At 58.4% G+C, this 230,686-nt stretch carries 190 protein-coding genes, 1 tRNA gene and 10 pseudogenes (2 of these 201 cut by a window edge); 94 read left to right on the top strand and 107 right to left on the bottom strand.

The window, feature by feature from the left end; all coding sequences use genetic code 11:
* The 5 genes from AB4O11_RS24550 to AB4O11_RS24530 form a co-directional block, all read right to left on the bottom strand.
* Window positions 1–898: the 5' portion of a DNA topoisomerase IB gene (locus tag AB4O11_RS24550; RefSeq protein WP_257355279.1), read on the bottom strand. The gene continues 140 nt to the left of window position 1, outside the view; only the first 898 of its 1,038 coding nucleotides appear in the window; the start codon lies at window positions 896–898; its stop codon lies off the left edge, out of view.
* A 72-nt stretch (window positions 899–970) separates the two neighbouring features.
* A complete protein-coding gene (modC, locus tag AB4O11_RS24545; protein ID WP_093431049.1) occupies window positions 971–2,050 on the bottom strand; it encodes a molybdenum ABC transporter ATP-binding protein in 1,080 nt (359 codons plus the stop codon).
* 3 nt (window positions 2,051–2,053) lie between these two features.
* On the bottom strand, window positions 2,054–2,734 hold the full coding sequence (gene modB, locus AB4O11_RS24540) for a molybdate ABC transporter permease subunit (protein ID WP_460129002.1): 681 nt from the start codon (window positions 2,732–2,734) through the stop codon (window positions 2,054–2,056).
* A 1-nt stretch (window position 2,735) separates the two neighbouring features.
* Window positions 2,736–3,503, bottom strand: coding sequence for a molybdate ABC transporter substrate-binding protein (gene modA / locus AB4O11_RS24535; protein ID WP_194933046.1), 768 nt, complete (start codon window positions 3,501–3,503; stop codon window positions 2,736–2,738).
* Window positions 3,504–3,673: 170 nt separating this feature from the next.
* Window positions 3,674–4,738, bottom strand: a complete 1,065-nt coding sequence (locus tag AB4O11_RS24530) for an NAD(P)H-dependent flavin oxidoreductase (protein ID WP_460129000.1) — start codon at window positions 4,736–4,738, stop codon at window positions 3,674–3,676.
* Between the two features lie 354 nt (window positions 4,739–5,092).
* Here AB4O11_RS24530 and acuI point away from each other — a divergent pair, with 354 nt between their 5' ends.
* Window positions 5,093–6,076, top strand: a complete 984-nt coding sequence (acuI, locus tag AB4O11_RS24525) for an acrylyl-CoA reductase (NADPH) (protein WP_460128998.1) — start codon at window positions 5,093–5,095, stop codon at window positions 6,074–6,076.
* 34 nt (window positions 6,077–6,110) lie between these two features.
* Here acuI and ada read toward each other — a convergent pair whose 3' ends face one another.
* The 5 genes from ada to AB4O11_RS24500 all read right to left on the bottom strand — a co-directional run bounded on the left by ada (window position 6,111) and on the right by AB4O11_RS24500 (window position 9,245).
* Entirely contained in the window at window positions 6,111–7,178 is a 1,068-nt protein-coding gene (gene ada, locus AB4O11_RS24520; protein WP_460128997.1) for a bifunctional DNA-binding transcriptional regulator/O6-methylguanine-DNA methyltransferase Ada, read from the bottom strand.
* An 87-nt stretch (window positions 7,179–7,265) separates the two neighbouring features.
* The gene (gene alkB / locus AB4O11_RS24515) at window positions 7,266–7,931 is read right to left on the bottom strand and encodes a DNA oxidative demethylase AlkB (protein ID WP_460091071.1); all 666 of its coding nucleotides are present in this window, start codon (window positions 7,929–7,931) and stop codon (window positions 7,266–7,268) included.
* A gap of 5 nt (window positions 7,932–7,936) precedes the next feature.
* Window positions 7,937–8,647, bottom strand: a complete 711-nt coding sequence (locus AB4O11_RS24510; RefSeq protein ID WP_093431067.1) for a 2OG-Fe(II) oxygenase — start codon at window positions 8,645–8,647, stop codon at window positions 7,937–7,939.
* Between the two features lie 93 nt (window positions 8,648–8,740).
* Window positions 8,741–8,908: a hypothetical protein gene (locus AB4O11_RS24505; protein WP_177413103.1), complete on the bottom strand. Its 168-nt coding sequence runs from the start codon at window positions 8,906–8,908 to the stop codon at window positions 8,741–8,743.
* Between the two features lie 34 nt (window positions 8,909–8,942).
* A complete protein-coding gene (locus AB4O11_RS24500; protein ID WP_007912251.1) occupies window positions 8,943–9,245 on the bottom strand; it encodes a DUF1883 domain-containing protein in 303 nt (100 codons plus the stop codon).
* 210 nt (window positions 9,246–9,455) lie between these two features.
* Between AB4O11_RS24500 and AB4O11_RS24495 the strand changes: the two genes are divergently transcribed.
* Entirely contained in the window at window positions 9,456–9,812 is a 357-nt protein-coding gene (locus AB4O11_RS24495) for a hypothetical protein (protein WP_093431070.1), read from the top strand.
* A 71-nt stretch (window positions 9,813–9,883) separates the two neighbouring features.
* Window positions 9,884–10,114: a hypothetical protein gene (locus AB4O11_RS24490; RefSeq protein ID WP_008082673.1), complete on the top strand. Its 231-nt coding sequence runs from the start codon at window positions 9,884–9,886 to the stop codon at window positions 10,112–10,114.
* Window positions 10,115–10,117: 3 nt separating this feature from the next.
* Here AB4O11_RS24490 and AB4O11_RS24485 read toward each other — a convergent pair whose 3' ends face one another.
* Window positions 10,118–10,405, bottom strand: coding sequence for a hypothetical protein (locus tag AB4O11_RS24485; RefSeq protein WP_093431076.1), 288 nt, complete (start codon window positions 10,403–10,405; stop codon window positions 10,118–10,120).
* A 138-nt stretch (window positions 10,406–10,543) separates the two neighbouring features.
* A complete protein-coding gene (locus AB4O11_RS24480; protein ID WP_090283267.1) occupies window positions 10,544–10,729 on the bottom strand; it encodes a hypothetical protein in 186 nt (61 codons plus the stop codon).
* A 258-nt stretch (window positions 10,730–10,987) separates the two neighbouring features.
* On the opposite strand from AB4O11_RS24480, the gene galU reads away from it, so the two are divergent.
* Both galU and gorA read left to right on the top strand, forming a co-directional pair.
* Complete coding sequence (gene galU, locus AB4O11_RS24475) at window positions 10,988–11,827, top strand: UTP--glucose-1-phosphate uridylyltransferase GalU (RefSeq protein ID WP_093431079.1); 840 nt, start codon at window positions 10,988–10,990, stop codon at window positions 11,825–11,827.
* Window positions 11,828–11,955: 128 nt separating this feature from the next.
* Window positions 11,956–13,314: a glutathione-disulfide reductase gene (gene gorA, locus AB4O11_RS24470; RefSeq protein WP_093431081.1), complete on the top strand. Its 1,359-nt coding sequence runs from the start codon at window positions 11,956–11,958 to the stop codon at window positions 13,312–13,314.
* On the opposite strand, the gene AB4O11_RS24465 is transcribed toward gorA, so the two are convergent.
* Window positions 13,311–14,327, bottom strand: coding sequence for a DNA-binding protein (locus AB4O11_RS24465; RefSeq protein ID WP_460091068.1), 1,017 nt, complete (start codon window positions 14,325–14,327; stop codon window positions 13,311–13,313). The two genes, gorA and AB4O11_RS24465, sit on opposite strands and share 4 nt — an antisense overlap.
* Before the next feature lie 177 nt (window positions 14,328–14,504).
* Between AB4O11_RS24465 and AB4O11_RS24460 the strand changes: the two genes are divergently transcribed.
* The 3 genes from AB4O11_RS24460 to ahpF all read left to right on the top strand — a co-directional run bounded on the left by AB4O11_RS24460 (window position 14,505) and on the right by ahpF (window position 17,830).
* Window positions 14,505–15,443: a site-specific integrase gene (locus AB4O11_RS24460; protein WP_093431088.1), complete on the top strand. Its 939-nt coding sequence runs from the start codon at window positions 14,505–14,507 to the stop codon at window positions 15,441–15,443.
* 136 nt (window positions 15,444–15,579) lie between these two features.
* Window positions 15,580–16,143, top strand: coding sequence for an alkyl hydroperoxide reductase subunit C (ahpC, locus tag AB4O11_RS24455; RefSeq protein WP_034154256.1), 564 nt, complete (start codon window positions 15,580–15,582; stop codon window positions 16,141–16,143).
* Window positions 16,144–16,267: 124 nt separating this feature from the next.
* Window positions 16,268–17,830, top strand: coding sequence for an alkyl hydroperoxide reductase subunit F (gene ahpF / locus AB4O11_RS24450; RefSeq protein WP_038368199.1), 1,563 nt, complete (start codon window positions 16,268–16,270; stop codon window positions 17,828–17,830).
* Window positions 17,831–18,083: 253 nt separating this feature from the next.
* On the opposite strand, the gene gloA is transcribed toward ahpF, so the two are convergent.
* Window positions 18,084–18,605 (bottom strand): lactoylglutathione lyase, encoded by a 522-nt coding sequence (gene gloA, locus AB4O11_RS24445; protein ID WP_460091065.1) that lies wholly within the window; start codon window positions 18,603–18,605, stop codon window positions 18,084–18,086.
* Between the two features lie 139 nt (window positions 18,606–18,744).
* Here gloA and AB4O11_RS24440 point away from each other — a divergent pair, with 139 nt between their 5' ends.
* Window positions 18,745–19,263 carry a DUF4946 domain-containing protein gene (locus AB4O11_RS24440; RefSeq protein ID WP_093431098.1) on the top strand — a complete coding sequence of 173 codons (519 nt, stop codon included), beginning with the start codon at window positions 18,745–18,747 and terminating at the stop codon, window positions 19,261–19,263.
* 219 nt (window positions 19,264–19,482) lie between these two features.
* On the opposite strand, the gene AB4O11_RS24435 is transcribed toward AB4O11_RS24440, so the two are convergent.
* The 3 genes from AB4O11_RS24435 to AB4O11_RS24425 form a co-directional block, all read right to left on the bottom strand.
* On the bottom strand, window positions 19,483–19,848 hold the full coding sequence (locus tag AB4O11_RS24435) for a histone-like nucleoid-structuring protein, MvaT/MvaU family (RefSeq protein WP_093431101.1): 366 nt from the start codon (window positions 19,846–19,848) through the stop codon (window positions 19,483–19,485).
* Window positions 19,849–20,083: 235 nt separating this feature from the next.
* Window positions 20,084–21,619 carry an EAL domain-containing protein gene (locus AB4O11_RS24430; RefSeq protein WP_460128992.1) on the bottom strand — a complete coding sequence of 512 codons (1,536 nt, stop codon included), beginning with the start codon at window positions 21,617–21,619 and terminating at the stop codon, window positions 20,084–20,086.
* A gap of 117 nt (window positions 21,620–21,736) precedes the next feature.
* On the bottom strand, window positions 21,737–22,606 hold the full coding sequence (locus tag AB4O11_RS24425; protein ID WP_093431107.1) for a LysR family transcriptional regulator: 870 nt from the start codon (window positions 22,604–22,606) through the stop codon (window positions 21,737–21,739).
* A 78-nt stretch (window positions 22,607–22,684) separates the two neighbouring features.
* Here AB4O11_RS24425 and AB4O11_RS24420 point away from each other — a divergent pair, with 78 nt between their 5' ends.
* Both AB4O11_RS24420 and hppD read left to right on the top strand, forming a co-directional pair.
* Complete coding sequence (locus AB4O11_RS24420) at window positions 22,685–23,632, top strand: DMT family transporter (RefSeq protein ID WP_099759282.1); 948 nt, start codon at window positions 22,685–22,687, stop codon at window positions 23,630–23,632.
* Between the two features lie 245 nt (window positions 23,633–23,877).
* Window positions 23,878–24,954, top strand: a complete 1,077-nt coding sequence (hppD, locus tag AB4O11_RS24415) for a 4-hydroxyphenylpyruvate dioxygenase (RefSeq protein WP_460128990.1) — start codon at window positions 23,878–23,880, stop codon at window positions 24,952–24,954.
* 86 nt (window positions 24,955–25,040) lie between these two features.
* Here hppD and rarD read toward each other — a convergent pair whose 3' ends face one another.
* From rarD to AB4O11_RS24390, 5 genes are all read right to left on the bottom strand, one after another.
* Complete coding sequence (rarD, locus tag AB4O11_RS24410; protein ID WP_093431116.1) at window positions 25,041–25,922, bottom strand: EamA family transporter RarD; 882 nt, start codon at window positions 25,920–25,922, stop codon at window positions 25,041–25,043.
* A 203-nt stretch (window positions 25,923–26,125) separates the two neighbouring features.
* Window positions 26,126–27,508 (bottom strand): acyltransferase family protein, encoded by a 1,383-nt coding sequence (locus AB4O11_RS24405; protein WP_460128988.1) that lies wholly within the window; start codon window positions 27,506–27,508, stop codon window positions 26,126–26,128.
* Entirely contained in the window at window positions 27,508–28,236 is a 729-nt protein-coding gene (locus AB4O11_RS24400; RefSeq protein WP_460128986.1) for an acyltransferase family protein, read from the bottom strand. The genes AB4O11_RS24405 and AB4O11_RS24400 overlap by 1 nt, the downstream gene beginning before the upstream one ends.
* A 112-nt stretch (window positions 28,237–28,348) precedes the next feature.
* Window positions 28,349–29,362, bottom strand: a complete 1,014-nt coding sequence (locus tag AB4O11_RS24395) for an aldo/keto reductase (protein ID WP_099759281.1) — start codon at window positions 29,360–29,362, stop codon at window positions 28,349–28,351.
* A gap of 334 nt (window positions 29,363–29,696) precedes the next feature.
* Entirely contained in the window at window positions 29,697–31,007 is a 1,311-nt protein-coding gene (locus AB4O11_RS24390) for an MFS transporter (protein WP_460128984.1), read from the bottom strand.
* 171 nt (window positions 31,008–31,178) lie between these two features.
* Between AB4O11_RS24390 and AB4O11_RS24385 the strand changes: the two genes are divergently transcribed.
* The 4 genes from AB4O11_RS24385 to AB4O11_RS24370 all read left to right on the top strand — a co-directional run bounded on the left by AB4O11_RS24385 (window position 31,179) and on the right by AB4O11_RS24370 (window position 36,733).
* Entirely contained in the window at window positions 31,179–32,297 is a 1,119-nt protein-coding gene (locus AB4O11_RS24385) for a sugar diacid recognition domain-containing protein (protein WP_320336682.1), read from the top strand.
* A 218-nt stretch (window positions 32,298–32,515) separates the two neighbouring features.
* Window positions 32,516–33,655, top strand: a complete 1,140-nt coding sequence (locus AB4O11_RS24380) for a glycerate kinase (protein WP_093431131.1) — start codon at window positions 32,516–32,518, stop codon at window positions 33,653–33,655.
* A gap of 223 nt (window positions 33,656–33,878) precedes the next feature.
* Window positions 33,879–35,504 carry a methyl-accepting chemotaxis protein gene (locus AB4O11_RS24375; RefSeq protein ID WP_460128981.1) on the top strand — a complete coding sequence of 542 codons (1,626 nt, stop codon included), beginning with the start codon at window positions 33,879–33,881 and terminating at the stop codon, window positions 35,502–35,504.
* A gap of 41 nt (window positions 35,505–35,545) precedes the next feature.
* A complete protein-coding gene (locus AB4O11_RS24370) occupies window positions 35,546–36,733 on the top strand; it encodes a pyridoxal phosphate-dependent aminotransferase (protein ID WP_186621448.1) in 1,188 nt (395 codons plus the stop codon).
* Window positions 36,734–36,850: 117 nt separating this feature from the next.
* On the opposite strand, the gene AB4O11_RS24365 is transcribed toward AB4O11_RS24370, so the two are convergent.
* The 5 genes from AB4O11_RS24365 to AB4O11_RS24345 all read right to left on the bottom strand — a co-directional run bounded on the left by AB4O11_RS24365 (window position 36,851) and on the right by AB4O11_RS24345 (window position 42,103).
* Window positions 36,851–37,828, bottom strand: coding sequence for a 2-hydroxyacid dehydrogenase (locus AB4O11_RS24365; RefSeq protein WP_460128979.1), 978 nt, complete (start codon window positions 37,826–37,828; stop codon window positions 36,851–36,853).
* Between the two features lie 13 nt (window positions 37,829–37,841).
* Window positions 37,842–39,140: an MFS transporter gene (locus AB4O11_RS24360; protein ID WP_460128977.1), complete on the bottom strand. Its 1,299-nt coding sequence runs from the start codon at window positions 39,138–39,140 to the stop codon at window positions 37,842–37,844.
* Window positions 39,141–39,188: 48 nt separating this feature from the next.
* Window positions 39,189–40,217, bottom strand: coding sequence for a sugar kinase (locus AB4O11_RS24355; RefSeq protein WP_460128975.1), 1,029 nt, complete (start codon window positions 40,215–40,217; stop codon window positions 39,189–39,191).
* Window positions 40,210–40,992 carry a sugar phosphate isomerase/epimerase family protein gene (locus AB4O11_RS24350; RefSeq protein WP_460091056.1) on the bottom strand — a complete coding sequence of 261 codons (783 nt, stop codon included), beginning with the start codon at window positions 40,990–40,992 and terminating at the stop codon, window positions 40,210–40,212. The genes AB4O11_RS24355 and AB4O11_RS24350 overlap by 8 nt, the downstream gene beginning before the upstream one ends.
* 82 nt (window positions 40,993–41,074) lie before the next feature.
* The gene (locus AB4O11_RS24345; RefSeq protein ID WP_460128973.1) at window positions 41,075–42,103 is read right to left on the bottom strand and encodes a LacI family DNA-binding transcriptional regulator; all 1,029 of its coding nucleotides are present in this window, start codon (window positions 42,101–42,103) and stop codon (window positions 41,075–41,077) included.
* A 216-nt stretch (window positions 42,104–42,319) separates the two neighbouring features.
* Between AB4O11_RS24345 and AB4O11_RS24340 the strand changes: the two genes are divergently transcribed.
* The 3 genes from AB4O11_RS24340 to AB4O11_RS24330 all read left to right on the top strand — a co-directional run bounded on the left by AB4O11_RS24340 (window position 42,320) and on the right by AB4O11_RS24330 (window position 47,720).
* Window positions 42,320–43,123, top strand: coding sequence for a hypothetical protein (locus tag AB4O11_RS24340; protein WP_460128972.1), 804 nt, complete (start codon window positions 42,320–42,322; stop codon window positions 43,121–43,123).
* Window positions 43,124–43,210: 87 nt separating this feature from the next.
* Window positions 43,211–45,262: a hypothetical protein gene (locus tag AB4O11_RS24335; protein WP_460128970.1), complete on the top strand. Its 2,052-nt coding sequence runs from the start codon at window positions 43,211–43,213 to the stop codon at window positions 45,260–45,262.
* 208 nt (window positions 45,263–45,470) lie between these two features.
* Window positions 45,471–47,720, top strand: a complete 2,250-nt coding sequence (locus AB4O11_RS24330; RefSeq protein ID WP_460128968.1) for an autotransporter outer membrane beta-barrel domain-containing protein — start codon at window positions 45,471–45,473, stop codon at window positions 47,718–47,720.
* 56 nt (window positions 47,721–47,776) lie between these two features.
* Here AB4O11_RS24330 and AB4O11_RS24325 read toward each other — a convergent pair whose 3' ends face one another.
* The 4 genes from AB4O11_RS24325 to AB4O11_RS24310 all read right to left on the bottom strand — a co-directional run bounded on the left by AB4O11_RS24325 (window position 47,777) and on the right by AB4O11_RS24310 (window position 53,625).
* On the bottom strand, window positions 47,777–48,265 hold the full coding sequence (locus tag AB4O11_RS24325) for a hypothetical protein (protein WP_460091051.1): 489 nt from the start codon (window positions 48,263–48,265) through the stop codon (window positions 47,777–47,779).
* Window positions 48,266–48,529: 264 nt separating this feature from the next.
* Complete coding sequence (locus AB4O11_RS24320; protein ID WP_460128966.1) at window positions 48,530–49,171, bottom strand: DUF1345 domain-containing protein; 642 nt, start codon at window positions 49,169–49,171, stop codon at window positions 48,530–48,532.
* A 182-nt stretch (window positions 49,172–49,353) separates the two neighbouring features.
* On the bottom strand, window positions 49,354–52,452 hold the full coding sequence (locus AB4O11_RS24315) for a multidrug efflux RND transporter permease subunit (RefSeq protein WP_460128964.1): 3,099 nt from the start codon (window positions 52,450–52,452) through the stop codon (window positions 49,354–49,356).
* 15 nt (window positions 52,453–52,467) lie between these two features.
* Window positions 52,468–53,625, bottom strand: coding sequence for an efflux RND transporter periplasmic adaptor subunit (locus AB4O11_RS24310; RefSeq protein WP_460128962.1), 1,158 nt, complete (start codon window positions 53,623–53,625; stop codon window positions 52,468–52,470).
* A gap of 276 nt (window positions 53,626–53,901) precedes the next feature.
* Here AB4O11_RS24310 and AB4O11_RS24305 point away from each other — a divergent pair, with 276 nt between their 5' ends.
* Together AB4O11_RS24305 and AB4O11_RS24300 are read left to right on the top strand one after the other, a co-directional pair.
* On the top strand, window positions 53,902–54,603 hold the full coding sequence (locus tag AB4O11_RS24305; protein ID WP_007912171.1) for a response regulator: 702 nt from the start codon (window positions 53,902–53,904) through the stop codon (window positions 54,601–54,603).
* A gap of 4 nt (window positions 54,604–54,607) precedes the next feature.
* Entirely contained in the window at window positions 54,608–55,909 is a 1,302-nt protein-coding gene (locus tag AB4O11_RS24300) for an ATP-binding protein (protein ID WP_460064760.1), read from the top strand.
* A 125-nt stretch (window positions 55,910–56,034) separates the two neighbouring features.
* On the opposite strand, the gene pncA is transcribed toward AB4O11_RS24300, so the two are convergent.
* From pncA to AB4O11_RS24280, 4 genes are all read right to left on the bottom strand, one after another.
* On the bottom strand, window positions 56,035–56,661 hold the full coding sequence (pncA, locus tag AB4O11_RS24295) for a bifunctional nicotinamidase/pyrazinamidase (RefSeq protein WP_186621472.1): 627 nt from the start codon (window positions 56,659–56,661) through the stop codon (window positions 56,035–56,037).
* Between the two features lie 46 nt (window positions 56,662–56,707).
* The gene (locus AB4O11_RS24290) at window positions 56,708–57,469 is read right to left on the bottom strand and encodes an anti-sigma factor (protein WP_016984462.1); all 762 of its coding nucleotides are present in this window, start codon (window positions 57,467–57,469) and stop codon (window positions 56,708–56,710) included.
* The gene (locus tag AB4O11_RS24285; protein WP_460131152.1) at window positions 57,466–57,924 is read right to left on the bottom strand and encodes a sigma-70 family RNA polymerase sigma factor; all 459 of its coding nucleotides are present in this window, start codon (window positions 57,922–57,924) and stop codon (window positions 57,466–57,468) included. Before AB4O11_RS24285 ends, AB4O11_RS24290 begins: the two co-directional genes overlap by 4 nt.
* Window positions 57,925–58,014: 90 nt before the next feature.
* A complete protein-coding gene (locus AB4O11_RS24280) occupies window positions 58,015–58,548 on the bottom strand; it encodes a tetratricopeptide repeat protein (RefSeq protein WP_099759264.1) in 534 nt (177 codons plus the stop codon).
* Window positions 58,549–58,707: 159 nt separating this feature from the next.
* On the opposite strand from AB4O11_RS24280, the gene AB4O11_RS24275 reads away from it, so the two are divergent.
* The gene (locus AB4O11_RS24275) at window positions 58,708–59,481 is read left to right on the top strand and encodes a class I SAM-dependent methyltransferase (RefSeq protein WP_460128958.1); all 774 of its coding nucleotides are present in this window, start codon (window positions 58,708–58,710) and stop codon (window positions 59,479–59,481) included.
* Between the two features lie 120 nt (window positions 59,482–59,601).
* Here the strand turns inward: AB4O11_RS24275 and AB4O11_RS24270 are convergent, their stop codons facing one another.
* Window positions 59,602–59,940, bottom strand: coding sequence for a DUF2834 domain-containing protein (locus tag AB4O11_RS24270; RefSeq protein WP_460128956.1), 339 nt, complete (start codon window positions 59,938–59,940; stop codon window positions 59,602–59,604).
* Window positions 59,941–60,189: 249 nt separating this feature from the next.
* Between AB4O11_RS24270 and ilvA the strand changes: the two are divergent.
* Window positions 60,190–61,185: pseudogene (ilvA, locus tag AB4O11_RS24265) on the top strand (threonine ammonia-lyase, biosynthetic); the annotation flags it as partial.
* 24 nt (window positions 61,186–61,209) lie between these two features.
* On the opposite strand, the gene AB4O11_RS24260 reads toward ilvA, so the two are convergent.
* Entirely contained in the window at window positions 61,210–61,515 is a 306-nt protein-coding gene (locus tag AB4O11_RS24260; RefSeq protein WP_064362707.1) for an NIPSNAP family protein, read from the bottom strand.
* A 21-nt stretch (window positions 61,516–61,536) separates the two neighbouring features.
* The gene (gene eco / locus AB4O11_RS24255; protein ID WP_460128954.1) at window positions 61,537–62,022 is read right to left on the bottom strand and encodes a serine protease inhibitor ecotin; all 486 of its coding nucleotides are present in this window, start codon (window positions 62,020–62,022) and stop codon (window positions 61,537–61,539) included.
* Window positions 62,023–62,390: 368 nt separating this feature from the next.
* On the opposite strand from eco, the gene AB4O11_RS24250 reads away from it, so the two are divergent.
* On the top strand, window positions 62,391–62,660 hold the full coding sequence (locus AB4O11_RS24250; protein ID WP_093431200.1) for a DUF1652 domain-containing protein: 270 nt from the start codon (window positions 62,391–62,393) through the stop codon (window positions 62,658–62,660).
* Here the strand turns inward: AB4O11_RS24250 and AB4O11_RS24245 are convergent.
* Both AB4O11_RS24245 and AB4O11_RS24240 read right to left on the bottom strand, forming a co-directional pair.
* Window positions 62,657–63,055 (bottom strand): hypothetical protein, encoded by a 399-nt coding sequence (locus AB4O11_RS24245; protein WP_026000451.1) that lies wholly within the window; start codon window positions 63,053–63,055, stop codon window positions 62,657–62,659. The genes AB4O11_RS24250 and AB4O11_RS24245 overlap by 4 nt on opposite strands.
* An 89-nt stretch (window positions 63,056–63,144) precedes the next feature.
* Window positions 63,145–63,414 (bottom strand): DUF2790 domain-containing protein, encoded by a 270-nt coding sequence (locus AB4O11_RS24240; protein ID WP_460128952.1) that lies wholly within the window; start codon window positions 63,412–63,414, stop codon window positions 63,145–63,147.
* Between the two features lie 496 nt (window positions 63,415–63,910).
* Between AB4O11_RS24240 and AB4O11_RS24235 the strand changes: the two genes are divergently transcribed.
* Window positions 63,911–64,207: a hypothetical protein gene (locus tag AB4O11_RS24235; RefSeq protein ID WP_460128950.1), complete on the top strand. Its 297-nt coding sequence runs from the start codon at window positions 63,911–63,913 to the stop codon at window positions 64,205–64,207.
* A gap of 70 nt (window positions 64,208–64,277) precedes the next feature.
* Here AB4O11_RS24235 and AB4O11_RS24230 read toward each other — a convergent pair whose 3' ends face one another.
* From AB4O11_RS24230 to AB4O11_RS24200, 7 genes are all read right to left on the bottom strand, one after another.
* A complete protein-coding gene (locus AB4O11_RS24230; protein WP_460128948.1) occupies window positions 64,278–65,078 on the bottom strand; it encodes a PoNe immunity protein domain-containing protein in 801 nt (266 codons plus the stop codon).
* Between the two features lie 251 nt (window positions 65,079–65,329).
* Window positions 65,330–65,863, bottom strand: a complete 534-nt coding sequence (locus AB4O11_RS24225) for a hypothetical protein (protein WP_460128946.1) — start codon at window positions 65,861–65,863, stop codon at window positions 65,330–65,332.
* Window positions 65,860–66,192: a hypothetical protein gene (locus AB4O11_RS24220; protein WP_286079805.1), complete on the bottom strand. Its 333-nt coding sequence runs from the start codon at window positions 66,190–66,192 to the stop codon at window positions 65,860–65,862. Before AB4O11_RS24220 ends, AB4O11_RS24225 begins: the two co-directional genes overlap by 4 nt.
* 481 nt (window positions 66,193–66,673) lie before the next feature.
* Window positions 66,674–67,615, bottom strand: coding sequence for a PoNe immunity protein domain-containing protein (locus tag AB4O11_RS24215; RefSeq protein ID WP_460128944.1), 942 nt, complete (start codon window positions 67,613–67,615; stop codon window positions 66,674–66,676).
* 163 nt (window positions 67,616–67,778) lie between these two features.
* Window positions 67,779–68,720 (bottom strand): PoNe immunity protein domain-containing protein, encoded by a 942-nt coding sequence (locus AB4O11_RS24210; protein ID WP_116255521.1) that lies wholly within the window; start codon window positions 68,718–68,720, stop codon window positions 67,779–67,781.
* 5 nt (window positions 68,721–68,725) lie between these two features.
* The gene (locus tag AB4O11_RS24205) at window positions 68,726–70,291 is read right to left on the bottom strand and encodes a hypothetical protein (RefSeq protein WP_460128942.1); all 1,566 of its coding nucleotides are present in this window, start codon (window positions 70,289–70,291) and stop codon (window positions 68,726–68,728) included.
* A complete protein-coding gene (locus AB4O11_RS24200) occupies window positions 70,288–72,579 on the bottom strand; it encodes a type VI secretion system Vgr family protein (protein ID WP_460128941.1) in 2,292 nt (763 codons plus the stop codon). Before AB4O11_RS24200 ends, AB4O11_RS24205 begins: the two co-directional genes overlap by 4 nt.
* Window positions 72,580–72,953: 374 nt before the next feature.
* On the opposite strand from AB4O11_RS24200, the gene AB4O11_RS24195 reads away from it, so the two are divergent.
* On the top strand, window positions 72,954–74,255 hold the full coding sequence (locus AB4O11_RS24195; protein WP_414926073.1) for an OprD family porin: 1,302 nt from the start codon (window positions 72,954–72,956) through the stop codon (window positions 74,253–74,255).
* A gap of 130 nt (window positions 74,256–74,385) precedes the next feature.
* Here AB4O11_RS24195 and AB4O11_RS24190 read toward each other — a convergent pair whose 3' ends face one another.
* The 14 genes from AB4O11_RS24190 to AB4O11_RS24125 all read right to left on the bottom strand — a co-directional run bounded on the left by AB4O11_RS24190 (window position 74,386) and on the right by AB4O11_RS24125 (window position 91,804).
* Window positions 74,386–75,006: a transglycosylase SLT domain-containing protein gene (locus tag AB4O11_RS24190; RefSeq protein WP_095120893.1), complete on the bottom strand. Its 621-nt coding sequence runs from the start codon at window positions 75,004–75,006 to the stop codon at window positions 74,386–74,388.
* Window positions 75,007–75,051: 45 nt separating this feature from the next.
* On the bottom strand, window positions 75,052–75,990 hold the full coding sequence (locus tag AB4O11_RS24185) for a carbohydrate kinase family protein (protein ID WP_460128938.1): 939 nt from the start codon (window positions 75,988–75,990) through the stop codon (window positions 75,052–75,054).
* Between the two features lie 13 nt (window positions 75,991–76,003).
* Window positions 76,004–77,500: a xylulokinase gene (gene xylB, locus AB4O11_RS24180; RefSeq protein ID WP_460128937.1), complete on the bottom strand. Its 1,497-nt coding sequence runs from the start codon at window positions 77,498–77,500 to the stop codon at window positions 76,004–76,006.
* A 205-nt stretch (window positions 77,501–77,705) separates the two neighbouring features.
* Window positions 77,706–79,178, bottom strand: a complete 1,473-nt coding sequence (locus AB4O11_RS24175; RefSeq protein WP_460128935.1) for a mannitol dehydrogenase family protein — start codon at window positions 79,176–79,178, stop codon at window positions 77,706–77,708.
* A 15-nt stretch (window positions 79,179–79,193) separates the two neighbouring features.
* A complete protein-coding gene (locus AB4O11_RS24170; protein WP_460091033.1) occupies window positions 79,194–80,297 on the bottom strand; it encodes an ABC transporter ATP-binding protein in 1,104 nt (367 codons plus the stop codon).
* 164 nt (window positions 80,298–80,461) lie between these two features.
* Window positions 80,462–81,292: a carbohydrate ABC transporter permease gene (locus AB4O11_RS24165; RefSeq protein ID WP_460128933.1), complete on the bottom strand. Its 831-nt coding sequence runs from the start codon at window positions 81,290–81,292 to the stop codon at window positions 80,462–80,464.
* 8 nt (window positions 81,293–81,300) lie between these two features.
* Window positions 81,301–82,227, bottom strand: a complete 927-nt coding sequence (locus AB4O11_RS24160) for a carbohydrate ABC transporter permease (protein ID WP_460128931.1) — start codon at window positions 82,225–82,227, stop codon at window positions 81,301–81,303.
* Between the two features lie 154 nt (window positions 82,228–82,381).
* Window positions 82,382–83,692, bottom strand: coding sequence for an ABC transporter substrate-binding protein (locus tag AB4O11_RS24155; RefSeq protein WP_460128929.1), 1,311 nt, complete (start codon window positions 83,690–83,692; stop codon window positions 82,382–82,384).
* Window positions 83,693–84,036: 344 nt separating this feature from the next.
* On the bottom strand, window positions 84,037–84,942 hold the full coding sequence (locus AB4O11_RS24150; protein ID WP_095050859.1) for an AraC family transcriptional regulator: 906 nt from the start codon (window positions 84,940–84,942) through the stop codon (window positions 84,037–84,039).
* Between the two features lie 68 nt (window positions 84,943–85,010).
* Entirely contained in the window at window positions 85,011–85,895 is an 885-nt protein-coding gene (locus AB4O11_RS24145; RefSeq protein WP_093431242.1) for a PI-PLC domain-containing protein, read from the bottom strand.
* A 101-nt stretch (window positions 85,896–85,996) separates the two neighbouring features.
* A complete protein-coding gene (locus AB4O11_RS24140; RefSeq protein ID WP_320336706.1) occupies window positions 85,997–87,322 on the bottom strand; it encodes a glycosyltransferase in 1,326 nt (441 codons plus the stop codon).
* A 128-nt stretch (window positions 87,323–87,450) separates the two neighbouring features.
* Window positions 87,451–89,274, bottom strand: a complete 1,824-nt coding sequence (locus tag AB4O11_RS24135) for a hypothetical protein (protein WP_460128927.1) — start codon at window positions 89,272–89,274, stop codon at window positions 87,451–87,453.
* Between the two features lie 61 nt (window positions 89,275–89,335).
* Entirely contained in the window at window positions 89,336–91,276 is a 1,941-nt protein-coding gene (locus AB4O11_RS24130) for a hypothetical protein (protein ID WP_460128925.1), read from the bottom strand.
* A 168-nt stretch (window positions 91,277–91,444) separates the two neighbouring features.
* The gene (locus AB4O11_RS24125) at window positions 91,445–91,804 is read right to left on the bottom strand and encodes a response regulator (protein ID WP_460091027.1); all 360 of its coding nucleotides are present in this window, start codon (window positions 91,802–91,804) and stop codon (window positions 91,445–91,447) included.
* A gap of 263 nt (window positions 91,805–92,067) precedes the next feature.
* On the opposite strand from AB4O11_RS24125, the gene AB4O11_RS24120 reads away from it, so the two are divergent.
* Genes AB4O11_RS24120 through AB4O11_RS24100 form a run of 5 tightly spaced genes read left to right on the top strand, consistent with a single transcriptional unit; the run spans window position 92,068 to window position 98,612 of the window.
* Window positions 92,068–95,559, top strand: coding sequence for a response regulator (locus AB4O11_RS24120; protein ID WP_093431254.1), 3,492 nt, complete (start codon window positions 92,068–92,070; stop codon window positions 95,557–95,559).
* Window positions 95,559–96,392 carry a CheR family methyltransferase gene (locus AB4O11_RS24115; protein WP_093431257.1) on the top strand — a complete coding sequence of 278 codons (834 nt, stop codon included), beginning with the start codon at window positions 95,559–95,561 and terminating at the stop codon, window positions 96,390–96,392. The genes AB4O11_RS24120 and AB4O11_RS24115 overlap by 1 nt, the downstream gene beginning before the upstream one ends.
* The gene (locus tag AB4O11_RS24110; protein ID WP_186621544.1) at window positions 96,389–96,982 is read left to right on the top strand and encodes a chemotaxis protein CheB; all 594 of its coding nucleotides are present in this window, start codon (window positions 96,389–96,391) and stop codon (window positions 96,980–96,982) included. The genes AB4O11_RS24115 and AB4O11_RS24110 overlap by 4 nt, the downstream gene beginning before the upstream one ends.
* Window positions 96,976–98,190 (top strand): hybrid sensor histidine kinase/response regulator, encoded by a 1,215-nt coding sequence (locus AB4O11_RS24105; RefSeq protein WP_460128922.1) that lies wholly within the window; start codon window positions 96,976–96,978, stop codon window positions 98,188–98,190. The genes AB4O11_RS24110 and AB4O11_RS24105 overlap by 7 nt, the downstream gene beginning before the upstream one ends.
* 44 nt (window positions 98,191–98,234) lie before the next feature.
* Window positions 98,235–98,612, top strand: a complete 378-nt coding sequence (locus AB4O11_RS24100) for a response regulator (protein ID WP_003225116.1) — start codon at window positions 98,235–98,237, stop codon at window positions 98,610–98,612.
* Window positions 98,613–98,727: 115 nt separating this feature from the next.
* On the opposite strand, the gene AB4O11_RS24095 is transcribed toward AB4O11_RS24100, so the two are convergent.
* From AB4O11_RS24095 to AB4O11_RS24085, 3 genes are all read right to left on the bottom strand, one after another.
* The gene (locus AB4O11_RS24095; protein ID WP_460091026.1) at window positions 98,728–100,398 is read right to left on the bottom strand and encodes an ATP-binding protein; all 1,671 of its coding nucleotides are present in this window, start codon (window positions 100,396–100,398) and stop codon (window positions 98,728–98,730) included.
* Window positions 100,395–101,897 carry an ATPase domain-containing protein gene (locus AB4O11_RS24090; RefSeq protein ID WP_460128919.1) on the bottom strand — a complete coding sequence of 501 codons (1,503 nt, stop codon included), beginning with the start codon at window positions 101,895–101,897 and terminating at the stop codon, window positions 100,395–100,397. The genes AB4O11_RS24095 and AB4O11_RS24090 overlap by 4 nt, the downstream gene beginning before the upstream one ends.
* A 131-nt stretch (window positions 101,898–102,028) precedes the next feature.
* The gene (locus AB4O11_RS24085) at window positions 102,029–103,084 is read right to left on the bottom strand and encodes a tetratricopeptide repeat protein (protein ID WP_460128917.1); all 1,056 of its coding nucleotides are present in this window, start codon (window positions 103,082–103,084) and stop codon (window positions 102,029–102,031) included.
* Between the two features lie 170 nt (window positions 103,085–103,254).
* Between AB4O11_RS24085 and AB4O11_RS24080 the strand changes: the two genes are divergently transcribed.
* From AB4O11_RS24080 to AB4O11_RS24070, 3 genes are read left to right on the top strand one after another with little or no spacing between them, the layout of a single operon-like run.
* Window positions 103,255–105,390 (top strand): FUSC family protein, encoded by a 2,136-nt coding sequence (locus AB4O11_RS24080; protein ID WP_460128915.1) that lies wholly within the window; start codon window positions 103,255–103,257, stop codon window positions 105,388–105,390.
* Window positions 105,380–105,580 (top strand): DUF1656 domain-containing protein, encoded by a 201-nt coding sequence (locus AB4O11_RS24075; RefSeq protein ID WP_007914938.1) that lies wholly within the window; start codon window positions 105,380–105,382, stop codon window positions 105,578–105,580. Before AB4O11_RS24080 ends, AB4O11_RS24075 begins: the two co-directional genes overlap by 11 nt.
* A gap of 4 nt (window positions 105,581–105,584) precedes the next feature.
* Window positions 105,585–106,550: an HlyD family efflux transporter periplasmic adaptor subunit gene (locus AB4O11_RS24070; protein WP_460128913.1), complete on the top strand. Its 966-nt coding sequence runs from the start codon at window positions 105,585–105,587 to the stop codon at window positions 106,548–106,550.
* A gap of 196 nt (window positions 106,551–106,746) precedes the next feature.
* Here the strand turns inward: AB4O11_RS24070 and AB4O11_RS24065 are convergent.
* From AB4O11_RS24065 to AB4O11_RS24035, 7 genes and pseudogenes are all read right to left on the bottom strand, one after another.
* Window positions 106,747–108,169 (bottom strand): annotated as a pseudogene (locus AB4O11_RS24065) (efflux transporter outer membrane subunit).
* Window positions 108,166–111,346 (bottom strand): annotated as a pseudogene (locus tag AB4O11_RS24060) (efflux RND transporter permease subunit). Before AB4O11_RS24060 ends, AB4O11_RS24065 begins: the two co-directional pseudogenes overlap by 4 nt.
* Window positions 111,347–111,361: 15 nt before the next feature.
* A complete protein-coding gene (gene mexE, locus AB4O11_RS24055; RefSeq protein WP_093431287.1) occupies window positions 111,362–112,615 on the bottom strand; it encodes a multidrug efflux RND transporter periplasmic adaptor subunit MexE in 1,254 nt (417 codons plus the stop codon).
* A gap of 272 nt (window positions 112,616–112,887) precedes the next feature.
* Window positions 112,888–114,627: a dipeptidase gene (locus AB4O11_RS24050; RefSeq protein ID WP_460128912.1), complete on the bottom strand. Its 1,740-nt coding sequence runs from the start codon at window positions 114,625–114,627 to the stop codon at window positions 112,888–112,890.
* A 242-nt stretch (window positions 114,628–114,869) separates the two neighbouring features.
* The gene (locus AB4O11_RS24045; protein ID WP_460128910.1) at window positions 114,870–115,385 is read right to left on the bottom strand and encodes a hypothetical protein; all 516 of its coding nucleotides are present in this window, start codon (window positions 115,383–115,385) and stop codon (window positions 114,870–114,872) included.
* 84 nt (window positions 115,386–115,469) lie between these two features.
* Entirely contained in the window at window positions 115,470–116,573 is a 1,104-nt protein-coding gene (locus tag AB4O11_RS24040) for a hypothetical protein (protein ID WP_460128908.1), read from the bottom strand.
* A 345-nt stretch (window positions 116,574–116,918) separates the two neighbouring features.
* Window positions 116,919–117,521, bottom strand: coding sequence for an XRE family transcriptional regulator (locus AB4O11_RS24035; protein WP_027616434.1), 603 nt, complete (start codon window positions 117,519–117,521; stop codon window positions 116,919–116,921).
* A 160-nt stretch (window positions 117,522–117,681) separates the two neighbouring features.
* Between AB4O11_RS24035 and AB4O11_RS24030 the strand changes: the two genes are divergently transcribed.
* Both AB4O11_RS24030 and AB4O11_RS24025 read left to right on the top strand, forming a co-directional pair.
* Window positions 117,682–118,377, top strand: coding sequence for a B3/B4 domain-containing protein (locus tag AB4O11_RS24030; protein ID WP_027616435.1), 696 nt, complete (start codon window positions 117,682–117,684; stop codon window positions 118,375–118,377).
* Between the two features lie 29 nt (window positions 118,378–118,406).
* The gene (locus tag AB4O11_RS24025) at window positions 118,407–119,300 is read left to right on the top strand and encodes a dihydrodipicolinate synthase family protein (protein ID WP_460128906.1); all 894 of its coding nucleotides are present in this window, start codon (window positions 118,407–118,409) and stop codon (window positions 119,298–119,300) included.
* A gap of 55 nt (window positions 119,301–119,355) precedes the next feature.
* Here the strand turns inward: AB4O11_RS24025 and AB4O11_RS24020 are convergent, their stop codons facing one another.
* Window positions 119,356–119,838: a DinB family protein gene (locus AB4O11_RS24020; protein ID WP_460128904.1), complete on the bottom strand. Its 483-nt coding sequence runs from the start codon at window positions 119,836–119,838 to the stop codon at window positions 119,356–119,358.
* 238 nt (window positions 119,839–120,076) lie between these two features.
* Here AB4O11_RS24020 and thrC point away from each other — a divergent pair, with 238 nt between their 5' ends.
* The 13 genes and pseudogenes from thrC to AB4O11_RS23955 all read left to right on the top strand — a co-directional run bounded on the left by thrC (window position 120,077) and on the right by AB4O11_RS23955 (window position 131,932).
* Complete coding sequence (thrC, locus tag AB4O11_RS24015; protein ID WP_460128901.1) at window positions 120,077–121,480, top strand: threonine synthase; 1,404 nt, start codon at window positions 120,077–120,079, stop codon at window positions 121,478–121,480.
* A gap of 14 nt (window positions 121,481–121,494) precedes the next feature.
* Window positions 121,495–121,932: an Lrp/AsnC family transcriptional regulator gene (locus AB4O11_RS24010; RefSeq protein ID WP_027606629.1), complete on the top strand. Its 438-nt coding sequence runs from the start codon at window positions 121,495–121,497 to the stop codon at window positions 121,930–121,932.
* A 117-nt stretch (window positions 121,933–122,049) separates the two neighbouring features.
* Window positions 122,050–123,099, top strand: a complete 1,050-nt coding sequence (locus AB4O11_RS24005; protein WP_122675015.1) for a homoserine dehydrogenase — start codon at window positions 122,050–122,052, stop codon at window positions 123,097–123,099.
* Window positions 123,100–123,101: 2 nt separating this feature from the next.
* Window positions 123,102–124,520, top strand: coding sequence for an aldehyde dehydrogenase family protein (locus AB4O11_RS24000; RefSeq protein ID WP_122675014.1), 1,419 nt, complete (start codon window positions 123,102–123,104; stop codon window positions 124,518–124,520).
* A gap of 51 nt (window positions 124,521–124,571) precedes the next feature.
* Entirely contained in the window at window positions 124,572–125,774 is a 1,203-nt protein-coding gene (locus AB4O11_RS23995; RefSeq protein WP_139645610.1) for a trans-sulfuration enzyme family protein, read from the top strand.
* A gap of 142 nt (window positions 125,775–125,916) precedes the next feature.
* Window positions 125,917–126,234, top strand: a complete 318-nt coding sequence (locus tag AB4O11_RS23990) for a DMT family transporter (RefSeq protein WP_122675166.1) — start codon at window positions 125,917–125,919, stop codon at window positions 126,232–126,234.
* A 173-nt stretch (window positions 126,235–126,407) separates the two neighbouring features.
* Window positions 126,408–127,190 (top strand): transporter substrate-binding domain-containing protein, encoded by a 783-nt coding sequence (locus AB4O11_RS23985; RefSeq protein ID WP_027616443.1) that lies wholly within the window; start codon window positions 126,408–126,410, stop codon window positions 127,188–127,190.
* A gap of 51 nt (window positions 127,191–127,241) precedes the next feature.
* Window positions 127,242–127,970 carry an ABC transporter permease gene (locus tag AB4O11_RS23980; protein ID WP_027616444.1) on the top strand — a complete coding sequence of 243 codons (729 nt, stop codon included), beginning with the start codon at window positions 127,242–127,244 and terminating at the stop codon, window positions 127,968–127,970.
* Complete coding sequence (locus AB4O11_RS23975) at window positions 127,967–128,677, top strand: ABC transporter permease (RefSeq protein ID WP_027616445.1); 711 nt, start codon at window positions 127,967–127,969, stop codon at window positions 128,675–128,677. Before AB4O11_RS23980 ends, AB4O11_RS23975 begins: the two co-directional genes overlap by 4 nt.
* Window positions 128,678–128,729: 52 nt before the next feature.
* Complete coding sequence (locus tag AB4O11_RS23970) at window positions 128,730–129,491, top strand: ABC transporter ATP-binding protein (RefSeq protein WP_027616446.1); 762 nt, start codon at window positions 128,730–128,732, stop codon at window positions 129,489–129,491.
* A 12-nt stretch (window positions 129,492–129,503) separates the two neighbouring features.
* Window positions 129,504–130,007 carry an Lrp/AsnC family transcriptional regulator gene (locus AB4O11_RS23965; protein WP_051550466.1) on the top strand — a complete coding sequence of 168 codons (504 nt, stop codon included), beginning with the start codon at window positions 129,504–129,506 and terminating at the stop codon, window positions 130,005–130,007.
* 32 nt (window positions 130,008–130,039) lie between these two features.
* Window positions 130,040–131,026: pseudogene (locus tag AB4O11_RS23960) on the top strand (cache domain-containing protein); the annotation flags it as partial.
* 141 nt (window positions 131,027–131,167) lie between these two features.
* Window positions 131,168–131,932 carry a methyl-accepting chemotaxis protein gene (locus tag AB4O11_RS23955; protein ID WP_373682479.1) on the top strand — a complete coding sequence of 255 codons (765 nt, stop codon included), beginning with the start codon at window positions 131,168–131,170 and terminating at the stop codon, window positions 131,930–131,932.
* Between the two features lie 27 nt (window positions 131,933–131,959).
* Here AB4O11_RS23955 and AB4O11_RS23950 read toward each other — a convergent pair whose 3' ends face one another.
* Both AB4O11_RS23950 and AB4O11_RS23945 read right to left on the bottom strand, forming a co-directional pair.
* A complete protein-coding gene (locus AB4O11_RS23950; RefSeq protein WP_027616449.1) occupies window positions 131,960–132,595 on the bottom strand; it encodes a LysE family translocator in 636 nt (211 codons plus the stop codon).
* Between the two features lie 371 nt (window positions 132,596–132,966).
* Window positions 132,967–133,881: a LysR family transcriptional regulator gene (locus AB4O11_RS23945; protein ID WP_311995651.1), complete on the bottom strand. Its 915-nt coding sequence runs from the start codon at window positions 133,879–133,881 to the stop codon at window positions 132,967–132,969.
* A 270-nt stretch (window positions 133,882–134,151) separates the two neighbouring features.
* On the opposite strand from AB4O11_RS23945, the gene AB4O11_RS23940 reads away from it, so the two are divergent.
* The 4 genes from AB4O11_RS23940 to pgm all read left to right on the top strand — a co-directional run bounded on the left by AB4O11_RS23940 (window position 134,152) and on the right by pgm (window position 140,386).
* Window positions 134,152–135,174 (top strand): zinc-dependent alcohol dehydrogenase family protein, encoded by a 1,023-nt coding sequence (locus AB4O11_RS23940; protein WP_016983050.1) that lies wholly within the window; start codon window positions 134,152–134,154, stop codon window positions 135,172–135,174.
* A gap of 546 nt (window positions 135,175–135,720) precedes the next feature.
* Window positions 135,721–137,187: a hypothetical protein gene (locus tag AB4O11_RS23935; protein ID WP_460128899.1), complete on the top strand. Its 1,467-nt coding sequence runs from the start codon at window positions 135,721–135,723 to the stop codon at window positions 137,185–137,187.
* A 49-nt stretch (window positions 137,188–137,236) separates the two neighbouring features.
* Entirely contained in the window at window positions 137,237–138,637 is a 1,401-nt protein-coding gene (locus tag AB4O11_RS23930) for an aminotransferase-like domain-containing protein (RefSeq protein ID WP_460128897.1), read from the top strand.
* Window positions 138,638–138,742: 105 nt separating this feature from the next.
* Complete coding sequence (pgm, locus tag AB4O11_RS23925) at window positions 138,743–140,386, top strand: phosphoglucomutase (alpha-D-glucose-1,6-bisphosphate-dependent) (RefSeq protein ID WP_095126062.1); 1,644 nt, start codon at window positions 138,743–138,745, stop codon at window positions 140,384–140,386.
* Between the two features lie 72 nt (window positions 140,387–140,458).
* Here pgm and AB4O11_RS23920 read toward each other — a convergent pair.
* A pseudogene (locus AB4O11_RS23920) lies at window positions 140,459–141,153 on the bottom strand (pirin family protein).
* A 277-nt stretch (window positions 141,154–141,430) separates the two neighbouring features.
* Between AB4O11_RS23920 and AB4O11_RS23915 the strand changes: the two are divergent.
* Window positions 141,431–143,905 (top strand): UvrD-helicase domain-containing protein, encoded by a 2,475-nt coding sequence (locus tag AB4O11_RS23915; RefSeq protein WP_460128894.1) that lies wholly within the window; start codon window positions 141,431–141,433, stop codon window positions 143,903–143,905.
* A gap of 49 nt (window positions 143,906–143,954) precedes the next feature.
* On the opposite strand, the gene AB4O11_RS23910 is transcribed toward AB4O11_RS23915, so the two are convergent.
* Window positions 143,955–144,227: a DUF1652 domain-containing protein gene (locus tag AB4O11_RS23910; protein ID WP_038367758.1), complete on the bottom strand. Its 273-nt coding sequence runs from the start codon at window positions 144,225–144,227 to the stop codon at window positions 143,955–143,957.
* 263 nt (window positions 144,228–144,490) lie between these two features.
* Here AB4O11_RS23910 and AB4O11_RS23905 point away from each other — a divergent pair, with 263 nt between their 5' ends.
* The 14 genes and pseudogenes from AB4O11_RS23905 (at window position 144,491) to AB4O11_RS23840 (ending at window position 166,740) form a co-directional block, all read left to right on the top strand.
* The gene (locus AB4O11_RS23905; protein WP_093431311.1) at window positions 144,491–145,306 is read left to right on the top strand and encodes a helix-turn-helix domain-containing protein; all 816 of its coding nucleotides are present in this window, start codon (window positions 144,491–144,493) and stop codon (window positions 145,304–145,306) included.
* A 52-nt stretch (window positions 145,307–145,358) separates the two neighbouring features.
* Window positions 145,359–146,765, top strand: coding sequence for an NAD(P)/FAD-dependent oxidoreductase (locus tag AB4O11_RS23900; protein WP_460128892.1), 1,407 nt, complete (start codon window positions 145,359–145,361; stop codon window positions 146,763–146,765).
* Between the two features lie 42 nt (window positions 146,766–146,807).
* Window positions 146,808–147,152: a cupin domain-containing protein gene (locus AB4O11_RS23895; protein WP_257355199.1), complete on the top strand. Its 345-nt coding sequence runs from the start codon at window positions 146,808–146,810 to the stop codon at window positions 147,150–147,152.
* A gap of 58 nt (window positions 147,153–147,210) precedes the next feature.
* Window positions 147,211–148,296: a polyamine ABC transporter substrate-binding protein gene (locus tag AB4O11_RS23890; protein ID WP_257355198.1), complete on the top strand. Its 1,086-nt coding sequence runs from the start codon at window positions 147,211–147,213 to the stop codon at window positions 148,294–148,296.
* 494 nt (window positions 148,297–148,790) lie between these two features.
* The gene (locus AB4O11_RS23885; RefSeq protein WP_186621607.1) at window positions 148,791–150,236 is read left to right on the top strand and encodes a serralysin family metalloprotease; all 1,446 of its coding nucleotides are present in this window, start codon (window positions 148,791–148,793) and stop codon (window positions 150,234–150,236) included.
* 93 nt (window positions 150,237–150,329) lie between these two features.
* Window positions 150,330–150,752, top strand: coding sequence for an AprI/Inh family metalloprotease inhibitor (locus AB4O11_RS23880; RefSeq protein WP_460128889.1), 423 nt, complete (start codon window positions 150,330–150,332; stop codon window positions 150,750–150,752).
* A gap of 209 nt (window positions 150,753–150,961) precedes the next feature.
* Entirely contained in the window at window positions 150,962–152,737 is a 1,776-nt protein-coding gene (locus AB4O11_RS23875) for a type I secretion system permease/ATPase (RefSeq protein WP_258708273.1), read from the top strand.
* On the top strand, window positions 152,734–154,083 hold the full coding sequence (locus AB4O11_RS23870; protein WP_099759227.1) for an HlyD family type I secretion periplasmic adaptor subunit: 1,350 nt from the start codon (window positions 152,734–152,736) through the stop codon (window positions 154,081–154,083). The genes AB4O11_RS23875 and AB4O11_RS23870 overlap by 4 nt, the downstream gene beginning before the upstream one ends.
* A 2-nt stretch (window positions 154,084–154,085) precedes the next feature.
* Window positions 154,086–155,456, top strand: a complete 1,371-nt coding sequence (locus AB4O11_RS23865) for a TolC family outer membrane protein (RefSeq protein WP_460128887.1) — start codon at window positions 154,086–154,088, stop codon at window positions 155,454–155,456.
* Between the two features lie 653 nt (window positions 155,457–156,109).
* The gene (eprS, locus tag AB4O11_RS23860; protein WP_460128886.1) at window positions 156,110–159,061 is read left to right on the top strand and encodes an autotransporter serine peptidase EprS; all 2,952 of its coding nucleotides are present in this window, start codon (window positions 156,110–156,112) and stop codon (window positions 159,059–159,061) included.
* 192 nt (window positions 159,062–159,253) lie between these two features.
* Window positions 159,254–162,331, top strand: a complete 3,078-nt coding sequence (locus AB4O11_RS23855; RefSeq protein WP_460128884.1) for an autotransporter domain-containing protein — start codon at window positions 159,254–159,256, stop codon at window positions 162,329–162,331.
* 55 nt (window positions 162,332–162,386) lie between these two features.
* A complete protein-coding gene (locus AB4O11_RS23850; protein WP_460128882.1) occupies window positions 162,387–164,075 on the top strand; it encodes a polyurethane esterase in 1,689 nt (562 codons plus the stop codon).
* Between the two features lie 197 nt (window positions 164,076–164,272).
* Window positions 164,273–166,125 (top strand): annotated as a pseudogene (locus AB4O11_RS23845) (polyurethane esterase).
* A 240-nt stretch (window positions 166,126–166,365) separates the two neighbouring features.
* The gene (locus tag AB4O11_RS23840; RefSeq protein ID WP_460128880.1) at window positions 166,366–166,740 is read left to right on the top strand and encodes a hypothetical protein; all 375 of its coding nucleotides are present in this window, start codon (window positions 166,366–166,368) and stop codon (window positions 166,738–166,740) included.
* Between the two features lie 132 nt (window positions 166,741–166,872).
* Here the strand turns inward: AB4O11_RS23840 and AB4O11_RS23835 are convergent, their stop codons facing one another.
* A complete protein-coding gene (locus tag AB4O11_RS23835) occupies window positions 166,873–167,097 on the bottom strand; it encodes a YgdI/YgdR family lipoprotein (RefSeq protein WP_093431342.1) in 225 nt (74 codons plus the stop codon).
* Between the two features lie 194 nt (window positions 167,098–167,291).
* On the opposite strand from AB4O11_RS23835, the gene AB4O11_RS23830 reads away from it, so the two are divergent.
* From AB4O11_RS23830 to AB4O11_RS23815, 4 genes are read left to right on the top strand one after another with little or no spacing between them, the layout of a single operon-like run.
* A complete protein-coding gene (locus AB4O11_RS23830; RefSeq protein WP_460128878.1) occupies window positions 167,292–168,944 on the top strand; it encodes a VRR-NUC domain-containing protein in 1,653 nt (550 codons plus the stop codon).
* Complete coding sequence (locus tag AB4O11_RS23825) at window positions 168,941–171,259, top strand: ATP-dependent DNA helicase (RefSeq protein ID WP_460128876.1); 2,319 nt, start codon at window positions 168,941–168,943, stop codon at window positions 171,257–171,259. The genes AB4O11_RS23830 and AB4O11_RS23825 overlap by 4 nt, the downstream gene beginning before the upstream one ends.
* A gap of 5 nt (window positions 171,260–171,264) precedes the next feature.
* Complete coding sequence (locus AB4O11_RS23820; protein WP_460128874.1) at window positions 171,265–173,205, top strand: hybrid sensor histidine kinase/response regulator; 1,941 nt, start codon at window positions 171,265–171,267, stop codon at window positions 173,203–173,205.
* 56 nt (window positions 173,206–173,261) lie between these two features.
* The gene (locus AB4O11_RS23815; protein WP_016983364.1) at window positions 173,262–173,798 is read left to right on the top strand and encodes a hypothetical protein; all 537 of its coding nucleotides are present in this window, start codon (window positions 173,262–173,264) and stop codon (window positions 173,796–173,798) included.
* A gap of 289 nt (window positions 173,799–174,087) precedes the next feature.
* Here the strand turns inward: AB4O11_RS23815 and AB4O11_RS23810 are convergent, their stop codons facing one another.
* The 4 genes from AB4O11_RS23810 to AB4O11_RS23795 all read right to left on the bottom strand — a co-directional run bounded on the left by AB4O11_RS23810 (window position 174,088) and on the right by AB4O11_RS23795 (window position 178,230).
* Entirely contained in the window at window positions 174,088–174,384 is a 297-nt protein-coding gene (locus AB4O11_RS23810) for a hypothetical protein (RefSeq protein ID WP_099759219.1), read from the bottom strand.
* 179 nt (window positions 174,385–174,563) lie between these two features.
* Window positions 174,564–175,913, bottom strand: coding sequence for a cation:proton antiporter (locus tag AB4O11_RS23805; RefSeq protein ID WP_460128873.1), 1,350 nt, complete (start codon window positions 175,911–175,913; stop codon window positions 174,564–174,566).
* Window positions 175,914–176,003: 90 nt separating this feature from the next.
* Window positions 176,004–176,861 (bottom strand): glucose 1-dehydrogenase, encoded by an 858-nt coding sequence (locus AB4O11_RS23800; RefSeq protein WP_460128871.1) that lies wholly within the window; start codon window positions 176,859–176,861, stop codon window positions 176,004–176,006.
* 214 nt (window positions 176,862–177,075) lie between these two features.
* Entirely contained in the window at window positions 177,076–178,230 is a 1,155-nt protein-coding gene (locus AB4O11_RS23795; RefSeq protein ID WP_460128869.1) for a MalY/PatB family protein, read from the bottom strand.
* 357 nt (window positions 178,231–178,587) lie between these two features.
* Here AB4O11_RS23795 and fdnG point away from each other — a divergent pair.
* From fdnG to AB4O11_RS23760, 7 genes and pseudogenes are all read left to right on the top strand, one after another.
* A pseudogene (gene fdnG / locus AB4O11_RS23790) lies at window positions 178,588–181,652 on the top strand (formate dehydrogenase-N subunit alpha).
* Window positions 181,653–182,588, top strand: coding sequence for a formate dehydrogenase subunit beta (gene fdxH / locus AB4O11_RS23785; protein WP_093431371.1), 936 nt, complete (start codon window positions 181,653–181,655; stop codon window positions 182,586–182,588).
* Complete coding sequence (locus AB4O11_RS23780) at window positions 182,585–183,250, top strand: formate dehydrogenase subunit gamma (RefSeq protein ID WP_320336726.1); 666 nt, start codon at window positions 182,585–182,587, stop codon at window positions 183,248–183,250. Before fdxH ends, AB4O11_RS23780 begins: the two co-directional genes overlap by 4 nt.
* Before the next feature lie 3 nt (window positions 183,251–183,253).
* Complete coding sequence (fdhE, locus tag AB4O11_RS23775; protein WP_460128867.1) at window positions 183,254–184,180, top strand: formate dehydrogenase accessory protein FdhE; 927 nt, start codon at window positions 183,254–183,256, stop codon at window positions 184,178–184,180.
* Window positions 184,181–184,225: 45 nt separating this feature from the next.
* Window positions 184,226–185,629 (top strand): L-seryl-tRNA(Sec) selenium transferase, encoded by a 1,404-nt coding sequence (gene selA, locus AB4O11_RS23770; protein ID WP_460131149.1) that lies wholly within the window; start codon window positions 184,226–184,228, stop codon window positions 185,627–185,629.
* A complete protein-coding gene (selB, locus tag AB4O11_RS23765) occupies window positions 185,626–187,542 on the top strand; it encodes a selenocysteine-specific translation elongation factor (protein WP_460131147.1) in 1,917 nt (638 codons plus the stop codon). The genes selA and selB overlap by 4 nt, the downstream gene beginning before the upstream one ends.
* Before the next feature lie 6 nt (window positions 187,543–187,548).
* Window positions 187,549–187,644, top strand: a tRNA-Sec gene (locus AB4O11_RS23760).
* Window positions 187,645–187,801: 157 nt separating this feature from the next.
* On the opposite strand, the gene AB4O11_RS23755 is transcribed toward AB4O11_RS23760, so the two are convergent.
* The 6 genes and pseudogenes from AB4O11_RS23755 to AB4O11_RS23730 all read right to left on the bottom strand — a co-directional run bounded on the left by AB4O11_RS23755 (window position 187,802) and on the right by AB4O11_RS23730 (window position 197,343).
* A complete protein-coding gene (locus tag AB4O11_RS23755; RefSeq protein WP_038361600.1) occupies window positions 187,802–188,161 on the bottom strand; it encodes a DUF6124 family protein in 360 nt (119 codons plus the stop codon).
* Window positions 188,162–188,669: 508 nt separating this feature from the next.
* Window positions 188,670–191,198 carry a hypothetical protein gene (locus AB4O11_RS23750; RefSeq protein WP_460128864.1) on the bottom strand — a complete coding sequence of 843 codons (2,529 nt, stop codon included), beginning with the start codon at window positions 191,196–191,198 and terminating at the stop codon, window positions 188,670–188,672.
* Between the two features lie 274 nt (window positions 191,199–191,472).
* Window positions 191,473–191,832 (bottom strand): DUF6124 family protein, encoded by a 360-nt coding sequence (locus tag AB4O11_RS23745; protein ID WP_460128862.1) that lies wholly within the window; start codon window positions 191,830–191,832, stop codon window positions 191,473–191,475.
* Window positions 191,833–192,359: 527 nt separating this feature from the next.
* Window positions 192,360–193,655, bottom strand: coding sequence for an OprD family porin (locus AB4O11_RS23740; RefSeq protein ID WP_460128860.1), 1,296 nt, complete (start codon window positions 193,653–193,655; stop codon window positions 192,360–192,362).
* Between the two features lie 294 nt (window positions 193,656–193,949).
* Window positions 193,950–195,653 carry an amidase gene (locus AB4O11_RS23735; RefSeq protein WP_460128858.1) on the bottom strand — a complete coding sequence of 568 codons (1,704 nt, stop codon included), beginning with the start codon at window positions 195,651–195,653 and terminating at the stop codon, window positions 193,950–193,952.
* A gap of 306 nt (window positions 195,654–195,959) precedes the next feature.
* Window positions 195,960–197,343 (bottom strand): annotated as a pseudogene (locus AB4O11_RS23730) (aspartate aminotransferase family protein).
* 157 nt (window positions 197,344–197,500) lie between these two features.
* Between AB4O11_RS23730 and AB4O11_RS23725 the strand changes: the two are divergent.
* The 4 genes from AB4O11_RS23725 (at window position 197,501) to AB4O11_RS23710 (ending at window position 200,796) form a co-directional block, all read left to right on the top strand.
* Complete coding sequence (locus tag AB4O11_RS23725; RefSeq protein ID WP_320336731.1) at window positions 197,501–198,106, top strand: TetR/AcrR family transcriptional regulator; 606 nt, start codon at window positions 197,501–197,503, stop codon at window positions 198,104–198,106.
* A gap of 73 nt (window positions 198,107–198,179) precedes the next feature.
* The gene (locus tag AB4O11_RS23720; protein ID WP_460128856.1) at window positions 198,180–199,295 is read left to right on the top strand and encodes an AI-2E family transporter; all 1,116 of its coding nucleotides are present in this window, start codon (window positions 198,180–198,182) and stop codon (window positions 199,293–199,295) included.
* A 108-nt stretch (window positions 199,296–199,403) separates the two neighbouring features.
* The gene (locus tag AB4O11_RS23715; protein WP_460128852.1) at window positions 199,404–200,192 is read left to right on the top strand and encodes a DUF2092 domain-containing protein; all 789 of its coding nucleotides are present in this window, start codon (window positions 199,404–199,406) and stop codon (window positions 200,190–200,192) included.
* Between the two features lies 1 nt (window position 200,193).
* Entirely contained in the window at window positions 200,194–200,796 is a 603-nt protein-coding gene (locus tag AB4O11_RS23710) for a hypothetical protein (RefSeq protein ID WP_460128850.1), read from the top strand.
* On the opposite strand, the gene AB4O11_RS23705 is transcribed toward AB4O11_RS23710, so the two are convergent.
* Window positions 200,797–201,390 (bottom strand): DUF502 domain-containing protein, encoded by a 594-nt coding sequence (locus AB4O11_RS23705; protein WP_099759202.1) that lies wholly within the window; start codon window positions 201,388–201,390, stop codon window positions 200,797–200,799.
* A 90-nt stretch (window positions 201,391–201,480) separates the two neighbouring features.
* On the bottom strand, window positions 201,481–202,143 hold the full coding sequence (locus AB4O11_RS23700; protein ID WP_460128848.1) for an NADPH-dependent F420 reductase: 663 nt from the start codon (window positions 202,141–202,143) through the stop codon (window positions 201,481–201,483).
* Window positions 202,144–202,242: 99 nt separating this feature from the next.
* On the opposite strand from AB4O11_RS23700, the gene AB4O11_RS23695 reads away from it, so the two are divergent.
* Window positions 202,243–203,130, top strand: a complete 888-nt coding sequence (locus AB4O11_RS23695) for a LysR family transcriptional regulator (protein WP_460128846.1) — start codon at window positions 202,243–202,245, stop codon at window positions 203,128–203,130.
* Between the two features lie 31 nt (window positions 203,131–203,161).
* Here AB4O11_RS23695 and proP read toward each other — a convergent pair whose 3' ends face one another.
* The 3 genes from proP to AB4O11_RS23680 all read right to left on the bottom strand — a co-directional run bounded on the left by proP (window position 203,162) and on the right by AB4O11_RS23680 (window position 205,890).
* Window positions 203,162–204,664, bottom strand: coding sequence for a glycine betaine/L-proline transporter ProP (gene proP / locus AB4O11_RS23690; protein WP_093431427.1), 1,503 nt, complete (start codon window positions 204,662–204,664; stop codon window positions 203,162–203,164).
* Between the two features lie 249 nt (window positions 204,665–204,913).
* Window positions 204,914–205,573: a DUF3313 domain-containing protein gene (locus AB4O11_RS23685; RefSeq protein ID WP_093431430.1), complete on the bottom strand. Its 660-nt coding sequence runs from the start codon at window positions 205,571–205,573 to the stop codon at window positions 204,914–204,916.
* The gene (locus AB4O11_RS23680; RefSeq protein ID WP_093431433.1) at window positions 205,573–205,890 is read right to left on the bottom strand and encodes a hypothetical protein; all 318 of its coding nucleotides are present in this window, start codon (window positions 205,888–205,890) and stop codon (window positions 205,573–205,575) included. Before AB4O11_RS23680 ends, AB4O11_RS23685 begins: the two co-directional genes overlap by 1 nt.
* Window positions 205,891–206,052: 162 nt before the next feature.
* On the opposite strand from AB4O11_RS23680, the gene AB4O11_RS23675 reads away from it, so the two are divergent.
* From AB4O11_RS23675 to AB4O11_RS23645, 7 genes and pseudogenes are all read left to right on the top strand, one after another.
* Window positions 206,053–206,760 (top strand): response regulator, encoded by a 708-nt coding sequence (locus AB4O11_RS23675; protein ID WP_460128844.1) that lies wholly within the window; start codon window positions 206,053–206,055, stop codon window positions 206,758–206,760.
* Window positions 206,757–208,085 carry an ATP-binding protein gene (locus AB4O11_RS23670; RefSeq protein WP_460128842.1) on the top strand — a complete coding sequence of 443 codons (1,329 nt, stop codon included), beginning with the start codon at window positions 206,757–206,759 and terminating at the stop codon, window positions 208,083–208,085. The genes AB4O11_RS23675 and AB4O11_RS23670 overlap by 4 nt, the downstream gene beginning before the upstream one ends.
* 56 nt (window positions 208,086–208,141) lie before the next feature.
* Window positions 208,142–209,430: pseudogene (locus AB4O11_RS23665) on the top strand (NAD(P)/FAD-dependent oxidoreductase).
* A 13-nt stretch (window positions 209,431–209,443) separates the two neighbouring features.
* Complete coding sequence (locus tag AB4O11_RS23660) at window positions 209,444–210,001, top strand: helix-turn-helix domain-containing protein (RefSeq protein WP_093431445.1); 558 nt, start codon at window positions 209,444–209,446, stop codon at window positions 209,999–210,001.
* Between the two features lie 21 nt (window positions 210,002–210,022).
* Window positions 210,023–211,369, top strand: coding sequence for a glutamine synthetase family protein (locus tag AB4O11_RS23655; RefSeq protein ID WP_257355161.1), 1,347 nt, complete (start codon window positions 210,023–210,025; stop codon window positions 211,367–211,369).
* 138 nt (window positions 211,370–211,507) lie between these two features.
* The gene (locus tag AB4O11_RS23650) at window positions 211,508–211,996 is read left to right on the top strand and encodes a DUF2867 domain-containing protein (RefSeq protein ID WP_460090962.1); all 489 of its coding nucleotides are present in this window, start codon (window positions 211,508–211,510) and stop codon (window positions 211,994–211,996) included.
* Between the two features lie 91 nt (window positions 211,997–212,087).
* On the top strand, window positions 212,088–212,450 hold the full coding sequence (locus AB4O11_RS23645) for a hypothetical protein (RefSeq protein ID WP_460090961.1): 363 nt from the start codon (window positions 212,088–212,090) through the stop codon (window positions 212,448–212,450).
* Window positions 212,451–212,536: 86 nt separating this feature from the next.
* Here AB4O11_RS23645 and alaE read toward each other — a convergent pair whose 3' ends face one another.
* Both alaE and AB4O11_RS23635 read right to left on the bottom strand, forming a co-directional pair.
* Window positions 212,537–212,998, bottom strand: a complete 462-nt coding sequence (gene alaE / locus AB4O11_RS23640; protein WP_460128840.1) for an L-alanine exporter AlaE — start codon at window positions 212,996–212,998, stop codon at window positions 212,537–212,539.
* Window positions 212,999–213,036: 38 nt separating this feature from the next.
* A complete protein-coding gene (locus AB4O11_RS23635; protein ID WP_460128838.1) occupies window positions 213,037–213,960 on the bottom strand; it encodes a LysR family transcriptional regulator in 924 nt (307 codons plus the stop codon).
* A gap of 178 nt (window positions 213,961–214,138) precedes the next feature.
* Here AB4O11_RS23635 and AB4O11_RS23630 point away from each other — a divergent pair, with 178 nt between their 5' ends.
* Together AB4O11_RS23630 and AB4O11_RS23625 are read left to right on the top strand one after the other, a co-directional pair.
* Complete coding sequence (locus AB4O11_RS23630) at window positions 214,139–214,786, top strand: hydrolase (RefSeq protein ID WP_460128836.1); 648 nt, start codon at window positions 214,139–214,141, stop codon at window positions 214,784–214,786.
* Window positions 214,787–214,955: 169 nt separating this feature from the next.
* Window positions 214,956–215,210, top strand: a complete 255-nt coding sequence (locus AB4O11_RS23625) for a hypothetical protein (protein ID WP_460128834.1) — start codon at window positions 214,956–214,958, stop codon at window positions 215,208–215,210.
* Between the two features lie 62 nt (window positions 215,211–215,272).
* On the opposite strand, the gene AB4O11_RS23620 is transcribed toward AB4O11_RS23625, so the two are convergent.
* From AB4O11_RS23620 to AB4O11_RS23610, 3 genes are all read right to left on the bottom strand, one after another.
* Window positions 215,273–216,571 carry a carbohydrate porin gene (locus tag AB4O11_RS23620; RefSeq protein ID WP_460128832.1) on the bottom strand — a complete coding sequence of 433 codons (1,299 nt, stop codon included), beginning with the start codon at window positions 216,569–216,571 and terminating at the stop codon, window positions 215,273–215,275.
* Between the two features lie 85 nt (window positions 216,572–216,656).
* On the bottom strand, window positions 216,657–219,062 hold the full coding sequence (locus AB4O11_RS23615; RefSeq protein ID WP_460128830.1) for a glucose/quinate/shikimate family membrane-bound PQQ-dependent dehydrogenase: 2,406 nt from the start codon (window positions 219,060–219,062) through the stop codon (window positions 216,657–216,659).
* A gap of 263 nt (window positions 219,063–219,325) precedes the next feature.
* Window positions 219,326–220,213 (bottom strand): LysR family transcriptional regulator, encoded by an 888-nt coding sequence (locus AB4O11_RS23610; RefSeq protein WP_099759183.1) that lies wholly within the window; start codon window positions 220,211–220,213, stop codon window positions 219,326–219,328.
* A 92-nt stretch (window positions 220,214–220,305) separates the two neighbouring features.
* Between AB4O11_RS23610 and AB4O11_RS23605 the strand changes: the two genes are divergently transcribed.
* Complete coding sequence (locus AB4O11_RS23605; protein ID WP_460128828.1) at window positions 220,306–221,274, top strand: NAD-dependent epimerase/dehydratase family protein; 969 nt, start codon at window positions 220,306–220,308, stop codon at window positions 221,272–221,274.
* Between the two features lie 182 nt (window positions 221,275–221,456).
* On the opposite strand, the gene AB4O11_RS23600 is transcribed toward AB4O11_RS23605, so the two are convergent.
* The 8 genes and pseudogenes from AB4O11_RS23600 to AB4O11_RS23565 form a co-directional block, all read right to left on the bottom strand.
* Complete coding sequence (locus AB4O11_RS23600) at window positions 221,457–221,762, bottom strand: DUF6482 family protein (RefSeq protein ID WP_093431477.1); 306 nt, start codon at window positions 221,760–221,762, stop codon at window positions 221,457–221,459.
* Between the two features lie 14 nt (window positions 221,763–221,776).
* Window positions 221,777–222,486, bottom strand: a pseudogene (locus tag AB4O11_RS23595) (SDR family NAD(P)-dependent oxidoreductase).
* A complete protein-coding gene (locus tag AB4O11_RS23590) occupies window positions 222,483–223,025 on the bottom strand; it encodes a DUF3833 domain-containing protein (protein WP_460128825.1) in 543 nt (180 codons plus the stop codon). The pseudogene AB4O11_RS23595 and the gene AB4O11_RS23590 overlap by 4 nt, the downstream one beginning before the upstream one ends.
* Window positions 223,026–223,106: 81 nt before the next feature.
* Window positions 223,107–223,664 carry a GTP cyclohydrolase I FolE gene (folE, locus tag AB4O11_RS23585; RefSeq protein WP_034154114.1) on the bottom strand — a complete coding sequence of 186 codons (558 nt, stop codon included), beginning with the start codon at window positions 223,662–223,664 and terminating at the stop codon, window positions 223,107–223,109.
* A gap of 312 nt (window positions 223,665–223,976) precedes the next feature.
* Complete coding sequence (locus AB4O11_RS23580; protein ID WP_460128823.1) at window positions 223,977–224,879, bottom strand: bestrophin family protein; 903 nt, start codon at window positions 224,877–224,879, stop codon at window positions 223,977–223,979.
* A 115-nt stretch (window positions 224,880–224,994) separates the two neighbouring features.
* The gene (locus AB4O11_RS23575) at window positions 224,995–225,807 is read right to left on the bottom strand and encodes a DUF1206 domain-containing protein (RefSeq protein ID WP_099759180.1); all 813 of its coding nucleotides are present in this window, start codon (window positions 225,805–225,807) and stop codon (window positions 224,995–224,997) included.
* A 118-nt stretch (window positions 225,808–225,925) separates the two neighbouring features.
* Window positions 225,926–226,924, bottom strand: coding sequence for an NADP-dependent oxidoreductase (locus tag AB4O11_RS23570; protein WP_460128821.1), 999 nt, complete (start codon window positions 226,922–226,924; stop codon window positions 225,926–225,928).
* A 107-nt stretch (window positions 226,925–227,031) separates the two neighbouring features.
* A complete protein-coding gene (locus AB4O11_RS23565; RefSeq protein ID WP_034154110.1) occupies window positions 227,032–227,820 on the bottom strand; it encodes an SDR family NAD(P)-dependent oxidoreductase in 789 nt (262 codons plus the stop codon).
* A gap of 223 nt (window positions 227,821–228,043) precedes the next feature.
* Between AB4O11_RS23565 and AB4O11_RS23560 the strand changes: the two genes are divergently transcribed.
* Window positions 228,044–228,631, top strand: coding sequence for a TetR/AcrR family transcriptional regulator (locus AB4O11_RS23560; RefSeq protein ID WP_176471314.1), 588 nt, complete (start codon window positions 228,044–228,046; stop codon window positions 228,629–228,631).
* 9 nt (window positions 228,632–228,640) lie between these two features.
* Here AB4O11_RS23560 and AB4O11_RS23555 read toward each other — a convergent pair whose 3' ends face one another.
* Together AB4O11_RS23555 and AB4O11_RS23550 are read right to left on the bottom strand one after the other, a co-directional pair.
* Window positions 228,641–229,645: an XdhC family protein gene (locus tag AB4O11_RS23555; protein WP_460128818.1), complete on the bottom strand. Its 1,005-nt coding sequence runs from the start codon at window positions 229,643–229,645 to the stop codon at window positions 228,641–228,643.
* 12 nt (window positions 229,646–229,657) lie between these two features.
* Window positions 229,658–230,686: the 3' portion of a c-type cytochrome gene (locus AB4O11_RS23550; protein ID WP_460128816.1), read on the bottom strand. It continues 324 nt past the right edge of the window; only the last 1,029 of its 1,353 coding nucleotides appear in the window; its start codon lies beyond the right edge, outside the window — the gene reads right to left on this strand; its stop codon occupies window positions 229,658–229,660.

Here is a 230,686-nt window from a genome sequence, read left to right as displayed (position 1 = left end):
GGATGTAGCATTTTCGGCACACCGCCGGGGTGTTGCCCAACTGCTTGGCGACGCCCTTGACCATCTCCACCACATGCCGCTTGGCCTCGGTCTCGGATTCCCATTGCAACTCGCGCAACACCGCCAGCGCCAAGGCACTGCCGGCCCAGGTGCGGTAATCCTTGGCGGTGAAATCGGCGCCGGTCAGGGTTTGCAGGTAGGCGTTGACGTCGGAAGAACTGACGGTGTGTCGCTCACCGGTTTCATCCAGATACTGAAACAGGTTCTGCCCGGGAATCTCCAGGCAACGCTTGATGATGCGTGCCAGACGCCGGTCCTTGACGGTGATCTGGTGTTCGATGCCGCTTTTGCCGCGAAACTGGAAGAGGATCGCGCTGCCGTTGACTTCGACATGTCGGCTGCGCAGGGTGGTCAGGCCGTAGGAACGGTTGTCGCGGGCGTATTGCGTATTGCCGACCCGGATCAATGTGGCGTCGAGCAGGGTGATCACCGTCGCCATGACCTTGTCACGACTGAAGCCGGGCGCGGCCAATAGCGCCTCCAGTTGCTTGCGCAGTTTCGGCAACGCGAGACCGAACTCACGCAGGCGCGAATACTTGTCGGCATCGCGCACTTCGCGCCAGCGCGCGTGATAGCGATATTGCTTGCGGCCACGGGCATCACGGCCGGTGGCTTGCAGATGACCGCGCGGATCCGGACAGATCCACACATCGGTATAGGCGGGTGGTACGGCAAGGGCATTGATGCGTTTGATTTCATCCGGATCACTGATGCGCTGGCCGGACGGCTCGAAATAGCTGAACTTGCCACGCAGCTTTTTGCGGGTGATACCGGGCTGGGTGTCGTCGACGTAATGCAGGTCGGATGGCAGGTCGGCAGTCAGCACGGTGTCGGGCATGGCAGTTTCCTTTGATGGCGCGGCGGTCTGTAAAACGATTGACCGCACGCCGTTGCCGTGGTGCCGAATGATTTAAGCGAGGACTGCGACCGCTTTGATCTGCGCCCATAAATGCTGGCCCGGATGCACGCCCAACTGGTCCCGGGAATAACGTGTAATACGCGCGAGCAGCGGAGTGCCGCCAGCATCAAGGCGAATCAACACGTGGGCGGCGTTGTCCGCCGATTGTTCGCTGACCACCGTCACCGGCAGTCGATTGAGGATGCTGCTGAATTCGCTGTTCTGCAGGCTCAGGCTGATATCCCGCGCGTGTACTTTGCAGCGCAGGGCCTGACCCGGTTCCATCGGCGCGTGCGTCACACGGATGCTCATCTCGGTGGCCGGCAATTGCAGGCTCAGCAGTTGATATTGCGCATCGTAGGCGCTGACCTGCCCTTCAATGATCACCCCGGCGTCATCGCCCATCGCCATCGGCAGGTCAAGACGTGCGAGGGTTTCGCCAATCGGGCCGCTGGCCAGCGCTTTGCCTTCGCTGAGCAAGACCAGATGATCGGCCAGTCGCGCCACTTCATCCTGGGCATGACTGACGTACAACAGCGCAATGTCCAGTTCGTCGTGCAGACGTTGCAGGTACGGCAGGATTTCACTTTTGCGCTGGCTATCGAGAGCGGCCAGCGGCTCGTCCATCAGCAGCAGTTTCGGGCTGGTCAGCAGGGCGCGGGCGATGCCGACACGCTGGCGTTCGCCTCCCGACAAATGCTGCGGATGACGCTCGAGCAAATGCTCGATGCCCAAGAGTTCGGTGGCCTGCGCCATGTCGACCCGACGCTGGGACTTGGCGATGCGCTTGAGACCGAACTGCAAATTGGCCAGCACCGACAGATGCGGAAACAGGCTGGCTTCCTGAAATACATAGCCGAGCGCGCGTTTGTGTGGCGGGACGAAAATGCCGTTATCGCTGTCCTGCCAGACTTCATCGTTGATCTGGATGAAGCCATGTTCAGCGCGCTCAAGCCCGGCAATGCAACGCAGACAGGTGGTTTTACCCGAGCCGGAATGCCCATAAAGCGCAGTCACGCCACGGCCCGGCAAGTGCAGGTCGACATCGAGGCTGAAGCCCGTATAGACCCGTTTCAAACGCACATCGATCATCGATCAGCTCCAGCCTGTGCGGGTCTTGCGGCTGGAGTACAGCGCCAGCAACACCAGAAACGAAAACACCAGCATCGCCCCGGCCAGCCAGTGAGCCTGCGCGTATTCCATCGCTTCGACGTGGTCATAAATTTGTACGGAAACCACGCGGGTCTTGTCGGGAATGTTGCCGCCGATCATCAGCACCACGCCGAACTCACCGACGGTATGCGCGAAACCGAGTATCGCTGCGGTGATAAAACCGGGGCGCGCCAACGGCACAATCACGCTGAAAAACGTGTCCCACGGATTGGCGCGCAAGGTCGCGGCCACTTCCAGGGGGCGGGTGCCGATCGCTGAGAACGCGTTCTGCAACGGTTGCACCACGAACGGCATGGAATAGATCACCGAACCGATCACCAGCCCGGTGAAGCTGAACGTCAAAGTGCCCAGGCCCAGCCATTGGGTGAACTGCCCGAGAAAGCCGTGCGGGCCCATCATCAGCAACAGATAGAAACCGATCACGGTCGGAGGCAGTACGAGGGGCAGGGCGACGATCGCCCCGATCGGGCCGCGCAGCCATGAACCGGTGCGCGACAGCCACAGGGCGATCGGCGTGCCGACCACCAGCAGGATCGCGGTGGTCAGGGACGCCAGTTTCAGGGTTAACCAGATCGCCGCGAAATCGGCGCTCGTCAGTGACATTTTAGAGCTGGTAACCGTAGGACTTGATCACCGCAGCGGCTTTCGGGCCTTTGAGGTATTCAACCAAGGCTTTGGCGGCGGCGTTGTCTTTGCCTTTGTTCAGAATGACCGCATCCTGTTTGATCGGGTCGTGCATGCTCGCAGGGACGATCCATGCCGAACCGCTGCTGACTTTGCCGTCCTTGTAGATCTGCGACAGGGCGACAAAGCCCAACTCAGCGTTGCCGGTCGAGACAAACTGATAAGCCTGAGTGATGTTCTGGCCTTCAACGATCTTGGCTTTGGTGGCGTCGGTCAATTTCAGTTTTTCCAGTACTTGCGTGGCGGCCAGGCCGTATGGCGCAGCTTTCGGATTGGCGATGGACAGGTGCTGGTATTCGTTCTTTTTCAGCACTTCGCCTTTCGCATCGACATAACCTTCTTTCGCCGACCACAACGCCAGCGTGCCGATCGCGTAGGTGAAACGCGAACCTTTGACGGTCTCGCCTTCTTTTTCGAGTTTTTCCGGGGTGGTGTCGTCAGCGGAGAGGAACACTTCGAACGGCGCGCCGTTCTTGATCTGAGTGTAGAACTGGCCAGTAGCGCCATAGGCTGCGACCAGTTTGTGCCCGGTGTCTTTTTCGAAATCGGCGGCGATGGCCTGGATCGGCGCGGTGAAGTTGGCTGCCACGGCCACCTGCACTTCATCAGCCTGAACTGCGCCTATGGCGAAGACGGCGAGCAAAGAGGCCAGGCAACCAGGGGCAAGACGTGAGGCACGAATGGTCATGTAACAGCTCCGTTATTGACGAGTGCAGCGGGCAGCTATTGTTTGAAGTGGGCTGCGCCGATGCGAGGGGTGAATTCGCTATATAGCGAAATATATAGCGAAATGCCGCCAAACAGGAAGTGTTGGTTAAAATCAGCGCGAGGATGTTTGAATCTTCACGCTGTGCAGCTTCAGCGGCGAGCGAGTTTTGCCAGTGCGCCTTCGGCCAATTGTCGAGTCAGTTCAGCGCTACCGAGGTCTTTGCCCAAGGTGAATGCCTGACCGGCCCAGAGGTTGGCAAACTCTGCTTCGTTGATCGCTCGCAGCGGCATCAGCGCCCCCCCGGCCAAGGGAAATGCTGGTGCCTGGGGCGAAATCGGGCCCAGTTCACGCATGACGCGGTTGAGAATGCCCCGTGCCGGCCGCCCGGTAAAAATATTGGTGATTGCCGTTTCGCTTTCCTTGGCGGTGCGCAGCGCCTTGTGGTGAGCGGCGCTGACTTTTGCTTCCGGCGTGAACAGATAGGCGGTGCCGACCTGTACTGCTGAGGCCCCCAACATAAATGCCGCCGCCATGCCGCGCGCATCAGCAATTGCCCCGGCGGCAATCACCGGTACGCTCACCGCATCGACCACCTGAGGCACCAGGGCAAACGTGCCGACCTGACTGCTCAGATCATCACTGAGAAACATGCCGCGATGGCCGCCGGCCTCGTAGCCCATCGCGATAATCGCGTCGCAGCCGTTCTGTTCCAGCCAGATCGCTTCATCGACCGTCGTGGCCGAAGAGAGAATTTTCGCCCCGGTTGCCTTGACCCGCTCGAGCAAGGATTTCTCTGGCAGACCGAAATGGAAGCTCACCACTTCAGGTCGAAACTCTTCCAGCACTTCACAGGCTGCGGCATCGAACGGCGCGCGGTTGGACACCGGCGTCGGTGCAGCGAAATCGGCGCCCAGTTCACGGTAATACGGTTCCAGCAAATGCTTCCAGTCACGTGCACGTTGCTCATCGGCTGCCGGTGGCTGATGGCAGAAGAAGTTCACGTTGAAGGGCTTGTCGGTGTGCTGGCGGATGGTTTTCAGCTCTTCGCGCAATTGCTCGATGCTCAGCATCGCCGCCGGCATCGAACCCAGGCCACCGGCGTTGCACACGGCGATGACCATGGACGAATTCGTCGCACCGGCCATCGGGCCCTGGATGATCGGCAATTCAATGCCGAGCAGATCAAGAAGACGGGTGTCTGGCCATTGGCTCATGAGGGCGGTTCTCCAAACGGTGTAGCGGGCAGGGGGCAAAACCGGTTTTTAGCAGCAAAACCGGATTCGGGGCCAGTTGGAAATTCAGAACAACCCGTGCAGTTTTTCAGCGTCGATGACATCCGCCGTTCTTTGGCCTCCAGAAGCGTGATGAAAATTGCTGGTACGCCGGTGGTCGCGGCAATGGCGAACTCTTTAAGAATTTCGGCGAAACCACGACCGTAGAAAAAGCATAGATGCGGGCCATGGAAATGCCCGGCGAATTCGCCGATTGGCGCAAAGTCGAATGTGGCAAGGTGTTGCGATGTGCTATTTCAAGGCACGACATTCTGAAAACAGTCCAGCGAGGCAGTCATGTTTAACGCCATTGTGATCGACAAAAACGACAGCGGTTACCGCGCCAACCTGCAACAGGTCAACGAGGAGCAATTGCCTGAAGGCGATGTCACCGTGGCTGTTGCGTACAGCACGCTGAACTTCAAGGATGGCTTGGCGATTACCGGCAGCAGTCCGGTGGTGCGCAAGTTTCCGATGGTGCCGGGGATCGATCTTGCGGGCACCGTGGAAGCCAGTTCACACCCCGACTATAAGGTGGGTGATCAGGTGCTGCTCAATGGCTGGGGTGTTGGCGAGAATCACTGGGGCGGTCTGGCGCAGAAGGCGCGACTCAATGGCGATTGGCTGATTCCATTGCCCAAGGCCTTTACGGCGGCGCAAGCGATGGCTGTCGGTACGGCCGGTTATACGGCGATGCTGTGCATTCTGGCGCTCGAGCGTAATGGCGTGACGCCAGAGCAGGGTGAGGTGCTGGTCACGGGGGCCAACGGCGGTGTCGGCAGTTTTGCCATCGCCCTGCTGAGCAAACTCGGCTACCGCGTCGTCGCGTCCACCGGACGGGTCTCCGAGCATGAATATCTGCAGCAGTTGGGCGCCGGCGAAATCATTGACCGTGCGATGTTGTCAGCGCCCGGCAAGCCACTGGCCAAAGAGCGTTGGGCGGCGGTGATCGATTCGGTTGGCAGTCACACCCTGGCCAATGCCTGCGCGAGCACCCGCTCCGAAGGCACCGTCGCCGCCTGTGGTCTGGCCCAAGGCATGGACTTCCCGGCGTCAGTGGCGCCGTTTATTTTGCGCGGTGTGACCCTCGCCGGCATCAACAGCGTGACCCAGCCCATGGCCCGCCGGCTGCAAGCGTGGGAGCGTCTGGCGAAGGATCTGGATTTCTCGCTGCTGGCATTGATCAGCCACGAAATCGGCCTGAGTGAAGCCATCGAGGCGGCGCCAAAACTGCTCGCCGGGCAACTTCGCGGACGGGTTGTGGTGGACGTCAATCGCTGACAGGTTTTCAGGCTGCGTAGCATCCATTGACCGTTCACGCCGGCGTCTCGCGCTCAAGCAACTGACGCTTGCGCTCGACCCCCCAACGATAACCGGAAAGGTTGCCATCGCTGCGCACCACGCGGTGGCAAGGGATTGCCACCGCCAGGCGGTTGGCCCCGCACGCCTGAGCCACTGCGCGCATGGACGTCGGCGCGCCGATGCGCTGGGCAATCTCGGCATAGCTGGCGGTGCTGCCGAGCGGAATCTCCCGCAACGCTTGCCAGACACGTTCTTGAAACGCCGTCCCCCGTACGTCCAGTGGCAGATCCAGGCCAATGGCCGGCGCTTCGATAAAACCCACGACTTTGGCAATCAACTGTTCAAACCCGCTGTCTGCGCCAATCAGGTTGGCTTTGCGAAACTGATCCTGCAGGTCGCACACCAGTTGATGCGGGTCGTCACCCAGCAAAATCGCGCACACCCCACGCTCGCTTTGCGCCACCAGAATCGCGCCCAGCGAGCATTGGCCTACGGCAAAATGGATGTCGTTGTTTTGACCGGCAGCGCGGTAGTCGCCAGGTTTCATACCCAACAGTTGATTGGCCGATTCGTAGAAACGGCTGTTGGAGTTGAAGCCTGCGTCATATAGAGCATCCGTCACCGAATTGCCGTCCGCGAGACGTTCACGCACTCTGCGCGAACGATGGGCGGCGGCGTAGGCTCTTGGCGTCAGGCCAGTGGCGGCTTTGAACACGCGATGAAAGTGAAACGGGCTCAAACCGGCCGTCTCTGCGAGCTCGTTCAGGGCGGGCGGATTTTCGGCTATCTCGATTTGTCGGCATGCCGTGGCGACGGTCGCGGCATGCTGCGCGGCGACATCACTTTGATCCTTGCTCGCACGTTTGCTCGGCCGATAACCCGCGGCTTCGGCCTGTTGGGCGGTGTCGAAAAACTCGACATTCTGCGGTTTCGGCAAGCGTGCCAGGCTGCTCGGGCGGCAGTAGATGCCCGTGGTTTTTACCGCATAGACAAACTGCCCGTCCGCCTGCGGATCCCGTGCAAGCACGGCGGCCCAGCGTGGATCATGTTCGGTATCAAGCGGGGTCGAAAGCGTTTTCATGATGAGTAATCCGTTGACCTGTTTGATTCAGGTTAACCTGCCTCGCCAGGCACAACACTCCGGGCCTTGCGGTCAAATTTTTCGGGTTTAGCGAGCCAGCCGAAACGTCAGATTGATCCGCTGTTGACCCAAGCGCGGATGCTGACCGTGCTTGATTGGCAACACGCCGTGGTAGCGCAATCGGTCGACGCCGCCCCAGACCACCATGTCACCGTGCAGCAGCGGAATTCGCCGGGTCTTGTCGCTGCGCGCAAAACCGCCGAACAGAAATATGGCAGGCAATCCGAGTGACAGGGAAACGATCGGCGCGGCGTAGTCCTTTTCATCTTTATCCTGATGCAATGACATTTTTGCGCCGGGGACATAGCGATTGATCAGGCAGGAATCTGCATTGAAGCCAGAGAAACCAGCTCGCTCGGCTGCCGAATGCGCCAGAGCAGCGAAGGATTTCGGCATCTGCGGCCAAGGCAGCCCGTTGAGCGGGTCGACACTCGAATAACGATAGCCGCTGCGATCAGTGATCCAGCCCCACTCACCGCAACTGCTGGTGCCGACCGACATGCTGAAACCGCCCGGTGTAACCATGTGGCGCAAGGGGGCCGCTGCGAGAACGGCGTCCAGTGCCGGCAGCAATTGATCGACAATCGGCAGGGCGAAGCCGCGCAATAGCCAGGATTGCTCGCCAACCTGTTCGGCTCGGGCTTGTTGTTCGGGTTCGTGGTCAGCGAACAGGTCGAGAGTTGTTGAGGACATGGCCATCAGGTTGCGTCGTGAAAGATGATGCCTAGGGTATGCCTTTTTCCACTGTGCAGGCGACTGACGCCGTGGCGCATGGTCACCCGGTAGTCGCCGCGCACGCCTTTGACGGGGCGCTGATTCACGGCAAAGATCAGCGCATCACCTTTCGTCAGATCGAGTACGTGCGGGCGAGATTGCATGCGCGGGCGCTGCTCGGTGAGAACGAACTCTCCGCCGCTGAAATCTTGCCCGGGTTCTGACAGAAGAATCGCCACTTGCAGCGGAAAAACCGATTCGCCGTACAGGTCCTGATGCAGGCAGTTGTAGTCCTGCGGGCCGTACTGCAACAGAAGAGGGGTAGGGCGTCGTTGACCGGCGGCATGGCAACGCTGAAGAAACTCGGCGTGGTTCGGAGGGAAACGCTCGGGCAGGTGCATGCGTTCGTACCAGCGATTGGCCAAGGGGACCAAGCGCGGATATAAGGCGCAGCGAAGGCGTTCTACCGGTGTTGGCAGGGGATATCGAAAGTATTTGTACTCGCCGCGACCGAAACCGTGGCGGGCCATGATGACCTGCGATCGAAACGGTTCGGTCTGTGGGTACAGCGCACTCAGGTGATCGCAGGTGTTGGTCAGCAGCAGCGAACGGATGATCGCGTAGCCGTCCTGATCCAGTTGTTGCGCAAGGCTTGCCCAGTCGAGCGAATCCAGACGCGAGGGTGACATCGACATGCTGACTCCTTGACGCTTGGTCGAAGAAAGTCAGTCTAGGCAAGACCTGGCGGCAGAACACTCCGCCGCTTGCGGTCAAATTCCTGTCGATGCTTACAGCGCTTTGCTGACGGCGATCTCGCTGATCACATCATCTTTGCCGTGGATCGCGTCAAGCGCAGCCTTGGCTTCTTCGGCAGTGCCGTTTTCCAGCTGCGCGAACTCGAAGCGGCGTTCACCGTTGAGTTTGTACTTGATGACGTATTTGGTTGTTTGGGCCACGGTCATGCTTTCCTTTCTGGTTGAGCGGTGTGTCTCAGCTGAGTTTGGTGCTGGAGCGACGGATGATCTTGATCGAGTGGGTCAGCGTCGGCTTGCGGGTTACGCTGATCGCACGGCGGTTGACCGTGTCTATGGTGATGTTCCAGAAACCGGTGCTCGGCGCGGTGATACGGGCCGGGAAGGTGTCGAAGGCGCCGCCGTGATAGGTGTGACGGCCGCCGTTCTTGAAGCTGCGGAAATTGGCGTCGTTCATCAGACGGATGTTGCACATTTGCGAGCATTGGATGACGACGATGTCGTCTTCGTTGAGGTGTTCGCGCTGGTGAATGAATTTCATGGGCGCCTCCAGAAGGGCTTTTTCTACAAAATCAAAACGATAGCTTGTAATTGCGCGCAGTTTATCAGCCCGCACGGGTTATTATCTGGCCGTCGGGCGTTGGTTTGACAATTTTGAACAGATATTCGCAATCGGATGCGGGTTAAATGCAGAAGGCCCCGGAGAAAAACGGCATTTGTGCTGTCGGACGGTCTTTAACGGAGGTTTTGTATGAAGTGGGGTGTGGTGTGTCTGCCGTTGATTCTGGCTGTGGGTGGTTGTGCGAGTGTTTCCGAAATCAATGAAACGCTGCCGACCATGAGCGTGATCTCCGGCAAGAAACCCCATGAATATGCCCAGTGTCTGGCCGATAAACTGGCAGACAGCCGCGGCGCGCTGCAAGTGCAGCCGCACAAGGACGGGGTTCGGGTCATCGTACCGGGGAAACTTTCTACGGGTGCAGCCGCGGTGTTTGATATCGAAGATCGCTCCGGTGGCAGCAGCATCAAGTTGCATGAGCGCATGTCGAATGTGCCGGTTCGCCCGCGTGACGTGCAAAAGGCCGCCAATGCGTGTATTTCCGGCTGATAGACTGACAGTCATCAGCACCGATGCCGTCGCAGTCATGCTGTGACGGCATTTTCATTTCTGGAGTCGCGATGAAGCGAGAGCAAGTACGGGAGCGCCACGTAGAGGGCCTGATCTCTGCCACCCATGTTATCCAGAACCCGGCGAATCCGGGTGAGTGGATCGTGTTTTTCAAGAAGAGCGCCGGGCGCAGCTACTTTCTGGTCGACGATAACGACGAAGTCGAATCCTTCAACCGTCTCGACGATCTGATCGAAGTCGTTCGTGGACTCGGTATCAAGTTCGCCGAAATTCATATGTAAGGTCTATTTGCAGACCACGACAACGCTGCGGTTCTTGTAGTTGCCGACATCAACGCCCAGGGTTTTGTCGCTTTCCTTGGGCTGGGGTGTGCCGTCGGTGCCAACGATTCGGTAGCCAGTGCCCGCGCAGGAGGCATCGGCTTTTTCATAGCAGGTCGCCCAGGAATTCGCTTCGCCGGAGCAATCGATCGACAGCCCCTGTTCACCATTGTTCAGGTACGTAGGTTGGGAGGTGGCGCAACCGGCCAGTGCCAATACCGCGATCAGGGGCAGCCATTTTTTCAGATTCATGTTTGTGGTCTTCAGCGAGGAGGGGGACTAGACGCTCTGACAGCGCCGGTGTGAAAAGGTTATAGCGTTTGGCCACTTGTTTGTAAGTAGGCACAAAAAAGCCCTGCGCAAGGGCAGGGCTTGGGGCGTCGCAGTCGATCAGTCCTGATCTTTGCCACGGCGCTTGGCCGATGCCGGAGTGTCGGTGAACACTGCCGCTACATCGGTCGCCATTTGCTCGCTGTCGAAAGGCCCGGCGATGTGTTCGCCATTGGTCGTGGTCAGCGTCCACTTGCCGTCTTTCTTGTCGATCACATACCCGTTGACGATTTTTACCGCAGCCATCTATCTGTCTCGTTCGCTGGTTCAAAGGCGCCATGATACCGGCAAATGCTCGCATTGGGGGGCGATGAGCGTATGGTGATTCAGTTTCTCGGCTGCTTTGAGCTACGCTGATCTGGCTGCGCCAGGATGTCGATTGAACTATCGGCGAGAATATTTCTCTATGTTGGCATCGGTTAGCCAGTGCGGGGCATTGTAAGGTGCACGCCGCCTGATTAGACTGCGCCGAAACTCGTACACACAGCCCTTTTAAGGACTTATATGATCAAGAAATGCTTGTTCCCAGCAGCCGGTTACGGTACTCGCTTCCTGCCAGCGACTAAAGCCATGCCTAAAGAAATGCTGCCGGTGGTAAACAAGCCACTGATCCAGTACGGCGTTGAAGAAGCTCTGGACGCTGGCCTGACGGAAATCTCCATCGTGACCGGTCGTGGCAAGCGTGCTCTGGAAGACCACTTCGACATCAGCTACGAGCTGGAAAACCAGATCAAAGGCACCGACAAAGAGAAATACCTGGTCGGTATCCGCAAACTGCTCGACTCGTGCTCGTTCTCCTACACCCGTCAAACCGAAATGAAAGGTCTGGGTCACGCGATCCTCACCGGTCGCCCACTGATCGGTGACGAACCGTTCGCCGTGGTGCTGGCGGACGACCTGTGCGTCAACCTCGAAGGCGACGGTGTACTGACCCAGATGGTCAAGCTGTACAAGCAGTTCCGTTGCTCGATCATCGCCATCCAGGAAGTCGATCCGCAGGAAACCAGCAAGTACGGCGTTATCGCCGGCGAGATGATCCGCGACGACATCTACCGCGTTCACAGCATGGTCGAGAAGCCAAAGCCGGAAGATGCGCCGTCGAATCTGGCAATCATCGGTCGTTACATCCTGACTCCGGACATCTTCGACCTGATCGAACAAACCGAGCCAGGCAAGGGCGGCGAAATCCAGATCACCGACGCCCTGATGAAACAAGCCCAGAACGGCTGCGTCATGGCTTACAAGTTCAAAGGCAAGCGTTTCGACTGCGGTGGTGCTGAAGGCTACATCGAAGCAACCAACTTCTGCTTCGAGAACTTCTACAAGACTGGCAAGGCTTATTAAGAGCGCTTGAATTGTCTGTAAGAAAAACCCGCTTCGGCGGGTTTTTTTATTTTGCGCCCCCATATGATTGGCAGCGCTTGCCCAATGGGTGGCTGCAGGTATGCTGATCCCCTGCCGAGGAGATAGAAATGGCCTACGATTTTGACCTTTATGTGATTGGTGCCGGTTCCGGCGGTGTGCGTGCTGCGCGTTTTGCGGCCGGTTTCGGTGCGAAAGTGGCGGTGGCGGAGAGCCGTTATCTGGGCGGGACCTGCGTTAACGTCGGCTGTGTGCCGAAAAAGTTGCTGGTGTACGGCGCGCATTTCGCCGAAGACTTTGAGCAGGCGTCCGGTTTTGGCTGGAGCCTGGGTGAGGCAAATTTCGATTGGGCGACGCTGATTGCCAACAAGGATCGCGAGATCAATCGCCTCAACGGCATTTATCGCAATCTGCTGGTCAACAGCGGCGTGACCTTGCATGAGGCGCACGCGAAGATTGTCGGCCCGCATGAGGTTGAGGTGAATGGTGAGCGCTTTACCGCGAAGAATATTCTGATTGCTACCGGTGGCTGGCCGCAGATTCCGGAGATTCCGGGGCGCGAACACGCCATCGGTTCCAATGAGGCGTTCTTCCTCAAGGAGCTGCCAAAGCGTGTGCTGGTGGTTGGCGGCGGTTACATTGCGGTCGAATTTGCCGGGATCTTCCACGGCCTTGGCGCGAACACCACGCTGCTGTATCGCGGCGATCTGTTCCTGCGCGGCTTCGATGGTTCGGTGCGCAAGCATTTGCAGGAAGAGTTGACCAAGCGTGGCCTGGATCTGCAGTTCAATGCCGACATCGCGCGTATCGACAAGCAGGCCGATGGCAGCTTGAAAGCCACCCTTAAAGATGGTCGTGAGCTGGAAGCGGATTGCGTGTTCTACGCCACGGGTCGGCGTCCGATGCTCGACAATCTGGGGCTGGAAAACACCGATGTGCAGCTCACCGACAAAGGCTTCATCAAGGTTGACGAGCAATATCAGACCAGCGAGCCGTCCATTCTCGCCCTGGGTGATGTCATCGGTCGCGTGCAGCTGACGCCTGTGGCTCTGGCAGAAGGCATGGCCGTAGCGCGGCGTCTGTTCAAGCCTGAGCAATACCGCCCAGTGGATTACAAGATGATCCCGACTGCAGTGTTCAGCCTGCCGAACATCGGTACAGTTGGTTTGACCGAAGAAGATGCACGCGAGGCTGGCCACGACGTGGTGATTTTCGAGAGCCGCTTCCGCCCGATGAAGCTGACCTTGACCGAGTGTCAGGAAAAGACGCTGATGAAGCTGGTAGTCGACGGCAAGACCGACAAAGTCCTCGGCTGCCACATGGTCGGCCCTGACGCTGGTGAGATCGTCCAGGGCCTGGCGATTGCGTTGAAAGCTGGCGCAACCAAGCGCGACTTCGACGACACGATCGGGGTACACCCGACGGCCGCCGAAGAATTCGTCACCATGCGTACGCCGGTCGGCGCTTAAGCGTCTTTCGGCTTGGCTGAGTCTGGCGCTGCCGCAACGGTAGCCGCCAGACGCTGGCTTTCTTCCAGGCTTGCCTGAGCCTTGTTCAATTCCTTTTTCAGTGACTGGTTGAGCAGCGTCTGCTCCTCGACGCTCTGCTTGAGTGTCTGGCTTTCCAGGGTGGCCACGCGCAGGCGTTCCTGGAGAAGGGTGCGTTCGCTGTCGACGCGGGTCGCTTGCTCGAGCAGTTGATCCTGACGCTGATTGCTCTGCTTGAGCTGATCCTGCAGCAGACTCAGTTCGCGCTGCGTGCCACGGTTTTCCGTGAGCAGGCGTTCGTTGTCGCGGTGCAGTTGCGTGATCTCGTCCTGGCGGACCAATGCACTTTGCTGCGCCTGACGCAATTCGGCCTGAATCTGCTGCACCTGCGCTTCGTGGCGGCTCTGTTCCTGCTCGCGCTGCTCTTTGCTGGCGTTGCGGTAGTGCTCCAGCGCGTCACGGGCATGCAGGTGTTTTTCTTCCAGTGAGCGGATCTGCTCGTCCTTGTCCTGCAAGCGCAACTCAAAGTCGGCCAATGCCTGATTCAGCCCGGCATTGCGGGTCTGCTCGGTCTGCAGCATCGAGCGTGTGTTGTTCAACGCTTCGGATTCACGCGCCAGTGCAGCGCCTTGAATGTCGTGCTCGTGTTCGAGCTTTTCCAGTGCCTGACGCGTCTGTTGCAGCTCCGACTCCAGTGCTTCGCGCTGCTCCTCGAACTGCTCGCGGGCTTGCTCGATGGGCTCTTGCGCTTGTTCTTTGAGGCGTTGGGCGAGCCTCGAGACGAGGGCGGTCAACTCGTCATCGATAGGCTCAGCCGAGGCTTCAACGGGCTGGGCGCCGTCATCCAGTTCTTTCAAATAGCGATGGATCGTGGTTTTCGAGCCGGTGTTGCCCATTTCAATGCGTACTGCATCGATGCTCGGGTGTTCGCCACGGGCGAGGATCGCTGTGCGCGCGATCTGCACCAGTGCTTTGGTTATGCCGCCACGGGCCATGTGAACTCCTACGTTTACGTACTGTGGTACATGCCACTAAAGTACGCAGTGTACCATCTCAAAAATAAAGATAAACCTTTGATATTGAAGACGCGGGATATACTGGTATTACCCAGTGTCAGGCGGCAAAATGCGCCTTTGCATTCCTGCATCAGTACGCCAGCGAGAAAACAGCCCATGAGCGATCTGGATCGCTATCTGCAAGCCGCCACCCGTGACAACACGCGCCGTAGCTATCGTGCGGCCATCGAGCATTTCGAAGTTAAGTGGGGCGGGTTCTTGCCGGCGACGGCCGACAGCGTCGCGCGGTATCTGGTAGCGCACGCCGAAGAGTTGTCGATAAACACGCTGAAGCTGCGTCTGTCGGCGCTGGCGCAGTGGCACAACAGCCAAGGGTTTGCCGATCCGACCAAGGCGCCGGTGGTGCGCAAGGTATTCAAAGGGATTCGGGCTTTGCATCCAGCGCAGGAGAAACAGGCTGAGCCGTTGCAGTTGCAGGATTTGCAGCGCGTCATCGACTGGCTGGAGCATGAGGCGCAAACCGCAAAAGAGCAGCAGGATCGTCCGCTACTGCTCAAGGCTTATCGTGATCGCGCCTTGATTCTGCTGGGTTTCTGGCGCGGCTTCCGCAGCGATGAGCTGTGCCGCCTGCAAATCGAACATGTGCAAGCGCATGCCGGCAAAGGCATCACCTTGTATTTGCCGCGCAGCAAAGGCGATCGGGAAAACCTCGGGCAGACCTATCAAGCGCCGGCGCTGCTCAAGCTGTGCCCGGTGCAGGCCTACATCGACTGGATCACCGAAGCGGCGCTGGTACGCGGCCCGGTTTTCCGCAGCATCGACCGCTGGGGCAATCTGAACGAGGAGGGCCTGCACGCCAACAGCATCATTCCTTTGCTGCGCCAGGCGTTGCAGCGTGCCGGGATTGCCGCCGAAAACTACACCAGCCATTCCCTGCGTCGCGGCTTTGCCACTTGGGCACACCAAAGTGGCTGGGATCTGAAATCGTTGATGAGTTACGTCGGCTGGAAGGATATGAAGTCGGCGATGCGCTATGTTGAAGTCAGCCCATTCCAAGGGATGGCTCGGATTACGGATAACCCGGCTTCGTCGTAGATATCGTTTTCTTCTATTAATACAGTCGGCTAATAGCGAAAACAAATCAGCAGCATCAGGTTTGCCAATGAGCCATCCGTCGAGTGAGTGGGTAGGATTCACCCATCGAATTCACAACCCTGACGGAGAGTCATCAATGCCTATCATCAACAGCCAAGTTAAACCGTTCAAAGCTACCGCGTTCAAAAACGGCGACTTCGTTCAAGTCTCGGACGCTGACCTGAAAGGCAAGTGGTCGGTTGTATTCTTCTACCCAGCCGACTTCACCTTCGTTTGCCCAACCGAGCTGGAAGACCTGGCTGACAACTACGCTGCCTTCCAGAAACTGGGCGTAGAGATCTACAGCGTTTCCACCGACACCCACTTTGCCCACGCTGCCTGGCACAACACTTCGCCAGCCATTGGCAAAATCGAATACACCATGATCGGCGACCCGACCCACGCCATCTCCCGCAACTTCGACGTGCTGATCGAAGAAGCTGGTCTGGCTGACCGTGGCACCTTCGTGATCAACCCAGAAGGCCAGATCAAAATCGTTGAACTGAACGATGGCGGCGTTGGCCGTGACGCTTCCGAGCTGCTGCGCAAGATCAAGGCTGCTCAGTACGTTGCTGCTCACCCAGGTGAAGTTTGCCCAGCCAAGTGGAAAGAAGGCGAGGCCACTCTGGCACCGTCCCTGGACCTGGTCGGCAAGATCTAAGTCTGTGACACGCAATGCAGGGCGGTACGCCGCACCTTCTTAAGTACGCTGCACCGCCCAATAAAAATGCCCGGGCGAGTTTCGCTCGGGCTTTTTTTCGCCTCAAATAAAGGAAATCGCCCGTATGTTGGACGCCAATCTTAAAGCCCAGTTGAAATCGTACCTGGAACGGGTCACCCAGCCGATCGAGATCGTTGCCTCCCTCGACGACGGTGCGAAATCCCGTGAAATGCTGGAACTGCTGAAAGACGTTGCCAGTCTTTCTAGCCAAATTACCCTGATCGACAGCGGTGACGATGCACGCAAGCCATCGTTCTCGATCAACCGCCCGGGCGCCGACATCAGTCTGCGTTTCGCCGGTATCCCGATGGGCCACGAGTTCACCTCGCTGGTGCTGGCCCTGCTGCAAGTCGGCGGCCACCCATCGAAAGCCAGTGTTGAAGTGATCGAGCAGATCCGCTCGCTCAAAGGCCAGTTCAGCTTCGAGACCTACTTCTCGCTGTCCTGCCAGAACTGCCCGGACGTGGTCCAGGCGCTGAACCTGATGGCTGTGCTCAACCCGAACATCCGCCACGTCGCCATCGACGGTGCGTTGTTCCAGGACGAAGTCAACGATCGCAAGATCATGGCCGTGCCGAGCATCTACCTCAACGGTGAGAACTTCGGTCAAGGCCGCATGGGCCTGGAAGAGATTCTGGCCAAACTCGACACCGGTGCCATCGAGCGTCAGGCTGAGAAAATCAGCGCCAAAGAGGCCTTTGATGTGTTGGTCGTCGGTGGTGGCCCGGCCGGTGCGTCGGCAGCGATTTACGCTGCACGTAAAGGTATCCGCACTGGCGTCGCCGCTGAGCGTTTCGGCGGCCAGGTGCTCGACACCATGGCCATCGAGAACTTCATTTCCGTACAGGAAACCGAAGGACCGAAACTGGCCACGGCGCTGGAAGAACACGTCAAACAGTACGATGTCGACATCATGAACCTGCAACGCGCCGACAAGTTGATCCCGGGCAAAAACGGCGAGCTGCACGAAGTCCGTTTCGCCAGCGGCGCGACCCTCAAAGCCAAGAGCGTGATTCTCGCGACCGGTGCGCGCTGGCGTGAAATGAACGTGCCGGGCGAGCAGGAATACCGCAACAAAGGCGTGGCGTACTGCCCGCACTGTGACGGTCCGCTGTTCAAAGGCAAGCGCGTGGCAGTGATCGGCGGCGGTAACTCCGGCGTTGAAGCGGCCATCGACCTGGCCGGCATTGTCTCGCACGTGACGCTGCTGGAGTTCGACGTACAGCTGCGCGCCGACGCCGTATTACAGCGCAAACTGCACAGCCTGCCGAACGTCACGGTGATCACCAGTGCGCAAACCACTGAAGTCACCGGCAATGGCGAGAAGGTCAACGGCCTGCGCTACAAGGATCGCAACACCGATGAGTTGCGTACCGTCGAGCTGGAAGGGATCTTCGTGCAGATCGGTTTGCTGCCGAATACTGACTGGCTCAAGGGCACTATCGAGCTGTCGCCACGGGGCGAGATTATTGTCGATAACCGGGGTGAAACGTCGATCCCGGGCATCTTCGCTGCCGGCGACGTGACCACCGTGCCGTACAAGCAGATCGTGATCGCGGTGGGCGAGGGCGCCAAGGCTTCGCTGAGTGCTTTCGATCACCTGATCCGCACTTCGGCTCCGGCGTAAGCGTCCAGCCAGAAATGAAAAAACCCGTGAGCGATCACGGGTTTTTTATTGCGCGTGAAAAGCTGCCCCTCACCCCAGCCCTCTCCCGAAGGAGAGGGAGCCGACCGAGGTGTCTGGCGTTTTCCATCGACCTGAATGACCGAGTCGATTATGGATTCGGTAAAGATCTCTCACGTCGGCGGAATTCTTGCATATCCCCCAATCAGTTCCCTCTCCCTATGGGAGAGGGTTAGGGTGAGGGGCTTTTCAGCTTTTACAGCGGCGCAGGCTGAATGATCTCGACCCAGTAACCATCCGGATCCTTGATGAAAGCCAGGCTCTTCATGCGGCCATCGGTCAGGCGCTTCTGGAAGTCACAGCCCAACTCTTCAAAGCGCGCACAGGCCGAGACGATATCCGGCACCGAAATGCAGATATGACCAAAACCACGCGGGTCGGTATTGCCGTTGTGATAGGCAAAATCCGCATCGTTTTCGGTGCCGTGGTTATGGGTCAGTTCGAGAATGCCCGGGATCGACTTCATCCACTCAGTGCGGGCAGCCGCGTCGGCCGGGATCTGCGCTTTGTCGACCAGTGCGAGGAAGTACAGGCTGAACTCGGCTTCCGGGAAATCGCGTTTCTCCACCAGCGAGAAGCCCAGGACGCGGGTGTAGAAGTCCAGGGATTTAGTGATGTCTTTGACGCGCAACATGGTGTGGTTGAAAACGAAGTTGCGGGTTGCGCTGTCTGGGGTGGCGGTGACGCCGGGGAACGTATTGAGTTCGTGCAGGCTCATGAGCCCTCCAATAACTATGGGCGAGTGAATGGACGCAATGATACGCATGCCTGTCGGCATCGCCAAATGAAAGGGCAGGCTTGCCCTGCGTGCGGGCGAGCCTCAGACTTTACGGTTCAATCTGCGAGTGCGTCCGGCAATGATCCGACTGTTTAAATCCGTGTTTGTTTTTTTTGTGTTGTCGCTTGTGGCGGTCTGCGCGTCAGCGGACGAACCAAGCATTACCTGGCCAGCCGGTTGGCAAGTCGAGGCGCTGCCCGAGGCGGCTGCACAGGTTTCCCGTCAGCGCGCGGTCAAGAATGACGCCGATGGCAATCAGGTGATGGTTATGGAATTGACCATGACTCATGTCGAAGCAGGGCATCAGGTCAATTTGCAGGGCGTGCTGCTGGAGATGCGCAAGTCGATACAGAAGGACTTCTTCCAGGGCGGTTACCAAAGTGTCTGCAACAAAGTGCATCCGGCGACGCTGGGTACTTTGTCGGCGCTGGAAACCACTTGCACCATCACCGAAAACGGTCGGCATGTGTTGTCGCAAACCCTCGTGGCGGCAGTCGAGGCGGACAAGGCTTATGTTCTTTCCTACGCCGGGCAAGCTGAGATTTATAAGGCCAGCGCAGACGAGATAGTGGCGCTGAGAAACAGCTTGAAACTTTAAGGCGCTGTACTCTTCACGGAGGAGGTTAGATACCCGAACGGATTAAGCACAAAGTTTAATGGCGGCCTTGATCGCAACATCGCGCCGCAAAATGTTTAGCTTTCTGACTCAGCAACGTTACAGAAAACCCGCAACTTGTTCGATGAAATTCATTTCATTTGTTAGATATTGTCAACAAAAAAGCCCTGCGTCATGCAGGGCTTTTTTATTGGCGTTGGATTAACCGCGCAACCAGGAATCAACGGTGGCTGCACCGTATTGTTCCTTCCAGGCTTTCAGGCCACGGTGATTGCCGCCCTTGGTTTCGATCAGTTCACCGGTATGCGGATTCTGATAAACCTTGACCACGCGAGCGCGGCGGGTTTTAGGGGCTGCAGAAGTCTGCAAAGCGGATTTTGCCGGGTTCGGATCGAGGATGGCGACGATGTCCTTCAGGCCTTTGCCGTAGGTTTTCATCAGCCCCTGGAGCTTTTCTTCGAATTCGATTTCTTTCTTGAGCCCGGCATCGTTCTTCAGCGATTCCAGCTGTTTGAGCTGTTCCTGAAGGGCCTTTTCAGCTGCACGAAATTCAGCGAGTCTGGACAATATCTTTACTCCAATAGTGTGTTTGGCTGATACCAACCGCAAACAAAGCTAATAAGCCAAGAGCCTTGAAGCGACTCGGTGATAAATGGCTCACCTGCCAATCTTGCTCAGGTTGAAAAAATTGTAGTAGTTAATGCGCCAAGAGTAAATCCTGATGTTGTCCTCATGTAACAACAGCGGTCTTTTGTATCAATTTGGTGCGCCTGGCCGGTACGCTCGTCTTAATCTGGCTTAGTTAATGGTGAGTTAACGCGCTGATGAATTCCGCAGCCGGCATCGGTTTGCCGAACAGATACCCTTGCAGGAAGTTGACGTGATGTGCGGTCAAATAATCGGCTTGCGCCTGAGTTTCGACACCTTCGGCAACAATACCCAGATCAAGCTTGGCCGACAGGTCGATAATGGTATCGAGAATGTGTCGGGACAACGCATCGACACCGATCATGGCGACGAAACTCTGATCGATCTTGAGGAAATCCACATTGAATTTGCGCAAGTAGCCCAGGCTTGAGTGGCCGGTGCCGAAGTCGTCAATCGCGATCTTCACGCCCAGCGCGTGCAGTTGCTCGAACAGCTGGTGAGTGATGTCGGTCGGCTCGATCAATTCGCGCTCGGTCAACTCCAGCACCAGGTTGATGCTGTCGGCGGCGAACGCGGCGAGAAACGTTCGACAATCCTCCACCAGTTCCAGGTCTTTGCAATGGCTCGCGGTGATATTGATGCCGATATGAAATGGCGCGGTGAACGTTGCTGATAGCGGCCCCAGCAGCGCGGCAGTTTGTTGCATCAGGGCGCGGGTCATCGGCACGATCAACCCCGAATGCTCGGCGAATGGAATAAACAGATCCGGACGTACCAGGCCTTCTTTCGGGTGAGTCCAGCGCATCAACACTTCAGCTCCCGACCATGCCTTGCTGTCGCCATGCACCACGGGCTGGAAGTAGGGAATGAACTCGCCAGCCTCGAGCGCGCGGAGCATTTCGTGGCTCGGCGAAGTGGAGCGCTTCTGCAGGACATGGCCGATGGCCCCCGACACCACGCCAAAAAAAATCAGCAGACTGAACAGCGGCGGATATTCATCGACCATGTAGCGCCAGGTTTCGCCCTCGGGAAACCCGGCAGAAACACTGAACGCATAACGGGAGGAGGCCAGGGTGTTTTGCGCTATCGGCAGCGTGGGGAGGGTACCGGTGTGGACTTTGCCGTCGGCCGACAGCCAGTTATCGCCCACTTGCAGCACCAGCAACATGTGCCGGCCGATCAAACGCAACATATTGCTTAGATGGTAACCGTCCAGTGTCGTCAATGCGCCGCCGCGACCTTCGCTGAGCCGATAAACCAGCAGCGCGGTGTTGGGGGTGACCGGATTGCCGTTCATCAGCCACAACTTGCCCTGGTTGTAGTCGCCCGCGTTGACGGCTTCCTTGAAGTCGCCAAACAAAGAGCTGCAATAAAGGTTGTCGTCCCACACCAGATTGGTCGAGCGCACGAACGGGCGGCGGGTTACTTGCTCGCGCAAGGCGAGTTTGACGTTTTCGCAATTCTGACCGGCCAATGGCAGCAATTCGCGCGCCGCTTGCGCGGTGTTGTCGAGCATCAACTCGAACTGCTGCAGTGCCTCTTCGGCGGTCTGTTGTGAACCTTGCTCCAGCGTGCGTCCGGCCTGCATGTAAAGAATGGCGCTGCCCAGCAGCACCGGAAGCAAACCGCTGAGTAGTGTGACGAGAATGCGTGTGCTGCGTTTGCGGCGGAGTCTGACGGTCAACGGCATGGGCGCATCCTGTCGCGGTGGAATGGAACTATTGAATTCAGGCCGGATAACGGCGCGCCGCTGAAATAACTTCAGCCAGAGGGGAGGATAGATGGCAGAAGGCGCTTGCGCCGCTCATCAGTGCTTCATTCGCGTCGCCAGCGCGATAAAGGCCAGAGCGGCGGGAGATGCCTGGCGCCGATCAAGCACGGCGAGTCCGACCTGACGTTGTACGGCGGGCAGCAATGGCCTCTTTACGTAGCGAGGCGCTGCCTCTTGCGGCAAAGAACCTTCGGCGACAATCGTGATGGCGTCGCCACGGCCAACCGTATCGAGTGTGCTGAGCAACTGCGAGCAGCGATAGCGAATGTTCGGTTGCAAACGCGCGGCCATGAACAGTCGCGACACCAGCTCCGCAGAACCCGCTTCGGTCAGGACAAACGGTGCATCGCACAAATCCTTGAGGCTCAACGCGGTTCGGGCTGCCAGCACATGGCCCACCGGGAGAAGCGCAACCATCTGGTCTTCGATCAAGGTGAAGGTGTCGAAGCGCTCCTCTGGCAGCACCACGAAGCCGATGTCGATCCGCCGCTCCTCCAGCCATTGCGTCACTTGTCGATCCGGCCCTTCATCGATGTGCACTTCGATGCCCGGATGCGCCTCGCGATATTGCCGCAGAATGTTGGGTAGCAACTTGATCGACGAAGTCGGGCCGAACGAGCCGATGCGCAAGGTGCCGCTTTTCATGCCGCGCGCATCGGCGGCTTCCTGGCGCAAGGTGTTGGCCAGCCCGAGCATGGCGCGGGCGCGCAGCAGCAATTGCTCACCGATGTCACTGAGCTCCACGGACGACTGATGCCGGCGCAGCAGTTCGACACCCAGTTCCTGCTCCAGCGACTTCATTGCGTGGGACACCGCCGACTGCGAAATCCCCAGGCGATGGGCCGCGAGGGTGAAACCGCGCAGTTCGGCGACCAGCGAGAAGATTTCCAGTTGTGTGAGGGTCATGAGTTTTTGCTCATTTTACGATGATGTGAAATGAGGTGAATGATACGGCATTCCTCAAAAGCTTTGGTCTGGAGCCTCATGCGCAACGTCGGGCAACTGCACACAACATCATCCGACATCCCGGTTTATCTGACACTCGCGATGGTGACTATGGTTTGGGGTGGCACCTTTGTCGCTGGACGTTTTCTCGCCGGCAGCCTGAGTCCAGTGTTCGCCGCCAGCCTGCGTTTCCTGCTCGCCAGTGCGGTGCTGCTCGGCTTTCTGTGGCTGGCGCGGATCCCTTTGGCACGGCCGACTCCACGACAATGGCTGCACCTGGCGCTGCTGGGGTTCTTCGGGATCTTCTTCTATAACCTGTGCTTTTTTTACGGCCTGCAATACATCAACGCGTCGCGCGCTTCGTTGATTGTGGCGTTGAACCCGGCGGTAATCGGTCTCGCCTCGTGGTGGTTGTTTAAAGAGCGTCTGGGAAGACTTGAAACTGCTGGTATCGCGATCTGTATTGGCGGTGCTGGCCTGGTGATCGTCAGCCGCAATCCGCAATGGCTGGCCGCAACGCCGCAGGCATGGATCGGCGATCTGTTGATTCTCGGCTGTGTGCTGGGGTGGGGCGTTTATTCGTTGTTTTCCCGTGATCTGAATCGGACGTTAGGGCCGGTGCAGACCGTGACGTACTCGATCCTGATCGGCACACTCATGTTGTGGGCTCTGGCGGCGGTACGCGGCGAGCTGAGCTGGCAGGCGCTGAATAATCTGGGCGTGGCGCAATGGCTGAGCCTGCTGTACCTCGGTGTCCTGGGCTCGGCGCTGGCCTACATCGGCTATTACGATGGCATCCGTAAAATCGGCGCGACGCGCAGCGGGGTGTTTATCGCGCTTAATCCTTTGACGGCGGTCATCCTTGGCGCGCTGCTGCTGGGCGAACAGTTGACACCGGCCATGTACCTCGGTGGCGCGCTGATCCTGAGTGGCATCTACCTGTGCAACAAACCCCTTGCACCGGGCGCAAAAAAGCGGATTTTATAGGGAGGGCAGACAAGCCTATTTACGCTGTGTAGAATCTGGTTACGCATACAATAATAATCGTCTTCTGGCAGCAGAAGCCTCGCCCGCAAGAGCCTTGGGTCGACAATGAAGATATTCGGGTTTCAACTGATCTACGGTGACTTCCTCGCCCGCAGTGTGCGTGGCATCTCCTGCGCGCCACCCACCGACCTCGCATGACTGACAAATAACCCTGGTTAATTGATAAGAAATGATGAGGCGCCACCATGGCAGATTTATACGAAAACCCAATGGACCTGATGGGCTTTGAATTCATTGAACTCGCATCGCCGGTGCCGGGCACCCTGGAGCCGATCTTCGAGATCATGGGCTTCACCAAAGTCGCGACCCACCGCTCCAAGAACGTGCACCTGTACCGTCAGGGCGCGATCAACCTGATCCTCAACAACGAACCGAACAGCGTGGCGTCGTACTTCGCCGCCGAACACGGCCCATCCGTGTGCGGCATGGCGTTCCGCGTCAAGGATTCGCAAAAAGCCTACAACCGCGCACTGGAACTCGGCGCTCAGCCGATCCATATCGAAACCGGTCCGATGGAGCTGAACCTGCCGGCGATCAAAGGCATTGGCGGTGCGCCGCTGTACCTGATCGACCGTTTCGGCGAAGGCAGTTCGATCTATGACATCGACTTCGTGTTTATCGAAGGCGTTGATCGCAATCCGGTCGGTGCGGGCCTGAAGATCATCGACCACCTGACCCACAACGTGTATCGCGGTCGCATGGCCTACTGGGCGAACTTCTACGAGAAGCTGTTCAACTTCCGCGAGATCCGTTACTTCGATATCAAGGGCGAGTACACCGGCCTGACCTCGAAAGCGATGACCGCACCGGACGGCATGATCCGCATCCCGTTGAACGAAGAGTCGTCCAAGGGCGCTGGCCAGATCGAAGAGTTCCTGATGCAGTTCAACGGTGAGGGCATCCAGCACGTTGCGTTCCTCACCGATGACCTGATCAAGACCTGGGATCAGTTAAAGAAGATCGGCATGCGCTTCATGACCGCGCCGCCAGATACTTACTACGAAATGCTCGAAGGTCGCCTGCCGAACCACGGCGAGCCGGTTGATCAGCTGCAATCGCGCGGCATCCTGCTCGACGGCGCCTCGGAGCAGGGCGACAAGCGCCTGCTCCTGCAGATCTTCTCGGAAACCCTGATGGGCCCGGTGTTCTTCGAATTCATCCAGCGCAAAGGCGATGATGGTTTCGGCGAAGGCAACTTCAAGGCCCTGTTCGAGTCGATCGAGCGCGATCAGGTGCGTCGTGGTGTGCTTGCTACCGAGTAATCGGCCACTGAAATGAAAAAATCCCGGCCTGCTGAAATGCAGAGCCGGGATTTTTTTTGTAGATCAAAAGATCGTAGCCTTCGCTTTTAAGGACGGCGTTGGCGCATCAGGTGTTTGAAGCCTTCGAAGACCAGCACCACAACGGCCAGCCAGATCGGAATGTACGTCAGCCACTCCCCGGACTTGATGCTCTCACCGAGCAACAACGCCACACCGAGCAACAGCACCGGCTCAACATAACTCAACAAACCAAACAGACTGAACGGCAGCAAACGGCTGGCAATGATGTACACCACCAGCGCCGATGCGCTGATCAGCCCCAGTAACGGAATCAGCCACATCAGCCCCGGGTACTGGTCAAACACGCCAAAGCCTTGCTCGCCACCCTGCACAAACCAGTACGCCACCGGCAGCATCAAGGTCATATCGACCCACAAGCCACCCAGGTTGTCAGTCTTGAGGTATTTGCGCAGCACGAAGTACAGCGGATAGCCGACCACCACCACCAGCGTCGCCCAGGAAAAACCACCGACCTGATACAGCTCATTGAGCACGCCCAAACTGGCGAAGAACACTGCAATTTTCTGCAAATAAGACAGGCTCTCGCCGTAGGCAATCCGTCCGGTCAGCACCATCGCCAGTGGCAACAGAAAGTAGCCCAGCGACACGTCGAGGCTGTAGCCATTGAGCGGCGCCCACATGAACAGCCACAGTTGCACGCCGAGCAGGGCAGAGGAGACGAGCAGGCCGGCGATCAATTTCGGTTTTGCCGCCATCAACCGCACCAGCTCCAGCACCCGCCGCCATTCTCCGGACACCAGCATGAACACGGTCATGCACGGTACCGTCAGGAGCATCCGCCAGCCAAAGATCTCCACGCCGCTCAACGGTGTGAGCAACGAGGTGTAGTAATACATGACGGCAAACAGCACCGAGGCTGAAACCGATAGAGCGATACCTTTAGACAAACTGTCCTCGCGGGTTGATGGTCAAACGGGGCGCGAAGGATACGTGGTTTTTGTGCTGAATATTGGGCAGATGCTCAATATTCTTCACACCTATACCGTCTAGGCGTTGCCGCCCACTGCGATCTTTTGGTCTTGCCTTTATAAAGTCGAAGATCGCAGCCTGCGGCCATTCCTCCACAAGCGTAGTCAGTGCCAGGAAAACATCACTGAGCAACCTTCAACGGATTACCGAAGCGCTTGAGGTACATCTCGCCGAACTTGTAAGAGGCGTAATCGGTGACGTGACCAATATCACGATAGACCGGCAAGCCATCGACGGTGGTCATACACGCGTCGTCTTTGCATTGCACGATTTTCGGGTCAATGACGATCAAGCCGGGATATTCAGCCTTCAGGTCATTGAAGAGTTTTTCCAGCACCGGCTCTTTGGCACCTGACCATGGCGCTGTGGCGCAGAGACTGCTTTGCTCGGCACTGCCCATCAAGCCGCGCAACTTGACCTGTTGCAGCAGGCAGGTGTTGATCCCGGCAGGCATGGGCAGCGTGTTTTCCAGAAGGACCGGCGTAGCGCCTGACTCGACAATCTTGTCCAGCGCCTTGCGGATCGCGGTGCCGAGGCGTTGTTGCGACAGTTCCGGGCTGCGCGGGTCGTCCCGGCTGGTGACGATGTCGTCGTCGAGATAGGCCTCCCAGAACTGACCCACGATCACATACTTGAAATGCTGCTTCGCAATCATCTCGTAATAGCGTTGAGTGGCGTTATGGCATTTTTGATACAGCCCGTTCGTGTATTTACTCTCGTCATAGAGGTAGATCCCGGGCAAGGCCAGGCACGCCGGGTAGCCCTGTGTGAGGACGGCAAGGTTGGCATCCCTGGCCAGTGTTTCAACGAAACCCCAGTAATGATTCGAAAACGAATCGCCCATCAGCAATATTTGCGGCGCGGCCTGCACGGCGCCTGATATGCAGCCAGGATCGGCGCCATCGCTGACGCCCAGGCATCCTTCCCGATTGGCTGGAACAGAGGCTTTCAAGCCATCGAGCACCTCGTTATAGCCTTGGTTGAAACGGTCGGGCCAGCCTTCATGCCTGACGCTGGCAGCGTGGAGCAGCGACAGACCGATAGCCGGTACGATCATCAGCACGACCAGCGTTTTGGCAAAGCCGAGCCTGGCCTTTCGAAACCGGTTTTCGACCAGCACATAGCAGAGCCAGGCCATAACGAACGTCGAAACAAAGTAAAAGATGGTCATCGGCAGGGTGAGGGCGATGCCCATGTAACTCATCACCGCCAGTATCGGCCAGTGCCACAAATACAAGGAGTACGAGAGCGTGCCGATAGCCACCAGCGGTTTGAAGGCCAGCAGTTTCGAGGTGATGCTCGCATCACCAATACCCTGAAACAACAACGCTGCAGTGGCCAGGCACACGGCAATGGCGTGGTACTGCGGGAAGCCCGGCAGGATATCGTCGAGGGTGGCGCAATAGATAATGGTGACAAGCGCAAGTGCACAGACCAGAGAGGCGCTCAGGCGATTGAGCCTGAACTTGCCTGTGCCGAAGATGACTGCGCAGGAGCCAATCATCAATTCGAAAATTCGCGCGGGGTGAAGAAGTAGTAGTTTTTTTCTGGATTGGCGTAAGACAGGTACAGCGCGAGCGCCATTGCCGCCAGGGTCAAACCGAGCACCGCCGCTTTGAAAACGCTTTTTGCCAGATAGCGGTTAAGCAACCAGAGGCCCAGCGGCAGGGCCAGATACCACTGCCATTCGATGGCCAGTGACCAGGTGTGCAGCAGTGGCAGGCTCGCCGTATCCGGCGTGGCGTAACCCGTTGTCACTTTGGAAAAGTATTGGTTGGAGATGATTAACGACGTGTACTTTTCGCTTTTGAGAAAATCGACATAGTCATCGGGCAAATACAGCAGCGTGCTGACTATCAGCGTTACGACCAGCAACGCAATCACGGCCGGTTGCAAGCGCCAGATTCTACGCGTGTAGAACCCCGAGAAAGTGAACGTGCCGTTGTTCAGCGATTTCATGATGATCGCGGTCGTCAGATAACCCGAGATCACGAAGAAGATATCGACGCCAATAAAACCGGACGGAAAAAACGTCAGACCACCGTGAAAAATCAATACCAACAACACCGCGATTGCGCGCAGTCCGTCAATATCCGCACGGTATTCAATCGATGGTTTGCGTTTACCGGTAGCCGCATTCGCTTGCGACGAAGAGCGCAGCTTATCGCCTGGCAGTTTGAACAGCAGACTGCGCAAAAGCTTGCTGGAAACCGCAATGGGGCGATTGGGCATTTATCAGTCCTTGGTTATTTCTGAACGATCAATCAACTCATTCCGTTTGATCGCGCTTTGACCGCTGAAAAAACAGCCGAGGGTGTCGGCTGTCGAAGGGAGGCGGGCAAACTCAAGCCTGGTGCGGTTTACGCCCCGACACAAAATGACTCACATCGTTGAATCCAGGTGTCGATGAGTGCCCTGGCGTGACCAGCGAATCGATAAATGCCTCATCTTCAGCGCTGATCTTCACGGCCTGCGCCTTGGTGTACGCATCCCATTGCTGCTCCGTCCGCGGGCCGACGATCGCCGACGTCACGGCACTGTTGTTCAACACCCAAGCGATCGCAAACTCCACAGTTCCGACGCCGCGCTGCTCGGTGTACTGCTGAATCTGTTGGGCAATACGCAGCGACTCGACGCGCCATTCGGTTTCCAGAATGCGCTTGTCCTGACGTCCGGCGCGGCTGTTGGCGTCCGGTTTGGCGTCCGGTGCGTATTTGCCGCTCAGCACGCCCCGGGCCAGCGGACTGTAAGGCACCACACCAAGGCCATAGCTTTGCGCTGCTGTGATCTGCTCGGTCTCGGCCTGACGGTTGACGATGTTGTACAGCGGCTGGCTGATCACCGGGCGGTCAACACCGAGTTTATCGGCGATACGAATCACCTCGGCGATCCGCCAGCCGCGATAGTTGGACAAACCCCAGTAGCGAATCTTGCCCTGACGGATCAGATCGCCAATCGCCGACACGCTGACTTCAAGCGGTGTGTTGTGGTCTTCACGGTGCAGGTAATAAATGTCGAGATAGTCGGTGCCGAGCCGGGTCAGGCTGGCATCGATGCCATTGAAGATATGTTTGCGGCTCAAGCCGCTGCGGTTTGGCACGCCGTCCACCGGGCCGAAACCGACCTTGGTCGCCAGCACCCACTCATGCCGATGCCGGGCAATTGCTTCACCGACGATCTCTTCGGAGCGGCCGTTGGTGTAGACATCGGCGGTGTCGATGAAATTGATCCCCTGATCCCAGGCTTTGTCGATGATGCGCAGCGAATCCTCTGCGCTGGTCTGCTCGCCAAACATCATCGTGCCGAGGGTGAGGGTGGACACCTGTAACCCTGAGTGCCCGAGAGTGCGAAAGCTCATGCCGAAATCCTTTTGTCGGTGGGAAAGGGTTAATCAAATACCAGAAGCGTGCAATGCGGCAAAGTGAATTATTGGCTAAACACAGCCCTTACCCTAACCCTCTCCCAGAGGGAGAGGGGACCGACCGAGGTGTTTCAAAGAGGTACGCCGACGTGCAATACCGAGTCGAATTCAGATCCTGAATAGCCCGGCAATCGGCTCCCTTTCCCCCTCGCCCCCCGGGGGAGAGGGCTGGGGTGAGGGGGAAAAGGATCTACAGAACACCACAAACTCCAAGCCGAACCCCCAATAAAAAACGACCCTGAAAAGGGCCGTTCTTCCGTGCATCAAAAACTCAAGCCCGCAACGTCCGCGTCATGCGCAACGCCAGTAGACTCCCGCCCACAATCACACCCGCCAGCAAATACAACGCCGCATCCGTCGAACCCGTGCTGTCCTTGACCCAACCCACCAGATACGGACTGAGAAACCCGGCCATCTGCCCCATCGAGTTGATCAACGCCAGCCCACCGGCTGCAGCACCGACACTCAACATGGCCGTCGGCACTGGCCAGAACATCGGCAGGCCGGTCAGTGCGCCCATGGTGGCAATGGTCAGGCCGAGGATCGCAATCGCCGGATTCGCCGCGAAATTCACCGCGATCACCAGACCGATCGCGCCCATCAGCATCGGCACCACTAAATGCCAGCGGCGTTCTTTGCGCAGGTCCGCCGAGCGCCCGACCACCAGCATGAACACCGCCGCCAGCAGATAAGGAATTGCACTCAGCCAGCCAATCACCAGGTTATCGCTGAAGCCAAGGTTCTTGATGATCGACGGCAACCAGAAGTTGATCGCGTACACGCCGCTCTGGATGCAGAAGTAAATCAGGCCGAACGCCCAGATCGCCGGCTTCTTGAACACCGCCAGCAGCGAGTCGGAGGTGGTTTTCGGTTTGTTCGCCAAATCTTCGGCCTGATCCGCTTCCAGCACTGCACGCTCATGCGGGCTCAGCCACGTGGCGTTGGCGAAGCTGTCGCTCAGCAGGAACCAGGCGAGGGCGCCGAGGATTACCGTTGGAATGCCTTGCAGCAGGAACATCCACTGCCAACCGGCCAGACCGCCCTGGCCTGCAGCAAAGTGATTGAGGATCCAGCCCGAGAAAGGGCTACCGAGCAAACCGGACACCGGGATCGCCGACATGAACAGCGCCATGATCCGCCCACGGCGGAAGGTCGGAAACCACTGCGAGAGGTACAGCACGACGCCCGGGAAGAACCCGGCTTCAGCCGCACCGGTGAACAGGCGCAGGGTGTAGAACTCGGTCGGGGTGGTGACGAACAACAGGCAGGTCGACAGCGTGCCCCAGGTGATCATCATCAGCGCGATCCAGCGCCGTGGGCCGAATCTGGTCAACGCCAGATTGCTCGGCACGCCGCACAGCACGTAGCCGATGAAGAAGATACCGGCACCGAGGCCGTACACGGTTTCGCTGAATTTCAGGGCATCAAGCATCTGCAATTTGGCAAATCCAACGTTGACCCGGTCGAGGTAGTTGAACAAGTAGCAGATGAAAATGAAGGGGATCAAACGCAGGGTGATGCGTTTATAAACGGCGTTTTTACCGTCATCGATGGTCTGGGTAGCTGCGGCGCTCTGCGACATAGCGGCTCTCTCTTTATTATGATTTTTTGCGATGCAAAGGGTAACGTTGATCGCCCCGAGAGTCTCGGCCACCTTTGGCTGGATTGTCTTTGTGCCTGCGCACAGGGTTTGCCGTCAGACCCTGTGCGGGTGAACAACCGCCAGTGCCATAAATCAAGGATTGCCGCCGCTATGTTTGAACTCGATCACGACCTCGCCCAGGACATCGTCGACCGGGCCATGGCCATTTTGCCCTACAACGTCAACGTCATGGACAGCCAGGGGTTGATCCTCGGCAGTGGCGAACCGGAGCGCATCAATACTCGTCACGAAGGCGCGCAACTGGTGCTGGCCAACGGTCGTGTGGTGGAGATCGATGCGCAGACCGCCGTGCATTTAAAAGGTGTGCAACCGGGCATCAACCTGCCGCTGTTGCTCGATCAACGCTTGATCGGTGTGCTCGGCATCACCGGTGAACCGGAGCAATTGCGCACTTACGCCGAACTGGTGCGCATGACCGCCGAAATGCTCGTCGGCCAGCGCAATCAACAGGCCGAGCAGCAATGGCGGCGCCAGCGTTGTGATGATTTGCTGGCGCTGCTGTTGAGCGAGGCGGGGGACTCGCCGCGTCTGGTCGATGAGGCGCAGCAACTGGGGCTCAAGCCGCAATTGACGCGAGTGCCGTATCTGTTCGAGCTGGGCCTTGAACATGGACCTGGGCAAACCGTCGAGGCGTTGAGTGCCTGGCTGACGTCGCGTTATCCCGATAGCTGGTGCGTGAGTTCGGCGAAGTCATCGCTGTTGTGGTGCCGCCCGGCAAGTCAAAACGTCGAGCATGATCGCTTGCTGGAAAAACTCGACAGCCTCGGCTGGAAGATTCTGCGCATTGCCGTGGGCGGGCAGGCCGATGGACTCGCCGGGCTGCGCCGTTGTTATCGCCGCGTGGGCGACTTGCTCGCCTATGGTCGCGAAGTGTTGCCGCATTCGCGATTGCTGACGCTGAACCGTTATCGATTGCCAGTGATGTTGTGGCGGCATCGTAACGATGATGCACTGGACGAATTGCTTAAGCCGCTGCGCAAGGTGATTGCCAAGGACGGCAACGGCCAGTTGCTGGCGACGTTGCGCAGTTGGTGCGAGCACGATGGCCAGAGTCAGGCCTGTGCCGATGCCTTGGGCATTCATCGCAACAGTTTGCGTTATCGGATGGAGCGGATTGCTGAACTGAGCGGGGTTGATCCGCTGCGGCTCGATGGGATGCTGGCGCTGTATCTCGGGGTGCAACTTCTTCCCCAGACTGATCCGAACTGATTGGGCGCCTTTAAGGAAGCCTTCGCGAGCAAGCTCGCTCCCACAGGGGAATGCATTTCAAATGTGGGAGCGAGCTTGCTCGCGAAGGGGCCGGAACATTCAACATCAGATCTTTTTGTGAAAATGAACAATAAACGCCCCCGCCACTTGTGCAGCGGACAGGCGTCAAGGCGCATGCCGACTGGCAGCATGAGGGGCATTGCAAACGGAGAATTCCCATGAAGATCGTCATCGCCCCCGACTCGTTCAAGGACAGCCTCAGTGCCCAAGGCGTCGCCGAAGCCATTGCCCTCGGCCTGGCCCAGGTCTGGCCGCAGGCAACGATGATCAAATGCCCGATGGCTGATGGCGGCGAAGGCACGGTCGAATCGATTCTGGCTGCTTGCGAAGGCGAACTGCGCCGCACCCGCGTGCGTGGCCCGCTGGGCACAGCCGTCGACGCCGCGTGGGGCTGGTTGCCGCATAACCACACGGCAATCATCGAAATGGCCGAGGCCAGCGGCTTGCAATTGGTGCCGCTGGGACAACGCGATGCCTGCATCAGCAGCACTTTCGGTACCGGCGAACTGATTCGTGCGGCGCTGGATGCCGGCGCGCACCGGGTGATTCTGGCGATTGGCGGCAGTGCCACCAACGATGGTGGTGCCGGGGCGATGCAGGCGTTGGGTGTGAAATTGCTCGATGCGCAACATCAGTCGCTGGTGCCCGGCGGCTTGGCACTGGCGCAACTGGCGCAACTGGACCTGAGCGAACTCGACCCGCGACTGGCGCAGGTGCGTTTCGATATCGCCGCTGATGTGAACAATCCGCTGTGTGGCCCACACGGTGCCTCGGCGATTTTCGGCCCGCAGAAAGGTGCATCGTCGGCGCAAGTGCAGCAACTCGATCAGGCGTTGGGGCACTTCGCCGAACTGTGTGCGCAGGCGTTGGGCAAAGATGTCCGCGACGAACCGGGCAGCGGAGCGGCGGGAGGTTTGGGCTTTGCGGCCAAGGCTTTTCTCGGCGCGCAGTTTCAAGCCGGGGTTGAAGTGGTTGCCGAACTGGTCGGCCTCGCCGAGGCGGTCAAAGGCGCTGATCTGGTGATCACCGGAGAAGGGCGATTCGATGCGCAGACGTTGCGCGGCAAGACCCCGTTCGGCGTCGCACGGATTGCCAAGCAACACGACGTGCCGGTGATTGTCATCGCCGGGACATTGGGCGAGGGTTATCAAGACCTCTACGATCACGGTATCGATGCGGCATTCGCCGTGACCAGCGGCCCAATGACGCTGGAGCAGGCCTGCGCCGAAGCACCGCGCCTGTTGCGTGAACGGGCGACGGACATCGCCCGCGTCTGGCAGATGGCCGCCAAACGCTGAGCCAGATCGGCAGCTCCTACACCAAGCGACCAACTGTGTTTCATTGTTGTAACACCCGGAAAAATAATTTCTCTTGACCCGCAATCTTCCTAAAGCCTGGCCGATACAGATAACAGGCGCGCACCCAACTTCCTGAAAACAGCGACGCCAGACTGAGCCCGTCCCCCTAGGGCCAGTGACGACGCATGGACGCTCGTGGTTTCTATCTTTCGAGAGCTCAACTATGTCCCTGCGTAACCTGAATATCGCGCCCCGTGCCTTCCTCGGTTTTGCCTTTATCGCCTTGTTGGTGATCGTGCTCGGCGTGTTTGCCGTCAACCGCATGAGCACTATCCGTCAAGCCTCGATCGACATGGAGACCAACCAACTGCCCAGCGTGACGAACCTTGGCGTGGTGACGGAAAACGTTCTGCGTCTGCGGATTCTGTCGTTCCGGATTCTGGTCAACCGTGACCCTGCCGGTCTGCAAGAGGCGCAAACACGCATTGGCGTGCTGGTAGACAAGGTACGCAGTGCTCAGGCGAGTTACGCTGCGCTACCTGCCGAGGCCGATGAACGTGCCTTGTATCAGGCTTTCGCGACGACGCTCGACAACTACCTGCAAGCGCAAAACCAGATGATGGAGCTATCGAGTCAGGACAAGATCGATGAGATGCGCACGCTCATCAACACGCGGATCAAGGACGGCACCGACCAGATGGGCGAACAGCTCAACAAGCTGATCGCAATCAACGCCGCAGGTGCGAAAGTCGCCTCGACTCAGGCCGGTGAGCATTACGACAGCGCCATTACCGGCATCGTCATTGTTGCCGTGATTGCAGCGTTGGCGACGGTGTTGTTGGCACTGCTGCTGACCCGCAGCATCGTCACCCCGCTGAACCGCGCCGTACTGGCCGCGCAAACCATTGCCGACGGTAACCTGAGCAAAACCATCGAAGTCGACGGCAAGGACGAAGCGACGCAGTTGCTGCAGGCGCTCGCCACCATGCAGAGCAACTTGCGCAAAACCATCGAACAGATCGCCGGTTCCGCCACACAACTGGGCGCCGCTGCCGAAGAGCTCAGCGCGGTGACCGAAGAAGCCTCCCGTGGCCTGCAGCAGCAGAACAACGAAATCGAACAAGCCGCCACCGCCGTCAACGAGATGACCGCCGCTGTCGAAGAAGTGGCGCGCAACGCCGTGTCGACCTCCGAAGCCTCGAACCAGTCGACCCACGCCGCCCGCGAAGGTCGCGATCAAGTGGTGAAAACCGTCGACGCGATCCAGACCATGACCCACGACGTGCAGAACACCGCGCAGATGATCGAAGGCTTGGCCGCGCAGGGCCGTGATATCGGCAAAGTGCTCGATGTGATCCGCGCCATCGCCGAACAGACCAACCTGCTGGCGCTCAACGCAGCGATCGAAGCCGCCCGCGCCGGTGAGGCAGGGCGTGGTTTTGCCGTGGTCGCGGACGAGGTTCGGGCATTGGCTCATCGCACCGCGCAGTCGACCCAGGAAATCGAAAAAATGGTCGCCGGCATCCAGAACGGCACCGGCGAAGCGGTGTCGTCGATGCAGCAAAGCAACCAGCGCACCCAGACCACCCTGGAAATGGCCCGCGCCGCTGGGGTTGCGCTGGAGCAGATCACCCAGTCGATCCATCAGATCAACGAACGCAACCTGGTGATCGCCAGCGCCTCGGAAGAGCAGGCGCAAGTCTCGCGCGAAGTCGACCGCAACCTGGTCAACATCCGCGATCTGGCCACGCAATCGGCCGCCGGGGCCAACCAGACCAGCGCCGCGACCCACGAACTGTCGCGTCTGGCGGTGGATTTGAACGCCATGGTGGCGCGTTTCGTGATTTGAGATACGGTGAAGGCTGGAGACCGCGCAATCAGGAGACGTACATGCGCTATTCAGCCTTGACCCAACGAATCGCCGGGGAGGGAGCCGCTGCCTGGCAGATTCACGACCGAGCGCTGGAGCTGCGCGCCGAGGGTGTCGATATCCTGCTGCTGAGCGTGGGCGACCCGGATTTCGATACACCGCTGCCGATTGTCCACGGCGCGATCGACAGTTTGCTGGCGGGCGATACCCATTATTCCGAAGTGCGTGGTCGTCTGGCGCTGCGTCAGCTGATTGCCGACCGCCATCGTCGGCGTAGCGGGCAAGCTGTGGATGCCGACCACGTGATCGTCATGCCCGGCGCGCAATGCGCGGTGTATTCGGTGGCGCAATGTCTGCTCGATCCCGGCGATGAAGTGATCGTCGCCGAACCCATGTACGTCACCTACGAAGGCGTGTTTGGCGCGTGTGGCGCGACGGTGGTGCCGGTGCCGGTGCGCCCGGAAAACGGTTTTCGTGTCGATCCGGTCGACGTCGCCGCGCGTATCACCCCGAAAACCCGCGCCATGCTGCTCAACAGTCCGAACAACCCCAGCGGCGCCAGCCTGTCACTGCTGATCTGGCAAGAACTGGCGGCGCTGTGCATCCGCCATGACTTGTGGCTGATCAGCGACGAGGTCTACAGCGATTTGCTTTACGAAGGTCAGCACGTCAGCCCGGCGAGTCTGCCGGGCATGGCCGAACGCACGGCAACAATCAACAGCCTGTCGAAATCCCACGCCATGACCGGCTGGCGCATCGGCTGGATGATCGGGCCGAAGTCGTTGGCCGAGCATTTGGTCAATTTGTCGCTGAGCATGTTGTTTGGCCTGCCGGATTTTGTGCAGAAAGCCGCAGAGATTGCGTTGCAGTCAGACCTGCCGGAAGTGACGCAGATGCGCGAGGAATATCGCCTGCGCCGGGATCTGGTGTGCGAACGTTTGAGCGGTTGCCCGGGGCTGTATCCGATCCGTCCGGATGGTGGCATGTTCGTGATGGTCGATGTGCGCCAGACCGGTCTCGGCGCACAGGCGTTTGCCGAACGGTTACTGGAGGGCTATGGGGTTTCGGTCCTCGCCGGTGAAGCGTTCGGGCCGAGCGCGGCGGGGCATATCCGCATTGGTTTGGTGGTCGATCGGGTGAAACTCGCGGATGCCTGTGCGCGGATTGCCTTGTGTGCGGCGCAGCTGTTACAGGCGCGTAGTGCCTGATGGTTTTGGGTTACCTGTCCCGGCCTCTTCGCGAGCAAGCTCGCTCCCACATTGGATATGCATTCCCCTGTGGGAGCGAGCTTGCTCGCGAAGGCGGCATGACTGCCACCCTAGAGTTCAGCCCTGCCATGCCAATGGATTCACCAGATTCGCCGGCTTCTCCCGAGCCAATGCCGCCAACAGATTCTCCACCGCACACCGCGCCATCGCCTCGCGCGTCTCATGCGTCGCCGAACCCATGTGCGGTGTCGCCACCACATTATTCAGCTGCAACAACGGCGAATCGTGATTCAGCGGCTCACGCTCAAACACATCCAGCCCCGCCGCCCGAATCCGTTGATGACGCAGCGACTCGATCATCGCCGCCTCATCGACCACCTTGCCCCGCGAGATATTGATGAAGATGCTTTCCGGGCGCATCAGCGCGAACTGCTCGGCGCCGATCAAACCTTCGGTCTGCGCCGTCAGCGGCAACGTCAGGCAAATGAAGTCAGCCTGCTTGAGCAGATCTTCGAGGCTGCGGTATTGCGCATCGAATCGCGCCTCGACCGCCGGTTTGCGCGACTGGCTGTGATAGATCACCGGCATGCCGAATCCGAAATGCCCACGCTGCGCCAACGCCTCGCCGATACGGCCCATGCCGATAATCCCCAGCGTCTTGCCATGCACGTCGGTGCCGAAATGTGCCGGGCCGATATTGCGGTTCCATTGGCCGCTGCGCACCATGTTCGCCAGTTCGACCACACGCCGCGCGGCGGCGAGGATCAGGGCGAAACCGGTGTCTGCGGTGGTTTCGGTGAGCACGTCCGGGGTGTTGCTCAGCAAGATCTTGCGCTGACTCAGGTAATCGATGTCGTAGTTATCGACGCCGACTGAGACGCTAGCGATAGCTTCGAGTTGCGGTGCCAGATCAAGCAACGCCGCATCAAGTTTCAGGCTGGCGCCGAGCAAACCGTGGGCGCGGGGCAGGGCGTCGCGCAGTTGCATCAGACCGTCGGCGTCGAGGCTTTCGATCAGCGTGACTTCGCACTGTTCCTGCAGACGCGCCATCAGCGCGGGCGAAAGTTTCTTGTACAACACGACCTGTTTTTTCATGGCAAAAGTCTCTTCAGGAATGCGCCGGCACGGCACGCGTGGCGACGGCTTTGGCGACGACGCGATCACTGGCGCCGGGCTTGAGAAAAATCGTCAGGATCACCGACAGCAGCAACGCGCCGCTCATCAACAGATACGAAGCGCCGGGCGAGCCGGTGGAGCTGTTCAGGTAACCGACCAGGTACGAGCCGCCGAACGAGCCGAGCGCACCCATGCTATTGATCAGCGCCATGGCGCCACCGGCGACGTTGGCCGGAAGAATCTCCGGGACGATGGCAAAGAACGGCCCGTAAGGTGCGTACATGCAGGCGCCGGCAATCACCAGCAGCGTGTACGACCACCAGAAGTGTTCTGCGCCCAGCGCGTAGGAGCCGTAAAACGCGATGGAGGCGATCAGCAGCGGTGGCCAGACAAAGCGTTTGCGCTTCTGCAACTTGTCCGAACCCCACGACACCAAAAGCATGCCGATCACCGCCGCCAGATACGGCAGCGCCGACAGCCAGCCGGCCTCGATCATGTCCATTTGCGCGCCGGCCTTAAGAATCGATGGCAGCCACAGTACAAAGCCGTAAACGCCGATGCTCCAGCAGAAAAACTGCAGCGCGAGAATGATCACCTTCGGCGAACGGAATGCCTCGGCATAGTTTTTCACCGCTTTGATCCCGACCTGTTCGGCCGCCAGTGCGCTTTCCAGATCCTGCTTTTCCTGCTCGTTGAGCCACTTGGCCTGCGCTGGACGATCATCGGCCAGACGCCACCAGATAAACGCCCACAGCACCGCCGGCAGGCCCTCGATGATGAACATCCAGCGCCAGCTGAAATGCTGCACCAGATACCCCGAAACCACCGACATCCACAGCATCGTCACCGGGTTGCCAAGGATCAGAAAGGTATTGGCCCGTGAGCGTTCGGCACGGGTGAACCAATGGCACAGATACACCAGCATCGCCGGCATCACCGCCGCTTCAACCACGCCGAGCATGAAGCGGATGACGATCAGCCAATAGGCGTTGGAGACCACGCCGGTCAACGTGGCGAGAGCACCCCAGAGAATCAGGCTGACGAAAATCAGCTTCTTCACGCTGTGTTTTTGCGCATAGATCGCACCGGGCACCTGGAAGAAAAAGTAACCGAGGAAGAACAGCGCACCAAGCAGCGAAGACAGGCCCGGGGTGATCATCAGGTCTTCGGCCATGCCCGATGCGGCGGCGAAGCCGTAGTTGGCGCGATCCAGATACGCCAGGCTGTAGGTGATGAACACGATAGGCATGATGTACCACCAGCGGCGGGTGGCGAGGGTTGCGGTTTTCATGGGTCTTGCTCCTGAGCTTGTTGTTTTTGTCGCAGCAGGTTCAATTGATCAGTTGTCTGTGACGGCCCCATCGCGAGCAGGCTCACTCCTACATTTGAAATGCGTTCCCTTGTAGGAGTGAGCCTGCTCGCGATCGGCGCCTTCGAATTCAGTGAGGAGTTCAGCCCGGGTTGGAAGGCCCTCCATATCCCCGCGACTCTGCACCGCCCGACTGCCAATCCAGTTCGCACGCTGCACCGCCTCGGCAAAACTCTGGTGCTCAAGCAGGGCACTGATCATCCCCACCGCAAAACCATCACCGGCACCGACCGTGTCGACGACATGCGCCACCGGCACACCGGCGACAAACCCCGATGCCAGATGCGTTCGGTAATAAGCGCCTTGCGGGCCAAGCTTGATCGCCACCGCTTCGGCACCTTGATCAAGATAAAACGCAGCAATGTCCGCAGGGTCTTCGAAACCGGTGAGCAAACGACCTTCACTCAACCCCGGCAGCACCCAATGGGCAAGGGCGGCGAGGCGGTTGATCTCGCCGATCATCTCGCGCTCGCTGGCCCACAGGCTCGGGCGCAGATTGGGATCGAACGACACGCTGCGTCCGGCGTTGCGCATGCGTGTCATCAATTCAAAGGACATCTCCCGCGCCGAGGCCGAGAGCGCTGGAGGAATGCCAGTCGCATGAAGATGGCGAGCACTCAGCAAACTGGCCGTGATCGACTGCGGCGACAAATGACTGGCCGCCGAACCGCGCCGGAAATACTCGACCTGCGGGTCGCTGCCATCGTCATTGCGCGATTTGAACTGGAACCCGGTCGGGTGCTGTTTGTCGACGTCGACGTGACTGCAATCCAGACCCTCCTTGATCAAGGTCTCGACCACAAAGCGTCCGAGCGAATCGTCGCCGACCCGGCTCAGCCACGCGACCTTGAAACCCAGGCGCGACAGCCCGATCGCGACATTGCTGTCGGCCCCGGCGATACGCTTGTGAAAGTGCTCGACCGCCGCCAGATCACCGGTCTGCTCGGCGACCAGCATCGCCATGGTTTCGCCGAACGAAAGAATATCGATCTCAGACATGAGCAGACTCCAGACGCGATTGGCCGAGGCGGGCGAGGGCGGCGACGTGCTCGGTGGTCAGTTGCACCAGATCATCGCCCTGCAACGGATATTCGGCGGCGCGCATAACGCCTTGGGCCATGTGCCGCAACAGTTGTTCCCATAGATGCAGGTCACTGACGGCCGGCGGCACCGCCACCAGTTTGCCGTCGGCGCGACGGGCCACGGCTTTGCAGTGCACATAACCGACATGCCGGCCGAGCAGGCGGGCGGCGCTGGCAGCGGACTGGTCCTGCCACTGCCAGTTGCCGATGTCGAAGGTCATCTTGATTGGCACGTTGTGCTGCTCGACCGCGGCGAAGAAGCGCTGAAATGGCTCGATCCGACCGCCGTGCAGGGTCTGGTCGTTTTCCACCAGCAACTGCACCGGGCTGAGCTTCAAGCGTTCGGCCAGGGCTTGCAGATCGTTGGTGTCGGTGAAGTAGCCGAGGGAGACTTTCAGCCATTTCGAGTCGAACGCTTCGGCTTGTTGCAGTGCGGTGATCAACTCGGGATTGGGCTGCGCCTGCCCGGCCAGCCACAGTTCGGTCGGCGAGGAATAGATGCTTAGCAAGCCCTGCGCCTGCGTGGCCTGCGCCAGTTGCGCCGGGTCTTCGCGCGTCAGCAGCTCTTCGCGCCATTCGATGCGATTGGCCCCGGCGGCAGCCAGAACATCAATGAAAGCATCCTGCCCGCGCTGACGCACAAGCTCGGCGCCGTAGCTGGACAGGCTGATGGAAACGTCGGGTTTATTCATTGTTATTGACCTCTGAAACCGGTTTCATTTTTGTTCAAAAAAATATCAGGTGTTTCTGTGTTGTGCTCGCGAAGGCGTCAGATCAAGCACTACCAACCTCACGGGTTGACCCACGCTCAACCAGCGCCGGCGCAAAATCCACCACCCGCGCCACCTCATCATCCCCACGCAAGCGCATGAGCAAACACTCAAACGCCCGCGCGCCGATCTCCTGCGTCGGCTGAGCCAGCGCGGTAATCCCGCTGCCCACCAACGGATACCAATCCAGATCATCCAGGGCAATCAGCCCGACATCCTCAAACAACCGCACACCCATCTCCCGCAATGCCGTTGTGGCAGTAAGCGCCGCCACACCATTGGCGCAAAACAATGCTTTCGGGCCGTCGCCGGGAGTGTTTAAAAAGGTTTGAAGTTGCGTGTTCAGGTCATCGCCGGTTTCCAGCACCGCCCCGGCCAGGTTCGAATGCAGCGCGATCTGCGCCTGAAAACTGCTGACCCGCTCGATCCGCGAGCTGGTGCCGTCATACGGTTCAGTCACCAGCACCAGATCCCGATAGCCACGTTGCTGCAGATGCGTAAGCGCCATGCCGACAGCCTGCGGGTTGTTCAACCCAACCATGTCGCTGTCCAGTCCGTCGACCTTGCGATCCACCAGCACCAGCGGCATCTCCCGGCGCAGCTCGTGCAGTTCGTCACGGTGATGGCCAAGGGTGTTCACGATCAACCCTTCGATGTTGTACGAGCGCAACAGGGCCAGGTGCTGGCGTTCCTGCTCGTCATCGCGGTCGGTGTTGCACACCACCAGGCTGTAGCCGTGCGCTCGGCAGGCGGTTTCCACCCCGTGCATCACGGCAATCGAATAAGGGTTACGAATATCGGCCACCAACATGCCGATCAGGCGCGTACGTCCGCGTTTCAGACCACGGGCCATTTGGTTAGGGCGATAGCCGAGTTCGGCAATGGCTTGCTCGATGCGCAGGGCAATGGCATCGGAGAGCAGGGCGCGATCATCGCCGATGAAGCGCGAGACGCTGGCCTTGGACACCCCGGCGCGTTCGGCGACGTCGAGCATGGTCACGCGGCTGCGCTGGGCGGTTGAGAAGTCGTTCATTAATGAACCTTGTTGTTATAGGAATGCGCTGAAACCGGTTTCAGGAGATCCGATTTGCAGGAAAGTCGTCAAGCGATTTTATCTGCTGACAGGGCGATATTCCGACAGGCGGTCGAAATACCTGTCAGATATGACAGTAGGCAAGAAGTCTGACACGACGTCTAATCGGACCGAGGCTTTTCATCAATTCCAATAGGTATTAAGGGGCTTTGACGTATGTCTAATCGAGGGCCGCTAAACTTTAATCCACCGAGAGTCATCGGTGTAGAAGATGCCGATATTGACCCGGACGGATATATCCCGCTGGATTTGTTACTGGCAGGAATCGACGTGGTCATTCCCCTGTGGCCCAGTTACGCAACGCTGCCTGATGATAGGGACATTTTAACGGTTTACTTTGATCAGCCAGGGCAGCCGCTGTTCAAGATCGAAAATATCTACACAGCAGCGGACATCCAGCCAGAATTTATTATTCGTATCGATGCGAGCTTTCTGCAGGTTAACGGCGTTGGTCAGTTGCGCTACGAGGTTTTGGATACTGCGGATCAACTCTCAAAGTCAGATCCTCGCAATCTAACAATTGATCACACCCCCATTCCACGAGATCTCGAGAAGCCGGATTGCCCGGATAAAGATGACCATGGATATCTGAACTGCGACACATCTCCGCCTTTATGGGAGGGCGTTAAAGTATCTGTTCCCCCCTTGTCGGGATTCAAAGTTGGAGATCGAGTTGAGTTGCTTTGGAGAGGTTATCCAAGTTTAAACGGAAGTAATGTGGAGTACGTTAGGGCTCGCAAGAAAAGTATCCGTTTTCCACTGAGCGAGAATGATATAAAAGACGGGTACTCGCTGGTGATCGAGCCTTACGATGTTCATATAAAACCCATGGTGAAGAACTCTTCAGCGCTCGTTCAGTATCGGGTTTTTCGCGGCCGGAGACTCATTGGAGTCTCCAAAGTCAGAGTGGTTAAAATTGATCGAATAGTTGTTGGCGAGGAATTTCCATGCGGGCCGTAAAGTATGGAGCGAAAGTGGTAAGTAATAAGTGTGGGATAACCAAGAGACTAGAAAGATTTCCTGATATGCAGACGTATGGAGAGAACCATGAACGCTATAGTTAAAAAGGCACACCTGTCCAGGCTGGCGGCGCTGAAAGCAAGGTCCACCGTGCATAACGCTGTGGATGCGGATCCGCCATTGGCTGTTACATTCCCTGCGCAAACACTACTTCCTGATTTGCGCATCCCGATTGCTTCTCTTAACGGTGATTTGGAATATGTGGTGCCAAAGCCGGTAATTGAGGACGACGATGATTCATTTCAACCACAGATTCGAATAGCAGGTACGACGACGTGGCTGGACGTTGTTGATTCAGCTGATCCAGACTCTCCGTATATCATTCCCGGTGCGGTCACTGGTCGAGACTGGACGGTGCCCTACAAGATTCGACGCAGCTTGTTTAGAGAGGAGCTTACGCCCGAAGCGCCTACCCAATGGGAGTTCCGATATATTTTCTTTGCTGGCGGTATTAATGATGTCGCATCCAGTACCGCTACCTTCGCCATCGATCTTACACCGCCCTACAGAGTAAAAACCCCGCCCGGCTCCGACCGAAACCCCGGAGCGCCTACATGGCCTGCCGATTTAGGGCCGACTGTTCCCATTGATGAAGCCTACCTCGAAGGCAAAACCCATATCATCGTCAAGCCCGCGATTCCCGCAAACTACGAGGCAACTGACGTTTACAGATTTTTCTTCGGGCCTGCGCCGGATCCCGGCCGCGATACTCCCGTATTTAATGCTGTACTGTCGGCGGCTCGGGAAGCTGCAATTGAAGTCAAAGTGTTTGTCGATGCCGCTGATGGTCCTCATCAGCTTATTTATGTGTCCAAAGATCTGCCAGGAAATGAAGGGCGCCGATCAAACTTCAGTCAGCGTACCGTTCAACATGCCAAGGATCCCGATCCCGATACGGTGGTACCACCGATTGTCACGCTGGCAAATGGTACCGATGGCGACAACTTGATCGATCTTGCAGACACTCAGTTTGATTCTCAAGGTGTGGAGTTCAAGGTCAAAGTGCCTACTCCCAATGCTCCAGCGGATACGATTGCCGGCTACTGGGGGGGGCAACAGGTAGGCACCGAGCAGCGCGTGGGTGCCAATACCGAACTGACGTTTTACGCCCCCTATGATCTGGTCAAGCAGGTATACGGCGATACCGATGGCATCGTTAAAACCAATGTCAGTTTCAATATGTTTCGTGGTATCCGTCCGTTGGCTGACTCAAACGTTGAAATCGATGTTGATATTTCATATATCGGTCCGGATCCAATAACCATTGGTCTGGAGGCGCCAACGCTGAAGACAACTGCGGGCACTGACAACGCAATCGAGGAGGGTGATTACGGAGATAACGCCATTACTGCGACTATCAAACTTTTTGCTGCCCCCCCGACAGAGGAAGGTTGGCTGATCGATCTGTTTTATGACGACATCCAGATTGGCGACCCCATCCCGTTAACAACAGGTCAAGAGGGCAAGGAAATAACTCATGTCATTCCTTGGTCTGTTATTCAACAGCAGGAAAGTGGGCCCAAGGTTCTACGGTATACCCTCTACACTCCGGGCTCGAACAACCCAACTCCGTCGAGACCGAGGGATATCCCGGTCGACCCATTCCCGATTGAAATGGCTGCGCCGGTAATATTGGGTCTGGCGGGGTCGGTAAGAAGGATTGGATGCTCCACCTTGAACTTCCCTACGGAGACTGTCCCAAATGATGGTACCGCGAGACGAAATTTGCTCGTTCGTGTATTGCCCAATACGTATACGGTCGATGGTGAAACCATTACTTTGAAGTATCAGGCATTTGAGCGGGCGGAGCCGACGAAACCTATTCCCAATACAGATGCAACGGCGACTTACCCAATCTCGGGGACATTTCCTACCGATGGTGCGCTAATCAATATTGGTGATTACGAGGAAGATTTCAAACCGGCTCATATGCAGCTTGGCAGGTTGACTTATTCCATTTCCCGCGGGGGAGCTGGTAATAATCCGACACCAGACTCGCTGCCTGCTGAGAGCACGCTGGATCTGGATGACAGTCAAGGTCGTTTTTGTGAGGAATTTATTCCCGTGACAAATCCATGATGGATGATTTTTGGGGGGGCGATCGCAAAGTTTGTGACCGCCTCCTCCGATTACTTACATCTGATATTAAAACTTTTAGCCCGAAAGAATTTTCGCCAACTAATTGAGGATAACTCCTACATAAATTTATGAGTCTTCTCTATAGCCTTGCGCCCCTCCAGGAATGGCTACGACTGCCATTTCACCAGTCAGACAGCAGGTATTCACTATGCGGGGTAAGTCATTGTCGGGTCCAGGCCGTTCGCGGCGTTACATAGTTTTGAGCCCATCGTTGTTGGCAATTTTGAGTGCCTGCGCCAGCGCGGCTCCGGTGGTGGGCCGCGAGGAAACGGTAAACGGCGGCACGCCGGAACGCTGGGACCTTTCCCAGAACGCCACGCTGACAGTCAACGGTGCGCAAACGCTGGCCATCAACTCTGAAAATTCCACATTGATCGTGAATCCTGGTAGCACAACGCAGCAGATCTCGGCTCGCGAAGGGTCAACGGTCAATCTGAGCAATGCGACCGTTTCGGCTACCGGGGGCTTGGCGGCGGTCTTTTTAAGTAGCTCTCAAGCGACGATCGACGGCAGTTCGATTACCGGAAATCGCGTTGGACTCCAAGTGGTTCGCGATGCCAATACACAGGACGGCTCCAATGTTTCTGTTACCAATGGCACGAAGATCACTGGTGTGACCGGGGGAGCGTTGGTCAGTGCCTTCAGCGTCCTGAACCTCAGCGATTCCGACCTTCTCGGCACCGGAGCCAGCAGCTACGGACTTCGGCTGAATAGCGGTCAAGCCACGGCCCGAAACAGCTCTATCATTGGTGGTCGAGAAGGCGTCGTCATCGATGCCGATCTCAATCAGGTTCAACCGGCGACGTTGAATCTTGAGAACACTACAGTGCAAGGCAAAACCGGCGCTGCCATTCTGGTCGACTTGGCTAACACCACGGATTCCACGGCGGCCATTACGTTGACCAACTCGCGCTTGCTCGCTGGCAACGGCACCTTACTGGATGTCCGAGGCGGGGCGGATGCCTCGCTGGTGGTCAACGACAGTACGCTCAATGGTGACATCGTCACGGAGCAGGGCAGCACCACAAAGTTGACTCTGCAAAACAACTCGAAGCTGACAGGCCAATTGCAAAATGTGGCCAGTGCCACGATCAATGACAGTTCCCAGTGGGTACTGACGGGTAATAGCAGTATCGACCAGTTGAGCCTGAACAACGGTGGCTCGGTGGTCTTCGGGGCTGCCGACGCCTTTTATCAACTCAACGTAACGTCCTTGTCTGGCAATGGCCGTTTTGTGATGGGCACCAACTTCACCACGGGTGAAACGGATGTGTTGAATGTCACGGGCACCGCCCAAGGGACACATGAACTGCTGATCGCCAGCAGTGGGCTTGACCCTGCTAGCGGACAACCTGTCCGCGTGGTGCAAACCGCAGGCGGCGACGCTCGGTTTTTCATGAGCCGTGATGTCGATCTGGGGACGTATTCCTATGGTCTGGCGAAAAGTGGCAACGACTGGATACTCGATCCCACTACGCGGACCATCAGTCCTGGGGCTCGCTCCGTACTCGCCCTGTTCAACACGGCCTCAACGGTATGGCTGGGCGAATTGACTTCATTGCGCACGCGTATGGGCGAATTGCGCTTCAACGGTGGTCAATCCGGCGCGTGGGGGCGTACTTACACCAACAAGTACAACATCGCCGATGGCTCGGGTGTCGGCTATCAGCAACGTCAGAGCGGGTTTACTTTAGGGGCGGATGCGCCGCTGCCGGTGGGTGACGGGCAGTGGCTGGTCGGGGTGATGGCAGGTCAGAGTCAATCCGACCTCGATCTTGACGCAGGCACCTCCGGGAGCGTGGACAGCTACTATGTGGGTGGTTATGTGACCTGGCTGGATGCGCAAACCGGTTATTACTTTGATGGAGTATTGAAGGCCAACCGCTTCAACAATGATGCCAAGGTAGGGCTGAGTGATGGAACGCGGGCCAAGGGTGACTACGACAATTCCGGGGTCGGTGGTTCGGTGGAAATCGGTAAACACATCAGTCTTGCTGACGGAAACTTCCTGGAACCCTACACGCAATGGTCTGCAGTGGTCATTGAGGGCAAGGACTATTCCTTGAGTAATGACCTGCAGGCAGAAGGTGATCGAACTCGTTCATTCATCGGTAAAGTGGGTGTTACTGCCGGTCGAAATATCGAACTGGATCAGGGGCGGATTTTACAACCTTATATTCGACTTGCCTGGGCACATGAGTTTGCAAAGAACAATGAAGTCCAGGTGAATAACAATGTGTTCAACAATGACCTGTCCGGCTCTCGTGGGGAACTGGGTGCTGGCGTCGCTGTAGCGATAGCCAGGAGTTTCAGCGTGCATGCCGATTTCGAGTACAGCAACGGCCGGTACTTTGAGCAGCCCTTGGGTGCCAACATCGGAATTCGCTATATCTGGTGAACGAGGCAATAAAAAAGGAAGCAAAAGCTTCCTTTTTTTGTTTGCCGGTATTATGGTTATGCGGCGATCAACCGATATCCACGCAATTTCATGATGTCTCCCTTTGCTGCGAATCTAACCTCCAAGGTTAGTTCTTTCTCCACATCGTCGTCTCGATTCTCCACCACGACGTTGTTCAAGTTCCCGGAAAGAGTAGCGGAATCAGGATCATAAGCGATGATGGTTGTCCCCGAACGCTGAGTATAAGTTACAGGCTTGGCTGGATCGCTGTTGTCGACAAATGTCAGGCGAACCTCATGGGATGTTGGTGTCAGTTCGTAGCTGTCATTCGGCAGGTTTTTGGAGAAGGACAGGGTGATTTCTTTGGTCGTAAAGTCCATTTTACGCTGACGAGCAAACATTACGTAGGCCTCACCATGCGGCAGCGGGAAGGTTTGCTCGGAGAGTTCAACCAGGCTTGCTTCAAACTGTTCTACGGCGTTGATTGTCCCTACACACTCACCTGTGCCGATTGCATTTCTACGTTTGAGAATTTTATTGATCATTTTTGCGGTCTCCATGTCATGACGAGATATCCCGTGATTAAAGGAAACTTTCGGGATGAGCTATCAGAGCGCTAATGAGGCCAACTGTAAACTGTCAGACTTGACAGTTTACAGTTGGCCAGAAGTGTGGTTTCCGAAATTTGGTTATTGGCGAAGGTTAGTTTTGATGGGGAACGTGATTTAAACGGGTCAGGCTCCCGATCATCAGGTTAGCGGATCTGCGCCGCCCGCTTGGAAGGACGGTCTCTGTGGACAATAAAATAATCAGCCAAACAGTCCCGCCGCAATATTGATTGAAAATCCCAAAATAGCCGTGTTGAACACAAACCCGATCAGTGATTGCGCCAAAACGATTTTGCGAATATCCCGCGTTGCAACACCTACATCCGCCGTCTGCACCGCCACGCCGATGGTGAACGAGAAGTACAAGAAGTCCCAATAGTTGGGCGTGGTAAGCCCTTCAGCAAAACGCAACGCCGGCTCCTTGCCATCCCAGGTGTAATACAACCTCGCGTAGTGCACGCAGAAAATCACCCCGATCAGCAGCCACGAACCGATTACCGTCAGCGCGGTAAAACCGTAGTGCATGAGCTTGCGCGTGGTTTCCAGATCTTTGCTGCCCGCGAGTTCGAAGGTGATGGTCGCCAGACTGGCCAGTGCAGCGATGCACACCACGAAAAGCACCAGCCCGGCATTTTCGTCTTCGACCTCAGCGATACGTTTGACGTCCGGCGCCTTGGCGCGCACGGTCAGCCAGAACATCAGGATCAGGTAAGTCCAGACACCGGCGTTCCAGCCGATGAGGATTTTGCTGACGATGGAATCGGCGGGGGCCAGCAAACCGCTGGCGAGGCCGAGGAGGGCGGCGGCGGACAGGCGAGGGTGGGTGCGGGCGAGGAAGCGCATGGGGACTCGATGGGCCAGGGTGGTTCAGACACCTTAGCCCAGCGATGGCCGGTGTGACCACAGTGCTGGATGTTTGCAGAATCTCTGTGGGAGCGAGCCTGCTCGCGAAGGCGTCCGGTCAGTCAACATCGACGTTGAATGTACCGACGCTTTCGCGAGCAAGCTCGCTCCCACAATTGGTATCAGTGGGGTTTGGTGAAGCGTTGTACGAGCTTCATGACGACGACGAAGAAGACCGGCACGAAGATCACCGCCAGCGTCGCGGTAATCATCCCGCCGATCACTCCTGTACCGATCGCTTGCTGACTCGCCGAACTGGCACCCGTGGCAATGGCCAATGGCACCACGCCGAGAATGAACGCGAGCGACGTCATCACGATCGGCCGCAAGCGCAAGCGAGCAGCCTGCAACGTCGCATCAATCAGATCGTGACCTTCGTCATACAAGCTCTTGGCAAATTCGATGATCAGGATCGCGTTCTTCGCCGACAGACCGATGATGGTGATCAGGCCGACCTTGAAGAACACATCGTTGGGCATGCCGCGCAATGTCACCGCCAGCACCGCGCCGAGCACGCCCAGCGGCACTACCAGCAACACCGAGGTCGGAATCGACCAGCTCTCGTACAGCGCCGCCAGACACAGGAACACCACCAGCAACGACAGCCCAAGCAGAATCGGCGCCTGATTGCCGGACAAGCGTTCCTGCAACGACAACCCGGTCCATTCCTGGCCCAGTCCTTTCGGCCCCTGCGCCACCAGACGTTCGATCTCCGCCATGGCCTCACCGGTACTGTGCCCCGGTGACGGTTCGCCGGAAATCGCGATCGCCGGATAGCCGTTGTAACGGGTCAACTGCGCCGGGCCTTGAATCCAGTTGGCCTGCACGAACGCTGACAGCGGCACCATGTGCCCGGTGTTGTTGCGTACGTGCATTTTCAGCAGATCGGCCACCTGGCTGCGTTGATCGCCTTCGGCTTGCACGACAACACGCTGCATGCGCCCCTGATTGGGGAAATCGTTGATGTAGCTGGAGCCGACGGCAGTCGACAGCACGTTGCCGATATCGGCGAATGAGACGCCAAGGGCATTGGCCTGCTTGCGGTCGACCACCAATTGCACTTGCGGCGCTTCGGCCAGCGCACTTTCTCGCACATTCATCAGTACAGGGCTTTTCTCGGCGGCTGCGAGCAGTTCGGTGCGCGCCTGCATCAAGGTCGCATGGCCGAGGCCGCCGCGATCCTGCAAACGGAACTCGAAGCCGCTCGATGTGCCGAGGCCATCCACGGGCGGTGGCAGCACCGAGAACGCCATGGCGTCTTTGATTTCAGTCAGTGCGATATTGGCGCGATCGGCAATCGAGCTGGCGGCATCATCACTGCCGCGCTGCGACCAGTCCTTCAGCGTCGAGAACGCCAACGCTGCGTTCTGGCCGCTACCGGAGAAGCTGAAACCGAGAATCACCACCGTGTCACTGATCCCCGGCTCGCTGGAGTTATGTGCCTCAAGCTGTTCAGCCACGGCCACCGTACGATTCTTGGTCGCACCGGGCGGCAGTTGAATATCCGTGATGGTGTAGCCCTGATCTTCCACCGGCAGGAACGAGGAGGGCAGACGCGCAAAGCACAGGCCCAGGCCAACCAGCAGCACAGCGTAAATCAGCAGGTAACGGCCGCTGCGTTTCAACGCATAGCCGACCCAGCCCTGATAGCGATCAGTCAGGCGCTCGAAGCGGCGGTTGAACCAGCCGAAGAACCCGGATTTTTCGTGGTGTTCGCCCTTGGCAATCGGCTTGAGCAGCGTCGCGCACAGTGCCGGCGTCAGGGTCAGGGCGAGGAACGCCGAGAACAGAATCGATGTCGCCATCGACAGCGAGAACTGCTGGTAAATCACCCCGACCGAGCCTTGCATGAACGCCATCGGAATGAACACCGCGACCAGCACCAGCGTGATGCCGATGATCGCGCCGGTAATCTGCGTCATGGCTTTGCGTGTGGCTTCCTTGGGCGACAGGCCCTCGGTGGCCATGATCCGCTCGACGTTCTCCACCACGACGATGGCGTCGTCCACCAGAATACCGATGGCCAGGACCATGCCGAACATGGTCAGCACGTTGATCGAGAAGCCCAGCGCGAGCATGGTCGCGAACGTGCCCATCAGCGCCACCGGCACCACTAGCGTCGGGATCAACGTGTAGCGCACGTTCTGCAGGAACAGGAACATCACCGCAAACACCAGCAGCATCGCTTCGCCCAAGGTGTAAATCACTTTGGTGATCGAGACTTTGACGAACGGCGAAGTGTCGTACGGAATCTTGTATTCCACGCCCGCCGGGAAGTAGCGCGACAGCTCATCCATCTTCGCCCGCACCAGGGTCGCGGTGTTCAGCGCGTTGGCGCCCGGCGACAGTTGCACGCCGACTGCGGTCGACGGTTTGCCGTTGAGACGCGTACCGAACTGGTATTCCTGACTGCCGATCTCGACCCGCGCGACGTCACCGATGCGCACGGTGGAGCCGTCGCGATTGGCCTTGAGCACAATGTCGGCGAACTCTTGCGGTGTCGACAACTGACCTTTCACCAGAATCGTCGCAGTGATTTCCTGGCTGGACGGATTGGGCAGATCACCGATGCTGCCAGCGGACACCTGAGCGTTCTGCGCGACGATGGCGGCGTTGACATCGGCCGGCGTCAGGTTGAACGCGATCAGCTTCTGCGGATCGATCCAGATGCGCATGGCCCGTTCGGCGCCGTACAACTGCGCCTTGCCGACACCGTCCAGACGCTTGATCTCGTTCATCACGTTACGCGCCAGATAATCGCTGAGCGCCACGTCATCGAGCTTGCCATCGCTGGAGGTCAGGGTGATCAGCAAGAGAAAACCGGACGAGACTTTTTCAACCTGCAAACCCTGCTGAGTCACCGCTTGCGGCAGGCGCGACTCGACCACCTTGAGGCGGTTTTGCACGTCGACTTGCGCCAGCTCCGGGTTGGTGCCCGGCTGGAACGTGGCTTTGATCGTCGCGCTGCCGAGGCTGCTTTGCGATTCGAAGTACAGCAAGTGATCGGCGCCGTTGAGCTCTTCCTCGATCAGGCTGACCACGCTTTCATCGACGGTCTGCGCCGAGGCGCCGGGATACACGGCGTAGATTTCGATCTGCGGCGGGGCGACATCGGGGTATTGCGCCACCGGCAACTGCGGGATGGCCAGCGCACCGGCCAACAGGATGAACAGCGCGACGACCCAGGCAAACACCGGGCGGTCGATAAAGAACTGCGGCATAGAAAAGCGTCCTGCTTACTGACCAGAGGTCTGGGCAAGTGGAAGAGGGGTGTCGTCGATCTGCACGGTTTCGCCGGGGCGGGCGTGTTGCAGGCCTTCGATGACGATGCGGTCGCCGGGCTTGAGGCCGCCGGTGACGATCCAGCGATTGTTCTGCACCGCGCCCAGTTGCACTGGTTGCTCAGCGACGCGCATCTGCTCATCGACGGTCAGCACCTGAGCAATGCCGGCGCTGTCACGCTGCACGGCACGCTGCGGCACGGTAATGCCGTTCTGGATGGTTGCCTGTTCCAGACGCACGCGGATGAAACTGCCCGGCAGCAAGTCGAGATCCGGATTTGGGAATTCGCTGCGCAGGATGATCTGACCCGTGCCCGGGTCAACGGTGATGTCGCTGAAGAGCAATTTGCCTGGCAGCGGATACAGGCTGCCGTCATCCTGAATCAGCGTGGCTTTGACCTGATCCTGGCCGACTTCCTGCAGTTGCCCGGAACGGAATGCGCGGCGCAATTCGTTGAGTTCACGGGTCGACTGGGTGAGGTCGGCGTGAATCGGGTTGAGCTGCTGAATCAGCGCCAGCGGCGTGGTTTCGTTCTGCCCGACCAGTGCGCCTTCGGTGACCAGCGCACGGCCGACGCGACCGGAAATCGGCGCGGTGACGGTGGCATAACCCAGATTCAGTTTCGCCCGCTCGACGGCAGCCTTGTTGGCCGCAACGTCAGCGGCGGTTTGCCGGGCATTGGCGCGGGCGTTGTCGTAGTCCTGAGCGCTGATGGCTTTGTCATCGATCAACTGGGCGTAGCGTTGCTCTTGCAGTTTCGCTTGAAAGGCATTGGCTTCTGCCTTGCGCAGCGCAGCTTCAGCGCTGTCGAGGTCAGCCTTGAACGGCGCCGGGTCAATGCGGAACAGCACGTCGCCTTTTTTCACGTCGCTGCCTTCGCGGAAGCTGCGTTGCAAGACCACACCGGCCACCCGTGCCCGTACTTCGGCAATCCGTGGTGCGGCGATGCGGCCGCTGAGTTCGCTGCTGATTGTCAGGGGATGTGCTTCGAGCGTCTCGATGCGCACCGTGGCCGGTGATGCCTGATCCTCGGCTTTCGAGGATGAATCACAGGCGCTCAGTGTCAGCGCCATCGCGATCAGGCCGAGTCCGGCCAGCAGTTTCTTCGACATGTACAACCCCCAATATTGATGTCCGCATCCTACGGGCAGACGCCGAGATTAGCGGTGAAGCTTTGTAGGCGCTGTGTGAAATTGTGTAAGGGTTTTGCTCAGGGATGGGCCAGGGCGTATATCCTTCAGGTCTTGAATTCTTTTGTGACGGTTAAACCGCTTTCGCGAGCAAGCTCGCTCCCACATGGGTTTTGTGAACAGTGCAAAACCACTGTGGGAGCGAGCTTGCTCGCGAAAGCGGTCTGACATCCACCACAGCAATATCTGGATCACCCCATGCCCAACATCCTCCTGGTCGAAGACGACACCGCCCTCGCCGAACTGATTTCCAGCTACCTGGAACGCAACGGTTATTCCGTCAGTGTGATCGGCCGTGGCGACCACGTGCGTGAGCGAGCGCGGGTCAATCCGCCGGATCTGGTGATCCTCGACCTCATGCTGCCGGGCCTTGATGGACTGCAAGTCTGCCGTTTATTGCGCGCCGATTCGGCGACGCTGCCGATCCTGATGCTGACGGCTCGCGATGACAGTCACGATCAAGTGCTGGGCCTGGAAATGGGCGCCGACGATTACGTCACCAAACCGTGCGAGCCGCGCGTGTTGCTGGCACGGGTGCGCACCTTGTTGCGCCGCAGCAGCCTCGGCGAACCGCTGACCGCCAATGACCGCATTCTCATGGGCAATCTGTGCATCGACCTGTCTGAGCGCACCGTGACGTGGCGCGATCAGCCGGTCGAGCTGTCCAGCGGCGAATACAACTTGCTCGTGGTGCTGGCCCGCCATGCCGGCGAAGTGTTGAGCCGCGATCAGATCCTGCAACGCCTGCGCGGTATCGAATTCAACGGCACCGATCGCTCGGTGGACGTGGCGATCTCCAAGTTGCGCCGCAAGTTCGACGACCATGCGGGCGAGGCGCGCAAGATCAAGACCGTGTGGGGCAAGGGCTATCTGTTCAGCCGCTCAGAGTGGGAATGCTGAGCTGATGTTTCGCATCCTGTTTCGCCTGTATCTGGTGACGATCGTCTCCTACAGCGCGGCGATCTATCTGGTGCCGGATCTGGTGGTCATGGCGTTCCGGGATCGCTTCGTCACTTACAACCTCGATTATTCGCGCGGTCTGCAATCGCTGATTACCCGTCAGTTTCACGCCGTGCCGCACGAGCAGTGGCCGGCGCTGGCGGCGTCGATGGACAAGGATTTCCAGCCGCTGCACATCGCCCTCGCGCGGATCGACGATGCCGGGTTCACCGCTCTCGAGCAGGAACGCCTGCGCCGTGGTGAAAACGTCGTACGCATTGGCGACTGGGGCTGGCGCACGCTGGCGGTGACGCCGCTGGACGACACCACCGCCGTGCAAATGGTCGTGCCGCCGGATCCGCTGGACGTCAATCTGTTGTACTGGAGCATCAACGTCCTGATCGGCGCGAGTCTGCTCGCCTGCCTGTTGATGTGGCTGCGCCCGCACTGGCGTGATCTGGAACGCCTCAAAGGCACTGCCGAACGCTTCGGTAAAGGTCACTTGAGCGAGCGCACAAAAATCGCCCCGAGCTCCAACATCGGCAGCCTCGCCAATGTTTTCGACACCATGGCGGGCGATATCGAAAACCTGCTCAATCAGCAACGTGACCTGCTCAACGCCGTGTCCCATGAACTGCGTACGCCACTGACTCGTCTGGATTTCGGCCTGGCTCTCGCCCTGTCCGATGACTTGCCGAGCGCCAGCCGCGAGCGCTTGCTGGGACTGGTCGCGCACATTCGTGAGCTGGATGAGTTGGTGCTGGAGTTGCTTTCCTACAGCCGCTTGCAGAATCCGGCGCAATTGCCGGAGCAGGTCGAGGTGTCGCTGGATGAGTTCATCGACAGCATTCTGGGCAGTGTCGATGAAGAGCTGGAGTCGCCGGAGATCGTTATTGATGTATTGCTGCACGGTCAGTTGGAGCGTTTTTCGCTCGATCCACGCCTGACCGCGCGGGCGATCCAGAACCTGCTGCGCAATGCCATGCGCTATTGCGAAAAACGCATTCAGATTGGTGTGCAGGTCAATGCCGAGGGCTGTGAGATCTGGGTCGATGATGACGGCATCGGTATTCCCGATGATGAGCGAGAGCGGATTTTCGAGCCGTTCTATCGACTTGATCGCAGTCGGGATCGGGCTACGGGTGGTTTTGGTCTTGGTCTGGCGATCAGCCGTCGCGCGCTGGAAGCACAGGGCGGCACGTTGACCGTTGAGTCTTCACCGTTGGGCGGGGCACGCTTCCGGCTGTGGTTGCCCAATAACGCCTGAGCTGCGTGACGCTGAAAATCTACCTGTGGGGCCGAGCCTGCTCGCGAAGGCGTCGGGTCAGTCAACGCATACCTGGCTGACATACCACCTTCGCGAGCAGGCTCGCTCCTTGGGAATTGCGTTGTTCAGACCAGCTCTGTGGATTGAATCAACCCGACCCCGGCACTTTGCATCCGCTCAATCGCTGCCGCCAGTGATCCATTCAGATCGATCGCCCGGCACGCATCCATCACCACATAAGTATTGAACCCCGCCGCCCGTGCATCCAGCGCCGAAAACATCACGCAGAAATCCAGTGCCAGCCCCACCATGTAGACCGTATCGATCCCGCGCTCTTTCAGGTAGCCGGACAGCCCCGTGGTGGTGCGGCGATCGGCTTCCAGAAAGGCTGAATAGCTGTCGATATCCGGATTGCAGCCCTTGCGAATGATCAGTTGGGCGTGAGGCAGGTCAAGTTCCCGGTGAAACTCGGCCCCCGGTGTCGATTGCACACAATGGTCGGGCCAGAGCGTCTGCTCGCCATAATGCAACTGGATGACATCGTAGGGCTGGTGCCCGGGATGACTGGACGCGAATGAAGCGTGACCGGTCGGATGCCAGTCCTGTGTCATGACCACTTGGGTGAACTGGCGGGCGAGTCGGTTGATCAGCGGCACAATCAGGTCTCCTTCGGGGACCGCTAATTGACCGCCGGGGGTGAAGTCGTTTTGAACGTCGATCACCAGTAAGGCAGAGCGGGATGAATCTGGCATCGTGGAGGCATCCTCGGAAAAATACGCGCTGAGCATAGTGCAGGAACTAGCTGGTGATTAAGCGGCTTTTTAACAGTTTTGCCTTGTCTTCCAGCGCCATTGGGGCGTCGTGTCCGATCAGCATCCAGGCGTGTTCACGTTCAGTCCAATACACCACGTTCATCTCACGCCGACGCTCATGGGCCAACGGCTGACTGCCGCTGTTCGAGCGGGTCACACACAGCGCCAATGGCCCATGTTTCGCATCCAGATAAACGATCTGCGCAATCGGTACGCCGTCGTACTCCAGCATCTGCGCCCGTTTGAATTCGGCATCAGGCAGCTTCAAGGTGGCTGGTGCAAGGTTCAGGCCCAGGCGCGCATCGACGGTGCGCAGTTGCGCGCGTTGGGAGGCTTCGTCGGTGGGCAGGTGATCGAGCGTTTGCGGCACATACAGCGCCATGTAATCGCCCACCAATGCCCGCCAGTTGTTCGATTGCACGGCGTGCCAGCCGAGGAATAACCGGTCGGCCAATACGCCACCGGCCAACAGCGCAGCGGCGGCGCCACCGATAAACCAGCGGCGATTGAAGCCCGGAGGCTGCGGCGCTGGAATGGCGTCCAGCCGCGCTTGCAGACGCTCCAGCGGGGCCTGTTGCGCCAGTTCGTCATAGGCGTTCTTGTACGGCAGGTTGCTGCGGCTGAGCCATTGCACGCGCAGACTCAGCAGTGAGTCTTCGGCAATGGCGTTGTCGAGTTGATGGCGATAGTCGCCGTCGAGTTCGCCGTCGAGGTAGGCGACCAGTTGCTCATCCGAAGGTGGGTTCATGTTCGGTCTCCTTCGGTGGATTTCGGCACGGTCTGCAGCGGTGGGTATTCGGCGAGTTTGAGGCGGGCGGTGGCCAGACGGCTCATGACCGTGCCGATCGGCACTTGCAGGATTTCAGCGACTTCGCGGTAGGACAAGCCTTCGACATAGGCGAGGTAGACCGTTTCGCGCTGGGTCTCGGGCAGCGCGTCGACGCGGCGAATCACTTGCGCGGCCATCACATGCGTTTGCGCGGCGTACTCACCATCGAACGCCAGTTGACCATCGGCATCGACCTGGCCCGCACCCTGTCGCACGCGCCGAGCGCGCACTTCATTGAGCCAGATCGAATGCAGAATGCTCAGCAACCAGCGATCCATGCGCGTACCGGCGATGTACTGATTGGCGCGCTCCAGCGCTCGCACGCAGGTGGCTTGCACCAGATCCTCGGCCACATGCCGATTGCGCGACAGCAGTAGACCGTAGCGCCACAGTCGCGCCAGGTGCTGCCCGAGTTCTGCTCTGAATGCCTGATCGTTGAAGATGATGGCGGCCCTTATAAGTGCTCAGGTTTTCGATGAGTCGTTGATGGCTTCGGCCAGGTCCTGATATTCCTCGCACGACGTGCCGCAAATCGATTGGATCTGCTGCAACTGCTCCTGCGCCAGGTCAACGCGGCCTTTGATCACATAGGCCTCGCCGAGGTATTCGCGCACTTGCGCGTACTGCGGATCGAGTTTCACCGATTGCAGGTAATAACCGATGCCCTCGTCAGTGCGCCCCAGTTTGCGTGTGGCGTATCCGCGATAGTTGAGAGCCTTGGCGGTGTGCGGTTGCTTCAGCGTGTCGAGCAACGCCAGGGCCTCTTCGTAGCGACCGACCTTGGCGAGGCGATAGGCATAATCGGTACGGTCGGCATCCGAAAGTGCTTTGCTGACTTGCATCACACACTTCTGCGTTTTGCTGTCCCAGACCTGGCCTTTCGGGCATTCCGGTTTCTGCACCGGCGCTTCTTCATCACCATTGGCCAAGGCCAACTGGCTGGACATCGCTGCGACCAGCAGCAACGGGGCGGCGAACATAACGGAACGGATAGTCATGGGCAAGGCTCCACAGAAAGTTATGGTTCACTTTGAACACCACAGGGTGAATTTTTATTCATTGCTTTATCAGTGACTGTTCAAGGTAAGCGTAAATTCAAGCGCTATGCTCGGGAGCGTCTGCCGTCGATCCGATGTTTTGCCGTAAGGAGAGTTGCCATGACCGACCACGTCCATCACTCAGCCGCTGCCGGCTACAAAACGGCTGCCGACACCTATGTGAAAGGTCGGCCGGACTATCCGCCGCAGGTCAGTGAGTGGTTGGCCGCGACGCTGGGCCTGGATGGGCATAAAACGGTGATTGATCTGGGTGCCGGCACCGGCAAGTTCACCGGACGCTTGGTGGCGACCGGCGCGCAAGTGATCGCGGTTGAACCGGTGCCGCAGATGCTGGAAAAGCTGTCTGACGCCTGGCCTGATGTGCTGGCCGTGAGCGGCACGGCGACCGATCTGCCGTTGCCGGACGCTTCAGTCGATGCAGTGATTTGCGCGCAAGCGTTTCACTGGTTCGCCAGTGCAGAGGCGCTAACCGAAATCGCTCGAGTACTCAAGTCCGGAGGCAAGTTGGGGCTGATCTGGAACCTGCGTGACACCGACGTCAATTGGGTGCCGAAACTGGACGCCATCGTCAATGCGCTGGAAGGGGACACGCCGCGCTATTACACCGGCGCCTGGCGCAAAGCGTTTCCGCACCCGGCATTCGCGCCTTTGCAGGTCGAGCGGTTTCACCATGGCCATACCGGATCGCCGGAAGACGTGATTCTCAATCGTGTGCGCTCCACCAGTTTCATCGCCGCGCTGCCGGAGGCGCAACGGGCGAAAATCGATGAACAGATTCGTGCGTTAATCGCCACAGAGCCGGAACTGCGTGGCAGGGATGTGGTGACAGTGCCGTATGAAACGGCGGCGTTCGTCGCCGTAAAAAAGGGCTGAATCCCAAGACATTTCAGTGTAGGAGTGAGCCTGCTCGCGATACCGGACTGTCAGTCACCTCATCTTTGGCTGACACTCGGCTATCGCGAGCAGGCTCACTCCTACAGGGTTTTCAGGTGTTCATAGTATCTGGCTGCACTTTTCCACCGCCTTGCGCCGCTCGCGAACCCCACGCACCACCAGATACAACAACGGCCCAACCGAGACAAAAACCGCCGTCAACAACAAATATGGCACCACCGACCAGAGCGACTGCCCACGCGACCGCGCATCCTTAACCATCCAGATACCCGCCAGTGCGGCCAGCAGATACAGATCAATCACCACCTGCGCGGTGTCGGGCCGCGACATCAGGCTGATGCCGAAGTCGATCAACGACTGTTCAGCCTGGAGCATCACCGAAACGGTGTAACCGCTAAACGCGAGCAAAGCCGTGAGGGGCAGGGCGATCGACATCATGCATTCCTTCCGTGGTGTGATGAGAGAGTCGCCAGACTAACGCCGCCGCGCAAAATTGGCCATTGACTCGCCAATAGCGCACAGGCTAATTTCCAGCCCATGACTTCGACTGTATCGCGTTGCCAGCCAATGATTATTACCGCCATTCCTCATTTGGCGGGCTAGCTCACGACTGCAGCACCCAACCCGCCCTAGAGGCGGGTTTTTACTTTCTGTCTCCGGGGTTTTGAAAAATGTCAGGAGACGACCATGCCGCACAGCCCCGATCAGCAAACCCTGCTTGAGCACTACGTGAAAAAGATCCTCGCCGCGCCGGTGTACGACCTCGCGGTGCGCACGCCTTTGCAAGCGGCGCCGGCGTTGTCTGAGGCGCTGGGCAACCGGATTCTGCTCAAGCGTGAAGACCTGCAACCGACGTTCTCCTTCAAGATCCGTGGCGCCTACAACAAACTGGTGCAACTCAGTGACGAGCAAAAGGCGCGCGGAGTGATCACCGCATCGGCCGGCAATCACGCGCAAGGCGTGGCGTTGGCAGCGCGCGAGCTGGGCATCGTAGCAACCATCGTCATGCCGGCAACAACGCCGGAACTGAAAGTGCTGGGTGTGCGCAGTCGTGGTGCTGAAGCGTTGCTGCACGGCGAGAGTTTCCCGTTCGCCCTGGCCCACGCGCTGCAACTGGCAGAACAGAGCGGACGCACCTTCGTGTCGCCGTTCGATGACCCGGAGGTGATCGCCGGGCAGGGCACCGTGGCGATGGAAATTCTTCGTCAGCATCAAGGTTCGCTGGATGCGATTTTTATCCCGGTAGGTGGTGGCGGTCTGATCGCCGGCATCGCGGCCTACGTCAAATACCTGCGCCCGGAAGTGCGGATCATCGGCGTCGAATCCGAACACTCAGCGTGCCTGAAGGCCGCGCTCGAAGCCGATCAGCGCGTCGTGCTGCCGAATGTTGGCACCTTCGCCGATGGCGTGGCGGTAGCGCAGATTGGCGCGTTCGGATTTGAGGTCTGCCGCTTTTGCGTCGACGAAGTGATCACCGTCAGCAACGACGACCTCTGCGCGGCGATCAAGAATATCTACGACGATACCCGTTCGATCACCGAACCTTCCGGCGCCCTGGCCGTTGCAGGCATCAAGCAATACGTAGCGCAAACCGGGGTGAAAGAGCAGACATTCGTGGCGATCGACTCGGGCGCCAATATCAACTTCGACAGCCTGCGCCACGTTGCCGAGCGCGCCGCGATGTGCGGCGTCTCGGCATGATGAGGCTTACGGCAGCAAGGGGCGCAGGAAGCTGCGCTCGTAGCTGACGATAAACTTCTTCTCGACCAGGCTGGCAACCAGAGCGGTGCTTTCCGGATCGGTCATCGCGATGTGCCGATAGCTCTCGTAATCTGCCAGTGAGGGAAAACTGAACAGGCAATAAGCGATGTTGCTCGCGCCTTCGGACGGCAAAAAGTAGCCGTGATGCGTGCCGCCCAAGCGCTCGACGATGCCGAGCCAGGCCTTGGCGTAGGCCTCGAACTCGGGCAATTGGTATGGATCAATGACATATCGGACGTGGCAGGTAATCAAGCGACGCACTCCTTGGTCGGGTTATTCCTGCAGGGCTGTCCCGACTTTGTCCGACGCCGACCAGATGCGATAACGCACTTCGACATCGGACGGCGCGTACACCACGACCGGCAACTTGCTGTTGTAGCGCAGCATGAAGCCGTCACCGACGACCGGCACAAAGGCGCGTTTTTTCTGGCTGCCGGGTGGGCAGGCCATCATCGTGCTCATCGGCCCAATGACTTTTTCCAGGCGATAGAACGAATAACCCCAGCCTTCAAGATTCTTCTCATCGAGAACACCGCCCAACCGCTGGCGATTGCAGTCCACTTCCAGGGTTTTGCCGGCGAGGATTTCCACCTGGAAGTTTTCTTCCTGCTCCTGCTTGGGCAAGTGAATGACCTGGCGGGTGAATCCGGCCTCAGCCTTCGGATACGGCGCGACGTCTTCAAGTTTGGCGGCGTGGGCGAGGGTGGACAGGCTGGCGATGATCAGCCCGGTGGTCGCGTAGACGCGGAAAGAACCCATGGAAGCCTCCGTGCGGGTGTAGGGTGGATAGCGGGCATTCTTACCGTCATGGGCCGTGATTGCAAACCAGCGTCGAGTTGCAAATTGCAGTGCCGACAGGGGCCATTCTTGCAGTTTGCAAGTAGCCAAATACTGGCACCGCCGCCAAGTGCTTGATTTCATGAGGGTGAAAATGAACCGATGAAAGGCACGCTTTATGCGTCTTTTCAGTGCGGCGCACCGGCCTTGGGCGCCTACACTCCAATGGGCATTTCGCAGTACCACCGCTTGTCGCACCCAGGGAAACAGCGGGGACACACCCGTGCAGGGGCCGCAACGGTCAGCGTGAATACTTGATTGGCATCTCACAGTAAGGAGAGGGTTTCGCCATGTTTCTGTCTGCCTTGGAACTACGCAATATCATTGAAAGCAGTTTTCTGCCGAAACGCTGCCAGTGCACGCTGTCGCCGGACTTGTCGATGACCGTCAAGGTTTTCGGCGATCACCAGACCGATCAGGTCGATCTGCTGGTCAGCGGCATCGACGCCAGCCACCTCAATGGCTGTCGTGAAATCAACGAACTGATCGCAGGGCTGCGCTCGGACTTGAAAGAACAAACTACGCCACATCACTACAGCCCACGCTCCAGAGCCGTCTAACGCACCGTTTCACCCAGTTCGACCGTCACGCGCCGGGCCTGCACAAAACCAAGGCCCAGCGCGAACTCGACCAGCACCGCGAGCAAAATCCCGGGGCCGGCATGGCCGTTCAACCATTCCGCGAAACCCAGCACCGCCAAACCAAAACAACCGACGATAAACCCGTTGCTCAGCGCATTGCGCCCCAGCGACGGCGGCGCGTTGCGCACCAGATAAAACATCACCCCCAACGCCGCAAAAAGCACCGCACTGCGCCGCGCGACAAATCCTGCCGCGTCGGAATACTCGATGCTCCAGATCGCCAGCAGCCTCTCCGGGAAAACGCCCCAAGCCAGCGCCAGCAAAAAACACAACGAACACGTGAAGCCCGACAACGTGCGAAACGACAACTGCATGGCGAATCCTTGCGGCAGTGAGGAGGGCTCCGAGCATAACCGCCGAAACTCCCCACGCCTACCGCAAACCCGCAAATCAGACGTTTCTGTCAGTTCTGGAAGTTGCACGCGTCAGACAATTTCCGATAACTGATTTCCTCAGGCTTACCGGCGTTGTCGATGTACTTCATATCGGCCGTGACCACTTTGCACAGTTGCGTTGGCGGCTCGGTCAACGACACCACTTTGGCCACCTGCAGCGGCATGCCGTACTGATACGGCACGGCTTTGGACGTGGCCGAAGTGTCATTGGCCTGGGCCAGCCCGCCAAACGCGGTGCAGGCGAGGGCGGCGGTGAGCAATAAAGGGCGAATGTTCATGAAAGGACTCCCGAGTGGCGGTTCTAGAGTTCGGCGTGATGCACCCGAACCTGCCGCACTGGGCAACAGCCGGAATGGCTGAGGGCGTGCGGTTCAGTAGAGTTTTTGACCACGGCGTTAAGGGATGGTTAACCGAGCTGAACGCCGGCTGTCAGGGAGTGCGGCGGTTTTCTCAGGAAGGTTTGGCGAATTCCTACAAAGGCTGGTGCCTTGTCTGCTTTCGGCGGCTGAAGCGGGGCGGTTATTGTCGGTTGCCGCTGCAAAATCAGTGGTTCGGGTTTGGTCACCTGATAACTTCCCTTATTGCAGATGTGCCATCATTTGCGCTGCGGACATCTGTGTCCGTGCGGTGCATAGCTGTGGCGGCTGTGTGCAGGACGCCTTCGGGCGAGCTGAGTTGGGGTTGTTCTCGGTTGACCAAGCCTGCACACAGTCCGCCTCCCACTGTTTGGTCACAGTGCTGGCGGTTACTTTCGACCCAATTGAGTAATCACCTATGCCGATAATCAAACTGCTACAAAACCGCTACCTCCCCCTCACAAGCAACGTCACCGAAACCCCGACACTGCTCATCGACACCCAAGCCAACCCGAAAGACATCCTCGAAGCCGCCGTCCAGCGCATCCGCGCCGCCGCCAACCTGCTCGAAACCCTGCATTGCCTATGCTTCAAGCACGCCGACGTACAAGACATTCCACACATCACCCATGCGCTTTACCTGCTGACGCAGGATGGCAATGATTTGCTGCAGGTCGCGCAGCAGCAGATGTTGAACTGGAAAGCGCCTGCTTGAGTTCACCCCTCAAAAAAGCCTGCCGTCGAAAGAGGGCAGGCTGAGTGGTTTAGCGATGGATTCGAAAAGCTCATTGTGATTGCAGGTTGCGAGCGTATTCGACCAGATCTTTGGGGTAGACCATGTGATCGATTTTGCTGTCGTCTATACCGTATAAAAACGCGATGGCAGCAGCCTCGAAAGCCCAATAACCAACGTAGTTGCCGTCATCGTCTTCAATGTCGAGATGACTGTCATGCCAGTTAGTTTGTAAATCTTCGAAGCCTTGGTACCAACCGTCACAGTATTGCTCAAGTAGCTCGCTGGACTCTTCAGCGCTCTCCGCGTAAATCGCCCGAACCAGCGGCGTGTACAAATCGTGATACCACTCATCAAGGTCAGCTCGCCCGGGCAAGCACTTGCGCAGCAGATCCTCATATAACGTGTCCTCGCCTGCGTAGCCGGCTCGGTCAATCAGGGCGGAGAACCTGGCCAGTAAGTCGATACGATGCAGCAGGATGCACAAACTCATGACCTGGACGCATTCTTCGTACCGCTCCGGCCAATCATCGATTGCCAAAGGCGAAACGTTGGGTGCATCGTTCAGAGCAAGCGCTTGCTGATTGATTTCATAGTGATCTACGAGCTTCTCCAGTCGCGGAACCAAAGAGGCTATCGGTTCGCCTGCCGTGTAACTGACCAACAAAGCGTTGAACGCGGCATCTTTGAAATAAGTAGTGCGTAACGCCTGCTCTTCAGCAGCGCTATCCGCCTGCATGGTCTCGCCCACCCAGCGGGACTCGGTTTCATCATAGAGTCGGATGGATTTTCGATAGTACGAGTCAGTGAGAAACGCTTGGCGTTTACGCACTAGGGGATCTTCCTTTTTCATAACACCTGCTCAAGATCGAGAACTGAAAAGTCTTTATGAGATCCGCTACGAAGGTTGAACGTTGTTGGTGGGCCGTTGGCTTCTTGCATATTCGACTCCCCTGACCAATGCCAGAGTGTGTCGCCCCGGCGAGAGTCGGTGATGTTAGGAAAGATCTCACCCTGTTGAAGTTGTCTGCGAGAGTTTTCTTGGGTTGGCGTAAACCAATAACCTCGCTCAGCGCTCAAAGAACAAACCCGAATGAATGCTTGTTACTTCAGATCGAACACCTCAAAACCTTTTCGACCGGGCAGAGTGTTGATACCTTTCGGTTCCTCTGGCTGCCCTTTGATTGCGATGTAGTCATAGACAAGGAATTTTGAGGGGTCTTCATAACCCTCATTCGGTATCACTAAGCGCATTTGTTGTGCATTTAAGTACAACAGGCTCGGAAGCGCTTTTTCGGCGAAATCGATTCGCTCCAGGTTTTTAGTCTTTGGATTTTTGCGTACAACGGCTCCTTTCAAGTAGGGGGAGCCATAGTTCAGAGCGTAAATCAGACTGGCTCCTGAGCATCTTGCTAATACGATGTCGCCAACGAAGTTTGTATCTGGCATGTCCGGAAAAGCGGTATCGACATTATCGCCAATCATCACGAATAGCTGTTGCCCATCCTTACTTGAGCTGGCGAGCAAGGCCGCACTGGTTCCGTCGGGAAATGGGCAGTCCAGGACGACTTTCTTGGGATCAGCTAAAAGCGGACGACAAAAAATGGCAAAAACTAAAACGATCCACAAGTTTTTCATTGTAATGCCGTCCGCAAAACGTCCATCGAGTCAGGATTCGCCGCTAGTTTTTTGGCGCACTCACTTATTTTTTTGTAATAGACTCCATTGGTTTTGCCCCGGTATTTTTTATACGCCTCTTCCGTTGAACTGGAAATATCCAGCCAGTACTGCATGTACTCTGTTCCCAGTTGAATATTCTGAGCTTCGTCCCATATGGATTGGGATGCGTAGAAGGCTGCCCCAGCCGCAAAGGCTTCTTCAGTCTGAGCATCGCTCGGAGAACGTCCCAATTGTTTTTTCTTTCGGTACTTATAGACTTGTTTTACTGCAGGCTCTTGCATCTGCATAAGGCCTCGGGCTGAATGTTTACCTAAACCCGCATTCGCGTCAAAGCGTGACTCCATATAAATCTGGCAAATCACCAGGTTATTTCTAATTTTTCGGTGTACGAGATGAACAGTTTCTTTAAGGCTGCGTTTTTGAAACGCGTAGCTCTTAAAGAGGCTTCTTGCTCTGGAGTGTCTGACTCGAATGTATTGTTCGCCCAGAACTCTTTGGTTTCGTCGCTGTAAGCGAGAAAGTCGTTATATCTGACCTCGGTTAAAAAATCTTGTCTTCTGTTCATAACAGAGTTTTTACTCAAGAGTGAAAGTGATAGTTACGCTATTTCTTCGTGAAACGTTTTTTGTTTAATGCAGATAGTTTGACTTCGCCTCCATTAGGGAGTGCGAAGTGGTCCTGAAAGTGCGTCCAAGTATATTCATTTTCCGTTCTTAGACGCTTCGCTCAGCGCTCAAAGCGCTAGCGCCGAGCGAAGGGTAAAGCAGCTTATTCTTCGCCTGACCAATACCAAATAGTGTCCCCCCAATGAGAGTCTTTGATGTCAGGCATAACCTCACCTTGAATGAAGTGACGACGAGACTCAGCTTTGGCAGGGGTAAACCAATAGCCAGTTTTGCTACATGGCTGACCAGCGTCAACACGAGCAACCTGTGACCCATTTGTTGGTCGATAATTTCTAGCGTACTCGACCAAGTCTTTGGGATAGACCATATGGTCTATTTTGCTGTCGTCTATGCCATATAAAAATGCAATAGCTGCTGCTTCGATGGCCCAGTACCCGACATAATTTCCATCCTCTCCTTGTAAGTGAGTATCGTGCCAAGGAGCCTGTTTAAAGGCTGGGTACCATTGTTGGCAATATTTTTTTAGAAGCTTTGAAGATTCTTCTTTATTATTAATGTATAGGGCTTGTACAAGTGGTGTATATACGTCGTGATACCAACGATCGACGTCGTGACGGTTTGGTAGAACTTTCTTCAATAAGTCTTCGTAAAGAGTGTCATCACCAGCATACCCCGCTTGGTCAATGAGTTTTACGAAGCGAGGTAATAGGTCAGTTCGATGCAACAAGATACAGAGACTGATAACTTGAACGGCTTCCTCGTACTGATCCGGCCAGTCATCAAGTGCCAATGGCGATATTTTGGATGATTTTTGATATTCGGCCAGAGTTTTTTGACGGATCTCGTATTTTTCAATTAGATCCTCCAACAGAGGGACGAGTTTCTCTATGTTTTCCCCTGCGGTATAGCTGGCAAGAAGCTTGTCAAGAGCTAGAGTCTGAAAAAAAGCTGAGCGAAGTGATGCTTCCTCCTCGGCAGTGTCGGATTTGAATTTGTTACTCTTGAAGAACTCGATTACTTCGTCGTGTTCTCTTAAAAAGTTTTTATAATGGTTTTCGCTAAAATAAGCTTGTCTTATTTTCATATTAGCCAGTCTCATCTTGAGCGAGTCTGATGCAAAGTGTTTATAGTGTATGGTGACCTATGTGGAGGCGTATTTACTATTTGGATTGCAGGGGTTGTAATAGTGTGTCATGAGAATTTCGCTCAGAACTGTTGGCCAAGTTCTGAGCGGGTAGAAAGCAAATTTATTCTTCGCCTGACCAATACCAAATAGTTTCGCCCCATTTGGAATCACCGAAACTCGGCATCGTTTCACCTTGAATGAAGTGACGCCTTGAGTTGGCCTGTGCCGGAGTGAACCAATAACCCGTAATGCTGCAGGGCTGGCCAGCATCTATACGAGAAATCTGGGAATTATTAGTCGGTTGATAATTTCTGGCATATTTCACTAGGTCTTTTGGATAAACCATGTGACTGATTTTGCTGTCATCTATTCCATACAGGAATGCAATAGCTCCGGCTTCTATAGCCCAATACCCCACGTAGTTCCCATTTTCTCCTTGCAAATGCAAGTCATGCCATGGGGCTTGTTTGAAAGCGGGGTACCATTCGCTGCAGTATTTTTTTAGAAGCTTGGAAGCTTCCTCTTTGCTATCTGCGTAGATGGCTTGAACTAACGGAGTGTAGATGTCATGAAACCACTGATCTACATCTTGTCTGTTCGGTAATAATTTGATGAGTAAATCTTCATACAAAGTGTCGCTACCAGCATAACCTGCGTCATCCAGTAATTTGACAAAGCGTTTAAGAAGGTCGGTGCGATGCAGTAATACACAAAATCCTATAACTTGCACACACTCTTCGTACTGGTAAGGCCAATCATCAATTGCCAGTGGTGATATTTCAGGAATGTTTTCGTATATTTCAAGTTTTGCCTGACGGATTTCATATTTTTCAATCAGATCATCTAGAAGTGGTATTAATGAAAAAATTTCTTCGCCCGCAGTATAAGCAGCCAGAAGTCTGTCGAGCGCAAGCTTTTGCAGGTGTCTAGAGCGAAGAGCTGCCTCTTCTTCAGGGGAGTCTGATTCAAAAGTATTTGTTTTTAAGAACTCGATTACTTCATCATGTTCTCTTTGGAAGTTTTTATAATGATTTTCGCTAAAAAAGGTTTGTCTTTTGTTCATTTTGATCACGCCTCAATTTTCAGGGAACTCAGTGCGCCGTATTTTCGGGCCAAGGATTTCTTGCGTTTGTTTACAAAAGCTTTCACTTCGTGATCAGAATAATGAAAGGCTTTGTGATTTTGGTGCGTTCCTTCGTCCGAATTTCCTAACTGTGCAGCGGCGTGTTCCTTTGGACTCAAGCTGGTGTGGAAAAGCGGTGCGTAGAAAAGATGTCTGCTATGCGAACTCATTACCTGAATTGCAAGACTCCTTCCTTGAACAGCTCTTTCAATGTTCTCGTCGATCCATTCGCGACTCATTTGAACGAGTAGAGGTTTTTTCCTCTTAATAGAGTCTTCTTTTTTCGAAGCTGTTTTATTCTTTTTACCGCTCACTACCGGTTTGCTGTTTTTACTTTGGGCAGCCGTTTCGATTTGCTCTACAGGTTCGATCAGATCACTGGGGTCAGCGATACCCGAGACACCCAATTTCGAACTGATGCCGGGTTTTCGGGTGTTATTAGGTTTACGCATGAATTTAGGCGCATCTTCATCACGGCTTGCCTTAGCTTCCACGATGGCAAATTTCTTACCTTCGTTATTTGCCGGATTAGCGCGCCACACAGCATCGATGCCTGTTCCGTTCGCACCATCCGTTAGTTTGTACAGTACGTGGCTAGCCTTAGGACTTCCGCCTGCGGAAAGTTTCCCCAACTTACTGGCACTAGGTTCACCCTCGAGCCACTTCCCATCAGCACCCTTGTCATGCCCGTCCCAATCCTTGCCCCAGCCAAACTCCACTGCGCAGATGTAGTCCGCAATGTGTTCGCCGCTCACTCCCAAACCTTCGTTCAAAATGCTGGAAGGGGCCTGAAGGCCCATTTTCGAGGCTTCGACCTGATTGGAGTGGGTGCCACTGGCGCCATCGGTGCCTTTCGCTGCAACCGAGGAGTCTTTGTTGGCGGGTTTTTCTGCTCTTTTCGGGTGGCTGGAGCCGGAGCCGGCCGCTGAGCTATTGCGCTGCATGCCTTTCCATTTCACCAGTCGTTTTTCAACGATCCCGACCATGGCCGGCATGTTGTCGCGGGAGGAGGCGAGGACGGTGACGACGGAGGTTTTTGCCCAGTTGGGCAGGCTCTGGAACGTCGAGGAGCCTTTGACGCCGGTGATGATTTCATCGAGTTCGCCGCGTAGCTTGCCAGCGTTGAATATCTGCTTGAGCAGTTCTTCGGGGCTGGTTTTGATTCCGCACTCTTGCAGGACAAAGCGGAGCAGGTCGAACAGTACCGGGGCATAGCGCTGCGGGTCTTTGTTGACGATGCGCAGGCTTTTTTTCAGGCCGTCGCCGGGGCCTGGAATCCAGCCGATGACGGCCATTAGCAGGTCGAACTGTGCGTCTTCCTTGCCATCGGTCGACTCTGCGTTGTAGAGGACGATCGCGGATTCAATGGTGTCGTAGGCATCGATGGCTTGCCCCAGGAACGGCACTGCGCCTAGCGCGATGCCTTTTGCCAGCTCAACGGCGGCTTCTTGATAGGCGGCGCTACGGTCTTCGCCGCCGTCGTTTGCGCTCTCAGCTACTGCCTCGCTCATGTCAGCCTCCCTGCGGCTTTCTCCACTAATGCTTGTAAATCAACCTGGTTTGGGTCCAGGCCGAGCTTGCGTAAATCTTCGTTAACTTTTTCGTCCGAGTTCTGCACCACCGCGACACTTTCGCGGCTGAACGGCCGTGGATCCTCGCCGTAATACACTTTGGCCGGTCCTTTCGGCACGTCTTCCAACCGGGCGAAGCCGTCATCGTCCAGCACGCCTTCACGGGTCGAACCGTCGGCAAAATCAACGCGATAAGACGCGCCGGGCACCGGTTCCAGATTGTCGTAGTGCAAATTCAACTCCAGCCACGTCGGGTTGGCCTTGGCTTTTTCCATCAGCCTTCCGGCAACGTCTGCCGCTGCCAACCCCGGAATCAACGGCACCAAAATCCCGATCCCTGTGCCCACGCCAGGCGCGCCGCCGGTATTGACCTTCACTTCAGCGCCGCTGATGGTCACGCCGCCGGCGTCGACCTTGACGAAACTGCCGCCAGCCTTGGCGGTGAGTTCCATGCCGGCGTCTACCACGACCTTGTCGCCGGCGTGGTAGTGGATTTCGCTGCCGGCTTCGACGAATTGAGCGGTGCCGATTTTTACGTGCTGGGTCACGCCGACGGTCAGGTGCTCGTCGGCGCGCATTTCGCTGATGCGGTCCAGATGGGTGATGCGGTGTTCTTCAACCTTGAATTCGCTCAGCGTGTTGGCTTCGACGGTGTCGTGCCGTTCGTTGCCGACGCGGATTTTCTGGTCGTGCTCGATGTTTTCGTCCCAATCGCGTTGGGCGTGGATGTAGATCTGCTCGACGCCTTTTTTGTCTTCGACGCGGAACTCGTTGTAGCCCTTGCCGCCCGGTGAGCTCAGGGTCTTGAAGGTGCTGCGGGTCTTGTTTGCTGGCAGGTCGTAGGGGACGACGTTTTCCTTGTGGTACAGGCAACCGGTGACCAGCGGCTGGTCGGGATCGCCTTCGAGGAAGGTGACGAGGACTTCCATGCCGATGCGCGGGATGGCGATGCCGCCGTACGCGGCGCCGGCCCAGCCGCTGGCGACGCGCATCCAGCAGGTGGTTTTGTCGTTGGACTGGCCGTCGCGGTCCCAGTGGAATTGCACTTTGATGCGGCCGTACTGGTCGCAGTGGATTTCTTCGCCCGCCGGGCCGGTGACGACCGCGGTCTGGCTGCCGAGGACTTTCGGTTTCGGGTGTTCAAGGGCAGGGCGGTAGTGCACGTCCCACGGGGTGGCGAGGAAGCTGTTGCGGTAGCCCTGGTGGAAATCGCTTTTGTGGTCGGTGACGTCGCTGGTGACGTTTTCGCCGAGCACTTGTGGTTGCTTGCCTTCGTGGAAGACTTCCAGCAGCAGCCACAGGTCATTCCATTCGGCGCGCGGGTGTTCGGCCAGCGTCAGGAAATGGCCGCTGCTGAGGGTCGGCTCGTCACCCTTGCCTTCGGCGAGTTTGTAGTCGCTGCGATGGCGTTCCAGCGCGCGGGTGGAAAGGAACTTGCCGCGCTCGCGGGTGGTGAAGCGGCCGGGGTAGTCGTAGTCTTCGAGGTCCGGGGCAAAGGTGCTTTTCGCGGTGCCTTCGGGGAGGATCTGCGGTTTTTCGAAGTCGTAGTCGCGGCGGCTGACGCGAGTGGTACGGGTTTCCAGACGCAGGTTGAAACGCTTGATCACCGGTTTGTCGGCGGCCATGCCGGAGTCTTGCTGGTAGCTCACCGCTTTCAGCTTGCGGAACACGGTCTGGTCGTCGCCGAACACCAGTTTGTGGCCGCTGCTGCTGTGCTGGAAGTGGAAGTGAATGCCTTCCTCTTCGCACAGGCGCTGGATGAAGTGCAGGTCGGATTCGTCGTACTGCACGCAGTAGTCGCGTTCCGGGTATTCGGCGCCGAGCTGGAAGCTGTAGGCGTCGGCGAGGATGCCGCGATCTTCCAGGACCTGAGCGATGATCTTCGGCACGGTCAGTTGCTGGAAAATCTGCTGATCGTGGTTGTGCCGCAGGTAGGCCAGTTGCGGCACCAGGCTGAGGCTGTAACGGGTCAGGGTCTTGCCGGAATCGCCTTGCTCGATGCGATAGACCAGACCGTGGATCTTGCCTTCGCCGGTTGGGCCGAAAGTCAGGACGCCGGGCTTGTGCAGCAGCTCTTCGAGCTTGAGGTCCGGGCGGGCGCTGACGAGTTCGAGGTCGAAACGGAACGGTTGGTTGAGGGCTTCGCGACCGGTGAAGCTGAGGACTTGCAGGTCGGCGTTGGCGCCTTCAAGCGTGAGGGTAATGTGGGTTGCGTTGGCGTCCAGCATGCCTTGAATTCCGTCCGTTGAATAAGCAGGTGACGGATGATGGAGGATTCAGCGGCCTCGTTCAAGGCACAAAAGCCGTAGGTCTGGCAGGTTTGCGGTATAGGGAAAACCCTTAGATGAGGTGTTTGGCCCAATGAAACCGGGCATTTGGTGCGAATTGGCGTTCATTGCCGGCAACTTTTCCCACGACCCGGCGTTGAAGAATCCTCAGTCAGATTCAGACTAAAGTCGCCTGTAGCACGTCAAAGCCATCTGCCATCATTGCCGCTCACCCCTGCGTGTTCACTTTCTCCTGGTTCAATTCGACCCGGGACGGGAGCTATTTTTCTGGCTTGTTGCGCGCTTGCGCAAACGCTGCATTGTTGGAGTTTTTCATGCGTCCCCCATTTCCCCTCATCACCCCGCGCCAGTCGTTTGGCTTCGGAGCCTTTGTGCTGTGCGCAGGTTTTACCGCACAGGTTCAGGCCAGCGGATTTTTTGAAGACACCACGGCGAAGATCGAATCGCGCACGGTGTACTTCAACCGCGATTTCCGTGATGGGCACACCACGAACGATCAGGGCGCGTCCAAGCGTGAAGAGTCGGCACAGGGCTTTATTCTCAACCTGCAATCGGGCTACACCGAAGGCACGGTGGGTTTTGGTATCGATGCGCTGGGCATGCTCGGCTTTCAACTCGATTCCAGCCCGGACCGCAGCAACAGCGGCTTGCTGCCCTCCAGCGGCAACGACCCGCGCGGCTCGAAGGGCCAGTACGCGAAAATGGGCCTGACCGCCAAGGTCAAGGTTTCGGACACGGTGCTGAAGTACGGCGCGCTGCTGCCGGATCTGCCGTTGCTGAAATACAACGACGGTCGTTTGCTGCCGACCATGTTCAACGGCGCCATGCTGACTTCTAAAGAGGTGAAAGACCTGACCTTCATGGCCGCGCGCCTGGACAAGTACACCGCGCGTGATTCCACCGATTCGCAAGACATCCGCGTGCACTGCAAGAACAAGCGCTACGCCTGCAACACCACTGCCGATCATTTCGACATGTACGGCTTCGACTACAAGATCAACGATCGCCTGACTGCGCAGTATCACTACGCCGAACTGGAAGACATCTATCGTCAGCACTTTGTCGGGCTGTTGGGTAATCAACCGTTAGCTGGCGGTGTACTTAAAGCAGATCTGCGTGTGCTGAAAAGTGCCGACAGCGGTGATGCCAAGGCCGGTTCAATCGATAACCGCGCGTTGAGCGGCATGCTGTCGTATGCGCATAGCGGTCATACGTTCAGCGCCGGTTGGCAGCGCATGAACGGCGATAACTCGATGCCGTACCTCGATGGCAGCAACCCGTATCTGGTCAACTACGTGCAGGTCAACGACTTCGCCGCCGCGCAGGAACGTTCCTGGCAGTTGCGTTATGACTATGACTTCAAGGCCATTGGCATTAATGGTTTGAGCTTCCTGACGCGTTATGTGAGCGGTGATCACATCAAGGTGTTGGGCAGTGATCAGGAAGGCAAGGAGTGGGAACGCGACAGCGAGTTGAAGTATGTGATTCAGACGGGCACGTTCAAGGATGTGAGTCTGCGTTTGCGCAATGCGACGTATCGCACCAATTATGAGAAGTTTGCGCGGGATGTGGATGAGACACGGTTAATTGTGAGTTATAGCTTTTCGGTGTTGTAAGGCGTGGAGTTGTAGCGTCTGATCGATTGCTTTCGCGAGCAGGCTCGCTCCCACATGGGATCAATGTCGGACACAACATGTGTGTTCACTGAAGATCTTTGTGGGAGCGAGCCTGCTCGCGAAGGCGTCCTTACAACCAATGCCAGAACCGGCTCCAGAACCCCCGATTCAAATCCTCTTTGCACCCGGCATATTGCCGCGCATACACGTCCGAACGATTCTGCACTTTGCGCGCCGTTGGCATCAGCCAGGCTTTGCTCGCGTAAGTCTTGTTGCGGAAGCCGCCCCAGCCTTCGTGGTAGTTGAGGTATTGGTTGTAGGCGTCGTACTTGTAGACGCCGTTGATCGAGTAGGTCTTGTCCATGTACCAGCCGACGAAGTCGATGGCGTCGTCGAAGTCTTCGCGATCGGCCCAGTTGCGGCCGGTGCTTTTCTGGTAATCGGCCCAGACTTCATCCTTGGCTTGCGCATAACCCGAGGCGGTCGAGACGCGGCCCCACGGGATCACCCACAGCAGGTATTTGCGCGGAGTCTTGGCGTCGTAGCGGTAGCCGGATTCCTGATACATGATCGCGAAGGGCACCTGAATCGGTACGCCCCAGCGTTTTTGCGTGACTTGCGCAGCGTCGTACCAGTCGCTTTTCTCGCGGAAGATTTCGCAGATGTCTTCCGGCGAGCGGGGCGGCGAGGTGCCGCACCCGCTCAGTAGCGTTGCCAGTGTCAGTAGTCCAAGCGTCTGCCTGTAATTCAAAAGCCGTTATCCCGTCGTGCGCAAAAAGGCCGACAGTCTACGCGCTCAGCTCAATTGGTGACGATAGGGCAGATCCGGACCGGTCTTGCTGCAAGTCAGCGCGGCGGCTTGCACAGCGAACCTGAGCATGGCGTCGATCTGTTCGCGCGCGAGTTGCTGCACGCCTTCGACCGAATCCAGACCGTGCTCGGTCAGCCAGGTGATCAGCGCGGCCTGGAAGGTGTCACCGGCGCCAACGGTGTCGGCGATCTGCACCGAGGCCGCCGGCACCGACCAGTTGCCATGCTGGCGGCTGAACACGCTGGCACCGTCGCCGCCACGGGTGAGGAAGACGATCTGGCAGCGGTGTTCAAGCCAGCCTTCGATCACGCGTTGTGGGTCCTGCTCGGGGTAGAGCAGGCTCAAGTCTTCGTCGCTGACCTTGATCAGATCGGCCAGTGGCACCAGCGTCGCGATGCGCTCGCGCCACAGGTCGATATTCGGCTGGGGATTGAGGCGTACGTTCGGGTCGAGGGTGATCAGGCGTTTGCCGCTTTCACGCTGTACCAAGGTCAGCAAGGTGTCGCCGATCGGCTGCACCACTAGCGAGAACGAGCCAATGTGCAAGCCGCGCACCTCAGCGCTCAGCTCTGGCAGATGCGCCAGACTCAACTGCCGGTCCGCGCAGCCTTCACCGCGAAAACTGTAGTGCGGCGAGCCATTGGCACCGACGGCGACCATGGCCAGCGTGGTCGGTGCGGCGAAGTCCACCAGATAGTCCGGGCACACGCCTTCGTCCTGCAGCACTTGCTGCAAGCGTCGGCCGAGGTAGTCGGTGGACAGCCCGCCAAACAAGGCTGAGTCCACGCCCAAGCGGCGCAAACCGACGGCAACGTTGAACGGCGAGCCGCCAGCAATCGCCTTGAAATTCACTTTCGAGGCCAGACCGCTGGCGTCGTCTTCACTGAAAAAATCAAACAGGGCTTCGCCACACACCAAATACATAATTGTTTGCTCTTTATAGGGTTGCGACATGCTGTTGATAGCGTTCATAGGCCTGCTGGAACGCCGCGACGTTGGCGGCAATCGGCAGGGTTTCACTGCTTGAATCGAGTTTCACGCAGCGCTGGCACAGGTCGGCGAGGCTGTCTTCGTGGCCGTTCGACCAGGATTTGCACCACGCCGATTGAATCGCTGCGCCGAGGGCGGCGGCTTCGCTTTGTTCGGTACAGATCACCGGGGTGTTCATGATGTCGGCGACGATCTGCCGCCACACCGCACTTTTCGAACCGCCGCCGATCAGGCAAATGCTGCGGCTTTGTAAACCATTCTGGCGGAGCAAATCCAGCCCGTAGCGCAAACCGAAGGTGGTGCCTTCGACGGCGGCGCGGCACAGATTGGCCTGGGTCAGGTTGTCCAGGGTCAGACCGTGCAGGCTGCCGGTGGCGTGGGGCAGGGCGGGCACCCGTTCGCCGTTGAGGAACGGCAGCATGCTCACGCCGTCAGCGCCGATGGGGGCTTGAGCGACGAGGTCGTTGAATTGCTGCAGATCGAGGTCAAACAGCTCGCGGATCGCGCCGGTGGCGTTGGTCAGGTTCATGGTGCAGATCAGCGGCAACCATCCGCCGCTGGACGAGCAGAACGTCGCGACCGAGGCGTCCGGGCTGACTTTCGGCACTTCGGAATAGGCGTACACCGTGCCGGAAGAACCGAGGCTCATGGTGATCGCGCCGGGCTGAATATTGCCGGTGCCGATGGCGCCCATCATGTTGTCGCCGCCACCGCTCGATACCAACGCGTTGGGGTTGATGCCGAGGTGTTCGGCAATCGCCGGGAGGAGGGTGCCGACGCTTTGGTGCGCATCGATCAGCTCTGGTAGCGCCGCTTGCAGGCGTCCGCTGGCGTCGATGTCGCGCAGCAGTTGCAAGTCCCATTGGCGAGTGCGCACGTTGAAATAGCCGGTGCCCGAGGCGTCGCCGTATTCGCTGCAGGCGCGGCCGGTCAGCCAGAAGTTCAGGTAGTCATGGGGCAGCAGGATGCGCGCGATGCGTGAGAACACCACGGGGTGTTGTTCTTTGGTCCAGAGCAGTTTCGACACCGTGTAGCCCGGCGCGATGACCACGCCGAGGCGTTCCAGCGAGCCTTTTTCACCGCCCAGATGAGTCAGCAGCCGGTCGTTTTCGGCGCTGGTTTCGGTGTCGCACCAGAGCTTGGCCGGGCGCAGGACTTCACCTTGATCATCGAGCAGGACCAGACCGTGTTGCTGGCCGGAGACGCCGATGCCGAGGATCGACTGGCCATCGACATTTGCCGCCAGTAATGCCTGGCGGGTAGCGATGGCGAAGGCGTCCAGCCATTGCTGGGTGTCTTGTTCGCGGCGGCCGTTGGCGGCGCTGATCATTGTGTGCGCGGCGGCGCCTTGGCCGAGGACCTGGCCGGTGGCGGCGTCGAGGATGATGGCTTTGCTGCCTTGGGTGCCGCAGTCGATGCCTAGGAATAGTTGTTGTGTTGTCATGTGTGAACCACTCGGGTGTGGTGAAGATCAAGAGCTTACCCCCTCACCCCAACCCTCTCCCCCAAGGGGGCGAGGGGGGAAGGGAGCCGATTGGGGGGCTGTTCAAATCCTGAGTTCGACTCCGGACGTTCAGGTCGATGTAACTTGCACAAACCACTCGGTCAGTTCCCTCTCCCTCCGGGAGAGGGTTAGGGTGAGGGGCTTTTCAATCCAGAATCCGCTGGAGAGTCCGCGTCACACCATCCTCGCGCAAGCTGTTACAGCACCACTCAAACGCCGCGACAAACTCCGCCGAACGCGGAATCGCCGTGCCAAAAATCTCCTCAACCGCCAACAACCGCTGCGTGATTAAAGCATCGTCCGCCACCAACGCCTGAAAAAACGCCGCACGCGGATCCGGGATCGAATAGCTATCGCCATTCTCATCCACCCCCCTCAAATACAACGCCCAGGCCGCCACCACCAACGCCGCTCGCTTGGTTTCCTGCCCATCGGCAATCAAGCGGTTGATCGTCGGAATGGTGAACTTGGGAAACTTCGACGAGCCGTCCGAACACACCCGCTCCAACTGATCGGCAATCGCCTGATTGGAAAACCGCGCCACCAGCGTGTTTTTGTAATCCGTCAGATCAATGCCCGGCACCGGCGCCAGTTGCGGGGTCACGTCCAGGTCCATATAAGCACGCATATAGCGCACGAACAGCGGATCGTTCATGGTCTCGTGAACAAACCGGTAACCCTTCAAAAAGCCCAGATAGGTCAGCGCCAGGTGGCTGCCATTGAGCAGTTTGATTTTCATCTCTTCATACGGCGAAACATCGTCGGTGAACTGCACACCGACCTTTTCCCACGCCGGGCGGCCATTGACGAATTTATCCTCCAGCACCCATTGCACAAACGGCTCGCAGACCACCGGCCAGGCATCATCGACGCCGTGTTTGTCGGCCAGTTGCAGGCGATGCGCGGTGCTGGTCATTGGCGTGATGCGGTCGACCATGGCGTTGGGGAAACTGACGTTGGCGTCGATCCAGCTGCACAGATTGCTGTTGCGCAGCGTGGCAAACGCCAGCAGCGCCTTGCGCGTCACGGCGCCGTTGTGCGGCAGGTTATCGCAGGACATCACGGTAAATGCCGGGATGCCTGCCGCACGGCGTTTTTCCAGGGCTGCACACAAGAAACCGAACACGGTTTTCGGGTTTTCCGGGTGGGCCAGATCGTGCTGAATCTGCGGCAAGTGCGCCATGAATTCGCCGTTGCTGTCATCGATGCAATAACCGCCCTCGGTGATGGTCAGCGAGACGATGCGGATTTGCGGATCGGCGAGTTTGTCGATCAACGCCTGAGCGCCGTCCTCGGCCAGCAGCATGTCGCGAATCGCGCCGATCACGCGGACTTCGGTGTCGTCGCTGTCGCCGAGTTCGAACAGGGTGAAGAGGTAATCCTGTTCCTTGAGGTCGTCACGGGCGCGGCGGTCTTCGGCGCGCAGGCCGACGCCGCAAATCGCCCAGTCGAGCGCTTCGCCGGTGTTCATCAAGGCATCGGTGTAATACGCCTGATGCGCGCGGTGGAAGCCGCCGACGCCAATGTGAGCGATGCCCTGGCGCGTGTCGCTGAGGCTATAGGCCGGCAGTTGCACTTCGCTGGCCAGGCGATGGAGATTCTGTTGGTTGAGTTTCATCGGGAGTTCTCGAAATCAGGCCGCAGCGCGCAGCGGACGGGTCAACGCGACACCTTGGGCATCGAATAAATGGCAGTGCGCAGCATCTAGGTGCAGGCTCAGTTGTTCGCCGTAACGGCTGGCCAGATCCCCGCGCACGCGCATGGTCAGGGCTTCGCCGGCGTTGGTGGTGACGTGGCAGAAAGTGTCGCTGCCCAGGCGTTCGCTGACGTCGGCGGTGACTTGCAGCGAGCAGTCGCCCGATTGCGCCAGTTCCAGATGTTCCGGGCGAATGCCCAACGTCACCGCGCTGCCGACACTGAGGTTGGCGGCATTGAACGGCAGGGTGATGCGCGTACCGGCGTCCAGCGAGACTTCGCAGCTCTGGCCATCGACGCGGGCGATTTTACCTTTGAGGAAACCCATTTTCGGCGTGCCGAGGAACCCCGCGACAAAGAGGTTCGCCGGGTTGTGATACAGGTCCAGTGGCGAGCCGACCTGTTCGATCTTGCCGCCATTGAGTACCACAACCTTGTCGGCCATGGTCATCGCTTCGACCTGATCGTGGGTCACGTAGATCATCGTCGCTTGCAGGTCTTTGTGCAGGCGCAGCAGTTCCAGACGCATCTGCACACGTAGCGCGGCGTCGAGGTTGGACAGCGGTTCGTCAAAGAGGAAGATTTTCGGATTACGCACGATGGCGCGACCGATCGCAACGCGTTGACGCTGACCACCGGAGAGCTGCTTCGGCTTGCGTTCAAGCATCGGCCCGAGTTCGAGAATCCGCGCCGCTTCGCCGACTTTCTTCTCGACTTCGGCTTTCGGCACGCCGGCCAGATCGAGGGCGAACGACATGTTCTTTTTCACGGTCATGTGCGGGTACAGCGCGTAGGTCTGGAACACCATCGCCAGATCGCGCTTGGCCGGGCTGACTTCGGTGATGTCGCGGCCATCGAGTTCGATGGTGCCGTCGCTGACTTCTTCGAGGCCGGCGATCAGCCGCAGCAAGGTGGATTTGCCGCAGCCCGACGGGCCGACGAAGACCACGAATTCCTTGTCGTTCACTTCAAGGTCGATGCCTTTGATGATGGAGAAACCTTCGAAGCCTTTTTGCAGATTCTTGATTTTCAGGTTGGCCATGATGATGGGCCTCCGCAATTTATTATTCAGATGAACCGGATCGGCTTTTCTGTGGGAGCGAGCTTGCTCGCGAAGGGGGCGTGTCAGTCACCATCAGTGTTTGATGACACTCCGCTTTCGCAGCAAGCTCGCTCCCACAGGGGATAGGGTTGGGTTCGGGATGTTCATTTCACGGCGCCGAACGAGAGGCCGCGTACCAGTTGTTTCTGGCTGATCCAGCCGAAGATCAGAATCGGCGCACAGGCCGGGGTCGACACCGCCGACAACTTGGCCCAGAACAGACCTTCCGGACTCGAATACGAGGCGATCAAAGCAGTCAACGGCGCGGCTTTCGACGAGGTCAGGTTCAGCGACCAGAACGCCTCGTTCCAGCACAGAATCAGCGACAGCAGCACGGTCGAAGCGAGGCCACCCTTGGCGATCGGCAGCAGCACGCGAACCATTTCCTGCCACAGCGTGGCGCCGTCGAGGCGGGCGGCTTCGAGGATGTCTTTGGGGATGTCCTTGAAGTAGGTGTAAACCATCCAGACCACAATCGGCAGGTTGATCAGCGTGTAGATCACGATCAGCGCGATGCGCGTGTCGAGCAGGCCGAAACTCTTCGCCAGCAGGTAGATCGGCATGAGCACGCCCACCGGCGGCAGCATCTTGGTCGAGAGCATCCACAGCAGCGTGCCTTTGGTGCGCTGGGTTTCGTAGAACGCCATCGAGTACGCTGCCGGCACCGCGATCAGCAGACAAAGGGCCGTGGCACTGAAGGAAATCACCACTGAATTCCAGGCGAAACTGAAGTAATCGCTGCGCTCATTGATGTGCAGGTAGTTCTCCAGCGTCGGCGTGAAGATGAACTGCGGCGGCGTGGCGAAGGCGTCGATTTCGGTTTTGAAACTGGTCATCACCATCCAGAAGATCGGGAAGAAAATCACGATCGCGATGGCCCAGGCCAGGGTGCCGAGCAGCAGGCTTTGCAGCCGGCGGGATTGTTGAAGAGTCATGGCAGGCCTCAGGCTTTGTCAGTCAGGTTTTTGCCGATCATCCGCACCAGAATGATCGCGGCGATGTTGGCGATGACCACGGCAATCAAGCCGCCCGCCGAGGCCATGCCGACGTCGAACTGCACCAGCGCCTGGTTGTAGATCAGGTAGGCGAGGTTGGTCGAGGCGTAGCCGGGGCCGCCGTTGGTGGTGGTGAAAATCTCGGCGAACACCGACAGCAGGAAGATCGTTTCGATCATCACCACCACGGCAATCGGCCGCGCCAGATGCGGCAGGGTCAGGTGCCAGAAGATTGCGATCGGGCCCGCACCGTCGAGGCGCGCGGCTTCTTTCTGTTCCTGGTCGAGGGACTGCATGGCCGTCATCAGAATCAGGATCGCGAACGGCAGCCATTGCCACGAAACAATGATGATGATCGACAGCAGCGGGTAGTGCGCGAGCCAGTCCACCGGTTGCGCGCCGAACAGCTTCCAGATGTAGGCGAGGATCCCCGAGACTGGATGGAAAATCAGGTTCTTCCAGATCAGCGCCCCAACCGTGGGCATGATGAAGAACGGCGAAATCAGCATGACCCGGACGATGCCGCGCCCGAGAAATTCACTGGCTTCCAGCAATGCACTGATCAGCACGCCGAAGACCACGCTGATCAGCAACACGCTACCGACCAGCAACAGCGTGTTGGTAGCGCCGGGCATGAAGCCCGAGTCGGTCAGAAAGTAGCTGAAATTCTCCAGCCCGACGAACTGGTTTTCACCGGGGTAGAGCAGGTTGTAGCGGATCATCGAGAAGTAAATGGTCATGCCCAGCGGCACGATCATCCACAGCAGCAACAGGGCCACCGAAGGGCTGACCAGGAACCAGCCGGGATTGCGCACGCGGATTTTGCGCGCGGGTTGCGACAGGTCGATGTGGGCTTTGGCAGTTGAAGTATTCATGGTGATCACAACCGAGTCATACAGACCTATGGAGATCTAATGCAGGAGTGAGCCTGCTCGCGATGGCGGTGTGTCAGTCACCGTCTGTTTCAGATTGAAAACCGCCATCGCGAGCAGGCTCACTCCTACAAAAGGCAGGAGCGAGCTTTGCGGGTTACTTGGGATAACCGGCGCGCTTCATCTCGCGTTCAGTGGTTTGCTGCGCAGCAGCCAAGGCTTGATCCACTGTGGTCTGACCGATCAGCGCCGCCGAGAACAGCTTGCCGACCTGCGTACCCACTGCCCGGAACTCAGGAATGGTCACCAGTTGAATGCCGATGTACGGCACCGGTTTCAGCGTTGGCTTGCTCGGATCAGCCGCTTTCAGCGATTCCAGCGTGACCTTGGCAAACGGCGCGGCGCTCATGTAGGCATCGCTGTAGGTCGAGGCGCGGGTGCCTGGCGGTACGTTGGCGATGCCGTCAGTTTTGGCCACCAGCTCGCCGTACTCTTTGGAGGTCGCCCAGGCGCTGAACTCTTTCGCGGCGTCTTTGGCTTTGGAACTGGTCGGAATCGCCAGCGCCCACGAGTACAGCCAGGCCGAGCCTTTGTCAGTCACTTGATGCGGGGCGAAGGTGAAGCCGACATGATCGGCAACCTTGCTCTGGGTCTTGTCGGTGACGAACGAGCCGGCGACGCTGGCATCGACCCAGATCGCGCATTTGCCGCTGTTGAACAGTGCGAGGTTTTCGTTGAAACCGTTGCTGGAAGCGCCCGGCGGGCCGGATTTCTTCATGGTGTCGACGTAGAAATTCAGCGCGTTTTTCCATTCCGGCCCGGTAAATTCAGGCTGCCATTTCTCATCGAACCAGCGCGCGCCATAGGCGTTGGCGACGGTGGTGATCAGCGCCATGTTCTCGCCCCAGCCGGCCTTGCCGCGCAGGCAGATGCCGTACTGTTCCTTGTCCTTTTTCGTGAGCTTTTCGGCGAAACCGGCAATCTCTTCCCAGGTCGGACGCTCGGGCATGGTCAGGCCGGCATCCTTGAACAGGTCGGTGCGGTAATAGGTGATCGAGCTTTCCGCGTAGAACGGCAGGGCGTACAGCGAACCCTTGACCGACAGGCCTTCACGCACCGACGGGAACACATCGTCGAGGGCGTAACTGGCCGGCAGATCCTTCATCGGTTCCAGCCAGCCTTTGGCGCCCCACAGTGCCGCTTCGTACATGCCAATGGTCAACACGTCGAACTGGCCACCCTGGGTGGCGATGTCGGTGGTCAGGCGTTGACGCAGGACGTTTTCTTCGAGCACCACCCAGTTGAGCTTGATGTCCGGATGCTCGGTCTCGAAGGTTTTCGAGAGCTTTTGCATGCGGATCATGTCGCTGTTGTTGACGGTGGCGATGGTCAGGGTCTGGGCGCCAAGGCTGACGCTGCTGAGGGTCATGCAGGTGAGGGCAAGCAGAGCTTTTGCAGTCGGTTGCATCGTGCACTCCTTTTCTGCACCCGGAGGGTTACAGAAGGACAGTTATTGTTTTTGTGTCTTCCTGTGCAGGAAGAATGTGCGCTGATTACAGCCTTTCAATCGCGGGGCTGACAAATCATCCCTAGCACTTTTATCGATACTTTTTTGCACTGGGCGTTGGCCGGGTGAACGCAGGGAAGGGGGTTACAGCGGGGAGCAGTTAATGAATACGTACAGGTTTCAGAGCATTGCGAGGTCCAGTGTGGGAGCGAGCTTGCTCGCGAATGCGTTGTATCAGTTTGCAAATTTGTTGCCTGACACGCCGCTTTCGCGAGCAAGCTCGCTCCCACAGGGGAACTGCATTGTCAGTGATGGTTTTGTTCAGTCAGGCGCTGCACGGCGAGCCGTCGGTAATGCGAGGGCGTCATGCCCTTGAGCTGCTGAAAGCGCCGATTGAAATTGGAAATGTTGTTGAATCCGGACTCGAAACACACGTCTGTCACCGGTTTGTCGCCATCAGCCAGCAATTCGCAAGACTTGCTGATACGCAGCCGATTGACGAACTCGATGAAATTGCGCCCGGTGGCCTGTTTGAATACGCGACTGAAATAGGTCGGCGTCATGCCCAGATGCTCGGCGACTTCTTCCAGCGAAATGTCGCGGGCGTAGTGGCTGAAGATGTAATCGACCGCGCGGTTAGTGCGGTCGATATTGTGTTCATCGGCCAGTTGCGGCGTGGTCGCACCGGACAGCAATTGGAAATCATCGCTCGCCGCGAGCAACTCCATCAGGATGAAGAAGTGCCCGAGGCGGGTGATGCCCTTGCTGTCGGCGATACGCTGCATCAGCGTCATGGCCTGGCGAATGGTGCGCTTGCAGCGAAATTCGATGCCGTACTGCGCGCGCTCCAGCAGGGGCGCCAGGGTTTTCAGTTCGGCAAACACCTGGTGGCCACTCTCGAATAACTCGTCGGTGAAGTTCACCAGCATGTCACGCTTCTCCACGACCTCGTCTTCGGCCACCTGACTGATCCAGTTATGCGGCAGGTTGGGGCCGGTGAGAAACAGGGTTTCGGGGTAAAAGTTGCCGATGTAGTCGCCGATGAACACCTTGCCTGAGCTGGCCACGATCAAGTGCAGTTCGTATTCCTTGTGGAAATGCCAGCGCACCAGTGGGCACGGAAAACCGTGCTGGCGGTAGATGATGGACAACCCGTTGTGGTCATCCATCAACTCGTACGAGGGGTCGGTCACGCGGGCGGTTCGGGTCATGGCCTGAGTACTTTTTCATGATCGCCAGGCGATCATGCCTCGTTTGCCGTGTGGTGCGCCAGCCTCGCTCAAGCCGGCTGTTGGTGGAGGGGCATTCTGGACTTCTCGATGGCTTTCTCCACATTGGCCTGTTGGCAAAAAAACACCACTTTCGAGTTTTTAATGAAGTCGAAGTTAATGATATTGCACTTTTTTGCCCAGTCTGACTTTGCGGGATCAAACCAGTTGTCCAGGTTATTGAGAATGCGCAAAGGGCCGCTGGCGATATAACAAGTTGCGCTCAGAGACCAAGGACGCAAGTGGCTGATGGAAGTGCCCATGACTTCTTTTATATAGCCGTGCAACTGGTGGGTGGTCACCAGGGTCTGGTTGATCCATTTATGATTGATTTGTGCCTGGAACCGGCTGTCTCGGGTTTCCCATGTCATCGGCGCGGCAACCAGGACCCGCTGTAGTCGGCTGACTTGTTTAAGTTGGCCTAGTGTCAGGTGGCGGTTTTCGGCAGGAATCATGTGTTGGCCAAAATGCTCGAGCATCAACTGTTTGAATTCAGCGTGGTTGAATTGTGCGTTGCCATTAGCCAATTCGTGGAAGTCAAGAATGATGAACTCATCGAAGCTGCGCTCAAGAAATGCCTTGACGTCGCGGATCAGATCGCCGAGATGGCGCGAAGATGTAAAGCCGTTGTGCTGGAAGCGAAATCTCTCAAGCCCCTGTGCCTGAGCGTCGTACAGCAGGCGCACATCAAGTGCCCGGGAGCCGCGATTGAGTTGCGCATAAAAGGGGATGTCCTGGCATGCCAGCCAGAGGCTCCCGGGGAGCAGAGCGTAGGAGGCTTCCAGGTCGCAGCCTGCATTGTGTGTACCTGGCAACGTCAACTCATTGAGAGACAAGTTATCAATCTGTGGTGTGTTGACCATCCATTGATGGGGTTGGAAATCATGAAAGTTCATGGTGTATATCCTGCGTGGATAGTGATTTAAAGTTATATGAGTGCGCGCAGGATCGTTATAGGGTCAAGTTTGTATTTGGCCAATCGCTGTTTGAATGCAAGTTATGTAGAAGTTCCGGATTGATCTTGGTTTGCTGTGGTGTTGCGGTTTTTTGCTTCAATCCATTGCGCCATATATTGAGTGCTTTTGTGCGCGTGATGGCGCAGCATGCTGCCGGTGAAGTTGTTGTTTCTGAGTGTTTGCAAGTGCTGTTGGCAGTGACGAAGTTTCTCAATAAGTGCCGGTCCGTGTATTGCTTGTTGGTAGCGCTCGGTGAGTAGCTGGGTTCCCGCCAGACAAGCTTCTTGCCAACGCGCCTCGTCCTTGTAAAGCGCCACGGCAGTGTTGGCGAGCTCGATTGCGCTGTTTGAAATGGAACCGGGCCAAGTGTGATCACCCTGCATTGCCTCAGCACCAACCGGCGTCGTGACGCTGGGTGTACCGCACAGCATGGCGTCGACCAGTTTGCCCTTGATCCCGGCACCAAAGCGTAAAGGCGCCAGGCACACCCGCGCAGCAGACATCACCTGCAACGCATCTTCGGCCCAGTTCATGATGTGGAAGCCTTCATTGGCGTTATGCAGCGCCGTGGCTTTGGGCGGCGTGTAGGCGCCGTAGATGTGCAATTGGGCCTGGGGCAACTGTTGGCGAATCAGCGGCCAGATGGTGCTCTTCATCCACAGCACAGCATCCCAGTTGGGCGCATGGCGGAAGTTGCCGATGCTCAAGAAGTTCGCCCGATCTGCAAATGCTGCCGGCTCGACTGTCGGCGGGTCGATCATCAGCGGGCACCAGTGCAGCAATTGCCGAGGCAAGCCGAACTGCTCGATCAGCAGTTCGATTTCCACTTCGGAGATCATCAGGTTCAGATCGCAACGATACAACGCGGCAATTTCGCGTCTGGCCAGATCGGTCTCGGCCATCAGCTCGAACTCGTCGCGCAGGGCCGGGGCAAATACATCACTGAAATCATTCTGGTCCGGATTGACCTTGAGGCGAGTCTTGAGCCGTTGGTGGCGCGCATGCCGCAGACTTTGCAGATCGGAAGTTTCCAGCACGCGCAGTGCCTGAGGGCATTGTTTTTCAACCCGCCAGCCGAACTGTTCTTCCATCATGAACTGGTCAAACAACACAATGTCCGGCGCCAGTTCACTGATGAAGTGGTCAAAGCTGCTGTTGTTGAGTTCGATGGCCACTTCGCGGATGCCGAGTGCAGCAAGATCTGCTTTGTGCTCACCGGGGCCGGCCGGGCTGCTGAAGGTAATGTCCCAGCCTTGTTGCAGGAAGGTTTCGAGGATCTGCATGACGTGCCCGCTCGCCGCTGAAGAGCGCGGTTCTGGCCAGACGTATCCGATGACCAGGACTTTGGTGGCGGCGGGTTGAATCATGGACAACATTCCTTCACGGCGAACGAGGGGTAAAAAACGGGCGCAATTAAACCACAGGGGTAGGGTATGCGCCCGATTGTCTAAAATATCCCTCAATACCGCCGCCGGGCATCCTGCGTAAATCGACTTCAGAGAGGCGGGTGTACCAGATTCAGCAGGAGTGGCCCCTTCAGGAATTTCCCCGCGTCGGCACCGTCTATGGCATGCCGGAGGGTGGCAAGGTTAGACACAAAGGTGTCCGGATGCGTCCGGTACTGGTCGATCAGCGAGACCGCCACTGAGTAGGATTCGGCATTGATCAATGCCGGGTGGTCTTGCACGAGTTTCGGCCAGTTGTCGAGTGTCGCCTCAAACTCTTCGAAGTCTTTAAGGTTCGCAAAAGCGTGGTGAGGGTTGGCCAGATTCTTCGGATGCGCCTTGCGCGCATTTCGAGCGAACTCCATCAAGCCTGCCGCATCGTATTCTGCCGGGGTAATACCGGCCAGGACTTCTCCGTAGTAAAAATCAAGGGTGCCTGGCGCGCCATGCGACATTTCGTGGACCAGAACATCACCAATCCGGGCATCGTCGTACCTGGCCACTTGGTACCACTCATCCAGGTTGTCAGGATAGATCGCAAGGAATTTCGTCGCGCTGTCATCCAGCTGTGTACCCGCTTCAATACTTGCTTGCCAGTGTTTATAGGTTGTGGTTTTTAACGCGGCGAGTGTATCGGTGCCACGTTGGCGGAAAGACATATGGTGCTGCCCCAGCGCTCCGAGATCCTTGCGCATGGCCCGCAGATTCTTGCTCACGTAGTTGATGGCTTCGTCTGAATCCGTGCCGAAAACGTATTTGACAATGGAGCGTACGTCGTCATTTTCGATCTCCGACAGTAGCTGGAGTGTGTTGTCCAGTTTGCTCTGGGCAAGCGGCGTGGCTTTTTTCAAGTAGGCCTTTGTGTAACTCCAGAGCGTTGCTCGTTTGAATAATCTGAGGAATGAAAATTTTTCTCGCGGCCTGATGTTTTTCAGGGCCGGGCCCCAAGCGTGGCCACGTAAGTTCAGTGCGAACCATTCATCATTGTGGCGTGTCGCCCAGACCTGAAAGATGTCCTGAGACGCTTGTACAGGCCGCCACTCGGCGAGGCGGATAATGTCTGGATCAATCGTCGCGGCCAGGTGCAGTTGGGGGGTGGCGCCCGACCATTTGCGCGCATCGGAAAGCACATTTTCCAGTTGAGCGAAACCGCTGTTGAGCCCCTTGCGCAACAGTTTTCCGCCCTTGAACAGCAGATCTGGCACGCCGTCCAGCGGGTTGAACACATTATTGACCAATCCCAAGCCCACTTTGGCCAGTGCACTGGCTTTGGTGGCAACGGTCATGGTTTTGGCAACGAGGCTGACAATCTGAGCAACAGCACCGACGACCAGCAAAATCGTCATCGCCGCTTCCAGCGCACATGCCCCGGCCCCTTGCACTTGTCGCTCCACGTCGTCCGAGCTCAAGTCTTCGATACAGGATTTGAAGGGCACCACGAAATTAAGAAAGGTATCCAGATCCGCTTCCCGTTTTGCGCGCAAAGCCTCCAGGCGAGTCTGCCCCCAACATTCTCTGACCAACTCATCAAAGGTCGCGATCGGTCGGTGCTTGAGTACGAAATTCGTCAGCGGGTCAAATTCGCTCGAGTAGAAACTCTGGTAATAACCTTTGATTTCTTCGGCGGACGCAGACGCCGGCAACTCACCGATCTTATCGATCACGCCCGAACTGACTTCAATGAGGCCGGGCGGTACACCATGGGTATAACACTCGATATTCGTCGGCAATGAATGCACTGCCGCAGGAAGCGAGTAGCCTTTCTCGTCGCTGCGCACGCTGGTAGTCAGCAGGTGTTCTTTTTCAATCAGCGCGGCCAGCCGTGGATTTTCGCGACAGGTTCCGTGCAGCGTGAACAGTTCGTAACACGTCATCCGGCCCTCGAACTCGGAACAGAGGACTACACCATAACGTCCCTTTGCCGCTTCTATTTCTTTATGGCTTTCCGTCGGTTTGCCTGAGGTGGTACTCCAGGATTGTGTAAAGGGTCGACGACAGGGGATTGGTTGGCAGATTGTTGAGCGTCTGGAGTTTCGCGACGGAGGGCCTGAGACTGAAAACCGTCACCTTGCCTTTCAGCAAGCGCGTTCTGTGCGCAATGGGCATTATGCAAAACGCTTGCTTCAAGTGCGTGCCCATTGCCTGCATATGCTTGAGGTAATCGCGATTGAACTGCCGGTGAAACTCGCCGTCAGGCGCAATCAGATTGGGCAGCATGCGAGGAAACGCGGTGTAAATGCTTTCACCTTTCTTCAGGTCCCAGTCCCCGCTCGCCAGGTCATTGGACATGTGCAATTCCACAGGCGATATCGAAAGCCGGTCGCCATAGGCGTCTTCCAGCACGTGGTTTTTCTTCTGAAACATGACGTCATGTTCCAGATAGCTGCAGCCTTTGGCGACCTGCTTGAGGATGTCCAGTGAAACACTTCTGCGGGTAGGCAAAGGGCGGACCAGTGTGTCGGCCGTCTCGGCAAGTGTGTCGGCAAACCGGGCGTAAGCAGCGGACGCTTTTGCCAGGGCGCCGGGGATCGATTTCGCTACGTCCTCCGGGGTGATGATGTTGTTGAGTAACCCCCAATCAATCACCGCATCTCCTGCAGCGAGTGCGTCGAGCGTCTTGCGGAATCCGGAAACCTCACCCAGCCTCGACAGTTCGAGCAACCGGGTATAGGTCATCGAGCGCGTCGATCCGGGCGCGATGGTTTCCTGCACTGCCACGATTCGGCAAAATTCGACCCATTGCGGGGTCCCCAGCGCCAGGGTCGCCGGCAAATCTTTCACCAGAAATTCAGGCGCCGCCTCAGCGAGCAACAAGTGAGCGGCCAACGCTGCATTTTTTTCGCTGATTCGGTGATGCTGGGTGAGGTGTTTTTCGAATGCCGTCTGAACATCGGCGAATGACTTCTCGATATGCTCGACGGCGTATAAATCGAAACCCGCGACATGATTACGTGGCTCTGGCTCACCGACCCGGGGATGAAGGTCGAGCAGCAGGGAAGTCAGCATTAGCTGCTTGAGTGATTCATCTGATTGCGGCTGATTTTCTTGTGCGCCATACCAGCCCAGATCCCGGATATAGGCGCTGGCCCATCGCAGCGCAATGGGACTGGAAACGAGTCGCTGAAGAATAGCTTCGGCTTCCGAGCGCTTGAAAGATGTCGTTTGCCCGCCAAAGATGCTGTGCGAAAGATTCTCCAGTAGCGACTGACCCTTTAAGTAACTGCTAATGAGTCCTCGGAACTGGTTACGTTGATCTGCAGAAAGAGTTACCGAATTGTCGGCTCCAGACTTGATCATTTCCCAATAGTTACCGAACAACGCTGTCACTGCAGGCGGCTGCGTCAAGAATGTTGTCAGCCTGGAACATTCGGCGGCGGTCCGGGGAATCAGAAAGTCATGAAATCTGAGCCAGCCTTCCAGTTCGATTTGTTCCGCCAGGGAAATGCTTCCACCCGTCAACCTGGCCATTTCAACAAGCGTTAGAAGATCATCTTTGAGGTTGGGGGCAAGTTTGAATGCGCCGGCAAATTCCAGTGTATTGCCCGAGTATTGTGCGAATATTTCACCGTTGCCGGTCACTGTAAACTGAGAGTGATCAGGAAATCTCAAAGTGCTGGTGAGTTTTTTGAAGGCCTCTTGCTCGCACAGGTTCTGCAACATTTTTCTGCCAGGTTGCAAAGCACTATCAAGCGTTGAGCCGGACTCCAGTGTGATGGTTGCGCCAGCCAGAGAGATGGCTTGTGAAGGGCTGGTTGATTTTTCGCGCTGTTGTAATTTGTATATAACTTCCAGGCGTTCGGCATGATCAAGTTGTGTAGGGCGGACTGGATTCGACAAGCCGTTGTGAGTTGTCCAGTTTATATTTGTAATGTTCATGAGGCATCCATTTGTCTAGTGTGCTGGACATCCTCATTTGTTATTTGTTGCCCATCAAGCGCTGCTGTGTAAGTGCGTTATTCAGTGTTTAATTAAGTTGGGTTTTTTGTGGGGCGTGTAGTGCTGCCCCTTCGTCATTGTCTGAAGGGGCGTAATGCAAAAGTTGTGTTACTGAATAATTTTTTTTACTTTGTCGCGTAACTGATCAATCGAAAATGGTTTGCCGATTACGTGCATGTCGTCTGGTACGACGATGTTTTCGGCATAACCACTGGCAAACAGAATCGGCAGGGCGGGGCGCAGCTTTCGTGCTTCGTCTGCCAGTTCGCGGCCATCCATGCCAGGCAAGCCGACATCGGTCATCATCAGGTCAATGTGTTTGGTGGCGTCCTGGAGAACCTCCAGAGCCTGTTCGCTCCCATCTGCTTCGAGCACCTTGTACTCCAACTCCTCCAGCACATCGACGATCAGCATGCGCACGATGTTGTCGTCTTCTACGACAAGGATGGTGGGGGCGGGGTTAGACATATTAAGGCTCTCGAAAGTCAGTTCAGGGTCGCCGGTCGATCAAAAGTGCCGGGCTCTTTCATCAGTAAGTGGCGCAGTGCCACAAGTTCCCTGCCCGAGACAAAAAAAGCATAGCCGCAGACGGGGCCGCAAGGATAACTGTTCAAGGCTGTAAAGGTGCTGGTGCATGTAGGAATTTGCGGCGAAACGTGTGAGAAAAATGGATCCACGCCGTCGTTTTGGGGCAAACTGCCGGTTTTTCAACAGTTCGACAAGGCTGCCCCATGTCCTCTCCGTCTACGGTTGATGAGCAACGGTTTCGCAAACTCCTGAGTCGCAACATCAGTCTGCCTTTGGGCGTCGGTGTGCTCAGTGCCGTGTTCTTCGTGTCGCTGATCACTTATCTGCTGTCGGTAATCCAGTGGGTGGAGCACACCGACCGGGTGATCAATAACGCCAACGAAGCGGTGAAGCTGACCGTGGACCTTGAAACCGGCATGCGTGGTTTCCTGCTCAGCGGCGACGAGCATTTCCTCGATCCGTACGAAACGGCCAAGCCGCGCATCGCGGTGGCGCTCAATACCTTGCTCGAATTGACTGCCGATAACCCGGTGCAAACCGATCGTCTGCGCCGTCTGCAAGCTTTGCAGGTTGAGTGGTCCAATTACGCCCAGTCGATGATCGATCTGCAGCGCTCCAGTGGCGATTACCGGGGCGCGGTCAAGGCCGGCCGCGGCAAACGCCTGACGGACGAGATCCGCAAGCAATTCGAAGACGTCATCGAGACCGAACAGGTCCTGCGCACCACGCGTAACGAAGACGTGCGCCGCACCACGATCTGGAGCATCAGCCTCTATCTGGTGTTCATTGCCGGTATCAGTGGCTTGCTGGCCTATATCGGCCGGCGTGATCTGGTCAATCTGTCGACCAACTACAGCGCCAACCTTGCCGCTCAACAAGCCAGTGCCGAACGTCTGGAGCAGCAGGCGTGGTTGCGCAATGGTCAGACCGAACTGGCCGAGCAGGTGCTGGGGCAACTGACGCTGAATTTGCTGGGGCGCAATATTCTGCAATTCTGCGCGCAATATCTGGGCACCGCCGTGGCCGCACTGTATGTGCGTGAAGAACACGGCGGCCTCAAGCGTGTGGCCACTTACGGTTTCTCCCGCGAGCAGGAAGAGCAAGACCAATCGATCTACAGCGGCGAAGGCATTGTTGGCCAAGTGGCGCAGCAGGCGCGGTTGATCCGTCTGGATTCGGTACCGTCGGACTACTTCAAAGTCAGCTCCGGGCTGGGCGAGGGCTTGCCGCACAGTGTGCTGGTGGTGCCGACCAGCGATGACGACCGCGTCAATGGCGTGATCGAACTGGGTTTCCTGCGTCCGCTCTCGGATCGCGATATCGAACTGCTGGAACTGATTGCCGGCAATATCGGCACCTCCATCGAAGCCGCGCGCTACCGTCAGCGTTTGCAGGAAGTGCTGGCGGAAACCCAGCAACTCAACGAAGAGTTGCAGGTGCAGCAGGAAGAGTTGAAAACCGCCAACGAAGAACTGGAAGAGCAGTCGCGGATTCTCAAGGAATCCCAGGCGCATCTGGAAACCCAGCAAGTCGAACTGGAACAGACCAACGAGCAACTTGCCGAACAGGCGCAGACGCTGGCCGAGCAACGCGACGCCATGGATCTGAAAAACACCGAACTCAATCAGGCTCAGGTACAACTCGAAGAGCGCGCCGAAGAGCTTCAACGCTCGAGCAAGTACAAGTCCGAATTCCTTGCCAACATGTCCCACGAACTGCGCACGCCGCTGAACAGTTCGTTGATTCTGGCCAAGTTGCTCGCGGAGAACCCACAGGACAACCTCAGCGCCGAACAGGTCAAGTTTGCCGAGTCGATCTACTCCGCCGGCAACGATCTGCTCAACCTGATCAACGACATTCTGGACATCTCCAAGGTCGAGGCGGGCAAGCTCGAAGTGATTCCGGAGAACACCAGCGTGGCGCGTCTGGCCGATGGCCTGCGCAGCGTGTTCGAACCTTTGGCGGCGGACAAACAGCTGACCTTCAGCGTCGATGTGCAACCTGGCGCACCGGGCATGCTCTACACCGACCGTCAGCGGCTGGAGCAGGTGATCAAGAACCTGCTGTCCAACGCCGTGAAGTTCACCGAGAAGGGCGCGGTCAGCCTGACCATCGCCGGCCAGCCGGATGATCGGGTCGCGTTCATCGTGCGCGATTCGGGTATCGGCATCGCTGCCGACCAGCAGGAGAGCATTTTCGAAGCCTTCCGCCAGGCCGACGGCACCACCAACCGCAAGTACGGTGGCACCGGTCTGGGCCTGTCGATTTCGCGGGATCTGGCGACCTTGCTTGGCGGTTCGATCAGCGTCAGCAGCACACCGGGGCAGGGCAGTGTGTTCACGTTGCTGCTGCCGCAGCAGTTCAACGAGGCCAATGAAGTTGCGTTCGCACCGTTGACCTTTACCCCGCCAGCGGCGGTGGCCAGCGCGCCACTGGCGCCGGTTGTTTCGCCGTTGGCGCCGGTGCATATTCCGCGCTTCGCCGATGACCGCAATAAGGCGCCATTCGCCACGCGCTGCATTCTGGTGGTGGAAGACGAGCCGAACTTTGCGCACATCCTCTACGATCTGGCGCATGAATTGGGCTATCAGTGCCTGGTGGCCCATGGCGCGGACGAAGGTTACGACCTCGCCAAAGAGTTTGTGCCGGACGCGATCCTGCTCGACATGCGCCTGCCGGATCACTCCGGCCTCACCGTGCTGCAACGGTTGAAGGAACACGCTGGAACCCGGCACATCCCGGTGCATGTGATTTCCGTCGAGGACCGTGTCGAAGCGGCAATGCACATGGGCGCGATCGGCTATGCGGTCAAACCGACCACCCGCGAAGAGCTCAAGGACGTGTTCGCCCGTCTCGAAGCCAAGCTGACCCAAAAGGTCAAACGCGTGCTGTTGGTCGAGGACGACGATTTGCAGCGCGAAAGCATTGCCCGTCTGATCGGCGACGAAGACATCGAAATCACCGCCGTCGGCCTCGCGCAGGACGCGCTGGAGCTGCTGCGCACCACGATCTACGACTGCATGGTCATCGACCTGAAGTTGCCGGACATGCTCGGCAATGACCTGCTCAAGCGCATGTCCACCGAGGACATCTGCTCGTTCCCGCCGGTTATCGTCTACACCGGGCGCAACCTGACCCGCGATGAAGAGGCCGAACTGCGCAAGTATTCGCGCTCGATCATCATCAAGGGCGCACGTTCGCCAGAGCGCTTGCTGGACGAGGTCACACTCTTTCTGCACAAAGTCGAATCGCAGTTGTCCCATGAACGGCAGAAGATGCTCAAGACCGCGCGCAGCCGCGACAAGGTCTTCGAGGGTCGCAAAGTGCTGTTGGTGGACGACGATGTGCGCAACATTTTCGCCCTCACCAGCGCTCTGGAGACCAAAGGCGCAGTCGTGGTCATCGGCCGTAACGGGCGTGAGGCGATTGAAAGACTCAATGAAGTCGAGGACATCGATCTGGTGTTGATGGACGTGATGATGCCGGAAATGGATGGTTTTGAAGCCACCATTGAAATCCGCAAGGATCCGCGCTGGCGCAAACTGCCGATCATCGCGGTGACGGCCAAGGCCATGAAAGACGATCAGGAGCGCTGCCTGCAGGCGGGCGCCAATGATTACCTGGCCAAGCCTATCGACCTGGATCGCCTGTTCTCGCTGATTCGCGTGTGGTTACCAAAAATGGAACGCATTTAGTGGAACGCAGTACGCCAGCCGAACGAAACAGTGAAATCGAACTGCGCTTGTTGATTGAGGCGATCTACCTCAAGTACAGCTACGATTTTCGCGATTACTCCGGCGCTTCGATCAAGCGCCGGGTGCAGCACGCGCTGAGCCAGTTCGAGTGCGCGACCATTTCGGCATTGCAGGAAAAGGTTCTGCATGACCCGACAGCGTTCATGCAGTTGCTGCAATTGCTGACGATTCCGGTCAGCGAGATGTTTCGTGACCCTTCGCACTTCCTCGCGATTCGCCGGGAAGTGGTGCCGCTGTTGCGCACTTATCCGTCGATCAAGATCTGGATCGCCGGGTGCAGCACGGGCGAGGAGGTCTATTCGATGGCGATTCTGTTGCGCGAAGAAGGCCTGCTCGATCGCACGATCATCTATGCCACCGATATCAACCCGCGCTCGCTGGACAAGGCCAAGCAGGGGATTTTCTCGATGGAGAATGTTCGTGCGTACACGGCCAACTATCAGCAGGCTGGTGGCCAGCGCTCGTTTGCCGACTACTACACTGCAGCGTACGGTTACGCGATTTTCGACAAGAGCCTGTGTGAAAACGTGACCTTCGCCGACCACAGTCTGGCGACGGACAGCGTGTTCTCCGAAACTCAATTGATTTCCTGTCGCAACGTACTGATTTACTTCAACAAGAAACTTCAGGACCGCGCCTTTGGTCTGTTTCATGAATCGCTGTGCCACCGCGGATTTCTGGTGCTGGGCAGCAAGGAAACGCTGGATTTCTCCGGTTACGCGAATCAGTTCGAAGCACTGGTCAAACAAGAACGGATCTACCGTAAAACATGAATGAGGCTGTGGATTTACCTCGCGTCGAGGCAATAGTGGTCGGAGCTTCCGCCGGTGGCGTCGAGGCGCTGCTGAGCCTGCTCGGACCGCTGCGCCGAGGCTACAGGTTGCCGATCATTGTGGTCCTGCACCTGCCCGAAGAGCGCCGCAGCCAATTGGCCGAGGTCTTCTCCCGGCGTGTGGAGATGCCGGTGCACGAGGCTGCCGACAAACAGGACATCGTTGCCGGCAACGTGTATTTCGCCACGCCGGGTTATCACCTGTCGGTGGAGCAGGATCGCAGCCTCTCGTTGAGCCAGGAGGAGCGCGTGCATTATTCGCGGCCATCGATCGACTATCTGTTTGAATCGGCCGCCGACGCCTACGGTTCTTCCCTGGCCGCTGTACTGCTGACCGGCGCCAATCACGATGGCGCGCGCGGGTTGGCCGAGGTCAAGCGTTGCGGCGGTTTGACCATCGTCCAGGACCCCGAAGACGCGCAAGTCGCCACCATGCCCTTGGCTGCACTAAAGATTCAGCAGCCGGATCATGTCCTACCCATTCACGGCATCGGCCGTCTGCTTGTCGAGCTGGAACGAATCGCATGCTGAGTAATATCCAAGCCAAACTGCTGATCGTCGACGATCTGCCGGAGAACCTGCTGGCGCTCGAAGCGCTGATCAAGCGCGAAGACCGTACCGTCTATAAAGCGCTATCGGCGGATGAAGCGCTGTCGTTGTTGCTGCAACATGAGTTCGCCATGGCCATCCTCGACGTGCAGATGCCGGGCATGAATGGCTTCGAACTCGCCGAGTTGATGCGTGGTACCGAGAAAACCAAGAATATCCCGATCATTTTCGTCAGCGCCGCCGGCCGTGAACTGAATTACGCGTTCAAGGGTTACGAGAGCGGGGCGGTGGACTTTCTGCACAAACCGCTGGATATCCATGCGGTCAAAAGCAAGGTCAATGTCTTCGTCGATCTGTACCGCCAGAGCAAAGCGCTCAAGCAACAGCTTGAAGCCCTGGAGCAGGCCCGTCGCGAGCAGGAAGCGCTGCTGCAACAACTGCAGAACACCCAACTGGAGCTGGAGCAGGCCGTGCGCATGCGTGATGACTTCATGTCGATCGTTGCCCACGAAGTGCGGACGCCGCTCAATGGTCTGATTCTGGAAACCCAGCTGCGCAAGATGCACTTGGCTCGGGACAACGCTGCGGCGTTTACCCTCGACAAGATGCACGCCATGGTCGACCGCGATGAACGGCAGATCAAAAGCCTGATCCGCCTGATCGAAGACATGCTCGACGTGTCGCGCATTCGCACCGGCAAATTGTCGATCCGACCGAGTCGTTTCGATCTGGTGCAACTGGTGAGCAACCTGCTGCAAAACTTTGCGCAACAGATCGAAGCCGCTGAAACCGAAGTGTCGTTTACCGCGCCAGTACCGGTGGAAGGCCATTGGGACGAGTTCCGCATCGAGCAGGTAGTCACCAATCTGCTGACTAACGCTCTGCGTTACGGCGGTCGCAGCCCAATCCAGGTGCGGGTTAACTGTGAAGGTGATGAAGCGCGGATCGAGGTGCAGGACCGTGGCATCGGCATCAGCCAGGAGAACCAGAAGCGTATTTTTCAACAGTTCGAACGGGTTTCCGCCAAGACGGTAGTGGCCGGGCTCGGGCTGGGTCTGTTCATTTCCGAGCAGATCGTCGCCGCCCATGGCGGCTCCATCGTCGTCGAGAGTGAAATCAACGAAGGCGCCCTGTTTCGCGTTTGTCTGCCAATCCAGGAAAACGGCAAATCCGACGCAACCTCTGAGTGACCACACGGTCGTATCAGCAGCTATTGACCGAACAAAGGCTTCCCATGAGCGTAGATGCACAAGATGTAGTACTCGTCGTCGAGGACGAACCGGTTATCTTGATGGTCCTGACGGATTACCTGTCAGGGCAGGGATATCGCGTGTTGCAGGCCGAAAACGGCGAGCAGGCGTTCGAAATTCTTGCGAGCAAGCCACATCTGGACATGTTGATCACCGATTTCCGTTTGCCCGGCGGGATCTCCGGTGTGCAGATCGCCGAGCCGGCCGTCAAGCTGCGCCCGGACCTTAAAGTGATTTTCATCAGCGGTTATCCGCAGGAAATCCGCGAAACCGGCAGCCCGATCACGCGCAAGGCGCCGATCCTGGAAAAGCCGTTCGACCTGGATGTGTTGCAGGAAAAGATTCAGGAATTGCTCGCCTGATATCTGTGTAGGAGCTGCCGCAGGCTCGGGCCGCGATCGGACGATCTTTTGATCTTTTTTAACGATCAACATCAAAAGATCGCAGCCTGCGGCAGCTCCTGCAGTTTCAGTATTATCAGCTTTTGATCATCTCCCGCACTTTGGCGGTCAACAGGTCGAAAGTGAACGGTTTGGTGATCATCTGCATCCCCGAATCGAGGAACCCGCCACGCACCGCCGCGTGCTCGGCGTATCCGGTGATGAACAGGACCTTCAGACCTGGCCGATATTGTCGACCAACCTCCGCCAGTTGCCGACCGTTCATGCCCGGCAGGCCGACATCACTGATCAGCAGATCGATGCGCTGCGTCGAATTCAGAATCGGCACCGCGCTGTCAGCATCCCAGGCCTCGACGAAGGCATAACCCAATTCACCGAGCACTGCGCAAACCAGCACGCGCACGGCCGGGTCGTCTTCGACGATCAGCACGGTTTCGCCGTCAAGCGCATCCGGCAATTGCGGAATATCGGCGACGGGGCTGGCCAGTTCTTCGCCGCGAAAGCGCGGCAAGTACAGCCTGACCGTGGTGCCTTCATCGATCTCGCTGTCGATCGAGACATGGCCGCGTGACTGCTTGCTGAAACCGTAGATCATCGACAGGCCCAGTCCCGTGCCCTGGCCGATCGGTTTGGTGGTGAAAAAAGGGTCGAACGCACGGTTGATGACACTTTGTGGCATGCCACTGCCGTTGTCGGTGACGCTGAGCATCACGTAATCACCGGGTTCGAGGTTGTTGTAGGCCTCGGTGAATTCGCGCTTGAGCACCTGGTTGCTGGTCTCGACCACCAGTTTGCCGCCGTCGGGCATAGCGTCGCGGGCATTGATCACCAGATTGAGCAGGGCGCTTTCCAGTTGATTGGGGTCCGCCTCCGCAACCCACAGATTGTCGTTGAGGCGCATGTCCAGTTGAATGCTTTCGTTGAGGCTGCGTTGCAGCAGTTCGCCCATGGACTGCACCAGGGTGTTCATCTGCACGGCTTTTGAATCGAGCGACTGCCGACGGGAAAACGCCAACAGGCGATGGGTCAGACCGGCGGCACGGTTGGCCGAAGTCACGCCCAGATCGATCAGGCTGTCGAGGTCATCGGTGCGACCACGGGCCAGACGTCGACGCAACAACTCAAGACTGCCGATGATGCCAGTGAGCATGTTGTTGAAGTCGTGGGCGATACCACCGGTGAGTTGGCCGACCGCTTCCATTTTCTGCGATTGGCGCAGCGCTTCTTCGTTGTGGCGCAGTTGCGCGGTGCGCTCTTCGACCTGTTGCTCAAGGGTTTCCAGGGTCGATTGCAGGCGCCGTTCGCTTTCACTCAGATCGATCAGCCGGTCGCGGGCTTCGTATTGTCGTCGACGGCCGCGCAATGCGGCGGAAACCATACTGACCAGCGTCGCCGGATGAAACGGTCGCTCAAGGAACGTCACGTTGCCCAGCAGATCGCTGAGGCGTGAGGAGGGGCCTTGTTCCTGACCGCCGTGATGGGTCAACAGCACAATCGGCAGATCCGACCAGGCAGGTTGCTCTTGCAGATACAGGAACAGCGCTTCCTGTTCCGGCCCGCGCAACGCTTCAGCGGCGACCAGCAACAGACCGGCACCGATTTCCAGTTCCGTACACAACGAACTCAGACTCGGAGTGACGACTCCACCGTAACCCGCCTCGTTGAGGATCATCTGCGCAATCTGGCTGTCGCGACCCACGGGCGCGAGAATCAGCGCCCGTTCGGCCAGCGGAACCTCGACCGTCACAAGCGCTCTTCCTGCAACAACGGATTACTCGCGCCGAGGTAGGTGGGGACGCCGCGCAGTACACCCTGAAAGGCTTCCAGCGGTTCGCCGATGGTCATGCCTTGCGTGGAAATGCGGTATTCACGAATGGTCGATTCGTGGCTGCCGGTGCGTTTCTTGATGATCGAGATCGCGCGGCGGACTTTGCCCAGTGCTTCGAAGTAGCGCAACAGAATCACCGTGTCAGCCAGATAAGTAATGTCGACGGGCGCTTGCATGTCGCCGACCAGACCATGCTGGGCAACCGTCATGAACGTCGCCGCGCCTTTGCGGTTCAGGTACAGCAACAGTTCGTGCATGTGCAGCACCAGCGCGTTTTCTTCCGGCATTGCTGCCTGATAGCCGTTGATGCTGTCGATAACCACGGTTTTGATTTGACCTTCATCGACGCAGCGCCGCACGCGGTGGGAAAACTCGCCCGGTGACAGTTCGGCGGCGTCGACCTGTTCGATCAACAGATTGCCGGTCGCCTGCAAGGCCTTGAGGTCGATGCCGATGTTTTTCATGCGCTCGAACAGCAGGCCCAGTTCTTCATCGAAGATAAACAGTGCGGCTTTCTCGCCACGGAGCACGGCAGCGGCGGCGAAGATCATCGAGATCAGCGATTTACCGGTACCGGCAGGGCCGAGAATCAGCGTGCTGGAGCCGGTCTCGATGCCGCCGCCGAGCAGGGCGTCCATTTCCGGGATGCCACTGGACAGTTGCAAGCGCGCATAGTCGCCACGGTGTTCAGCCGCCACCAGACGCGGGAACACGTGCACGCCGTCGCCCATGATGGTGAAGTCGTGGAAACCGCCGCGATATTTCTGGCCTCGGTACTTGACCACTCGCACGCGTCGCCGTTCGGCGCCGTAGTTAGGCGTCAGCTCTTCGAGGCGAATCACCCCGTGGGCCACGCTGTGCACGGTTTTGTCGAGGGATTCGGTGGTCAGGTCGTCAAGCAGCAGAACCGTGGCGTTGTAGCGCACAAAGTAATGCTTGATGGCCAGAATCTGGCGGCGATAACGCAACGAACTCTGCGCCAGCAAGCGGATCTCCGACAGGCTGTCGAGCACCACACGCGTGGGCTTGTAGCGTTCGACCGCTTCGAAAATCTGCTTGGTGGCTTCGCCCAGTTCCAGGTCGGAGGAATACAGCAGGCTCTGTTGGTGTTCAGCATTGAGCAGGCTTTCCGGGGGCGTCAGCTCGAAGATCTTGATGTTGTCATCCAGCGTCCAGCCGTGCGACGACGCCCCTTGCCTCAGTTCGCGCTCGGTTTCCGAGAGCGTGATGTACAACGAGCGTTCGCCGGCTTTCGCGCCGGCCAAGAGGAAATGCAACGCGACCGTGGTTTTGCCGGTTCCGGGCTCACCCTCCAGCAAAAAAACATGACCGCGAGACAAACCACCGGCCAGGATGTCATCCAGACCCACAATGCCGGTAGCGGCTTTCGCACTGATCAACTCGTTAGAAGTAGACAAAAAATGCCCTCTCATGACTAAGGGAAGCGAGGCCGCCAACTAATTGAGCGGCCTGATTAACTTGACCCTATGGCGTGATGGCAGTTCCGAAATTCCTTGCCGGATGTGTCCAGCGAGCGGTCAAAAGTACTTCAGAGGCCTTGCTGTAACTCAGGATCATCCGGGTTCAGCTGCTCCAGTTGCGCCAGCAGGATCTGCACATTCTGCAGTTGTCCGCTTTCCTTCCAGTAATTGATCAGCAAGACCCGCGCCTTGCGGTCGGCGGGGTGGCGCTGGACGATTTCCTGCAACTGCTTCTGCGCCGCTTCCAGTTCTTCGGCGCTGTGCAGGGTGGTGGCGAGGTCGTAGCGATAATCCTTGTTGTCCGGCTCAAGCTCCACGGCTTTGGACAAACCGAGCAGGGCGTATTCGCGCTGATCGTGGTGCAACAGCCAAAGGCCCAAGGCATGTTGCAGATAAGCCGAGTCAGGTTGTGCCTTGAGTTGTTGGCCCAGCAATTGGCGGGCGGCATCGGTTTGGCCCTGGCGATCGAGGACATCGATCTGCATCACCAGCGCCTGCAGATTGCCGGGTTCCATGCGCAGGGTATTCTCAAGCGCGACCTGTGCCTCCTTGAGTTCGGCGTTGTGTAGATGCAGTCGGGCCAGTTGCGCGTAGTTGCCAGCGCTTTCCGGCAATGCCTTGAGCGTTTGCTCCCAACCGTCGATCGCTTGTTGCAGCGGCGCGAAATACAGCCCCAGCTCATCCGGGGTCAAGCCGAGCAGGGCGTTGATCGCGGCGAAGCGAACAGTTTGATCCTCATCCTCGAGCATTGGCCCGAGCAACAGGCTTCGTTGCCCGCCCGGCACCAGTCCGACCACGCTTTTGATCGCCGCCAGCCGCACGGCGGGGGATTCGTTTTGCAGGTCTGTATCGGCCAGCTTCAACGCCTGTGGACTCGGGTAGTTAGGCAGCTCGCCATGCAGCCACACGCGGCGCTTGACCGAAATGTCCGGACGGCCCAGTTGCTGATACAACTGACGCGCCGCGCCCGGTTGCCCCTTGCGCGCGGCATCCAACGCCTCGCTATAGCCGTGTTTGATCGCATCGGGTATGACCGGCACGGTGCTGCGCACGGACAACCACGCGACAATGACGACAAGCACAAGGCCCAGGCTGATAAGCAAGTAGCGGCGAGACTGAGGCATGCAGGTTTCCGAAACAGGCGTTCTTGAGCAGAGCGGCAAGCTTCGGTCAGCTTCGGCCATGAGTCAAACTCTTGCATGCGAATCGCCCTACAAACTGCGTCGACTCAGTTACCCGTCAGTCTTTCGTTGCAGTGTCTACGCTTGCAGAAGTCGCTTCGATGAGTGTGCCCATGCAAGCCCTGTTCAATTACTTCAAGGCCGTGATTCACCCTGGTCAGGCCGTCCTGCTGTTTGCCCTGCGAACCATTGCGGCGGGGTTGCTGACGCTGTATCTGGCGTTTCTGTTCGATCTCGATCAGCCCAAGTGGTCGATCATGGCGGTGGTCATTGTCAGCCAGCCGTTGGCCGGAATGGCGCTGGCACGCAGTTTCGGCCAGGTGATCGGCACGACGCTTGGGGCAGCGGTGGCGGTAGTGATCATGGCGATCTTTCCCCAGGCCCCGCTGCCATTTATTACCACCCTGGCCCTGTGGCTGGCGCTGTGCACGGCCGGCGGCACGTTGCTGCGCTACACCAGCTCGCAAGCGTTTGTGCTCAGTGGTTACACCGCTGTGGTCGTGGCGCTATTGGCAATTCCCGACCAGGACGGCACGTTTCTGTTGGCGGTAACCCGCGTCACGGAAACCTTGCTGGCCGTGGCGTGTGTATGTGTGGTCAGTCTGCTGACGGCGCGGCCGCAAGCGGTGGCCAAGGGGTATTTCGCCAAAGTCGATCAGGTGATCAAACTGGCCGCCAGCCATGCCGCCGCCGTGCTTCGTACGGAAGAAAGCGAAGCGGAGTTCCAGCGCCGGCAAATGCAACTGCTCGGCGAGATCAGCGCCCTTGAAGGCCTGCGGCGGCACTTGTATTTCGATGCGCCGCGCTTGCGCAGCGCCAGCCATCTGGTGCTGCTGTTGGGCAACCAACTGATGCTGCTGACCTCTCGGTTGACCGCATTACGTCATCAGCGCGAACTGCTTACCGAACGCTGGGAAGGCGATCTGCCGCTGGACATCCAGCGCTTGCGCGCCGAAGAGCTGGCGCTGCTCGATCAGTTGGCGGAGCAGGGGCGAGCGCTGCCCGAACCCGCACGCCAGCACTTCGTCAAGCTGCAACAACAGTTCGAGGCGTTGGCGTATCAGGCCGAGCAGTTGACTGAAGACATGAGCGCCACCTTGCGCTCGCTGGCCTGGGCGCTGCGCTGGGAACAAGCGCGGCTATTGCAGCAACTGGAGCAAATCCTTGAACTGAGCGATGCGATTCAGGAAGGGCGCGAGGCCAGTTGTCTTTATCCCGGTCAGGTCAGCCCTCTGCATCTGGATTTCACCCTGGCGTCGATGAATGCGATCCGTGCGTTCACCGCGCTGCTGGTCGCCGGATTGATCTGGATCGAAACCGCGTGGGACGGCGCGCGGGGCGGGATGATTCTGGTCGGAATCCTCTGCTCGCTGATGGCGACGTTCCCGCGTCCGCTGATGGCCGCGCAGAGTTACGCCCGTGGCCTGGGGCTGGCGCTGGTGGTCTCGGCGTTCTACCAATTCATGCTGGTGCCGGCGATCAGTGATTTCGAGCTGTTGGCAATGTTGCTGGCGCCGCTGCTGTATGTGATCGCAATCGGTCTGGCCAGCCCGGCGACGGCGGGCATCGGCATGGGGCTGGGGTTGTCGAGTTTCCTGATGCTCGGCCCGCAGAATGTCGGTACCGGGCAGAACACGGCGATTCAATGGTTCGAATTTGCCGGCGCCTATGTCAGTGCGGCCATGCTTGCCCTGATCGTTTATGCGTGGATTTTCCCGTTTCGCCCGGCGTGGCGCCTTCGCCGTTTGTATAACGAAGCGCGCGAGCAGGTGTATGCGCTGACCAAAACGCCCGCGACCGATGAGCAACAGTTTGCCTTTGAAAGTCGTATGGTCGATCGCCTGACCAGCATGCTCGGCCTGCTGCCGGCGGTGAACAGCCGGCCCATGCAGCAACTGTATGAAATCAGCCTGGCTTGCGTAGCTCTGGGTGTAGCGATGCATCAATTGAGGCAGCAGGCACACAACAATGCATTGCTGACGGACGCTTTCAATCAGCGTCTGGCTTCGGCCGTGCGCAAGACCGGGCGCTTTGTCGCCGGGCGGCAGGACGTTCAACTGGCGCCATTGTTGGCCACGCTACACACATTGGGCGACGAGCTGGATGAATTGCACGTCGCCAGCCATGAACATGTGTGGTCGCTGTTTCGTATGCGCGTGGCCCTGCTGATCGTGGTGTCATTCCTGCAGCGCCACGGTGACGCTATCCAGCATTCTGTTCCGGAAGGAGAAGCAGCCCTTGCCCATTGATTTCGAGATAGGCGGTGTCTATCTGCCACCGATTGCTCAGGCGCTATTGTTGGCCATCCCGATATTCATGCTGCTGGACTGGGGATTGCGGCGTCTGGGCGTGTTGCGTCTGGTCTGGCATGAGGCGCTGTTCGAGGGCGCCTTGTATGCCTGTGTGTGTGCCACGCTGATTTTGCTGATGGGAGCCTGATGCCTTGAAAGTGCTATTCACGCGATTGATTACATTGGCAGTGGTGTTGCTGGCGATCGTACTCGGCTGGTTTGCCTGGGAACATTACACGCGCGCGCCATGGACTCGCGATGCCCGGGTCAGGGCAGACGTGGTGACGCTGTCGGCGGATGTATCGGGGCGTATTGTCAGTCTGGCGGTGCAGGACAACCAGCATGTGCAGAAGGGGCAGCTGTTGATGGAGATCGACCCGGCGCGCTACCGCCTGGCGGTAGAGCACTCGCGGCGTTCGGTGGAAGTGGCGAAGGCAACGCTGGGGCAGTCGCAAGCGGCCATTGTTGCCAGTGAAGCCTTGCTCAAGCAGCGGCAAAGCGAAGAGCGTCGGCGGCGTACGCTCAAGCAGGGTTTTGCGATTTCCGGGGAGGAGTGGGAGAAGTCCAGTACCGATGTGGCGGTGGCCCAGGCGGATCTGCTGCGCAATCAAGCCAATCTCGGCCTCGCAGAGGCGAACGTGCAGTTGGCGATTGCCGCAATGACCCAGGCCGAACTGGATTTGCAGCGCACCCGCGTCGAGTCGCCAGTCAGCGGTTACGTGACCAATCTCCTGACCCGGGAGGGTGACTACGCGGTAAGCGGCGGCGCTTTGATGGCGCTGGTCGACAGTGATTCGTTCTACATCAGTGGTTACTTCGAAGAAACCAAACTGCCGCGAATCGGCGAGGGCGATCGGGTGCGGGTGCAATTGATGAGCGGGGAGACGTTCGGCGGCACGGTGCAAAGCATTGCCTTCGCCATTGCCGACCGCGAAAACGCACCGGGCAGCCGGCTGCTGGCCAACATCAACCCGAGTTACACCTGGGTGAAACTGGCGCAACGGGTGCCCGTACGGATCGAGATCGATGGCGACTACACCGGCAAAAACCGCTTGCGTGCGGGCACCACAGCGACCGTCACCGTGCTGGAAAACACCCAATCTGAAGAACACCGTTAACCCTGTGGGAGCGAGCCTGCTCGCGAAAGCAATGGATCAGCCCCGATGGTGTCGCCTGACACACCGCATTCGCGAGCAGGCTCGCTGCCACAAGATTTCATTGATCAAAAATAAAAAAAAGCCCCGCGACCGAATGATACGCGGGGCAAAAAAATTGGTTGGTTGCGGCCAACCAAAGGAGCTCTTTAACAATCGATTACTTGCTGGCGACAGTCTCCGGTTGCCAGCCGCCGCCAAGGGCCTTGTAGATCGCGACGATGCCGCGATACAGGTCGACTTCGGCCTGGGCCTGACTGTCTTCGGCGTTCAGACGTTCACGCTGAGCGTCGAGCAGCACGAGGAAGTCCGTGGTGCCTTCGCGATAGCGGATTTCAGCCAGGTCAGCAGCCTTGCGGCTTGATTCACTCTGACGGATCAACGAGATCAGGCGTTGCTGGCGCTTGCCGTAATCGCTGAAGGCGTTTTCTGATTCTTCCAGTGCCAGCAGCACTTGTTGCTCGTAAGTCGCCAATGCGCCTTCGGCTTCAGCATCGGAGCCACGCAAACGCGCGCGCACGCTGCCAAGGTCGAACGCGGCCCATGTGATGCTCGGGCCAAGTGCCCAGTGCGTTGGCCGCCGAGGAACCGATTTGCGAACCACGCCCGGCTGTCCAGCCGAGGAAGCCGCTGAGGCTGACCCGTGGGAACAGATCGGCTTTCGCCACGCCGATACGCGCCGTGGCCGAAGCCAGATTGCGTTCGGCGCTGAGGATGTCCGGACGACGTTGCAGCAGTTCGCCCGGGTCACCGATCGGCAAGGCTTTGGCAATCGCTGGTAAGTCTTTTGGACTCAGATCAACGGTCAGCTTGTCCGGACGCTCACCGAGCAGGGTGGCGATGCGGTTTTTCTGCCGAACCTGTTCCGCCTGCAACTGCGGCACGGTGGCTTCAACGTTGGCCAGACGCGCATCGGCGCGCTCGACATCGAGCTGATCACCGACACCGGCGTCTCGCAGGCTGATGGTGATCTTGCGCGACTCTTCCTGGTTTTTCAGGTTGGCCACGGCGATCTTTTCGCGCAGTTGCGCACCACGCAGTTGACCATAAGCGTCCACCAGTTCGGCAATCATGGTGACTTGCAGTTGGTACAGATCGGCTTCGGCGGCTTGCTGGTCGGCGTCGCTGGCTTCCAGATTGCGCTGAATGCGGCCAAACAGGTCCAGCTCCCAGGCCATGTCCAGACCGAGGTCATAGCGTTCGCTATTGACCCGGTCGGTGGTCTGGCCGGGGATTTGCCCCTTGGCCAGATCACTGCTGGCGCGGCTGGTGATGGTCGGCATCGCATCGTTGCTGGCGTCGTCGCGGATCGCCCGGGCGGCTTTCCAGCGGGCGAACGCCACGCGCAGTTCACGGTTGCCTTGCAGTGATTGGGTCACCAACTGGTTGAGGGTCGGATCGTCGAATTGCTGCCACCAGATGCCTTCGAATTTAGAACGGTCGAAGTTCTTTTGCCCGGCGGCGCCGTCGGTGGCGGCCGTGATATTGGCTGCCTCCGTGGCTGGGGTCTTGTAGTCGGGGCCGACGGCGCAGGCACTGAGGGCCAGCACCAGCAGACTCGGCAGGAAGACTTTCAGACTCATTGTTGCGCCTCCAGTTTCAGAGCTTTGGCCGCTTTGCGGGCTTCGCCGCGTTCGACAAAGTTACGGATCAGTACGTAGAACACTGGCGTCAGCAACAGACCGAAGAAGGTCACCCCGAGCATGCCGGAGAACACCGCCACACCCATGGCGTGACGCATCTCGGCACCTGCACCGCTGGAGAACACCAGTGGCACCACACCCATGATGAACGCGAAGGAGGTCATCAGGATCGGCCGCAGACGCAGACGGCAGGCTTCGAGTACCGCCGCGAGCGGATCGAGGCCTTCTTCCTGCTTATCCTTGGCGAACTCGACGATCAGAATCGCGTTCTTACAGGCAAGTCCCACCAGTACGATCAAGCCGATCTGGGTGAAGATGTTGTTGTCACCGCCCGAGATGATCACGCCGGTGATGGCCGACAGCAGGGTCATCGGCACGATCAGGATCACTGCCAGTGGCAGGCTCCAGCTTTCGTATTGAGCGGCGAGCACCAGGAACGCCAGCAGTACGCAGAGCGGGAACACGAACAGCGCGGTGTTGCCGGACAGGATCTGCTGGTAAGTCAGGTCGGTCCACTCGTAGGTCATGCCGTTTGGCAGTTCATCCTTCAGCAGTTTCTCGATGGCTTTCTCGGCCTGGCCGGAGCTGTAGCCCGGGGCAGCCGCGCCGTTGATTTCTGCAGTGATGAAGCCGTTGTAGTGCATCACGCGATCCGGACCCGAGGTGTCGCTGACCTTGATGAAGGTCGCCAGCGGGATCATTTCGCCTTTGTTGTTGCGTACTTTCAGCTGACCGATCTGATCGGATTCGAGGCGGAACTGTTGCTCGGCCTGAACGTTGACCTGATAGGTGCGCCCGAAGCGGTTGAAGTCGTTGGCATACAGCGAACCCAGATAGATCTGCAGGGTGTCGAAGATGTCGCTGACGGCCACGCCGTGAGTCTTGGCTTTTTCACGGTCGATGGCGGCATCGACCTGAGGCACGTTCACGGTGTAGCTGGTGAACAGCCCGGCCAGTTCCGGCACGCTGTGGCTTTTGTTGATGATGTTCATGGTCTCTTTGTACAGCTCGTCGTAGCCCAGGTTGCCCCGGTCTTCGATTTGCAGGCGGAAACCACCAATGGTGCCCAGACCTTGTACCGGCGGTGGCGGGAAGATCGCCATGTACGCCTCTTGAATGTTCGCGTACTGGCCGTTCAAGGCTCCGGCAATTGCACCGGCGGACATGCTCGGATCTTTACGTTCGTCGAACGGTTTCAGGGTCACGAAGACGATGCCGGCGTTCGGGCTGTTGGTGAAACCGTTGATCGACAGGCCCGGGAACGCTACGGCGCTTTCCACGCCTGGCTGTTTCAGCGCCAGGTCGGACATGCGCTTGATCACGTCTTCAGTGCGATCCAGGCTAGAAGCGTCCGGCAACTGCGCGAAAGCCACCAGGTATTGCTTGTCCTGGCCGGGTACGAAACCGGTCGGGGTGCTGGAGAAACCGAAGAAGGTCAGCACCATCAGGCCTGCGTACAGCAGCAGGGCGATGCCGCTGCCACGGATAACCCGGCGCACGGTGCCGACATAACCATGGCTGGCACGGTCGAAGAAACGGTTGAACGGACGGAACAACCAGCCACCGAAGATCTTGTCGAGCACTTTGGAGAAGCGGTCTTTCGGTGCGTCATGGCTTTTCAGCAACACAGCGGCCAGTGCTGGCGACAGGGTCAGCGAGTTGAACGCCGAGATCACGGTCGAGATTGCAATAGTCAGTGCGAACTGCTTGTAGAACTGCCCGGTGAGGCCGGAGATAAACGCCGCCGGAATGAACACCGCACACAGCACCAGAGCCGTGGCAACGATCGGGCCGGTCACTTCACGCATGGCGCGCTTGGTGGCTTCGACCGGATTCAATCCGAGCTCGATATTGCGCTCGACGTTCTCCACCACCACGATGGCGTCGTCCACCACGATACCGATCGCCAGTACCAGACCGAACAGCGACAAAGCGTTGAGCGAGAAGCCGAACAGGTGCATCACCGCAAACGTACCGATCAACGACACCGGCACTGCAACCAACGGAATGATCGAGGCACGCCAGGTTTGCAGGAACAGGATCACCACCAGCACCACGAGAATCAGTGCTTCGAAGAGGGTGTGAACCACCGCCTCGATCGAGCCTCGCACGAAGATCGTCGGGTCATAGACGATGCTGTAATCCATGCCTTGCGGGAAGTTTTTCTTCAGCTCGTCCATCTTGCCGCGAACTTCGTTCGAGATGTCGATGGCATTGGAGCCTGGGCGCTGGAAGATCGGAATGGCCACTGCCGGCTGGTTGTCCAGCAACGAACGCAGCGCGTATTGGCTGGAGCCCAGCTCGACGCGAGCGATGTCTTTGAGGCGAGTGATTTCACCGTTGTCGCCTGCGCGAATAATGATGTTCTCGAACTCTTCCTCGCTGACCAGTCGGCCCTGAGTGTTGACCGACAGCTGGAAGCTCTGAGCATTCGGGGCAGGGGGTGCACCGAGTTGACCGGCCGCGACTTGACGGTTCTGTTCACGAATTGCGGTGACCACATCAGTCGCCGTCAGATTGCGCGAAGCGGTCTTGTTCGGGTCAAGCCAGACACGCAGCGAGTAGTCGCCCATACCGAACAGCTGTACGTCGCCGACACCGTTCAGACGAGCCAGCTCATCCTTGATATTGAGGATCGCGTAGTTGGACAGGTAGAGCATGTCGTAGCGCTTGTCCGGGGAGGTCAAGTGCACAACCATGGTCAGGTCGGGCGACGCTTTGTCGACGGTGATACCGATGCGCGTCACTTCTTCGGGAAGTTTCGGCTCGGTACGGGTCACCCGGTTTTGCACCTGCACCTGCGCATTGTCCAGGTCAGTGCCCAGTGGCGAAGGTAATGGTCAGGGTGATCTTGCCGTCGGCGGTCGACTGCGAGGACATGTACAGCATGTTCTCGACGCCGGTGATGGCCTGCTCCAGCGGAGCGGCCACGGTTTCACCGATGACTTTAGGGTTGGCGCCCGGGAAGTTGGCACGTACCACCACGGTAGGTGGCACGACTTCCGGGTATTCGCTGATCGGTAGCTGGAACAGCGAGATTGCACCGGCGATCAGGATCAACAGCGACAGCACCGCTGCGAAGATCGGCCGTGAAATGAAGAATTGGGAAAAATTCATCGGAGTTGTCGTCCCTTAACCGCGTGGGGTCGTAGCGGCCAGCTTCACAACCGAACCAGACGCGCCTTTGGCAGGAGCGACTTTGGGCAGGTTGCTGGCTTCCAGCGCTTGACGTTGTTGAGCGAGTGCCGCGATGGTCTGTTCGCTGGCCATCGGCACCACTTCAGGGGTAACCGGGGAGCCAGGACGAACCCGTTGCAGACCCTTGACGATGATCGTGTCGTCCTTGTTCAGGCCGGTACGGACGATGCGCAGGCCTTCGATCTTCGGACCCAGTTCAACGGCGCGGTACGCGGTTTTGTTGTCCGCATCCATCACCAGTACGAACTTCTTGCCCAGGTCAGTGCCGACCGCTTCATCGTTGATCAGCATGGCGTTGTAGGTGCCGCTGCCGACCAGTTTCAGGCGTGCGTACAGGCCCGGGGTGTAGGTGCCATCGCTGTTGTCGAACACCGCGCGACCACGGATGGTGCCGGTTTTCGGGTTGACCTGGTTATCGACGAAGTTCATCTGACCGAGGTGCGGGTTGCCGTCTTCGTTGGACAGGCCCATGTACACCGGGGTGGTCGCGCCGCGCTGACCGTTACGGGCGAGTTGGGTGTATTTGAGGAACACACGCTCGTCGGCGTCGAAGTAGGCATAAACACGGTCGGTGGAAACCACACTGGTCAGCGGCGTGGTGTCGGCGGTCACCAGGTTACCGGCGGTGATCTCGGCACGGCTGACGCGGCCACTGATCGGCGCGGTGACGCGGGTGAAGCTGAGGTTCAGTTTGGCCAGATCCAGTTGCGCTTGCAGGGCACCGACGGCGGCGCGGGCTTCTTGAGCGGCGCTGGTGCGCGAGTCAGCCAATTCGGCGGAAATGGCGTTGCTGGCACGCAGGCGTTCACCACGACCGGCTTCGTTTTCACTGCGGGTGGCGTTGGCGCGGGATTGAGCGACCAGGGCTTCGAGGCGGCGTACCTCAGCCTGGAATGGACGCGGATCGATCTGGAACAGCAGGTCGCCTTTCTTGACCAGTGCGCCTTCAGTGAAAGCGACGTCATCAATCTGGCCGGAGACCCGTGGACGGATTTCAACGGTTTCCGGCGCTTCGAGGCGCCCGGTGAATTCGTCCCACTCGTTGACCGGTTGCTCGAGCACCTTGGCCACGCTGACTTTCGCAGCGGGCATAGTGGCGGCAGTCTCCGGAGTCTTGCCGCAGGCGCTCATCACCAGTACGGCCAACATGGCCAACGGGAAGCGCAAATGTTTGAGTGACTGTTCCATGGATGCATCCGCCAATGTATTGAAGATGGGCGGATGATGCTCGGCGGGGTGTGATGGCACGAATCGAATGAAGCAAAGGTAACTATCATTCGGAATGATATAAGACCCGAACGAGCCCTCTAGCATGCACCTTTCGTTAGGTGGCTATCAATCTACTTGGTGGCAATTCTCTGTTGCCTGACCTGCAAAAGTCAGGAGCGAGGCTGCGCGGCGGGGATTACGCGGGGATTAAAAATGCCGAACCCGCCACGGCGGCGGGTTCGACAATGCGGTCAGAGTTTCGGCAACTGGCCGATGCGTCCGATCATTTCCGTCACGATCTGCAGATCCAGCTGGAATTGCTCCACAGTCTTGAACTCGCCATCGGTGTGACCGGTGTATTTCACGTTCGGCATGGCCAGACCGAATTGCACGCCGTTCGGCAATTCATGCACCGAGGTGGCGCCAGCGGAAGTGCCGAACTCGTGCTTCATACCGAGGTTTTCAGTCGATACCGCCAGCAGCGCCTTGACCCATTCACCTTCAGGGTTGCGGTACATCGGCTCGGCGATCGAATAGTCGAAGGCAACGGCTACATGGCTCTTCTTGCTCCATGCCGCCAGTTTCTCAGCGATTTCAGCTTTGAGCTTCTCCGGCGACTTACCTTTCGGAACGCGCAGGTTGACCGCGAGTTTGAACGCTTTTTCGTCCATGCCGACGTAGGTCAGCGAGGTCGTCAGCGGTCCCATGAAGGCATCGGAGAAACCGACATTCAACTTGTTGCCCAGGTAATCCAGACCCCAATTGTCGGCAGCGTAACGCGCGGCATCGGTGATGTGGTTGTGCTTGAACGCGACTTTGCCATCAAGGCTATTGATAAAGACCAGCATCCGCGCGACCGGGTTGACCCCGGATTCGGGCTCGGAGGAGTGCGCAGATACGCCAGTCACGGTGAGTTTGACGTCTTTGCCGTCGACCTTGGCGCTCACCTGGAAATCGCCGCCATTGCGCTTGGCAAACTCGTCACCGGCCTTTTGCAGACTGGCGGCCAGTTCCGCAGGCTTGTCGGTTACCAGGGTGGCGACCGACGCCGACGGAATCTGGTTGGTTGCCAGGCCACCGGTCATCGAGATGATTTCCGCGCCTTTGCCTTCACCTTTGCGCTTGGCAAAGTTGGCCATGACGGTGCCGTAGCCTTTCTCGGCAATCACCACCGGGTAGCCGCCGTCCAGCGCCAGGTTGTAGTTCGGCGTCGGGTTGCGTTCGAAGTAGTAAGGGATCGCGTCGCCCGTGGTTTCTTCGGTGGTGTCGACCAGCAACTTGAAGTTGCGCACCAGCGGCAGTTTTTCTTCATTGATGACTTTCATGGCATATAGCGTGACGACGATGCCGTTCTTGTCATCCTCGGTGCCGCGACCGTACATGCGATCGCCGATCAGGGTGATCTTGAACGGGTCGAGGCGAGTGCCATCCTTGAGCACCCAGTTTTCCGGCGTCACCGGCACCACGTCGGCGTGCGCGTGAATACCAACCACTTCATCACCGCTGCCATCGAGGGAAATCTCGTAGACTCGGTTGTCGATGTTGCGGAATTTCAGATTGAACGACTCGGCGAGACTTTTGATCTTCGCCGCGATCTTGATGAATTCCGGGTTGTCGTGCTGCTCAACGCCGTCCTTGCGAAAGGTCGGGATTTCCACCAGTTCGCGCAGGGTTTCGGTGGCGGCAGTGCTGTATTTCGCTCGCGTGTAGATGCCCAGCAGACGATAGATTTCGTTCTGCTGATCGGCGTTTAAAGTCTTGTTATCGAGATAGGCGCCAATCGCCGGACCGATGTCGGCGGTCTTGGCCAGATCGCTCTTGCTCAGGCTGCCGAGGAACTGACGGAAGTCTGTGGCTTTGTCTGCACTGTAAGTCTTGAGAATTTCAGCGCTCTGCTGCGGGGTGATATTGGCTTGCGCGGGCGCCGTGAACACGGCAAGACCGGCCAGCATCAACGTGGTGGCAGCCAGTTTTTTGAAAGGGACATTCATTACGAAGGGCATTCCTTTGCAGGGCAGTGAGTTAGGCGTGTCTCAAGGTTGAGACACATACACTTACAACCTAACACCGTGTCAGAGCCTTGCGGGAGTCCTGAAAGGGGATGTGTCGCACAAAAATGCAAAAGAGGCGCACAAATGAAAAAGCCCGGGGAAGGTTTCCGGGCTTTTTTATGGGTGCTCACCTGACGACCAGCGCTTCTCCAAATCCTTGCGCCAGGTTCAGCAAAGCGCGGCTATCTGAAGATCTGTTCAATCATGATCCTGGAGGGGATGAATAACGTGTTCGTGTAATAGGCCTCATACCCATAGGCGGTTATGCGAACTTTGCACGGGATCGAAGTTTGCGACGTCAGCAACGGTTTGATGGCGTCGTAGTCATTCAAGTCGCGTTGCGTACCATCCGGATTGGTGTAGTAGAAGATCAGGTCGGAGGAAAACTTGTAATTGGGCCTGGCTTGACCGCTTGCGTTCACTCGCCCTTCAGCTTTTACCGCGATTGAATGCTCGGATGTGAACTCCATGTCGCGATTGAGAGAGCAGATCAGGGTAGGGTTGAGCTGGTTGGAGTTTTCGTAATCATTGAAAGCGTTCTGCAAATCCACGGTGGAGTTGAAGTGTGCCGTGAACAGATTGGCGGGGCCGAGCTCAAACGAAGATAGCGTGAGGTCGGCGGGCGGAATGCTGGCCGTTTTTACGCAGCCGGTGCAGAGTAGAACGCCCAGGTAGATGATGCTGCGCAATCTGTTCATGGATCGAATGTCGTGCCCAACCCGCAAGCCAACGTCAACGTGGAAGTTCCTTGGCGCGCAGATGTAGTAGGGTTTGGCGCAGGGTCATGATTCTTTACTTGCTTGAACTTTGGAAAGGTCCAATCGCTTCAGTAGTTCCATGATTATCTCCTGCGTGTTGAGCGGGAAAGGATCAGCACTTGTCCTAGAGAAGTCCCTGCCGGCAAATAGCTTGGACGCGATGGCAATCTTGATCTTGTGCTGTTCTTCGTCAGGAAGCGACGCTAGAAATGGTGAAATGGCTTTTAGATCAAGCGATGTCTGCAGGTGCTGGTACTGCTGTTCGCGATGCTTTGCGGATTCCCTGGCAAGGTAAGCTGCAGGCACCGAAAGGAGGAAGGTCAGGGTTATCCGGAACAAAGACTTTTGCCAGTTGAATTCTGTGCCAATGGTTTCCCAAAATGAATAGCCAAGAGAGACGGCGATCATGGCCATGCAGAGCAGTGAGCCGATACGGAGCCAGTCGGCTTTGTTTTTTTCTTCAGTGGCGCTTTTCTCATAGTCGCCAGCGACTGCTCGGCCAGAGACGTGACCGAGGATGTTGTCGATTTCGGATTTTTTGCCTTCAATCTCTTGCAGTGCTTTCGAATAAAGGGTGGTTGTTTTTTCTATCTCAGTATTGGCTGTTGACTCAAGAATGTTCAGCTTTTGCTCAATATTAGCGATTCTTAAATCACTTTTCGTGAGAGCATTTTTAAGCTTTGAGTCGCGTCCCTCCTGTCCTGTCCAGGATGATTTTACTTTGTTACTTCGACTGATCGAGGAATCGGGCGCGGTGAGAACATTTTTGATTTCAATGGGTTCAATTGGTTTTAGTGGCGTAGGTGGATCACGAAACAGGACAAGAAGATTACGCGAACTTTCTGCTAGCTCTGCTTTTGTTTCTTCATAGTCGTCATTTTCTGAAGTAGGTGATAGCACCGCTATCGCTTCCGCCGCTCCAGCGATTCTTTTTGCACATTCAAGAAACTCCGCACTATCGCCGCTGTTGAGCGCATTGACGAGCTCCTCAAATGTTCGCTTCGACCTCTGGAATGCAGAATTCACTATATCGTCGACTGGGGTGTCGGCGAGTAAGTCTTTGAACCTGATCAATGAGTTTTCTATTTCACCCAGTAGTTCTATTATTTCTTGTGTGTTTTCTTGCATAGATGGTTCGCAACTCGAATCTGGTGTCGTGAAGAGGCGAAAACTCCGTTTTCACCGTGTCATATAACGTTTGCAGCCTGTGGTGATCAATGCGCGGGCAATTCAAGACTATCCGGATCGCCAAAAAACATTTTGACTAGGCTCTAGGACGATATTTTCAGGCAGAAAAATATCAAATATGCCCCCAATTTTGCCCCCAGTTGCATGCGATGCACTCGCAATTGCGAGTGCACGCCCTGGCGGTGATGCTACGTGGGGCTTGATGGCTTTCGGTGGCGCAGCCCTTTTGAAATTGGCTGGTTCGCTCGCCTTACACATGCTCACTGGCTGCGAGTCTGCCGGTATCTACTGATGCATCTCCGTCACGGACATGGTGAACACCAACTTGGATCTGCCAGCGTTGGAATAGGAATGAGGTACATCGGTTTTCGCCACTGCCGAACTCCCCGCAGGGATGACCAACTCTGTTTCCCCTACCACGCATTTCAGCGTGCCTTTCTCCACATGAAACAGTTCAAGCGTGCCCTGAGGATGCCCCTGTGAAGCGAAAGATTCGCCTGGATGCATTTCCCAACGCCACAGCTCGATCATATTAGGGCCGGACGTTCCCGCCAGGAGGCGCGCCGTTCCTCCCAGGTCACCGGTCCAGAGCGTGGGGATGTCTTGGCTGTCGATGATATGGGCGGATGGGGCTTCGGTCACATTGACGATGTCTGCAACAGACAGTCCAAGCGCGGCGGCGATTTTGCAAAGGATGCCGATACTGGGGTTCGCCGTACATTTCTCTATTTCGACAACCATTCCTTTGCTCACGCCAGCACGGCGGGAAAGTTCATCCAGCGTGATCTTCTGTGTTTTGCGTGCCTGTTTAAGTGTGCGCGCAACGGCCAGGCTGACGGCATGAGCATCAGCGCCAGGGGTAGTCGACAGGCTGGTATTGGTGGTCATTGATGAAGGTCATGAGAAAAATGTGCTGGGATTCTCGGCCTTTATAAGTAGCTCCGTCAATCGGCTCAGCCGTTATAGTAGATGATAATGGTCATTATATTGACTTTATTGGTCGTCGCTGACTAGCATGAAATGACATTTAGGTTCCTGGAGGTTTTTGATGCTGTCCGTACTGCCGTTAATCGATCAAGCCGTTGCCGAGCTGGCGCCGGAGTTCAGGGCCCTGAGTATCGTGGTGGAAGCTGCACCACTGGCTCATCCTGAGGTGGCCCAGGCTGCGCTGGACCGTGCTTGCAAGGCTGTGCAGGAAGGTGGGCCAAGCTGGGGAGAAGGCCATCTGGCTGCATGGGCTGAGACCTTTCGAAAGTTTGGGGCCAAGCCGCAGCGCACACCTTGTTCAGCTGAAGCGCTGCGTAAACGAGTTTTACGTGACGGCAGCTTGCCTAGCCTGGATCCCATCGTCGATCTCTACAACGCAATCAGCATTGAGTACGCCATCCCGGTTGGCGGGGAAAACATTGAAGCCTATGTGGGCTCCCCACGGCTCGTAGTCGCTGATGGCACTGAGGCTTTTGACACGATGAAAGAGGGGGCTGCTGCCTTCGAGTATCCGGATGCCGGCGAGGTTGTCTGGCGCGATGACAAAGGCGTGACCTGCCGTCGCTGGAATTGGCGGCAAGGTGTCAGGACCCGTCTCGGTGCTGACGCGAGGAGCATGTGGTTCATTCTGGAGAGTCTGCCGGCGATGCCGCTTGAAGCCCTGACGGAAGCGGGGGACAAACTCATCGAAGGGTTGCAGCAAATGATGCCAGGCGTCCAGATCGAAAGCTCACTGATTGGTCCTGGGGCCAAATAGTCCATAGACCACTGCAAGGAGTGATGACGATGTTTACCGGTCTTAGTGCATTTCCTCTGACCCCTATGGATGAGCAGGGTGTGGACGAAAATGCTTTTACTTGTCTTGTGCAGCAATTGGTGGCAGCTAAAGTAGATTCCATCGGGGCTCTAGGATCCACCGGAAGCTATGCGTATCTTTCTCGAGCCGAACGTTCTCGAGTTGCTCAGTTGGCAGTAGAGGCCGCGGAGGACGTGCCTGTGATGGTGAGCATCGGCGCGCTGCGTACACGCGACGTTTTGCTGCTGGCTGAGGATGCGCAAGCCGTGGGGGTCAAAGCCTTGCTGCTGCCACCCGTGTCATATCAAAAACTGACTCAGGACGATGTGTTCTCGATGTACGAAATGGTTTCGGCCAACGTCTCAATCCCGCTATGTGTCTATGACAATCCTGGTACCACTCATTTCGAATTTACCGATGAGTTACACAGGCGTATTGCAGAGCTACCCAATGTCAGCTCAATCAAAATCCCTGGCGTCCCCGAGGCGCCACATCTGGCCAGGGAGCGTTTGGAGCGCCTGCGGAAATTGATTCCGAGTCACGTGACTATTGGAATAAGCGGCGATGCGTTTGCCGCTGTTGGAATGAATGCCGGCTGCGATGCCTGGTATTCGGTCATGGGCGGTTTGTTCCCCAATACGGCGCTCGCCATCACACGAGCAGCATTGTCAGGTGACGCCTTTGAGGCTATGCGCCTCTCCGAATCCTTGAGGCCGCTTTGGGCATTGTTCAGCCAATTTGGCGGTAGCTTTCGCGTGATAGCCACTGCAGCGGAGCTACGCGGCATTACTCACTCTCCGAGCGTGCCTTTGCCGCTTAGAACCATCGAAGGGGAAGGACGCAAGCAAATTGCAGCGGTGATAGACGCGCTCGAATTGAGCTGAGCACTGCGGTGAACACTCTGCCTCATCATGGTTGAGGAGGCAGAAATCCAACTGCCTACAGTTTCAAAAACGTTGTGAAATGATCTTGGTGTCCCTCCAGGATTTCCCTGGGTAGGATCGTGCTAACACTTCCTCGATGCTGCAGGCCATGAGAAAGCACATGAGCAAGGATTTGTTCTTTGGTCATGTTGCCGGGTTTGCCATCGTTGAAAATAAATTCCACCGGTTCAGACAGCTCCTTTGCAGTGACTGATTTCGTGTAATCGACAAACCATTGATTTGCCGCTGTGAAAGCCTCTTCCAACTGACGAATGTCTTGCCGCTGCTCAGTGACGATGTCGTCAAATTCCTCCGGTTTTCCCTGCAGTCTGGCGATGAATAGTTGGTCCACAATATTGATGTGCCTGAGCCAATAACAGGCCTTCTCCATTTCCACAGGAAACGACTGCGAAATGGGCGCTTTCAAGCACCTGAATAACACATCCTCAGACCATGCCTTGTACTGATAAAGCGAGTGCAGCAGATTCTTGGCACACATGGTGTTCTCCCATTTCTAAGCATTGTCGGCCCTCGCACATCCCATGGGCTTGGACAAAAGGGGGGTTCGTGTAACGGGAACGGAATACCGTTAGCGAGATATAATAGTCGATATATTGACTTTTATGGTCATTGGTATGAAGCTGGATCAAAGGCGATTAACGCTACCGCATTGAATTCCGCAGAAGCCCCAGCTTGCAGGCGGCCGGCTCGGAAATGGCTTGAGGGTGTCTTGGATCATGAAATACGTCAGCACACGGACCCCTGGTAGAACGTACGAATTCAGCGAGGTGCTGATGGGGGCGTACGCGCCTGACGGTGGTTTGTACGTGCCGCACAAGGTTCCCCGCTTCAAAAAGGAGGAGCTCTCAAAGCTCGAATGGTTGCCCTTCCATGAATTGGCTCGCTACGTAATCGAGCCCTTTCTGGGGGGATGGATCGAGCAGGATCTGTTGTCTCGGATGCTTGAGGAGATTTTTGATTGTTTTAAAAGCAACGCAGTGACACCGCTGTACCAGACCGCAAGTAACGAGTGGATACTCGAATTGTTTCATGGGCCGTCAGGCGTCTACCAAGACGTTGGCCTTCAGTTGATGTCTCGCTTTATCGATCATGATTTACTCAGGTCTGGTAAGAAGGCGCTGATTATAGGTTGTACAGGTGGAGATACTGGCGCCGCAGCAATAAAAGCATTTTCGGGAATGAAGGGCGTTACGTTGTTGGTATTGCATCCTTCCATGGGGTTAACGGCGGAGGATCGCATACGCTTACTGAGTACGCACGAAGATAATGTTGTGAATGTTGCGGTCGACGGAGACTATTCTGATTGTCATCGTTTGTGTGAGCAGTTCCTGAAACAAAGTAATAATGCACGGCAGCATCTTATTTCGTTCAACTCAGTGCATTGGGTTCGCGTACTTGCGCACCTCTCCTTCTATTTCTATTCTGCTCTTCAGCTCGGTGCGCCTAAAAGAGAGATTGCTTTCAGTGTCCCGACTGGAAATTTTGGCGCCCTGTACGCTGGTTATATTGCCAAGCAAATGGGACTGCCGATTCGACAGCTTATCGTTGCCATGAATACTAACGCCGGACTGCATAACTTTCTCCAATCAAATCTGTACAGTCGAAATGAAATTCGTGCTACCAAAATTCCCACGATGAATGTTTCATTAGCCTCTAATTTTGAGCGCCTACAGTGGAGCATTTTAAATCGATGCGGAGAAAAAGTAGCTCGTAATATGCAGTTGCTAGAAGGCGAGGGAACTATTCAGTTAGCGCAGGATGAATGGTTGGAGGCACGCAAACTGTTTGACTCACTGGCTGTGGACGATGCAGACGCATTCAGTTGTATTCATGAGGTCTTTGCAGAGAGTGGATATCTGGTCAGTCCCAATACCGCCATCGGCTTGCGCGCTGCACGTGTAAGCAGACGCAGCTTGATGATCCCCATGATTTGCCTGGCAACCACACATCCGTCGAAAGTTGGCACTGCAACCCAAAAGTCAGAGATTGTTGGCCACCTAAATACAATTGGTGTTCCTGTAGTTGCTGAACAAGACTGTACTTCAATTCCCAACGACGTCAGGTCGCTGATCTCACTGGTCAGGGCATTATCAAAAGACACGGAGTCTCACTCGTTATAAGTCCGGAGCCAGAGATGAAACGTGTTTTAGATAAAGTTGATGAAAAGATTTTGGAGGAGCTAACTCGCAATGCACGGTTGGCCCACAACGATATTGCCCTAAAAGTCAATTTGTCCAGGAACGCAGTCAGGCTGCGGATTGAGCGATTGGAGCGCGATGGGTATGTCCGAGGCTACACAATTATTAAAGGTATGCCTTCAGCTGATGCAGGACCCATTAATGCATTAATCTTCGTTTATCGTAAGGATCGTATGCGAGATTCAGAAGTTGTTCGTTCCGTTGGTGCAATGCCTGAAGTTATTTCCTGCAATGTGATGAGTGGCGACCTCGATATTGTACTGACGGTTCAGGCGATGAATGCAGATCGTATCCACAGGGTATGGAGTGAGATCTCGACGCTGCCGGGAGTCCTGAATACCGTAACGTCTTTTGTTCTGTCGAGCACAAAATAGCAAGTTGCGCTGTTGTACGAGCATTTTGCTCGCAACAACGTTCTGTTTGCCATATTCGTAAAGTTAAGTTGGCGGCTTACTATCTCAGCACCACAACATAACAATGAGAACCCTGTCGTGACTGAATACAAAATTGCGTTGCTTGGATTTGGTGGCGTTAACCGCGCGCTGACCCAGCTTATTGCCGATAAGAATTCGCGTTGGGCCGATGAATTAGGTTTTACCTTGAAGATTGTCGGTGTCAGTGACCTTTACCTCGGTTCGATCATTAACAAAGACGGCCTGGACGCTCGTGAATTGGCAGCAGTGCCTGCTGCTAAAGGCAGTTTCAGGACCCTGGCCGGCGGGACTGCTGAGCCGGCAAACGAAACCGTTATCCGCTTCTCTGGCGCCGATATTGTCGCTGAGGCAACGTTCACCAATCCTGTGGATGGTGAACCGGCTACGACCTTCTGCCGCTGGGCTCTGGAAAAGGGCGTCAGTGTCGTGACCACCAACAAAGGGCCCGTGGCGCTGCATGCACAAAGCTTGAAGACGCTGGCCGATAGCACCGGCGCCTGCTTTGAATTTGAAGGTTCTGTCATGAGTGGGACCCCGGTTATCCGTTTGGCCAAGGAGTCACTGGCAGGCTCGGAAATCACCGGCTTCAAGGGGATTCTCAACGGTACTTCAAACTTTGTCCTCTCCAGCATGGAGACGGGGTTGGACTTCTCCAGTGCTGTCGCAAAAGCGCAGGAACTGGGGTATGCCGAAGCTGACCCAACAGCGGATGTAGAAGGGCACGATGTGCGCTTGAAGGTTGTCATCCTCGCCAATGAACTGCTAGGCGCAAAACTCAAACCAAGCGACGTCCTGTGCAAAGGGATTTCTGAAATCACGGCCAAGGATATTGCCGAGGCGACGAAAGCAAATGCCCGCTGGAAGCTGATTGGCAGCGCAGAGAAACGGAGCGATGGTTCGATTTCAGCATCAGTGAGTCCGAAGCTCTTGCCGGCGAGCGACGCGCTCTCAGCCGTGAGCGGAGCCACCAACGCAATTACCTTCAACACGGCCATTCTCGGTCCCGTCACTGTAGTGGGTGCGGGGGCAGGTCGTTTTGAAACCGCATTTGCCTTGCTCGCCGACATCGTAAGCATCCACAACCACAAAACCACGTCAGGTAAGTAATCATGAATAGCTTGAGTCTCTCGCTCGCTGCTGATTATAAGGCCATTACGGTGCTCAGCCCGTTTGACGGCAGCAAAGTGGGTGAAGTGGCAGACATACCCGCATCATCCGCTACCACGATAGTTGACACCGCCATTTTAGGTGCCTTGATTGCCAAGGATCTGCCGCGCCATGAGCGTGCGCGTATCTTGGAAAAGGCCGCAAGCTCAGTCGAGCGTGACAAGGACTCCTTTGCCAAACTGATCGTCGCGGAGTCAGGAAAAACGCTGAAGCAGGCGCGAAAGGAGGTGTTGCGATGCGTCAATACCTTGAAGTTGTCTGCCGAAGAAGCCAAGCGCAATGCCGGTGAAGTCATTCCTTTTGACGCCTATGTCGGGTCTGAATCCCGTCAGGGCTGGTTCACCCGTGAACCGTTGGGCGTCATCGTTGCCATCACCCCTTACAACGACCCGCTTAACCTGGTCGCGCATAAATTGGGGCCTGCCATTGCAGGAGGAAATGCAGTTGTTCTAAAGCCGTCTGAGCTCACACCGCTATCAGCGATCAAGCTGGTGGAGTGCTTGATCGACGCGGGTCTGCCTCCGGTTGTTGCCACCGTCGCAACAGGCGGCGCCGCCCTGGGCAAGGCTCTTGTGGCCCACCGTGCGGTGCGCATGGTGTCTTTCACTGGCGGCTTTGTCACGGGTGAGCAGATCGCTCGTACAGCTGGCCTCAAGAAGCTAGCGATGGACCTTGGCGGTAATGCGCCGGTCATCGTGATGGCTGATTGTGATTTGGATGAAACCGTTGATTCATGCGTGTCGGGGGCTTTCTGGGCGGCCGGACAAAACTGCATCGGTACCCAACGGATCCTCATCGAGGCCTCACTCTATGAAACCTTCAAAACGCGCTTTGTTGAACAGACCTCTAAGTTGATCGTCGGTAACCCTGCAGATGAGCAGACGGACGTAGGGCCGATGATTACCGAGGCGTCAGCCAAGCGTACCGAGGAAGTGGTCAATGACGCCATTGCCAAAGGCGCCACGTTGTTGTTTGGCAACACATGTAACGGCTCGCTCTATTCACCTACCGTGCTGGAAGGCGTCGACCGCCAATGCAAGTTGTGGTGCGAAGAAGTGTTCAGCCCGGTGGTCATCCTCCAGAGCGTCGCCTCCCTGGATGAAGCGTTAGCGCTGGCTAACGAGCCTGAATACAGCCTGCATGCTGGGATCTTCACCAGCAATCTAAAGGTTGCAATGACCGCCGCTAAACGACTGGAGGCGGGCGGGGTGATGATCAACGACTCTTCCGACTACCGCTTTGATGCAATGCCTTTCGGCGGTTTCAAGTACGGGAGCATGGGCCGCGAGGGCGTACGTTTTGCTTACGAAGATATGACGCAGCCCAAGGTCATTTGCATCAACGGTGTGAGTGGAAGCTAAACAATTCGCTCAACTCAAGAATGAATTACACAACAATAACGAGGAATCGACATGCGCCCCGATAAGCACAACCTTTCGACATTATCTGCAGCGACACTTGCTGTTCATGGCGGCAATGTCGCGGATGTCACCAGTGGCGCCGTCCGTACGCCATTGGTTATGGCGAACTCCTATCTCTTGCCGGAAGACCCCGCGACCATGGACTGGTCGAGCCCGGACGGGCTCGTGTACACACGCAATCAAGGCCACAACCAGGTTTGCCTTGAGAAAAAACTCGCAGCCCTTGAGGGTTGTGAAGACGCGGTGGTATTCGCGACCGGTGTTGCTGCCTTGCACTCGGTATTTTTTTCATTCTTGAAAAGTGGTGATCACGTCATCGTCAGTGACATCACCTACCAGGCAGTCTGGCGGCTTTTCGCCGAACTACTGCCTGAACGTTACGGCATTGAGGCAACCTTCGTAGACGTAGGTGACCTGGAATCGGTACGTAACGCCATTCGCCCCAATACCAAGCTGATCCACACTGAAACGATCGCCAACCCCACCACGAAAGTTGCAGACATTGCGGCATTGGCTGAGATTGCACACGCTCATGGCGCGCTGATCTCTGTGGATGCCACATTCACGCCGCCTCCATTTTTTCGTGCAAGTCAACACGGTGTCGACTTCGTCATTCACTCATTGACCAAGTACATCAATGGCCATGGTGATGCCATGGGCGGGGTAGTGATCGGCTCCAACCAGTTGATCAACAAGATCAAGAATGATGCCTTGGTTGACCTCGGCGCGACCATTTCGCCGTTCAACGCGTGGATGATCATGCGCGGCTCGGTCACGTTGCCTCTGCGCTTGAAGCAATTATTGAACTCGGCCGAAAAGTTGGCTCAGTTTCTGGATAGCGATGATCGGATTGCCTACGTCTACTACCCCGGTTTGCCCTCCCACCCGCAGCATGAGTTGGCGCGCCGGCAATTTGCGGGCAAGGGCTATGGTGCTGTGATGGCGTTTGCCGTAGAGGGTGATCCTGATACCCAGAATCGCTTTGTCTCGAACCTGCGCATCATCACGTCGGCCGTTTCATTAGGGCATGACGAATCACTGATCGTGCACGTAGGTGCAGAGGGTCGAGGTGGCTTTGACAAGTACCCCGAAGAGTTCCGCCAGTACGGTCATTTGCGGTTTTCTGTAGGGCTGGAAGACCCAGAAGACTTGATCAAGGATATTGCGTTCGCGCTGGACGCAACATTCAAGTGATTTGAATACGGGCGCTATGTAATCAGGCTTTGGTCAACCCGTCTTTACCCCCGTCCTCGCGGGGGTCTTTTTAATAACGTTGACGTGTTAATTGCGCCTGGCGCAAACAGTCTTGGTGTTTTTTATTGATTGGGAGTTGCTCATGGCTTGGGTGAGTTTGATAGTTGCGGGGATATTTGAAGTTGTGTGGGCTTTTTCGATGAAGCAATCTGAAGGGTTTACGCGATTAGTGCCCACGGTCATTACATTTGTAACCGTGATTGCCAGTTTTGCGCTGTTGTCCTTCTCGATGAAGAGCTTGCCGCTGGGTACGGCATACACCATCTGGACGGGGATCGGCGCTGTGGGAGCTTTTGCTGCAGGTATTTTCTTCATGGGTGAACCCGCCACGCTGTTGCGTATCGTGGCCGCCGTATTGATTGTCAGTGGACTGTTAATGATGAAATTGGTGTCTGCTTGAAAGGCGAGCATTTTGCTCGTGATAACGTTCAATTTGCCATATTCGTAAAGTCGCCGTACTCAGGTAACGTTCAAGTCCAGACGCAGGTCTCGCTAAATAATAACGAGCGTCATGGTTAATGCTGTCGGATGTTTACTGCCCTTAATCCAACTACAATATCTAGGGATGTAATTATGATTTCGCTAAAGAAGCTATGTTTAGTAATGGGCTTGGCGTTGTGCACAAGTGCAGTGTCTGCCAAAGAATACTCCACCTTGCGTTTCGGCGTAGATGCCAATTACGCGCCGTTTGAGTCCAAGGCCGCCGATGGCAGCCTCAAGGGATTTGATATTGACTTGGGCAACGCGATTTGCGCCAAGCTTTCAGTCAAATGCATCTGGGTGGAAAGCGATTTTGATGGCCTGATTCCAGGCCTCAGGGCCGGCAAGTTCGACGGTATCCTGTCATCCATGACCGTGACGGCCACTCGTGAAAAAGCCATTGATTTTTCAAGCGAGCTTTTCTCCGGATTCACGTCCTATGTGTTCAAGAAGGGGTCGGACCTGAGCACGGATGTGGCATCACTCAAAGGCAAAACGGTTGGCTATTTTCAAGGCAGTATCCAGGAAGCTTACGCCAAGGCCGTGCTGGACAAAGCCGGGATAAAAATCCAGTCCTATCAGAACCAGGATCAGGTGTATTACGACCTGGTAGCGGGGCGGCTGGATGCATCCCTTCAGGATGCGCTTCAAGCCCAACTGGGTTTTATCAACTCCCCCCAGGGCGCTGACTACGAAATGAGCCCGTCGGTCGAGAGCCCTTATCTTCCCTCCAAAACAGCCATCGGCATCGCCAAGGGCAATACAGAGCTCAAGGCCTTGCTGGATAAAGCGATCCAGGCTCTTCACGACGATGGCACCTATGATTCGATCCAGAAGCAGCATTTTGGCGATCTGAATCTTTACAGCGGCAAATAACCACCCGGCGCTCGTCCGCTGGATGGGCGTTTTCGCTATAGGTTGTTGATCATGTTTGAACCATTATTAGGCGCATTGGGGCTCTCTGCATTCAGCTTGCAAGGCTTCGGCCCGCTGCTGCTCGAAGGCACCTGGATGACCGTCAAGCTGTCCCTGTGCTCTCTTTTGCTTAGCGTATTGCTCGGGTTGATGGGCGCCAGCGCTAAACTGTCCAGTCTCAAGCTGCTGCGTATGCCCGCGCAGCTCTACACCACACTGATTCGTGGGGTGCCGGATCTGGTGCTGATGCTGTTGATTTTCTACAGTCTGCAAACCTGGCTGACGGTCATCACAGTGGCATTGGGCTGGCAGTACATCGAAATCAATCCCTTCGTCGCAGGAATCATCACCCTTGGTTTTATCTACGGCGCCTATTTCACCGAAACTTTCCGCGGCGCCATGCTGGCCGTACCCCGTGGACAGGTCGAAGCCGCTACTGCCTATGGGTTAAGTCGCGCCCAGCGTTTTCGCTTTGTGGTATTCCCGCAAATGATGCGGTTTGCCCTCCCGGGGCTGGGTAATAACTGGATGGTAATTCTTAAAGCCACCGCATTGGTGTCGATCATCGGCCTGGCTGATTTGGTAAAGGCTGCCCAGGACGCAGGAAAAAGTACCTATCAATTGTTCTTTTTCCTGGTACTGGCTGCACTGACCTATCTGATCATCACCAGCATCTCCAACTTCGTCCTGCGCTGTCTGGAAAAACACTACGCCGCGGGTTTACGGGAGGCAGTGCGATGATCGAACTACTGCAGGAGTACTGGAGGTCATTCGTCTACAGCGATGGCCAGCAAATCACTGGTCTGGCCATGACACTATGGTTGCTCAGCGCATCGCTTTTCATCGGCTTTATCGTATCTATTCCATTGTCCATCGCACGCGTGTCCCCCAGGTTTTACGTGCGCTGGCCAGTGCAGTTTTATACCTACCTGTTCAGGGGGACACCGCTCTACATCCAACTGCTGATCTGCTACACCGGAATCTACAGCCTCGCCGCAATACGCGCTCAGCCTGTGTTGGACGCATTCTTTCGCGATGCAATGAACTGCACCATTCTTGCCTTCGCTCTGAACACGTGCGCTTACACCACCGAGATATTTGCCGGGGCCATTCGCAACATCGCTCATGGCGAAGTCGAGGCGGCAAAAGCGTATGGCCTCTCGGGATGGAAACTCTATGCGTTTGTGATCATGCCGTCAGCCTTGCGTCGCTCGCTGCCGTATTACAGCAACGAAGTGATCTTGATGCTGCACTCAACCACGGTGGCATTCACCGCCACGGTGCCGGACATTCTCAAAGTTGCCCGTGACGCGAACTCAGCGACCTTTTTAACCTTTCAATCGTTTGGGATTGCGGCACTGATTTACCTGGCGGTCACCTTTGCGTTGGTCGGAGTGTTCCGAATTGCCGAACGTCATTGGCTGGCCTTTTTAGGGCCGACTCACTGAGCCCTGTATCTGACAGGGCCGCTCCCAACCCGCTTAGAGGATGATTGCGAACATGTACAAATTGACGGTTGACGGACTACACAAGAGTTACGGTACCCATGAAGTACTCAAGGGTGTTTCCCTGCAGGCCAAAACGGGCGATGTCATTAGCCTGATCGGCGCGAGCGGTTCGGGAAAGAGTACGTTCCTGCGCTGTATCAATTTTCTCGAAACACCCAACGACGGTGCCATGAGTTTGGATGGCAAACCAATTTGCATGGTTAAAAATCATGCTGGATTACGTGTGGCGGATGACCGCGAGCTGCAACGACTGCGTACCCGCTTGGCCATGGTCTTCCAGCATTTCAACCTGTGGGGACACATGACCGTGTTGGAAAACATCACCATTGCCCCGCGTCGGGTGCTAGGCATCAGCAAAAAAGACGCAGAAGACCGTGCGCGGCGATACTTGGATAAAGTCGGCTTGCCTGCCCGTGTTGCCGATCAGTTCCCTGCATTTCTTTCCGGTGGTCAACAGCAGCGGGTAGCGATCGCCCGCGCCCTCGCCATGGAGCCCGAAGTCATGCTGTTCGACGAACCCACCTCGGCGCTTGACCCTGAGGTGGTGGGCGAGGTGCTCAAAGTCATCCAGGGGCTTGCTGAAGAGGGGCGCACCATGATCATGGTGACCCATGAAATGGGGTTTGCACGCAAAGTGTCGAACCAACTGCTGTTCCTTCATCAAGGACTGGTTGAAGAGCAGGGCGGACCTGAAATTCTGGATAACCCCAGAAGCGAGCGCCTGCAGCAGTTTCTGTCCAACGGGCTTAAGTGAAATGCTTTGGCTATGACCAGCGGAACAAAGAACCACGCGGCCCATGAGGGTTTGGGACGCATCGACGCGGCCATCGTCGACGTATTGCGCCGCAATGGGCGCATCACCTATAAAAAACTCGCCTCACTGGTGCACTTGAGCGAGAGCCCTTGTCAGCAACGCGTTCGCAAGCTGGAGAGGCTGGGCGTCATCCGCGGTTACGGGGCATTTATTGACGAGCGCAAGCTATTACCCGGTTTATCACTGGTGGTTCTAGTGACACTGGATGAGGGCAGGAGATGCAGCACGCAAAAGGTATTTGAGGCGCTTGTCAGTGCTTGCCCGCAAGTCATTGAGTGTCACTTGGTGAGTGGTGCGCTTGATTACTGCCTCCGAATACGCTGCCGGGATATGGAGCATTTCCGATCAATCACTGAATCATGGCTGGAGAGCACTGAACTGCACCTCGAGAAACTGGTGGCCTATCCACAGCTGGCCGTCATCAAGCCTTCATCGACGCACCTTGGTATCGAATAACAATTACAACACTTCACGCCTAGAGATAAACCATGATGATTGCGAACCTGAAGTTCAGTCATAAGGTATTGCTTGCAGCATCATTCGTTGTTGTCGCAGCGTTTTCGCTTTTTACGCTTTACAACGACTCGATTCAGCGCAAAACCATTCGCTCGAACCTTGAAAACCACCTAGAGGAAATGAGCAAGATCACGGCTGCAAGCGTTCAGTTCTGGCTCTCTGGGCGGGTACTTCTAATAGATCATGTTGCCCAGGAGGTTGCCAATGATCCCGCGTCGCAAAACATCACGCGGCTGCTGGAGCAGAGGTCGTTGCTATCGACGTTTACCTTCACTTATCTAGGCAGTCGTAACGGTAGTTTCGTCATCCGGCCAAAGGACGATCTACCTGCTGATTACGATCCTCGCACCCGGCCTTGGTATACCGACGCAATGGCTGCAGGAGGGACAACGCTGACTGAGCCTTACCTCGATGTGACGACAGGGCAACTGATGATGACCATTGCAACGCCGGTCAGTCAGGACGGCCAGCCGCTTGGAGTGGTAGGCGGGGATCTTACACTGGAGACGCTGGCGACCATTGTCAGCTCGCTCGACCTAGGTGGAATTGGCTATGCCTTTCTGGTCAACGCAGATGGCAGGGTGTTGGTTCATCCAGAAAAAGAACGGGTGATGAAGCAATTGAGCGATATTTACCCCCTGAACACGCCATCACTTAGCTCCCATATCAGCGAGACGGAGCAGGACGGAAAACCTCAAATTTTGATGTTCTCGCCGATCAAGGGACTGCCTTCGGTGAACTGGTATATCGGTTTGTCCATCGACAAAAGCAAAGCTTATGCGGCACTTGATGACTTTCGCACTTCCGCCATTTTGTCGATGGTTATTGCCGTTGCGACCACGCTGCTTTTGCTGGGCTTGCTTATTCGCGTACTGATGCGGCCCCTGAGGTTGATAGGTACAACCATGCGGGATATCGCCCAGGGAGAGGGCGACCTTACCCGCCGCTTGAGTGCGCATTCGAAAGATGAGTTCGGAGAACTGGCCGCAGACTTCAACCTTTTCGTGGAACGTATTCAGCACTCAATACGTGAAGTGTCTTCTGCTACCGAGCATGTCAATGAAGTGGCCAGGCGTGTAACGCAGACCTCTAGTGCGTCAATGTCGAACTCGGACGACCAGGCCAATCGCACCAACAGTATTGCGGCCGCGATTAACGAACTCGGCGCGGCGGCCCAGGAAATCGCGCGTAACGCAGGTGACGCTTCCCTTCAGGCGTCGGATGCCCGGTGCCAGGCTGAAGATGGCCGCGAGGTGGTGACCCAAACGATAAATGCCATGGGCGCGCTCTCTGGGAAAATCCGCACGTCATGCAGCAACATAGAGGCGCTGAATGGTAAGACCGAAAATATCGGTCGAATTCTTGAAGTCATCAAGGGCATTTCCGAACAGACCAACCTGCTGGCACTCAATGCCGCGATCGAGGCCGCGCGGGCGGGTGAAGCCGGGCGTGGGTTTGCTGTTGTAGCTGACGAAGTTCGCAGCCTGGCTTACCGCACGCAGACGTCAGCCCAAGAGATCCATACAATGATTGCAGAGCTTCAGATGGGCGCACGTGAGGCGGTACTCACCATGAACGAAAGCGAGCGCTACAGTAAGGACGGCGTGATTATCGCCAACCAGGCCGGTGAGCGGCTGGGCAGCGTCAGTCAGCGCATCGGCGAGATTGACGGAATCAACCAGTCGGTGGCGACAGCAACTGAAGAGCAAACTTCGGTCATCGGTTCACTGAACATCGACATCACCGAGATCAAAAACCTCAACCAGGAAGGGGTGGAAAACCTGCAGGCCACACTGCTTGCTTGTGACGATCTTGAACGACAAGCCACACGACTCAAGCAGCTGGTGGATGGCTTTCGAACTTAGGCCATCCCTACAAGAGCAGGCATTGAATCACGCGCGCGAGAACAGCAGCTTAAAACCTGCTGCGCCAAAGACCAACGCAAGGGTGCCTTCAATCCATCGGCGCGCCCTGCGATAACCCCGAATCATCGGTGCCGTGGAGAAAACGATCGCATAACCGCAGAAAATAGAAATGCTCAACACGGCACAGCCAGCCAGGATGATCATAACTGTTACAGGTGTCGCTTGTGGTCCCAGGCCGAGCGTCATCGTGGCGATCCAACCCAGTAATGCCTTTGGGTTGGTCAGGTGCATAAGCAAGCCCCGCCGGTAGAGGCCAAAACCCGAGATAGGCGGTGCTGCGCCCAGCGCTTTCTCAATTTTCTCGTCAGGTGTCAGGGCAGAACGTCCCGCTTTCAGGGCTAGGAACAGCAAGTATGCTCCGCCGACGATCTTGAGCACGAAGAGTGCCTCTGCGAACTGAAGCAGAATGGCCGAGACGCCTGTGGCGGCCATCGATCCCCAAAAAAAAGAACCACTGATCACTCCGGCTGCAAGCATCAGCGCAGGTTTTCTGCCTTGGTGCATGGCAACGCCCATGATCCGCATATTGCTGGGCCCCGGGCTTGCCGCTCCAACAATGTAGGCGGTAAAAACGAGTAGAAGGTGGTGGAAATCAAATGACATCAGTCGACCCTCGAGCTGCTTGTAATAGCTCGCAGCTTAAGTGTTCATAAGCTATTCGTCATTGGGTTCTTTAGCTGAATTTTCTGGCTTATTTGATTCTCATCTCGTGGGACTGGATCGCGCTCAATGGGATGTTTTCCATCGCCAACTTCCTGTAGTCCTACGCCGAGTTTGCCCCTGCCAATCCCGTCATCAGCGTGTGATTTTTCGAGATTTGGGCTGCTAGACCTTAGACTGGGGGCATCCTTTTCGAACCATCCAAAGCATGCCCTCAGATATGCCCCCAATGTAGCAATGCACTGGAGGTGGATGGATCTCCATGGTCCTTGAAAAGGCAGAAGTGATCGGATAAACAGCCCGCCATCCGGCCCCTAGAGACTCTCAGGGTCGCCAAAAAACATCTGAATCCGCGACCGCAACCACCGCTCACCCGGATCATTATCCTGCGATCCACGCCACGCCATATGCAGTTCAAACGTGCGCGTCGGCAACGGTGGATCTTCCGCCCGAACCCCACCAGCCGCCGTCAACGCGTCCGCCGTGTAATCCGGTACGGTCGCCACGATGTCGGTGCCCGCGAGCAACGTACTCAAACCATTGAACTGCGGCACCGCCAACACCACGTGGCGCTTGCGCCCCAGTTTCTCCAGCTCTTCATCAATAAAGCCACTGAGATCGCCAGCAAACGACACCAGCGCATGCGGACGCGCGCAATAGTCGTCCAGGCTCAACGGGCCCGGCACGGTATCGGCGCGCAGCAATTTTGGCGCGCTGCGGCGCAGGACCTTGCGCTTGGCGTTGGCCGGCAGGTCTGTGGTGTAGCTGACGCCAATGGATATCTCGCCGGAGGCCAGCAGGCCCGGCATCAATATGTAATTGACGCGACGGATCACCAGCACGATTCCCGGTGCTTCCGCGCGCAGGCGTTTGAGCAGCATTGGCAGCAGGGCGAATTCGACGTCGTCGGACAGGCCAATGCGAAATACCGAGGTGCTGGTCGCCGGGTCGAATTCGGCCGCACGGCTGACGGCGGTCGAAATCGAATCGAGGGCCGGCGAGAGCAGGGCGAAGATTTCCACCGCGCGGGCGGACGGTTCCATGCTGCGCCCGGTGCGTACAAATAGCGGGTCATCGAACAGGCTGCGCAGGCGCGAAAGGGCCGCACTGATTGCTGGCTGACCGAGAAAGAGCTTTTCTGCCGCCCGGGTCACACTGCGTTCGTGCATCAATGTTTCGAATACGATCAACAGGTTCAGGTCGACACGACGCAGGTCATTACGATTCATCTGGAGTCCTGGCAGAGTCATCAAGCTTGACGAGAGCGGCCATATGAGAACAATGGCCGGCATGAATCTTACGGGGAAAGGCTGGTACTCTGCACCGGAAAATTCAGCTTGAGTGAGACGTTGGCAGCAGTTTTTTCATGGATTTTGCCAATGCCGCCCCTGGTGCGGAATCAATGACAGGCATGTCGACTATTAATAGCCACTGATAGTCTTGGGTCAAAAGCCCAGATAGAGTTCAGGGCATTAGAGGTTACTTTGACGAGGTTTGCGATGTCCCGCACGATCCGTTTTCACAAGTTTGGTCCGGCCGAGGTGCTCAAATGCGAAGAGCATGCGGCCGCTCAGCCAGGTCCTGGCGAAGTGCAGGTGCGTGTCGAGGCGATCGGCATCAGCTGGTATGACACCCTTTGGCGTCAGAATCTGGCCTCGTCTCAGGCGCGACTGCCTGCGGGTCTTGGTCACGAGATGGCCGGTGTGATCACCGCTGTCGGCGATGGTGTCGATGATCTGGCAGTGGGTGACAAGGTCGCCAGCTTTCCGGCTGAGAGTGCGAACGACTACCCGGTCTACGGCGAATCGATCGTGCTGCCGCGTACTGCGCTGACCCGTTATCCGGATGTACTCAGCCCGATCGAGGCCAGCGTGCACTACACGCCGCTGCTGATCGCCTACTTTGCCTACGCCGATCTGGCGCGGGTCAAGCCGGGGCAGTTCGCGCTGGTCACTGACGCCAGCCATTGCGCCGGTCCTTCGTTTGTCCAGTTGGGCAAGGCGATGGGCGTACGGGTGATTGCCGCGACCAAGGAAGCCGAGGAGCGCGAGTACTTGCTGTCGCTGGGCGCTGAGAAGGTCATCGTCACCGAAGAGGAAGATCTGTTGATGCGAATCAACAAGATCACCGACAACCGTGGTGTCGACGTGGTGTTCGACGGTCTCGGCGGCCCGCAGATGTCGCTGTTGGGCGATGTGCTGGCGCCACGTGGCAGCCTGGTGTTGTACGGTTTGCAAGGCGGCAACCAGACGCCGTTCCCAGCCTGCGCAGCGTTCCAGAAGAACATCCAGTTCTTTGTGCACTGCATCGGCAACTTCACCGGCAAGCCGGAATTGGGCATCACTCAGGATCACGTCGCCTTGCAACGTGCCTTGCGTGACATCAACCAGTTGACCGCTGACCGCGTGCTGCTGCCGCTCAAGACGCGTGTATTTCCGTTCAACGAGTTCGTCGAAGCGCATCGTTACATGGACGAATGCCCATGCCGCGAACGGGTCGCTCTGCAGGTCGAACCGGCGTAAGCCCCTTTAATCAGAGTCCGTGGCCCCACGGACTCTTGTGCGTTTATCCTCCCCTGAAAACCGAGCTCCCTGGCGCTATGCCCGGGTCCGTTCAGCAACTGAACTGGTTTTTGCTCTCTATCTGTATCTTCTAATCACAATATAAGCCCTGATAATTGAATGATTACTTTCATCTCAAGGAATGAGCCATGTCTGTGCATTCAATTTGTCCTGTTCGATATAACGCGTCGAAAACCGTTGATCGCGGCAACTTTTGTTTAATTGTTGTAGGGCTATTCGGAAACTGCTTCTCTTTTTCTTGTGCTCACTTGGCGTGGGACCCTGTGGGAAATTTCCTAGGACTGCGCTCCGAAAAAAATATCCCAGCAATTACAGAGGTTTGAGACCGTTTTTGAGCGGCGGAAGGCGCTTTGTCAGTTCAAGTGTTTCAAATAACTTCAAACTTGTAAGTGTTAGCATCTGAGCGTCTATTACTTATTGATCAATTGTCGCTGGGCTGATGTGTCAGTCTGCGCGGCATGAAACTTTTATACCGGGTAAATACCGATGAGCACGATCCATGATCAGGCAATGAACTATGTCTACCAGCAAGTATTGCAACGTTTGCTGAGTTTCTTCTCGCGCGCAGAGCGCACGGCGCTGCAACTGCTGATCCAGCGACTGGCAGTGGCCGCCGGCGGCATGGAGAACATCGGTCATTTCAAGGTGCTGGTGAACCAGTCAGGGTCGCGCGACAGTTGTTACACGCTGGCGTTATTGCGGGCGGCGCAGTTGACCATCGCTGGCCGTTCACCCGCGACCTTTCAGTTGCGGGTGGCCAACCTGCGCTGGAACGGCAGCAGCCAGGTGTCCCTGCAAAACATGCATCGCAGCTACAGCGCACTGTTCCTGTATGACGATCCCCGGGTAGAGCTGGTGATGGTCGACCACCGCGAGGTATTGCCGTTTGATCACCAGCTACCCATAAGCGAAGCCGGTCGCGAGGCCAACCGTATCAACCTGCTGCTGATCGGGCATCGTCGAACCTGGAACGAACCGCTTGAGCTATGGGATGACGCCTATCTGGCAACTGCCGAGTTCTATGGTCAGGTGGCCCGCTGGAACAATGGCGTCGATGCCATGGTCGGCAGTGAGTCCCCGCGTCGACAGAGCCATTTCCTCGAAGGGCTGGGGCGTGCCGCGCAGAAGGCTGAGATTGCCGCGCCGCCGGGGAGTTCTTGCGGCTTTGAAATGCTGTTTACGCTGCTCGACGGGCTGGGCGGTGATTATTACCGTGAGTTTTATCCCGAAGAGGAGCGGGTGGCGTGGCGTCCGGAGGGTCAATTCGAGGCCTGTCGGCGTACCAGTTTTATCAGTATCAACGACATGATTGTCGGCAAGCTCGAAGAGCGCTGGCCTTTGTTGAGTGATTTTCTAGGGTTTCAGGTTGACGATCTGACGCTTTATCAAGGTGATGACGAACACGTAGAGCCTAAGGTGGCTGCACATTTACGAGGTTTGCAGGCGCAACTCATCGAGGAGCGGAACTATGAGGACGGCGTCGGTGATTACCTCAAACGCAGCCTGATAACGATGCGGCAAAAACAGGTCCCTGAACCGGTATGCGAACAGTTGCTGGCCAGCTTCGACAATTTGCAGGAGCCCGGGAATCTGCGCGCCCAGGCGGAAAGCTCTCTGCTGGCCAGTTTTGAACTGAATGAAATCCAGCTGACGTGCCTGTTGTTTTCACCGTTCATTAACGCGGGGGCCGGACTTGAGCGATTCTTGCGTAATTGTCACCCCGGCATGTTGGTGGCATTGCCGGATCTGCACCGGGCGATGCAGGGCCTGCATGCGCCGGAACAGGTGATGAAATGGATGACGGATGTCAGTGGGCTGCCGGTCAGGTTGATTGTGCGTTTGTATGCAATGGGGCCGGTTCGTATGTCTGCGCCGGGAGAATCGGCCGCGCAGAGTGTCGGTGCGGTTGAGGCGGCGGCCGAGCCGACCGCTGATCGATCGGCGGAAGGTTGATCGTGAGCCGCTTGCCTGGAGATGAACCCATGCCCACGGATACGGGGTTGTGAAGGGGTCGAGGGAGAATGACTTCGTTTATCAGGCGGTTTATCGATACCTGACGCTGCTGATAAATGAGGCGGGGAACGGTGGGGCGGTGCGCCTGCCCTCACTCCGGCAATTGTCTGACCGGCTCAATGTGTCGATCTCGACCGTCCAGTACGCCTACTCGCTGCTGGAAAAGGAAGGCCGCGTCTATTCAATTGCCAAGTCCGGGTACTACGCGCAAGCGCTGCACATGATGGATTCGCCGGATAGCGGCAGTGATTTGCTGGAAACCGTTTACGTCAATGCCAGGCGCCCGGGCATGTGCGTGCTGAGCGCCGATGAGCCAGCCTCGCTACAGCCACTGGACAGCCCGTTATTGATGTTGGAGCGGGAATTGCTGCGTCAGTACCCGCGTCAGCCACATGCGTTGGTGCAACCTTGTGGAGAGCTGGAGTTGCGCACGGTGCTGGCCGCCCGCTACACCTCATCCACGGCCAATTACTGGCGTGCGGATGACGTCTATATCGGCGCCGACCTGCGCGGTGTATTGGAAATTCTGATTTCCGTGCTTGAGTTGCGTCGGGCGACCGTGGTCGTCGAATCGCCCTGTGACTGGGTGATCCTGCGTCTGCTGGAGGCCGCCGAAGTACGGGTCATCGAGTTGCCGTTGCTCCCCGGTGGCATGATTGATCTTCAGCGGCTGGAGTCGGTGCTCAAGAGCGAGACGGTGCGTTTGATGCTTTTGTCGTCAGTGTTGAGCATGCCCCGGGGCAGTCTTCTACCGCTGAGCAACCAGCAGGCAGTCGCGCATTTGCTTGGACTTCATGGTACCTGGGTGCTGGAAAACGATTGTTACAGCGAACTCCATGAAGGCAATGACACGCAACGGATGCGCGACTGGCTGGACCCCGATCGTTTAGTGGTGTTTTCCACGTTCGAAAAGTTCGTCGGGGCCGAGGCGCCTTTCGGTTATGTGCTGTCGCGTCATTGGCGCAGTGAGTTGCAGCGGCATTTCCTGTTGCGCGCGTTTCGGTTGTCGCCGATTCGCCAGAAAGCCATTGCCAGGTTGTTGGGGGGCGGCCGACTGGATCAGCATTTATTGGTATTGCGGCGAATGCTCAAGGAGCGTCGTACGCAATTGATCGAATTGTTGCGCGAACGTCTTGGCGATGCGATGCAGGTTGTCGAACCCGAGGGTGGCGCGACCGTGTGGGTACATTCGCTGCGACCAGTGAACATGGCGCAGGTCTTCCAGCGATTGCTCAGACAGCAGATCGTTATTGCACCTGGCGAGCTATTCAGCCTGCAAAGCCTGCATGCGCACCATCTGCGGTTGAGCCCGCTGAGCAATGGTGACCATGACCTGGCCAGTGTGGTCGGGCTAATCGGTGACGCCTTGCGCCTTGCACCTGCTGACTAACGTTAAAAAACATCGGGAGAGTCCCGGATAGATCCCATCGCACTGCGGTCAAACTGCCAGTAAACTGCGCTCTATTCCTGAACCACTCTATTTCAGAGGTTTTGCATGACACTCAGTCCTTTTGCGGGCAAACCGGCACCGGCAGAATTGTTGGTCGATATCCCGCGACTGGTGACGGCTTACTACACTGGACAGCCCGACGCCTCGATTTCCACTCAGCGTGTGGCGTTCGGTACGTCCGGGCACCGGGGCAGCTCGTTCGACTTGAGTTTCAACGAGTGGCACGTTCTGGCGATCAGCCAGGCGATCTGTCTGTACCGCGAAGCCCAAGGGATCACCGGGCCGCTGTTTGTCGGCATCGACACCCACGCACTGTCGACTCCGGCCGGCGCCAGCGCGCTGGAAGTCCTGGCCGCCAACGGTGTGACCGTGATGATTGCCGAAGGTGATGAGTACACGCCGACACCCGCCATTTCCCACGCCATTCTGTGCTACAACCGTGGCCGTACTTCGGGCCTGGCGGACGGCATCGTCATCACGCCGTCGCACAACCCGCCACAAAGCGGTGGGTACAAGTACAACCCAACCAACGGCGGGCCGGCCGATACCCACATCACCAAGTGGATCGAAGCCAAAGCCAATGAGTTGCTGGCCAACAAGCTGGCCGGTGTGAAGCGCATCAGCTACGAACAGGCGCTCAAGGCCAGCACCACGCATCGTCATGACTACGTGAACACCTACGTCGCCGACCTGATCAACGTGATCGACTTCGACGCCATCCGTGACGCCAAGCTGCGTCTGGGCGTTGATCCGCTGGGTGGAGCAGGGGTGCGCTACTGGTCGGCGATTGCCGAGCATTACCGCCTCGATCTGCAAGTGGTGAACAAGGAAGTCGACGCGACGTTCCGTTTCATGACCGTCGACTGGGATGGCCAGATTCGCATGGACCCGTCGTCCAGCCACGCGATGCAAGGCCTGATCGGTCTCAAAGAACGTTTCGACGTGGCCTTCGCTTGCGACCCGGATCACGACCGCCACGGTATCGTCACGCCGTCCGGTGGACTGCTTGCGCCGAACAACTATCTGGCCGTTTCGATCGATTACCTGTTCCAGAACCGCCCGCAGTGGCGTGCGGATGCCGGCGTGGGTAAAACCGTGGTCAGCAGCGGTCTGATCGATCGCGTGGCCAAACGCTTGGGGCGTCGACTGTACGAAGTTCCGGTCGGTTTCAAATGGTTCGCCGACGGCCTGTTCGATGGCTCACTTGGCTTCGGTGGCGAAGAGAGCGCGGGCGCATCGTTCCTGCGCAAGGACGGTGGCGTGTGGAGCACCGACAAGGACGGTCTGATCCCTGCGTTGCTCGCCGCTGAAATGACCGCACGCACCGGTCGCGATCCGAGCCAGGCCTACAAGGCTTTGACCGATGAGCTGGGCGAGCCGTTCTCGGTACGTGTCGACGCCAAGGCCAATCCGGAGCAGAAAGCGTTGCTGAGCAAGTTGTCGCCTGCACAGGTCACCTCGACCGAACTGGCTGGCGAGAAGATCCAGAGCATTCTCAGCCATGCACCGGGCAACGATCAGGCGATTGGCGGTCTGAAAGTGATGACGGAAAACGGCTGGTTCGCCGCGCGTCCGTCGGGTACTGAAGACATCTACAAGATCTACGCCGAAAGCTTTATCGGTGACGACCACCTCAAGCAATTGGTCGTCGAAGCACAGGCGCTGGTGGATGGCGCAATCGCCGGCTGATAATGTTGGCGAGCGCATGAAAAAAGGGGCAACCGTGATGGTTGCCCCTTTTTTTGTCTGCCATTCAAGCCATCAGGCCAGATCCACCAGAACGATTTCGCTGTCCTCAAGGGCCGTAACGCTCAGGACTCGCTCCTGCGCTACCGCCACGCCGTCTCGAGCTTGTGCGCGCAAGCCGTTGACTTCAATCAGGCCAGTGGCCGGCACCAGATAGGCGCGACGGCCTTCATCCAGATGATATTCGGCAGTTTCGCCCGCCTTGAGGTTGGCTGCGACCAATCGCGCATCAGCGCGAATCCGCAGGCTCTGGTCATCGCCGTCCTTGCCGCTGGCCAAGGTGACAAAACCTTCGCGCTGGCCTTTCGGGAACGGTTTGGCTCCCCACGATGGGGGGCACCGGTTTCCGTTGGCAGGATCCAGATCTGGAAGATCTTGGTGTCCTTGGCTTCCAGGTTGTATTCGCTGTGAGCAATGCCGGTACCCGCGCTCATCACCTGCACGTCGCCAGCTTCGGTGCGGCCCTTGTTGCCCAGGTTGTCCTGGTGAGTGATCGCACCTTCACGGACATACGTGATGATTTCCATGTCGCGATGCGGATGCTGGGGAAAGCCAGTGCCGGCTGCGATCACGTCATCGTTCCACACCCGCAGGTTGCCCCAGCTCATGCGCTGCGGGTCGTAGTACTCGGCGAACGAAAAGTGGTGATGGGCATCCAGCCAGCCGTGATGGGCGCCGCCCAGCGAGCTGAAGGGTCTGAGTTCAAGCATGATCGTCTCCTCAAAAGGTTCGACGCGAGGTGTGAAGGGCGCACCCGACGCGAGACCGGTGGTTTATGACGGCCATCATCTATCAGTCAATAATCGATAAAAAGCGTAAAAAGTGCGGCGTTATAATCGAAGTACTCGATAGGAAATTAGCTGTGAAGCATCTCATCCAACCTTCAGTTCATCGCCTAAACCAATGACCTGAAAGCATTTCGCTAGAACTGAGCGGCAAATACAGACACCATAGCCGCAACAGCCTCACACACTGGAGCCCGTCAGCGTGGCGCAACACACCCCCGATCTTCCTCCCGAACTTCGCCCCTTGGCCGAGATGCCATGGTTCAAACGCCTGGCTGCACGCTTCTTCGGCCACGGTTTGACCCGACTGCGCGCGCAGCACCGTGCGTCGTGGTTGCACGGTCAGGCCGATGGTTTCCGCAGTGGCCACACCGCTGGCGTCGAATATGGCTTTAAGCAAGGCAAGCTTGAGGGGCTGGAAGAGGGCCGGCAGGTGCTGCTGATCCGTGACAGCCGCAACACCGAGCATCGCCCGCCCAGCGTCGACAATCATCTGTTCGATGATTGGCGCCTGCCGTTGACGGCCGAGTTGAAAAAACGCATGAAGGCCGATGTTGCCCGTTTGTTGCCTGAGCATGCTCAGCCAAGTACCGCGCAATGGAAGATGATTTTCAGCGAAACCCCGTCAACCTCGGTGGTTGCCGGCGCGGGCGCGGGTAAGTCCACCACGCTGGTTCTGCGTATTCTGTTGCTCAACCACTATCTGGGTTTTGAGCTGGATTCGATGACCGTAGTGACCTTCACCCGCGAGTCGCGCAAGGATTTCATCAACAAACTGATCGAGCTGTTCGCGCTCTGGGGGCAGGCGCTGAACCTGCGCCAGGCACGCGAACTGGTGCGCACCTTCCACTCGCGCATCCTGCCGATGGTGCGCAGCTTGCCGGGTTTCGAGCGCTTGCAGGCCTTTGAAAACCTCAGTCATCGAGTTCAGGGTGCTGAGGAGGAGGTCGACAGTAATCCGTTCGACCTGCGCATCAACGATGCGCAACGTCAGCAACTCAACGCCTGCTATCACCGCTTGTTCAACGAGGACGAGCGTTTTCGACATTTGATTCAGCCACTGTCGCGCGCCGGTTTGCAGCTCAAGGAGCTGGAGCGTGATCACCCGGATGTGCAGAAGCGCGTCGCGGTAACGGAGCTGGCATCGCGGCGCGACGAAGAGCTGTGCGACGCCATCGAAGATCTGTGGTTCCGTGCGGGTGCCTGGCCGATCAAGGGCATTGAGCCGAATCGGCAGAGTTTCGATATCAACGGCGCGAAATTTCATTGTCATGGTTATATTCCGAGCCTGGATGCGTGGGTGGTGCTCGGTTTCGATCCGCGGGAAAACCCGCAGGTCAGTCGGCCAAACGCCAAGCTCAGCGTGCGCGCAGAGTGGGCAGTCAAGCGCACCCTGTTTCAAGCTTTCTGTCGTAAGCCTTTGATCTGGCTTGATAGTTATGAGTCATCAAAACGTGTTCTGGCTACATTGGCAGGCGATGCCAGTGCCGGGCCGGGCTTCGATTACAAGGTCAAAGGTGAACTGGCTTCCGCGCCATTGCTCGACTGCTTTGTGGCGGCGGCAGGCTTCATCGAGAACCTCGGCCTGGATGTGCCTGACGCCGTCGGTCGCATGAGTTTCGCCAAGGACGACCCGGATCGTTTCTTCTTTGAGGCCTTGAGTCTGTTCTGGCGCGCCTTTGAAGATCATTTGCTCGATCAGAAACCGCCGATCATGACCTACAACCGCATGTTCGCGCTGTTCAGCGAACATTCACCGGAGAACCTCAAGCTGTTGAGCGACGAGTTACTCAGGCCGTTGTCGCACTTGATGATCGACGAATTTCAGGACGTTTCACCACAGATCGTCTCGTGGATTCGCGCAAGTCTGACGGAAATCCGCAGTCGTGGCCCGGCCATGCACGTCGGGCGGGGCGCGCAGCGTTCGTCGTTGCTGTGCGTCGGTGATGACTGGCAGTCGATTTACGGTTGGCGCGGCAGTTCGCCGAGTTATTTCATGGCGTTCGACAAGGAGTTCCCGTCGCCGAGCACTACGCGGGTAATGCTCAGTGATAACTACCGCAGTCACCAGCACATCATTGATGCCGCTGAACATATCGTTCGCGCGGCGCCGGCGATTCCGGGCAAAAAAGCCAAGGCCAGCGGCGCACCCAAGCCGTTGCAACCGGTCAACGTGCTGGAACGCGACGATCAGGCCTTGGGCCAGCGCCTTGCCGAACATTATCGTCAAGGTCATTCGATCTTGATGCTTTATCGAAAAAGCAGCGATAAGTTATTGATTGAACAGCATATTCAGTCTGTAGTTAATGTTGATTCGAGCTTGCCGTACGAAGCGCGACGCCTGAAGCAACTGACCTACCACAGCGCCAAAGGCTTGCAGGCTGACGCGGTGTTTCTGCTCGGCGATTGCCAGCATCTGACCAGTTCGCCCTACAAGAATCAGGTCTATCGCATGGCGGGCCTGGGCAAGTCGGGCGACAGCGAGCCCTACGACACGGCGCAAAAAGACGAAATCCTGCGCCTGGCGTATGTCGGCATCACGCGGGCGGTCAGCCATTGCTACTGGTATGTCGAACCGCAGGAAGCGCAAGCGGTGAACATGCCCCGGGCGTCTGACCGGGTGGCCAAGGGCAAGCCGTTCTTCATTGATCACCGCACCGCCAAGCAAACCGCGTGAGCACAAAAAAGCCCGCATCGCTGCGGGCTTTTCGTTTTAAATCATAAGCTTACGCGTAACTCCTGAGAGACTCCGGTGGAACGAACGCTTCAAGTTCGTCCTCCACAGCCTCGATGATTCGCTCGACATCCGCTGCATTCATCACCGTCGCGCACGGGATCCCGGCGATAGCGATCATGGTTTCGCCGCTGGCACGATCGAACAGTCGGGCGATCATACTGCCCGGTGCGTCCATCGTTGCCTCGAAACCCATCGGATGGAAATGCCAGCGCATCAACTGGCATGCGTTGGGAAACGTGACTTTGCTTGACCCTTTATTCATATGTTGCCCGCCTTCTTCATCGAGCGCTTCCGTTTGCTCATGTTAGGTGGGAAGAGCCTTCATTGGCTCAACCGGTGACTGACATTAAAAGTAGCATCCGCATGTGAAATTCCTGTGAGATTTTTCAGTTCATTTTGCGATTGCTTCGCATTTTTTGATGTAAGTCACGGCCTACGCAATCATCGCCAAAACGCCATTACGGATTAGTCATTGAAGCCTGTGGCGAACTTGGGCAAGCTCGGGTTTTTTGCGCCGAGCCTTTTATGCACGCCGACGACGACGGCCCTGAACAGACCCAAGCCACGGCTGCAACGGTCATGCGCTATCACCTGAGCTGGAAACACCGCGACCTCGACAGCGTCATGGCGCTGTATCATCCGGACATTCAGTACAACGATTTCTTCCAGAACCGCGTGCTCGGCCTCAACGAGTTACGTGAGTACGTGCGCGTCAGCATGCCGCGAGAATCCGACGAACTGCTTGAGCATTGCGACCGTATTCGCGTCGACGGCAACACCGCTTTCATTCAATACGAAGTGACCTTGCGCGGCGGCGACGGCCTGGTGTCGTTTCGCTCCAGCGAGGCGCTCACGGTCAGGGACGGGCTGATCTGGCGCGTCAACGAATACGCTTCGCTGGTGCGCACGCAAACGGCGGGCAAGGCCTCGTCAAGTCAGCGCCCGGCAGTCAGTCGCCTGGGCTTGTCGCCGCGTCAGTTGAGTTTTATGGCCGAAGACCTGCAGCAGTATTTCGAAAAGCAACAGCCGTATCTTGATCCCGAACTCGATTTGCAGCGGGTGGCGAAGGAGTGCGGGTACAGCCGCAATCAGATTTCCTATCTGCTCAACCAGGTGCTTGGGCAAAGCTTCTATCGCTACGTCAATCAGGCGCGCCTGCAACATCTGCTGCGCTCGCTCGATAACGCCACGCCGCCGGTGCGCATCGATGAACTGGCTTTCGCTGCGGGTTTCAATTCGTTATCGGCGTTCTACAGCTGTTTCCGCCAGCACACCGGCCAGTCGCCGAAGGCTTACGCCAAACAAATTTCTTTGCGGGCACGCGCGCAAGACATCCACTGAGTACAGCCACTAGGATCGACGCCATCGAAGAATTTCAGTGGCGGAGTCTTGCATGCCGGCGTGGCGCACTATCAGTTTGTGGATGGACCAACTCGATGAGCCGCTGACCGCACGGCCCGAGCTTGAGCGAGATCTGGACGTCGACGTGGCGATCATCGGCGCCGGTTACACCGGGCTGTGGACCGCGTACTACCTGAAGAAGCTTGCGCCGGGGCTCGACATCGCGATTGTCGAAGCACAGACCGCCGGTTTCGGCGCTTCCGGTCGCAATGGCGGCTGGTTGATGGGCAACCTGCTTGGCGAGGATCGTCTGCTGGCCGGGTTGTCGCCAGAGCAGCGCCGCGCGTCGTTCGATCTGCTGCACAGTATTCCCGATGAAGTCGAGATCGTCCTCGAACGCGAAGGTATCAACTGCGATTACCGCAAGGGCGGCGTGCTGTACTGCGCCGCGCGTTATCCGGAACAAGAAGCCTCTCTGCGCGAGTACTTGGGCAAACTGCACGCCCAAGGCCTGACCGATGACGATTATCGTTGGCTCAGCCCCGAGCAACTGGCGCAGCAGATCCGCGTCGCCAAGCCTTATGGCGGGATTTACGCGCCGCACGTGGCGACCATCCACCCGGCGAAACTGGTGCGCGGCCTGGCGCGCACCGTGCAGAACATGGGCGTGAAGATCTACGAAAACAGTCCGGTCACTCACTGGCAGTCTGGCAGCTTGCGCACCGCCAAGGCCAGTGTGCGCAGCCGCTGGATCGTGCCGGCCGTCGAAGGGTATTCAGTGACCTTGCCACCACTGGGCCGCTATCAATTGCCGGTGCAGAGCCTGATTGTCGCCACCGAGCCGTTGTCTGCCGCGACCTGGGATGAAATCGGCCTCAGCCGTGGTCAGGCGTTCAGCGAATTCAGTCGTCAGGTCACTTACGGCCAGCGCAGTGCCGACAATCGGCTGATCTTCGGCGCCCGTGGCGGTTACCAGTTCGCTGGCAAGCTGCGCCATAACTTTGATCTGACTCGTGATGAAGTCGAGTTGCGCCGTTATCTGTTCGGCGAACTGTTCCCGCAGCTGAAAAACGTGCAGATCACCCACGCCTGGGGCGGCAACCTCGGGATGTCCCGGCACTTCAAACCGCACATGCTTTGCGATCGTGCCAACGGCATCGCGTTGTCCGGCGGATATGGCGGGGAGGGCGTCGGCGCGAGCAATCTCGGCGGCCGCACCCTGGCGGACTTGATTCTTGAGCGCGACACCGAACTGGTTCGCCAGCCGTGGGTGCTGCCGGACGGCGGCATTCATGCGCTGCGCGCGTGGGAGCCGGAGCCATGCCGCTGGTTGGGCTACAACGCGATCATCAAAAGTTTCGTCCACGAAGACCAGACCCTGGCCAACCCGGCGACCGCGCCATGGCGGCGCAAACTCGCCAGCCAGGTGGCGGGTTTCATGGAAGGCTTCATGCATTGAACGTCGATTTACTTCAAGAAAGCCCAAAAGACAGGTCAGACCATGAGCATTACCCAGTTTAAAAACACCGCAACCCTGCAACTGGATGAGTCCAATCCGGTGGCCGTGCCCCTCGGCGAACCGGTGGCGATTGCTTCGACCACCAGCGTCGAGCGCGATGACGACGTCGAAACCGGCGTCTGGGAATGCACGCCCGGGCGCTGGCGTCGGCAGATCACCGCGCAGGAGTTCTGCCATTTCATTTCCGGGCGCTGCACGTTCACCCCCGACGGTGGCGGCGAAACCCTGCACATACAAGGTGGCGACGCACTGATGTTGCCGGCCAACACGCTCGGTATCTGGGATATCCAGGAAACCGTGCGCAAGAGCTACGTGCTGATTTTCTGATTGTTTGATCCTTTGATTGCCTGCCAACAAAAAAGAAAACCCACACAGGAATCGATCCATGATCCGCAAGACCCTCGCTCTGGCACCGCTGATGCTCGCCGTTTCCCTTGCTCAGGCAGCGGAAACGGTCAAGGTTTACAACTGGTCCGACTACATCGCGCCGGACACCACCAAGAACTTCGAGAAAGAGACGGGCGTTGGGGTCACCTATGACGTCTACGACAGCAACGAAACCCTCGACGGCAAGTTGATGACCGGCAAATCCGGTTACGACGTGGTGTTTCCGTCCAACCACTTCATGGCCCGGCAGATTCAGGGCGGGGCGCTGAAGAAACTCGACAAGAGTCAGCTGCCGAACTGGAAGAACCTCAATCCGGTGCTGCTCAAAGCGCTACAGACCAACGACCCAGGCAACGAACACGGCTTTCCTTATCTGTGGGGCAGCACCGGCATCGGCTACAACATCGCCAAGGTCAAAGCCGTACTCGGCGACAACGCGCCGGTGGATTCCTGGGATCTGATCTTCAAGCCCGAGTACATGGAAAAACTGCAGAAGTGCGGTGTGGCGATCCTCGACAACGGCCCGGAATTACTGCCGGCGGCGCTGAACTACCTGGGCCTGCCACACCACAGCAAAAATCCCGAGGACTATAAAAAAGCCGAAGCGCTACTGATGAAAGTCCGGCCATACGTCAGCTATTTCCACTCCTCGAAATACACCAGCGACTTGGCCAACGGCGACATCTGCGTGGCGGTCGGTTTCTCCGGCGACATCCTGCAGGCCGAGAACCGCGCCAAGGAAGCCAAGAATGGTGTCGACATCGGCTACAACATTCCCAAGGAAGGCGCAGCCATCTGGTTCGACATGGTCGCCATGCCGGCCGATGCGCCGGACGAGAAGGCCGGTTACGCCTTCATGAACTACCTGCTGCGCCCGGATGTGATGGCTGGCATCAGCAACTACGTGCATTACGCCAATGGTAACGAGCAGGCGGACAGCCTGATCGACCCGGCGATCAAGAACGACACCAAGGTTTACCCGAGCCCGGAGATGATGGGCAAACTGTTTGCGCTGGAGGCGATGCCGTTGAACATTGACCGGATCCGCACGCGGGTGTGGAACAAGATCCGGACTGGTAGCTAATCACCCAGGCATACATAAATCCCTGTGGGAGCGAGCCTGCTCCGGGCGGCGTTCCGACGAAGGCGATCTGTCATTCAACATCAATGTTGTCTGACTCGACGCCTTCGTCGGAACGCCGCCCGGAACAGGCTCGCTTCCACAATGTCTTTCAGCGTTTAAAGGGTTGATATCAATACACTGGCATCGCACTAATAAAGTGCAGGAAAGTGAGACGCGGCTAACAAAAAACAACTTACCCATATTTAATATTTAAATAGAAAATCGTCAGACAATTAGGCAAAAGCTTCGCAACTAAAACATTCTTTCGACCTCGCACGCTTTGTTTACGGCAGTTTCCGGAAACAGCTCGATTTGATCTCAAAAAAATCCTTTACGGCAGATTTCAAATTGTGTCAGGTTTCTTACGCCTTCATTGGGCGAGTGATAGGACGATCTCGCCAGAGAGAGTCCTATCGGACAAAAACTGTTCCATTGCTAAACAAGGAAGTGTGTTTATGTCGAAAGTTAAAACGAATGCTATTGATACCGCCGAACAGGCTTTCCAGCTGTCAGCCTTCAGCTCGGCGTACAACCAGATCAATAGCTTCAGCCATCAGTACGACCGCGGTGGCAACCTCACGGTCAATGGCAAACCCTCCTTTTCCGTCGACCAGGCCGCAACCCAGTTGCTGCGCGACGGCGCTGCCTACCAGGACAAGGATGGCAGCGGCAAGATCGAACTCACCTATACGTTCCTGACCTCGGCATCGTCCAGCACGATGAACAAGCACGGGATCACTGGGTTCAGTCAGTTCAGTGCACAACAACAGGCCCAGGCCAAGCTCGCCATGCAATCGTGGGCTGACGTGGCCAACGTGACCTTCACCGAGAAAGCCTCGGGCGGTGACGGCCACATGACCTTCGGTAACTACAGCGGTGGTCAGGATGGCGCTGCAGCGTTCGCCTATCTGCCAGGCACCGGCGCCGGTTATGACGGCACCTCGTGGTACCTGATCAACAGTGGCTACACGCAGAACAAGAATCCGGATCTGAACAACTACGGTCGTCAGACCCTGACTCACGAAATCGGCCATAGCCTGGGCCTCGCTCACCCTGGTGACTACAACGCCGGGAATGGCAACCCGACCTACAACGACGCGTCCTACGGCCAAGACACTCGCGGCTATAGCGTCATGAGCTACTGGAGCGAAAGCAACACCAGTCAGAACTTCAGCAAGGGCGGTGTCGAAGCGTATTCGTCCGGCCCGCTGATGGACGATATCGCTGCTATCCAGAAGCTTTACGGTGCCAACACCACCACCCGTACCGGTGACACCACCTACGGCTTCAACTCCAACACTGGCCGTGATTTCCTCAGCGCTTCGTCGTCGAGTGACAAAGTGGTGTTCTCAGTGTGGGACGCGGGCGGCAAGGATACTCTGGACTTCTCGGGCTTCACCCAGAACCAGAAGATCAACCTCAATGATGCCTCGTTCTCCGACGTTGGCGGCATGGTGGGCAACGTATCCATCGCCAAAGGCGCGATCATCGAGAACGCTATCGGTGGTTCTGGCAACGATCTGCTGATCGGCAACAGCGTGGCCAACGAACTCAAGGGCGGTGCCGGCAACGACATCCTCTGGGGTGGCGGTGGTGCTGACAAACTGTGGGGTGGCGCCGGTTCCGACACCTTTGTGTTCGCGGCCAGCTCGGACTCCAAGCCAGGTGCAATCGATCAGATCCTCGATTTCGTCAGCGGTCTGGACAAAATCGATCTGACCGGTATCACCAACGGTGCCGGCCTGCACTTCGTCAGTAGCTTCACCGGTTCTGCCGGTGACGCCATCCTGACTTCGTCGGGCGGCAACAGCCTGCTGTCGGTGGACTTCTCCGGGCACGGCGTGGCGGACTTCCAGGTCAGCACCGTTGGCCAGGCAGTCACCAGCGACATCGTGGCGTGATGTAGAAGTGGAAAGCGGCGTGTGATACGCCGCTTTCTCCACTTGCATCGTGTTGCTCGGTAAGCAAGGCTACACGCCGGAGCGAATATTCCTATGATCTGTAAAGCTTTTACCTACAAGGCAATGGCGTGGCTCTCGGCGGCGCTGATCATGATTTCAGGAGAAACCAGCATGGCAAGCAGCCTCAGACTTGAAGAACCTTCAGTATTTGCCGGGCAGTGGCAAGCGACGTTGTCCACCCGAGGTGAGGACCCACAAGCGCAACAGCAGCAGGACAAACCTTCCAATACCTGCGCCCTGGTATTGAATGTAAACAAGACCTTGGGAGAGGGCGCCGATTGCCTCGGTGCATGGCTTGAGCAAACATCGATCGGCTGGTTTCCCGACCCTGACGGCCTGTCCATCACCGGCAAGGAAGGCTCAAGAATCCAGTTCTTCAGCCGACAACGTGACGGGCTTTATCTGACCACTTTGAAGTCGGGCCTGGTGATTACACTTGAGCGCGCAGCGCAATAGTAATGATGATCCAGTTTTCGACAAGGTTTTAATATAAAGCGCCACAAGCTGGTTATAAGAAACGCCGAACGACAACTGCACCGCTGTTATTTGCGCAAGTTGTTATGAAAGTGTAAACGGGTACTTGCAAGTCATCTTTCGCAGGTAAGCGGAACATTAATTGAAGCCCCGCCCAAGTGTGGCGGGCCCAATCATTTCAGGAAAAATCGATGAAGATGGCGAAGGCCCCAGCCACCGCTCCCTTATTCAAGGCATTGGCTGACTATAAAAGTATTCTGATCAGCGTCGGCTGCTTTACCGCACTGATTAACGTGCTGATGCTGGTGCCCTCCATCTATATGCTCCAGGTCTATGACCGGGTGCTGTCGTCGCAGAACGAAACGACCCTGGCGATGTTGTCGCTGATGGTGGTCGGTTTCTTCGCCTTTATAGGCCTGCTGGAAGTGGTGCGCAGCTTTATCGTGATTCGCATCGGCAGCCAGTTGGAGCGCCGCTTCAACCTGCGCGTCTACCAGGCGGCGTTCGAGCGCAACCTGTTCAAGGGCGAGGGCAACGCCGGGCAATCACTGGGCGACCTGACGCACATTCGTCAATTCGTTACCGGGCCGGCGCTGTTCGCGTTTTTCGATGCGCCATGGTTCCCGGTCTACCTGTTTGTGATTTACCTGTTCAACGTCTGGCTCGGTGTGCTCGCCACAGCAGGCGCACTGCTACTGATCGGCCTGGCCTGCCTCAACGAATACATGACCAAAAAGCCGCTGGGCGAAGCGGCCGGTTATTCGCAGAAGTCCAGCCAGTTGGCCACCAGCCATTTGCACAATGCCGAAACCATTCAGGCGATGGGCATGCTCGGTTCCCTGCGCAAGCGCTGGTTCCAGGTGCATTCGCGTTTCCTCGGCCTGCAAAACCAGGCCAGTGACACCGGTGCGGTGATCAGCTCGTTGAGCAAAACCCTGCGCCTGTGCCTGCAATCGTTGGTGTTGGGCTTGGGTGCTTTGCTGGTGATCAAGGGTGATATGACCGCCGGGATGATGATCGCCGGTTCGATCCTGATGGGCCGCGTGCTCAGTCCGATCGACCAGTTGATTGCGGTGTGGAAACAGTGGAGCGGGGCGAAGCTGGCTTACCGCCGTCTCGACGCATTGCTGCAAGCGTTCCCGCCGAGTGACGACGCTATGGCGCTGCCGGCGCCGAAAGGCCAGATCACTTTCGAACAGGTCAGCGCCGGCCCACCGGGGCAACGTGCGGCGACTTTGCAGATGGTCAATTTCAACTTGGGCGCCGGTGAAGTGCTGGGTGTGCTGGGTGCTTCCGGTTCCGGCAAGTCGACGCTGGCCCGTGTGCTGGTCGGGGTCTGGCCGACTCTCGGCGGCACCGTGCGTCTCGATGGCGCGGATATCCATCGCTGGAACCGCGACCAACTCGGTCCCTATATCGGTTATCTGCCGCAAGACATCGAGCTGTTCAGCGGCAGCATCGCCGAGAACATCGCCCGTTTCAGCGAGGCCGATCCGCAGAAAGTCGTCGCCGCTGCGCAACAGGCCGGCGTGCACGAAATGATCCTGCGCCTGCCGCAAGGCTACGACACGCAACTGGGCGAGGACGGCAGTGGTTTGTCCGGCGGCCAGAAGCAGCGCGTGGCATTGGCGCGTTCAATGTACGGCACACCGAGCCTGGTGGTGCTGGATGAACCGAACTCCAACCTCGACACCGTCGGCGAAGCCGCATTGGCCAGCGCCATCGCCGCGCTTAAAGCGCAAGGCACCACGGTGGTGCTGGTCACACATCGCTCTTCGGTGCTGGCCCAGGCCGACAAGCTGCTGGTGCTCAATGACGGGCGTCTGCAAGCCTTCGGCCCGAGTCAGGACGTGCTCAAGGCACTTTCCGGCCAGCAAGAACAACAACGGGAAAAAGCTGCACCGGCACCGGGCGGGCTCAGCATGAGCCGACAGTATCAGCCCTCGACAAGGAATTCGGGTGTATGAGCAGCGCAAGCATGAACACTGAAAACGAAGCGAGCATGGAACACGCCTACATCACCGAACGCCCGGAGCGCGATGCGAAGTTCTTCGCACGTATGGGCTGGATTCTGGCGATCGTTGGCGCCGGCAGTTTCTTCACCTGGGCGGCCCTGGCGCCGCTGGATCAAGGCATTCCGGTGCAAGGCACGGTCGTGGTCTCGGGCAAGCGCAAAGCCGTGCAGTCGATGAGCAGCGGCGTAGTCAGCCGGATTCTGGTGCGCGAAGGCGAAATCGTGAAGCAGGGCCAGCCGCTGTTCCGCCTCGATCAAACGCAAGTCGCCGCTGACGTGCAGTCGCTGCAAGCGCAATACCGCATGGCCTGGGCCAGTCTCGCGCGCTGGCAGGCTGAGCGTGACAACCTCAAGCAAGTGACCTTTCCGGCTGAGCTGAGCAATGATCCGGACCCGCGTCTGGCACTGGTACTGGAAGGTCAGCGGCAATTGTTCAGCAGCCGTCGCGAGGCCTACTACCGCGAGCAGGCCGGACTGCGCGCAAGCATCGAAGGCGCCACCGCGCAACTGGCCGGCATGCGCCGCGCCCGCACTGATCTCAATGCTCAGGCCGACTCGCTGCAACAACAGTTGAGCAATCTGCAGCCGCTCGCCGACAACGGCTACATCCCGCGCAACCGCTTGATGGAATACCAGCGGCAACTGTCGCAAGTGCAGCAGCAACTGGCGGAAAACACCGGTGAAAGCGGTCGCGTGGAGCAGGGCATCCTCGAGTCGCGGCTGAAACTGCAACAGCACGCCGAGGAATACCAGAAGGAAGTCCGCACGCAACTGGCTGACGCGCAGCTGAAAAGCGTGACTCTGTCGGAGCAGCTGACTTCCGCCGGTTTCGATCTGCAACACAGCGAAATCATCGCCACTGCCGATGGCGTGGCGGTCAATCTCGGCGTGCACACTGAGGGCGCGGTGGTGCGTCAGGGCGAAACGCTGTTGGAGATTGTCCCGCAAGGCACCACGCTGGAAGTGGAAGGGCACTTGCCGATCAACCTGATCGACAAGGTCGGCGCGCATTTGCCGGTGGACATCCTGTTTACCGCGTTCAACCAGAGCAAAACCCCGCGTGTACCGGGCGAAGTCAGCCTGATTTCCGCCGACCAGATGGTCGATGAGAAAACCGGCGTGCCGTACTACGTGTTGCGCAGCAGTGTCAGCGACCACGCCATGGAAAAACTCAACGGTCTAGTGATCAAGCCCGGCATGCCGGCAGAAATGTTCGTGCGTACGGGTGAGCGTTCACTGCTCAACTATCTGTTCAAACCGCTGCTTGACCGGGCCGGCTCTGCGCTGACCGAAGAATAAGGATGTTCGGCTGTATGAATAAGCTTTCCACGCTCGCAGCAGCATTCTTGCTGCTCGCGAGTCACTCGGCAGTGGCGGCCATGGGGCCGTTCGAGATCTACGAACAGGCGTTGCGCAATGACCCGGTGTTCCTCGGCGCGATAAAGGAACGCGATGCCGGCCTGGAAAACCGCGCCATCGGCCGCGCCGGCCTGTTGCCGCGCATCGGTTACACCTACAACAAGGGGCGCAACTCGTCGAAAGCTACGTCTCTCGATGAGCGCGCGCGTAACCGTACCGACGATCGTAACTACAGCAGTTACGGCTCGGCGCTGACCCTGCAACAACCGCTACTCGACTACGAGGCTTATGCCGCGTATCGCAAAGGTGTCGCGCAATCGTTGTTTGCCGACGAGAACTTTCGCGGCAAGAGCCAGGAGTTGCTGGTTCGCGTGCTGGATAACTACACCAAGGCACTGTTCGCGCAGGATCAGATCGACATCGCGCAGGCGAAGAAGAAGGCGTACGAGCAGCAGTTCCAGCAGAACGAACACATGTTCAAGCAGGGCGAGGGCACGCGTACCGATATTCTCGAGGCTGAGTCGCGTTATGAACTGGCGACTGCCGAAGAGATCGAAGCGCGCAACGAGCAGGATGCCGCACTACGGGAACTGGGTGCACTGGTCGGCGTGCCGGCGGTGGACATCGGGGATCTGGCGCCGCTCGATCAGAACTTCCAGACCTTCGCGCTGATGCCGGCCAATTACGACACCTGGCATGAAATGGCGGTGAGCAATAACCCGAATCTGGCTTCGCAACGCCAGGCCGTGGAAGTCGCGCGGTATGAAGTGGAGCGCAATCGTGCCGGGCATTTGCCGAAAGTCAGCGCCTATGCCTCGATGCGCCAGAACGAATCGGAAAGTGGCAACACCTACAACCAGCGCTATGAAACCAACACCATCGGTTTTGAAGTCAGCGTGCCGTTGTATGCCGGTGGCGGGGTGTCGGCGTCGACGCGTCAGGCCAGCCGCACTATGGAGCAGGCGGAGTACGAGCTGGACGGCAAGACGCGTGAGACGTTGATTGAACTGCGGCGGCAGTTCAGCGCTTGTTTGTCCGGGGTGAGCAAATTGCGCGCTTATCAGAAGGCATTGAGCTCGGCGGAAGCGCTGGTGGTGTCCACTAAGCAAAGCATCCTCGGTGGTGAGCGGACCAACCTCGACGCGTTGAACGCCGAGCAGCAGTTGTTCACCACGCGCCGTGATCTGGCGCAGGCGCGGTACGACTATTTGATGGCCTGGACCAAGTTGCATTATTACGCCGGGACCTTGAACGAGCAGGATCTGGCGCGGGTGGATGAGGCATTTGTGGTCGCTCAACAGCCCTCACCCTAACCCTCTCCCAGAGGGAGAGGGGACTGATCCGGGGATATTGCAGAAGTACGCCGACCTGAACGAGCGGCACCGAATCCAACATCGAGCCGGTTTTTCAGGTCGATGAATGCCGCAAGACACCGCCGTCAGCTCCCTCTCCTGAGGGAGAGGGCTGGGGTGAGGGGATGAGCGACGCGGTTTTTCAGGTCGATGAATGCCGCAAGACACCGCCGTCAGCTCCCTCTCCTGAGGGAGAGGGCTGGGGTGAGGGGATAAGCGACGCGGTTTTTCAGCTCGATGCATGACGCAAGACACCGCCGTCAGCTCCCTCTCCTGAGGGAGAGGGCTGGGGTGAGGGGATGAGCGACGCGGTTTTTCAGCTCGATGCATCACGCAAGACACCGCCGTCAGCTCCCTCTCCTAGGGGAGAGGGCTGGGGTGAGGGGATAAGCGACGCGGTTTTTCAGCTCGATGCATGACGCAAGGCACCGCCGTCAGCTCCCTCTCCTGAGGGAGAGGGCTGGGGTGAGGGGATAAGCGACGCGGTTTTTCAGGTCGATGTAAGACGCAAAACACCTAGGTCAGCTCCCTCTCCTGGGGGAGAGGGTTGGGGTGAGGGGAACAGGCAACACCGCAAAAGAACCTGCATAAAACAATAAAAGTGAGTGGTGAACATGGACGTACGCATCAAGCCAATTTCGGTCGGTACCCTGCTGCTTGTGATTTTCGCAACCCAAGCTCAGGCGCAATATCTTGAAACCGGCCAACCCGGCGATCCCGGCAGTTGGCGCAGCGCCGAATTCCTCCGCGACTGGGGCCTTAGCCGGATGCAGGCTGAGCAAGCCTACGCCGCCGGCATCACCGGTAAAGGCGTGAAAATCGGCGCCCTCGACTCCGGTTTCGATGCCGCCCACCCGGAATTTGCCAGCGACCGCTATCACCCGGTAATGGCCAGCGGCAGCTACATTGACGGTTCACTGTTCAACGTCAATGGCACCCTCAACCCCAACAACGACTCCCACGGCACGCATGTCGTTGGCACCATGGGCGCCTCACGCGACGGTACCGGCATGCACGGCGTGGCGTACAACGCGCAGATCTACGTCGGCAACACCAACAAAAACGACAGCTTCCTCTTCGGCCCCAACCCCGATCCGCGCTATTTCAAAGCGGTATACGACGCCCTCGCCGATGCCGGCGTGCGCGCGATCAACAACAGTTGGGGCAGCCAGCCGCCGGATGTCAGCTACCGGACACTGGCCGATCTGCACGCCGCGTACGCTCAGCACTGGAATAAAGGCACCTGGCTCGATGCGGCAGCGGATGTTTCCCGGCGCGGCGTGATCAACGTATTCAGCGCCGGCAACAGCGGCTATCCGAACGCCAGCGTGCGTTCCGCGCTGCCGTACTTTCAGCCGGATCTGGAGGGCCACTGGCTGGCCGTGTCGGGCCTCGATCAAAGCAATCAGCAAAAGTACAACCAGTGCGGTCTCGCCAAATACTGGTGCATCACCACGCCGGGGGCGAAGATCGACAGCACCATTCCCGGTGGTGATTACGCGATCAAGTCCGGCACCTCAATGTCGGCGCCGCACGCGACCGGGGCACTGGCGTTGGTGATGGAACGCTACCCGTACATGACCAATCAGCAGGCGCTCGAAGTGCTGCTGACTACTGCAACGCAACTGGATGGCTCGGTCACCGCTGCGCCGACCGAGCGGGCCGGCTGGGGCGTGGCCAACCTGAACCGGGCGATGCGCGGGCCAGGGCAATTGCTCGGTGCGTTTGATGCCAACTTGGGGGCAGGGCAGCGCGATGTCTGGAGCAATGACATCTCCGACAAGGCGTTGATACAGCGGCAGGCGGAAGACCTCGCCGAGCACAGCGCCTGGCAGCAAACCCTGCAAGACAAGGGCTGGCAGAACGGCGTTGCTGCCGGTGCCAGTCAGCAGGATCAGACCGATTACGCGGTCGGCACTGCCCGTGATACGGCAGCGGCGAGCCGGGTGTATCAAGGCAGCCTGATCAAGTCCGGCGGCGGCCAGTTGATCCTCACCGGCGACAACACCTATCGCGGTGCAACCACGGTCAATGGCGGCTTGCTCACGGTCAACGGCTCGCTGACGTCTGCCGTGACGGTGAATGACAGCGGCAGCCTCGGCGGTTCCGGCCGCATCGCCGCGTTGACCGCCAATAGCGGCGGCCGCGTGGCGCCGGGCAACTCCATCGGCACCTTGAATGTCGCTGGCGATGTGAACTTCGCGCCGGGCTCGACCTACGCCGTTGAACTGTCGCCAACCAGCAGCGACCGCATCGTTGCCGGCGGCACCGCCACTATCAGCGGCGCCACGGTCAGCCTGTCGCTGGAAAACAGCCCGACGCTGCTCAGCACCACCGAGGCGCAAAGCCTGCTCGGTCGCCAGTACGACATCCTGCAAGCGGCCGGCGGCATTCAGGGCCAGTTCGGTGCCGTGCTGCCGAACTACCTGTTTATCGGCGGCAGCCTCGACTACGCCGCCAATGGCATTCAACTCGATATCGAACGTAACTCGACCACCTTCGCCAGTGTCGGGCAAACGCCGAATCAGCGCTCAGTAGCGGCTGCCGTCGAAGGCTTGGGCGCGGGTAGCTCGGTGTACGAAAGCCTGTTGCGTTCACCTGACGCGAGGTCGGCGCAACAGGCGTTTCAGCAGTTGAGCGGCGAGATCTACCCGGCGTTGAGTTCGATGCTGATCAACGACAGCCGCCAGTTGCGTGACGCAGTAGGCGAGCGTCTGCACGATACCAATGCTGCGCAAAGCAATGGCTGGGTCAAGGCGCTCGGCGCCTGGGGCACGACTGATTCGAGCCACGACACGGCGGGCTACAACACCTCGATTGGCGGGCTGCTGGCCGGTGTCGATGGCGCGCTGGACGAGCAGACCCGCATCGGTCTGGTCAGCGGTTACAGCGACAGTTCGCTGAGCATGGGTTCGGGCACGCATTCCTCGGCCAAGGTCGACAGCTATCACCTCGGCGCGTACGCCGGCCGTGAAGTTGGCGCCTGGCGCTTGAGCACGGGCGCGGCCTACAGCTGGCATCGCGGCAATGTGAAACGCGACCTGCAATACGGCAACGTCAGTGCCAAACAAAAAGCCAAGGTCGATGCGGCGACCACACAAGTGTTCGGCGAGGCGGCTTATCGCTTGCACCTGCAACCACTGGCGCTGGAGCCATTCGCCAACCTGGCTTACGTGCATCTGGACACTGAAGGTTTGACCGAGAAGGGCGACGCTGCGGCGTTGAAAAGCTCCGGCGATCAACGTGACGCGGTGCTGAGCACCCTCGGTGTGCGGGCGATCAAGACGTTCAATCTTTCGCCCGCGCAATCACTCGACGTGAGTGGCCATCTCGGCTGGCAGCACAGCCTCAGCGACATCGATTCCGAGCAGCATCTGCGCTTTGCCAGCGGTGGCACGCCGTACGCGGTGGAAAGCTCTGCGCTGGCGCGTGACGCGGCGTTGGTCGGCGTGCAGGCCAGCCTGGCGCTGAGCCGCGATGTACGGGTCAACCTTGATTACAACGGACAACTGGCCAGTCGCGAAAAGCTGCATGGCGTTGGCTTGAGCCTGAACTGGCAGTTCTAAGCAAGATAACCCGGCTTCTGGTGATCGTTCCCACGCTCCGCGTGGGAATGCCTCTAGGGACGCTCTGCGTCCAGTGACGCGGAGCGTCACGGGCTGCATTCCCACGCGGAGCGTGGGAACGATCAACGACGATCATCGCCCTCAGTGGCAACGATCAGGATTTTTCGCAACATCACTAAGGAAGGTCGCTGGATGAATAACAACAATACCCCCGCGCAAACGGGAGGCCGCTTTGCCCTGAAAACCCTCACGCTTGCCGTGCTCTGTGCCATTGGCACAGCCCACGCCGCGCCCTACGTGGAGAGCGGTCGTACGGGCGATCCGTCGAGTTGGCGCAGTGCCGAGTTCCAGGCCGATTGGGGCCTGGGCGCGATCGGTGCCGATCACGCCTACGCCGCCGGCTATACCGGCAAAGGCGTGAAACTGGGGATCTTTGATCAGCCGGTGTATGCCGCGCACCCGGAGTTCTCCGGCAGCAATAAAGTCGTCACCCTGGTCACCAGCGGGATTCGCGAATACACCGACCCGTACATCCCGGTCAAAGCCGGCGATGCGTTCCGTTATGACGGTTCGCCCTCGGTCGGTTCCGACGGCAAACTCGGCGCCCACGGCACCCACGTCGGCGGTATCGCCGCCGGCAGTCGCGACGGCGGGCCGATGCACGGCGTGGCATTCGGTGCGCAGATCATCAGCGCCGACAACGGCGACCCGGGCCCGGAAGACGGCATCGTTCGCGGTAACGACGGCGCGGTGTACAAGGCCGGTTGGGACGCACTGATCGCCAGCGGCGCGCGGATCATCAACAACAGCTGGGGCATCGGCATCACTGACCGTTTCGACCTCGGCGGCCGCGATCCGGCGTACCCGCACTTCACCGTCAATGACGCGCAAGTGCAGTTCAACGAAATCCGCACGCTGCTCGGCACCAAGCCCGGCGGCGCCTACGACGGTGCGATTGCCGCCGCGCGCAGTGGCATCGTGACGATCTTCGCCGCCGGCAACGACTACAACCTCAACAACCCGGACGCCATCGCCGGCCTCGGCTATTTTGTCCCGGACATCGCGCCGAACTGGATCACCGTCGCCGCGCTGCAGAAGAACCCGGACCTGGCCAGCGCCAATCCGTACATCATGAGTACGTTCTCTTCGCGTTGCGGCTATACCGCGAGTTTCTGCGTCTCGGCGCCGGGTACGAAGATTTTCAGCGCGATCATCGAAGGCACCAACGCCGACAACCTGACCACCGGCTACAAAAACTACAACGGCACCTCGATGGCCGCGCCACACGTGGCCGGTTCCATGGCGGTGCTGATGGAACGCTTCCCGTACATGAGCGGTGATCAAGTCGCCACGGTCTTGCGTACCACCGCCACTGACCTCGGCGCACCGGGCATCGACGCCTTGTACGGCTGGGGCATGATCAACCTGCGCAAGGGCATCGACGGCCCGTCGATGTTCGTCACGGAGCAGGACATCCCGGCCGAATTCCGCATCGACGGCGCTTACGGCTCCGGCCAGTTTGTCGCCGATCTGCCGGGCATCGGCGCAATCATCGATCAAGGCAAACCGACCGAACGCGTGTGCACCGACATCACCTGCGGCCTCGACACCTGGCGCAACGACATTTCCGGTCACGGCGGGCTGACCAAGCAAGGTATCGGCACACTGGTACTGACCGGCAACAACACTTACAGCGGCCCGACCCTGGTCAATCAGGGGCGCCTGGCCATCAACGGTTCGCTGCAATCGGCGGTGACGGTGAATGACGGCGGTATCCTCGGCGGCAATGGCCACATCGGCACGCTGTCGGTGAACAGCGGCGGTACGGTGGCGCCGGGTAATTCCATCGGCACAATGAATGTCGCCGGTGACGTGACCTTTGCACCGGGTTCGACCTACGCCGTAGAGCTGTCGCCGACCCGCAGCGATCAGATCATCGCCACTGGCAAAGCGGTCATCGAAGGCGCGACGGTGAGCCTGTCGCTGGAAAACAGCCCGACGCTGCTGACCACCAATGAAGTGCAAAGCCTGCTCGGCACGCGCTACAACATCCTGCAAGCGGCGGGCGGTATTGAAGGCCGCTTTGGTCAGGTGTTGCCGGATTACGCCTTTCTCGGCGGCACGCTGGCGTACTCGGCCGATGGCATCCAGTTGGCAGTCGGGCGTAACGACGCCTCGTTCGCCAGCGTCGGTTTGACGCCGAACCAACGTGCGGTCGGTGCGGCGGCCGAGCGTCTGGGCGCTGGTAACGCGCTGTTTGAAACCCTGTTGCTGTCGCCGAATGCGGCGTCGGCGCAGCAAGCCTTCCAGCAGTTGTCCGGCGAGATCCATCCGGCCATTGGCACGATGCTGATCAACGACAGCCGTTACCTGCGTGAAGCCGTTGGCGAACGTCTGCGCGAGCGTGATCTGTTCAACGCTGGCGCACCGACTGACGATCGCAGCAACGCCTGGGTCAAGGTCTTGGGTTCGTGGGGCAAGAGCGATGGCGGGCATGACAATGCCGACTCCAACAGCTCCATTGGCGGCCTGCTGGCCGGTGTCGATGGCTTGATCGCTGAAGATACCCGTCTGGGTTTCGTTACCGGTTATAGCGACAGCTCATTGAGCATGGGCAGCGGCACGCATTCGTCGGCGTCAGTCGACAGCTACCACTTGGGTGCGTACCTGGGCCATCAGATCGATGCGCTGCGTCTGACCGTCGGCGGCGCCTACAGCTGGCACCGTGTCGACGTCAAACGTGACCTGCAGTTCGGGGACGTGAGCGGAAAACAAAAGACCAAGCACGATGCCGCAACCACGCAAGTGTTCACCGAGGCCGCCTATGATCTGGGCCTGCAACCGATGAACCTGGAGCCGTTCGCCAATCTGTCCTATGTGCACCTGAACACCGAAAGCTTCACCGAAAAAGGTGACGCCGCCGCGCTGAAGGGCGGTGAGGACAACCGCGATGTGGTGCTGTCGACCCTCGGCGTGCGTGCCAAGCGCAGCTTCGCGCTGTCGGATCAGCATCAGCTGGAACTGGGCGCGAGCCTCGGCTGGCAGCACAACCTGAGCAATGTCGACGCGGACAGCCATCTGGCGTTTGCCAATGGCAACAGCGCGTTCACCGTGCAGAGCGTGTCGATGGATCGCGATGCGGCGGTGGTCGGTGTGCGTGCGGGTCTGGCGCTCAACCGCGATGTGCGGGTGAACCTGGATTACAACGGCCTGATCGGTAACAACGAGAAAGACCACGGCGTGGGTCTGACCCTCGACTGGCAGTTCTAAGGCGTACCGGCAGTTCTGCGGAACTGCCGGTTTTTGAAGGAAGAGAGAGCACAACATGGGACTGTTCGATTATAAAAATGCCGATGGCAAAGCGTTGTACAGCGACGCCATCGCACTGACGCTGTATGCCTACACGCCGACCGGCAAGCCTCTGCCGGCCACCGCTTGGGCGCCGCTCACGGCAACCGCGCTGGGTTATCAGGGCAAGGTCGGGCCGCAAGGCACGTTCTTCGGCGAGAAGGACGGCTTCACCAGCGCCGAGGCCGAAGTGCTCGGCAAGTACGACGCCGCCGGCAAATTGATCGGCATCGGCGTCGCTTTTCGTGGCACCGGCGGGCTGGGTTACAGCGACACCTTCGGCGACCTGAAAAACAACCTGCTGGCCGCCATCGGGCCGTCGGATTACGCGAGCAAATACGCGAAAAATGCCTTCGACAACCTGCTCAAGGCGGTCGCCACATTCGCCATTGCCAACGGTATTGCCGCCAAGGACGTGCTGCTCAGCGGTCACAGCCTCGGCGGGCTCGGCGTCAACAGCGTCGCCGAATTGAGCGCGAGCAACTGGGGCGGCTTCTTCAAAGATGCCAACTACATCACCTTCGCCTCGCCGACTCAGAGCAGCACCGGCAATAACGTGCTGAACATCGGGTTCGAGAACGACCCGGTGTTCCGCGTGCTCGACGGCACCACGTTCAGCAGCGCCTCGATGGGCAAGCACGACAAGCCGCACGATTCGACCACCGACAACATCGTCAACTTCAACGACAACTACGCCTCCACCGCGCAGAACCTGGTGCCGTTCAGCATCATCAATCCGCTGAACTGGTCGGCCCACAGCTCGCTGGGTTATGCCGATGGCTTGAATCGGGTCATCGATTCGAAGTTCTACAACCTGACCCATAAAGACTCGACGATCATCGTCTCCAATCTGGAAGAAGCTTCTCGCGGCAAGACCTGGGTCGAAGATCTCGGCCGCAGTGGCGAGCCGCACACCGGCAGCACGTTCATCATCGGCACCCAGAGCAGCGACTGGCTCAAGGGCGGCGCGGGCAACGACTTCCTCGAAGGCCTGGGCGGTGATGACCGGTTCCGTGATGACGGCGGCTACAACATCCTGCTCGGTGGCCAGGGCCACAACACCTTCGAACTGCAGAAACCATTGCAGAACTTCAGCTTCGCCAACGACGGTGACGGCACGCTGTACGTGCGCGACGCCTACGGCGGCATCAGCATGACCCGCGACATCGGCGCGCTGGTGAGCAAGGAGTCGGGTTCGTGGTGGGGCAGCAAGGAAATCACCTGGGGCGTTACGGCCAAAGGTTTGACCAATGGCAACGAACTGACCCAGTACAACCACTCGCTGAGCGGCGATGGCTACGGCAATGCGCTGCACGCCACGGCTGACGGTGACTGGCTGTTCGGCCTCGGTGGCGACGACAAACTGATCAGCGACAAGGGTCATGTGACCTTCGTCGGTGGCGCCGGCAATGACGTGATGAGCGCAGTGGGTGGCAACAACACCTTCCTGTTCAGTGGCGCGTTCGGTTTTGATGCCATCAACGGTTATCAGGGCAGCGACAAACTGGTGTTCATGGGCGTCGAAGGCGCGGGGCAGGGCTACGACTACAAGCAGCACGCGGCGCAGACCGGCAACGACACCGTGCTGAAGATTGGCGACTATGCCGTGACCCTGGTCGGGGTGGGAGTGGCTAACCTGTCGGACTCCAGTTTCATGTTCGCGTAGATCCAATGTGGGAGCGAGCTTGCTCGCGAATGCGTAGTGTCAGTTGAAGTATTGGTACCTGACACACCGCTTTCGCGAGCAAGCTCGCTCCCACAGTGAACAGCAACAAGTAGTACTGAAATGCTCCGGGGCGTCCCCGTGGGGCGCCCTGGCTGTGAGCTATCTCTAACAATTCCAACAAGAGAGAGGCAATAGCAATGGGTGTGTATGACTACAAGAACTTCGGCACAGCCGATTCCAAGGCGTTGTTCAACGATGCCATGGCGATCACGCTGTATTCCTATCACAACCTCGATAACGGCTTTGCCGCCGGTTATCAGCACAACGGTTTCGGCCTCGGCCTGCCCGCCACGCTGGTCACGGCGCTGCTCGGCGGCAGCGATTCGCAAGGGGTGATTCCCGGCATTCCGTGGAACCCCGACTCGGAAAAACTCGCCCTCGACGCGGTGAAAAAGGCCGGCTGGACGCCCATCACCGCCTCGCAACTGGGCTATGACGGCAAGACCGATGCGCGCGGAACCTTCTTCGGCGAGAAGGCCGGCTACACCACCGCGCAAGTGGAAATCCTCGGCAAGTACGACGCCCGGGGCCATCTCACCGAACTCGGTGTTGCCTTTCGCGGCACCAGCGGCCCGCGGGAAAACCTGATCCTCGACTCCATCGGCGACGTGATCAACGACCTGCTCGCCGCCTTCGGTCCCAAGGATTACGCGAAGAATTACGTCGGCGAAGCCTTCGGCAATCTGCTCAATGACGTGGTGGCGTTTGCCAAGGCCAACGGCCTCAGCGGCAAGGACGTTCTCGTCAGTGGCCACAGCCTCGGTGGCCTGGCGGTCAACAGCATGGCCGACCTGAGCGGGGGCAAGTGGGGTGGTTTCTTCGCCGATTCCAACTACATCGCCTACGCCTCGCCAACGCAAAGCAGCACCGACAAAGTGCTCAACGTCGGCTACGAAAACGACCCGGTGTTCCGCGCCCTCGACGGCTCGACCTTCACCGGTGCTTCGATCGGCGTGCACGATGCGCCCAAAGTCTCGGCCACCGACAACATCGTCAGCTTCAACGATCACTACGCCTCGACCGCGTGGAATCTGCTGCCGTACTCGATCCTCAACATTCCCACCGGATCTCGCACTTGCCGACCGCGTATGGCGACGGCATGAACCGGGTGATCGACTCAAAATTCTACGACCTGACCAGCCGCGACTCGACGATCATCGTCGCCAACCTCTCGGACCCGGCGCGGGCCAACACCTGGGTACAGGACCTCAACCGCAACGCCGAAACCCACAAGGGCAGCACGTTCATCATTGGCAGTGACGCCAACGATCTGATCCAGGGCGGCAGCGGCAACGATTACCTGGAAGGCCGCGCCGGTAATGACACCTTCCGCGATGGCGGTGGCTACAACGTCATCCTCGGCGGGCAGGGCAGCAACACCCTCGATCTGCAAAGCGCGGTGAAAAACTTCGACTTCGCCAATGACGGTACCGGCAATTTGTACGTGCGCGACGCCAACGGCGGGATCAGCATCACCCGCGATATCGGCAGCATTGTCACCAAGGAACCGGGCTTTCTCTGGGGCCTGTTCAAGGACGACGTGATCCACAGCGTTACGGCCAGCGGCTTGAAGGTCGGCAACAACGTCACCGCGTACGAATCCAGCGTCAAAGGCACCAGCGGCGCCGATACGTTGAAGGCGCATGCCGGTGGCGACTGGTTGTTCGGGCTGGACGGCAACGATCACCTGATGGGTGGCGTCGGCAATGACGTGTTTGTCGGCGGCGCCGGTAACGACCTGATGGAGTCGGGGGGCGGGGCGGATACGTTTCTGTTCAACGGTGCGTTTGGGCAGGATCGGGTGCTCGGTTTCACGTCCAATGACAAACTGGTGTTTCTCGGTGTGCAGGGCGTTTTGCCGGCGGAGAATTTCCGGGCTCATGCTGCGACTGTCGGGCAGGACACGGTGCTGACGTTTGGCAACGATTCGGTGACGTTGGTCGGGGTGTCGCTGAATAGCCTGAGTGCTGACGGTATTGTGATTGCCTGATGTTGATGGGGCGCCTTTAAGGCCCCCTTCGCGAGCAAGCTCGCTCCCACAGGGGATTTGTGAACGACACAGATCCAGTGTGGGAGCGAGCTTGCTCGCGAAGAACGATAACGCGGTTTAAAAGTGACTCGATGGCCACGGCCTGACTCAAACCCCTGCGAAAACAGGAAATGCGGCCTAAAGCCAGCACGTGCACACACGTTCTATAGCTAGCCGCCATTGGGTACAGGAGATTCAAACGTGAAAGGTTTCAAGGGGTATGTCGGGTTCGTCGCACTGGCGCTGTGTTCGGCCAATGCCTGCGCCGATCTGCCTCAAAGTTCGATTCTGAGCCGTTACGGTGTCACCACCGAGCAACTGCCGAGCCCGCCGAAAACCGCGGCGGTCGAACCGGTCGAAGAGAAGAGCCGCTTTCAGATTCAGCCCGAACAACCGTTCGTGACCCTGCGCCTGGGTGACGGCAAGCAGCCACAAACCACCGGCAATCTGAGCATCGATCGCATGACGCAGCAGGATCTGGATCGTTGTCGGCGTTTGCAGGGCGAAGTGGTCAAGCGGGGTGGCACGTACATGCCGTGCGACGGCAGCCTGCCGGGCATGCCGACTTTCGAATAACACGCGATGATTGTTCCCACGCTCTGCGTGAAAATGCCTCAACGGACGCTCCGCGTTCGGCTCTGGATGGGACGCGGAGCGTCCGGGCTGCATTCCCACGCAGAGCGTGGGAGCGATCGACGCGAGCGAAACCTAGTCTTCTTCGCGCACAGTGGCCACTTCATCGGCACGGACCTTCACCTTGGCCCCGGAAATATCCTCGAACTCATAGAAGCCGTCCTTGGTTTTGGTCTTCGGCATGTCCTTGGTCAGGTACTGGGTGCCGTTCTGCAGGGTGACCACCGTCGGCGTCGAGCAACCGGCCAGTGCCAGCGCGGCGGCGATGGCGAAAGGGATGCCCAGTGACTTGATTTTCATACCCACCTCTAAATCCTCATTCGATGTGATGCCGAGCATTGTCGGCCCTCTAACGCGGTTGGTGCCATCCCCGGAGGAAAAGTTCGATAGCCCGGCGAAAAAATGCCATTGATCATTTTCCGTTTGCACCGGGCAGGGCACAGCTGGTATCTGTACGCATAACCAGTACTCGCTTGCCATGGCCCAGAATTACCGTGACTGCCAATCCCCTCGACGATCCGTTCTATTACCTTAACAACTTCCGGCAAGTGCTTGATTGGCTTGAGCTTCGTTATGCCGATGTAATGAGCGAACCGGAACACGCGTTCATCCGCGACTTCAAGGCCTTGCCGCGCGCGTCGCAGGGTTTGCTGGTGCGGATGGTGATGCGCAAGGGTGTGCATTTTCGTGCCGGCAAACTCAATTACCTTGAAATCGGTGACATCGCCGAGGCCGCGCAGCCCTTGCTGGAGCACGGCTGGATCGACGAACACGCGCCGCTGGTCCTCGCCGAGTTGTTCGATGTGTTGCTCAAGGCCGAGATCCTGCAAGCGTTTGCAGCCTCTATCGAGCAACCCAAGGGCCGCAAGGACGATTGGCTGCCGCTCCTCGCCGAGCAGTTTGCAGACGCTCGCAGCCTGCGCGACTGGGCGCCGCTGCTCGATGATCGCTTGTTCAGTCTGACCATCATGGACCTGTGCGACCGCTTGCGGCTGATGTTCTTCGGCAACCTGTATCAGGACTGGTCGGAATTCGTCCTCGCCGACCTTGGCATCTTCACTTATGAAAAAGTCGAATTCTGCGCCGACTCGCGGGGCCTGCGCAGTCGCGAAGACGTCGATGCGTGCCTGTTCCTGCACAACTGTCAATTGCGTTTCGAAGCCGGTGAGCCACTGGACACCATTGTTGCGCAGGTCAGCGCCTTGCACTTCGACAACCCGTGGCTGCAGCGCCGGCGTGGCAAGGTGCTGTTCCAGATCGGCCAGTATTGCGAGCGCCTCGGCGAATTTGCCCTGGCCCTGAGCATTTACCGCGACTGCGCCTATCCCGGCGCCCGTTTACGCATGATCCGCGTGCTGGAGCGCAGCGGCGAATACTCGTTGGCGCTGGAGCTCGCCACGCTGGCCGAACAGGCGCCGGAAAGCGCTGCCGAGCAGCAAGGCCTGCAACGGATATTGCCAAGGGTGCGGCGCAAACTCGGTGGCCCGCCGCTCAAACGCGTAGCGGCCAGACCGGTCGAGCGGCTGGATCTGCAATTGCCACGCACCGACCCAGCCTTGTCTGTGGAGTTTTACGTGCAGGCGCATCTGCACGATGACGACGGCCCGGTGCATTACGTGGAAAACAGCCTGATCAACTCACTGTTTGGCCTGTTGTGCTGGCCGGCGATTTTCGCACCGTTGCCCGGGGCATTCTTCCACCCTTTTCAGCGTGGCCCGGTGGACCTGCTCAACGAAGATTTCCAGCAACGCCGCGCTGAGCTGTTCCAGGCGTGCCTGAGCGAACTCGACGACGGCCGCTATGCCGCGACCATTCGCCAGCGCTTTGTCGACAAATGGGGCGTCCAGTCGCCATTTGTATTCTGGGGCGCGGTGAATGAACAATTGCTTGAGCAGGCGTTGGCCTGTCTACCCGCTGAGCACCTTAAACATTGGTTCAACCGTTTGCTGCTCGACATCAAGGCCAACCGCGCCGGCATGCCCGACCTGATCCAGTTCTGGCCGCAGCACAAAACCTACCGAATGATTGAAGTGAAAGGCCCCGGCGATCGACTGCAGGACAACCAGCTGCGCTGGCTTGAGTTCTGTCACCAACACCAGATGCCCGTGGCCGTGTGTTATGTGCAATGGGCGGAGCAGAGCGCTTGAGTTACAGCATTGCCGTGCGCGCACTCTGCGAGTTCACCGCCAAGACCGGCGACCTTGACCTGCGTTTTACGCCATCACCCACGGCGCTGGAAGGCATCGCCGGCCACCGCACTGTGGCCTCGCGGCGCAGCGAAAAGTATCAAAGCGAAGTGGCGCTCGAAGGCGAGTTTCTGCAGTTGAAGGTCAAGGGCAGGGCGGACGGCTACGACCCGGCGCAAACCTGCCTGGAAGAAGTTAAAACCTACCGTGGCGACCTGAGTAAGCAACCGGCCAATCACCGCCAGTTGCACTGGGCGCAGGCGAAGATCTACGGCTGGTTGATGTGCCGCAAACTCGAACTTGAGCAGATCAATCTAGCGCTGGTGTATTTCGATATCGTCAGCGAGAAGGAAACCTGCCTGGTCGAGGCCTTCAGCGCCGAAACCCTCAAGGCCTTTTTCGAACAGCAATGCACGCTGTTCCTGCAATGGGCCGAACAGGAAATGGCCCATCGAGAAGCGCGCAATCTGGCCGCGCAGCAACTGGCGTTTCCCCATGCCGATTTTCGTCCCGGTCAACGGCATCTCGCCGAATCGGTGTTCAAGGCCGTCAGCACCGGCCGTTGCCTGATGGCCCAGGCACCGACCGGCATCGGCAAAACCCTCGGCACGCTGTTCCCGATGCTCAAGGCCCTGGCGCCGCAGCAACTGGACAAGGTGTTCTTCCTGACCGCGAAGACACCTGGGCGCAAACTGGCGCTGGATGCCAGTCAGGTGCTGTTCGATCAGTCACCAGCCTTGCCCTTGCGGGTGCTGGAAATGGTCGCCCGCGACAAGGCCTGCGAACATCCGGACAAAGCCTGTCACGGCGAATCCTGCCCGTTGGCCCAGGGCTTTTATGATCGCCTGCCGGCCGCGCGGGAAGCGGCCAGCCGAATCCGCCTGCTCGACCAAGCCGCCATGCGCGAGATCGCCGCGCAACACGCGGTGTGCCCGTATTACCTGAGTCAGGAGATGGCCCGTTGGGTAGACGTGGTGATCGCCGACTACAACTATTACTTCGACTTCAGCGCCATGCTGTTCGGTCTGGCCCAGCTCAATCAATGGAAAGTCGCGGTGCTGGCGGACGAGGCGCATAACCTCGTCGAGCGCGGCCGGCAGATGTACAGCGCCAGTCTTGATCAATTCACCCTGGGCAGCGTGCGCAAAACCGCGCCCGCGCCGCTGAAAAATGCCCTGCAACGGATCAACCGTGAATGGAACGCGTTGCATGCGCCGCAACTGGCGGCGTATCAGGCGTACGACAAGGCCCCGGAAAAACTCCTGCAAGCGATCTCGTTGTGTTGCGCGGCCATTGGCGATTACCTCAATGACCATCCGCAGGGCCTCGACAGCGCCTTGCAGAACTTCTATTTCGACCTGCTGCAATTCGCCCGGGTGGCGGAGCTGTACGACGAGCATTACCTGTTCGATATCAGCAAGCGCGACCTCGACCGCAAAAAGCCGCTGTCGCAGTTATGCCTGCGCAACGTGGTGCCGGCCGCGTTCATTGGCCCGCGCCTGAAAGCGGCGCGCAGCAGCGTGCTGTTTTCCGCGACCCTCAGCCCGCGTCACTATTACGCCGATTTGCTTGGCACGCCCGCCGACACCGTGTGGATCGACGTCGAATCGCCGTTTTGCGCCGAGCAGTTGCAGGTGCAGATCGTCAGTCGCATCTCGACACGCTTCAACCATCGTCAGGCCTCGCTGGAGCCGATCGTCGAATTGATCGCGCGGCAGTTCAGCGAGCGTCCGGGCAACTATCTGGCGTTTTTCAGCAGCTTCGATTATCTGCAACAAGTGGCGTCGTTACTCGCTGAGCGTTACCCGCACATCAGCCTGTGGCAGCAATCGCGGGGCATGCTCGAAGGGGCGCGGCAGGCCTTTCTCGATCAGTTCACCGCGCACAGCCAGGGCGTCGGCTTTGCCGTGTTGGGCGGTGCGTTCGGCGAAGGCATCGATTTACCCGGTGCGCGGCTGATCGGCGCGTTCATTGCCACCCTGGGGCTGGCGCAGTTCAATCCGGTCAACGAACAACTCAAACACCGCATGGCCGCCATCTTCGGCGCCGGTTACGACTACACCTACCTGTACCCGGGCGTGCAGAAAGTGGTGCAGGCCGCCGGGCGAGTCATCCGCACCCGTGAGGATAGCGGCGTGGTCATGCTGATTGACGATCGCTTTGCCGAGAGCCGGATCAAACAGCTGCTGCCGCGCTGGTGGGCAATCAATCATGAGACGGACGCTTCCCAATTTGCCGGATTACCGCATACTTCTGCTCATGACAATGGCTGGTGAGTGTGATGAGCGAGAAAAACAAGACCGCGGCGATCGAAGAGATGCGTTTTCGTCTGTTGATCGATGCGGTGGTCGACTATGCGATCTACATGATCGATCCCGACGGCATCATCACCAGTTGGAACTCCGGCGCCAAACGCTTCAAGGGCTACGAAGAAGCGGAAATCCTCGGCGAACATTTCTCCCGCTTCTATACAGCTGAGGATCGCGCCGCCGGTCTGCCGCAGCGTGCGCTCGACACGGCGATCCGTGAGGGACGTTTCGAAGGCGAGGGCTGGCGGGTGCGCAAGGACGGCACCAATTTCTGGTCGCATGTGGTCATCGATCCGATCATTGATCCCGACGGCAAATTGCTCGGTTTCGCCAAGATCACCCGCGACCTGACCGACCGCAAAATGGCCGAAGAAACCCTCAAACAAAGCGAGCAGCAGTTCCGCTTGCTGGTGCAGGGCGTCACCGACTACGCCATCTACATGCTCAGCCCCGAAGGCCGGGTCAGCAACTGGAACCAGGGCGCGCAGCGGATCAAAGGCTATCTGCCGGAAGAAATCATCGGTCAGCATTTTTCGCTGTTCTATACCCCCGAAGACCGCGAACTCGGCGAGCCGCAACGGGCGCTGGAAATCGCCACCCGCGAGGGTCGTTTCGAGAACAAGAGCTGGCGCATGCGCAAGGACGGCACGCGGTTTCTCGCTCATGTGGTGGTCGATGCGATTCGTGGTGACACCGGCACATTGCTCGGTTTTGCCAAGATCACCCGCGACATCACCGAAGCCCACCAGGCGCAACAGGCGCTGGAGAAAACCCGTGAAGCGCTGTTCCAGGCGCAGAAGATGCAGGCCATCGGTCAGCTCAGCGGTGGCATCGCCCATGACTTCAATAATCTGCTGACGGTGATTCTCGGTAACCTCGAGATTGTGCAAAAGCGCGTGGGCGACGATGCGAAAATCAGCCGCCTGCTGGAAAACGCCACCCAAGGCGCCTTGCGTGGCGTCTCGCTGACCCAGCGCATGCTGGCGTTCGCCCGCCGACAGGAACTGAAGACCGAGTCGGTCGATATTGCGCAATTGGTTCAGGGCATCAGCGGTTTGCTGCGCAGTTCGCTGGGGCCGGGGATCCGTGTCGACACGCGGTTTCCCGACGATCTCGAGCCGGTGCTGGCGGACACCAACCAGTTGGAGCTGGCCCTGCTCAATCTGGCGACCAACGCCCGCGACGCCATGCCCGATGGAGGTACGGTGAGCATCAGCGCTGAACCGCAAGTGGTGCTTGAACTGGGGCATTCGGACCTGCCTGCGGGGCGTTATGTCTGCCTCAGCGTAATCGACACCGGGGAGGGCATGGATGAGCGCACGCTGGCGTCGGCCAGAGATCCGTTCTTCACCACCAAAGGCTTGGGCAAGGGCACCGGGCTGGGCTTGTCGATGGTCCACGGCTTCATGGAACAACTCGGTGGCCGTTTCATTCTCAAGAGTGCAAAGGCCCAGGGCACCACGGCAGAACTGTGGATTCCGGTGGCCGGCGAGGGTACCGTCAGCAAGTCGCTGCAGCCACACGCCGAGCCGGTGGTGGTACCAAGACTCAGCGTGCTGGTGGTGGATGACGATTCGCTGGTGTTGACCAGCACCAGTCTGCTGCTCGAAGACCTCGGCCATCGGGTGGTCAGTGCGACGTCCGGTGCGCAAGCGCTGGCGTTGTTCGATCAGGGCGAGGTCATCGACCTGATGATCACCGACATGGCCATGCCGAAGATGAGCGGCGCGCAACTGGCCCATGCCGTGCGCGTGCTCAAACCGGATCTGCCGATCATCCTGGCCACCGGCTACGCCGAACGTCTGGAAGGCTTTGCCGCGCAACTGCCACGATTGCCCAAGCCGTTTACGCAGATGAATCTGGTGGCAATCATTGCCCAATCGATGAAACAAGGCGTCGGTCAATCCGTCTGAACTTGCGCGCCAACGGGGACTTCTAAACGTTTTCCCCGCCCCGGAGCGTGCATCTTTTGTCTCGCATACTGACTGAGCCCACCGCTGAAGAAACCCTGACCGAACATGACGCCAAGATGTTTGGCTCACCCAAGGAACGGCTGGATTTCTATCGGCGGGAGATCCAGTACGAAACCAGCATCCTCGCCAACCGTACCGACGCTTATCTGGCGGCGCAGTCGTTTCTGGTGATTGCCTTTGCCTCGTGCATGGCCAACCTCAACCCGGAGTGGGGCAAGTTGTTCACGCTGGTGGTGCCACCGTTTCTTGCGCTGCTCGGGCTGCTCAGCTCACTGAACGCCTGGCCGGGGATTCGCGCGGCGTACGACATCATCGACCACTGGCATTTCAAGCAGAGCCACTTGCTGCACAGCGAACCGCTGATGGGCCTGGCGTATGACGAATCGCCGCTGTTCAGCGAGATGGAATCGAGCCACAAGGGCTATCGCAAATCCCTGCTGTTTTCGGTGCGTACGCCGTGGATCTTTGCGACGTTCTGGGTGTTGCTGGGGAGTTATGCGGTGTTTATTCAGGTGACCAATCCGGGCGGGTGATTGGCAGGTAGGGAAAAGCCCGGTTTATTTCGCCGGGCTTTTTCATTCGCGTGGATTTTGTTGTGCTATTCAGACCGATCCCCCTCACCCCAACCCTCTCCCCCAATGGGGGCGAGGGGGAAGGGAGCAGATCTTCGTTGTACTCAAAATCTGCGTTCGACTCGGTATCTCAATGTCGTGGTCAAAATCTGCGTGCAACCCGGTATCTCAGGTCGGCGTACCTCAACCATTCACCTCGGTCAGTTCCCTCTCCCTCTGGGAGAGGGCTAGGGTGAGGGGCTGTTCTGGCTCACTCCACCGTCTCAAGCTCACGACGCAACGCCACCGAGTTCTGCGACGACATCGGGATTGGCGGAAAATCCTCGTTCAAGACGCACAAATGGTCGATCGCATCTTCAAACATCAAATCGGCTTTCTTGCGCAGCGCTCGGTAATGTTCAAATTGCTCGATATCCAGGTGTTCAACGTCGAGCAGCGCATTGGCCGCGCGGTTGAGGGTGTGAGCGTTATCGAACAATTGACGATTGCGTTCCAGAGCCAGTGCTCTGCAAGCCTTGATTTGCGCAGGAGTCGAGCATTCTTTCATGACCGTGACCTTATTCTTCAAGGATTCCGTTTCATAGGCGTAGCGCCGCAGGGGAACCGAACCTGCCAGGCCCCGCCGGACATATCCGGCGAGGGGTTATGCTTGTGACTGCCGGCCATTAATCAGGGATCCATTTTTTTATAGAAAAAATTCGATCAATTCCCGGTTAAATCCGCAAATCAAAAATCAGTTTTTTGTTTTTTGCGCTGTTCGTAACGGGCGAGGATCGGTTGCGTGCTGATGCCGTGGAGCAAGATGCTCAGCGCCACTACCGACAAGGTCAGATCGGTACACAGGCTGGCCACCGAATCGGTCAGCCCGTGGTTCAAGGCATAAAACAAATAGAACAGGCTGCCGATACCGCGAATGCCAAACCAGCTGATCAACAGCCGTTGCCTTCCTTTGAGCAGTGCGCCCCAAGGCATCAACGCGACGCAGGCCGGGCGGATCAGGCAGAACAGCACGCCGCCCACCAGCAACGCCCGCCAGTCCCAGTGCGCCACCAGCACCACGCCGAGCAGGGTCACTAGAAATACTTCCATGGCGCGCTCGACCAGACTGCCGAACGACAGCATGTCGCCCATCATGATCCCGGCGGCGACCTGGCTGCTTTCCAGCCGTTCGGTGTCGCCGTGCACCGCGTGCTGCGGTTCGACGTTCTGATGACCGACCACCGGTTGCACCAAATGCTCGGCGGGCGGTTGCCCGGCGCCGGTGGATTTGACTTCGACCTGACGCAGGCCCAACCCGGCAGCGAACACCGACAGAAAACCATAGCCGCCAATCGCCTCGGCAACGACATACGCCAGGGCAATCAACGACAACGCCAGATAGTCGTTCGGGCTGAGCGTGCTGTCGTCATTGTGAATACGCAACGACAGGGTCACGCGGCCGATACCACGGCCCATCCAGTAACCGGTGAGCAGACCTGCGGGCACCGCCCACAACAAACTGCGCAAGACCCAGCCCTGCCACTCGGCGGCAGAGCTATCACCGTGAATCAACAACAAGCCGAGAATCACAAACGGAAACGCCACCCCGTCATTCAGCCCGGCCTCACCCGAAAGGCCGAAACGCACGCTGTCGACATCCCGCGCATCATTGACCTGCACCAGCGCCGCCAGCACCGGGTCGGTGGGCGCCAGCATCGCCCCGATCAACAACGCCGGCCCCCACGGCAAGCGCAAAGCAAAATGCAGCAGCAGGCACACCCCGGCGATGGTCAGCACCATTACGGGGCCGGCGAGGCCGAAGGCGATTCGCCAACGCTTGTCGCGCAGCGGCAGGCGCAATTTCAGGCCGCAGACGAACAGAGAGAAGAGCACCGCGACTTCCGTCAGGTGCTCCATCCACAGCGAGGCGTCTTCCAGGGATAGTTTCAGCAGATCGAGGCCACTGGGGCCGATGCCGATACCCAGCAGCAGACAAACCGCCGAGGTGGTCACCGGCATCCAGCGCAGGTATGACGACGTCAGTGCCAGGGTCAGCAGCACGGCGCCGAGTACGGCGACCCACACGATAAAACTCATGATCTGCCGCCCTCAAATGTTTGATGTGACGGCAATCGCACCGTGTTCAATGGGCCTTCAGTTTTACTGTAGGCGTTGGCGAAGGCGTCATCACAACATCGGTTTGCCACCGGTCACGCCATAGCGCTGGCCGGTGATGTAACTGGCTTCGTCCGAGGCCAGCAACACGTAGATCGGCGCCACTTCGACCGGTTGGCCGGGGCGGCCGAGCGGGGTGTTGCCGCCGAAGTTCTGCACTTCTTCATCGGGCATGGTCGAGACGATCAGCGGCGTCCAGATTGGCCCCGGTGCTACGCAGTTCACGCGGATTTCCTTTGGCCCGAGCATCTGCGCCAGACCGCCGGTGAAGTTGGCGATCGCGCCTTTGGTCGTGGCGTAGGCGAGCAGGGTGGGTTTGGGCATGTCCGAGTTGATCGAGCTGGTGTTGATGATCGACGAACCGGCGCGCATGTGTTTTATCGCGGCCTGACACAAGCGGAAGATCGCGGTGATGTTGACGTCGAAGGTCATCACCCATTCGTCGTCGGGGATTTCTTCGAAGGTTTCGTGGGTCATCTGGAACGCGGCGTTGTTGACCAGCACATCAATGCGGCCGAAGCGTTCCACGGTCTTGTCGACCAAGGCCTGGCAATGGGCCTTTTGCGCAATATCGCCGGGTAATAGCAGGCACTGGCGCCCGGCCTGCTCGACCCAGCGCGCGGTTTCCTGGGCGTCTTCGTGTTCATTCAGATAGGCGACCGCAACGTCGGCGCCTTCACGGGCGAAAGCAATGGCCACGGCGCGGCCGATACCGCTGTCGGCACCGGTGATCAGGGCGATCTTGCCGGACAGTCGCCCGGAGCCGACATAGCTCTGCTCGCCGCAATCGGGATAGGGCTGCATCTTGCCTTGGGCGCCGGGCACGGTTTGGGCTTGTGCGGGGAAGGGTGGTTTTGGATAGTCGGTCATCGCGGGTCTCCGAGGTTTCAGGGCAGGTATGGGCGGTTGACCCGGTGTGTTTGCCGTGAGTTCGATCGGATTTACGCCGCATTTCTCGACTTGGAAATGCAAAACCCCTGTAGGAGTGAGCCTGCTCGCGATAGCGGTATTTCAGTCAACAATGATGTTGGATGTCAGGACGCTATCGCGAGCAGGCTCACTCCTACACGGGGATGTGGTGCTCTTAAGTGTGGCGTTGTGTCAGGGCGCGTTCCATACGGGCGATGCCTTCTTCGAGCAACGCGCGCGGGCAGCCGAAGTTCAGACGGACGAACTGCTGGTGCTGATCGCCGAAGTCCAGACCGGCGCTGAGGCCAACCTTGCCCTGCTCAAGGAAGAACTGCTGCGGATCGTCCAGATCCAGCGCCGAGCAATCCAGCCACGCCAGATACGTGCCCTGCGGCACATTGATGGTCACGCCCGGCAAGCGGTTGCGCACCGCTTCTACCAGCCAGTCGCGATTGGCTTGCAGGTAGGTTTTCAGCTCGGCCAGCCACGGCCCGCCTTCGCTGTAAGCCACGCGGGTGGCTTCCATGCCCAGCGGGTTGACGCTGTCGACCATGCCGCAACGGGCGTGATTGACGCGTTCGCGCAGGGCGGCGTTCTGGATGATCATGAACGACGTCTTGAGGCCGGCGATGTTGTAGGCCTTGCTCGCCGACATCAGCGTGATGGTGCGCTCGGCGATCTCCGCGCTCAGCGACGCCGTCGGAATGTGTACGCGACCGTCGAAGCACAGCTCGGCGTGGATTTCGTCGGAGATGATCCAGGCGTCCTGCGCCGCGCAGATATCGGCCACGGCTTGCAGCTCGTCACGGCCAAACACCTTGCCGATCGGGTTGTGCGGGTTGCTCAGCAACAGCGCGCCACCGCCGTTCAGCGATTCACGCAACACGTCCAGCGGCGTCAGGTAAGTGCCGTCAGCCTGGGCGACGAACTCCAGTTCAACCTTGTTCAAGCCCCAATGCCCCGGCGCGTGGCGCAGTGGCGGGTAGTTGGGCACTTGCACCACGACGTTCTGCTGTGGCTGCACCAGCGCTTTCAAAGCCATGTTGAAGCCCGACTCGACGCCCGGCAGAAAAATCAGCTCCTGCGGTTTGACCTTCCAGGAAAACTTGTTCCAGAGGTCGGCGACGATGGCTTCGCGCAAGTTGTCCTGCGCCACGCTGTAGCCCACCAGCGGATGCAGCAAGCGTTGTTGCAGCGCCTCGATCACCACCGGCGGCGCGGCGAAATCCATATCAGCGACCCACATCGGCAACACGTCGGCGCAATAGCGGCTCCACTTGGTGCTGCCGGTGTTGTGGCGGTCGAATACCTGATCAAAATCGAAAGTCATGCGCGGTCTCGTGAAGGCGGGAATGGTCCTGCTGGCCATTCTAAGCCTCCATCCCCTGTGGGGGCGAGCTTGCTGCTTATAAGGTTCACACAATACCTGTGGGAGCGAGCTTGCTCGCGAAGGCGTCGTATCAGTCAGCATCGATGTCGAATGACACACCGCTTTCGCGAGCAAGCTCGCTCCCACAGGGTTTGGTGGTCTTCAGTTAAAGAGCCGACAAACGGCCGACGGTCGGTTTTCACACAGATCGTGTGGTCATTGTCTACAGTGAAAAAGTCGGCAGACGTTTGCCGCAACCGTGATTGTCCAGATAAAACCCGGCACCAGTACCGGGTTCCACCTGATCAGGAGTGCACGATGGATCTCAGCCGTCGTCAGTTCTTCAAGGTCGCCGGTATCGGCCTTGCAGGCTCTAGCCTGGGCGCGTTGGGCATGGCCCCGACGCCAGCCTTCGCCGAGCAGGTGCGCCACTTCAAGCTTGCCCACACCCATGAAACCCGCAACACCTGCCCGTATTGCTCGGTCGGTTGCGGGTTGATCATGTACAGCCAGGGCGATGCCGCGAAGAACGTCGCGCAAAGCATCATTCACATTGAGGGCGACGCCGACCACCCGGTCAACCGCGGCACCCTCTGCCCGAAAGGCGCAGGCCTTCTCGATTTCATTCACAGCCCCGGCCGTTTGCTCTACCCGCAAACCCGCAAACCGGGCAGCAGCGAATGGACGCGAATCAGTTGGGACGAAGCGCTTGATCGCATCGTCGACCTGATGAAAGCCGACCGCGATGCCAATTTCATCGAGAAAAATGCCAACGGGCAAACGGTGAATCGCTGGTTGAGCACCGGTTTTCTCGCGGCGTCGGCGGCGTCCAACGAAGCCGGCTACATCACCCAAAAGGTGATTCGCAGTCTCGGCATGCTGGGGTTCGATAACCAGGCGCGTGTCTGACACGGCCCGACGGTGGCAAGTCTTGCCCCGACGTACGGCCGTGGTGCCATGACCAATACCTGGACCGATATCGCCAACGCGAATCTGATCCTGGTGATGGGCGGCAACGCAGCAGAAGCGCATCCGTGCGGCTTCAAATGGGTAACCGAGGCCAAAGCGCACAACGCTGCGCGGCTGATCGTGGTCGATCCGCGTTTTACCCGGACCGCGTCAGTGGCCGACTATTACGCGCCGATCCGCACCGGCACCGACATCGCCTTCATGGGCGGTTTGATCAATTACCTGTTGACCGAGGACAAGATCCAGCACGAATACGTGCGCAACTACACCGACATGTCGTTCATCGTCAGAGCAGGCTACGGCTTTGAAGACGGGATCTTCAGCGGCTACGACGCGGAGAAACGCAGCTACACCGACAAATCCGGCTGGGGTTACGAGATGGGCGACGACGGTTTCGTCAGAGTCGACCCGACCCTGCAAGACCCGCGCTGCGTCTATCAACTGATGAAGCAGCATTACAGCCGCTACACCATCGACCTCGCCAGCCAGATCTGCGGCATGCCGGTCGATGCCATGCAGAAAATCTGGGAAGAGATCGCCACCTGCTCGACGCCGGGCAAGACCATGACGATTCTCTACGCCCTCGGCTGGACGCAGCACTCGATCGGCGCGCAGATCATTCGCAGCGCGGCGATGGTGCAATTGCTGCTGGGCAACGTCGGCATGCCCGGCGGCGGGGTCAACGCCTTGCGCGGTCACTCGAACATTCAGGGCCTGACCGACCTTGGCTTGCTCTCCAATGCGCTACCGGGCTATCTGACCCTGGGCAGCGACACCGAGCAGGATTACGCCCAGTTCATCCACAAACGCACGCAAGTCCCGCTGCGGCCGGGGCAATTGTCCTATTGGCAGAACTACAGCAAATTCCACGTCAGCCTGATGAAATCGTGGTACGGCGCCAACGCCACTGCCGAGAACAATTGGTGCTACGACCATTTGCCGAAACTCGACATCCCCAACTACGACGTGCTGAAAATGTTCGACCTGATGAGTCAGGGCAAGGTCAACGGCTACTTCTGTCAGGGCTTCAATCCGATCGCCGCGCTGCCGGACAAAAACCGCGTGATGGGCGCACTGGCGAAGCTGAAATGGCTGGTGGTGATGGACCCGCTCGCTACCGAAACCTCGGAGTTCTGGCACAACGTCGGACCGTACAACGATGTGAAGAGCGCGGAGATCCAGACCGAAGTCATTCGCCTGCCCACCACCTGTTTTGCCGAAGAGGACGGCTCATTGGTCAACAGCAGTCGCTGGCTGCAATGGCACTGGAAAGGCGCCGATGGCCCGGGCGAAGCGCAGACCGACATTCGCATCATGAGCGAGCTGTTCCTGCGCCTGCGCAAGCGCTATCAGGCCGAGGGCGGCAAATTCCCTGATCCGCTGCTGAAACTGACGTGGCCGTACAAGATCCCCGACGAGCCTTCGCCGGAGGAATTGGCCAAGGAAATCAACGGCAGCGCCGTGGCAGATTTCACCGATGCCACCGGCGTCGCGGTCAAGGCCGGCTCGCAACTGGCAGGTTTCGGCTTGCTCAAGGATGACGGCAGCACCGCGTCCGGTTGCTGGATCTTCGCCGGCAGCTGGACCGAGGCCGGTAACCAGATGGCCCGCCGCGACAACGCCGATCCGTACGGCATGCATCAGCATCTCGGCTGGGCGTGGGCCTGGCCGGCCAACCGGCGGATTCTCTACAACCGCGCTTCGGCGGACGTCGCCGGCAAACCGTGGGACCCGAAAAAACGCTTGGTGTGGTGGAACGGCAAGGCCTGGGCGGCACCGATGTGCCGGACTACAAGGCTGATGTGCCGCCGGAAGCCGGGATGAACCCGTTCATCATGAACCCCGAAGGCGTGGCGCGGTTCTTCGCCGTCGACAAGATGAACGAGGGGCCATTCCCCGAGCACTACGAGCCGTTCGAAACGCCGATCGGCATCAACCCGCTGCACCCGCAAAACAAGAAAGCCACCAGCAACCCGGCGGCGCGGATCTTCGATTCGGTCTGGGAGACCCTCGGCGAGGCCAAGGACTTTCCGTACGCCGGCACCAGTTACCGGCTCACCGAGCATTTCCACTTCTGGAGCAAGCATTGCAAGTTGAACGCGATTGCCCAGCCTGAGCAGTTCGTCGAAATCGGTGAAGTGCTGGCGAAAGAGAAGGGCATTGCCGCCGGTGATCGCGTACGGGTCAGTTGCAAGCGCGGCTTTATCGAAGCGGTGGCGGTGGTGACGAAAAGGATCCGGCCGCTGCAGGTCAACGGCCAGATCGTGCACCAGATCGGCATCCCGCTGCATTGGGGTTTCACCGGTTTGACGCGCCACGGTTACCTGACCAACACCCTGGTGCCGTTCCTCGGCGATGGCAATACCCAGACCCCGGAATCCAAGTCATTCCTGGTCAACGTGGAGAAACTGTAAATGGCCAGCCAAGACATCATTGCCCGCTCGGCCACCACAACCGTGCCGCCGTCGGTGAGGAATCAGGAGGCGGTGGCGAAGCTGATCGACACCACCAAATGCATCGGCTGCAAGGCCTGCCAGGTCGCCTGCTCGGAATGGAACGAGCTGCGCGACGAGGTCGGCCACAACCACGGCACCTACGACAACCCGCAAGACCTGAGCGCGGAAACCTGGACGTTGATGCGTTTCACCGAACACGAAACCGACGCCGGCAACCTTGAGTGGCTGATCCGCAAGGACGGCTGCATGCACTGCGCCGAACCCGGTTGTCTGGCGGCGTGCCCGAGTCCCGGTGCGATCATCAAGCACGCCAACGGCATCGTCGATTTCGATCAGGACCACTGCATCGGTTGCGGTTATTGCATCACCGGTTGCCCGTTCAACATTCCGCGCATTTCGCAAAAGGATCACAAGGCCTACAAGTGCACCTTGTGTTCGGACCGCGTGGCAGTAGGACTGGAGCCGGCCTGCGTGAAAACCTGCCCGACCGGCGCCATCGTCTTCGGCACCAAGGAAGACATGAAGGAACACGCCGCCGAGCGCATCGTCGACCTGAAAAGCCGTGGCTTTGAAAACGCCGGTCTGTATGACCCGGCAGGCGTTGGCGGCACGCACGTGATGTACGTGCTGCACCACGCCGACACGCCGAAAATCTATGCTGGTTTACCGCAAGATCCGGCAATCAGTCCGTTGGTGGGCCTGTGGAAAGGCATCAGTAAACCGCTGGGCCTGCTGGCCATGGGGGCGGCGGTGCTGGCCGGTTTCTTCCATTACGTGCGCATCGGCCCGAATCGCGTCGAAGAGGATGAACATCCGACGCCGCCCGACACCTCGGTGCATGTCGTCGATCCGGCGGTGCACACCTTCGATCCACGCGGGGAGGACCGGCCATGAGCAACAAGACGATCCTGCGTTACACCGCCAACCAGCGCACCAATCACTGGCTGGTGGCGATCCTGTTTTTCATGGCTGGGCTGTCCGGGCTGGCGTTGTTTCATCCGTCGCTGTTCTGGCTGAGCAACCTGTTCGGCGGCGGGCCGTGGACGCGGATTCTGCATCCGTACATGGGCATCGCGATGTTTGTGTTGTTCCTCGGTCTGGTGTTCCGTTTCTGGCGCGCGAACTTCTTTATCGACAACGACTGGAAGTGGATGCGCCGCATCGATCGGGTGCTGGTCAACGACGAAGAAAGTGTGCCGCCGGTAGGCAAATACAACGCCGGGCAAAAGCTGCTGTTCTGGACTTTACTCCTGTGCATGCTGGGTTTGCTGTTCACCGGACTGGTGATCTGGCGCGCCTGGTTCAGTGCGTACTTCGGCATTACCGTGATTCGCTGGGCAATGCTCCTGCATGCGCTGGCCGGGTTCATTCTGGTGCTGAGCATCATCATTCACATCTACGCCGGGCTGTGGATCAAGGGCTCGGTGGACGCGATGATGCATGGCTGGGTCAGCCGCGGCTGGGCGAAGAAACACCATGAACTCTGGTATCGCGACATCACCCGCGATGAACGCCAACCGGACGCGCCGGAACGACCGATCACCAAAAAGGGCTGACGTTTGCCAACCATTCTTGAACCTGGGGAAATCGAAGCGGCGGCCAGTTCGCCGCCGTTTCTGCATCTGCCGCCTTCGAACCTGTTTGCGCTGCGGGCTGATCGGCTGGAACAACTGGCCGAGGGGCATGCGCTGGCAGAGTACCTGCGACTGATTGCCGGGCTGTGCCGGGTGCAGCAGCAGGTGTTTGATGATCCGCCGCTGACCGCACCGTTCGATCAGCAACGGATCGAGGCCTGTCAGCAGCATGGTTTGCCGCCGTTTGCGGCGGACACGTTGGTGCGTGAAGAGGGTTGGCAGGCTTATCTCGATGCTTTGTTGCAGCGCTATGCGCCGGTTGAACAGCCTGCTGTCGTCGACGCGGTGGACACTTTGCGCGCCGCCAGTCCCGGCCAATTGCGCGCGTGGGCCGTGGCGTTGGTCAGTGGCCAATATTCGCTGGTGCCGGCGCAACTGGTGCCGTTTCTTGGCGCAGCGCTGCAAGTGGCGTGGAGTCACTGGCTGCTCAGCGCGCCGAATCTGCAACTCAAACCCAGCGACAGCCTCAGCCAATGCCCGGCCTGTGGTTCACCGGCCATGGCCGGGGTGATTCGCCATCGCGGCAAGCACAACGGTCTGCGTTATCTGGTGTGTTCGCTGTGTGCCTGCGAATGGCACGTGGTGCGGGTCAAGTGCGTGTATTGCGAGTCGAGCAAGGGTCTGGATTATCTGAGCCTTGAGGACGATCGCCATGCTGCCAATCAAGCGCCGCTAAGGGCGGAAGTCTGTCCGGGCTGCAACAGCTATCTGAAACTGGTGTATCTGGAGAACGATGCCGATGCCGAGGCGTTGTCGGCGGATCTCGGCAGTTTGCTGTTCGATATGCGTCTGGCGCAGGACGGCTATCAGCGCTTGGCGCCTAATCTATTACTGGCCCCCGGAGACGAATGACAGCAGGGTCTACACTCTGGCCGAACGATCTGTCTCCAGGAGTGGCTGATGTCCCTGCGGTTACCTTCCATTGATGGTGTGTTGCGGCACCCGGCGTGTGTGCCTTTGCTTGAGCGTCACGGGCGTGAGTCGCTGCTGGCAAGTTTGCGTCAGTTGCTCGATGAGTTGCGCCCCAGCGTGTTGAACGGGCAATTGTCAGCCGTCGAAATCAGCCCCGAAGTGCTCGCTGGCCGCGTCGGTGAACGCCTGGTCCAGCAACAGCGCAGTCACGTGCGCCGGGTCTTCAACCTCACCGGCACGGTGCTGCACACCAACCTCGGTCGCGCCTTGTTGCCCGACGAAGCAATCGACGCGGTGCAAATGGCCGCACGTTATCCGCTCAATCTGGAGTTCGATCTGGCCAGCGGCAAGCGCGGTGATCGTGATGATCTGATTGAAGGCCTGATCCGCGAACTGACCGGCGCCGAAGCCGTCACCGTGGTCAATAACAACGCCGCCGCCGTGCTGCTGACACTCAACAGTCTCGGCGCGCGCAAGGAAGGCATTATTTCCCGTGGCGAGCTGATCGAGATCGGCGGGGCCTTCCGCATCCCCGACATCATGGCCCGTGCCGGCGTGCGTCTGCACGAAGTCGGCACGACCAATCGCACCCATGCCCGCGACTATGAAGCGGCGATCAACCCGCGCAGCGGTTTGATCATGCGTGTGCACGCGAGCAATTACAGCATCGAAGGGTTTACCGCTCGCGTGCCGACTGCGGAATTGGCCGAGTTGGCCCATCGGCATGGCTTGCCGTTGCTGGAAGATCTGGGCAGCGGCAGCCTGTTGGATCTGACCCGTTGGGGATTGCCCGCGGAACCGACTGTGCGGCAGGCGCTGCTGGATGGCGCGGACATCGTCACCTTCAGCGGTGACAAGTTGCTTGGCGGCCCGCAGGCAGGGTTGATCGTCGGGCGCAAAGAGCTGATCGCGAAGATCAAGAAGAACCCGTTGAAACGTGCGCTGCGGGTGGACAAGTTGACCCTGGCGGCAATGGAGGCGGTGCTCGGGTTGTATCGCGATCCCGATCGCCTGGCCGAACGTCTGCCGAGCTTGCGTCTGCTCACCCGGCCGCAGGCAGATATCTTTGCGCAGGCCTCACGCTTGAAGCCCTTGATGGCTGAAATCCTGGGGTCGGTTTGGCAGGTTAGCGCAGTCGAGGCCTTGGGCATGATCGGCAGCGGCAGCCAACCGGTGGCGCGTTTACCGAGTGCGGCGCTGCGTTGCCGTCCGCAGGTTTCAAAGCGTTTGCGCGGGCGCTGCTTGCTGAATCTGGAAGCGGCGTTGCGCGCGTTGCCGATCCCGGTGCTTGGGCGGATTGACGACGATGCACTGTGGCTGGATCTGCGTCAGCTCGACGATGAACCGGCGTGGCTCGGGCAATTGCCGCAGTTGCAGGTCGAGTCGTGATCGTCGGCACGGCAGGGCACATCGACCACGGCAAGACTTCGCTGTTACAAGCGCTGACCGGACAAACCGGCGACCGCCGCCCGCAGGAACGTTCACGCGGCATGACCATCGACCTCGGTTATCTCTACGCTGAACTGGAACCGGGCGCGGGGCTGACCGGGTTTATCGACGTGCCCGGCCACGAGAAATTCACCCACAACATGCTCGCCGGTGCGCAGGGTATCGATCTGGTCTTGCTGGTGATTGCCGCAGACGACGGCGTGATGCCGCAGACCCGCGAGCATCTGGCGATTGTTGAATTGCTCGGCATTCCGCGCGCCTTGGTGGCGATCAGCAAATGCGACCGGGTCGAGGCGGGCAGGGTGGAGGAGGTTCAGCGGCAGGTGCTGGATTTGCTTGAGGCCGGGCCGTTTGCCGAAGCGCCGATCGTGCTTGTGTCGAGCGTGACCGGGCACGGCGTTGATGAACTGCGCGAGACGTTATTGCAGACGCAACGTGAAGTACTGGAGCGCAGCTGCGAAGGTGGTTTTCGCCTGGCCATCGACCGCGCGTTCAGCGTCGCCGGTGCGGGGATTGTCGTGACCGGGACGGCGTTGTCGGGCACTGTTTCGGTCGGCGACAAACTGTTGCTCGGACCTTCCGGCAAATCGGTCCGGGTTCGCGGCTTGCACGCGCAAAATCAACCCGCCGAACAGGCTTTCGCCGGGCAACGGGTGGCTTTGAATATCAGCGGCGAGCGTCTTGAACTGGCGCAGATCCATCGCGGCCAGTGGCTGCTGAGCGAATGGCTGCACGCGCCGACGCAACGGGTCGACATCGACTTTCAACTGCTGCCCGGCGAACGCACTTTCGAACACTTTCACCCGGTGCACGTGCATCTGGGTACACAAGATGTCATCGCCCGGGTGGCCTTGCTCGAGGGGCCGCGCTTGAGACCCGGCGAACGCATGTTCGCGCAACTGCTGATCAATGCGCCGGTGCACGCGGTGAAGGGCGATCGACTGATCCTGCGCGACCAGAGCGCGCAACGCACCTTGGGCGGCGGCCGGGTCCTCGACCCGTTCGCCCCGGCGCGACAACGGCGCAGCCCCGAACGTCTGGAGCAATTGCGCGCCTTAGTCTCGGGCGACGAGTTTGAAAAGGTCTTGCCCGTGCTGCTCAACTACAGCGCCGGCGGCCTTGATCCGCTGCGCCTGGAACGCCAATTCAATCGCCCGCGCTCGACTTGGGCATTAGCGGAAAACGTCCGCCTCATCGACACCCGTCAAGGCCCGCTGCTGTTCAACGTGCAGCGCTGGGCACAGCTGAAGTTCACCCTGTTGGAGCAACTGACGCAGCTCCATGAACTGGAACCCGACCAGATGGGGCCGGATCGCGATCGCTTGCGGCGCTTCAGTGGATTGGCGCTGGAGCGTGCGACGTTTGTCAGTTTGCTGGATGAATTGCTCGCGGCCGGCTCGATCCAGGCAAGTGGGCCGTGGCTGCACCTGCCGGATCATCAGGTGCGCCTGAATGCCGAGGATGAAAGTCTCTGGCTAGGGCTGCAGCCGTTGTTTGAACAAGCCGGTTTCGACCCGCCGTGGGTGCGTGATGTGGCCAACGTCCTGGGGCAGGACGACGCCGTCGTGCGCTTGTTGCTGCGTAAACTGGCGCGTTTGGGTTTGATGCATCAAGTCGTGCGCGACCTGTTCTTGAGTGACGTGCAACTGCGCCAGATGGCGAACGTGCTGCTCAAACTCGCCAGCGAAAATCCGCAGATCCAGGTGACAACCTTCCGCGATGCGCTAGGCTTGGGACGCAAACGCTGTATTCAGTACCTCGAATATTTCGACCGCGTCGGCCTGACCCGACGCCTCGGCGAATCCCGCCAGATCCGCCCCGACAACGCGCTGGCTAACGCCTGCGCACAATGAGTTCAAGGAAGGCAATCGCGCCCGGTGGCGCGGCCGGGCTTCAAACCCGGTTGGGGACGGCATCCGTTCCCGGGCAGGTTCGACTCCGGCTGCCTTCCGCCAGTTTTTCCTCCGGACCTCCCCGCTCCAGTGTTGATTGATCGTTCCCACGCTCCGCGTGGGAATGCAGCCCGGGACGCTCTGCGTCCCATCCAGAGCCGAACGCGGAGCGTCCGTTGAGGCATTCCCACGCAGAGCGTGGGAACGATCTGTATCCCCGCTACTGCGGCAATTCCAGATTATCCATCACCCGATTCACCGCCAGTTCGCCGAGCATGATCAGTTGCGCGATCCCCAACAGCGTCCTGCGCTGCGACGCGGGTATGAGGTGGGCGAAGTCATGGGCGATGGTTCTGGCGGAGGCGAGTGTTTCGCTGGCATCGGCCAGCAGTTCTTCGTTTTTGAAGTCTGCGGTGACGGCGTACATCCGTCGGGTTTTGCGTGGTGGTGGGGTGGAGCCGGGTGGGCAGAGGTAGTGATCGAGCGCGCGTTCTGCGGCGTCGTTGAGCTTTTTTGAATCGAGGGATTCGTAGGGGGAGGCGAGGTCGATTTCGGGCGGGTTGGGTGTTGGTTTTATCATGGTGAAGCTCCTTGAGATGTGGAGCCGTCATTCCATCGCTGCTAAACGGATAGGGTGGCGGCTGTACGCGGGTTAGCAGACCAGGCTCAAGGATCCCGGCGCACCGAAGTGCCCCACGCAAAGCCGCCATAACGTAATGGCGATACTCGCGTGCCTTGAAATTTGCCGAGCTGCTAAACCCGATCGCTGATTCGTCAGCGACGGCACCACAATAGAACCCGCCCCCAAGGCGCACAAGCCGGCGGATTCTGGCGTAGCTGTAGGCAATGGCGCAAGAACTTGTAGCCTGAAAGGCGTGTCGGGAGGTGTCTTTTAAACGCCGGAGTTTAAAATGCAATTTGCGCTGACTTCACTGGCCCCTTCGCGAGCAAGCTCGCTCCCACATTTGGAATGCGTTTCCCTGTGGGAGCGAGTCTGCTCGCGAAAGGGCCATCCCGGTCAGCAGAAAAAACCTTGATCAAGCCCCGACGTTTAAATCACTGGTTAAATAAATCCATCCCTTTTTACGTTAAAACCTCCTGGCTTTGAATCCAATGGTTTGGAATTGCACGTAAACGTCGACTGTTTCATTTGAAACATTTATGCCTTGTGAATAAGGCGGTGTGACCCATTGTGCGCGTCCCCATGTGAAGCATGTGGCTGCCTGCGGCTGAGATGGATTGGAGGTTTTAGCTGTGTACCAATAATGGTAGGGGGATGTGCTTACCTTTTGGAAACTAAAAGACGCGGCCTGGGCAGTCGGGTCGTTTGTGAATTCATGTGGGAAAGGTTGGGCGCCTATGGATGTGAGCCAAGCCATGGACTCTGCGTGAGTGCGGTGCAGCGAGTTGAATACCAGTTCATAAACGTTTTTACAGCTAACCTCGTAACTGTTGGTCGCGCCCCTTTCGTCACGCGCGGTGATGCGTGCGGTTCCTATTCCTGTAGAAACAACATGGCCAGTTTTTGGATCTACGGAAGCAACGTTAAGGTCTGACGAACTGTATTGGTAAGGAGGATTACCGCCCCGAGCTTCTCGTGTGCGATGCGCGTTATCGTGTAAATATGCAGTCGTATCGAAAGGCGGGATATGGGGGGCCGGCGCCGGATAAAAGTGGGGCCCATCCAGCACCATTGGTGAGGTATCTATTTCCAGAGCAGGCGTCGCCTTAACCACATAAGTACGCACCAAAAACCGCTTCGCCAACCCCAAATCCTCACTTTTCCCAAACGCCACCCACATCTCCATGCTCAGTGGCGTCCCATCCTTCAACCCTTTCAAATCCTCATAAGGCGCGGTCGCTTCGAAGTAGCCATTCTTCACCCAGTCATCATTGACGAAGGCAAACGGCGCCGCCCAAATGTATTTTTCATAGGTCGAGTCATCGGCGTTAGTGCCCCTGAACAGCAACCAGACATACTGCCCCACCGCATTGAAGGGAAATCCCGAACACCACATTTTGCCTTCAGGTGTCAGCTCGGCCAGATTCAGCTCCGATCCTTCACCCGCATTGCTCGCTTCCTTCAAGCGAGGAGCGATGAGTTCTGCCTGGGGCAGTTCCTGCACATTGAGGATGAATGGATCAGACGGCTGCGGCTGGCCGTTGCCACGGGTAATGGTGTAACTGACGGTCACTCTGCCGCCCAGACAAAAGGCCACGAGTGCCGGTGGAGCATCGACGTTCAGACCGACCTCGCTGATCGGCCGTGGATCGCTGATGTATGTGCCTTCAGCGTGGGTGCCGGGTTCGGGGATCCAGCTTACGCTGAGCAGGTCGGTGGGGAGGGTGGTGCCTTGTGGCACGACAATAGTGAGTTTGGAAACGGCAGCCATGGGCGCCAAGGTGTTGCCGTTGGCTTGCTGAACGCCGGCGGGTTTCAACTCCATGTAATCGCCTACTACCGTCGCCGTGGCGATGTTGGATTCGGCTTTCAGTGTGTCGTCGAGTTTTCGCAGTAATTTGTATTTGACCGATACGCTGGTGGCGACGATGACGTCTTTGTTCAGTACTTTCAGAACACAGGTTATTTTATTGCCGATGTCGTCCGTTTCGACTTGACCGGTGAGCACCACTGTTTTGTCATCTTGGCCCGCAATTTTCGCGGTGTAAGTGGCTTCAATTTTGTCGCCAGGCTCGAAGCGTGGGTCGACCGTCGATATGTACACCAGCAGTGGATTGCTACCGAGTTTTTTAAGGTCAATGATGCCCGGCTCGTCGGCTGTATCGCCTGCGATTTCTCGCAAAATCGGCGTGTCCAGGAGCGTGCCATCCAGATCCTCATTCACCGCCACCGCAGCAGACCATACCGCATCGGGATCCGGTCCGTTGAGCAGTTGATCGGTCACTGAGTAGGAAAAGTTGAGGACCTTGTTCTGGCGTTTCGCTTTGTCGAGAAACTCACGCTCCACCGTGAAGCAGACGGTCGTTGGCATTTCGCTGCCCGGGTTCGGTGGTTCGGGGGCCTGATCCTTGCTGACCGGGAAGGTCTCTATTTCGCCGTTGCACTTCAGGCTGATGGTGTCGTAAGCGCGGCAGTAGGGATAACTGAAGCAGACGGGCGCGCAGACGAAGTCTTTGCCGACGCCTTGTTTAATGAGGTCGGACAAGTCCAGGTCGAGTTCGGAGTGGCCGTCGATTTCGGGAAAGCGATCCTTCAGGCCGGGGCGGATGCGGTTGTAGAGGATTTCCAGCGGTGGTGTGGAAATGCCTCGATTGTCGCTGCCACGCCTGACGGTGTAGTACAGCTTGTTGACCTTGTCCGGATGCAGGCGCCCCTTGGGAATGCGTAACGTGGTGCGTACGTCCGGATCCTCAATGGTTTCGCTGTCCAGTGCGGCCGGTTCATTCTCAAGCCAAAGCTCCATGACGTCGCCGGGATCCATGGTGCCCGACAACGGTGGGTCGACGAGGACAACGGCGCCTTCACCGTCGGTGACGAGATCATAGGCCACCAAGGGCACGCCGATGTGTGCACCTACCACGGGCGTGGTCTGGCCGTTGACCTCTGGCGGGTCCGGGGCGAGGACGGTGTTGTCCGGCGGGGTTGAGGTGGTCATGGATGAGGCTCCTGCGTGTTGGGAACGGGCAGGGGTTATCAGAGCGCTTAATTGAGAATTGCGCACCTGTCAGATCTGACAGGTGGCGACGAGTGGTCATTGGTTTGGAGGTTAAAAGCAAAAGATCGCAGCCTTCAGCAGCTCCTACGGGCATCGGTGTAGGAGCTGCCGAAGGCTGCGATCTTTTGATCCAAAAAGCGGAAAACCGTCTGACCCTGCTCAAGCCCACTGTGGCGATGAGCAAGCTCACGCGCCACAGGCTCTTGCCTGCTTCTCAGCCCGGCACCTCCAGATTATCCATCACCCGATTCACCGCCAGCTCGCCGAGCATGATCAGTTGCGCGATGCCCAACAGCGTCCGTCGCTGCGACGCCGGTATGAGGCGGGCGAAATCATGGGCGATGGTTCTGGCTGAGGCGAGTGTTTCGCTGGCATCGGCCAGCAGTTCCTCGTTTTTGAAGTCTGCGGTAACGGCGTACATCCGGCGGGTTTTACGTGGCGGCGGTGTGGAGCCGGGTGGGCAGAGGTAATGATCGAGCGCGTGTTCGGCGGCGTCGTTGAGTTTTTTTGAATCGAAGGATTCGTAGGGGGACGCGAGGTCGGTTTCGGGCGGGTTGGGCGTTGGTTTGATCATCGGTAAAGCCTCTAGAGTAATGAAGCTGCCACCGTTCGCTGCTAACGAAGGAGGTGGCGGCTGTACGCGGGTTAGCAGACCAGGACTCTAGAACCCGGCGCACCGAAGTGCCCCACGCAAAGCCGCCATAACGGCAATGAACTTTGTGCGTCTAGAGAAAAACCCGGGCTGCTAAACCCGATCACTGATAATCAGCGACCGCACCACAATAGAACCCGCCCCCAAGGCGCACAAGCCGGCGGATTCTGGCGTAGCTGTAGGCAATGGCGCAAGAATTTGTAGCCTTGAAGGCGTGTCTGGAGGTGTCTTTTAAACACCAGAGTTTAAAAGGCGATTTGCGCTGATTTCACTGGCCCCTTCGCGAGCAGGCTCGCTCCCACAGGTTCGGCGGTGTAAACACAGCCTGATGATCGACGCAGAAACCTGTAGGAATGAGCCTGCTCGCGATTACGGTGTATCAGTCAGCATGAATGTTGCTGAAAAGACGCTATCGCGAGCAGGCTCACTCCTACAGTAACCGCGTTCCTTCAGAAACCAAGTGGGTACTGGATCACCACGTAGATCCGGTCAATGTCATCGCCGGCCTGCGCTTCATTGGCTCGATGTGAAACATGCGACACCTGCACCGACAGATCCTTCGCTGCGCCCGATTGCACGACGTACTTCAAATCGATATCGCGCTCCCAGTGTTTGCCGCCGTCGCCTTGCTGCGGCTGGTAACTGCCGCTGTCAGGATCAAACGGGTTGTACGCGCCACCCTTGGGCGCATGGGTGCCATCGATATGGCTACCGCTGACGTAGCGGGTCATGAACTTCAGGCCGGGGATGCCGAAGGCGCCGAGGTCGAGGTCGTAGCGCGCTTGCCAGGAGCGTTCGTTGGCGCCGTTGAAATCGGCGTATTTGATCGAGTTGGCGAGGTAGATCGAGTCGCCGCCGACGAAATCGAACGGTGTGTCGCCATTGATCTTTTGCCAGCCGAGCATCACCGCGTGCGGGCCGAAGGCGTATTTACCGGAGAGGCTGAACGCGGTGTTGTCGATGGCGCCGGCTAGCGCTCGGCCGGTGTCGCGTGTGTGGTAGAGGTTGGCGTCGAGCAGTACGCCGGACTGTTTGAAGTGCAGATTGCCGTAGTACTGATGCCAGGTGTCGCTCAGGTCGGAGGCATACAGCGCGCCGCCTATTGGGCTGTCGGTGAACAGATCGGCGCCAACAAAACTGATCCCACCGGCCTCGGTATTGGCGCCGTAGCCATAGAAATCGCCTTTGCCGGATGAGCTGTCCTGATTCTTGAACGCGGTGAAATGCCCGGCCACCAGATTGATGTGGTCGAACTCGGCGCTGTTGAGCAGGAAGCCTGTGGCGTACTCCGGTTGCAGGCGTTTGTCGGAGGTGTCGAACACCGGGGTTTCCACGGTCATTTCACCGAAGGCGAGCGTGGTGCGCGAGGCTTTCAGCTTGAGTGCGCCGCCCGCGCTGGAGTAATCGTTTTCGCTGCGGCCATCGCTGTCGACCGGCAGCAGACCGGTGCCGGAATGGCCTTTGCCGCCGTCGAGTTTGAGCCCGGCGAAGGCGTGGGCATCGATGCCAAAACCGACCGTTCCGGCGGTGAAACCAGATGAGAAAGTGCCGATAAAGCCCTGAGCCCACTCCTGTTTGTAGTTTTTGCCGGAGGGTGAGGGCGAGCGGTAGTCGTTGCTCAGGTAGAAGTTGCGGCTGAGGATTTCGCTTTTGGCATCGTCGAAGAAACCGCTGGCGTGGGCGCTGGTGGTCAGACCGCAGAGCAGCGCGAGGAGGGTGAGACGCGAAGGGGCGCGGTCGATCATGGTCGGTGGCCAGCGGCAATTAAGATGGCTGGGATGATCGCGGGAATGTAGGGCAGGGGATTGAGCGGATGTGCTGAATTTACGGGGCTACACAAATCCTGTGGGAGCGAGCTTGCTCGCGAAGGCGGTGCATCAGTCAACATTTTTGCCGGCTGATAAACCGCTTTCGCGAGCAAGCTCGCTCCCACAGGGTTCTGGGCTGAATGAGGGTTTTGTGGCGGGAGCAAAAATCTGCGTCAGCGATGGCGGTGTGTCGGGCAACATTTTTGCTGCCTGACACACCTTTTGATCGCGTTACGACAATGGCGGCGTGCGTGGCGGGATCTGGCGTTTGCTGCCGGTCGATTCAAACGCGGCGGCGAAACGCAGCAGGTTCGAGTCGTCGTAGGCGCGGCCAGCGAAGGTCAGGCCCACCGGCATGCCGATGTCGGCCATCACGCCCATCGGCACGGTGACGGTCGGCACGCCGAGGTGACGGATCGCCAAGTTGCCGTTGGCCACCCAGATGCCGTTGCTCCAGGCGATGTCAGCCGACGCCGGGTTGACGTCCGCGTCCGCCGGGCCGACGTCGGCAACAGTCGGGAACAGCACGGCATCGAGGCCCAGCGTGTCCATCCAGTCTTCGAGGTCGATGCGTCGGGTTTGCTCCAGGCCGCGCAGGCCGTCAGGCACGGTGCTGATTGCATTCCACGGGGTGATGCCGCGCTCGGCCATGCGCACGTACTCATCCATGCCGGCAGCCAGATCGCCTTCACGGTTGGGCAGGGTGCCCGGGTCGTGCGGGAAGATTTTCGGCCCGTCGACGTCGACCAGACGATTGAGTTTCGGATCGCCGTTGGCTTGCAGGAAGTCGTCGAACGCCCACGCGGTCAGGTCCCACAGCTCATGGTGAAGGAACTCTTTGGAGACCAGCCCCCGAGTGAACACGGTTGGCGCGCCGGGGCGATCGCCTTCGCAGTTGGAGACCAGCGGGAAATCGGTTTCGATGACTTCGGCACCGGCCGCTTCGAGGGCTTGGCGCGCTTGCTTCCACAAGTCGATCACCGAGGCGCGGGTGTTGATGCGCTGGCCGGTCGGGCCACCGATGCCCGGGGCTTCGCTGGTGCCAGCCTCAGGGTCGGCATTGATGAACATGCGCGGCACGGCGAAACGCTTGCCGGCCAGCGCTTTGGCGTCGGCGGCCAGATCGGCGTAGGCGGCGGGGCGCACGGAACTGACGCTCGGAATCGGCACCCACGGTTGCAGACGCCAGAGGTCGCCACGGGTGTCCGGGTCTTCGGCGACGACGATGTCGAGGACTTCGAGCAGATCGGCCATGGTCCGCGCGTAAGGCACGACGACGTCCATGGTCGGGGTCAACGGCCAGTTGCCGCGCACCGAGATCACCCCGCGTGACGGCGTGTAGGCGCACAAACCATTGTTCGACGCCGGGCCACGCCCGCTCGACCAGGTTTCTTCAGCCAGCCCAAACGCGGCAAAACTCGCGGCAGTGGCGGTACCGGCACCGTTCGACGAACCGGAGGCAAACGGCGCGGTGAGGTAATCAGCGTTGTAAGGGCTTTCGGCGCGACCGTAGACGCCACGTTGCATGCCGCCATTGGCCATCGGCGGCATGTTGGTCTTGCCCAGGCAAATCGCCCCGGCCGCGCGCAGACGTTCGATGGTGAAGGCATCGCGATAAGCGACCAGATCGGCGAAGGCCGGGCTGCCGGACGCTGCCGTGAGGCCTTTGACCAGATAGCTGTCCTTGGCGGTGTAGGGGATGCCGTCGAGCGGGCCGAGGGTTTTGCCTTCGGCGCGACGGGCATCGGACGCCCGGGCTTCGTTCAACGCTTCAGGGTTACGCACGACCACGGCATTCAGCGCCGTTGGGGTGTCGGCGCCATCGTAGGCATCGATGCGTGCGAGATATGCCTGTACCAGTTCGACTGCGGTGGTCTGGCCGGACTCGAGCGCGGCGCGCAGTTGGGCAATGGAAACTTCGGTGACTTCGATCATGCGGTCACCGCCGTTTGAATTTGGGTGTTTTTCCTGGAATGGGTGTTCATATCGGTTCTCGTTGCACAGCTATAAGCGACAAGGTTAAGACTGGCGCCTATTTAACACCAAGCGGGGCGCGGAGTAATCGGCGGGATTGTTGTTTGTTCGACAATGAATCTTCGGCGAGCCCTTCGCGAGCAAGCTCGCTCCCACAAGGATTGCATTTCAAATTTGGAGCCAGGGCGCCAAGTGAAATGCGTTCCAAATGTGGGAGCGAGCTTGCTCGCGAAGGCGTCAGCCCGGCCAACCCATCATTTCAGCCGATCACAAAACGCCGTACTCCCGCGCCGTCCGATCCACCGCAATCCGCGTCTTGTCGATCAACTCATCCAGCTCCGCGCGCGTGGCCACCAGCGCCGGGGCCATGATCATCCGCCCCAACGTCGAACGAATGATCAAGCCTTCCTCAAAGCCAATCGTGCGGCAACGCCAGGCGATATCGTTTTCATTGGCAAAACGCTTGCGCGTCGCTTTGTCCTCAGCAAACTGCAACGCAGCCACCAAACCAACCCCCTGAATCTCACCCACCAACGGATGACTGCCGAACACCTCGCGCAGGCAATTTTGCAGGTACGGCCCGGTGTCGGTTTTCACCTGAGCCACCACGCCCTCATCACGCAACGCCTTGAGGTTGGCAATCGCCACGGCGGCCGCGACCGGGTGCCCGGAGTAGGTCAGGCCATGGGCAAACACGCCACCTTTCTCGACCAATGCTTCAGCCATGCGCCGCGACAGAATCAAGCCACCCATGGGGATGTAACCCGAGGTCAGGCCCTTGGCGATCGATAATGTGTCGGGCTCAAAACCAAATGCCTGATGGGCAAACCATTCACCGGTGCGGCCAAAACCGCCAATCACTTCATCCGCACACAACAACACATCGTATTGACGGCAGATACGCTGGATTTCCGGCCAGTACGTCGCCGGCGGAATGATCATCCCCCCCCGCACCCTGAAACGGTTCGGCGACGAACGCGGCGACCTTGTCGGCGCCAAGCTCCAGAATCTTGTCTTCCAGTTGCCGCGCCGCTTGCAGGCCAAACTCTTCCGGGCTGAGGTTGCCTTCATGGGCGAACCAGTACGGCTCATCAATGTGCGCGACATCGGGAATGGTCCCGCCCATCTCATGCATGAATTTCATCCCGCCCAACGCCGTCGCGGCCAGGGTCGAGCCGTGGTAGCCGTTCCAGCGGCCGATCATGATTTTCTTCTCGGGCTGGCCCATCACCTGCCAGAACTTGCGCACGGTGCGGATCAGCACTTCGTTGGCTTCGGAGCCGGAGTTGGTGTAGATCGCGTGGCTGTAGTGCTTGGGCAACAGACTGAAGAGCAGTTCGGACAGCTCGATCACCGCCGGGTGAGTGGTGTGGAAGAACATGTTGTAGTAGGGCAGTTGTTCCAGCTGCGCGGTCGCAGCAGCGGCGAGATCCTTGCGCCCGTAGCCGAGGTTGGTGCACCACAGGCCGGACATGCCATCCAGATAGCGATTGCCGTCGTTATCCCACAACGCCAGGCGATCGCCGCTGACCATCACCCGTGGACCTTCCTCGTTGAGCGCCTTCTGATCAACGAACGCGTGGATGTGGTGAGCGGCGTCAGAGGCTTGGTAATCGCGGGTACTGCGGGTCGAATCGAGTTCGGCGGACATGGCGGATCTCCAGAGCAAAGGGTAAGTGGGTGCGTTCGTCACAGCGCTGCACGGGGAAAGTTTTGTCATCTAAAAATATTTTTGTAAAGAAAATATTTGTCGGTAAAAAAAGATAACCGTAGGCTGACCGCCATTGGCAACGATCAACAGAGGCAACATGAGCGGACTCAGAGAACGGCAGAAGGAACAGCGCCGGCAGGTGATTGCCGAGGCGGCGCTCGAGTTGTTCAAGCGCAATGGCTTTGCGGCTACCACGCTGGACCAGATCGCCGTGCAGGCGGGCGTTTCCGCGCCAACGGTGGTGAATTATTTCGGCGGCAAGCAGGAGATTCTGCTGGCCTTGCTTAAGCAACCCGACGAGCAAGCCATGCGCGAGGCGCGGGCGAATCTCGACGAGAACAGCGATCCGCTGGAGGCGCTGTGCGAGTTCGAAGGGCTGATGACCGATTACCAGCTACAAGCGATGCCGGCTTCGTTGTGGCGAGAATTGGCGCCGTTCCTGCTGACCGGTGAGTTGGCTGAGGCGATGAGCCCGTGGAATGCCGCCGTGATCGAAGAGACCAAAGCGCTGCTTCTGCATTTTCAGCAGGCCGGCAAAGTGCGCGAATCGATCGATCTCGACGTGGTGGCGACGCTGTTCAACCAATACGCAAACATGGCGTTCATTCGCCTCGCCACGCAGGAAGTCCCGGATCGGGCCGCGCACGCCTTGCACATGCGCGGGGTTTTGAATCTGTTGTGTCACGGCATGCTGGAGCGCTAAGGCTAAAAGACGATGTGCCGGAAGTGAACTAGGCTCACAGCGGTTCATCGATGGCCCACCCGGGAGCGCCGACATGGAAGACAAACCGCTGATCACGTTTCAGAGTTCCAGAGCACTGCTGGACGTGCTCATTCGAGCGGGCCTGATCACCGTTCTGGTGCTGTTCTGCTACGACATTTTCCATCCGTTTCTCAATGTCATGCTGTGGGCGCTGATCCTGGCCGTCACGCTGTATCCGCTGAATCAGGCTCTGGGCGCGAAACTCGGTAATCGCTACGGCTGGGCGGCAATCATTCTGGTGCTGCTGGGCCTGGTGATTCTGATGCTGCCGTTGAGCCTGCTGGGTGCTTCGATCGCCGATTCGATCAAGGGCAGCATGCACACGTTCGAAGCGGGGCAGTTCGAGATACCGCCGCCACCGGCCAGTGTTGAAGGCTGGCCGTTGATTGGCGCGCCGCTTTACGGCATCTGGATGCACGCTTCGCAGGACCTGAGCTGGGCGTTTCAGGAGCTGGCGCCGCACCTCAAGGACTGGAGCAAAGTGGTGTTGCATCAAGCCGCTGGCGTCGGCGCAGGCATCGTGGTGTTTGTGATTGCCTTGATCGTTGCCGGGTTGATCATGCACCACGGCGAGCGCGGCCACCGCACAGCGGTTGCAGTCACCACACGCATTTCCGGGCCGGTGCGCGGCCCGCAGATCGCCGAACTGTGTACGGCAACCATCCGCGCCGTGGCGCAGGGCGTGGTTGGCATCGCCTTTATTCAGATGCTGCTGGTTGGCGTGGCACTGGTGGTCATGGGCGTACCGGCGGCCGGCATTCTTGCCTTGATGGTGTTGCTGCTGGGCATCACCCAATTGCCGGTGTTGCTGATCACGCTGCCCATCGTGATTTATGTCTTCGCCGTGGACGGGGTCAGCGCCAGCACGATTATCTTTGCGGTGTGGATGGCGATTGCCGGGCTTGCCGACAACGTGCTCAAACCGATGCTGCTGGGACGCGGCGTCGCGGTGCCGATGCCAGTAGTACTGATCGGCGCGCTCGGGGGCATGGTCACCAGCGGCATTATTGGTTTGTTCACCGGGCCGGTGATTCTGGCGGTTGGCTATGAATTGTTCATCGGCTGGGTGTATCAACCGGCCGATATCACCGAGCTTCTGGAGAGCCAGCGCAAAGCAAATCTACCGTGACACTTATCCCTCTCGCTGACGCATTGGCGTACACCTCAGCGGACGTCTAGGCTGGTCAGTCAGTCGCCCTTCGGGCGCAACGCCCACGCAGGGACAGGAGCGGAACCGATGAAAGCCCCAGCCAGTATGGTCTGCCTGATGTTCACACTGGTTCTCGCGCCGGGAGTCCGCGCCGAAGACCCGCCGGCGACGCCCCCTCACGCGGCCACCGATGATGCGCCGTTGATCAACCCGCAAGTGGTCGACAAGCTCATCGATATGGGCGATTACCTGCGCAGCCTGCCGAAATTCCAGGTCGACGCCCAAGTCTCGCGCGACACGGTTCTGGAATCCGGGCAGAAGATCAAGACCGAGTCCGCCAACACCCTGAAAGTGGTCGGCCATGATCGCCTGTATGCGAAAAGCGAAGGCGATGTGCGCACCCGCGAGTTTTTCTATAACGGCAAAAAACTCACCCAGTATTCGCCATACCTGAAGTACTACACCACCGTCGACGCCCCGGCCACGGTGGCGGAAACCCTACACAAGGTCGAGAACTTCTACGGTGTGCAGGTGCCGATGGAGGACCTGTTTCTGTTCGGCAGTGATCAGGCGCAGATCGATGCCTTGAAAGCCGCGTTGTACGTGGGCCCGTCGGTCATCAAGGGTCAGCTCTGCGACCATTTGGCGTTTCGCCAGGAGGGCATCGACTGGCAATTGTGGCTGACCCGCTCCGACAAACCCTTGCCGTGCAAGCTGGTGATCACCACCACCGACGATAAGAGCTTCCCCGAGTACAGCGCGGTGTATCAGTGGAACCTCAAGCCGACCATTCCGGACACGCAGTTCACCTTCAAACCGGGCAAAGGCGATGTGGCGATTGCGTTCAAACAAGCCAGCGATCAGGGAGGGCAGTGACATGAACAAGTCGATGACGTGGAGTCTGTTGTTGTCGCTGGCCGCCACCACGCTGCTGACCGCCGGTTATGTCGCCGAAGCCGATGCCCGGGGGCAACGCGCCCAAGGACATGCGCGCGCCAACGTCAATCGCGCGCCGGCGCCGAACGCGCAACGGGCGCAGCGGATCAATGCACCGCAGCGCACCAATAATGTCAGTGCCGGTAACCGGGTCAATTCGGGCAATCGGGTCAATTCGGGCAATCGGGTCAATTCGGGTAACCGGGTCAATGTCGGCAACAACGTTGGTAACCGCACGAACGTCAACAACGGCAACCGAAACGTCAACATCGACAACAGTCGCGATGTCGATATTGATGTCGACGGCCATGGCCGTTATGGCTACGACGATCACTACCATCCGGTGGCGGCTGCAGTGGCGGTAACGGCAACCGTCGCGGCCACCGCGGCGGTGGTAGGGGCAATCTTTACCCCGGCGCAAATGCCCAGCAGTTGCGTGCAGGTGATTCAGTACAACGTCGCCTACATGCAATGCGGCTCGACCCGGTACCAGCCGCAGTATCAAGGCAGTGATGTGACGTATGTGGTGGTCAATGCACCGTGATCAGGCTTTCGGCACCCACGCTTGCATCTGCGCCAGCATGCCACGGCCGCCACGGCGTAACCCGGTGGCCAGGGTCAGCCACGACAGTTCGGTAACGATCACGTGTGCGGCGGGCACCAACCGCACTTCACCGGCGGTGCCGCCGGCCGGCCCACCGTCCGGCATGAAAATCGTCAGCCAGTCATCCACGCTTTCGACGATCAGGCACAGGCGAAAGCCTTCGCCCTCGGCAATCAGGCCGACCTTGGAACCGTCCTCGTTTTCCAGCCCGGCAAACCGCGCCGTGGTGTCCTTGAACAACTGGTAACCGGGCAGGTTGCTGAGCAGCTTGTTTTCCGTGGCCTCCAGCGCCCGCGCCGCCGCAGACGTGCGTGCCAGCAGCCCGGCGAGAAAACACAGGACGATCAGGCCCAGCAACGCCGCCAGACTCACCAGCGTCACGCCCGCCACGTCATAGCCCTTGAACATCGGCAATAACTTTTCTACCGGCCCGCGCAGCAGGTGGATGGCTTTTTCGATCAGCACGACGATCAACACCAACGGCAGAATGAACAGCAGACCGCCGACCACGGTGGTCTTGATGAACTTGAACATGACGGCTCCTTTAATGACGGGCGATGCGGATTCAAGGCTAGCTGATCTGTGTTCGCCTGCCGGAAGCGCTCAGCGCTGGAGCGGGCTTTATCAGCGCCGCCAACTGCCCAAGGGTAACTCGACCTCGCGCTCGGCTGCAGCCAACGCCTTTTCCAGCCCGGACTTGTCCAGCGGCGCGCAGTAAGCCGGTTTCGCCCGCTCGAATCGCCAGCTCTCATCGAGGCCTCCGGCGTCGACCGCATCGAAGCCGAGTTCGTCCAGCAAACCCACGACCAATGCCTTGGCGTCAGCGTCATCTGCGGCGACGGGCAGGGCGCGCCGCTCGCTGGAATCATGCGGGCGGCCATCCGTAAGCAAGTCCGCGGCGAGGATGGCATTGAACACCTTGACCACCGTGGCACCGCGCAAATGCTCTGCGAGCAAGCGGCTGGTGGTGCTCTGGAACGTGTCGAGTACGGCGATGTGGCCGTCGCGATCAGGGTAATAGTTGTTGGCGTCGAGCACGGTTTTCCCTTCGAACCCGGCTGGCGGCAGGCTCGGGATGTGTTCGTAGGGGATGGCCAGCAACACCACGTCGGCAAACTGTGTGGCCTGTTCGGCCGTGCCGATCTGGCAGCCGGTGATGCCGGCGAGCACGCTGCTCATGGTCTTCGGGCCGCGTGAGTTACTGAGCATTACTTCGTGCCCGGCGGCGAGGACGATTTGCGCGACGGCGCGCCCGATGAATCCGGCTCCAACGATTCCAATGCGCATGGTGTGTTCCTCTGTCAGGTGGGGAGCCACTATGATGATTCCTGCCCAGATGCAGATAAATTGCACTCTGTTACTTACTTTCGCTAACAGGAGTTTCGAATGGATCGGCTGACCAGCATGGCGGCTTTCGTGATGGCGGCTGAAGCGGGCTCGTACGCCAGCGCTGCGCAACGCCTCGACATGTCGGCGCAAATGGTCGCCAAACACGTGGCCGCCCTTGAACAGCGGCTGGGTGCGCGGTTGCTCAATCGCACCACGCGCCGGCAGAGCCTGACCGAACTGGGCCAGGCCTACTACGAGCGCTGCAAGCACATCGTCACTGAGGCAGAGGCCGCTGATTCGCTGGCGCAGATCATGAATGACACGCCGCGCGGCAAGCTCAGGATCAGCGCGCCGGTAACCTTCGGTTCGTACAGCTTGATGCCGTTCATGACCGCGTTCTTGCGCGAATTCCCTGAAGTGGAAATTGATCTGCACCTGACCGACCGTGCGGTGGATCTGGTGGAGGAGGGGTTTGAGGTGGCTTTCCGGATCGGCCCGTTGGCCACGGCCAGTCTGACCGCGAGGCCATTGGCTCCGTATCGACTGATCGTCTGCGCGGCGCCACGCTATCTGGCGGAACACGGCACACCGCAAGTGCCCGCCGATCTGCAACAACATGAGTGCCTGGGTTATGCCTATTGGTCACGGCCTGCCGATCACGAGTGGTCGTTTTTCAACGGTGCGCAGGTCGAGCGCGTGCCGGTGAGCAGTCGCTTGCACGTCAACGAGAGCAAGGCGTTGTTGTCAGCGGCGGTGGATGGTTTCGGGATTGTGCTGGGGCCTGCCGACTTTCTTGAACCGGCATTGCGCAGAGGCGAGTTGGTGAGGTTGTTGGAGGGGTTTGAGGCGCCGAGCAGAGCGATGCATCTGCTGTACACGGCGCATCGGCAGAAGACCGCGAAAGTGCGCCAGTTCATCGATGCCGCGGTCAGCCGATTTGGCTGACCGGGCGATTTGGATGAGTGAATAAAGCGACTCAGTTAATTCGCGGATGCTGCTGCACCAGTTCCTTGCGCTTGGCTTCCAGCGCAGCGATTTCGGCGTCGATGTCCTCGATTTTCTGCTCGATATTGTCGTGATGTTCTTGCAGCAGTTCCTTGGCTTCCTCGAGGTCCGAGGCTGCCGGCGCGGCACCGCGCAATGGCTTGTTTGCGGTTTCCTTCATGGTCACCCCGGTGGCCAGACCGATCACGGCGATGACCATCAGGTAATACGCCGGCATGTACAGATTATTGGTGCTCTCGACCAGCCACGCGACCACGGTCGGAGTCAGGCCGGCGATCAATACCGAGACGTTGAAAGCAGCCGCCAGCGCGCTGTAGCGAATGTGCGTGGGAAACATCGCCGGCAGGGTCGAGGCCATGACGCCGATAAAGAAGTTCAGCAGCACGGCCAGCATCAGCAGACCGGCGAAGATCAAACCGATCTTGCCGCTGTTGATCAGCATGAACGCCGGGATCGCCAGAATGAACAAGCCGATGCTGCCAACCACGATGAAAGGCTTGCGGCCGATCTTGTCGCTGATGAAGCCAATCGCCGGTTGTACGAAGAGCATGCCGACCATGATCGCGATGATGATCAACACGCCACGGTTTTCGCTGTAGTGCAGATTGTGCGAGAGGTAACTCGGCATATAGGTGAGCAGCATGTAGTAGGTGACGTTGGTCACCGCCACCACGCCAATGCAGGTCATCAGGCTGCGCCAGTGTTTGGTCGCGACCTCCTTGAAAGAGACTTTCGGGCCACCGGCGAGGCCTTCACGATCGCCTTGCTCAAGCTTTTCGACGTGCTGCTGGAACGCCGGGGTTTCTTCCAGGGCGTGACGCAAGTAGAGGCCGATCATGCCCAGCGGCAAGGCGAGGAAGAACGGCAGACGCCAGCCCCATTCTTCGAACTTGGCTTCGCCCAGCGTGGTGGAGATCAACACCACCACACCGGCACCGAGAACGAAGCCGGCAATCGAGCCGAAATCCAGCCAACTGCCGAGGAAGCCACGCTTGCGGTCCGGCGCGTATTCGGCGACGAAGATCGACGCTCCGGTGTATTCACCGCCCACCGAGAAGCCTTGGGCCATTTTCGCCAGCAACAGCAGGATCGGCGCCCAGATGCCAATCGAGGCATAGGACGGAATGAGGCCAATAGCGAAGGTGCTCAGCGACATGATCACGATGGTCGCGGCGAGGACTTTCTGTCGCCCGTACTTGTCGCCCAAGGCGCCGAAGAACAAGCCGCCCAGCGGCCGGATCAGGAAGGGCACCGAGAACGTCGCCAGCGCGGCGATCATCTGGGTGCCGGGGTCGGCGCCGGGGAAGAACACTTTGCCGAGCACATAGGCGACGAAGCCGTAAACACCAAAGTCGAACCATTCCATGGCATTGCCCAGGGCGGCTGCGGTAATCGCTTTGCGCATCTTGGCGTCGTCGACAATGGTGATGTCGTTCAGGCCGATCGGCTTGACGGTTTTCTTGCGTGATTTCATCCGGGTCTTCTCTTTGCTGATCCATCGTGCCGCGTAGATGCCATCTTTTTGATGGCGCGTACTCTTTGGCTCAGATACATGAGGACACGAAATAATTCACTGCCCGGCGCTTTTTTCCTGGCACACCTGTGTAGGAGTTGCCGAAGGCTGCGATTGATCGTTCCCACGCTCTGCGTGGGAATGCAGCCGAGGACGCTCCGCGTCCCAATAAGATCGCAGCCTTCGGCAGCTCCTACAGGGGATATGTGTTTACCGGCGGATGGCCGTATACGATTGCCGCAGGTCGCTGGCCCAGCCGTCCAGCACCACTTTGATGTCGTCGGCGGTCAACACCTGCTTGTCGTTCTCCAAGGGCACGCCGGTGCCTTTGCGCACCACTTCAGCAATCACTTCGCCGGTCGAACCGTCCTCGAACGAAACCTCGGTGGCGACCTGACTGTCCTGATCGCGGATGCCGGTCGCCGTGCTCACACCGGCAGCGACGAGGGTGACGGGCAGCCACTCATAAAAGCGCAAACCCTGAGTGCTGGTCGCCACTTGGGTGATGGCGGGGCGCACCACCAACGTGTTCGGCCCCGGTTGGTTGACCAGATGCATCACCTTGCCCAATTCCAGCCGCAGCGCCGCATCGTAGTAGTCAGTAACCCCGGACAGCGTGCTCAGCGGAATCCGCGACGTCGGCTCGGCACTTGGGTAAAACTGGCTTGGTGCCAGGTAAACCTGGGTATATCGGCCCCGGGCGAGTGCCGGGCTGACCCACGCCAGGACAGGCTGGCCGGACGGCGACTGGCGCTCGGCCAAGACGCTGTAGTCATGCAGAAAGCCGCTGTGTTCGACCTTGTTACTGCTGCAGGCGGACAGGCTCAGGGTGGTGGCGAGGGCCAGCGACAGCGAATGCGTGCGGGTCATTAACGGGTTTCCTTGTGAGGTTGCGTGGCGATGCTGTCCGAGCATTCGATGTGCAACTGGCCGTGGCTCATGATCCATTGGATCAGGTCGGCGGCAGCGATGCTGTGGACGTATTCGACCCAGTGCGCATTGGTCGGGCTGAACTGCTCGAAGTAGCGGCGCAGGACGATGCGGCTCTGATCGCTGGAAACGCTCAGGCACGACTCCTGAAACACGATCGGTGTGTCGGGGCCGAGCGCGGCGGTGCGCTGGCTGAGGATCAAGGGACGATTGCTGTTGTGCCCCTCGGCGCAATGGTTGTCGTTCAATAGCTTCATGCGAACCCCCTGGATTGGAATGGCCGCAGAATGCCCGCGCGGTTTTGCCAGAGAATGTCCGCTTGATGTCTGGCGCGTAGAAATGTTGCTCGATTGAAATAAATGACCCGGGCGGCGAAATGGCTTTAGATTGGCGTTTTTTCGCCGCATGGATCTGTAATTGTGAGCAGACTGCTGTTCGTCGACGACGACGTGGAAATTCTCGCGCTGCTGAAGAAATTCTTCGTGCAGCACGCCTATGAAGTCGACGTCGCGCCGCATGGCGAGGCCATGTGGGCGGCGATCGCGCAGAACCGTCCGGACACGATCATTCTTGATCTGATGATGCCCGGCGAAAGTGGTTTGAGCCTGTGCCAGAAGGTGCATACGCAACTGGGCATTCCGATCATCATGCTCACCGCCATGGCCGAACTGAGTGATCGCATTGTCGGGCTGGAACTGGGCGCGGACGACTACCTGACCAAACCGTTCGCCCCGCAGGAACTGCTCGCGCGGGTGCGTGCCTTGCAGCGTCGTGCCAGTGAACAGCGGCATCCGGTCGAGCCTTCGCGCCCGGTGATCGGCTTCGCCGGTTGGCATCTGGACATCACCTGTCGCGAATTGCGCTCGCCGGAAAACGTGATGATTCCGTTATCCGGCGGCGAGTTCGATTTGCTCGTGGTGTTCCTCGATCATCCGCAACGCATTCTGACCCGCGAACAGTTGATCGACCTGACTCACGGCCATGGCCATGACGCTTTCGACCGCAGCATCGATGTGCAAGTCGGTCGCCTGCGGCGCAAGATCGAGCCGGACAGCAAGCGCCCGGACCTGATCCGTACCGTGCGCAACGGCGGATATCTGTTCACCGCCAAGGTCAGCCGCTCGTGATTCGCCGACTGTGGCGTGGCGACACCCTGCGCCGGCGCATCGCCCTGACGATCATTGCGGCGATGGTCGCGTCGCTGGCGTTGAATGCCCTGTTCGTGCAAGTCGCCGGGATCTGGGCACGGCCGCCGATTGAACGCACCGGCCTGCTCGAGCAGATTGCCGCGACCTCGCGGGTGATCGAAGCCGCCCCGGCCAACCTGCGCCCGCAACTGGCCGCAGCGGCGAGCAGCGCCATGCTGCAAGTGTCGTGGAAAGCACAGCGCGCCGACTTCGATCTGCCCAATGACGGCCTTCGCCTGCCAGCGAGCCGGGTGCCGGTGCTGCAGCAACTGCTGGGCAATGATCGAAAAATCGAGGTGTTCAGCCCGGGCGACTGGCCGAAAGGCGGTGCCCAGGCGCATTACGCCGCCGTCGTGCAATTGGTCGATGGCAGCTGGTTATCCTTTATCCCGCCTGAGCGGAGTTGGGGCCTGGAGTTTGGCGCGCGTATCATCATCGTCATCGCATTGGGCCTGATTGCCACGCTGCTGGTTGCCTGGATCGCCACCCGCCAACTGGCCAACCCCTTGCAGCGTTTCGCCCGCGCCGCCAGACGATTTGGCACCGACCTTCGCGCACCGCCGATCAAGCTCGAAGGCCCCGACGAAATTCGTCAGGCGATCATCGCGTTCAACACCATGCAGGCGCAGATCCAGCATTTCATCGCCGAGCGTACGCATATGCTGGCGTCGATCTCCCACGATTTACGTGCGCCGCTGACACGCATGCGTTTGCGCAGTGAGTTCATGGAAGACCTCGATCATCAGGGCAAACTGATTCGCGACGTTGAAGAGATGCAGTCGATGATCAACGCCGCGCTGGCGTTCTTCCGCGAAGACACCCATCGCGAGCAAACCACAGCATTTGATCTGTCGGAACTGCTGCAAACCATCGTCGACGATTACCGTGATCAGCAGATCAATGTCGACTTCGGCGGCCCGGCGCATTTGGTGTATGAAGGCCGGCCACTGGGGATCAAACGGGTGGTCGTCAATCTGCTGGAGAATGCGCTGAAGTATGCGCAGCGTCCGGTCATTGCGTTGAAGCGTGACGAGTATTCGATTCGCATCGAGGTCAGCGACGAAGGCCCCGGCATTCCCGAGGTGGCGTTGGAGCAGGTCTTCGATCCGTTCTTTCGGCTGGAGACTTCACGCAATCGTGACACCGGCGGTGTGGGTCTGGGTCTTTCCGCAGCGCGAGCCATCGTCCGTGAGCAGGGCGGTGAATTGACGCTGAGCAATCGCAAGAGCGGAGGGTTGATCGCGAAGGTCGAGTTGCCTGTGTGAAATTTCTTCTGTAGATTTTCATGAAATTACAAGAAACAAATTTCATGGGGTCGTGAATGTTTCAGCAATCCAGCCAGCACGTCGACAGCTATTACGCCCACAGTTGCGCCGATATTCTGCGTGATCGAGTGGTGCTGGAAGGCGAACATGACGCCGACGTGGTGGTCATCGGCGCCGGTTTCAGTGGCCTGCACACCGCGTTGCGTCTGGCCTTGGCGGGTAAACGCGTGATCGTGCTGGAGGCCAGTCGCGTGGCGTGGGCGGCCTCGGGGCGTAATGGCGGGCAGGCGATTCTCGGTTGGTCGTGCGATATGCCGCCGCTGGAAGCCGCGCTCGGTTATGAGCGGGCCAGACGGCTTTGGGATGGTATGCGCTGGGCTGCCGACGAACTGCGCGAATTGCCCGGCCGCCATGGTTTCGATTGCGACTATCGCCCCGGGCATTTGTGGACGTCGGTGATGCCACGGCGGGTCAGCTTGCTCAGCGAATGGCAACACGAGGCCAGCCATAAGTGGGGCCATGATGGGTTGCAGTTCATTCCTCGTGATCAATTGCCGGAATGGGTGGCCACCGATCGCTATCAGGCCGGGCTTTACGATCCTGAGGGCGCACACCTCAATCCTCTGAAACTGGCCTTGGGCCCGGCGGCCGCCATCGAGCGGGCCGGCGGGCGTATTCATGAACAAAGCAAGGCGCTGAGTTATCAGGAGCAGGGCGACGGCTTTCGGGTCAACACCGAGCGCGGTTTGGTGCGCGCCGATGTGCTGGTGTTGGCCTGCAATGCCTACCTCGATGAACTCGACCCGCAACTGTCCAGTTGCATTCTGCCGGTGGGCACTTATCAAGTCGCCACCGAACCGCTGACGCCTGAGCAGGCCAATGCGCTGTTGCCGCGTAATGTTTGCGTGACCGACAACCAGTTCGTCCTCGATTACTTCCGCCGCACACCGGACAACCGCTTGTTGTTCGGCGGCGGCTGCACTTACCTGGGCGGTATGCCCAAGGACATCGCGGCGGCAACGCGGCCATTTCTTGAGCGAGTGTTCCCACAGCTCCAGGGCGTCGGCATCGAGTTTGCCTGGGGCGGGCATATCGACCTGACGATCAACCGCACGCCGGACGTGGGCGGCGAGGGTAACCGTTATTGGCTGCAAGGCTACTCGGGGCACGGCGTCCTGCCGACATTGGCTGCCGCACGTGCGGTGTCCCATGCGATCCTCGGCGATAGTGATGAATTGGCGTTGTACCAGGGCCTGAGCAATGGCCGTTTTCCCGGTGGCAAACATTTCGCGGCACCGCTGGAAGCCATCGGCAAGGCTGGTATCGACTGCGCGACAGCATTTGATGAGACTTTGACCATGAACAAGCAAGAAGAAATCGCCGCGCTGGCGATCCTCATCCACGACCTGCGCAAGCACAAGAAATGGACCCTCAAGGAACTGGCCGACAAGATCGGCCGTTCGGTCGGCTTCCTGTCGCAGGTCGAGCGCGGTTTGTCGCGGCCTACCGTGGCGGACCTGACTGCGATCAGCGAAACCTTCGGCGTGCCGACCACGTATTTCTACAGCCTGCCCAAGCCCAAGGAATTGCCGTGGGTGACGCGCCCGGACGAGCGTCGCACGCTGTATTACGCCAATGGCATCACCGACATTCTGGTATCGCCGCAGATGCGCGCCTCGTTCTCCATGCTCGAAAGTCATCTCGAAGCCGGCGCCAGCAGCGGCGATCGCCATCTGACCGACAGCTCGGAGCAGGGCGGTTACGTCCTCGAAGGCGAACTGACGTTGTGGCTGGGCGACGATGAAGAGCCGGCTACGTTGAAGGCCGGCGACAGCTTTCAGTTCGACAGTCATACCCGCTGCCGCTACGGCAACCTCACCGAGCAGCTCACCCGCGTGCTCTGGGTCTACACCTGATAACCATAAAGGATGAACACGATGGACGCTGTCTGCGCTGACCTGCTCGCCGAAGTACGGGCGTTTCGCCAACGCTACCCCGAGGTGCGTTATGTCGACCTGATTTGCCTGGACATCCCGGGGCATTTTTACGGCAAGCGTTATCCGGTAGACATGCTCGAAAAAGTCGCCGCCGGCAGCGTACTGAAGCTGCCGCAGAATTGCGTACTGTTGGGCGTGCAGGGTGGTTTGTTCCCGATTGGCGATTACTGCTTCAACGACGGCGACCCGGATGCCGTGCGCCGTCTGGTGCCGGGCACACTGAAACCGGTGACATGGGAAGCGCAGCCGCTGGGGCAGATGCTGATCACTTCCGACGGCACTGAAAAGCCGATCGAATTCGAACCCCGTGAAGTGCTCGCACAGGTGCTTAAGCGCCTGGCGCGCAAAGGCATTCATCCGGTGGTGGCCTTTGAGCTGGAGTTCTACCTGTTCGATAAAAAGCTGCGCGACGGTCTGCCGCAATTCCCCCGCGACGACCTGACTGACGACGCCGATGATCAACCGAACCTGCACATCGAGCGGCTTTCACGCTTCGCGCCGGTGCTGGATGAAATGGTCGAAGCGACGCGGGCGCAGGGCATCGACGCCACGGTGATTACCGCTGAGCTTGGCCCCGGACAGTTTGAAATCAACTTCGGCCATCTCGACGACGGTTTGCGTGCGGCGGATTGGGCGGCGTTGTTCTGCCGCAGCACGCGCGGTGTGGCGCTCAAGCATGGTTATCGCGCCAGTTTCATGGCCAAGCCGTACTTGCAGCATCCGGGCAGCGGCATGCATGTGCATGTCAGTTTGTACGACGCAGCCGGCAATAATCTGTTGGCGGCCAATGAGCAGCAGCCGCTACGCCATGCAGTCGCGGGGTGCCTGGAATTGCTCCCGCACAGCATGCCGATCTTCGCGCCGAACCAGAACTCGATGCGCCGATTGGGCGGCACGGTGAACACCGCGACCAAAGCCAGTTGGGGCTTTGAGGATCGCGATGCGTGTCTGCGGATTCCCGAGTCGGACGCGAAGAATTTGCGGGTTGAATATCGCTTGGCGGGCGCGGATGCCAATCCGTATTTGGTGCTGGCGGCGATACTGGTGGGGCTGGAGCACGGGCTGGAATCGGCTAAAGAACCGATCGCACCGCTGAATGAAGACCGCAGCAGCGGGATTGATTTCCCCAAGGAGATGTTCGAGGCAGTGCGTGCGATGCAGCATCAGCCGCAGTTGCGGGAAGGGTTGGGCGCGGAGTTTGTGGATGTGTATTGCGAGAATAAACGCCAGGATCATTTGGCGTTTATGCAGGAGATCAGTGCGCGGGAGTATCGCTGGTATTTGTGACCCGGTGCTTATCCAGAGCGCGCCTTGAATGGCCGCTTTTACGCGCATTGCACGTCTGCTGGCGTGGAAATCGCGTTGCGCAGAGACGCAAGGAAAGTGATGTCGAGTAACAAATCGGCCCATTGAAAGGAATCATGTATGACCACCCCTTCACCTGCTCACACCCTGAGGGCATTGCCTGATCTTGATTACTATCACAGCCGATCGGTGCTGCTGCCTGTTGAAATAACCACTCTTGAAGCCTGGAACTGCATGCGGGCCAAGCCGGGACTGGTCATGCGACTGGCGTTTCGAACGAGGGATGCGATTTGCTCGTTAGTTGGCGTGAAGCGCATCGGCGGTTTCTCTGGCGCCCGTCGAGAGGCAATACAGGCTGGCGAAAAGCTGGATTTTTTTCTGGTGGAGCATAGTGGCCCCGACGTGCTCGTTCTGAGCGTAAGAGACCGACATCTGGATGTCATGATTTGCCTGTCGATAACAGATCATGTGTTCACAATCACATCGTCTGTCGTAACGCATAACGTCTTTGGGCGCGTCTATATGTTGCCGGTGGGCGTAGTCCATAAGGTGCTGGTCAATAGGGACCTCGAGCGTCTCAAGCGGAATACAGGCGCCGCCGAAGTGTAGTTAACGGTGCCCGCGCCGGGACAGCCGCGGTGGGGCAGAGGCAGACGTTGACTGTGGAACGAGTAGCAGCAAGAAGATTTGGAGTGGAACCATGCAATGCACCTGCAACGGTCAAAACAACCTGGTAGATATCAGTCAGCGTTACACGGCGTTTGTCGCAGGAATGCGCTGCCTGGCGACGGGGGACTGGATCAAACTATTGCAATGTGCCGGGTGCGGGCAGCTTTGGCGAGCGGATGAGTGGGATAAATATCAAACCCTGTACGCCCGCAAACTGGACTCGCCCGAGGGCTGGGAATCAGCTGAAATGGAAACTTTGATAAAGCTGCGCATGGTCGAAAATCATGGCGGTCTGGATACATCTGCTTGTCTGGCGAAGGACTGCCAGCAACCTGTACTCAAGGGAAGAGCCTATTGCGTTGACCACTTTTATGAAACCGGAGCAAGAGCATGAACTGCTGAAACTGGCCAGTAGAGCGGGATTAAAGAACAGATCACGTTTTTCTGAATGGGGTCTTCCCTGAAATTTTCCCCAGCCACTCAACCCTTCAACGACATCGGCTTGTCCCCACCCGGCGGCAAACCAAACAGCTTCCGCACCCGATTAAGAAACGCCCCATAAGGTCGCCCCAGCACCAGCATCATCACCGCCGCGCCAAGCGTGCCACGCAGCAGGCCGGCTCCTGATGCACCACTGAAGCCAATGATCGCGGCATAGATCGGCACCTGAAAACTGACCAGGGCGATGCTGTCCCATAACAATCTCGACACCCGACCCTGACCGGCACGCGTCATCATCCAATCGCGCCAGATACCGTAAGGCCGCGCGACTGGAATCATCAGCACCGCGCCCAGCAGGCGCGCGTGCAGAACCTGATCCCACGTCATGCCGGCAATGAAACGTTCATTGAGGATGCCGGTGATGGTGAAAAACAGGATCAGCGCTGTGGTGTCTGCGATAAATGCAGTCCGACGCGTTGACTGTTGCAGGCGTTGCGGCACCTCACTTCTCCTTTCATGGCTTCGGGACTGATCTTTCCTCAGCTGGACGCCGACATTTCATCGTGCTGTGACAGCGGCTGCACGGCGAGGTGCGGAGATTCGCCGAAGTACTCGATCAGCAGATCCGTGAGCACGCGTATCTTGCGCGCGGGATGCGGGCCCGGCGCGCGGAGGAGGTAGGCGCCGGCCGGGGGCGGTGGATGGTTGGTCATGATCGGCACGAGTGCACCCGAGGCAATGTGTTCGTGGGTGAGACAATCGGGCAGGTAGGCGACGCCGAGGCCGGCAGCCGCGGCTGCGGCGAGGGCCGTGCCGTTGTCAGCCTTGAAGCGTCCTTGCGGGCGAACCGTGATGACCTTGTCAGCCGCCATGAATTGCCGGGCTTCGGTGCCTTGCATGAGCGCCTGATGGGCGTGCAGTTCGTCCGGGGTATCGGGCGCGCCGTGCGCTTTGATGTAGTCGGGGCTTGCGACGAGCTTGGTGTAGACCGGGCCGATACGCCTCGCGATCAAGTTGGAGTCCTGCAGGTAACCCACGCGAATGGCGCAATCATAGCCCTCGGTAATCAGGTCAACGAAGCGATCGCTGTAGCAGGTCTGAATGTGCAACTGAGGGTGACGGCGAGCCATTTCCGCCAGCACCGGTGCGAAGTGCGTCGGCCCGAACGATAACGGCACCGCCACGCGCAAGCGACCGCGCAGGGCGCCGGCGGGCAGGATGGTTTCCTTGGCGATGTCGATTTCGCTGCACACTCGGGCGGCGTAATCGCGAAATGTCGCGCCGGCTTCGGTGAGTGAAGCCCCGCGCGTGGAGCGTGCCAGCAATTGCACGCCGAGTTCCGCTTCAAGCCGCGCCAGACGGCGGCTGACGATTGATTTCGAAACCCCGAGCCGCAGCGCTGCCTGTGAAATGCCCCCGGCATCGGCCACTTCGACGAAGGTTTGCAGTTCTTCGATATCCATTCTCGCGTTCCCCTTGGCGCGACACAGTTCGCCTCGGGATGCTACTACTGCTGCGAATAGGGGAACAGCACAATGGGTTTTCCAGGCACGGCGTCACTCGCGTGCGTTCTGGAACCAAAAACTGCACGGGCTCCGGCCGTTTTACCGACGTGCGTTACCCATACAAAAGGACCTGCAAATGGCAAGCGAACCCATCCGTAACCCGCACACCGATCAACTCCTGACGCCCGACAATTCAGCGTTGATCATCATCGACTATCAACCGGTTCAGGTGTCTTCGATCCGCTCGATGTCACGGGATGAACTGGTCTTCAATATCACCAGCGTTGCGAAGGCGGCGCTCAACTACAACCTGCCGATCATCCACTCGACCGTCAATGTCGCGACCGGTCGCAACAAACCGCCGATTCAAGAGTTGCAAGCGGTACTCGGCCATCTGCCCACCTATGACCGCACGTCGATCAACAGTTGGGAGGACACCGGGTTCAAGCAGGCGGTCAAATCGCTCGGGCGCAAGAAACTGATCATGACCGCACTGTGGACCGAAGCCTGCTTGACCTTCCCGGTGCTCGACGCCATTCAGGAAGGCTATGAAGTTTACGTGCCGGTCGATGCGGTGGGCGGCACGTCGCTCGCCGCACACGAGGCAGCGTTGCGCCGAATGGAGCAGGCGGGGGCGAAGCTCATCAGCCGGGTACAGATGTACTGCGAACTGCAGCGCGACTGGGCGCGCGAGGTGACCGTGCCAGGCTTTATGGGCGTGTTCGAAAACTTCGACGGTTTCAATGCTGAAAAGGCGCTCCAGGAGGCGGGCAACAAGGCCTGATCAACCGGCGGTTGTTGAAGGTGGCGCTGGCGACAGCTGGCGCGGCCTTCATTTTTGGCTTGTTTCGAATGCCGCAAAATAATCTGAACCGCTCCGAGACCTGCTCGCCTAATGATTAGCTTGTGGTCAATCGCACAGGCGCTGTGTCAATAACGGCACACTCCGAGAGGTGGTCAACGTGGCTAAAGACGAAAAGAAAAGCAAAGACAAAGGTGACGCTTCGAAAGCCAGCAAGGATCTGAAAGACAAAAAGTCATCACCGGAAAAGAAATCAGCGGCAGCTTCGACGCTTTCAAAGTCTTCCGACAAGAAAGACAAGAAGAAAGACGCCGAGCCCAAGAAGTCGCCGAAAAAAGCCGACAGCAAGCCTGAGAAGGCCAAGGATTCGAAGAAGGCTGATAAGCCGGCTAAAAAGAAAAAGTGATCTTGAAGACAATAAAAAACCCGGTATTCAAACCGGGTTTTTTATTGCCTGCTATTTGGCGATCAGAGCGCCGCTTTGACCTGCAAACCAATCACCAGCGCATTGTCGATGTCCTGCCCGGAAAACGCGCCCGGCTCGATGATGTACTGCATATTTGGACGCAGCGTCAGCCAGGGCGTGGCCTGATAGCCGTAGCCGAGTTCGATCAACTGCTCGGCGCTGTCCAGGTTTGGGAACGCCGTGCCGTTGTTCAATGCGGCGTCCTGCTGCACATCGCGGCTGCGCGGGTTCGGCACGGCGCGACCATAACCCAGCGCGACGGTGTCTCGCGGGCGACCTTCGAACGGTTTGTACAGCACCACGCCGGTGCCGTACCACTTGCTGAACGGCGACGCCGCTTCGCTGGCCGCCGAGTATTGGCCGAACGCGTGCAAGCTGCGGCCTTCGGATGTCGCCGAACTCCAGACGGCCTGGTCGATCAGCAGATAATGACCGCCGCGACCGGACACTTCTTTGTCGCTGCCGATGCGTTTTACGTCGGAGCTGTCGTAGTAGTAGCCGAGCTTGTATTCGCCGGGCAGGGCGCCCGCGTGTTTGTAAACCAGCTCAATCGGCACCACGGTGCCGGTGGTGTGTTTCGGATCAAGGTGCCAGGCACGGCTGGAATTGCCGTTGCTCTCGGGGTCGACGTTGAACGCGGCCACGCGCAGTTGCCAGGAAGACGACAGGTCGTATTTCACCCGCACGCCGAGACGCGCGTTGGGGTAGTTGGTCCAGCCGCTGCCGCCGGACATGTTCAACGGATGGCCGCAGAAACCGGCGTTCATGAAGTTGCACAGAATGCCGCTGTCGAGGCCGCCGAGGTCGTTGCCCATGGCCATGTAGCCGAGTTTCACATTGAGCGCTGGAGTGAACAGCGTGCGCTCGTAACTCAGTTCGGTCAGGCGCGTGTACAGGCCACCGTAGTTTTCTTGGATCGGCAGACGGTTGCCGACCAGATCTTCCGAGGCGCTGTTGCCGCGACGATCGTTGATGGTCAACTGGACCTTGCCGGCATTGTCGACGCCGTACAGTTTGCTCAGGTCGAACTGCACGCCGAGCTTGATGTTCTGCGAGTAACGCGCCGAGCGATGCAAGCCACCGTCGGCGTTGTAAGCCATTTCGCCGCTGTAGTCGCCAGTGAACTTGATGCCTTGCTCATCCATCTGGTGACGCAAGCCACCCCAGTCACCAGTGAGGGTACTGCGGGTCAACAAATCGGAATCGATGTCGGCCAGCGCGGGGAGAGCGGTGGTGCACGTCAGGCCCAGCAACAGGCCTTTGAACAGGTCGGAACGGGAAAAACCAACAGCCGATAGCATGTAAATCTTCCTGCAAAAAACATGAGCAATAGGGGGAAAGCAGCGCGGCACCCGAAGGTGCCGCGCTTTACGTGAACACCGTGGTTTACGGCAGGGCGTAAGCCATCACGTAGTCGCCGCGATCGGTCGACTGACGCGCGCCACCGGCGGTGATGACGATGTATTGCTTGCCGGTTTTCGGCGAAACATAGGTCATCGGGCCACCTTGGCTGCCGACTGGCAGACGTGCTTTCCAGACTTCTTCACCGTTGCCGCTGTTGAACGCGCGCAGGTAGAAGTCCTGGGTGCCGGCGATAAAGATCAGGCCACCCTGGGTCGACAGGGTGCCGCCGAGCGTAGGCAGACCAATCTTGATCGGCAGGTGCATGCGGATGCCCAGTGGACCGGTGTCTTCAACGGTACCGACCGGAACCTGCCAGGCGACTTTCTGCGTCTTCATGTCGATCGCGGTCAGTGTGCCGAACGGTGGTGCTTGGCACGGAATGCCGGCTACCGACAGGAAGCGGTTTTTGTTCACCGCGTACGGCGTACCTTTCAACGGCACGGCGCCCATGCCGGTGTTCAGCGCTTCGCCACCGCCAGCGGCCTTGCCTTGGTTCTGCGACGGGATCATCTGGATCCACAGGCCCAGACGCATGTCGTTGACGAAGATGAAACCGTGTACCGGGTCAGTAGAGATACTGCCCCAGTTCATGCCGCCTAGCGAACCCGGGAAACTCAGCGATTTATCGGTGCCCGGCGCGGTGTACAGGCCGTCGTAACGCATGCCTTTGAAGTCGATGCGGCAGAGCAACTGGTCGTAAGGGGTCGCGCCCCACATGTCCGATTCGGTCAGGTGCTGTGCGCCGATCTGCGGCATGCCCAGCGATTTCGGCTGAGTAGGCGAGTACGGTTCGTTCGGGATGTTCGCCGCTTTGACCGGGACTTCTTTAACCTCGGTCAGCGGTTTGCCGGTGGCGCGGTCGAGCACGTAGATCTGCCCGGCCTTGGTGCCGATGACCACGGCCGGTACGGTTTTACCGTCCTTGGTGAAGTCGATCAGGCTCGGCTGCATCGGCAGGTCGAAGTCCCACAGATCGTTGTGCACGGTCTGGAACACCCAGCGTTCTTCACCACTGGTGGCGTCCAGCGCGAGGATCGAAGCGCCGTAGGTGTGATCGAGTTTGCTGCGCTCGACACCATAAATGTCGGTAGACGAGCTGCCCATCGGCAGGAACACGGTGTTGGTCGCCGGATCATAGGACATCGGTGCCCAGCTGTTCGGCGTGCTGCGCACATAGGTGCTGCCGTCTGCCGGCGCTTTTTTATCCTGCGGGTTGCCCGGGTCGAAGGCCCAGCGCATGGCACCAGTCATCACGTCAAAACCACGGATCACGCCGCCGGGCATGTCGGTCTGCACGTTGTCAGCCACGCGACCGCCAACCACCACGGTGGTGCCGGCCATTAACGGAGCGGACGACAACTGATAGTAGCTGTCCGGAACATCACCCAGACCGGCCTTAAGATCGACCTGGCCGTTGTTGCCGAAACCCTGGCAGAACTCGCCAGTGTCAGCATCGACCGCGATCAAACGGGCATCGATGGTGTTGGTCAGCAGACGGCGCTGGCAGTTGGCGGCCGGCGCCGGTTTGGCTTCGATGATTTTCGAATTGGCTGGCTGAGCAATGGCAGCGCTGGCGTCGAAATAGGCCATGCCACGGCAACGCTGCCAGACTTTCGACTGGGCGTTGATCGCGTTCTTCCACAGCTCTTTACCGGTGTCGGCATCAAGGGCGATCAGGTTGTTGTGCGGGGTGCAGATGAACACCTTGTTGCCAACCTGCAGCGGGGTGAGCTGGTCTTCAGCGCCATTGCCATCGCTCTCGGCGACGTCACCGGTGTGGTAGGTCCACGCGACTTTCAGCTTGTCGACGTTGTTGCGGTTGATCTGGTCCAGCGCGGCGAAGCGGCTGCCACCTTCGGTATTACCGTAGTGCGCCCAGTCCTTTTGCGCCTTGTCCGGCTCGACCGGGGTCAGACCCGGGCCAGTGCCGGTGGCGGCAACGGTCGGGTGCGCGACGAACATGTTGCCAGCCGCCACAGCCACGCCGACCGCCAGCACCGCAGCCACGGCGTAAGCGCCGCGACCTGCAACACTGCCGTTGGCACGCTTGAGCAGAGGATAAACCAGCGCCACGACCAGGCCGATCACGCTGAACATGAACAGGCGCGAGAACACCGGCCAGAACACCAGCCCGGCATCGCTCACCGCCCAGATCGCTGTTCCGACCAGGAACGCGGCAAACAACCACGCACCGGCTGGCTTGTAGCGCGCGATCAGCAGACCGGAAACGGCCATGACCAAGCCACCCACCAGGAAGTACCACGAGCCTCCCAGGCTGACCAACTTCACGCCGCCCGCAGCCAGCGCCAAGCCGAGCAGGGCGATGACGACGCCCAGCCCGACCAGAATGAATTTTGATATGCCCGAGAGGCGTTGACTCTGCTTCACGTTGAATGTCCCGTTGAAATGAGGAGGGCATTATATAGTTAGGTAACTACCTAGTTAAATCACTAATTCAGTAATAAAGCGTTGTTGGTTCTTCGATAACGCGGCTGAGCCGAAACTGGCAGTCTCATGGGGTTCAGCAGAGCTTTTGAATGTTTGCAAAAAACGCATTTGTGTCAGAAAAAAAGCCGGTTATGACAGCTCTTTCGTTGTGCCGTGTTCAACCTGGCCTTAAAGATCAGCCGACCCACGGCATTAAAACCAGCTTAGCCCACATATAGCTCAAGTCCTGCGAGCAGGGCTTCGAAGGTCACTCTGCAGCGCGGGCTGCTGCGTAAATCTTCGTGCATGGTCAGCCAGGTGGTCAGTCGGGGTTTGAAGGCTTGGGCGAGTACGCGCACCAGTTCGGGGTCACGTTGCGCCACTCGCACCTGGCACACGCCGATGCCCACACCAGCGCGGATCATCGCCAGTTGGGCCAGATCACTGTCAGTGCGCAAGGTGAAGTGTTCGCGCCGCCATTGTGGCAACCAGTGCCTGGCGCTGCGCAGAAAGGGCGTTTCCTGGTCGAACCCGATCAGTGCGTGATCGGTGAGTGCTTCCAGTGTCTGCGGAGTGCCGCGCGCATCGAGGTAGCGACGGTGGGCATGCAGGCCCAGTTCGATGTCGCCGATCCGTCGGGCAATGAGCGAGCCCTGTTCGGGGGCGACCATGCGCACGGCGATATCGGCCTCACGATGCAACAGGTCTTGCACGCGATTGGTCAGCACCAGCTCCACCTTCAGTTCCGGGTAGCGGCTTTGCAGTCCGGCAATCACCGGGGGCAGCACTTCTGCGCCGACCACCTCGCTGGTGCTGATGCGCACCGTTCCTCTGACTGCGCTCCCTTGTGCCTCGGCGGCGCGCAACAGTGCAGCGGCATTGGCGCGCATAGCTTCGGCGAAAGGCTTGAGTGCCAGCGCAGCTTCTGTCGCCAACAGGCCTTGTTGTGACCGAGTAAACAGGCTTACGCCCAGTTGCTGCTCGAGCGTATCGATGTGGCGCCCGACCGTGGGCTGGGCAACACCCAGTGCCCGCGCGGCGGCCGACAATGATCCTTCCTGCAACACGCTCAGGTAGGAGCGGTACAGTTCCCAGCTAATGTTATTGTCCATGCATAAATGTATAGCGGGTCGCCGAAATTAGGCAATTTCATAGAGTGATGAGCGCCTTCAGACTTCTCTCATTCCATCGAGAGGGCGGTAACATGATCACAAGTCGGCGCGTTTTGGTTTTGGGTGCAACCGGTGGCATTGGCGGTGAGGTGGCGCGCAAGTTGCGCGAATCCGGTTGGGAAGTGTGTGCATTGCGTCGCGGTGGCCGTCCGCGAAACCAAGGGTTGGAAGGCATTACTTGGTTCGACGGTGACGCGATGAATCGTCAGCAGGTCATGGCCGCTGCGCAGGGATGCTCGGCCATCGTCCATGCGGTCAATCCGCCGGGGTATCGTGGCTGGGACCAGCAGGTGTTGCCCATGCTCGACAACACCATCGCCGCCGCCATTGCCCAAGGCGCGACGATTGTCCTGCCGGGCACCGTTTACAACTACGGGCCGGATGCCTTTCCACTGCTGCACGAGGATTCGCCCCAACAACCTTTGACCCGCAAAGGCGCCTTGCGAGTGGAACTTGAGCGACGACTGCGCGCCGCCAGCACTCAAGGCTGCCGCGTGATCATTGTGCGCGCCGGCAATTTTTTCGGGCCGGTACCGGGCAATAACTGGTTTTCCCAAGGCTTGATCAAACCGGGCAGGACGGTGGCCCGCGTGTTCCTGCCGAGTGCCAGGGGCATCGGCAACCAGTGGGCCTATTTGCCCGATGTCGCCAACACCATGGTGCAACTGCTGGAGCGTCGCCAGATCCTTGATCCTTTTGCAACCTTTCATATGGCGGGTCATTGGGATGCGGACGGTCGGCAAATGGCCGAAGCCATCCGCCGCGTTGTCGTAAAACGCAGCGGCAAGGCACCGAAGATCAAAGCCTTCCCGTGGTGGTTGATCAGCGTGCTGTCACCCGTTGTCGAAACCTTTCGCGAAATGCAGGAGATGCGCTACCTGTGGAACGAGCCGGTGCGTTTGAGCGGCGCGCGCTTGCTGGCGACATTGGGTCGTGAGCCGCACACGCCGCTGGATGAGGCTGTCGAAGCAACGCTGGCAGGTCTGGGTTGCCTGGATTGAATGAAGCCGCGCCTGGCGGGAAATGCGCCACGCGCCTGACGGCTCCAGATCAGCTCATACGCCCGGCGTACCTACGGCTTCACGGTATTGGGGCGTATCCACAGATGACAGGTCACGTCAGGCCAGCGTGGGAATCCGTCTGGCCGCCAGCGCTGATTGCGAGTTGAACGACAGTGTCCGACTCATGCCGGCGTGGTGAGCGAAAACGGAATGCGCAGCTCTTCGACAGGCCCTGAATCGCGCCCGCACATTTCGTCGTGCACGCATTGCTGCACCAGTACGCAGGGAAAGGCCGGCACGGTCTGTAGCAAGTCCCGCAGGTGGGTGATCGAGCGCAGGTGCATCGGCTTGGCCGCGTCATCCAGCAAGGTGAACTGGCCGTGATCCAGACGGATCCGCGCCAGATAAAAACCACCTTCGAGTGACAACAGCTCCAGTTCGCGTATTTCACTGTTGGCCGCACGTTCGGTGAGGGCTTGCAGGTTCATGCTTCACTCCTTGCCTACCAGGGTAGGCATTCTCCATCGTAGGCAAAGAAATGGCCGCTGTCGGCCGGCGTCAACTGGTCAATCAAGGTCAGTAACTGTTCAGCGGCAACGTCTGCCGGACGGGCGCTGGAGGCGCCGCGAAAAGGTTGCGACAACCCCGACACCACCGTGCCCGGGTGCAGACTGAGCAAGCGACTCTGCGGGCGCGTGCGTGCCAATTCGATGGCGGCGGTCTTGATCAGCATGTTCAGCGCAGCCTTGGAAGCGCGGTAGGCGTACCAGCCGCCCAATTGGTTGTCGCCAATGCTTCCGACCTTGGCCGAAAGCATCGCCATTGCTCCCCGAGGATCGAGCAGTGGTAGGAAATGACGCAACACCAATGCCGGACCCAGCGTGTTCACTTGAAACACGGTTTGCAGCGCCTCCGGCTCGATCGCGCTGAAGCTTTTTTCCGGCTTGATCCCGTCACTATGGAGCAGACCAGCCGCGTGAATGATCAGTTGATACGGCGCTTCGCCTGCCAGTTCGGCGGCGGCGCTGGCAATCGTTTCAGGTCGTTCAAGGTCGAGCGCGGGAGGGTACGGCGCCCCAGCGCGCGAACGTCGGCACAGCGCGGATCCTGTTTCAGCAGTTGGCAAAAGGCTGTGCCGAGGGCGCCACTGGCGCCGATCACCAGCGCGCGATAACCATCGCCAAACGAGGCCAGGGTCAATGCGCGGTTCACTCGCTGACTCCCGCGCCTTGGCGACGGAAGAACAGTGTCACTTGGCCGACCTCTACGCCGAACTTGGACATGCTGGTGCGGTTGATCAACGTGTCCTCGTCCATCAAGTACATCCAGTCGTCCATGCTCATTTCGTAAGTCGAGTCGTCGACCGGCAGGTTCAGGCGATAACGCCAGTGCAACGTGTTGCCCGCGACCCGGCCCTCGGCGACACCCACTACGTCAGCCGCGCGACCGCTCCAACGCCCCTGGCCTTCGGGCGTGAGAGTCCAGACGCGACGTTGGCGGGTGCCGTCGCTGTACAGGAAGCGCTCGTCGAGAATCAGGTTGTCACCCTCACGCCGGCTGACGATGTTGACCTCAAAACGCTTGGCCACTTCACCGCTGCGCTTCTGAAACATTCCCCAGGCTTTGACGGGCTGGCTGAAAAAACGCTGCAGGTCCAAGGCCGGTTGTTGCTCGGCATAACGGGCAACATCCACGCTGCCGCAGCTTGCGACGCTGAGTGCCAGTGTCAGTAACAGCAGAAATCGGGTCATTGCCTAACTCCCTGAAACGCACAAGTGAAGAGGGTGAGATTCGAACTGGCGGCTTGTACAGTGACTGTCCCCTGTATAGCTTTATCGCCGCCCGATCAGTTGCAGGAATTCCTGCCGTGTCGTCGAACTGTCCCGGAAAGCGCCCAGCATCACGGAGGAGGTCATGACCGAATTCTGCTTCTCAACGCCGCGCATCATCATGCACATGTGCCGGGCTTCAATGACCACCGCGACACCGGCGGCATCGGTGATCTGCTGGATGGCGTCGGCAATCTGCCGCGTGAGGTTTTCCTGGATCTGCAGGCGCCGCGCGAACATGTCTACCACCCGCGCGACCTTCGACAGCCCCAGCACCCGGCCGGTGGGGATGTACGCGACATGTGCCTTGCCGATAAAGGGCAGCATGTGGTGCTCGCACAAGGAATACAGCTCGATGTCGCTGACGATCACCATTTCATCGCTCTGCGACTCGAACAGGGCACCGTTGGTGACGTCTTCCAGGCTCATCGTGTAGCCATTGCACAGATACTGCATCGCTTTGGCGGCGCGCTGGGGTGTGTCCAACAGACCTTCGCGCTCGGGGTTTTCACCGACGCCGACGAGAATTTCACGGTAATGGCTGGCTAATAGTGGGTTCATTCAAGGTGCTCGCGGCAGTGCTGTGCGTGGGGCCAATCCATAGCGAAAGAGTTGTACGCGATGAAGTGCTTTGTATAGGTTTTATTGAAGATAGGCTGAAAAAAATCACCTGACAATGAATCGGCAATCTTTTTTATGCAGATGCGAAAACCTCACATCGGAAAATGTGAGGTGGCGCGAGGAGCGGGAAGGGGGATGACAGTGAGCGCTACGGCAGAAGCAGGAGCGCGGCGCGATAACAAGCGATGTTGTGCGGCGTTCTGATTGATTTGGAAACCGTCAGACATCCTGACGGTTCCCGATTGCTGCACCTCAAGCGTTCTCTGCAAGCCTGCGCACGTCACCCAGGGAGTCACGCTGCATCGACTGCAGGTTCTTCTCGATGGTTTCGCACAGCGCTTCCATCTGAATCTGATGCTCGCTGTGGCGAAACGGGCTTTGCAGATCGGTGCCGATGCGCTCGATGGCCAGCAGCATAAAGCCCACCACGGTCGACGCCAGCGGCGTGAACCAGCCCAGGGATTCCACTAGTCCGATCGGTACGATCAGGCAGAACAGCGAAATAAACAGCCGCGGAAAATACACATAAGGGTAGGGCAGCGGCGTATTGGCAATCCGCTCCATGCCACCCTGGCTGTTGGACAGGTCCACCAGCGTCGATTCCAGCCGCGCCAGGCGAATGCTGTCGAGGCGCCCGGCCTTGTATTCCCGCGCGAGCAAAGTCGCCGAGCCGGTGAGGATATCGTTGGCAAAGTTATTGGTGGTGCCGCTGCGGGCGAACTCCTCGGCGGGAATAAACGCGCGGACTTCCTCAGGGCAAGGCTGGCCTTGCAGATGCGCTGCGAGGCAATTCACATAGGCGACGTGGCGGCGTAATAGAGTCGACTTGACCGGATTGACCTCGTTGTCAGCGTCATCCAGCAACGTCAGCACCTGCCGGGCGAAACTGCGCGAGTTGTTGATCATCGCCCCCCACAGCGTCCTTGCTTCCCACCAGCGGTTGTAGGCGCTGCTGTTGCGGAAACTGATCAACACAATCAACGCCGAACCCAATAAAGTCAGGGGCATGAGGGGTAAATTCAGCTTGGTGTTGAGAAACAACATGAAGTCGACAGTGACAGCGATGTCCCAGAGCAACAGCCAGAACAAGGACCAGCCGACGTAGCCCAGCGTTTTGATGATCAATCGGTATTTTCTGACGATGGCAGCTTTCAAACGGAAACCTCGTGGCGAGCGGTAAGCGTTAACGCTTTAGCTCGGACGTTGTTTTCGGGGAAAGGTTCGCTCACCGATGCAGCGCCCGGGTGATCATCGGCAAAGACGTTACACGCTATGTGCTCGATACGCCTGGCACATCCATATTGATCTTGCGCCAGCAAGCTTCCGACAGACTGTAGACCGAGAACGCCATCAGCCCCAAGGCTATTACCATCAAGATCAGCCAGCCAGCGGGTAGATTCTGCAGTGCATCGAGCGCTTCTTTCATACCCGGTGGATCCATGGCTTGATAGGTAGAGCCGCTGATTGCCAGCAGCAATGCGATCTCGATAAATACGACGCCGCGCGCGATCAGACCAAACCGCGAGACCGGGCGGACGTAGCGCATGACCTCTTCGTCGGCCTCGAAATACTTCTCGAACGACGCTTTCCAGCCCTTGATGATGTGAGCAATGCCTACACCGAGCGGCACGAGGGCGATCAGGTACACCAGCCAGTTCGAATGTTCCCAGGACAGAAGATGCGCCAGCCAGTCTTTGGTTTGTCCTGCGGAATTGCCCGAGCTTTTAATCCCGCTGATGAGCAGGCCCAATGCAAAGAACGCCAGAGCACCGTTCACCAGACCTCCCACAAACAGCCCTGTGCGAATCACCAGACCTTTGAGTTTTGTGCCGTGATGATCGACATCACGCGTTGCCTGCAGAACACGCCAGGCGGCAAATGCGAGCAGTCCCGCCACGACAAGTCCAACCAGAAAATAGCCGAATGGCTGAGCCAGCAAGGCTTCCAGACTCTTGTGGCTGTCCTTCGGTTTAGTCGAATCCTGGGCTGCCAGCAACGCAAAGATACCGATGATCAGATAAAGCATTCCTCGGGCGGCATAGCCTCCCCGAGCGAGGAGGACAAGGTTGCGTTGCGCGGACATGGGGGTATTCCTGAGAGGTTATAAGAGAGCAGACCCTTCTTGCCGGGAGGGGTTCTATGACCTGTCGAAGAACGCAGTGAGCTGGTTTCTACGGATAATTCAGCAATAGCCGGAATCTTCACTTGATCAAAACGACGACCTTGCCCTTCGCGCGGCCCTGCTCGACGTAACTCAACGCCTCGGCCGTTGATTCAAAGGGGAACGTTCGATCAATCACCGGTTTGATGATGCCTGCCTCAACCAGCGAGCTGATTTGTTGCAGTTGGACGCCGTTGGCGCGCATGAACACGAACGCGTAATTGACGTCACGCTTGCGGGCCTTGCGCCGAATGGCGAAGCTCAGCAAGCGCATGACCTGCTGCAAGGGCCAGGACAAACCTTGCTCCTGTGCGAATTGCGCAGTCGGCGGCCCGGAAATGGAAATGAGCTGTCCGCCGGGTTTGAGTACCTTGATTGACTTCTCCAGGACATCAGAACCGAGGCTGTTCAACACCACGTCGTAGCCGTGCAAGACATTCTCGAAGTTCTGCTGTTTGTAATCGATCACCACGTCAGCCCCTAGCGCCTTGACCCATTCGACATTCGCGGTGCTGGTGGTTGTGGCGACAAAGGCACCGAGGTGTTTGGCAAGCTGAATGGCGACGGTGCCGACGCCGCCGGAACCGGCGTGAATCAGTACTTTCCGGCCTTTTTTCAGCTGGGCGGTGTCGACCAGCACTTGCCAGGCAGTCAGTGCCACCAAGGGCAGGGAAGCAGCCTGTGCCATGTCGATATTGGCCGGTTTCAGGGCAATCGCGTTTTCGTTCACGGCGATCAACTCGGCGAAGGTACCGATTCGTGCTTCCGGCGGGCGAGCGTACACCTCGTCTCCCGGTTTGAAGCGTGTCACTTGCGTGCCGACTTCAGTCACCACGCCTGCCAGATCGTTGCCCAGAATCAATGGAAACGCGTAGGGCAGGATCAACTTGAATTCGCCGGTGCTGATCTTCGAGTCCAGTACGTTGACGCTGCTGGCATGGACCTCGATCAAGACGTCGTGAGGACCCACTGCCGGGACGGGCGTTTCGCCCATGCGCCCGGTGTGCTTGCCATAGCGATCAATCAAAAATGCTTTCATCGGAGGGCGGCTCTTGTCGGTGTACGGATGGTAGTCGGTGCGTTGCGGATTCGATGCAGCGCCTTGTGACTGCATCGAATGCGCCGAGCATGCTCGCTAGCTGAAGATCACTCTGGCGTCTGGTAGCGCTGGGCAACCTCAGATTGGCGGATTTGCCCGATCAGGCCCAGCCGTGCGCCCTGCAGGGCATCCCAGCGCTCTGCTTCGTGCAGCGGCGGAATGGTCACTGGTTCGCGACGATCGAAGCCGACGAGCGCAGCATCCACCAGATCACCCACCTCCATGATTTCGCTCAAAGTGTTGATGTCGACGCCGGAACGATCCCAGATCTCCGTGCGTGTGGCGGCCGGCAACACGGCCTGCACGTAGACGCCCTGAGGCGACAGTTCCAGGCTCAGACCCTGAGACAGGAACAGCACAAAAGCCTTGGTCGCGCCGTAGACCGTCATGCCGAACTCCGGTGCGAGGCCCACCACCGAACCGATGTTGATGATCGCACCGTCACCGGCCTTGGCCAGGCGTGGAGCGATGGCGCTCGCAAGCCGCACCAGTGCGGTGGTGTTGAGGGCGACCAGTTGCGCCACTTTATCGGTGCTTTGCTCGACGAAATGGCCAGACAGCGCCGCGCCGGCGTTATTGACGAGGACGCCGATACGGGCATCGTCGCGCAGGCGGTTTTCAACAGTGGTCAGATCGCCCGGTTGGGTCAGGTCCGCCGGGATCACATCGACGGCGACGTCGTGTTCGCTGCGCAAGCGCGCAGCCAGTGCATCCAGGCGCGCCTGATCACGGGCGACCAGTACCAGGTCGTGGCCGCGTTGCGCGAAGCGTTCGGCGTAGACCGCGCCGATGCCGGTGGAGGCGCCAGTGATCAGAACAGTAGGGCGAGTGCTCATGGTTTATCTCTCTTTGAGGGTGTGAGAAACAGAACGCGCTCAGCTTGCGCTGATGCTTGATTCAGCCAGCGGCGATTGATGTTGTTCCGTGCCCGTTGATGAAATTCGTTGTTGCGAGCAATTAGGATGATGATCTAAATCTAAACTGTCAACGGTTTTGATTATGGCCAACATCTATGTATCATCGGACGCAGGATTTCCCCGGAAACACGAGGTATTGCACGTGAGAGTGACCAAGGCCCAGGCGCAGGCCAATCGAGAACACATCGTTGAAACCGCTTCAGAGCTGTTCCGTGAGCGCGGCTTTGACGGCGTCGGCGTGGCGGACCTCATGGCGGCCGCCGGTTTTACCCATGGTGGTTTCTACAAACATTTCGGGTCGAAGGCCGACCTGATGGCCGAAGCCTCGGCGTGCAGTCTGGCCAAATCGCTGACAGCCGCCCAAGCATTGGATGTTCCGGGCTTCATCAACGTCTATGTGAACAGAGAACATCGCGACGGACGCGGCGACGGTTGCACCATGGCCGCGTTGGGCGGCGACGCGGCGCGCCAGTCGGATGAGGTGAAAGCGACGTTTGCCGAGGGCATTGAGCACACCCTGCAAACCCTGGGCGAGAAATACCCGAGCGGGCCGGATGCCGAGGCGGGTGAGGGGCGCAAGAAGATGATTGACCTGCTGTCGCGGGCCGTCGGCGCGATTATCCTGTCGCGTGCCTGCCCGGATGATTCCGCGCTGGCAGACGAGATTCTTGAGGTATGCCGCGCAGAAATGCTCGCTTCGTTGCCGACCGAAAACGCCGTCGCAGAGTAGCAGCGCGGCTCATTCGGCGAGCGCTTTGGCCCTGACGATGGAAAATGCTTGCGGCAGCTGAGCGCCATTCTTCGCCGCAAGAATCTCAGCCATCACGCTGACGGCGATTTCCGCAGGCGTCTTGCTGCCAATGTACAGGCCGATCGGCCCGTGCAGCCGCTCAAGTGACGCCTCGGTCTCGCCAAAATGCTCGATCAGGCGTTCGCGACGCAGCTGGCTGTTGCGCCGCGAGCCGATGGCGCCGATATAGAACGCCGGGCCGTGGAGCGCTTCGAGCAAGGCCAGATCGTCGAGTTTGGGGTCATGACTCAAGGCGACGATGCAGGTGCGCAGATCGACCGCGAAGTCGCGGACCACGTCGTCCGGCATGCCGACAATGCGCTCCACACCGTCTACCGCCCAAGTCTCGATGTACTCGGGACGCGGATCGCACACTGCCACCTTGAAACCGTTGAACAAAGCCATGGTGGCTAGATATTCGGCCAGCGCGCCGGCACCGATCATCAGCATTCGATAGCCCGGCCCCAAGGTGTTGAGCATCTGCACGCCATCGAAGCTGAACTGTTCCGGCCTGGCAGTCGGTTCGAGCATCACCTCACCGGACTCCAACGCCAGGCGACGGCGAACCAGTTGCCCGGCGTCCAGTTGCGTCAGCAGTTCATCGAGCGACTGCCACGCCGGGTTGAACTCAAGAATCAGTTCAAGCGTGCCACCGCACGGCAAGCCAAAGCGATGCGCTTCATCGGCGCTGACGCCATAACGCACCACTTCTGGCGTGCTGCCACTGAAAGCGCTGCCGCCATGGGCCGTGGTATAGCGATGGATCAGATCGTCCTCGATGCAGCCGCCGGACACGCTGCCCACCACGCGACCGTCGTCACGCAAAGCCATCATCGAACCGGTCGGACGCGGTGAAGAGCCCCAGGTGCGCGCCACCGTGGCGAGCAACACACGCTCGCCTGCGGCAAGCCAGTCCCGCGCTGTGCGCAGGACCAGCAAGTCGATGCTTTCCATCAGTGTCTCCTCTTAGCGCATCTGCAGAATGATCGGGCTGCTGCTGGCCGGATCGGTGTGTTCACGCAGTTTGCCCACCGTCTGCGCATCAACCGCAGTGCTTTGGTTGCCCCAGGTGCTGCGCATGAAGGTCAGCACTTCGGCGATCTGCTGATCCGACAACTGTTCGCGGAAGGCCGGCATGCGGTAGGCATCCGGCACGCCGGCCGCCACCACGCGTTGCGAACCATTCAGAGTGATGTTGATCGCCGAGGCGCTTTCCTTGGCCAGTGCAGAAGTCGCGCCGGCCAGCGGCGGCATCCATTCGGGCTGGCCCTTGCCGTCCAGACCATGGCAGGAAGCACAGCGCGTCACGTAGGTATGAGCACCGGGCGAGTCCAGACGTTGCGCCGCCGAAACCGCTTGATACTGCCAAGGCTCGCCATCGCGCTGGCGGTCGCCAGGCAAGGACTTCAGATAGTGGGCAATCGCGGTCAGATCGTCATCGCTCATGAACTGCGTGGAGTTGTTGAATGCTTCGGTCATTGAGCCGTAGACCACCGCATGTTTGTTGCGACCGGTCTTGAGGAACTGGACGATCTCCGGTTCGCTCCAGCGGCCCAGCCCAGTGTTGTGATCATCACGCAGGCTCGGTGCGTACCAGCCATCGAGCAACGCACCAGCGAGATACGGCTTGCCGGCCTCATCCAGTGCCTTCTCGTTGAACGCCAAACCGCGCGGCGTGTGGCAACTGCCGCAATGTCCGGCGCCTTGAACGAGGTAAGCGCCACGGTTCCACTGTTCATCCTGCGAAGGTTTGGCCGCATAAGGCTCGGCGTCGACAAACACGCCATTCCACAGCGCAATCGGCCAGCGCAGGTTCAGCGGAAACGGAATCGCGCTGGGGATGTTCGCCTGTTTCACGGGCGCCACGCCTTTCATGAAGAACGCATACAGCGCACGCACATCGTCATCACTGAGCTTGGCGTAGGACGGGTAGGGCATCGCCGGGTACAGACGGCGACTGTCGGGCGCCACGCCGTGGCGCACCGCCCGGTCGAA

The organism is Pseudomonas sp. H1_D05, from assembly GCF_054682705.1.
Note: the sequence above shows the minus strand (reverse complement) of the source record. Positions and strands in the feature narration are given on the sequence as shown.

Coding starts and splice junctions, on each gene's coding strand:
- AB4O11_RS24045 (WP_460128910.1), bottom strand. CDS start 115,385: ATGAACAGATTGCGCAGCATCATCTACCTGGGCGTTCTACTCTGCACC.
- modA (WP_194933046.1), bottom strand. CDS start 3,503: ATGACCATTCGTGCCTCACGTCTTGCCCCTGGTTGCCTGGCCTCTTTG.
- AB4O11_RS24185 (WP_460128938.1), bottom strand. CDS start 75,990: ATGTATTTGGTGTGTGGCGAAGCCCTGTTTGATTTTTTCAGTGAAGAC.
- AB4O11_RS24155 (WP_460128929.1), bottom strand. CDS start 83,692: ATGCAACCGACTGCAAAAGCTCTGCTTGCCCTCACCTGCATGACCCTC.
- AB4O11_RS24310 (WP_460128962.1), bottom strand. CDS start 53,625: ATGTCGAAGAAACTGCTGGCCGGACTCGGCCTGATCGCGATGGCGCTG.
- AB4O11_RS23610 (WP_099759183.1), bottom strand. CDS start 220,213: ATGGACAATAACATTAGCTGGGAACTGTACCGCTCCTACCTGAGCGTG.
- AB4O11_RS24035 (WP_027616434.1), bottom strand. CDS start 117,521: ATGACCACCAATACCAGCCTGTCGACTACCCCTGGCGCTGATGCTCAT.
- AB4O11_RS24165 (WP_460128933.1), bottom strand. CDS start 81,292: ATGACTCTTCAACAATCCCGCCGGCTGCAAAGCCTGCTGCTCGGCACC.
- AB4O11_RS24345 (WP_460128973.1), bottom strand. CDS start 42,103: ATGAACGACTTCTCAACCGCCCAGCGCAGCCGCGTGACCATGCTCGAC.
- ada (WP_460128997.1), bottom strand. CDS start 7,178: ATGAAAACGCTTTCGACCCCGCTTGATACCGAACATGATCCACGCTGG.
- AB4O11_RS23950 (WP_027616449.1), bottom strand. CDS start 132,595: ATGTCATTTGATTTCCACCACCTTCTACTCGTTTTTACCGCCTACATT.
- AB4O11_RS23655 (WP_257355161.1), top strand. CDS start 210,023: ATGGACGCTGTCTGCGCTGACCTGCTCGCCGAAGTACGGGCGTTTCGC.
- AB4O11_RS24440 (WP_093431098.1), top strand. CDS start 18,745: ATGATCCGACTGTTTAAATCCGTGTTTGTTTTTTTTGTGTTGTCGCTT.
- AB4O11_RS24150 (WP_095050859.1), bottom strand. CDS start 84,942: ATGACCCGAACCGCCCGCGTGACCGACCCCTCGTACGAGTTGATGGAT.
- AB4O11_RS23855 (WP_460128884.1), top strand. CDS start 159,254: ATGAATAACAACAATACCCCCGCGCAAACGGGAGGCCGCTTTGCCCTG.
- AB4O11_RS23995 (WP_139645610.1), top strand. CDS start 124,572: ATGCGCCCCGATAAGCACAACCTTTCGACATTATCTGCAGCGACACTT.
- AB4O11_RS23740 (WP_460128860.1), bottom strand. CDS start 193,655: ATGATCGACCGCGCCCCTTCGCGTCTCACCCTCCTCGCGCTGCTCTGC.
- AB4O11_RS24460 (WP_093431088.1), top strand. CDS start 14,505: ATGAGCGATCTGGATCGCTATCTGCAAGCCGCCACCCGTGACAACACG.
- AB4O11_RS23755 (WP_038361600.1), bottom strand. CDS start 188,161: ATGATAAAACCAACACCCAACCCGCCCGAAATCGACCTCGCCTCCCCC.
- AB4O11_RS24225 (WP_460128946.1), bottom strand. CDS start 65,863: ATGAAAAACTTGTGGATCGTTTTAGTTTTTGCCATTTTTTGTCGTCCG.
- AB4O11_RS23725 (WP_320336731.1), top strand. CDS start 197,501: ATGAGCGGACTCAGAGAACGGCAGAAGGAACAGCGCCGGCAGGTGATT.
- AB4O11_RS23895 (WP_257355199.1), top strand. CDS start 146,808: ATGAGCATTACCCAGTTTAAAAACACCGCAACCCTGCAACTGGATGAG.
- AB4O11_RS23575 (WP_099759180.1), bottom strand. CDS start 225,807: ATGTCCGCGCAACGCAACCTTGTCCTCCTCGCTCGGGGAGGCTATGCC.
- hppD (WP_460128990.1), top strand. CDS start 23,878: ATGGCAGATTTATACGAAAACCCAATGGACCTGATGGGCTTTGAATTC.
- AB4O11_RS23970 (WP_027616446.1), top strand. CDS start 128,730: ATGTACAAATTGACGGTTGACGGACTACACAAGAGTTACGGTACCCAT.
- eprS (WP_460128886.1), top strand. CDS start 156,110: ATGGACGTACGCATCAAGCCAATTTCGGTCGGTACCCTGCTGCTTGTG.
- xylB (WP_460128937.1), bottom strand. CDS start 77,500: ATGACAACACAACAACTATTCCTAGGCATCGACTGCGGCACCCAAGGC.
- AB4O11_RS23620 (WP_460128832.1), bottom strand. CDS start 216,571: ATGCTATCGGCTGTTGGTTTTTCCCGTTCCGACCTGTTCAAAGGCCTG.
- AB4O11_RS24370 (WP_186621448.1), top strand. CDS start 35,546: ATGCGCTATTCAGCCTTGACCCAACGAATCGCCGGGGAGGGAGCCGCT.
- acuI (WP_460128998.1), top strand. CDS start 5,093: ATGTTTAACGCCATTGTGATCGACAAAAACGACAGCGGTTACCGCGCC.
- AB4O11_RS23985 (WP_027616443.1), top strand. CDS start 126,408: ATGATTTCGCTAAAGAAGCTATGTTTAGTAATGGGCTTGGCGTTGTGC.
- AB4O11_RS24290 (WP_016984462.1), bottom strand. CDS start 57,469: ATGAACCCACCTTCGGATGAGCAACTGGTCGCCTACCTCGACGGCGAA.
- AB4O11_RS23945 (WP_311995651.1), bottom strand. CDS start 133,881: ATGAATCGTAATGACCTGCGTCGTGTCGACCTGAACCTGTTGATCGTA.
- AB4O11_RS24390 (WP_460128984.1), bottom strand. CDS start 31,007: ATGTCGCAGAGCGCCGCAGCTACCCAGACCATCGATGACGGTAAAAAC.
- AB4O11_RS24480 (WP_090283267.1), bottom strand. CDS start 10,729: ATGGCTGCGGTAAAAATCGTCAACGGGTATGTGATCGACAAGAAAGAC.
- AB4O11_RS24240 (WP_460128952.1), bottom strand. CDS start 63,414: ATGAACATTCGCCCTTTATTGCTCACCGCCGCCCTCGCCTGCACCGCG.
- proP (WP_093431427.1), bottom strand. CDS start 204,664: ATGAAATCACGCAAGAAAACCGTCAAGCCGATCGGCCTGAACGACATC.
- AB4O11_RS23890 (WP_257355198.1), top strand. CDS start 147,211: ATGATCCGCAAGACCCTCGCTCTGGCACCGCTGATGCTCGCCGTTTCC.
- AB4O11_RS24305 (WP_007912171.1), top strand. CDS start 53,902: ATGCCCAACATCCTCCTGGTCGAAGACGACACCGCCCTCGCCGAACTG.
- AB4O11_RS23600 (WP_093431477.1), bottom strand. CDS start 221,762: ATGAACCTGCAAGCCCTCACCGAACGTGCGGCCAACAGTGAAATACGC.
- AB4O11_RS24245 (WP_026000451.1), bottom strand. CDS start 63,055: ATGCAGTTGTCGTTTCGCACGTTGTCGGGCTTCACGTGTTCGTTGTGT.
- AB4O11_RS24420 (WP_099759282.1), top strand. CDS start 22,685: ATGCGCAACGTCGGGCAACTGCACACAACATCATCCGACATCCCGGTT.
- AB4O11_RS24275 (WP_460128958.1), top strand. CDS start 58,708: ATGACCGACCACGTCCATCACTCAGCCGCTGCCGGCTACAAAACGGCT.
- AB4O11_RS24230 (WP_460128948.1), bottom strand. CDS start 65,078: ATGAAAAAGGAAGATCCCCTAGTGCGTAAACGCCAAGCGTTTCTCACT.
- AB4O11_RS24025 (WP_460128906.1), top strand. CDS start 118,407: ATGTTTACCGGTCTTAGTGCATTTCCTCTGACCCCTATGGATGAGCAG.
- AB4O11_RS24330 (WP_460128968.1), top strand. CDS start 45,471: ATGCGGGGTAAGTCATTGTCGGGTCCAGGCCGTTCGCGGCGTTACATA.
- AB4O11_RS23865 (WP_460128887.1), top strand. CDS start 154,086: ATGTTCGGCTGTATGAATAAGCTTTCCACGCTCGCAGCAGCATTCTTG.
- AB4O11_RS24500 (WP_007912251.1), bottom strand. CDS start 9,245: ATGAAATTCATTCACCAGCGCGAACACCTCAACGAAGACGACATCGTC.
- AB4O11_RS24010 (WP_027606629.1), top strand. CDS start 121,495: ATGAAACGTGTTTTAGATAAAGTTGATGAAAAGATTTTGGAGGAGCTA.
- ahpC (WP_034154256.1), top strand. CDS start 15,580: ATGCCTATCATCAACAGCCAAGTTAAACCGTTCAAAGCTACCGCGTTC.
- AB4O11_RS24195 (WP_414926073.1), top strand. CDS start 72,954: ATGCGTCCCCCATTTCCCCTCATCACCCCGCGCCAGTCGTTTGGCTTC.
- AB4O11_RS24465 (WP_460091068.1), bottom strand. CDS start 14,327: ATGGCCCGTGGCGGCATAACCAAAGCACTGGTGCAGATCGCGCGCACA.
- AB4O11_RS24380 (WP_093431131.1), top strand. CDS start 32,516: ATGAAGATCGTCATCGCCCCCGACTCGTTCAAGGACAGCCTCAGTGCC.
- AB4O11_RS24130 (WP_460128925.1), bottom strand. CDS start 91,276: ATGAACATTACAAATATAAACTGGACAACTCACAACGGCTTGTCGAAT.
- AB4O11_RS24205 (WP_460128942.1), bottom strand. CDS start 70,291: ATGAGCGAGGCAGTAGCTGAGAGCGCAAACGACGGCGGCGAAGACCGT.
- AB4O11_RS23795 (WP_460128869.1), bottom strand. CDS start 178,230: ATGACTTTCGATTTTGATCAGGTATTCGACCGCCACAACACCGGCAGC.
- AB4O11_RS23635 (WP_460128838.1), bottom strand. CDS start 213,960: ATGGATATCGAAGAACTGCAAACCTTCGTCGAAGTGGCCGATGCCGGG.
- AB4O11_RS23710 (WP_460128850.1), top strand. CDS start 200,194: ATGAACAAGTCGATGACGTGGAGTCTGTTGTTGTCGCTGGCCGCCACC.
- AB4O11_RS24085 (WP_460128917.1), bottom strand. CDS start 103,084: ATGCCTCAGTCTCGCCGCTACTTGCTTATCAGCCTGGGCCTTGTGCTT.
- AB4O11_RS24315 (WP_460128964.1), bottom strand. CDS start 52,452: ATGCCGCAGTTCTTTATCGACCGCCCGGTGTTTGCCTGGGTCGTCGCG.
- AB4O11_RS24050 (WP_460128912.1), bottom strand. CDS start 114,627: ATGAATGTCCCTTTCAAAAAACTGGCTGCCACCACGTTGATGCTGGCC.
- AB4O11_RS23645 (WP_460090961.1), top strand. CDS start 212,088: ATGCAATGCACCTGCAACGGTCAAAACAACCTGGTAGATATCAGTCAG.
- gorA (WP_093431081.1), top strand. CDS start 11,956: ATGGCCTACGATTTTGACCTTTATGTGATTGGTGCCGGTTCCGGCGGT.
- AB4O11_RS24495 (WP_093431070.1), top strand. CDS start 9,456: ATGAAGTGGGGTGTGGTGTGTCTGCCGTTGATTCTGGCTGTGGGTGGT.
- AB4O11_RS24175 (WP_460128935.1), bottom strand. CDS start 79,178: ATGAAACTCAACCAACAGAATCTCCATCGCCTGGCCAGCGAAGTGCAA.
- AB4O11_RS24375 (WP_460128981.1), top strand. CDS start 33,879: ATGTCCCTGCGTAACCTGAATATCGCGCCCCGTGCCTTCCTCGGTTTT.
- AB4O11_RS23870 (WP_099759227.1), top strand. CDS start 152,734: ATGAGCAGCGCAAGCATGAACACTGAAAACGAAGCGAGCATGGAACAC.
- AB4O11_RS23650 (WP_460090962.1), top strand. CDS start 211,508: ATGACCACCCCTTCACCTGCTCACACCCTGAGGGCATTGCCTGATCTT.
- ahpF (WP_038368199.1), top strand. CDS start 16,268: ATGTTGGACGCCAATCTTAAAGCCCAGTTGAAATCGTACCTGGAACGG.
- modB (WP_460129002.1), bottom strand. CDS start 2,734: ATGTCACTGACGAGCGCCGATTTCGCGGCGATCTGGTTAACCCTGAAA.
- AB4O11_RS24210 (WP_116255521.1), bottom strand. CDS start 68,720: ATGAACAAAAGACAAACCTTTTTTAGCGAAAATCATTATAAAAACTTC.
- AB4O11_RS23605 (WP_460128828.1), top strand. CDS start 220,306: ATGATCACAAGTCGGCGCGTTTTGGTTTTGGGTGCAACCGGTGGCATT.
- AB4O11_RS24080 (WP_460128915.1), top strand. CDS start 103,255: ATGCAAGCCCTGTTCAATTACTTCAAGGCCGTGATTCACCCTGGTCAG.
- AB4O11_RS23680 (WP_093431433.1), bottom strand. CDS start 205,890: ATGAAGCTATTGAACGACAACCATTGCGCCGAGGGGCACAACAGCAAT.
- AB4O11_RS24200 (WP_460128941.1), bottom strand. CDS start 72,579: ATGCTGGACGCCAACGCAACCCACATTACCCTCACGCTTGAAGGCGCC.
- AB4O11_RS24355 (WP_460128975.1), bottom strand. CDS start 40,217: ATGTCTGAGATCGATATTCTTTCGTTCGGCGAAACCATGGCGATGCTG.
- pncA (WP_186621472.1), bottom strand. CDS start 56,661: ATGCCAGATTCATCCCGCTCTGCCTTACTGGTGATCGACGTTCAAAAC.
- AB4O11_RS23750 (WP_460128864.1), bottom strand. CDS start 191,198: ATGACCACCTCAACCCCGCCGGACAACACCGTCCTCGCCCCGGACCCG.
- AB4O11_RS23875 (WP_258708273.1), top strand. CDS start 150,962: ATGAAGATGGCGAAGGCCCCAGCCACCGCTCCCTTATTCAAGGCATTG.
- AB4O11_RS23885 (WP_186621607.1), top strand. CDS start 148,791: ATGTCGAAAGTTAAAACGAATGCTATTGATACCGCCGAACAGGCTTTC.
- AB4O11_RS23720 (WP_460128856.1), top strand. CDS start 198,180: ATGGAAGACAAACCGCTGATCACGTTTCAGAGTTCCAGAGCACTGCTG.
- AB4O11_RS23935 (WP_460128899.1), top strand. CDS start 135,721: ATGAGCACGATCCATGATCAGGCAATGAACTATGTCTACCAGCAAGTA.
- AB4O11_RS24430 (WP_460128992.1), bottom strand. CDS start 21,619: ATGCCGTTGACCGTCAGACTCCGCCGCAAACGCAGCACACGCATTCTC.
- AB4O11_RS24040 (WP_460128908.1), bottom strand. CDS start 116,573: ATGCAAGAAAACACACAAGAAATAATAGAACTACTGGGTGAAATAGAA.
- AB4O11_RS24485 (WP_093431076.1), bottom strand. CDS start 10,405: ATGAATCTGAAAAAATGGCTGCCCCTGATCGCGGTATTGGCACTGGCC.
- AB4O11_RS24530 (WP_460129000.1), bottom strand. CDS start 4,738: ATGAGCCAATGGCCAGACACCCGTCTTCTTGATCTGCTCGGCATTGAA.
- gloA (WP_460091065.1), bottom strand. CDS start 18,605: ATGAGCCTGCACGAACTCAATACGTTCCCCGGCGTCACCGCCACCCCA.
- AB4O11_RS24490 (WP_008082673.1), top strand. CDS start 9,884: ATGAAGCGAGAGCAAGTACGGGAGCGCCACGTAGAGGGCCTGATCTCT.
- AB4O11_RS23570 (WP_460128821.1), bottom strand. CDS start 226,924: ATGAAAGCATTTTTGATTGATCGCTATGGCAAGCACACCGGGCGCATG.
- AB4O11_RS23965 (WP_051550466.1), top strand. CDS start 129,504: ATGACCAGCGGAACAAAGAACCACGCGGCCCATGAGGGTTTGGGACGC.
- AB4O11_RS24250 (WP_093431200.1), top strand. CDS start 62,391: ATGTTTCTGTCTGCCTTGGAACTACGCAATATCATTGAAAGCAGTTTT.
- AB4O11_RS23660 (WP_093431445.1), top strand. CDS start 209,444: ATGAACAAGCAAGAAGAAATCGCCGCGCTGGCGATCCTCATCCACGAC.
- AB4O11_RS23980 (WP_027616444.1), top strand. CDS start 127,242: ATGTTTGAACCATTATTAGGCGCATTGGGGCTCTCTGCATTCAGCTTG.
- AB4O11_RS23900 (WP_460128892.1), top strand. CDS start 145,359: ATGCCGGCGTGGCGCACTATCAGTTTGTGGATGGACCAACTCGATGAG.
- AB4O11_RS23715 (WP_460128852.1), top strand. CDS start 199,404: ATGAAAGCCCCAGCCAGTATGGTCTGCCTGATGTTCACACTGGTTCTC.
- AB4O11_RS24125 (WP_460091027.1), bottom strand. CDS start 91,804: ATGTCTAACCCCGCCCCCACCATCCTTGTCGTAGAAGACGACAACATC.
- AB4O11_RS24170 (WP_460091033.1), bottom strand. CDS start 80,297: ATGGCCAACCTGAAAATCAAGAATCTGCAAAAAGGCTTCGAAGGTTTC.
- AB4O11_RS23850 (WP_460128882.1), top strand. CDS start 162,387: ATGGGACTGTTCGATTATAAAAATGCCGATGGCAAAGCGTTGTACAGC.
- AB4O11_RS23800 (WP_460128871.1), bottom strand. CDS start 176,861: ATGACCGACTATCCAAAACCACCCTTCCCCGCACAAGCCCAAACCGTG.
- AB4O11_RS23685 (WP_093431430.1), bottom strand. CDS start 205,573: ATGACCCGCACGCATTCGCTGTCGCTGGCCCTCGCCACCACCCTGAGC.
- AB4O11_RS24135 (WP_460128927.1), bottom strand. CDS start 89,274: ATGACGTGTTACGAACTGTTCACGCTGCACGGAACCTGTCGCGAAAAT.
- AB4O11_RS23940 (WP_016983050.1), top strand. CDS start 134,152: ATGTCCCGCACGATCCGTTTTCACAAGTTTGGTCCGGCCGAGGTGCTC.
- AB4O11_RS23590 (WP_460128825.1), bottom strand. CDS start 223,025: ATGACCCGATTTCTGCTGTTACTGACACTGGCACTCAGCGTCGCAAGC.
- AB4O11_RS23910 (WP_038367758.1), bottom strand. CDS start 144,227: ATGAATAAAGGGTCAAGCAAAGTCACGTTTCCCAACGCATGCCAGTTG.
- AB4O11_RS24385 (WP_320336682.1), top strand. CDS start 31,179: ATGTTTGAACTCGATCACGACCTCGCCCAGGACATCGTCGACCGGGCC.
- AB4O11_RS24235 (WP_460128950.1), top strand. CDS start 63,911: ATGCCGATAATCAAACTGCTACAAAACCGCTACCTCCCCCTCACAAGC.
- fdxH (WP_093431371.1), top strand. CDS start 181,653: ATGGCCAGCCAAGACATCATTGCCCGCTCGGCCACCACAACCGTGCCG.
- eco (WP_460128954.1), bottom strand. CDS start 62,022: ATGGGTTCTTTCCGCGTCTACGCGACCACCGGGCTGATCATCGCCAGC.
- AB4O11_RS23805 (WP_460128873.1), bottom strand. CDS start 175,913: ATGAGTTTTATCGTGTGGGTCGCCGTACTCGGCGCCGTGCTGCTGACC.
- AB4O11_RS24215 (WP_460128944.1), bottom strand. CDS start 67,615: ATGAAAATAAGACAAGCTTATTTTAGCGAAAACCATTATAAAAACTTT.
- AB4O11_RS23700 (WP_460128848.1), bottom strand. CDS start 202,143: ATGCGCATTGGAATCGTTGGAGCCGGATTCATCGGGCGCGCCGTCGCG.
- AB4O11_RS24395 (WP_099759281.1), bottom strand. CDS start 29,362: ATGAGCTTTCGCACTCTCGGGCACTCAGGGTTACAGGTGTCCACCCTC.
- AB4O11_RS24020 (WP_460128904.1), bottom strand. CDS start 119,838: ATGTGTGCCAAGAATCTGCTGCACTCGCTTTATCAGTACAAGGCATGG.
- AB4O11_RS24300 (WP_460064760.1), top strand. CDS start 54,608: ATGTTTCGCATCCTGTTTCGCCTGTATCTGGTGACGATCGTCTCCTAC.
- AB4O11_RS23955 (WP_373682479.1), top strand. CDS start 131,168: ATGTCGAACTCGGACGACCAGGCCAATCGCACCAACAGTATTGCGGCC.
- AB4O11_RS24030 (WP_027616435.1), top strand. CDS start 117,682: ATGCTGTCCGTACTGCCGTTAATCGATCAAGCCGTTGCCGAGCTGGCG.
- AB4O11_RS24000 (WP_122675014.1), top strand. CDS start 123,102: ATGAATAGCTTGAGTCTCTCGCTCGCTGCTGATTATAAGGCCATTACG.
- AB4O11_RS23820 (WP_460128874.1), top strand. CDS start 171,265: ATGAGCGAGAAAAACAAGACCGCGGCGATCGAAGAGATGCGTTTTCGT.
- AB4O11_RS24340 (WP_460128972.1), top strand. CDS start 42,320: ATGTCTAATCGAGGGCCGCTAAACTTTAATCCACCGAGAGTCATCGGT.
- AB4O11_RS24400 (WP_460128986.1), bottom strand. CDS start 28,236: ATGCCCAATCGCCCCATTGCGGTTTCCAGCAAGCTTTTGCGCAGTCTG.
- AB4O11_RS24145 (WP_093431242.1), bottom strand. CDS start 85,895: ATGAACTTTCATGATTTCCAACCCCATCAATGGATGGTCAACACACCA.
- AB4O11_RS24220 (WP_286079805.1), bottom strand. CDS start 66,192: ATGCAGATGCAAGAGCCTGCAGTAAAACAAGTCTATAAGTACCGAAAG.
- AB4O11_RS23780 (WP_320336726.1), top strand. CDS start 182,585: ATGAGCAACAAGACGATCCTGCGTTACACCGCCAACCAGCGCACCAAT.
- AB4O11_RS23990 (WP_122675166.1), top strand. CDS start 125,917: ATGGCTTGGGTGAGTTTGATAGTTGCGGGGATATTTGAAGTTGTGTGG.
- AB4O11_RS24365 (WP_460128979.1), bottom strand. CDS start 37,828: ATGAAAAAACAGGTCGTGTTGTACAAGAAACTTTCGCCCGCGCTGATG.
- AB4O11_RS24350 (WP_460091056.1), bottom strand. CDS start 40,992: ATGAATAAACCCGACGTTTCCATCAGCCTGTCCAGCTACGGCGCCGAG.
- AB4O11_RS23565 (WP_034154110.1), bottom strand. CDS start 227,820: ATGAGCACTCGCCCTACTGTTCTGATCACTGGCGCCTCCACCGGCATC.
- AB4O11_RS24140 (WP_320336706.1), bottom strand. CDS start 87,322: ATGATTCAACCCGCCGCCACCAAAGTCCTGGTCATCGGATACGTCTGG.
- mexE (WP_093431287.1), bottom strand. CDS start 112,615: ATGGAACAGTCACTCAAACATTTGCGCTTCCCGTTGGCCATGTTGGCC.
- AB4O11_RS23905 (WP_093431311.1), top strand. CDS start 144,491: ATGCACGCCGACGACGACGGCCCTGAACAGACCCAAGCCACGGCTGCA.
- AB4O11_RS23835 (WP_093431342.1), bottom strand. CDS start 167,097: ATGAAAATCAAGTCACTGGGCATCCCTTTCGCCATCGCCGCCGCGCTG.
- thrC (WP_460128901.1), top strand. CDS start 120,077: ATGAAATACGTCAGCACACGGACCCCTGGTAGAACGTACGAATTCAGC.
- AB4O11_RS24325 (WP_460091051.1), bottom strand. CDS start 48,265: ATGATCAATAAAATTCTCAAACGTAGAAATGCAATCGGCACAGGTGAG.
- galU (WP_093431079.1), top strand. CDS start 10,988: ATGATCAAGAAATGCTTGTTCCCAGCAGCCGGTTACGGTACTCGCTTC.
- AB4O11_RS23705 (WP_099759202.1), bottom strand. CDS start 201,390: ATGTTCAAGTTCATCAAGACCACCGTGGTCGGCGGTCTGCTGTTCATT.
- pgm (WP_095126062.1), top strand. CDS start 138,743: ATGACACTCAGTCCTTTTGCGGGCAAACCGGCACCGGCAGAATTGTTG.
- AB4O11_RS24280 (WP_099759264.1), bottom strand. CDS start 58,548: ATGACTATCCGTTCCGTTATGTTCGCCGCCCCGTTGCTGCTGGTCGCA.
- AB4O11_RS23975 (WP_027616445.1), top strand. CDS start 127,967: ATGATCGAACTACTGCAGGAGTACTGGAGGTCATTCGTCTACAGCGAT.
- AB4O11_RS24105 (WP_460128922.1), top strand. CDS start 96,976: ATGCTGAGTAATATCCAAGCCAAACTGCTGATCGTCGACGATCTGCCG.
- AB4O11_RS23745 (WP_460128862.1), bottom strand. CDS start 191,832: ATGATCAAACCAACGCCCAACCCGCCCGAAACCGACCTCGCGTCCCCC.
- AB4O11_RS24160 (WP_460128931.1), bottom strand. CDS start 82,227: ATGAATACTTCAACTGCCAAAGCCCACATCGACCTGTCGCAACCCGCG.
- AB4O11_RS24110 (WP_186621544.1), top strand. CDS start 96,389: ATGAATGAGGCTGTGGATTTACCTCGCGTCGAGGCAATAGTGGTCGGA.
- AB4O11_RS23880 (WP_460128889.1), top strand. CDS start 150,330: ATGATCTGTAAAGCTTTTACCTACAAGGCAATGGCGTGGCTCTCGGCG.
- AB4O11_RS24320 (WP_460128966.1), bottom strand. CDS start 49,171: ATGCGCTTCCTCGCCCGCACCCACCCTCGCCTGTCCGCCGCCGCCCTC.
- AB4O11_RS23630 (WP_460128836.1), top strand. CDS start 214,139: ATGGCAAGCGAACCCATCCGTAACCCGCACACCGATCAACTCCTGACG.
- modC (WP_093431049.1), bottom strand. CDS start 2,050: ATGATCGATGTGCGTTTGAAACGGGTCTATACGGGCTTCAGCCTCGAT.
- alkB (WP_460091071.1), bottom strand. CDS start 7,931: ATGTCCTCAACAACTCTCGACCTGTTCGCTGACCACGAACCCGAACAA.
- AB4O11_RS24335 (WP_460128970.1), top strand. CDS start 43,211: ATGAACGCTATAGTTAAAAAGGCACACCTGTCCAGGCTGGCGGCGCTG.
- AB4O11_RS23695 (WP_460128846.1), top strand. CDS start 202,243: ATGGATCGGCTGACCAGCATGGCGGCTTTCGTGATGGCGGCTGAAGCG.
- AB4O11_RS23810 (WP_099759219.1), bottom strand. CDS start 174,384: ATGAAAGAATGCTCGACTCCTGCGCAAATCAAGGCTTGCAGAGCACTG.
- AB4O11_RS24100 (WP_003225116.1), top strand. CDS start 98,235: ATGAGCGTAGATGCACAAGATGTAGTACTCGTCGTCGAGGACGAACCG.
- AB4O11_RS24120 (WP_093431254.1), top strand. CDS start 92,068: ATGTCCTCTCCGTCTACGGTTGATGAGCAACGGTTTCGCAAACTCCTG.
- AB4O11_RS24360 (WP_460128977.1), bottom strand. CDS start 39,140: ATGAAAACCGCAACCCTCGCCACCCGCCGCTGGTGGTACATCATGCCT.
- AB4O11_RS24425 (WP_093431107.1), bottom strand. CDS start 22,606: ATGACCCTCACACAACTGGAAATCTTCTCGCTGGTCGCCGAACTGCGC.
- AB4O11_RS23555 (WP_460128818.1), bottom strand. CDS start 229,645: ATGGAAAGCATCGACTTGCTGGTCCTGCGCACAGCGCGGGACTGGCTT.
- AB4O11_RS23735 (WP_460128858.1), bottom strand. CDS start 195,653: ATGATCGAAGTCACCGAAGTTTCCATTGCCCAACTGCGCGCCGCGCTC.
- AB4O11_RS24405 (WP_460128988.1), bottom strand. CDS start 27,508: ATGATTGGCTCCTGCGCAGTCATCTTCGGCACAGGCAAGTTCAGGCTC.
- AB4O11_RS24270 (WP_460128956.1), bottom strand. CDS start 59,940: ATGATGTCGATCGCCCTGCCCCTCACGGCTTTGCTCGCGTTTAGCGGT.
- folE (WP_034154114.1), bottom strand. CDS start 223,664: ATGAACCCACTATTAGCCAGCCATTACCGTGAAATTCTCGTCGGCGTC.
- AB4O11_RS24510 (WP_093431067.1), bottom strand. CDS start 8,647: ATGTCGATGTCACCCTCGCGTCTGGATTCGCTCGACTGGGCAAGCCTT.